The sequence below is a fragment of the Pseudomonas aestiva genome (assembly GCF_039908605.1).
GTDB classification, from domain to species: Bacteria; Pseudomonadota; Gammaproteobacteria; order Pseudomonadales; family Pseudomonadaceae; genus Chryseomonas; species Chryseomonas aestiva.
This window is the reverse complement of sequence record NZ_CP150916.1, coordinates 4,025,072-4,250,029: the sequence shown is the minus strand read 5'-3', so window position 1 is coordinate 4,250,029 and position 224,958 is coordinate 4,025,072. Positions and strand designations below refer to the sequence as shown.

The window sequence follows — 224,958 nt, the reverse complement described above, 5'->3', positions numbered from 1 at the left end:
GACATCGCGAGAGCAGGCCTTGTAGCGCGGTAGGGGACGAAGCGGCTGCGTCCTGGGGACGGTCGCGCGTTTTTCGCCGACGGGGAGGTCTTCCGCCCGGCAGGCTGCTAGGATACGCATCCCTTTTCCCGACGGCCATGCCTGACGGTCGAGCCCCGCCTGGCGGAGCTCCCGCAGCCGGTTCGTCCGTTCGATACAGAGCCCCGCATGTTTGGATCCGACGACAAGAAGTCTCCCCCCACGGAGAAGAAAGGCCTGTTCGGCTGGTTCCGCAAGAAGACTGCCGAACCCGTAGAGACGCCTGCCGAAGCCCCCGCGCCCGACGCCGAGGAGCGCCTGCCCGCGCCGCTGGCCAGCGAGCCGGTGCAGCACCCGGAGCCGGTGCCCGAACCGCCGGAGGCGATCCCCTCGCTGACCCCGGTGCCGGTCGCCGAAGAGGAGGCGCCGTCGCCGGTGGCGCTCACGGCGCTGGTCGAGCCGCTGGTGGCCGATCCCATCGTGCCGCCGGTCGAGGTCGAGCCGGTGATGGCGCCCGAGGTGGAGCCCGACCCGGTGGCCGTGCCGGTCGCACCGCTGCCCCCGGTTGTGCCGGCGCCTGAGCCTGCTCCCGCCCCGATCGTGCCGGTAGCGCCCCTTGCTCCGGTCCGTTCCGAGCCCGTGGTGGTGGCGCCCGCGCCCGAGCCCGAACCTGCTCCGCCCGCCGTCGCCATCACGCCGACCGAACCCGCCAAGCCGGGCTTCTTCGCCCGCCTGCGCCAGGGCCTGTCCAAGACCAGCGCCAGTCTCGGCGAGGGCATGGCCAGCCTGTTCCTCGGCAAGAAGGCCATCGACGACGACCTGCTCGAAGAGCTGGAGACCCGCCTGCTGACCGCCGACGTCGGCGTCGAGGCCACCGGCGTCATCATGCGCAACCTGACCCAGAAGGTGGCGCGCAAGCAGCTGGCCGACAGTGAGGCGCTCTACCAGGCGCTGCAGCAGGAGCTCACCGAGATGCTGCTGCCGGTGGAACAGCCGCTGGTGATCGATACCTCGCACAAGCCCTACGTCATCCTGGTGGTCGGCGTGAACGGCGCCGGCAAGACCACCACCATCGGCAAGCTGGCCAAGCGGCTGCAGAACGACGGCAAGAAGGTCATGCTGGCGGCCGGCGATACCTTCCGCGCCGCGGCGGTCGAGCAGTTGCAGGTCTGGGGCGAGCGCAACCGCATCCCGGTGATCGCCCAGCACACCGGCGCCGATTCCGCCTCGGTGATCTTCGATGCCGTCCAGGCCGCCAAGGCCCGCGGCATCGATGTGCTGATCGCCGACACCGCCGGCCGGCTGCACACCAAGGACAACCTCATGGAAGAGCTGCGCAAGGTGCGCCGGGTGATCGGCAAGCTGGACGCGGCGGCGCCCCACGAGACCCTGCTGGTGCTGGACGCCGGTACCGGCCAGAACGCCCTCAACCAGGCCAAGCAATTCCACAATGCGGTGCCTCTGACCGGCCTGGCGCTGACCAAGCTCGACGGCACCGCCAAGGGTGGGGTGATCTTCGCCCTGGCCAAGCAGAGCGCCCTGCCGATCCGCTATGTCGGCGTCGGCGAAGGCATCGACGACCTGCGGCCCTTCGAGGCGCGGCCCTTTGTCCAGGCCCTGTTCGCGGAGCGGGGCGTCTCATGATCCAGTTCGACCGCGTCTCCAAGCGCTATCCCAACGGTCACGTCGGCCTGCAGGAACTGAGCTTCCGTGCCGAACGCGGCGAGATCCTCTTCGTCACCGGTCATTCCGGCGCCGGCAAGAGCACCCTGATGCGGCTGATCCTGGCCATGGAAAGGCCCACCGGCGGCAAGCTGACCCTGGCCGGCCAGGACATCTCGCGCATCACCAATGCGCAGATTCCCTTTCTGCGCCGGCAGATCGGCGTGGTCTTCCAGAACCACCAGCTGCTCCATGACCGCACCGTGTTCGACAACGTCGCCCTGCCGCTGCAGATCCTCGGCCTGTCCAAGCCCGAGATCGCCAAGCGCGTCGCCTCTGCGCTGGAGCGGGTCAGCCTCAAGGACAAGCTCGACGACTATCCGGCCGAGCTGTCCACCGGCCAGCAACAGCGGGTCGGCATCGCCCGCGCCGTGGTGCATCGGCCGGCCCTGCTGCTCGCCGACGAACCCACCGGCAACCTCGATCCGCGCCTGGCCTCGGAGATCATGGGCGTCTTCGAGGACATCAACAGTCTCGGCACCACGGTGCTGATCGCCAGCCACGACCATGCGCTCATCGCCCGCCTGCACCATCGCATGCTGACCCTGCAGCGCGGTCGCCTGATCGGTGACGAAGAGGAGAGCCAGTCATGAGTGGCAACGAACTGCCCCGTGGCCAGGAACAGGGCGGCAAACCCCAGCGTCCGCAGCGCCAGGCCCCGCAGAAACCCAAGAGCGACTGGCGCAGTCCGCTGCACGCCTACCTCGAAGCCCACCGCACCGGCCTGAGGGACAGCCTCAGGCGCATGGTGCAGCAGCCCATAGGCACCTTCCTTACCTGCCTGGTGATGGGCATCGCCCTGGCGCTGCCCATGGGCGTGTCGCTGCTGCTGAAGAACGTCGAGCGACTCGGCGGGTCCTGGCAGCGCGCGGCGCAGATCTCGGTGTTTCTCGACTTGCGCACCGGTCAGGACCAGGCCGAGGTGCTGATGAGCCAGATCAAGGTCCTGCCCGATGTGGCCGAGGCGCGCTGGATCAGTCCGGACGATGCCCTGAAGGAGTTGCAGCAGGATGCCGGCCTGGGTGAGGCGCTGCGCGAATTGCCGCAGAATCCGCTGCCCGGCGTCATCGCCGTGACGCCCAGGGAAATCGACAAGAGTCGTCTCGACATGCTGCGCAGCCAGCTGGCCGAGATGAACGGCGTGCAGCAGGTGCAGCTGGACATGCAGTGGGTCGAGCGGCTCACCGCCATCCTCAAGCTCGGCGAGCGCTTCGTTTTCGGCCTGACCGTGGTGCTGGTGATCGCCCTGCTGCTGGTGATCGGCAATACCATCCGCCTGGCCATCGAGAATCGCCGTACCGAGATCGAGGTGGTCAAGCTGGTGGGCGGCACCGACGGCTATGTGCGCCGGCCCTTCCTCTACATGGGCGCGCTGTTCGGCCTGGGCGCCGGCATCGCCGCCTGGGCCCTGCTGGTGTTCGGCCTGAGCTGGCTCAACGCCGCAGTGCTGGATCTGGCCGGCCTCTACGGCAGTGATTTCGCCCTGGGCAGCGTCGCCGTCGAGGACGGGCTGCAGCTGCTGATCGGCGCCGTGCTGCTCGGCTACATCGGCGCCTGGCTGGCGGTTGCCCGCCACCTGCGCGAACTCGCTCCGCGCTGACGAACGGCCGTTTCCGAAACCTGCGGAAACGGTCTAAACCCCTGATGGCACAAGCATTTCACGGTGGTTTTCAGCTGGGGTTAAGGGAACCTCGGCTAGTCTGGCGCTGTCCAAAAAATCAGTGTTAGACTGCCCAGTGCTTAGTGAATCGGAGGATTCGCATGACCACTTCGTTGCAACCTGTTCCCACATTGGTTCCCGGCGCCAGCCTGGAAGCCTATGTGCATTCGGTGAACAGCATTCCGCTGCTCACGCCGGAGCGGGAGCGTGAACTGGCTGAGCGCCTCTTCTACAAGGAAGACGTCGAGGCCGCCCGGCAGTTGGTGCTCGCGCATCTGCGTTTCGTGGTGCATATCGCCAAGAGCTATTCCGGCTATGGTCTGGCCCAGGCCGACCTGGTCCAGGAAGGCAATGTCGGCCTGATGAAGGCCGTGAAGCGCTTCAATCCCGAAATGGGCGTACGCCTGGTGTCCTTTGCCGTGCACTGGATCAAGGCCGAAATCCACGAATTCATCCTGCGCAACTGGCGCATCGTCAAGGTCGCCACCACCAAGGCGCAGCGCAAGTTGTTCTTCAACCTGCGCAGTCAGAAGAAGCGACTGGCCTGGCTGAACAACGACGAGGTCCATCGCGTGGCCGAAACCCTGGGTGTCGAACCCCGGGAAGTGCGCGAGATGGAAAGTCGTCTGACCGGACATGACATGGCCTTCGACCCGGCCAGCGATGCCGATGACGATGCGGCCTATCAGTCGCCGGCCCAGTATCTGGAAGACAGCCGTTACGATCCGGCGCGTCAGCTGGAGGAAGCCGACTGGACCGACAGTTCCACGGCCAATCTGCACGAGGCCTTGGAGCATCTGGACGACCGCAGCCGCGACATTCTCTACCAGCGCTGGCTGGCCGAGGAAAAGGCGACGCTGCACGAGCTGGCGGCCAAGTACAACGTCTCGGCGGAGCGTATCCGTCAGCTGGAAAAGAACGCGATGAACAAGCTCAAGGGCAACATTGCTGCCTGATCCGGTCGCTGACCAAAGACCGCACCTCCGGGTGCGGTTTTTTTATGTCCGAAAATCCTTACCCTGTTGTGGACGGACCCAGCGTATCGCGGCCATGGGTCGCTCCTACAGGGTGTGATGCTTCTGTAGGAGCGGCCCATGGCCGCGATGGAGCATCAAGGCACGACCGCATCAATCAACTTGAGTCGGTAGAGTGGAAAACCGCGCAGCGTTTTCCAGTTGCCTGGCTACCGCCCGGTCATCTGCCTGAGATAGTCGCTACCGCCCAGCTGCCGTTCCTGCTGGCGGATCCAGGCGGCGCGTTCGGCGACGTAGGCGCTGGGGCGACTCGGGCTCCATTCGCGGGGATTGGGCAGCACGGCGGCCAGCAGGCTGGCCTGGCGGTCGGAGAGGTAGGGCGCGCCTATGCCGAAATGGTGACGGGCCGCTGCCTCGGCGCCGAACACGCCGTCGTCCCATTCCACGCTGTTGAGATAGACCTCGAGGATGCGCTGTTTGGACCAGAAGGTTTCCAGCAGCACGGTGAACCAGGCTTCGAAGGCCTTGCGCAGATAGCTGCGGCCGCTCCAGAGAAAGAGGTTCTTGGCGGTCTGCTGGCTGATGGTGCTGGCGCCGCGCAGGGAACCACCGGCTTCGTTGTGGCTGAAGGCCTGGCGGATCGCTGCCATGTCGAAGCCCCAGTGCTCGGCGAAGTGCTGGTCTTCACCGGCGATCACCGCCATCTTGAGATCGTCCGGCAGCTCCTTCCAGGGTCGCCAGTCGCGCTGCAGATCGATGGGCTTGCCGTCGATCCAGGACTCGACCTTGCGCTCCACCATCAGCATGCTGCCCGGCGGCGGCACCCAGCGCAGGATCAGCACCAGAGCGGCGCTGAGGACGGCGAACCAGAGGGCGATACGCAGGAGACGGCGGAGGAGGGTGAGCAGCATCGGCTTGGTCTTTGGCGGTTAGCGGGCCATTATAACCAGCGCTTCTCTTCCATCGCCCGGTAAAACCCATGTTGCGTCTCTTCCTGCTGTTCGCCGCCCTGGCCGGCTTCACCGGTGTCGGACTCGGCGCCTTCGCCGCCCATGGACTCAAGGGCCGACTGACCGCCGACTACCTGGCCGTGTTCCAGACCGGTGTGCTCTATCAGCTCATCCATGCCCTGGCGCTGTTCGGCGTCGCCCTCTTGTCGCTGCACTTCCAGGGGCGCCTGGTGGCCTGGGCCGGTGGCTTTTTCATCGCCGGCATCCTGCTGTTTTCCGGCAGCCTCTATCTGCTGACGCTGACCGGCATCGCGCGGCTGGGCATCATCACTCCCTTCGGCGGGCTGTGCTTTCTCGCCGGCTGGGCGTGCCTGGCCATCCTCGCCTGGCGACTGAGCAGTCTCTGACCGCGCACTGGCCGTCGTTCCCGGCCCAGCGCCGCTGCAATGCACGCCCGACCGGCGTAGAATGCCGGCTCACCCCGTGACGATGCCTTTGCCATGCAGATTCTGTTGAACGGCGAATCCCTTGAATTGCCGGACGGCGCCACCGTCGCCGACCTGCTCGTGCGTCTCGACCTGACCGGGCGGCGGGTAGCGGTGGAACGCAACCTCGACATCGTGCCGCGCAGCCAGCACGCCACCACCGCCCTGGTGGACGGCGACCGGCTGGAAGTGGTCCACGCCATCGGCGGCGGCTAGCCGCGCAAGAGGAATCCAGATGAAAGACACTCCCTTTACCCTGGCCGGGCGCACCTATGAGTCGCGTCTGCTGGTCGGGACCGGCAAGTACCGCGATCTCGAAGAGACCCGCGTGGCCATCGAGGCCTCCGGTGCCGAGATCGTCACCGTGGCGGTGCGTCGCACCAACATCGGCCAGACTCCCGGCGAGCCCAATCTGCTCGACGTGATCTCACCCGAGCGCTACACCATCCTGCCGAACACCGCCGGCTGCTATGACGCGGTGGAAGCGGTGCGCACCTGCCGCCTGGCGCGCGAGCTGCTCGACGGTCACAACCTGGTCAAGCTGGAAGTCCTGGCCGACCAGAAGACCCTGTTCCCCAACGTCATCGAGACCCTCAAGGCCGCCGAGACGCTGGTCGCCGACGGCTTCGACGTCATGGTCTACACCAGTGACGATCCCATCGTCGCCCGCCAGCTGGAGGCCATCGGCTGTATCGCCGTCATGCCACTGGCCGGTCTGATCGGCTCGGGCCTGGGCATCTGCAATCCCTACAACCTGCGCATCATCCTCGAAGAGGCCAAGGTGCCGGTGCTGGTGGATGCCGGGGTGGGTACCGCCTCCGACGCCACCATCGCCATGGAGCTGGGTTGCGAAGCGGTGCTGATGAACAGCGCCATCGCACATGCCCGCGAGCCGGTGCTGATGGCCGAAGCCATGAAGCACGCCATCGTCGCCGGTCGCCTGGCCTATCTGGCCGGGCGCATGCCGCGCAAGCTCTATGCCACGGCCTCCTCGCCGCTGGACGGCCTGGTCAACTAGGACCTGGCGCCCTCCATCACGCGCCCGGCCTCTGCCGGGCGTCTCTTTTTCCCACTATCGATAACGCCATGACCGATCATCAAGACGACCAGACCCCCGACCGCCCCCGGCGCACCATCAAGAGCTTCGTGATGCGCGCCGGCCGCATGACCGAAGGCCAGCAACGCGGTCTCGACCAGGGTTGGCCACGCTTCGGTCTGGAGCTGACCGACGGCCTGCAGGATTTCGACCAGGCGTTCGGCCGCCAGGCGCCGCGCACCTTCGAGATCGGTTTCGGCATGGGCCATTCCACCCTGGAAATGGCCGCCGCCGCGCCCGAGCAGGATTTCATCGGCGTTGAGGTGCATCGCCCGGGCGTGGGCGCGCTGCTCAATGGCGCCATGACCCAGGGCCTGACCAATCTGCGGGTCTACAGCTGCGATGCCCTCGAGGTGCTGCGGCAGTGCGTGGCCGATGCCAGTCTGGACCGGGTGCTGCTGTTCTTTCCCGATCCCTGGCACAAGAGCCGTCACCACAAGCGCCGTATCGTCCAGCCGGCCTTCGCCGAACTGGTCCGGCAGAAGCTCAGGGTCGGCGGGGTGCTGCACATGGCCACCGACTGGCAGGCCTATGCCGAACACATGCTCGAGATCATGAACGCCGCCCCGGGTTACCGTAACCTCGGCGACGCCTCGGGCTATGTGCCGCGCCCCGAGGAAAGACCCATCACCAAGTTCGAACGCCGTGGCGAGCGCCTGGGGCATGGCGTCTGGGATCTCAAGTTCGAACGCCAGAGCTGACCGTGTATCTCTGACGAATCGATCTTGAGCTGCCGACGGGCAATTGGCATGATGGCCAATTGCCCTGCTGTGATGGCGGTTGCAGTCGAATTCACAGAGACACCTGGATGTCAGTCCTCTTCAAGAACGCCAACCGGTCCCGTGCCGCCCTTCGTGAGCGGCGGATTCCATGAGGGATCTGGTCCGTCCCGATTCGCCGACGGCCGAGTTGCACGCCGTACGCCGCTGGCTCGAAGTCGAGCGTAGCGCTCGCCAGCGCACCGAGCGCTCGCTGCACCTCATCGCTTCAGCCTTCGCCCTCTGCCGCGACGCCATGGCCGTGCTGACCGAAAGCGGGCAGATCATCGAAGCCAATGACGCCCTGCGCGCCCTGATGCTCAGTGCGGAGCGCAGTGTCAGCGGCCAGTACCTGTCGCACTACATCAAGTTGCCCGAGGCGGCCATCCGTACCTTCGAGCGCGACGGCTATGCCCTGTGCGAAGCCCAGTTCCACGTCTCCGCCAAGCGGATCACGCCGGTGGAGATCAGTCTGAGTCGCTTCGCCGGCGAGGCGGATCGCGAAGGCTACGTGGTCGCCAGTCTGAGGGACATCACCGAGCGCAAGCGCACCGAACAGGCGCTGGAGCGCATGGCGCTCAGCGACGCCCTGACCCAGTTGCCCAATCGCACCTCCTTCTACCAGGACTTCGAGACGCGCCTGCAGGACCTCGAAGAGACCGGCAACCTCGCGGTGCTGTTCATCGATGTGGACGGCTTCAAGGAGGTCAACGACTCCCTGGGCCATGCTGCCGGTGACGAACTGCTCTGCGCCCTGGTGCGCGAGTTGCGCCAGGTGCTGGGGGCCGGTGAGGTGCTGGCGCGCTGGGGCGGCGATGAGTTCGTCGCCCTGCTGGACGTGAGCGATCGCGATCAGGCCCGTCAGGTCGCCGAGCAACTGGTGCAGGCGGTGGGCCGGCAGCAGTGCATCGCCGGCCACGATATCCGCGTATCGGCCAGCATCGGTCTGAGTCTGGCGCCCGAAGAGGGACTGGATGTGGAGACCCTGCTGCGCAATGCCGATGCCGCCATGTACGCGGCCAAGGCGGCCGGCAAGAGCCGGGTGCGCTGCTACGATCCGCAGCTGACCTGCGAGGCGCGCAGCAAGGTGACCCTGCTGGCCCATCTGCACGGCGCCATCGAGGCGGAGCTCATCACCTTCGTCCTGCAGCCCAAGTTCGATGCCCGCCAGCGCATGGTCAGCGCCGAGTTGCTGGCGCGCTGGAACTGTCCGGGCGTCGGCGCGGTGCCGCCCAACGTCTTCGTCGCCCTGGCCGAGCAGAACGGCATGGCCTCGGCCCTCGGGCGGCTGGCGATCCGCCGCGCGGCCGCATGCGCCCGGGCCCTGCAGGACGCCGGTCTGCAGATCCCGGTGGCAGTCAACATCTCGCCGCTGCAGGTGGCCGATGATGAACTGGCCGAGGTTCTCGCGGCCGCCTGCGCCGAATTCGGCATCGAGCCCAGTGCGCTGGAGCTGGAGGTGACCGAATCGGTATTCCTGCAGCAGGGCACGCCGGAGCGGCGCCTGGCCGCCTTGCGCGAGCAGGGCTTTCGGGTGGCGATGGACGATTTCGGCACCGGCTATTCGTCGCTGGGCTATCTGCACCGCCTGCCCTTCGACACCATCAAGATCGACCGCAGCTTTCTGCTGGCGGTGGACGCCGACGACCGATCCCGGCAGTTGCTGGCCGGCATCGTCAGCCTGTGCCGCGCTCTGGACATGCAGATCGTCGCCGAAGGGGTGGAAACCCAGGCCCAGTTCGAATTGCTCAAGGACCTGGGCGTGGACACCTTCCAGGGCTTCCTGCTGGGTCGCCCGCAATCCCTGGAGTGCCTGCTGGACGGTATCCGCGCCCGCTGCCGCTAGCTACGGCGTTCGGCCAGCACGCCCAGCAGGCAGACGCCGATCAGCAGCACCGGCGCCAGGGCATAGTTGTTGAACTGCGCCAGGCCCTTGACCACCCAGGGGGTCAGGAAGGTCATGGCGGCGCCATAGATGGCCAGGCAGGCCAGGGCGAAGGCCGGTATCCGAACGGCGGTCGGCAGGCTGCCCAGCCGCGCCTGGATGAAGGCGTTGACCTGGCTGCCGAACAGCACCAGCAGGGTGGCGGTGACCGCCAGGGCCACCTCATCCAGGTGGCTGCGGCTCCAGCGGGAGAGGTCGGCGATATGGTCGAGTACGAAGTCCAAGGCAGAGCTCCTCGTCAGTCAGGCAGAAAGGATTGCAAGAGGTCGTTCAGGAACAGCTGGCCGCGGGCGGTGGGGCGCAGCCGCTGTTCATCCTCGGCCAGCAGGCCGGCGCGGCGCGCCGCGGCCAGTGCGGGCGCCAGGCTGTCCAGGGACTGACCGGTCCGCTGCGGATACCAGGCGGCGGGCACCCCGTCCACCAGGCGCAGGGCGTTCATCATGAAATCGAAGGGCAGGTCGGCCGGCGCCAGGGGTTTCGCGCCGGCCTGGAAGGCCTTGGCCGGGTCCAGATAGTCCTTGGGCAGGCGGGTCTTCCAGGTGCGCTGCAGAGTGCCGTCCGGGGCGCTGAGCTTGGCGTGGGCGCCGGCGCCGATGCCGAGGAAGTCGCCGAAGCCCCAGTAGTTGAGATTGTGCCGCGCCTGGCGCCCAGGCTGGGCATAGGCGGAGGTCTCGTACTGGTGGTAACCGGCGGCCGCCAGCCGCGCCTGGCCGGCTTCCTGGATGTCCCAGAGGGTGTCGTCTTCGGGCAGCTCCGGCGGCTGGCTCCAGAACACCGTGTTGGGCTCCATGGTCAGCTGGTACCAGGACAGGTGGGTGGGCGCGAGCGCGATGGCCTGCTCCAGATCGCCGAGGGCATCGGCCACGCTCTGCTCGGGCAGGCCGTGCATCAGGTCCAGGTTGAAATTATCGAAGCCGGCGGCGCGCGCCCGGTCGGCGGCGCGAATGGCTTCATCGCGGCCGTGGATGCGCCCCAGGGCCTTGAGCTTGGCGTCCTGGAAGCTCTGGATGCCGATCGACAGCCGATTGATGCCCAACCCGCGGTAGGCGACGAACTTGGCCTGCTCGAAGGTGCCGGGATTGGCCTCCAGGGTGATCTCGATATCCGGCGCGAAGCTCAGCCGCCGGGCCACGCCATCCAGCAGACGGCCCAGGGCCTCGGCGGAAAACAGACTGGGCGTGCCGCCGCCGAAGAAGATCGAGGTCAGCGGGCGGCCATGGACGTGCGCCAGGTCGTTGTCCAGATCCGCCAGCAGGGCATCGACATACTCGGCCTCCGGCAGGGTCGGGCCGGCCGCATGGGAGTTGAAGTCGCAATAGGGGCACTTGCGCACGCACCAGGGGATATGGATGTAGAGCGCCAGTGGCGGCAGGGCGAACACCTGGGTCACAGGCCGAGCCGTTGCTTGAGCTGGGCCATGGCGCGGGCGCGATGGCTGCGCTGGTTCTTTTCCGCCGGCGCCAGTTCGGCCGCGGAGACCGCTTCGCCATCGGGCTGGAACAGCGGATCGTAGCCGAAGCCATGCTCGCCCTGGGCGGCATGCAGGATGCGCCCGGGCCAAAGGCCCTCGCAGAGGATCGGCAAGGGATCGTCGGCGTGGCGCACCAGGGCCAGCACGCAGACGAACTGGCCGGTACGCTCGGCGTCGGGGACGTCACGCAGCACGTCGAGCAGCTTGGCGTTGTTGGCGGCATCGCCCTTACCGTCGGCGTAGCGGGCGGAATAGATGCCGGGAGCACCGCCGAGGGCATCCACCGCCAGGCCCGAATCGTCGGCCAGGGCCGGCAGACCGGACAGCCGCGCCGCGTTGCGCGCCTTGAGGATGGCGTTCTCGACAAAGGACAGCCCGGTTTCCTCGGGTTCCACCTGGCTGAATTCGCCCACCGAGCGCACCCGCACCCGGTCGCCGAGCATGGCCTGGAGTTCCTTGAGCTTGCCGGCGTTGTGGCTGGCGAGAACCAGTTCGGTAAGGTCGGACATTGGGGACACCGCGTCGCGTTGAGAAGGGCGGCGTATTGTACGCGAAGCCGTGCCCAGGCTGGCTGCGCCGCCCGTGCCTTACGTCATATCGCGACGCGCAGGTCGTGCAGGTGCGGCGCGCTGACCCGGTAGATACCGATCTCGCCGAGCAGGTTTGGCCACAGCTTGCTGGCCCAGCCATGACGATGCAGGCGGTCCACGGCGAGACGATCCAGCACCTGGGCACGCTGTTCGCGGCAGAGGCGTTCGAAGTCCTCGAAGGTGCAGAAGTGGATGTTCGGTGTGTTGTACCAGGTGTAGGGCAGGAAGTCCGAGACCGGCATCCGTCCCCGGCCGCCCAGGTACAGCCGGCAGCGCCAGTGACCGAAGTTGGGAAAGGTGATGATGCACTGGCGACCAACCCTGAGCATCTCCTGGAGGATGCGATCCGGGTACTGCATGGCCTGCAGCGACTGGGTCATGACCACCACGTCGAAGCTGTCGCTGGCGAAGTTGGCCAGGCCGCCGTCGAGATCCTGCTCGATGACGTTGACGTCCTTGAGCAGGCATTCGGCGATCTTGTCCGGGTCGATCTCCAGGCCGTAGCCGGTGACCTGCTTGTGATCGCGCAGCCAGGCGAGCAGCTCGCCGGTGCCGCAACCGAGGTCGAGGACCCGACTGCCGGCGGGGATCCATTCCTGAATGATGTCCAGATCGGCGCGCACGGCAGCTATACCTCGATGCGGGTCATGTAGTGGGAGAAGGCCTGCAGATAGCGCGGGATGGGGATGAGGAAGGCGTCATGCCCCTGGGGCGCGTCCACCTCCAGGTAGCTGACGTCCTTGCGCGCGGCCATCAGGGCGTTGACGATCTCCTTGGAGCGCGCCGGCGAAAAGCGCCAGTCGGTGGTGAAGGAGACGATCAGGAAGCGCGCCTGCACTCCGGCCAGGGTCTTGGCCAGGTCGCCGCCCTGGGCATGGGCCGGATCGAAATAGTCCAGCGCCTTGGTCATCAGCAGGTAGGTGTTGGCGTCGAAGCGGCCGGAGAATTCCTCGCCCTGGTAGCGCAGGTAGCTCTCCACCTGGAATTCGACACTGTGGAAGTCGTAGTTGAGCTGGTCGGTCTTGAGTTCGCGACCGAATTTCTCGCCCATGGCCTCGTCGGACAGGTAGGTGATGTGGCCGACCATGCGCGCCAGCATCAGGCCGCGCTTGGGGATCACGCCCTTTTCCTGGAAGTGGCCGGCGTGGAAATCCGGGTCCGAAAGGATGGCCTGGCGCGCCACCTCGTTGAAGGCGATGTTTTCCGCCGACAGCTTGGGTGCCGAGGCGATGGCCAGGCAGTGGCGGATGCGCTCGGGATAGCTGATGGTCCACTGCAGCGCCTGCATGCCGCCCAGGCTGCCGCCGATCACCGCCGCCCATTGCCCGATACCCAGGCGATCGGCCAGCCGTGCCTGGCTGTTGACCCAGTCCTCCACGGTCAGCACCGGGAAGTCCGCGCCATAGGCCCGACCGGTCTCGGGATTGGGACTGCTGGGGCCGGTGGAGCCGTTGCAGCCGCCCAGGTTGTTGAGGGCGACGACAAAGAACTTGCGGGTGTCGATGGGCTTGCCGGGACCTATGCAGCTATCCCACCAGCCCGGCTTGCGGTCGTCCATGCTGTGGTAGCCGGCCGCGTGGTGATGGCCCGAGAGCGCGTGGCAGATCAGCACGGCGTTGCTGCGACTGGCGTTGAGTTCGCCATAGGTCTCGACCATCAGGTCGTAGGCCGGAAGGGTGCGACCACAGGCCAGGGCCAGGGGCTCGTTGAAGTGCAGCAGCTCGGGGGTGACCAGGCCGACGGAATCTTCGGGAATGACGCTGGGCATTGACGGCTCGTCCGGGGCGGGGCTCGCCAGTCTAAAGAGCACCGCCGGGAGCGGCAAGGGCAGGCGTGGCGCGGCGGCCAGGGATCGCGCCGCGCGTGGCGGGTGGGGCTAGCCGACCCGCGCCAGCGGCAGGGCGACCACGTTGTCGTGGCGTTGGGACGGTGCCGGCCGGTTGATCTGCTTGAGCATGTCGCTGACCTCGCTGAGCTGCCCGTGCAGGACGTCCTCGTGCACCTGCAGCCGACGCACCTGCTCCTGGCTGTTGAGGTTCTGCTGGGTGAGCTGCTTGAGCGCCAGCATGCTGGTTTCCAGCAGCTGCTTCTGCTCGCGGGTGTGCTGCACCAGCGGGGTCAGGGCGCCGTCGTTCCAGCGCAGCACCTGGGCATGGGCGCCTTCCTGCAGCGCCTGGACCTCCTGGGCGACGGTGGCGAAGAAGCGGCGGCCCAGGGCGCTCTGCTCGGTGAGCAGGGTCTTGACCTGGCGCTGCACCTCCTCGGTCTTGAGTTGCAGCTGGCGCAGCTCGCGGACATAGGGGCGGATGCGCAGTCGCGGCGCTTCCAGGGGATGCAGCGGATTCTCCACATTGTGCCGCTGGTAGACCGCGCCGAGCACCTTGTTGGCCCGGTCCGCCTCGTTGTCCAGGGCCAGCAGGTCATGCTCGACCACACGGAAGAAACGGGTGATGGACTGGTTGATGCCGACGGTGGTCAGGCTGGTGCGGAATTCCCGGCGGGCGGTGTCCAGGTGGGCATCCAGCCGCTCCGGCGCGACCAGGTCGGTCAGCAGCTTGCGCTGCCCGGCCAGCATGTTCTGGGTGGTGCGCAGATCCAGCAGGCGGCGGTGGTATAGGTCGTACTCCTGGCGCGTGCGAGCGGTCTGCAACTCCAGGCCGGCACCGGGCAGTTCCTCGTCGGCCAGTTGCGCGTACTGGGCGCGAATGGCTTCCAGGCGCTGTTCGATAAGCGTGCGGCTGGCGCCGAGCAGACCACTGGCCTGCTGCACGATGCGCTGCTGCAACAGGCGCTCGCGGGCGCCGACGATGCGTTCGGCGAGCAGCTGTTCGAGGCTGTCCAGCTGGCTGCGCGCGAGCAGTTCCAGATCGCCACGGACCTTGCCCAGCAGCGCCTGCTTGGCCGACAGCGGCAGGATGTGTTCGGCCGGCAGCGCCAGTTGCCGGGCGCTGGCCTGGCGGACGTTTTCCAGGGACTGGGCGACATGGGCGACGCCGCCGAGGTCGTCCCAGAGGCTGTCGATCTTGTTCATCACCGCGAACAGCCGCTCCGGGGCATCGCCCAGCGAGGGCTTGACGCACTGCTCCCAGAGCGCGAGATCCGAGGCGGTCACGCCGGTGTCGGCACCGATCAGAAAGAGCACGGCCTGGGCGTGGGGCAGCAGCGACAGGGTCAGTTCCGGCTCGGCGCCCAGGGCATTGAGGCCGGGGGTGTCGAGGATGCGCAGGCCCTGGCGCAGCAGCGGATGGTCGATGCTGATCAGCGCGTGGCGCCAGGCCGGGATGCTGACCAGGCCGTCGCTGTCGAGTTGTTCCAGCTGCTCGGGATCGAAGCCCAGCTGCACGGCGGCGGCGGTTTCCACCTCGCGGGTCTCGGTGACCTTGGCCAGCAGGGCGGCCATGGCGTCCGGGTGACGGTCGTCCAGGGCGAAGCGCTGCCAGGCCTCGGGCGCCTTGCGCCAGGCGGTCAGGCTGCGCTCGTCCAGGCGGCTGTCGATGGGCAGCAGCTGCAGATAGGGACCGTCGGCCGCGGCGTCATAGAAGATCTCGGTGGGGCACATGGTGGTGCGCCCGGCCTGGGACGGCAGCATGCGCTGGCCGTAGTCGGCGAAGAAGAGGGCGTTGATCAGCTCGGTCTTGCCGCGCGAGAACTCGCCGGCGAAGGCGAGGGTGATGCCGTCGGCCTGCAGTTCGCTCTGGCAGGTCGCCAGGGCGGCGTCCAGCGCGGGGGAGGCGAGACGATTACGCTGCAACCAGTCGCGGTAGCGGCCCAATTGGGTATCGAGTTCGGCTTTCCACGTGGCATAGGCATCGACGTGGCGGAACAGGCGTTCCATAGGGGACTTCCTTGACCTGAACAGCAAAGGCTGGACGGTGCCCCAGCGTCCAGCGGGACGTCAATGCCGCCTCCGCCACGACGCGGCAGGCGGTCGTGGCGGGTGCGCGAGTGGTGCGTCAGAGGAAGGGGGCGAGAATCTGCGGCATGCCGGTGGCCGCGGCCAGCTGGCCGATGACGAAGCGGTCCAGCAGATTGATCACGATGAAGGCGAAGATCGGCGACAGATCCAGGCCACCCAGGCTCGGCAGGATGCGGCGGAAGGGCGCCAGTAACGGCTCACAGATCTGGTTGACCAGCTCGGCCGCCGGGTTGTGGGTCTGGGGCGCGACCCAGGAGAGGATGACGCTGACGATCAGGGCGAAGAAGAACACCTTGAGGAACAGCGATGCCACGCCCAGCAGCGCCCAGATCAGCAGGGCAGGGAACAGGCCGCCGATGCTGGCGCCGAGTAGCACCACCACGACCATCATCAGCGCCAGCTGGACCAGGATCGCCAGCACCAGGGCCGCCAGATCGACGCCGCCAAAGCCGGGAATGATGCGCCGTACCGGCTTGAGCAGCGGCTGGGTGGCGCGCACGGTGAATTGCGACAGCGGATTGTAGAAGTCGGCCCGCACCAGCTGCAGGATGAAGCGCAGCAGGATGATCAGCAGATAGAGGCTGCCGAGGGTCTGGATGACGTAGACGAGAGCTTGGGCAAAAGCGGACATGGATACTCCTTATCGATCCGGCAACTGGGCCAGTTCCGCAGCCCGGTCGGCCGCGGCGGTGAGGGCTTCTTCCACCAGGTCCGCGAAGGCCCCGGCTTGGAAGGTTTCGATGGCGCGTTCGGTGGTGCCCTTGGGGGACATCACCGAGCGGCGCAATTGTTCGGGGCTGCGGTCGCCCTGACAGGCCATGGCGGCGGCGCCGCGGGCGGTGTGCAGGGTCAGCTGCTGGGCGACCTCGGCCGGCAGGCCGAGCTTGGTGCCGGCCTCGGTCATGGCTTCCATCAGCAGGAAGAAATAGGCCGGACCGCTGCCGGAGACGGCGGTGACCGCGTCCAGCTGCTGTTCTTCCTCGACCCAGAGGGCCAGGCCGACCGCGGCGAGGATCTCCTGGGCGCGGGCGCGCTGTTCGGCAGTGACCTGGTCATTGGCGAACAGGCCGCTGGCACCCAGGCGCAGCTGCGAAGGCACGTTGGGCATGCAGCGTACCAGGGCGCGCTGGCCCAGCCAGAGTGTCAGGCTGGCGCAGGTGATGCCGGCGGCGACCGAGACGATCAACTGGTCCGGGCGCAGATGGGGCGCCAGCTCCTGGCAGACCTCGCTCATCACCTGGGGCTTCACCCCCAGCACCACCACGTCGGCATCCGCGAGCACGGCGCTGTTGCTGGCCTCGACGCGGATGCCATGGTCCCGGGCCAGGGCTTCGCGCTTGGCCGGGTTGCGATTGCTGGCGCTGAGCTGCCGGGCCGGCATGCCCTGGGCGAGCAGCCCGCCGATGATGGCGCCGGCCATGTTGCCGGCGCCGATGAAGGCGATGCGGGTGTCTTTCATCGAGACTTCCTAGGTTGAAGGGGTGGCGCCGTAGTCACGGGCGCCAAAGAGGGCGGTACCGACGCGGACCCAGGTGGCCCCTTCGGCGATGGCGGCTTCCAGATCCTGGCTCATGCCCATGGACAGGGTGTCCAGGCCCAGGTTCAGGGCTTCGCTAAAGGTGCGCAGTCGGGCGAAGGCGGCGCGCTGGCTGGCCGGGTCCTCGGTGGGTTCGGGGATGGCCATCAGGCCACGCAGGCGCAGGTTGGGCAACTGGCTGACCGCGGCGGCCAGGGCCGGCAGGTCGTCGGGGTGGCAGCCGGACTTGCTGGCCTCGCCACTGACGTTGACCTGCAGGCAGATGTTCAGCGGCCCGCGCTCGGGCGGACGCTGTTCGGCGAGGCGCTGGGCGATCTTCAGGCGATCCACCGAATGCACCCAGTCGAAGTGGCAGGCGATGGCGCGGGTCTTGTTGGACTGGATGGGGCCGATGAAATGCCACACCAGTGGCAGGTCGGCCAGCGCCGGCTGCTTGTCCAGCGCCTCCTGCAGGTAGTTCTCGCCGAAGTCGCGCAGGCCCGCGGCGGCGGCCTCGCGCAAGGCGGCGGCGGGCTTGGTCTTGCTCACCGCCAGCAGGCCGACAGTCGCGGGATCGCGGCCTGCCGTCCGGCTGGCGGCGGCGATGCGTTCGAGTACGGTTGCGCTATTCTCGGCTATCGTGGACATTCAGCCCCTGCTTGCGTCGGCGCATCCGGCAGGCCTCGGCGTACCGGATGAGTGAGTGGCGGTGACCAGGTCAGACCGCCAGTGCTGCGCGGCATTCTACCTGCTTGCTCGACATCTGGGAGTCCCATGGATATCACCGAATTGCTGGCCTTTTCCGCGCGGCAAGGCGCCTCCGACCTGCACCTGTCCGCCGGCCTGCCGCCGATGATCCGCGTCGACGGCGACGTGCGCCGCATCAACCTGCCGGCCTTCGAGCACAAGCAGGTGCACGCGCTGATCTACGACATCATGAACGACAAGCAGCGCAAGGACTTCGAGGAATTCCTGGAGACCGACTTCTCCTTCGAGGTGCCGGGCGTGGCGCGCTTCCGGGTCAATGCCTTCAACCAGAATCGTGGCGCCGGCGCGGTGTTCCGGACCATCCCTTCCAAGGTGCTGAGCATGGAAGAGCTGGGCATGGGCGAGGTGTTCAAGAAGATCACCGACGTTCCGCGCGCGGCCTGGTGCTGGTGACCGGACCGACCGGCTCGGGCAAGTCCACTACCCTGGCGGCCATGCTCGACTACCTCAACAACACCAAGTACCACCACATCCTCACCATCGAGGATCCCATCGAATTCGTCCACGAATCCAAGAAGTGCCTGGTCAACCAGCGCGAGGTGCACCGCGACACCCTGGGCTTCTCCGAGGCCCTGCGCTCGGCGCTGCGCGAGGACCCGGACATCATCCTGGTCGGCGAGCTGCGCGACCTGGAGACCATCCGCCTGGCGCTGACCGCGGCCGAGACCGGGCACCTGGTGTTCGGCACCCTGCACACCACCTCGGCGGCCAAGACCATCGACCGGGTGGTGGACGTCTTTCCGGCGGAAGAAAAGTCCATGGTGCGCTCCATGCTGTCCGAATCCCTGCAGGCGGTGGTCTCCCAGACCCTGCTGAAGAAGGTCGGCGGCGGCCGGGTGGCGGCCCACGAGATCATGATCGGCACCCCGGCCATCCGTAACCTGATCCGCGAGGACAAGGTGGCGCAGATGTATTCCTCGATCCAGACCGGGGGCGGCCTGGGCATGCAGACCCTGGACATGTGCCTCAAGGCGCTGCTGGCCAAGGGATTGATCAGCCGCGACGCGGCCCGCGAGAAGGCCAAGACGCCGGAGAACTTCTGATGGATTTCGACAGGTTCCTGCAGCTGATGGTGGACAAGGGGGCGTCCGACCTCTTCATCACCACCGGCGTGCCCCCTTCGATGAAGATCAACGGGCGCATGACGCCGGTCACCAAGGATTCGCTCACGCCGGATCAGTGCCGAGCCATCGTGCTGGGGGTGATGAACGACGAGCAGCGCCAGGAATTCCAGCAGAAGCGCGAGTGCAACTTCGCCATCAGCGCCCGCGGCATCGGCCGCTTTCGGGTCAGCGCCTTCTATCAGCGCAACCTGGTGGGCATGGTGCTGCGCCGCATCGAGGTCAACATCCCCACGGTCGAGCAGCTGCGCCTGCCGGAGATCATCAAGAAGCTGGCCATGACCAAGCGTGGCCTGGTGATCTTCGTCGGCGCCACCGGCACCGGCAAGTCCACCTCGCTGGCGGCCATGATCGGCCACCGCAACAAGAACTCGGCGGGGCACATCATCTCCATCGAGGACCCCATCGAATACATCCACCAGCACCAGGGCTGCATCGTCACCCAGCGCGAGGTGGGCATCGACACCGAGTCCTTCGAGGTGGCGCTGAAGAACACCCTGCGCCAGGCACCGGACGTCATCATGATCGGCGAGATCCGCAGTCGCGACACCATGGAGCACGCCCTGGCCTTCGCCGAGACCGGTCACCTGTGCCTGGCCACCCTGCACGCCAACAACGCCAACCAGGCGCTGGATCGCATCATCCACTTCTTCCCGGCCGATCGGCACGGCCAGACCTGGATGGACCTGTCGCTCAACCTCAAGGGCATCGTCGCTCAGCAGCTGGTGCCCACCACCGACGGCCAGGGCCGCCGCGCGGTGATCGAGGTGCTGCTCAACACCCCCTTGGTCGCCGACCTGATCCGCAAGGGCGAGGTGCATGAACTCAAGGCGCTGATGAAGAAGTCCGGCGAACTGGGCATGCAGACCTTCGACCAGTCGCTCTACAGCCTCTATCGTGACGGTGAGATCAGCTACGAAGCGGCCCTGGCCCACGCCGATTCCGCCAATGACCTGCGGCTGATGATCAAGCTGGGGTCGGAGACGGATGCCGATCACCTCAATCAGACCACCCGCAATCTCTCGGTGGACATGGGCGACGATCCGCCCAAGCGCTTCCGCTAGCCTTCGCCTTCGCCTTCGCCTTCGGCTGCCAGGGTCCTGGCCTCGCGCAGGGCCGCCACCAGGGCCTGGCGCGCCTGCTCCTGTTGCTCGGCGTCCGGGGTGCGCAGGATGTAGGAGGGGTGATAGGTGGCGATGATCCAGCGCTCGTCCAGCCGCAGCGGTCGGCCCATGAACTGCGCCAGGCCCCGGGGCTTGCGCTTGAGCAGGGCTTCCAGGGCAGTCGAGCCCAGGGCCACCACCACCGTCGGCTGGATGTCGCGCAATTCCTGCTCCAGCCAGTAGCGGCAGGGGGCGATCTCCGGTCCCGGGGTGACGTGCTTGCGTCTGCGCCCCTGGGGAATCCACTTGAAGTGCTTGACCGCATTGGTCAGGAACACCTCGCTGCGCTCGAGGCCGGCCTCGGCCAGCGCCGCCATCAGCACCTGCCCGGCCGGGCCGACGAAGGGCCGACCCGCCAGGTCTTCCTGATCACCGGGCTGTTCGCCCAGCAGCAGGATGCGCGCGGTACGCGGGCCTTCGCCGGCCACCGGCTGGGTGGCCTTTTCCCACAGCTCGCAGCGGCGGCAGTCATCAAGGGTGGTGGGCAGCGGTCGCTCCGGCTGCGCACGTTCCGCGGCGATCAATACCTCGCGACCGCTCTGGCGACCCACGGCCTCGGCCTGAGCCAGGCGCTGGGCGCCGGCGCGGGCTTCGCTGAGCAGCGCCGGGATCAGCGGCCCTTCCGGCAGATCCTTCCAGAAGCGTGCCGGCATGTTGCCCCTCAGGGTGCGCGGATTGGCCCGCGCCGGATTGAAGGTGCTGCGGTAATAGGCGCGCCAGAGTTCATCGCCGGCGTTGCGGTCATCGTCTTCCGGGGTCTGCCGCGCCAGCTGCTGCAGCTCGGCAGGGCAGGGCTCCACCAGTTGCAGCGCCTGGCCGTCCCAGAGCGCGGCCGCCTCGGGAGTCGCGATCAGCCAGCTGCTGTTGCCCATGCGGTCGCAGAAATGCGGCGCCGCCAGGGCCAGGACGTCGTGGGCCGGCTGGTGCCAGGCCACCCAGGCCGGCGGACCGGCGCTTTCCGCCCGCGGCCGAAAGCGCAGGAAGGCATGCACATGGTGGATCTCGCGGCGGATCGCCTTGACCCGGCGCTGCAATTCGCTGCCATCCTCGTCACCGGCCAGCATCGCCGCCCGTTCCCCCCGCGCGACCCGCCAGAGCACCTGGTAGAGCAGAGCCCAGCGATCATCGCTGCGAAAGCAGGCGGCGTAGTTCAGGGCCTCGGCCAGTTGGGGCGGAATGCGTATGGCGCCATTCGGCGGCGGTGCCGTGGCCTCGACCGGTTCGTCGAACAGATCGCCCAGCCCACGACTCTCCTGCCAGCTCACCTGGGCCGGGGCGATACCCGCCTGGAGCAACCGGCGCGCTTCCTTGCGCCAGCCGGCGAAGGTGCCGTCGAAATCGACTCTCTGCATCTAGAGCAGGGCGAGCTGAGCGGGCGGTTCGGCGAGTTGCCGGCGCAGGTCGAGGGACTCGGCCAGGCGCGGCTGTGGCCGGTAGTCCTGGGTGATGATGAAGGGTCGTGCCTTCTCGACGCTGCATTTCAGGCGGATCAGATCGGCGTAACGGATGCGCCGCTCGCGCCTGAGCTCCACCAGCCGCTTGGCCGAGAGCACGCCGATGCCGGGCACCCGGGCGATCAGCGCCTGGTCGGCCCGATTGAGATCCAGCGGGAAGATGGCCCGGTTGTGCAGCGCCCAGGCCAACTTGGGGTCCACGTCCAGCGGCAGCTGGCCGTCTTCGGTAGGCAACTCCTCCGCCTGGAAGCCATAGCCGCGCATGAGGAAGTCGGCCTGGTACAGGCGGTGCTCGCGCAGCAGGGGTGGCGGTTGCAGCGGCACCGTGCCGGGGCTTTCCGGAATGGGGCTGAAGGCCGAGTAGTAGACGCGCTTGAGGCGATAGGCGCCATACAGCGTCTGGGCGGTATCGAGAATGGTGCGGTCGTCGGTGGCATCGGCACCCACGATCATCTGGGTGCTCTGGCCTGCCGGGGCGAAACGCGGTGCCTTGGCTTCGGCCTCGGCTTCCTCCAGGCCCAGGCGGATATTGCCCATGGTCTTGCGGATACTGCTGCCGTTCTTTTCCGGCGCCAGCTTGATCAGGCTGCTCTCGGTGGGCAGTTCTATGTTCACCGACAGGCGATCGGCATAGAGACCCGCCTGGGCGATGATCTCGGGATCGGCGTCGGGAATGGTCTTGAGGTGGATGTAGCCGCGGAACTGGTGCTGTTCGCGCAACAGCTGGGCCACCCGGGTCATCTGCTCCATGGTGTAGTTGGAGGAGCGGATGATGCCGGAGCTGAGGAACAGTCCGCTGATGACATTGCGCCGGTAGAAGTCGAGGGTCAGTTGCACCACTTCCTCGGGCGTGAAGCGCGCCCGCGGCACGTTGCTGCTGCGACGATTGACGCAGTACTGGCAGTCGTACTGGCAGAAGTTGGTCAGCAGCACCTTGAGCAGCGCCACGCAGCGCCCATCGGGGGTGAAGCTGTGGCAGATGCCCATGCCATCGGTCGAGCCCAGGCCGTCCTTGCCCTTCGAGCTGCGTTTGGGCGCACCGCTGCTGGCGCAGGACACGTCGTACTTGGCGGCATCGGCGAGAATGATCAGCTTGTCGGCGAGCTCCATCGAGATCTCCTGGACTGTGATTGCATACAGTATCCAGGAAGCGGAGCGTCGTTCAATGGCTTTGCGCCGGGCGGCGCCGAGTGGAGCGACACTCCGCCGGGCGGTAGCGACCCGGCGGAGCGAGGGGCGGGATCAGGACTTGCGGGTACGCTTGGTACGCGGCTTGTCCGCGACGGGATCGGTTTCCGCCGCCAGGGTATTGGGCTGCTGCAGCACGCGCTTGGCCGACGCGAACCTCTTGGTCCAGTAGGGCTTGCTCAGGTGGTCGACGCGCACGCTCTCGCCACTGCGCGGGGCATGGACGAAACGATCGTTGCCCAGATAGATGGCGACGTGATCGATGCCGCTGCGTTGACCGGTCTTGAAGAACACCAGGTCGCCGGCCTTGAGATCGCCACGAGCGACCTTGGGGCCCTTGAGCTGGGACAGCTCACGGGAGGTACGCGGCAGCTTGACGTTGTGTACGTCGCGATAGACGTAGTTCACCAGGCCGCTGCAATCCAGGCCGTTCTGCGGATTGGTACCGCCGAAGCGATAGGGCGTACCGACCAGGTCCATGGCGCGGGTCGCGACCTGGGCACCGACGTTGCGAGTGGCAGCCTGGGCGGTGGCCTGCTTACGGTGCAGGGCGCTGGTGGCCCGGGCGGCGTGCTTGGCGCGGGCGGCGGAGGCGGCCTGGGTAGGGTCCACCTTCGCGACGCGGCGAGCGGCGGCCTTGGGTACGGGGGCGGCGGAGGCGTGCCGGGCGGCGGTCTTGGGAGCTGAGGCGGCGGTGACATGCCGGGCTGCGACCTTGTGGACCGGAGCGGCAGTGCGCGCTGCAGAGTTCTCTTTCGCTTGCACTGCCGCTGGCAGTACAAGACAGGCGGAGAGCCATGTCAGAAGAAATAAACGCATTGTCGTAGGGGTGTCTGAAGATCGAAGCGAGGGATTCTATACCAACCCTGTGGATATTTTGTGCACCTCTCATCAAGAAATTATGTAATTTTTAGCGGAAAGTGAGGTCCCTTGAGCGCCAACCAGTGAGACTCCCTGGGCATTCATCCAGTTTTCGACATAAAGTCACGGTGAAGGTAAGGGTGTAGGTAAGGCGGGTCTTTTCCTTAAGTCGCGAGGTCGTAGGCATGCGGTATCAGGACACTCACAGCAAGGTCATGGGCTATCTGCTGTGGATCTTCGGTTTTCTCGGCGCCCATCGCTTCTACTATGGCAAGCCGGTCACCGGCACGATCTGGTTCTGCACCCTGGGCCTGCTGGGCATCGGCTGGCTGATCGATCTGTTCCTGATCCCGGCCATGGATCGCGAGGCGGATCTGCGCTTCCAGTCCGGCTCCCTCAACTACAGCCTCGGCTGGATCCTGCTGACCTTTCTCGGCCTCTTCGGCGTCCATCGCCTCTACCTGGGCAAGTGGATCACCGCCATCCTCTATTTCTTTACGGCGGGTTTCTTCCTGCTGGGCGTGCTCTACGACTTCTGGACGCTCAACTCGCAGATCTCCGAGGAGAACCGCCGGCGGCTGGTGCGCTAGGTTCGGTTGGGCGACAAGAAGAAGGGGCTCCGCGGAGCCCCTTCTTCTATTCAGGCATCACGCCGGTAGGTGGTGCGGCCACCCACCAGGGTGCGCTCGACGCGTCCCGCCAGGGTGAGGCCCCGGAAGGGGCAGTTGCGGCCGCGGGACAGCCAGGGCGTCGCGGCCTGGGCGGTCGGCTGCTGGGCGAACAGCACCAGGTCGGCCGGCAGGTCCTTGGCCAGCCTGCCCGCGTCGAGGCGCAGGGCCTGGGCCGGACCCTGGGTCAGGCGGGCCAGCAGGGTCGGCAGATCCAGCAGGCCGTCTTCCACCAGCGTCAGGGCCAGCGGCAGCAGCAGTTCGACACTGCTGATGCCCGGCTCGGTGGCGGCGAAGGGGGCCAGCTTGGCATCCGCCTCATGGGGCTGGTGGTGGCTGGAGATGGCACCGATCACGCCGTCTCGCACCCCGGCTCTCAGGGCGTCGCGATCTCGCGCGGTACGCAGCGGCGGCTTGACGTGGTAGAGGCTGGAAAAGCCCTGCAGCGCCTCGTCGGTGAGCAGCAGCTGGTAGAGCGCCACATCGGCGGTCACCGGCAGGCCACGCGCCTGGGCGGCGGCGATCATCTCCACCGCACGGGCACTGGTCAGTTGCCCGAAGTGGGCGCGTACGCCGCTCTGCTCCACCAGCAGCAGATCGCGGGACAGGGCGATGGTCTCCGCCGTCTCCGGAATTCCGGTGAGCCCCAGGAAGCTGGCGGTGGGGCCTTCATGGGCCAGGCCGCCATGGGCCAGATCGGCGTCGAGGGCGGTAAAGACCACGGTGAGGTCGAAGGTGGCGGCATATTCCAGCGCGCGCCGCTGTACCCGCAGATTCTCGAAGGGCTGCAGGCCGTTGGTGAAGGCCACGCAACCGGCGTCGCGCAAGGCCATCAGCTCCGACAGCTGCTCGCCAGCCAGGCCCCTGGTCAGGGCGCCGATGGGATGGACGCGGGCGTGATCGGCGGTGCGCGCCCGATCGAGGATGAGTTCGGCTACCGCGGTGGTGTCCAGCACCGGACGGGTGGTGGGCGGGCAGCACAGGCTGGTGACGCCTCCGGCCGCAGCGGCGCGGGTCTCGCTGTCGACATTGCCCTTGCGGGTCAGGCCCGGTTCGCACAGGGCGACATCCAGGTCGACCAGGCCGGGGGCCAGGATCAGGCCGCTGGCGTCCAGCTGCTCGTCGGCCTGAAAGCCCTGGGGGGCTTCACCGAGGGCCAGGATGCGACCCTGGTCGACATGGACATCGCTGATCTGGTCGAGACCGGTGGCCGGGTCGATCACCCGGGCATTGCGGATGCTCAGGCTCACTGCGCATTCTCCTGTAGCTGACGCTGGGCCGTCTGCCCGCTCATGGTCATCGACAGCACCGCCATGCGGACCGCGATGCCGTAGGTGACCTGGTTCAGGATGACCGACTGCTCGCCATCGGCGACCGCCGATTCGATCTCCACGCCGCGGTTGATCGGGCCGGGGTGCATGACGATGGCATCGGGCTTGGCGCGGGCCAGGCGCTGGCGGGTCAGGCCGAACAGCCGGTAGTACTCGCCTTCGCTGGGCAGCAGGCCACCCTGCATGCGCTCGCGCTGCAGGCGCAGCATGATCACTACGTCCACGCCGTCCAGGCCCTCGGCCAGGTCGGTACAGGTGCGCACGCCATAGAGCTCTTCGAGGCCGACCGGCAGCAGGGTGCGCGGCGCGACCACGCGGATGTCGCGGCAGCCCAGGGTGCGCAGCGCCAGCATGTCGGAGCGGGCGACCCGGGAGTGCAGGATGTCGCCGACAATGGCCACCGAGAGGTTGGCGAAGTCGCCCTTGTGGCGGCGGATGGTCAGCATGTCGAGCATGCCCTGGGTGGGGTGCGCATGGCGCCCGTCACCGCCATTGATGATGGCCACATCCGGGCAGACGTGCTCGGCGATGAAGTGGGCCGCGCCGGAATCGGCGTGGCGCACCACGAACATGTCGGCGGCCATGGCTTCCAGGTTGCGCAGGGTGTCGAACAGCGTCTCGCCCTTGCTGGTGGAAGAGGTGGAGACGTTGAGGGTGATGACGTCCGCCGACAGCCGCTTGGCCGCCAGCTCGAAGGTGGTGCGGGTGCGGGTCGAATTCTCGAAGAAGACGTTGCACACGGTTTTGCCGCGCAGCAGTGGCACCTTCTTCACCGCCCGGGCACCGACCTCCAGAAAGGAGTCGGCGGTATCGAGCAATTCGGTGAGGAGTTCGGCGGGCAGGTCGTCGAGTGACAGGAAATGGCGCAATTGGCCCTGGGCGTTGAGTTGCAGCGAGCGCGTAGCGTCGGTCATGGCAGCGAATCCAGGTCAGGCGGCGGGGACGTCGCGGTATTCGAGGGCGAGCGGCGAGGGGCCGGTCAGCTTGACGCGCTGGGTGGGGGCCAGGCTCAGGGTGGCGCCCACCACGTCGGGCTGGATCGGCAATTCGCGGGCATTGACGTCCAGCAGGCAGACCAGGGTCACACTGGCGGGACGGCCATAGTCGAAGAGTTCGTTGAGCGCCGCGCGCACGGTGCGACCGCTCATCAGCACATCGTCCACCAGCACCAGGTGGCGACCATCGATCTCGAACGGCAGGGCCGAGGGGCGCACCTGCGGGTGCAGGCCCTTCTGGGTGAAGTCGTCGCGGTAGAAGGAGACGTCCAGGCTGCCCAGCGGGGTGTCCAGGCCGAGTTCGGCCAGCAGGGCCTCGGCGACCCAGAGGCCGCCGGTGTGGATGCCGACGAAGCCGGGATCGGTGATGCCGCGGCGATTCAGCGACAGACGCAGGTCGGCGGCCAGCCGCGGCAGGAGCTCGGCGGGAGAGGGCAGGTGCATGGCTACTCCGATTGCGGGCGCGCGGCCCGTTCCAGTTGTTGGGTCAGCCAGCCTTCCAGGAGGAGGGCGGCGGCAAGGGCGTCCACCGGGCGTTCGCGATAACCGTCGCGCTGACCGCCCTGCAGGCGCTCGCCCTTGGCGGCATAGGTGGTGAGGCGCTCGTCATGGGTATGCACGGGCAGGCCGTAGCGCCCCTGCAGGCGGCGGGCGAAACGTTCGGCGCGCTCGCTCATCTCGCTGGGCGTACCGTCCATGTTCAGTGGCAGACCGACCACCAGGGCGGTGGGGCGCCACTCGTCCAGCAGGCGCTGGATCTGCTGCCAGTCGGGTACGCCGTTCTGCGCCTTGAGGGTGAGCAGTTCACGGGCCTGGCCGGTCACGGCCTGGCCGACGGCGACGCCGATCTGGCGGCTGCCATAGTCGAACCCCAGATAGAGCCCGCTGGGCGCGCTCATGCGTGACCCGCCTGACGCGAGAGCAGCCGCAGGTCGACCCCCAGCAGGGCGGCGGCCGCGCCGAGGCGCTGCTCGCTCGGCGTCTCGAACAGCAGGGCGCTGGTGGCCGGGGTGGTGAGCCAGAGATTGGCCGCCAGTTCCTCTTCCAGCTGGCCGGGGCCCCAGCCGCTGTAGCCGAGGGTGATCAGGTGGCGGCTCGGGCCGGTGCCGTCGGAGAGGGCGAAGAGCACGTCCGGCGAGGTGGTCAGGCTCAGTTCTTCGAGTTCCAGGGTGTTCTGGAACACCGGGCCGGCGTCATGCAGGACGAAGCCCCGATCGGTCTGCACCGGGCCACCGGCATAGAGCACGACCTGGGCATCTTCCTGGGTGACCGGTATCTCGGGGCGCAGCTGTTCGAGCAGGTCGTCCAGGTGCAGGCCATTGGGGCGGTTGATCACCAGGCCCATGGCGCCATCCGGGCCGTGGTCGACGAGGTAGATCACCGTCTCGGCGAAATGGGGATCGTCCATCTGCGGCATGGCGATCAGGAGCTGGTGCTGTAGGGTGGTGCTGGAGGTCGGCTTCATGACCGGCAAGTTTCCCGGTTGCGCGGTCCGGCTTCAAGTCCAACGGCGTCCCGGACTATTGACTGGACAGGCGGTCGCCACGCTCGAAGCGCCAGGTGCGGATGATCTCCAGCCGGTCGATGTCGGCCAGTTCGCCGCTGAACGGAGCGAAGGGCGCCGCCAGCCGGACGATGCGCAGCGCCGCCTGGTCCAGCACCTGGCGTCCCGAGGATTCCAGCACCTGGACCTCGTAGAGCGAGCCGTCCTTGTTGATGGCCACCAGCAGACGCAGGCTGCCGTAGAGGCGGTCGCGCTTGGCCTGCTCGGGGTAGTTGAGATTGCCGATGCGTTCGATCTTGCGCCGCCATTCTTCCTTGTAACGGGCGCCCTTGTCCTTTTGCGTCGAGGCGGCATTGATCCGCCAGATCTTCGGCCGCTTGGCGTATTGCTGGCGTTCCTCGGCGAGCTGGGCTTCCAGGCTGGCGAGTTCGGCGGCCTGGCTGTCGGACTCGGGGCTGGGCGCATCGCGCTGCTCCCGCTCCGGCGTCTCGCGACTGGGTTCGGCCTTGGTCGGCCGCGCGGCGCGGGTGGTCACCGCGGCCTTGGGCGCCTGGGCGCGATCCGCCGCCGGCGGGCGAGCCGGAGGCGCGGCCTGGCGGATCTCGCTGTCGTGGAAAGGCGCCTGCACCGGGGTGCTCGGCGCCGCCGCCTTGTCCAGCGTACCGCTGCCCTGCTGGTTTTCCTGGGCCAGGAAGTCGGCCTGCTTGGGCGCCTCGTCGCTCTTGAAGCTGGCCAGCGTCACCTCCAGGGTGCGACTGATCTGGGTAGGCTCGGGCAGCGAAAAGCCGACGCCGAGAATCAGCACGACGTGCAGCAGGGTCGCGATGAGCAGCGTGAAGCCCAGGCGGTCGGCGGGACGAACCTGGGCGGCGGGGGAGGAGGCGGTGCTGGGCATTGACTGGGTCGGCAAGGGCAGAGGACGCGCGGCAGGGCTGGCGCCAGTCTGCGGATTGTATCCGCGGTTGTCCATGCCGCCGCGGGCGGCATGGACGCGCGCCTCAGCCCGCGCGTTGCTGCGCGATCACGTCCATCAGGCGTTCGGCGATGCGGGTGTCGTAGGCCGCATCGATCTCGCGGATGCAGGTCGGGCTGGTGACGTTGATCTCGGTCAGGTGCTCGCCGATCACGTCCAGACCGACGAAGAGCAGGCCGCGCTTGCGCAATTCCGGACCCACCGTCGCGGCGATCTCGCGGTCCCGTGCCGACAGCGGCTGGGCGACGCCGCGGCCACCGGCGGCCAGGTTGCCGCGGGTCTCGCCCTGGGCCGGAATGCGCGCCAGGCAATAGTCCACGGGTTCGCCGTCGATCATCAGGATGCGCTTGTCACCGTCCTTGATACCGGGCAGATAGCGCTGGGCGATGATCTGCTGGGTACCGTGGGCGGTCAGGGTCTCGAGGATCACCGAAAGATTCGGGTCGCCTTCGCGGTGACGGAACACCGAGCTGCCACCCATGCCGTCCAGCGGCTTGAGAATGACGTCGCCGTGGGTGCGGGCGAATTCGCGGATGATGTCGGCGCGGCGGCTGACCAGGGTTGGCGGCGCCAGCTCGGGGAACAGGGTGGCGAAGAACTTCTCGTTGCAGTCGCGCAGGCTGGCGGGACGGTTGACCACCAGGGTGCCGCCACGCTCGGCCTGCTCCAGCAGGTAGGTGGCATAGACGAATTCGTTGTCGAAGGGCGGATCCTTGCGCATCAGGATCACGTCCAGCTCGCGTAGCGGCAGGTCGACGTCTTCGCCAAAGGCGAACCAGCGCTCCGGATCCTGGAACACGTCCAGCTGCCGACCGCGACCGCGGGCCTCGCCATCGACCTGGTACAGGTCCTGCATCTCGAAATAGTGCAGGGTCCAGCCGCGCGCCTTGGCCGCCCACAGCATGGCCATGGAGCTGTCCTTCTTATAGGAGATGCGTTCGATGGGATCCATGACGATCCCCAGACGGATACTCATTGACGCTAGACCTCGGTTCTACGTGGGCAAGGCGTCAGAATAGCCCTTCGATCCCCTTCAGTGCCAATGCTTGCGCGATCGTCGTGGTAGGCGGGCCGGTGGTCCGCCACCGGGGGATCTGCGTGGTACGTCACGGTATTGTGTGCTACAAAGAGGCGCCGCCAAAGTGCCCGGATCGACATCATTCACGTTGCATCGACGATGAGCTGGTAGCTTGAACATGGAACAGTATTCGGAAGGGCTGAAGGTCATGGTGATCGACGACTCGAAGACGATTCGTCGGACCGCCGAGACCCTGCTCAAGAAAGTTGGCTGCGAAGTCATCACTGCCATCGATGGATTCGATGCGCTCGCCAAGATCGCCGATAGTCATCCCCACATCATCTTCGTGGACATCATGATGCCGCGACTGGATGGCTATCAGACCTGCGCGCTGATCAAGAACAACAGCGCCTTCCGCGCGACGCCCGTCATCATGCTCTCTTCCCGTGACGGACTCTTCGACAAGGCCAAGGGCCGCATCGTCGGCTCTGACCAGTACCTCACCAAACCCTTCAGCAAAGAAGAGCTGATCGGTGCGATCAAGACCCACGTCCCCAGTTTCACTCCGCTCGAACAAGCGTCCTGAGTGTCCTGAGGCGGGCGATTCTATCTAGTAGGAAATTTTCATGGCTCGAATTCTGATCGTCGACGACTCTCCCACCGAGATGTACAAGCTCACCGCCATGCTGGAAAAGCATGGTCATCAGGTGCTCAAGGCCGAGAACGGCGCCGACGGCGTCGCCCTGGCCCGCCAGGAGAAGCCCGACGCGGTCCTGATGGATATCGTCATGCCCGGCCTCAACGGCTTCCAGGCGACCCGGCAGCTGACCAAGGATGCCGAGACCAGCCATATCCCGGTGGTCATCGTCACCACCAAGGACCAGGAAACCGACAAGGTCTGGGGCAAGCGCCAGGGCGCCAAGGACTACCTCACCAAGCCCATCGACGAAGACACCCTGCTGCGCACCCTGGCGGGTGTCCTGCAAGGCTGAGGTCTTTCGTCCGTTTCTCGCGGCAGCGCCCCACTGGGCAGGGAATCCTATGAGCGACGCCACCACGCCCTACGAGCTCTTGCGCCTGATCGATCTGCGCTGCCGCGAGCGGGCAGCCGGTCTGCCGGCGCAACAGGAAAACCAGCGCAGCTGGAGTGGCATCGGCTTTCGTCTCGGTGAATTGCGCTTCGTGATTCCCATGGGCGAGGTCAGCGAGATCCTGCCGGAGCCGCGTTTCACCGCCCTGCCCGGCGTCAAGCCATGGCTCAAGGGCGTGGCCAATGTGCGCGGTCGCCTGCTGCCGATCGCCGACCTGGGGCAGTTCCTCGGCGTGAAGATCCAGGCCCTGCGCAAACAGCGGCGGATCCTGATCGTCGACCATGGCGACCTCTTCGTCGGATTGGCGGTTGACGAAGTCCTGGGTATGCAGCATTTCGACATCGAGGCCTATCGCGAGCACGCCGACAGCGTGCCGTCGGGCCTGCACTTCTTTCTGGAAGGTGTCTTCCAACGCGACGTGCCCTGGCTGGTCTGCAGTCCGCGCGCCTTGGTCGAGCATCCCGAATTCATGGACGTCGCGGCCTAGGTCGCCAGACGTCCGGACGCTGCAAGGCGGATCGGGGTCGGGATGGCAGGAGCCGTCGCCGACGGGTGGGGGTAGGGCGCCGAACACCGGCTTCAAGCGAACCGGTCTGGCGTCCGACAAGGATAGAACTAAAGGAACCAAGGTCCAGGCGGGGGCCGCTGATGAACAAACTCAATACCGGGAAACTCAACGCGTGGGTCGCGGGCATGTTCGTGGTGCTGATCGTCGCGATCGTGCTGCTGTTCGCCAACTTCGCGTACCTGGGCACCCAGACCAACTACGACAACCAGTACCAGGGCCAGGCCACCGAGCTGCGCATCCTCTCGCAGCAGCTGGCCAAGAGCGCCAGTGAGGCCGCCACCGGCAAGGCCGAGGCCTTCAAGGACCTGCGTCAGGCGCGTGCCGAGTTCGAGCGCCGCCTGAACATCCTGCGCAGCGGTGATCCGCAGACCGGCCTGCCGCCTTCGCCGGCGATCCTCGGTCCGCGTCTGGATACCCTGGAGTCCCAGTGGGAGAACCAGCGCAAGCAGGTCGACAGCATGCTCGGCAGTGAGCAGACCGTGCTGTCCCTGCACCAGCTGTCCGGCGCCCTGGCCGATACCATTCCCCAATTGCAGGTCGAGAACGAAGAGATCGTCGACATCCTGATCGAGCGCGGCGCGCCCGCCAGTCAGGTGGTGGTGGCCCAGCGTCAGGCACTGCTCGCCGAGCGAATCCTCGGCGCCATCAACAAGATCCTCACCGGCGACGAAGCCGCCGTGCAGGCTGCCGACAGCTTTGGTCGCGACGCCAGCCTGTTCGGCCGGGTGCTCAAGGCCATGCGTGAAGGCAATGCCTCCATGGGCATCGCCAAGATCACCGACCCCGAGGCGGTCGGCCGCCTCAACGAAGCCAACAAGCTGTTCGAATTCGTCTCCGGCAACGTCGACGAGATTCTCGCCACCTCGCCCGAGCTGCTGCAGATTCGTTCCGCCGTGGGCCTGATCTATCGCGGCTCCCAGGCGCTGCTCGGTTCCGCCTCCGACCTCAGTGGCAGTTATGCCTCCCTGGCCCAGAGCCGCAAGATCAACACCGTGGGCAGCTACCTGCTGGTGTTCATCGCCCTCGGCGCCATCCTCTGCATCGGCTATATCCTGGTCCGCGACACCCGCCGCCGCCTGGCCGAGACCGACGAGAAGAACCAGCGCAACCAGACCGCCATTCTGCGCCTGCTGGACGAGATCGCCGACCTGGCCGACGGTGACCTGACCGTGCAGGCCACGGTGACCGAAGACTTCACCGGCGCCATCGCCGACTCCATCAACTACTCCATCGACCAGCTGCGCGAACTGGTGGAAACCATCAACCAGACCGCCGTCCAGGTGGCCGCCGCCGCCCAGGAGTCCCAGGACACCGCCACGGTGCTGGCCGAGGCCTCGGAACACCAGGCCCAGGAAATCGCCGGGGCTTCCGCGGCGATCAACGAGATGGCCGTGTCCATCGACCAGGTATCCACCAACGCCTCCGAATCCACCGCGGTGGCGGAGCGCTCCGTGGCCATTGCCAACAAGGGCAACCAGGTGGTGCACAACACCATCATCGGCATGGACAGCATTCGCGAGCAGATCCAGGACACCGCCAAGCGGATCAAGCGCCTGGGCGAATCGTCCCAGGAGATCGGTGACATCGTCGGCCTGATCAACGACATCGCCGACCAGACCAACATCCTGGCCCTGAACGCCGCCATCCAGGCCTCCATGGCCGGTGACGCCGGCCGCGGCTTCGCCGTGGTCGCCGACGAGGTCCAGCGCCTCGCCGAGCGTTCCTCGGGCGCCACCAAGCAGATTGAGGCCCTGGTCAAGGCGATCCAGACCGACACCAACGAAGCGGTCATCTCCATGGAGCAGACCACCTCGGAAGTGGTACGCGGGGCCGCCCTGGCCCAGGACGCCGGTGTGGCCCTGGAAGAGATCGAGAAGGTTTCCCAGAGCCTGGCCGGGCTGATCCAGAACATCTCCAACGCCGCGCGCCAGCAGTCCTCGTCCGCCAGCCACATCTCCAGCACCATGAACGTGATTCAGGAGATCACCTCGCAGACCTCGACCGGTACCACCGCCACCGCGCGCAGCATCGGCGAGCTGGCCAAGCTGGCCAGCGAGATGCGGCGTTCGGTCTCGGGCTTCAATCTGCCGAACGAGCAGCCGCTGGGCTGAACACAGCGGCCACATCGTGGTGTGGCGAGGGGGAGACGGGGTGGGGGAGTCGAGTTGGGCGTTGCGCCGTGCTCCCGAGCTGCCGGATGCGGACTTCGAGCGTTGGCGACAGTTGCTGGAAACCCGCGCCGGCATGGTGCTGGACGATCGCCAGCGCAGCTTTCTGCAGATCCAGCTGGCCGCGCGCATGCGCGAACTGGCGATCGCGGACTACGACAGCTACTACCAGGTCGTCTGCGCCGGCATCGGCGGGCGCATCGAATGGGTTCGGCTGCTCGACCGCCTGACCATCCAGGCCACCCGCTTCTTTCGCCATCCGCCGTCCTTCGCGCTGCTGGAAACCTATGTGAACGAGTTCGCCAAGACCGCCGAGGGCGATAGCCTGACCCTCTGGAGCCTGGGGTGTGCCAGTGGCGAGGAAGCCTTTTCGATGGCCATCAGCACCGCCGAAGTGCTCACGCGGCAGACGCGCCCGCTGACGTTCGCCCTGACCGGTACCGACATCAGCAGCGAAGCCCTGCGCCAGGCGCGGCAGGGCACCTACAGCCTGCAGCGACTGGCCGGGGTGCCGGCCGCCCTGCGCGAGCGGTATTTTCGTCCCCGTGGCGACGGCAACTTCGACGTTGCTGCCGGGTTGGCGGAGCGACTGTGCTTTGCCCGGCTCAATGTGCTGGAACTGGGGCAGGCCCCCTTGCAGGGGCTCAACGTCATTTTTTGTCAGAACTTGCTGATTTATTTCCGCCGCTGGCTGCGTCGAGACCTGCTCAACCAGCTGGTCCAGCGGCTTGCACCGGGTGGGCTCTTGGTCCTGGGTGTCGGTGAGGTGAGCAATTGGAGCCACCCGCAACTGACACCCGTCGATCATCCCGAAGTCCTGGCGTTCACCCGCCAGCTGGACCACCCGGCATGACAGGAGCCGAGATGATCGATCGACACGACTACGTAGCTCTCGAGTGGGTCAAGGGCGAGATCGCCGAAACCTTGCAGCAGGCCCGCAAGGCGCTCGAGGCGTTCGTCGACAACCCGCACGACCGTAGCCGCCTGGGTTTCTGCCGGACCTATGTGCATCAGGTCTACGGCACCTTGCAGATGGTGGAGTTCTACGGTGCCGCGCTGCTCGCCGAGGAGATGGAGCTGCTGCTGCAAGCTCTTCACGAAGAGCGGGTGAACAGCTCCGACGAGGCGCTGGAAGTGCTGATGCAGGCCATCCTGCAGGTTCCGCCCTATCTGGATCGGGTCCTCGAGGCCCGCCGCGATCTGCCTCTGGCCATCCTGCCGCTGCTCAACGACCTGCGGTCGGCGCGCGGCGAGAAGCTGCTCTCCGAGACCAGCCTGTTCTCGCCGGATCTGTCCGCCACGCCGCTGTCGCTGAGCGATGCCGAACTGGCCGACCGCGCCGCGCCGGACTGGCTGCCGCGCCTGCGCAAGTTGCGCCAGGCGCTGCAGGGCGCTCAGGTCGGACTGTTCCGCGACCGCGATGTCCAGCTGCACCTGGATTACCTGCTGCGGGTCTTCGAGCGCCTGGACCAGCTCTGCGCCGGTTCGCCCTTCGGCGCGCTCTGGCCGGTGGCCGCAGGCCTCACCGAATTGCTGCAGGCCGGCGAGCTGGACAACAGCAGTTCGATCCGCGGCCTGTTGCGGCAGCTGGATCGCGAACTCAAGCGACTCATCAGCGATGGGGTGACCACCCTCAATCAGCCGGCGCCGGCCGATCTGCTGAAGAATCTGCTGTTCTACCTGGCCAAGGCGCCGGTGCAGAGTCCGCGCATCGCCGCACTCAAGGCGCACTATCGCCTCGACGAGGCCCTGCCGGATGCCGAGCTGGTGGGCTTCGAGCGCTCACGCATCGTCGGTCCGGATCGCGAAGCCATGCGCTCGGTGGTGACCGCGCTGTGCGAAGAGCTGGTGCAGATCAAGGACAGCCTGGACCTGTTCGTGCGCAGCGATCGCCAGCAGCCCGCCAGCCTGCGCGGTCTGCTGGCCCCGCTCAAGCAGATCGCCGATACCCTGGCGGTGCTGGGCTTCGGTCAGCCGCGCAAGGTGGTGCTCGAACAGCACGAAGCCGTCGCCGAACTGGCCGAGGGCGTGCACGAGGCCAGCGACGCCGCCCTGATGGATATCGCCGGGGCGCTGCTCTATGTCGAAGCCACCCTGGCCGGCATGGTCAGCGGCAACGAGGTGGGCGATGCCGAAGAGAGCCGGCTGCCCACCACCGACATCGATCAGCTGCATCGGGTGGTGGTGCGCGAGGCGCGCAATGGCCTGGAGCAATCCAAGGACGCCATCATCGAGTTCATCGCCTCCCAGTGGAACCATGTCCACCTGGAGTCGGTGCCCCTGTTGCTGACCCAGGTCCGCGGCGGCCTGGCGATGATCCCGCTGGAGCGGGCCGCGGCCCAGGTGCAGGCGGCCAACGACTACATCTGCCAGCAGCTGCTGGGCAAGCAGGCCGTGCCGGACTGGCAGAGCCTGGACACCCTGGCCGACGCCATCACCAGCGTCGAGTACTACCTGGAGCGCCTGGCGGAAGATCCCTCCACGCCCCACGACATGATCCTCGACATCGCCGACGAGAGTCTCATCGCCCTCGGCTATCCGCCCAGGGCGGCTGGCGAAGGCGAGGCGGCGTCTCTGGCCCCCGGCGAGGTCGCGACGCCGGCTCTGGATCTGCCGGAAGACCAGCCCCTGGTTGCGGAGCCAGGGGCCGAAGAGGCGCTGGAACTCACCGCCCTGCCGGTCGAGGAGCCTGCAGCGGCTGGCGAAGCCTCCCCTGCCGAACTCGAGCCAACCGCAGCGGAAGCGCCGCTGACCGCCGATCTTCTGGACGCAGACGCAGTGGCCGAGGGGGCGGATGACGAGCCGCTTGGCGAGACCGCGCCCGCGCACGAGGAACCCAGGGCACTGCTGGCCGACAACGAGGCGGACAGCCTGTCGCTGGCGACCGCCGATGCCGATGCGATCGCCGAGGTTTTGGCCGCGCCGGTCGATCCCATCAATCCTCCGGCGGCGCAGGTGCCGCAAGCGCTGCTGCCACCCGCGGCCGACGCCGAGCCGGTCGAGGACGAGCTGCGCGAGGTCTTTATCGAAGAGGCCGGCGAGGTCCAGGCGGAGCTGGAACGCTGGCTGCCGATCTGGGAGGCCGACCCCGAGCAGCGCACCGCCCTGAGTGAATTGCGGCGCAATTTTCACACCCTCAAGGGCAGTGGCCGCATGGTCCTGGCACTGGTCATCGGCGAATTGGCTTGGGCCCTGGAAAATTTGTTCAATCGCCGGCTGGACCACAGCGTCGCCCACAGCACCGCCCTGCAGACGGTGGTCGAGCAGACCTGCGCCCTGCTGCCGGAGCTGGTCGAGGAGTACGCCGAGAATCGTCAGCGGCAGCGCGACGACGTCGACTGGCTGGCCCACGCCGCTCATGCGCTGGCCCGTAACGAAGCCTTGCCCGAGCGTACCTCACCGGGCAGCGCAGCCGCCTCCGCGCCGGCGACGCTCCCCGAAGCGGAGGTGCTTGAGCCTGAGGCCGCGGCACCCGTCGCCGCCGAAGCCGATACCCAGCTGCTGGATATCTTCCGCACCGAGGCCCAGGCGCACCTGGAAACCGTGCGCCGCTTTCTCGAGCATTCCGAAGCCGGCAGTGCCCAGCCGGTCTCCGACAATCTGTTGCGTGCCCTGCACACCCTCAAGGGCAGTGCCCATATGGCGGGCAGTTCGCCGATGGCCGAGCTGGCGTCCGCGCTGGAACGGCTGGCCAAGGAATACAAGCTCGCCCATGTCGCCTTCGCCGAACCCGAGTGCGCCTTGCTGGCCCGGGGTGCCGAGTTGCTGGAGCAGCGCCTGGGCGAACTCGACGAAGGGGCGCTGGCAACGCCGCTGGCAGGCGCGCCGGACGTCATCTCGTCCTGCGAAGCGCTGCTGGAGGAGCTGGATCCCCAGTTGCCGCTGCCCGAGGCACCGCTGCCGGAGCAGCGTGACATCCTGCGGCTGACCGATTTCCTGATGCCCGGAATGGACCTGTTGCTGGAGGCCGATGAGCGCCTGCATGCCTGGCGGACCGGTGGTGACCAGGCGGCCTGCGCGGACCTGCTGGCCGAGCGGCTGAATACCTTTGCCGATGGGGCCGCCCGGGTCGGACTGGCCGATGTCGAGCAACTCGCTGAAGCGCTGCAGGTGGTCTATGCCGCCGCGGCGAGCGGTTCGCTGCCTGCCGACGAGGCCTTCTTCCGCGAAGCGGCAGAGGCCCAGGAAGCCCTGATCAGCATGCTCAACCAGCTGGCCGGTGGCATGCGGGCCACGCCGAGCGAAGAGCGGATCCAGGGCCTGCGCGGCCTGCTGGCCGGCATTCTCGCCGGGTTGCCCATGGCGGCCACCAACCTGCTGGCCGAGCCCGAACCCGAAGAGCTTTTCGATCCGGCAACGGCCACGCCGGTCGCACCCGAGCTGGCGCTGGACGTCGAATTGCCCGCCGAAGCCGAAGCCGAAGCCGAAGCCGAAGCCGAAGCCGAAGCCGAAGCCGAAGCCGAAGCCGAAGCCGAAGCCGAGCCTGAGCTGGAGTCGCTGGATCAGCCGGAAGAGCTGCTGCCACCTTTGGTGGACAGCGAGCCGGCGGATGCCGTCGAGGTCGAGCCCGAGGCTGCCGAGCCCGTCGATCCGGAGATGCAGCTGATCTTCCTCGAGGAAGCCCAGGATCTGCTGGACAGCGCCGACCGGGCCCTGAAGCGTTGGCTGGTGGAGCCGCAGCAGCGCTTCCACCTCGGCACCCTGCAGCGCGATCTGCATACCCTCAAGGGCGGCGCCCATCTCGCCGGGGTGATGCCGGTCGCGCGTCTGGCGACGGAGCTGGACGCCATCTACGAAGGCCTGCTCGATGGCCGTCTCGCCGGTGGCGCCGAACTGGGCAACCCCCTGCGTGACGCCCATGGCTGCCTCGCCGCGCAGCTCGAAGAGCTGGCGGCGGGTGACCCGGTCAGTGAGCATGGCGAGCAGGTCGAGCGCCTGCAGCGCATCCGTACCGGCCATCTCGATGAACGGCTGGGGTCGGACGCCGCCGGGTCTACCCCAGGCGAGTTTGAGCTCGGCGAAGCCATCGCGGACCAGCCGACGGCTGCGGAGTCGTCGCTGTGTGCGCCGACGCCCCTGGCCGCCGCGCCGGAGTCGGACGAGGGACCCGACGCCGAGTTGCTGGCCATCTACATCGAAGAGAGTCGCGACCTGCTCGACAGCATGGCGAACTCGCTGCGCGCCTGGGAAGCCGAACCGCACAACAGTCTCGAACTGGAATCCCTGCTGCGCGACCTGCATACCCTCAAGGGCGGTGCGCGCCTGGCCGAGGTGGATGCCATCGGCGATCTGGCCCATGCCCTGGAGGCCTTCTACGAGGGTCTGGCGCGGGGAAGGATCAAGCCCGGTGCCGACCTGGGCAGTCTGCTGCAGCGCTGCCACGACCGTCTGCACGAACAACTCGAAGCCCTGGCCCAGGGGCAGGCCCCGGCGCCGGCTGGCGACCTGATCGAGGCCTTGCGTGACTACCGCGGCGAGCCGCTGGCGGCCGGCGTGACAGCCGCGCCCGTGGTCGCCGCACCGGTCTTCGACGCCGACACCGATGCGGAAATCCTCGAAATCTTCATGGAGGAAGCCCAGGACCTGCTGGTCAGCATGGACGAGGCCCTGGCGGACTGGCCGGCCGCGCCCGACGTGGCGGTGGACGAGTTGCTGCGCTGCCTGCATACCCTCAAGGGTGGTGCACGCCTGGCCGGTCTGCACGGCCTGGGTGAGCAGGCCCATGAACTGGAACAGCAACTGGCGGAATTGCGCTCGCTCGCCGTGGGATTGAGCGAGGGCGATCGCGAGCGGGTACGCGCCCTGGCGACCCAGGGGGTCGACGGACTGCAGCTGGCGGTCGCCCAGCTGGCACTGCCGGCCGCCGCCCCGGCGAGTACGTCCCCGGTGCCGGTCGAGACGGCCGAAGCCGAGGCCGAAGCCGAAGCGGAAGTCGCGATCGAGTCTGGTCTGCCGGCGGCCGCGGACCTGGCCGTGGATGACGAGACGCCAGGCCCAGACGCCGAGCCCGGCGTCGCGAGCCCGCTCGCCATATCGCCTGAGCAGGACATCGCGGCACCGGTCATGGTGGCGGCCGAGACGCCTGCGCCAGCGGCTGCGCCGCTGCCCTTCGTGCAGCGCCTGCAGCAGGTCCGCCAGCAGGCGGCGCAGCGGCGCTCTTCCCAGGAACTGGTGCGGGTACCGGCCGCGTTGCTGGAACAGCTGGTCAACCTGGCGGGCGAGACCTCGATCTTCCGCGGCCGCGTCGAACAGCAGGTCAGCGACATCGGTACCACCCTCGGCGAGATGGAAGCCACCATCGAGCGGGTCCGCGATCAGCTGCGCCGGCTGGATACCGAGACCCAGGCGCAGATCATCAGTCGCCACCACGAAGACGTGGATCGCGCCGGCTACGAGGATTTCGACCCCCTGGAGCTGGATCGCTATTCCCAGCTGCAGCAGCTGTCCCGGGCGCTGTTCGAATCGGCTTCCGACCTCCTGGATCTGAAGAACACCCTGGGCCAGCGCAATCGCGATGCCGAGACCCTGCTGCTGCAACAGGCGCGGGTCAACACCGAGTTGCAGGAAAGCCTCATGCAGACCCGCATGGTGCCTTTCGAGCGCATGGTGCCGCGACTGCACCGGGTGGTACGCCAGGTCAGCGCCGAACTGGACAAGCCGATCGAGCTGCGCGTCGACAACGCCGAAGGCGAGCTGGACCGCACGGTGCTGGAGCGGATCATTCCGCCGCTGGAGCACATGCTGCGCAACGCCATCGACCACGGGGTCGAGGACGCCGCCGGGCGCCAGCGCGCCGGCAAACCGGCCGAGGGCGTGATCAGCCTGGATCTGCGCCGTGAAGGCGGCGACATCATCCTGACCCTGGCCGATGACGGCCGGGGCATCGACCTGGCCGCGGTGCGCCGCAAGGCCATCGAGCGCGGCCTGATGGCGGAAGACGCGCAACTCACCGATCAGGACCTGCTGCAATTCATCCTTGAATCCGGCTTCTCCACGGCGCCGACCGTCACCCAGATTTCCGGGCGGGGCGTGGGCATGGACGTGGTGCACCAGGAGGTGAAGCAACTCGGCGGCAACATGGACATCCACAGCGTGGCGGGCGAGGGGACGCGCTTCACCATCCGCTTGCCGTTCACCGTGTCGGTGAACCGCGCGCTCATGGTGCATGCCGGCGATGACCTCTATGCCGTGCCGCTGAACACCATCGAGGGCATCGTGCGGGTGACCGCGGCCGATCTCGAGCGCTATTACCGCCCGGGGGCGACGACCTTCGAATACGGCGGCCAGCACTATGACCTGCGCTACCTGGGCCATCTGCTCAACAACGGCCAGCAGCCCAAGCTGAGCGGCCAGAGTCTGCCGCTGCCGGTAGTGCTGGTGCGTTCCGCCGAATACGCGGTAGCCGTGCAGGTGGATGCGGTGGCCGGCTCGCGGGAGATCGTGGTGAAGAGCCTCGGTCCGCAATTCGCCGGGGTACCGGGTCTGTCCGGTGCCACCCTGCTGGGGGACGGGCGCGTGGTGGTGATTCTCGACCTGCTGGCGATGATCCGCAGCCAGCGCGCCAGCGGCGAAGAGCTCGCCCGGCTGGCGCAGGGCCCGGCTACGGTGGCCGAGGTCACCCGGCCGGCGCTGGTCATGGTGGTGGACGATTCGGTCACGGTGCGCAAGGTCACCAGCCGCCTGCTGGAACGCCACGGCATGGAAGTCTTCACCGCCAAGGACGGGGTGGATGCCATCGCCCAGTTGCAGGAGCGGCAGCCGGACATCCTGCTGCTGGACATCGAGATGCCACGCATGGACGGCTTCGAGGTGGCGACCCTGGTGCGCCATGACCCGCGCCTCAAGGACCTGCCGATCGTGATGATCACCTCCCGAACCGGGGAAAAGCACCGCGAGCGGGCGCTGAGCCTGGGCGTGAACGAATACCTGGGCAAGCCCTACCAGGAGAGCGAACTCCTGGCCCACATCCATCGGTTGGTCAGGCAAGATGACTGAGATGCACACCGCCCGCGTCGCCATCCTGGCCGACAGTCCGCTGCAGCGCCACGTGCTGCAGCAGGTGCTGGCCGACAATGGCTATCACGTCGTCCTCAACAGCGATCCGGAGCGCTTCGACGAAGCGGCCTGGCCCACGGTCGCGACCGACCTGTGGCTGATCGACCTGAGCCAGACGGAGGAGTCGCCACTGGTAGACGCGCTGCTGGATGGGGCCGAGGTGCCCATCCTGTTCGGCGAAGGCCAGGCCCCCGAGCGTTTCACCGACCCCTTCACCCAGTGGGAAAAGCGCCTGATCGGCAAGCTCAAGCGGCTGATCGGCGATCCGGTGGCGGCGGTCGGCCCGGCCCTGGAAACCCTGCTGCAGGACCAGCCGCGACCGCCGCGCCTGACCCTGCCGGAACCCCTGGCCAATCTGCCGCTGCCAGCCGGCGATCCGGCCCCCGAGGTCTGGTTGCTGGCCGCGTCCCTGGGCGGTCCGGCGGCGGTGAAGGCCTTTCTCGATGCCCTGCCGGGCGGTCTGCCGGTCGGCTTCCTCTATGCCCAGCACATCGGCGACGGCTTTGCCGCCAGCCTGCTGCGCGCGGTCGGCCGGCACAGCCAATGGCATATCCAGGGCGCGCGCCCGGGTGAGCCGGTACGCTGCGGCGAGGTGGTGGTGGTGCCGACCCAGCAGGAGCTGACCTTTCGCGCCTCTGGTGCCCTGGACATCGTCGAGCGCGCCTGGCCCGAGCCCTATACGCCGTCGATCAGCCAGATGATGCTCAATCTGGCGCAGCACTTCGGCGCGCGCTGCGGGGTCATCGTCTTCAGCGGCATGGGCAACGACGGCACCGCTTCGGCGCCCTATGTGCGGCGTCGCGGTGGCACGCTCTGGACCCAGTCGGCGAGCACCTGCATCGCCCCGAGCATGCCGGAAAGCCTGCGCGAATCGGGTCTTGCGACCCTTACCGCCGATCCCCGCGGCCTGGCCGAAGCCCTGGTGGCGCGCCTGGCCGAGCAGCGAAGCTAAAGGAATTCCCCATGTCGACCGCCGCTCCCGCCGAACACCTGACCGGTCTGCTGCTGACCCTGGCCGATCGTACCCTGCTGCTGCCCAACGCGGCGGTCGCCGAGCTGGTGCCCTGTCGCGAGATTCGGCCGCTGCCGGTGCAGCCGGACTGGTGCCTGGGCCAGGTCGCCTGGCGCGATCTGCGCCTGCCGCTGATCAGTTTCGAAGCGCTGTCCAGCGGCAGTGCCGCGCAATTCGATGGCGATCGCCATGCGCGGGTGGCCATCCTCAACGCCCTGGGTGGGCGTGAGCGGGTGCGCTTCCTGGCGCTGCTGATCCGCAGCATTCCGCGCTCGTTGCGCATCACCCCGGAGCTGGTCGCCGCCGAGGTGCCCCTGGCCGCCCTGGAGCTGGGCGCCGTGGCCTACGAAGGTGGCACGGCGCGCATTCCCGATCTGATCGGCGTAGAAGAACGGCTGGCCGCTGCTGGTGTGTTCTAGGACTGCCGGGTGAGGCGCATCTTGCCGTTTTCATCCAGGCTGACAGCGACTCCGCGGTAATCCGCCAGGGTCGGCAGCCCCAGGTCCAGCGGCTGGCGATGGGTCGCGGTGATGGCCACGGCATCGGCGCCGGCCGCCTTGGCCGCGGCAAAGCCGGCGTGGGCATCCTCGAACACCAGGCAGTCGCCGATCGCCACTCCCAGCTTGCGCGCACCCGCCAGGAAGCAGTCCGGCGCGGGCTTGCCCTGGGTGACGTCTTCGGCGCAGATCATCACCGGCGGCAGGGCCATGCCGGCCGCGGCGAGCCGCACTTCCGCCAGCCGGCGCGAGGCCGAGGTGACCAGCGCCCAGCTGCCGGCTGGCAGACTGGCGAGAAAGGCCGCCGCGCCGGGGATTTCCTGGATGTCGGCGACGTCGGCGATCTCCAGTTCGGTGATGGCGCGGGTCTCGGCGTCGATGTCCGCGCCCGCCGGAGCGAAGCGTTGCACCGTTTCCACGGCCCGCACTCCGTGCATCACGGCGAGGACGTCCGCCGGATCGAGGCCGTGGCCGAGTGCCCAGGTGCTCCAGGCGCGTTCGGCGGAGGCCACGCTGGTGAGCAGGGTGCCGTCCATGTCGAACAGGAAGGCGGCGTAGGGGCGAGAGGGCAGGGTCATCCGGGGCTCCAAAACTATCCGTGGGGAAGGGACGGACCGCCGTGGGCAGCGGCCCGCGGGCAGATCAGGGGGTCTGGAAATCACCCCAGAGTTGCTGGGCCACGCTCAGGGCCACCACCGGGGCGGTCTCGGTGCGCAGCACCCGCGGTCCCAGGCGGGCCGGCTGGAAACCAGCGGCGCGGGCGGCCGTGACTTCGGCCTCGCTCAGGCCGCCTTCCGGGCCGATCAGCAGGGCCAGGCGGGTGGGGCGGGCATGGCTTTCCAGAGGCTCCGCCACCGGGTGCAGGACCAGCTTGAGATCGGCGTCCAGCCCGGCCTGCCAGTCGGCCAGCAGCTGCGGCGAATGGATCAGCGGCACCGTGGAGCGACCGCACTGTTCGCAGGCGCTGATGGCGACCTGGCGCCAGTGCTGCAGGCGCTTGTCGGCGCGCTCGTCCTTGAGGCGCACCTCGCAGCGTTCGCTGACCAGCGGGGTGATCTCGGCCACGCCCAGTTCGGTGGCCTTCTGGATCGCCCAGTCCATGCGCTCGCCGCGGGACAGGCCCTGGCCGAGGTGGATGCGCAGCGACGAATCGGGTTGGCCGGGCAGTTCCTCGGTCAGCTCGACGCTGAGGGTCTTCTTGCCCACCGCGGCGACCTGGCCGAGGTATTCGCGGCCGCTGCCGTCGAACAACTGCACGGCATCCCCCGGCGCCAGGCGCAGTACGCGGCCCAGGTAGTGGGCCTGGGCCTCGGGCAGGTCGAGGTGGCCGAGGGCCAGGGGCAGGTCGAGGTGGCAGCGGGTGAGACGCATGGCGGACTCCAGATCAGCCGGGATCGCGGTGGTTGGGGTGCAGGTCGCTCAGGGCGACGCTGACCGAGGTGCGGGTGGCAAGCTCGATGCCTTCGCTCGCCACCTCGGCGAGGAAGTCGATCTGCTCAGGGGTGATGACATAGGGCGGCAGGAAGTAGACCACGTTGCCCAGGGGTCGCAACAGGGCGCCACGGGAGAGGGCGTGCTGGTAGACGGCGAGACCGCGGCGCTCCTGCCAGGGGTAGGGCGTACGGCGGGCCTTGTCGGCGCTCATCTCGATGGCCAGGGCCATGCCGGTCTGGCGCACCTCGCCCACGTGGGGATGATCGACCAGGTGCGCGGTGGCCTCGGCCATGCGCCGGGCCAGGGGCTTGTTGGCCTCGATGACGTCGTCCTGGGCGAAGATGTCCAGGGTCGCCAGGGCGGCGGCGCAGGCTAGCGGATTGCCGGTGTAGCTGTGGGAATGCAGGAAGGCGCGCAGGGTGTGGTAGTCGTCGTAGAAGGCCTGGTAGACCGCATCGGTGGTCAGGCAGGCGGCCAGCGGCAGATAGCCGCCGGTGAGGGCCTTGGACAGGCAGAGGAAATCCGGACGGATGCCGGCCTGCTCGCAGGCGAACATCGTCCCGGTGCGACCGAAGCCCACGGCGATCTCGTCGTGGATCAGGTGCACGCCATAGCGATCGCAGGCCTCGCGCAGCAGGCGTAGATAGACCGGGTGGTACATGCGCATGCCGGTGGCGCCCTGGATCAGCGGCTCGACGATGACCGCGGCGACGCTGGCGTGGTGCTCCGCCAGGGTGCGCTCCATGTGTGCGAACATCTGCCGCGAATGCGCTTCCCAGTCCATGCCCTCGGGGCGCAGGTAGCAATCGGGACTGGGCACCTTGAGGGTGTCCAGCAAGAGACCCTGGTAGGTCTCGGTGAACAGCGCCACGTCACCCACCGACATGGCCGCGACCGTCTCGCCGTGGTAGCTGTTGGTCAGGGTGACGAAGCGGCGCTTTTCCGGCTGGCCCACGTTGCGCCAGTAGTGGTAGCTCATCTTCAAGGCCACCTCGATGCACGAGGAGCCGTTGTCGGCATAGAACACCCGGTCGAGGCCGGCCGGGGTCAGGGCGACCAGGCGCTCGGACAGCTCGATCACCGGCTGGTGGCTGAAGCCGGCGAGGATGACGTGCTCCAGCTGGTCGACCTGGGCCTTGATGCGCTCGTTGATGCGCGGATTGGCGTGGCCGAAGACATTGACCCACCAGGAGCTGACTGCATCCAGGTAGCGCTTGCCGTCGAAGTCCTCCAGCCAGACGCCTTCGCCACGGCGGATCGGGATCACCGGTAGCTGCTCGTGATCCTTCATCTGGGTGCAGGGGTGCCAGAGCACCTCCAGGTCACGGCGCATCCAGTCGTGATTGGTCATTGGCGTCTCCTGGCGGCGGGCCCGGCGATAAAAAGGGGGCGCAAGCCTAAGCCAGGGCGCGCGACGGGAGCAAGGCGCGGGCCGATTGCCGGTCATGGCGCCGTCTGGTTGCCCCGGGGCCGCTGGCGTATGCTGCGCCACCGCCGTTTCCCGGTCCCAGGAGTCTAGAAAAGATGTCGTCGTGTTGGACAGGTTTTACCGTCTGCTTGGCAGCCGGCGTATTCGCTACCAGCCTGAGCGCAGGCGCTGCCGAGAAGGCCCATAAAGAGACGCACAAGGCGCCGGAAAAGGCTGCCGCGGCACCCGTAGCGCCCAGTGGTCCCTCGGTGATCGTGGTCGGTGCCGGCATGGCCGGTCTGGCCTCGGCCTATGAACTGCAGCAGGCCGGCTGGAACGTGACCCTGCTGGAAGCCGGCGCGCGCGTCGGCGGTCGTTCCGGTCTCGCCTCCAGCGAATGGATCGGCGATACCAAGGCCCAGCCGGTGCTCAACCACTACCTGGACACCTTCAAGCTCAAGACCGTGGATGCGCCGTCCTTCGTGCGCACCCCGGGCTATCTGATCGAAGGCCAGTACTTTTCCCAGGAAGACCTGGCGCAGAAGATGCCGGCCGTGGCCGATGCCCTGAAGCGCGTCGACAAGTCCCTGGACGATCTGGCTGCCGCCATCAGCGATCCGCTGCAGCCGACCGCCACCCCGACCCTGCACGCCCTCGACCAGATCAACGCCGCCACCTGGCTGGACAAGCAGAATCTGCCGCCGGTGGCGCGCCAGCTGATCAACCAGCGCATCCGCGTCCGCTACGACGAGCCCTCGCGGCTGTCGCTGCTCTATCTGGCCCAGCAGACCCGCGTCTATCGCGGCGTCGACGACAAGGACCTGCGCGCCTCCCGTCTGCCCGGTGGCAGCGAGGTGCTGGCCCAGGCCTTCGTCAAGCAGATCAAGACGATCAAGACTGACAACAAGGTCTCCAGTATCGTCCAGGACAAGGACGGTGTCGTGGTCAAGGCCGGTGCCACCGGCTACAAGGCCGACTACGTGGTGATGGCGGTGCCGCTGCGCGCCCTCGGCCAGGTGCAGATGACCCCGGCGCTGGACGCCACTCAGCAGGCGGCGATCAAGGGCACCACCTATGGCTGGCGCGACCAGATCCTGCTCAAGTTCAAGACCCCGGTGTGGGACAGCAAGTCGCGCATGAGCGGCGAGATCTACAGCGACCAGGGCCTGGGCATGCTGTGGGTGGAGCCGGACGTCAAGGGCGGCGCCAATGTGCTGGTCAACCTGGCCGGTGACAGCGCGCGTCTGGTGCAGGCCTTCGGCGACAAGCAGATGGTCGATCAGGTGCTGATCCGCTTCCACGCCTTCTATCCCAAGGCGCGCGGGGCCTTCTCCGGCTACGAAGTCCGTCGCTACAGCCGCGATCCGGGCGTGGGCGGTGCCTACCTGGCCTATGGTCCGGGTCAGATCACCCGCTACTGGCGGCTGTGGGAAAAGCCCGCCGGCCGGGTGATCTTCGCTGGCGAGCACACCGATCCGCTGCATCCGGGCACCCTGGAAGGCGCCCTGGCCAGCGGTCAGCGCGCTGCCGGTCAGGTCCGCGACCTCAAGGCCGGCAAGGCCGTGGTGCCGGTCGTGGCCAGTACCAAGACCGCTGCCCAGCCCGCTGCTGCGCCCAAGACCACCGAAGCCGCACCGGCCAAGGACAGTGGCGAGCACGGCTTCTTCTGGAAGCTGTTCCACTGGTCGTTCTGATCGCGACCCAGGCTCGGACGCTGCCACCGCGCAGCGTCTGGTCCGGAGCGGACGGGGCCTTGGCGCGCCGTCCGATCCATCGATTCCTTCGATATTGATTCGACACTTTTTCCGCTTTCCATCGATACGTTTGCGGCTAGGCTTAGGCAAAGCTTTTTCAGGAGAGAAAAGCAATGCACTGGCGCAACGATGGCCTTCGCTACGGTCTGGTAAGTCTGGTTCTGCATTGGGTCATGGCCCTGGCGATCGTCGCCATGTTCGCCTCCGGCCTGTGGATGCGCACCCTGGACTACTACGACACCTGGTACCACACCGCCCCTGAACTGCATAAGAGCGCCGGCATCCTCTTGCTGATCGCCCTGGTGCTGCGCCTGCTCTGGCGCCTGGTCAGTCCGCCGCCGCCGGTGGAGGGCAGCCCCCTGGTGCGCCGCGCCGCCGGTGCCGGGCACTTCCTGCTCTATGGGCTGATGCTCAGCGTCATGGTGGCCGGCTACCTGATCTCCACCGCCGATGGCGTGGCCATCGATGTCTTCGGTTGGTTCAAGGTTCCGGCGACCCTGAGCGGCCTGCCGGAGCAGGCCGATACCGCCGGCAAGATCCACCTCTGGTTCGCCTGGACGCTGATCGTCCTGGCCGGTCTGCACATGCTGGCCGCGCTCAAGCACCATTTCGTCGACCGCGACGGCACCCTGGTCCGCATGCTCGGCCGGGTCCATACCCCTTCCTGATGTTCGCTTCCCACCACCACCTGGAGCTCCATCCAATGCTGAAGAAAACCGTTGCCGCCCTGGCCCTGGGTACCGCTCTGCTGGGCGCTGGCCAGGCCATGGCCGCCGACTACAAGATCGACAAGCAGGGCCAGCACGCCTTCATCCAGTTCCGCATCCAGCACCTGGGCTACAGCTGGCTGTACGGCACCTTCAAGGACTTCGACGGCAACTTCAGCTTCGATGCCAAGGATCCGTCCGCCGACAAGGTCAAGGTGACCATCAACACCGACAGCGTCGACACCAACCACGCCGAGCGTGACAAGCACCTGCGCAGCGCCGACTTCCTCAACGTCGCCGCCCATCCCCAGGCCAGCTTCGAATCGACCAAGGTCACCCCCACCGGCGATGGCACCGCCGACGTCACCGGCAACCTGACCCTGAACGGCGTGACCAAGCCGGTCACCATCAAGGCCCACTTCATGGGCGAGGGCAAGGACCCGTGGGGTGGCTACCGCGCCGGCTTCGAGGGCACCACCACCCTCAAGCTCAAGGACTTCAACATCCAGAAGGACCTCGGCCCGAAATCCCAGGAAGTGGAATTCATGCTGTCCTTCGAAGGCGTGCGCCAGTAACGGGACGCCCGCAGGTTGTAACCAAAGATGCCGGATTCGTCCGGCATTTTTATGCCTGGTCGTTTTTGCCGACGAGGCGGGCGACACCGGGATTTCCCGGCAGAACTCGCCTCCCGCCTCATGGTCTGCTACCGAGGTCGGTCGCACTGGCCTGACTTTTATCGGCATAGCCGTTTTCACGAGACGTCGGAGTCGCCGGCGAGATACCCGAGTAAGGCGCTTGGGTTATTTACAAACAGTCGTGAACGTAAGTATATTTGTCTGATAATAATTCCTATGCTCGAGCCGGTGCGGATCCACAAGGCGCGCTGCGCATGCTCATTTCCCCGCTTTCAAGGACTTTTGATATGCAGATCAAGCCGGCGCATGCCTTTTTCGCTCCCGCCCTGCTGGCCGTTGCCCTGGCCCTGGGTGCCTGCGGCAAGCAGGACAACAAGGACCAGCAGCAACAGCAGCAGAAGCCCCCGGAGGTCGGGGTAGTGACGATGCAGCCTCGCACCGTCACCCTGACCGACGAATTGCCCGGGCGCACGTCCGCCTTCCGCATCGCCGAGGTGCGGCCGCAGGTGAGCGGCATCCTGCTCAAGCGCAGCTTCACCGAGGGCGCCGACGTGAAGGCCGGCACCCAGCTCTATCAGATCGATCCGCGCACCTACGAAGCCAACGTCAACTCGGCGAAGGCATCGCTGGCCCAGGCCCAGGCGACCCTGGCCTCCAACCGGCTCAAGGCCCAGCGCTATGGCGCCCTGGTCAAGGAGCAGGCGATCAGCAAGCAGGAAGCCGACGATGCGCTGTCCATGCAGCGGCAGAACGAAGCCCAGGTGGAATCGGCCAGGGCCGCCCTGCGCAACGCCGAGATCAACCTGGCCTACACCAAGGTCGCCGCGCCCATCTCCGGGCGCATCGGGCGCTCGATGATGACCGAAGGCGCCCTGGTCACCGCCGACCAGACCAGCGCCCTGACCAGCATCACCCAGCTCGATCCCATCTATGTCGACGTGACCCAGTCCGCCACCGATCTGCTGCGCCTGCGCCGCGAGCTGGACAGCGGTCAGCTGCAGAAGGTGCAGGGCGAGAACGCCGCCCAGGTCAAGCTGATGCTGGAAGACGGCACTGCCTACAGCCGTCCCGGCAAGCTCAAGTTCGCCGAGGTCTCGGTGGACCAGGGCACCGGCTCGGTAACCATCCGCGCCGAATTCCCCAACCCCGACAAGCTGTTGCTGCCCGGCATGTTCGTGCGTGCCGAGCTGCAGTCCGGTGTGCGCCAGAATGCTCTGCTGGTGCCGCAACAGGGTGTGACCCGCGACCTCAAGGGCCAGCCCACCGCCATGGTGGTCAACGGCGAAGGCAAGGTCGAGCAGCGGATCCTCAAGACCGAGCGCACCGTCGGCGCCGAATGGCTGGTCACCGACGGCCTCAAGGCGGGTGACAAGGTCATCACCGAAGGTCTGCAGAAGATCAAGCCGGGTGCCACCGTCACCACCAAGCCGGCGAGCAACATCGCCTCCGCCGAGCAGAAGCCGGCGGGTCAGGGTCAGTAAGGGGAGCGCCTGATGTCCAAGTTCTTCATCGACCGGCCCATCTTCGCCTGGGTAATCGCCCTGGTGATCATGCTCGCCGGCATTCTGTCGATCCTCACGCTGCCGATTAACCAGTACCCGAACATCGCCGCTCCGGCGGTCTCGATCCAGGTGAGCTACCCGGGCGCCTCGGCGCAGACGGTGCAGGACACCGTGGTCCAGGTCATCGAGCAGCAGATGAACGGGATCGACAACCTCAGGTACATCTCCTCGGAGTCCAACTCCGACGGCAGCATGACCATCATCGTGACCTTCAACCAGGGCACCAACTCCGACATCGCCCAGGTCCAGGTGCAGAACAAGCTGCAGCTGGCGACGCCGCTCCTGCCGCAGGAAGTCCAGCAGCAGGGCATGCGCGTCGCCAAGTACCAGCGCAACTTCATGATGGTGGTGGGCCTGGTCTCCATGGACGGCTCCCTGACCAAGGAAGACCTGTCCAACTACATCGTCTCCAACATGCGCGATCCCATCGCGCGGACCAGCGGTGTGGGCGACTTCCAGGTATTCGGTGCCCAGTACGCCATGCGCATCTGGCTGGATCCGCAGAAGCTGGTGAAGTACCAGCTCACGCCGGTCGACGTCAGCAGCGCCATCCAGAGCCAGAACGTGCAGATCGCCTCCGGTCAGCTCGGCGGCCTGCCGGCGGTGCCGGGGCAGCAGCTCAACGCCACCATCATCGGCAAGACCCGGCTGACCAGCGTCGAGGAATTCGGCAAGATCTTCCTCAAGGTCGACCAGAGCGGTGCCCAGGTGCGCCTGCGTGACGTGGCGCGGGTCGAGCTGGGTGGCGAGAACTACTCCATCGATGCCCAGTTCGACGGCAAGCCGGCCTCCGGCATGGCGCTGCGTCTGGCCACCGGGGCCAATGCCCTGGACACCGCCAAGGCGGTCCGCGCCACCATCGAGCGCCTCAAGCCGTTCATGCCGCCGGGCATGGAAGTGGTCTATCCCTACGACACCACCCCGGTGGTGACCGCCTCGATCCATGAGGTGGTCAAGACCCTGGGCGAGGCGATCCTGCTGGTGTTCCTGGTGATGTTCCTGTTCCTGCAGAACTTCCGGGCCACCCTGATCCCCACCATCGCCGTCCCCGTGGTGCTCCTGGGCACCTTCGCGGTGCTGCTGGCCGCCGGTTTCACCATCAACATCCTGACCATGTTCGGCATGGTGCTCGCCATCGGCCTGCTGGTGGACGATGCCATCGTGGTGGTGGAAAACGTCGAGCGGGTGATGGCCGAGGAGGGGCTCTCGCCCAAGGAGGCGACGCGCAAGTCCATGGGCCAGATCCAGGGCGCCCTGGTCGGTATCGCCCTGGTGCTGTCGGCGGTGTTCGTGCCCATGGCCTTCTTCGGCGGCTCTACCGGGGTGATCTATCGCCAGTTCTCCATCACCATCGTCTCCTCGATGGTGCTCTCGGTGCTGGTGGCGCTGATCCTGACCCCGGCGCTGTGCGCCACCCTGCTCAAGCCGGTCAAGCAGGGGCACCACGAGAAGCGCGGTTTCTTCGGCTGGTTCAACCGCAAGTTCGAGAGCGGTCAGCACCGCTATGAGCGCAGCGTGGCCGCGGTGATCCGGCACAAGGTGCCCTTCCTGCTGCTGTACCTGCTGATCGTCGGCGTCATGGTGTTCCTCTTCACCCGCATCCAGTCGTCCTTCCTGCCGGAAGAGGACCAGGGCGTGATCTTCGCCCAGGTCACCACGCCGCCGGGCTCCAGTGCCGAGCGGACGCAGAAGGTGCTCGACACCATGCGCGAGATGATGATGAAGAACGATTCGAGCGCGGTCAGCTCGATGTTCACGGTCAACGGCTTCAACTTCGCCGGTCGTGGTCAGAGCTCGGGTCTGGCGTTCATCCAGCTCAAGCCCTGGGAACAGCGCCCGGACGCCAAGGACGGCGCCAGCGCCGTGGCCGGTCGGGCCATGGGCTACCTGTCGGGCATCAAGGACGCCATCGTCTATGCCATCGTCCCGCCGGCGGTGCTGGAGCTGGGTAACGCCACCGGCTTCGACTTCTACCTGCAGGACCAGGGCGGCATCGGCCACGAGGCGCTCATGGCCGCGCGCAACCAGCTGCTCGGCATGGCCGCGCAGAATTCCAAGCTGGTGCAGACCCGTCCTAATGGCCTCAACGACGAGCCGCAATTCAAGCTCATCGTCGACGACGAGAAGGTGCGCGCCCTGGGCCTGTCGCAGAGCGACGTGAACCAGACGCTGTCCATCGGCTGGGCATCCAGCTACGTCAACGACTTCATCGACCGCGGTCGGGTGAAGAAGGTGTACCTGCAGGGCGAAGCCAGCGCGCGGATGAATCCCGAGGACTTCAACAAGTGGTACGTGCGCAACAGCGCCGGCGAGATGGTGCCGGTGTCTGCCTTCGCCCGCGGCGAGTGGATCTACGGCTCGCCCAAGCTGGAGCGCTACAACGGCATCTCCTCGCTGGAGATCCTCGGCTCCGCGGCGCCCGGCTACAGCACCGGTGACGCCATGGCCGAGATCGAACGCATGGCCAAGGACCTGCCGCAGGGCGTGGGTATTGCCTGGACCGGTCTGTCCTACGAGGAGCGCCTGTCGGGCTCCCAGGCGCCGGCGCTCTATGCGCTGTCGCTGCTGGTGGTGTTCCTCTGCCTGGCGGCGCTGTACGAGAGCTGGTCGATCCCGATCGCGGTCATCCTGGTGGTGCCGCTGGGGGTGGTGGGGGCCCTGCTGGCCACCTACTTCCGTGGCCTGGCCAACGACGTCTTCTTCCAGGTCGGTCTGCTGACGACCATCGGCCTGGCGGCGAAGAACGCCATCCTGATCGTGGAATTCGCCAAGGAGCTGCACGAGGGCGGCAAGAACATCGTCGATGCGGCGGTGGAAGCCTCGCGCATGCGCCTGCGCCCCATCATCATGACCTCCATGGCCTTCATCCTGGGCGTGGTGCCCCTGGCGATCTCCTCGGGCGCCAGCTCCGGCAGTCAGCACGCCGTGGGTACCGGCGTGATCGGCGGCATGCTCACCGCCACGATCCTGGCGATCTTCTGGATTCCCATGTTCTACGTGGTGGTCAGCAGCCTGTTCAAGGACAAGGCCACCAAGGACCAGGAAGCCCATGGCAAGGAAGGACACTGATATGAAGAAGTCTGTCTTGGCGGTGGTCGTGGGCATGCTGGCCGTGTCCGGCTGCAGCCTGATCCCCGATTACCAGCGACCCAATGCGCCGGTGGAGAACGCCTGGCCCCATGGCCAGGCCTACGATGCCCTGACGGTCAATCGTGACCAGCAGGCAGCCGACATCGGCTGGCGCGATTTCTATCGCGACCCGGCCCTGCAGCAGCTGATCCAGCTGTCGCTGGACAACAACCGCGACCTGCGTCAGGCCGCGCTGAACGTGCGCCTCTACCAGGCGCAATACCGCGTGCAGCGCGCCGAGCTGTTTCCCGACATCGCGGTCAGCGGCACCGGGACCCGTACCCGCCAGCCGGAGGACCTGAGCCAGGTCTCCGCCATTCGCGAACTGCTCGCCGGCAACAGCGCCAATGGCGCGGGTGGCGGCGGTGGTGGCAGCATCAGCAGCCAGTACAGCGTGACCCTGGGGTTCACCTCCTATGAGCTGGACCTGTTCGGTCGCCTGCGCAGCCTCAGCGAGCAGGCGCTGCTCAACTACTTCGCCACCAGCGAAGGACGCCGCAGCACCCAGATCTCGCTGGTCTCGGAAGTGGCCAACGCCTACTACGCCTGGCTCACCGACCAGCGCATGCTGCAACTGACCCGCGAGACCCTGGCGGCCTATCAGCGCTCCTACGACCTGACCCGCCAGACCGTGGAGAACGGCGTGGCCAGCGGCCTGGACCTGCGCCAGTCGCGCACCGCCCTGGAAGGGGCGCGGGCGAATCTGGCGCAGTACACCCGCCAGGTGGCCCAGGATCGCAATGCCCTGGCCCTGCTGCTGGGTACCTCGATCCCGGCGGAGCTGCCGCAGAGCAAGGGGTTGGACGGTACCGATCTGCTCGCCGACCTGCCGGCCAATCTGCCGTCGGATCTCCTGCAGAAGCGTCCGGACATCCTCCAGTCCGAGTTGCAGCTGCGCGCCGCCAACGCCAACATCGGCGCGGCCCGGGCAGCCTTCTTCCCGCGCATCAGCCTGACCGCCCAGGGCGGCACGGCGAGCCGGGACCTGAACGGCCTGTTCGACGCCGGTTCCGGCTACTGGACCTTCTCGCCGAGCATCAACATCCCGATCTTCACGGCCGGCAGCCTCAAGGCCAGCCTGGATGCGGCGAAGATCCAGAAGGACATCAACGTCGCCACCTACGAGAAGTCGATCCAGACCGCCTTCCGCGAGGTGGCCGATGCCCTGGCGGCGAAGGGCACCTACGACGACCAGCTGCAGGCCCAGCAGGACCTGGTGCAGGCCAGCCAGGAGTACTACGACCTGGCCAACCTGCGCTATCGCCAGGGCATCGACAACTACCTCACGGTACTCGACGCCCAGCGCTCGCTGTACAGCGCCCAGCAGCAGCTGATCACCGACAGACTCAACCAGCTCAACAGCGAGGTCACCCTGTACAAGGCGCTCGGTGGCGGCTGGCTGGAACGCAGCCAGACCCGGCCGCCGCTGGCGGCCAAGCCGTAACGCCTGGTCTGAACGACGCCGGCCCCGTGCCGGCGTTTCCTTGTCCGGAAGGCCGGTCTATCGACGCCGCTGGGGGGCTGGGTATACTGCCCCCTGTCCCTTTCTTCGGAGTCTCTGCATGCGCTATCGCCTGTTGCTCGGCCTGCTCGCCGCCACTGGTCTGACCCTGGCCGGCTGCGCCAGCAGCCCTCAGCAATTGAGTCCGCAACCCCAGATCACCGCGCCCATCGCGCCGGTCGGCCAGGGCCAGCCGGTCTCGGTCCGGGTGGTCGACGGCCGTTCCTCCTTCACCCTCGGCACCCGCGGCGGTCTCTATCCCGACACCAGCGTGGTGGTGGTGCAGACTCAGGACGTGATTCCCAAGCTGCAGGCCGAAGCCGAGAAGGCCGTACGTCAGATGGGCTTCACCCCGTCGCCCAATGCCGGTCCCGGTGCGCCCCAGCTGACCCTGACCCTGGCCGAACTGAACTATCAGTCGCCCAAGGAGCTGTACGTCACCGCGTCTGACGTCGCCGCGGCCTTCCAGGTCGAGGTGCGCAACAGCCAGCGCGGCTACAAGGGTCGCTATGGCGCCAGCCTCAACCAGCGCTTTGGCATGGCGCCCAACGCCGAGGCCAACACCAAGCTGGTCAGCGATGTCCTGAGCGACGCCCTGACCCGGGTGTTCAAGGATCCGACCGTGGTGCAGGTGCTCAGCGGCCACTGAGCCGCGACCGTCCACAAAAAAGCCCGGCTCGTGCCGGGCTTTTTCATGAGCGCGCCTGGGCTATTCCAGACCGGCCAGCACGCGGTACTTGTTCAGCACCGGCTGGGCGTACTGGCGCACCAGTTGCGCCCGGTATTCCGCTGGGCACTCGGCCAGACGCCTTTCCCATTCGCTGCGGGCGACCGCGATTTCCTCGGCGGGAAACAGGCTGTCCACCGCGGGCACGGCCAGGTCCGGGTCGCGGCCCTCCCAGGCGGCATAGGCCAGGTAACTGGCCGGGAACAGCCGGTAGTTGCCGAGAATCTGCCGGTCCATTTCCTGGGCCAGCGCCTTGGCATCCTCGAACTCACCCGTGACCGGCTCGCCAAAGGCCACGTGCACCCGGCCCTTGTAGCCGGTGATGCCCCGGGCGATGCTGACGTCGTCCTCGCCCGGCGCCTTGGCGTAGCTGCCGGTGGTGGCGCGGGTGTGCAGTTCGCGGGCCTTGGCCTGGTCGCAGGGATCGAATTCGTAGCTGATGGACACCGGTACGATGTTCAGCGCCTTGACCAGCTCGGCGAAGGGCTCGTCCTTGCAGCTCATGTGGAACATCTTGAGGATGGCCGAATCGGTGCGGTCGTCGCCGTCCTTGGCCCGGCCCTCGGCCTGGGCGATCCAGATGGACTGGCCGTCCTGGCGGATCGAGTGATTGATGTAGGCGGACAGATTCTGGTACGCCGCCAGCTTTTCGCGCCGGCCGCTGATGGAGCGGTGCACGATGAAGCTCTTGTTCAGCCGCATCAGGTCGCTGACGAAGGGCTTCTGCAGCAGGTTGTCACCGATGGCGATGCGCGGCGTTGGCAGACCGGCGTGGTAGACGGCATAGTTGACGAAGGCCGGGTCCATCACGATGTCGCGGTGGTTGGCCAGGAACAGATAGGCGCGGCCGCTGCGCAGCTGGTCGATGCCGGAGTAGGTAACGCCGTCCGAGGCCTTCTCGATGGCGCGATCCACATAGGGTTCGAGCTTGTCCTGCAGCGCCGCGACGCTCTGGATACCACTCAGTTCCTGGCGCAGGCGGGTGCGCAGCAGGGGCCGCACTACCCAGCCGAGTCCCTTGGACAGGCGCGGGAACCGGTAGCCGGCGAGGATGCCGATGAAGTGGTCGTCGTCGATCAGGCGGGCCAGAACCCCGGGGACTTCCGCGTCGTTATAGGGTCGAATGGCTTCGAACTCGCCCATGGTGTTCTCTTGTAGAAATTCCGGCGGCCATAGTAGTGGGCGTGGCGCCAGATGCAAGCGCCAGGGGCCGGATGGGCGGCAGGTTGGCGGTCAAGGAGTGCAGGCAGATGCTGGAAAGCCAGGAATACGATTGCCCTTATTGCGGCGAACCGGGCGAGGTGGTGCTCGACCTCAGCGGCGGTGATCAGGACTACTACGAAGACTGCGAAGTCTGCTGCCGACCGATCCGCTTCGGCCTGCACACCGATGGCGAGGACTGGAATCTCGAGGTTCGGCGGGAGGATGACTGATGCGCCGCATCTATGAGCCGGGGTCGCTGCACGAGGGCGAACTGCTCCTGGCGGTGCTCGCCAGCGAGGGCATCAGTGGCTTCCTCGCCGGTCGCCACTTGCTCGGTGGCATCGGTGACCTGCCAGCGGCAGGATTGCTCGGCCTGCTGGTCGACGACGAGGAGGCCCAGCGCGCGCAGGCGCTGATCGCCGCGTACAATGCCGCCACGCCTTTGCCGGGAGAGGATCCCTCCCCCGAACAGGGCATCCTCGTCTGCTAGGTTCTATACGAAAAGTGCCTACGCATCGGTGATGCTTCGTTGAAAAACGCCTGGCACGCCAGCCCGGTCGTAATACTCATTTACCACTTGTAAACTCGTTCGCGAGCCCGATCCGCTTCCTCAGCTTTTTCGCCTCGCCTGACCTTCGCTCGGCGACTTTTCGTAAAGAACCTAAAAGGTTTTCATGTCCGGACGCTACGCCCTGTTCCGCTGGCCCGCCGAATTCGCTGGCTTGCCGGGATTCCCCGAAAAGCATCCGCCGCGCTGGAACATCTCCCCTCATCAGCAGGTGCTGCTGCAGCGGCGGACCGCGGACGGCGAGCGGGTCGACAGTGGCCGCTGGGGACTGACCCCACCCTGGCTCACCGATCTCTCCCGCACCCCCACCCATGCCCGCGCCGAAAGCCTGGCTACCCAGCCGATGTTTCGCGAGCCCTTTCGCCTGCGGCGTTGCCTGCTGCCGGCCAACGGCTTCTATGAATGGCGCGGCAACCACCGCAAGCGACCCTACTGGATGCTCAATGGCGAACCCCTCGCCTGGTTCGCCGCGCTCTGGGAAGCCTATCCGGCCGGGGATCAGCTCTGGCTGTCGGTGGCCATGGTCACCCAGGCCGCCGGCCCGTTGCGGCGGCCCATCCTGCTCGACGAAGCGGGGCGTACCCTCTGGCAGGATCCGGACAGCACGCCCGAAGCCCTGCAGGCGCTGCTGGCCGCGGGCGGCATGCCGCTGCGCGAGCGGGTGCTGGCCGACATCGTCAACCGGCCCGAGGTGGACGGGCCGGAGTGTCTGACGCCGCTGTAGCGCCTAGACGTCAAAGCGCGCTGCAAGTCCCTGGGCCAGCCCTCTCCCAGAGGGAGAGGGGGACGGAGTAGAGAGCTAGACCCGGAACCGCCCCGCCAGCTGGCGTTGCTGCTCGGCGAGTTCGCGCAGCTGCTGGCCGGCGCGGGAGGCGCTGTCGGCTTCGCCGTGGACCGCCTGGGCGCTCTGGCCGATGTTGACTACGTTGCGGTTGATGTCCTCGGCCACCGCGCTCTGTTCTTCCGCCGCACTGGCGATCTGCAGATTCATGCTGGTGATCTCGCCTACCGCCGCCAGGATGGTGTCCAGGGCGTGCCGGGTGGCCTCGGTCTGGGCGACCTGGGTGCTGGTCTGGGCACCGCTGGCCTGCATCACAGTCACCGCTTCGCGGGTACCCTGCTGCAGGCGCTGGATCATGCTCTGGATCTCGCCGGTGGCCACCTGGGTCTTTTGCGCCAGGTTGCGCACCTCATCGGCCACCACGGCGAAGCCGCGACCCTGCTCACCGGCGCGCGCCGCCTCGATGGCGGCGTTGAGCGCCAGCAGGTTGGTCTGCTCGGCGATGCCATTGATGGTGGTCAGGATGGAACCGATGTTCTCGCTGTCCTCGGCGACCCGGCGGACCTGCTCCACCGCGCGCTCGATCTCCTGGGCGAGGGCGGCGCTGCTGGCGACGTTCTGCTGCACCAGGCGCTGGCCCTGGTTGACCGCGCCGTCCGCCTCGGTGGCAGCCCGCGCCGCGCGACCGGCATTGCCGGCCACGTCCTGGGCGGTGGCGGTCATCTCCTGCATGGCGGTAGCCAGTTGCTCGATCTCCTGCAGCTGGCGCTCCACGCCGTCGCGGGTGCGCTGGGCGATATGGGAGGTGTGCTCGGCGGCCGAGGCCACTTCGCCCACCGAATGGATCAGTTTGCCGATCAGGCTCTGCAGCGAGGCCAGGAAGCGGTTGAAGCCGCCGGCCATGGCGCCGACCTCGTCGCGGCGCTCGGTAGCGAGACGCTGGGTGAGGTCTCCGTCGCCCTGACCGATGGCGTCGAGCATGGTCACCATCTGCCGCAGCGGCCGGGCGATGCGCAGGCTGATCAGCCAGAGCACCAGCAGACCGGCGCCGGCGACCGCCAGGCCTACCAGCAGCATGCCGATCACGTCCTGGTGGCGTTGGCTGCCCAGGGTGTCCTTGAGGCTGTAGAGGTCGGCCAGCACGGCTGTGCGGGGCAATTCGATGATCAGCGTCCAGACCTGGCGGTTGTCGCCGGCGAAGCGCAGCGGCAGATAGACCTGATAGCGCTCGCTCTGGGCGTCGAAGCGACGGGTGACGCCTTCGCCCAGGTCCTTGAGGCCGGCCAGGGTCGCCCCCAGCGCCGGTTCGGCCGGTTTGCCCAGCTGGCTGGCGTCGGCGGTGTAGGCCACCAGGGTGCCGCGCCCGGCCACCAGGGCCATGCGGCCCACGCCGCCATAGAGGCGGCCATTGGCCTTGACCAGCTGCCGCTGGATGAAGTCCAGCGGCACGTCGGCACCGACCACGCCCTTGAAGGCACCGTCGACCAGGATCGGCACGTTGAAGGAGGCGATCAGCACCTGCTGCTCGTTGACCGTGTCGGGCATGGGATCGAGCACGCAGGTGGTGCGATTTTCCCGCGGACAGAGGTAGTACTCGCCTTCGCGCACGCCCGAGGGCAGACGGGTCTGGCTTTCCACGGTCGGGCCGATCGGTTCCACCGTCACATCGCCGTCGAGGGTCTTGTGCCACCAGGGGGTGAAGCGCCCCTGCTCGTCGTAGCCGGCCGCGGCGTCGCCCCGATGGCGGTCGTCCTGGCCATCGATGGCATTGGGTTCCCAGACGGTATAGAGGCTGAGCAGGCCGGACTGGCGCTTCAGACTCTGGCCCAGCAGGCGCACCAGACTCTGGCGATCCAGCTCGACCTGCTGGTCGCCCGGACTGCCCATGGCCACGCTGAGTTGCGCCAGCTGATTGGCCAGTTGCAGGGGGACGTCCAGCTGGCGTTGCAGCTGGTTGCCCACCGCCTCGGCCTCGGCCGTCAGCCGGGCTTCGGCGGCGGTGGCGGCCAGCGCCTCGGTGTGGCTGTCGACCAGGGCGCGGGTGCGCTGACCGGCGAACAGGGTATAGGCGATCAGGGCAGCGACCACCGCCAGGATGCAGGCCCCGGCCAGCAGGGTGATGGAGGTGCGGATGGAGCGGGAGTTCATGGGGGACTCCGGGAACGTTCGATGCCGGGGCTATCGGCGGTGACGCCTATCCATTGAGGCCTCCGGTCGCCTGGCAGGAGAGCGTTGCCGGGCGTTACCGGACGTTGCCGGGTCTGACGCCCCTCTCTAGACTGTATCCGCCTCGATACCTGGAGATTCCCATGCGCCGTATCCTTCCCCTCGCAGGCCTGTCCCTGAGCCTGCTGCTGGTCGCCTGCCAGACCGTCAACACCACCTCGGGTGGTGCGGTCGGGGTGCAGCGCAAGCAGTACATGTTCAGCATGCTGTCCGAGCAGCAGGTCAACCAGATGTACGCCCAGTCCTATGCCAAGACGGTCAGCGAGGCCAAGTCCGCCGGCAAGCTGGCCAATGACAGCGCCGACGGCAAGCGCGTCGCCGCCATCGCCAAGAGCCTGATCCCGCAGACCGCGGCCTTCCGCCCGGACGCGGTGAACTGGGACTGGCAGGTCAACCTGGTGCAGAGCGATGAACTCAACGCCAACTGCGGCCCGGGCGGCAAGATCTTCGTCTACAGCGGGCTGATCGATCAGCTCAAGCTGACCGATGACGAACTGGCGGCGGTGATGGGCCACGAGATCGCCCACGCCCTGCGCGAGCACAGCCGCGAGCAGATGTCGCGGGCCTATGCCATCCAGATGGGCGAGAACCTCGGTGGCGCCCTGCTGGGCGTTGGCCAGGGCGGCATGCAGCTGGCCGACCAGGTGTCCCAGGTGGCCCTGACCCTGCCGTTCAGCCGCGGCAACGAGAACGAGGCCGACCTGATCGGCCTGGAGCTCTCGGCGCGCGCCGGCTACAACCCCAATGCCGCCATCACCCTCTGGCAGAAGATGGCCCAGGCCAGCCAGGGCAAGCAGCCGGCGGAATTCCTCAGTACCCACCCCTCCGACGCCAACCGCACCAAGGCCCTGCAGGCGGCGATTCCCAAGGTGATGCCGCTGTACGATGCGGCGAAGAAGGGCTGAGGTTTTGGGTTGGGAGAGGAGGTTTCCCTCACCCCAACCCTCTCCCAGGGGGAGAGGGGGCGGCTCTGGCACTGAGGTATAGCCGTAGGTTGGGCTGAGCGCAGCGAAGCCCAACAGGGCTCGGTGTCGCTACCGTCGCCGGGCGCTGTAGACCTTGAAGCCGTCGCGTTCCGCCAGGGTACGGCAGTTGCCGAAGGCCGCCTCGATCAGTGGCGGATAGCGCAGAAAGCTGTTGGCCACCAGGCGCAATTCGCCGCCGGGCTTTAGATGACGCACCGCCTCGGCCAGCAGGGTCTCGGTGGTGCGGTAGTCGGTCTTCACGCCGCTGTGGAAGGGCGGATTGCTGACGATGGCGGCCAGTCCCATGGGCGCCGCGGCGATGCCATCACCACTGATCACCGTTCCGCTCAGACCATTGGCCGTCAGGGTCTGACGACTGCTGGCCACGGCGAAGGCGTCCACGTCCAGCAGATGCAGGGTGCTGGCAGGATAGCGGCGAGCCAGGGCGGCGCCGACCACGCCGGCGCCGCAACCGAAGTCGAGCACCGCACCTTCGGGCAGGCCATCCAGTTGCTCCAGCAGCAGCGCCGTGCCCACATCCAGCCGGCCATGGCTGAACACGCCCGGCAGGCTGAGAATTTCCAGGTTCACCCCAGCCCGGTCCAGTGGCTGGCGTTGCAGCCAGGCGTCCGGCTGCGGATCGGCCGAGGTGCGCGGTCCCTGGACCACCCACAGCTGGCAATGGCGTGCACTGTCGAGCTTGCTGGCCTTACCGAAGGCGCCCAGCTGGCGCGCGGCGCGTTCGATACCGGCCTTCTTTTCACCGACCAGAAAGAGACGGCCTTCGGCCGGCAGGCAGCGAGTCAGGGCGGTGAGCAGGAAGTCTGTGGCCTCGCGGGACTTGGGCAGAAACAGCACGGCACTGGCGAAGTCGCCCGCCGGCGGTTCGATCCCCAGACTGACGCGACCCGGATAGCGCCGGACCAGTTGTTCGGCCTCGCCCGCATGCCAGCTCCAGCCGCTGGCCGCGGGCAGGGTGCCGAGCAGGTCATCGGCCGGCAAGCCGGCGAGCAGCAAGGCGCCGCCAAAGCGCTCGGGGTGACGGAGGAGGACTTCGCTGCGCGGATCCATGGGGCTACCTGGCGAAAAAAGCGCGAACTTTAGCAGACCACCCGGTGCGGCGTGCCGGCGAAATGGCCTTCGGCATTGGCGGCGAGCTGGCCGATGATCCGCTGGCGCGCCTCGCGACTGCCCCAGGCGTTGTGCGGGGTGACGATCAGTCGCGGAATGTCGCCGGCCAGCAGCGGATTGCCGTCGCGCGGGGGCTCCACGCTGAGCACATCGGTGGCGGCGCCGGCCAGGTGGCCGCGCCTCAGGCAATCGGCCAGGGCCTGTTCGTCGACGATGCCGCCGCGTGCGGTGTTGACCAAGAAGGCCGTGGATTTCATCGCCGCCAGTTCCGCCGCACCGATCAGGCCGCGGGTCTGCTCGGTCAGCGGGCAGTGCATCGTCAGGGCATCCACCTGGGGCAGCAGCTCGGCCAGCGGCAGGCTGCCGGGACGCGCCGGGCGACCGGGCAACTGGCCCACCAGGGTCTGCATGCCTAAGGCTTCGGCCAGGCGCTTCACCGCGCTGCCCAGCTCGCCGAGGCCGAGCAGGCCGAGGGTCTTGCCTTCCAGCTCGACGATGGGGTGGTCGAGCAGGCAGAACTGGCTGGCGGTCTGCCAGCGACCGGCACGGACGTCTGTCTGGTAGTCCGGCAAGCGGGTCGCCAGAGCCAGCAGCAGCGCCAGGGTGTGCTGGGCGACCGAGGCGGTGCCATAGCCCTGGCAGTTGCAGACGCGCACGCCCTGGGCGCGCGCGGCTTCCAGGTCGATGTTGTTGGTGCCGGTGGCGCTGACCAGTACCAGCTTCAAGTCCGGGCAGGCGGCCAGGATGGCGGCGTCCAGGACCACCTTGTTGACGATGGCGACCTGGGCGCCGGCCAGGCGCGTCGCGACCTCGTCCGGGGCGCTCGCCGGATGGAGTTCCAGCTCGTCGAACACCGCGCGCAAGGGCGCCGGGTCCAGATCGCCGAGGTCGAGAGAGGCATAGTCGAGGAACACGGCGCGAACGGGCATGACGACTCCAGCGGAAAAGGGAAGGGAGGTCCGAGCCTAGCAGCCGCGGGTCGTCCAGGAAAACCGCCCGCTCGCGGCTGGAGTATGCTGAAGGGATGAATTATCTCGCGCACCTGCACCTGGGCGGCCCCAGCCGCGAAGATCGCCTCGGCAGCCTCTATGGCGATTTCGTCAAGGGCTCGGCGGACGCCTGGCCCGCTGGAATCGCCGCCGGTATCCGGTTGCACCGGCGCATCGACGTCTATACCGACGACCACCCTCTGGTGATCCGGGCCAAGACCCGGTTGCCCGCAACGCGGCGGCGGGTGGCCGGACTGCTGGTGGATGTCTTCTTCGATCACTGCCTGGCGCGCCTCTGGCACGACTATGCCGAGCAGCCGCTGCCGGGTTTCGTCGCGGACTGCTACCAGACCCTGCTGGAGGAGCCGGAACTGCCGCCACGGCTGGCCTCTATCGCCCCCCTGATGGCACGCCAGGACTGGCTGGGCAGCTATCGCGACTTCGCCGTGCTGGAGCGAGTGGTGGAGGGCATGGCGCGGCGGTTGTCGCGTCCGGAGCTGCTGGCCGGTGCCTTCGCCGAGCTGGAGACCGCCTACGACGGCCTGCTGGCAGACTTTCGCGACTTCTATCCGCAGCTGCAGGCTTTTGCCGCCGCCGAGCGCGCGGCGCGCGTTTCCAATTGAATCCCGAGGCGGGCGGCGATGGCCGCCTGGCACTGACCCGCCAGTATCTGCCGCGCCTGGCCATGGGGCAGGATGGCTGGCAGCAACTCGATCCTCAGGGTGGTGCCGCCGTTGTCCAGCAGACGTAGCAGGTGGCTCACCAAGTCGTCGTCTCCAATGAAGGCCGCGGCCCGGTCAGGCTCGCCGTGGCGCCAGTAGCTCAGGGCCACGGGTTGCAGCGGGGTACCGGTGGCGATGGCCGGACTCAGCAGCCGGCCATGAAAGGTGCGCAGCACGCTGCCGTCGGTGGTGGTGCCCTCGGGAAAGAGCGCCAGTGACAGGCCCTGGGTCAGGCGCGTGGTCAGCGCCTCGCCCAGGGCGTCACCGCGTTCGGCGCCACGGCGGATGAACAGGGTGCCGGCCTGGCGCGTCAGCCAGCCGGCGAAGGGCCACTCCGCCACCTCCGCCTTGGACAGGAAGCCCAGCGGCCGCAAGCTGCCGAGGGCGACGATATCCAGCCAGGACACATGATTGGCCAGCCAGAGGTGGGTGCCGCGCGGTACCTCGCCGCGGACTTCCAGGCGGAGGCGCAGGGTCCGGGCCAGCAGCTGGAAGAAACGTCGCGTCAGCCGTTGCCGCAACCCCAGGCAGGGCCGGCGACTGAGCGCTACCGCCAGCGCCACCGTCAGGGCGAACAGCGCTCCGAGCAGCAGTGCGGCCAGGACCGGCAGCAGCCGCACGGCGAGGCGCAGTCGCCTCATACCGCGGCCTTGAAATGGCGGGCATAGCGCGGGCAGAGGTCTTCGCGCTTGAGCAGGATGAAGACGTCGGCCACGCCGAATTCCGGATCCCAGCAAGGCGCGCCGCAGACCTGGGCGCCCAGGCGTAGATAGGCCTTGAGCAGGGGCGGCAGCTGCACCACCAGGTTGTCGGGCACGGCGACGAAGGGCAGCGGGCGCCGCGGCGTGGCGCGGATCGCCGGGATACGGTCGTCCCGCGCGGCCTGGCGCAGCAGGGCGGCGGCTTGCAGACCGCCGTCGGCCATTGGCACGCTGGCGCAGCCCATGAGATAGCGATAGTCGCCGCAGGCCATGATCTCGGCGAGTTCCGCCCACAGCAGGGCGATGGCGGCGCCGGTGCGATGCCCGGGTGCCACGCAGGTGCGGCCGATTTCCAGTAGCGGACCCTGCAGGCCATCCAGGCCTTCCAGCTGGAATTCGCTTTCGCTGTAGAGACTGCCCAGGCGCTCGCGGCGGCGCCCGTCGAGCAGCCGCGTGGTGGCGATCAGCTCGCCGCTGCGCAGGTCGCGCACCCCCAGGTGCAGGCAGTGGGCATCGTAGGCGTCCTGGTCGAGGTTGTCGGCGAAATGCACGCCGTAGGTGCTGCCGAAGACCGCAGCTCGCAGGCGCTGGGCAGCGCGGATATCCGCGGCGGTCGACAGGCGTTCGGCGCGCAGCGCGGGCGGTGCGGACACTGGAATCGGCATGGCAGGGCTCCGGCAGTGGGTATGCAGCAAACCCTAGGTAGCCGGGATGACAGCGCCGTGAAGCGGCCATGGCGATTGCGTGACGAGCGGTCGAGTACCGTTGCAGGGGCGCCCTCCAGATGCCTCCGGGCGCCAGGGGACTGACCGAACGCATTCGCAATTGCTAGGTTGGACGCGTAGACTGATGCGTCATCCTATTTTTTTCCCAGCATGAAGGTTCTGGCCATGCAGATCGCGGCGAACACGGCAGTATCCATCGACTACACCCTGACCAACGACGCCGGCGAAGTCATCGACAGCTCCGCTGGTGGTGCTCCGCTGGTATACCTGCAAGGCGCGGGCAACATCATTCCCGGCCTCGAGCGCGCCCTGTCCGGCAAGCAGGCGGGTGACGAGCTGAAGGTGGCCATCGAGCCGGAAGACGCCTACGGCGAATACACCCCCGAACTGGTTGCCACCCTGGGCAAGGAAATGTTCGAAGGCGTGGACGAGCTGGAAGTGGGCATGCAGTTCCACGCCTCCGGCCCGGATGGCGCCATGCAGATCGTCACCGTGCGTGACATCGACGGCGACCAGGTCACCGTCGACGGCAACCATCCCCTGGCCGGCCAGCGTCTGAATTTCGACGTCAAGGTGGTCAACGTGCGTGCGGCCAGCGACGAAGAAATCGCCCACGGCCACATCCATGGCGAAGGCGGTCACCAGCACTAAGCCTGGCAACAGGTTCCCACAACGCCCGTGTCCGGCAATGCCGGCACGGGCGTTGTCGTTTGTGGCGTCCGTGCAGAGTGACCTCACTCCAACCCTCTCCCGCGGGGAGAGGGGGCTGGTTGGGTGGTATGGCGGGAGGCGCCGTAGGTTGGGCGGCTCCATCGCCGCAGCCCAACAGCGGGAAGCTGCAGTATCCGGCGTGATGGTCCGGATTCGTTGGGCTTCGCTGCGCTTAACTCAACCTACGCGGAGGCTAGCCGCGGGTTGAGTCGAGGCGGCTCCCGTGCCGAAGCCCAACGCCGCCAAGCCGATCCCTCTCGCCAACGCCTTCTCGCTCAGCGCCGGCCCACCCTGGGCGCCACCCCGGTGCACGCTGATCGCTCAAGGTGCAGCGCGCCGTTAGCAGATCCTGCGTATCTCCATCAACTTGCTGTTTTCATTAGCTTTTCAAGTTTTTACCAAATGGTCCAAAGATGGCACAACGGTTGCAATTTCCCTGCTGCCGTCCTGCCCGGTGAACGTGCGTCGCGCTGTCTCCTTTCGTCCAACCCGTGAGGTCCGTCATGCCGCTGTCCAGTGTTCCCATCATCGATCTGGCCCCCTATTTCGCCGGCTCGGCCGCCGGCAAGCAGGCGGTGGCCAAGGCCGTCGACCAGGCCCGCCGCGATATCGGCTTTCTGGTAATCACCCATCACCAGGTGCCCGAGGAACTGGTCGAGCGGGTCTCGCGCCTCTCGCGGGCCTTCTTCGAGCTGCCGCTGGCGGAGAAGCGCAAGGCCGATCGACCGCGTCCGGATCAGGTGCGCGGCTATAGCGCGGTGGCCGAGGAGAGTCTGTCCTACAGCCTGGAGGAGGCGGCACCGGGAGATCTCAAGGAGTCCTTTTCCATTGGTCCGCTGGACGTCCCGGAGACGGCCTACTACCGCGGTCCGGAAGCCGGGCCGCACTTCGCGCCCAACGTCTGGCCGACAGCCATCCCCGGTTTCCGCGAGGCCTATGCCGAGTATTTCGCCGCCATGAGCGACCTGGCACGCACCCTGATGCGCCTCTTCGCCCTGGGGCTGGCGTTGCCGGAAACCTATTTCGACAGCCGCATCGATCGCCACATCAGCATGTTCCGCACCCTCTGCTATCCCCACCAGCAGGAGGCGGCGCTGCCCGGCCAGCTGCGCGCCGGGGCTCATACCGACTACGGCAGCCTGACCATCGTCCGCCCCGACAACGCGCCCGGTGGCCTGCAGGTGCGCAATGCCGACGGCGAGTGGGTGGACGTGCCCAAGGTGCCGGGCGGCTTCGTGGTCAACATCGGCGACCTGATGATGCAGTGGACCAACGACCGCTGGGTCTCGACCCTGCACCGGGTGGTGAATCCACCGGCGGATGCCGGTTGCGACACCCGCCGCCAGTCCCTGGTGTTCTTCCACCAGCCCAACTACGACACCCTCATCCAATGCCTGCCCGGTTGCGCCACGCCCGGCACGCCGCCGCGCCATGCGCCCATCACCTCGGGCGACCACCTGAGATCCAAGTTCGTCAAGCAGACCACCTTCGGCGGAACCCAGACCGGCGTGCGGGTGGCCTGATGCCGAGTCTTTCCTACGTCAACGTCTTCGCCCAGGACGTGGTGGCCCTGAGCGGCTTCTACCAGCGGGTGTTCGATTTTCCCGAGATCGAGGCGATCCGCTCGCCGATCTTCCGTGGCCTGGACACCGGCAAGACCGCCATCGGCTTCAACGCGCCGGAGGCCTATGAGCTCTTGGGGCTGGGCGAATTCGCCGGCAGTGAGGGCTGCCGCTTCCTGCTCAACCTGGAGGTGGACAGCCGCGCCGAAGTGGACCGGCTGGTGCCGGTGGCCGAGGCCGCCGGCGCCCGCCTGCTGAAGGCGCCCTACGAAACCTACTACCACTGGTACCAGGCGGTGCTGCTGGACCCGGAAGGCAACGTGTTCCGTATCAACCACATGTTGTAGACAAGGCTAAGGACGAGACGATGCTGAGCAGATGGCTGAGAAGGGCAGTGTGCGTGCTGGCGCTGATGGGGCTGGGTACCGGGGCGCAGGCGGACGACGAGGGCTTCACCCTCAAGGGCGAGCCGAAGATCACCATGCTGTATTTCACCGCCAAGAACGATGGCGGTTGGACCCAGGCCATGGACGAGGCACGGGTGAAGATCGAGAAGGAACTGGGCATGAAGATCCAGTTCGTGGAGAACGTGCCGGAGACCGCCTCGGCCATTCGCCCGGCCGCCGAGCGCTTCATCAAGCGCGGCGCCAACATCGTCATCGGTACCGCCTTCGGCTACTCCGACACCTTCAAGCAACTGGCCGAGCAATATCCCGAGGTGGCCTTCCTCAACGCCTCGGGCACCACCAACGGGCGCAACCTGGAATCCTTCTACGGCCGTACCTACGAAAGCCAGTACCTCTGCGGCATGGCCGCGGGCGCGGCGTCCAAGACCGGCAAGCTGGGCTTCGTCGCCGCCAATCCTTTCGGCGTGGTGAACTGGACCATCAACGCCTACGAGCTGGGCGCCCGGCAGATGAATCCCAACGCCACCCTCACGGTGATCTACACCGGCAGCTGGAATGATCCGGTCAAGGAGCGCGCCGCCGCCGCCGCGCTGATCGACCAGGGTGCCGATGTCATCGGCCAGCACGTGGACACTCCCACGCCGCAGATCGTCGCCCAGGAGCGCGGCGTTTATGGCACCGGCCACCACCGCGACATGCGCCAATTCGCGCCCAAGGCGACCCTCTGTTCCTCGGTGTGGGTCTGGGATCGCTTCTTGGTGCCGGAGCTCAAGCGCGTCATCGCCGGCCACTGGAAACCCGCACCCAACGGTGCCCTGGTGTCCATGGCCGACGGCGGCACCGACATCGCCGGCTTCGGCGACGCCGTGCCCAAGGCGGCCCAGGAGAAGATCCTCGCCGAGCGCGAGGCGCTGCTAAAGGGCAAGCAGATCTATGCCGGTCCCCTGAGCGATCGCGACGGCAAGGAGCGGGTCGCCGCCGGCCAGGTGCTGTCCGACCCGGCGCTGTGGCAGATGGATTGGTTCGTCCAGGGCGTGACGACGCAGAAGTAGCGGTTCACCCCTGGGTAGGGTGGAAAACCGCGCAGCGTTTTCCACGGAGGCGATCCTTGGACAAAGGCCGACCAGCATGAAAAGACACAACGCCCTGCAACTGCGTGGCGTCGGCAAGACCTTCGATGGCTTCCAGGCGCTGCAGCAGGCGGATTTCCTGGTGCGCTGGGGCGAGGTGCATGCGCTGCTCGGCGAGAACGGCGCGGGCAAGTCGACGCTGATGAACATCGCCGCCGGCCTCTATGCGCCGGAGACCGGCGAGCTCCTGGTGGACGACAACCCGGTGCGGCTGCGCGGTCCGGCGGACGCCGCCCGGCTGCGCATCGGCATGGTCCACCAGCACTTCAAGTTGGTGCGACCCTTCAGCGTGGCGGAGAACGTGTTGCTTGGCCTGCCGGCGGGGCAGGGTAGCCATCGCCGGCGCCTGGCCGAGATCAGCGAGCGCATCCGCCAGCAGGCGGCTGCCCTGGGCTTCGCCATCCGCCCGGAGCAGCGCGTAGCCGAGCTGTCCATCGCCGAACAGCAGCGGGTGGAAATCCTCAAGGTGCTGCTGGCCGGGGCGCGCATCCTCATCCTCGACGAGCCCACCGCGGTTCTCACCGACGGCGAAGGCGAGCGGCTGTTGCAGACGCTGCGCGCCCTGGCGGCAGAGGGCGCGGCGGTGGTGCTGGTGACCCATCGCATGCAGGACGCCCTGACCTACGCCGACCGCCTCACGGTGATGCGCGGCGGTCGCACCCTGCGCAGTCTGGACCCCGCCGAGGTGTCGGTGGACGAACTGGTGCGCCTCACCGTGGGCGATGCCCAGCCGCTCGCCGACACTCCGCGAGGTGCCGTCGGGGCACCGCTGCTGACGGTGCGTGGCCTGCGCACCCCGGAACGCGGCGGGCGGCGCGCGCTGGACGGTATCGACCTGAAGCTGCGCGCTGGCGAGATCTATGGCATCGCCGGGGTTGGCGGCAACGGCCAGGGCGAACTGGCCGACGTATTGATGGGCTTGCCGCAGCCCTACGAAGGCGAGGTGCGGCTGGAGGGCTTCGGCGATCTGGCCGCGGCCGCCAGCGCTCGACGCCGCGACCTGCGCATCGCCGCCATTCCCGCCGACCGCTATGGCAGCGCCCTGGCCGGAGGCCTGTCGGTGGCCGACAACTTCGCTATCGGCGCGGTGCACAGTGGTCGCTTTGGTGGTTTCGCCCGCCTAGATCGCCTTGTCCAGGAAGCGGCGACCCAGGCGGCGGTCACGCAATTCGATGTCCAGGGCGTGCGCTCGGTGCGGCAGAAGGCGGCGCTGCTGTCGGGCGGCAATGCCCAGAAGCTGGTGATCGCCCGGGAATTTGGCCGCGAGCCACGTCTGGTATTGGCCCACAGCCCCAGTCGTGGCCTCGACGTGCGCGCCGGCGCCGAGGTGCAGGCACGGCTGCTGGCCGCCCGCGAGGCCGGCGCCGCGGTGTTGCTGATCAGCGAAGACCTGGACGAGGTACTGGCCCTCGCCGACCGCATCGGGGTGATGAGCGCCGGACGCCTCGTCGCCGAATTCCAGCGACCCGCCGATCGCCAGGCGATCGGCCATGCCATGGTGAATCATGCTTGAACCCCTGAGTGCTCCCCTGGCCGAGGTCGATAGCCCGCGGCCACGGCAACCGCTGTTCAGCCGCCGCTACACCCTGGAGATCCGCCAGCAGCTGGCCTGGCCCTGGCAGGCGCTGATCCTCGGCCTGGCGTTGCTGGTCGGCCTGGGGCTGTCGGCCGCAATCCTGGTGCTGGCCGGGGTGCCGGCCGGCGAGTTGCTCAACGAATTCGTGATCGCCACCCTGTTCGATGCCCAGAGCCTGCAGGCCACCCTGTTCCAGGCCGCGCCGGTGATCCTGGTGGGGCTGGCCGGCTGCCTGGCCTTTCGCGCGCGCTTCTGGAATCTGGGGCTGGAAGGCCAGATGATCTGGGGGGCCCTCGGCGCCACGGCGGTGTCGCTGTTCGAGATCGGCCCGGAAGCCCTGCGCCTGTCGCTGATGCTGGTGGCGGCGCTGCTCGGCGGCCTGCTCTGGGCGCTGGCCCCCTTGCTGCTCAAGCTGCGCCTGGGGGTGAACGAGATCATCGCCTCGCTGATGCTCAACTACATCGCCGCCAACTTCCTGCTGCACCTGGTGTTCGGCCCTTGGAAGGACCCGCGCGACGCCTTTCCCTATTCGCCGCTGTTCCGCCCCTTCGAGCGGCTGCCCGAGTTGTTGCCGGGGCTGAGCCTGGCGGTACCCCTGGCGCTGCTGGTGGCGGTGTTGGCCTGGTGGTTCGTCGCCCTGAGTCGCGCCGGGCTCTACCTGAGATTCGTCGACGCCAATCCGCGGGTGGCCGGCGCCGTCGGCGTACCGGTGCGCGCCACCATCCTCGCCACGGTGCTGGCTTCCGGCGCCCTGGCCGGGCTGGCCGGTTTCGTGGTGGCGGCCGGGCAGGAAGGGCGACTGACCCAGTCCTTCTATCAGGGCTACGGCTTCTCCGGGATCCTCATCGCCTTCCTGGCGCGCAACAACCCGCTGGCCGCCGCCGTGGTGGCCTTCCTGGTGGCGACCCTGTTCGTCGCCGGGCGCAATCTGCAGGTGTTCTACCAGATCCCCTTCGCCATGGTGCAGCTGATCCAGGCGCTGATCGTCATCTGCGTGGCGTCCTCGGACTTCTTCATCCGCCATCGGCTCAGACGCAGCCAGGGAGGTGCCGCTTGAACCTGCTCGCCAGCTGGCTGGGTAACGTCCCCGACTTCGCCATACCCTACGCCCTGGCGGCGCTGGGGCTGATTCTCACGGAAAGATCCGGGGTGCTGGCCCTGCATGCCGAGGGCCTGATGCTGGTCGGCGCGCTGTTCGGCATCGGCGCGCAACTGGCCCTGGGCAACGCCGGCCTGGCGCTGTTGGCGGCCATGGGCGCGGCGGCGCTGGTGTCGCTGCTGTTCGCGATCATGGTGATCTGGCTGCGCATCAACCAGGTGATTGCCGGCCTGACCCTGGTGTTCTTCTGCCAGGGCCTCACCGGCCTGCTTGGCACTCTCTGGGGCTGGACCAACCAGCCGGTGTCCGGGCTGCCGGCGCTGGCGCTCTGGCCGCTGTCGGAGCTGCCGCTGGTGGGACGGCTGTTCCAGCAGAACCTGCTGGTCTATCTGACCCCGCTGATCTTCTTCGCGGTGATCGCCTTGCTTGAACGCACCACCCCCGGGCTGCGCCTGCGGGCGGTGGGCGAGAATCCCCAGGCGGCCGATGCGGCAGGACTCTCTGTGGCCGGCTACCGGCTGCTGGCGATCCTCGCCGGCGCGGCGCTGGTGGGTCTGGCCGGGGGCTACATCGCCGTGCTCAGCACCAAGCTGTGGATCGCCGAGATGACCGGCGGCCGCGGCTGGATCGCCGTGGCCCTGGTGATCTTCGCCCGCTGGTCGCCCTGGCGCGCCCTGGCCGGGGCGCTGCTGTTCGGCTGCATCGAGGCGCTAATTCCGCAACTGGCCGCCGCCGGGGTGCGGCTGTCGCAATACTTCATCCTGATGGCGCCCTATGCCGTCACCCTAGGCGTGATGATCTGGGTCGCCCTGGCCGGGCGTGACCGCCTGAGTCAGCCCGGCGCCCTGGGCGAAGCCTATGTCCGCGAGGAACGCCGATGAGCCTGCGCGCTTTCGTCTACGAGGAACCCCGCCTGCTGGCGCGAGCGGACTTCGCCGATTACCTGGACCCGAGCACCACGGCGGTGCTGTCCATAGACCTGCACCGCGGCCACCTGGACGGCTCGCCGGAGTGCCCCTGCCCGGCGCCCCGTGCCCGCGACCTGGTGGCGCCGGTGGACGCCTTCCACCGCCAGGCCCGCGCCATGGGCGTGCCCATCGTCCATGTGAAGTCGGTGCTGCGTGCCAATGGCGCCGACGACCTGGGCGGTATTCCTGCGGCCTGGCGGCGGACCTTTCCGCTGCACGTCGGACCGATTCCCAATGCCGACGCCCATGCCCTGGAAGGCTCGCCCTGGACCGAGCTGCTCACCGAGGTCCTGCCCGAGGATATGCGGGTGGAAAACAAGCGGCGGCTGTCGGCCTTCTATCCCACCGACCTGGACTTCCTGCTGCGCAACCAGCGCATCACCACCGTGGTGCTGGATGGCGGTTTCACCGACTGCTGCGTGCTCAACACCGCCTTCGACGCCAGCAACCGCACCTACAGGGTCATCGTCCTGCGCGATCTGGTGCGGGGAACCGATGAAAGCCTGGAGCGGGCAGCGCTGAGCATGGTCTCCCTGCACCTGGGGCTGGTGATGGAATCCCAGGATCTGCTCGCGGCCTGGGGTAATGGCGGCGGCCCTTGAGTACGGTCCGTTGGGCTTCGACGACGGAGCCGTCTCAACCCAACCTACGTGGGGATGGGTTCTTGTAGGTTGGCGCTGAGCGCAGCGCAGCCCAACGGTGCCCAGGGCCAGGCCCGGCGTGTTGGGCTTCGACTGTGGAGCCGTCTCAACCCAACCTACAGGGGGAAGGGGTTCTTGTAGGTTGGCGCTGAGCGCAGCGCAGCCCAAGGGTGCCCAGGGCCAGGTCCCGCGTGTTGGGCTTCGACGGTGGAGCCGTCTCAACCCCACCTACGTGGGGATGGGTTCTTGTAGGTTGGCGCTGAGCGCAGCGAAGCCCAACGGTGCCCAGGGCCAGGTCCCGTGTGTTGGGCTTCGACGGTGGAGCCGTCTCAACCCAACCTACAGGGGGATTGGGTTCTTGTAGGTTGGCGCTGAGTGCAGCGCAGCCCGACGCCTCAGGGCACTCTCGACAACACCGTGAAGGCGCGGAAGCGCTCCTTGAGATTGCCGGGGCGGGCGCCCTGCCAGAGCAACTGCCAGCCCGGCGGTACCGTCACGGCTTCGTGCCACTCGTCCTGCACCACCAGTACCCGGCAGGGCACCTGGTGCAGACTGCTCAGCGCCTGGGGGGGATAGCCGCTGTAGACGTGCAGCATGGAGCGCTCCGATTCGCCCAGGCCGTAGCTGGCCACGCAGTCCGTCCGGGGCAGCACCCGCTGCAGCGCGGTGAAGGGCCGCGCATAGCTGTTGCCCAGGTCGACCCAGGGTAGCCAGAGGCTGTTGGCCAGGGTCCAGCTGACCGTCAGGCCGACGAACCAGGCGCTGGCGGCTGCCAGCTGTGCACGCAGCGCCAGGGTGACGCCCCAGCCGACCAGGGCCAGCAGCGCGACCGCCCAGGCCAGGCGACTCGGCGCCAGGCGTTCCGTGATCGGCAAGTGCTCGCGGATCAGCTGCGGCCAGGGCAGGGCCCAGCCCAGGGCCAGGCCGATACCGCCCAGGGCCAGCAGGACGATGAGCGGCGTCCAGAGTGCCAGGCTGGCATCACGGCCGAGGCGAGCGATGACCGGCGGTGGCTGCAATCGCGCCGCCAGCAGCGCCAGGGCCGGAAACAGCGGCAGCAGATAGAGGCTGCGGAACACCGCCGACTTGAGCAGCACCGCCAGGCAGACGATCGCATAGAGCACCACCGTGGCCAGTCCCGGATGCCGGCCCAGCCGCTTCAGCGGGCTGCCGCCACGGCGATACAGCTGCCAGAGCGTGGCGCCGAGCAAAATAAGCCCGGTGGGGAAGGACAGCGCCAGCAGATCCTCCAGGCTGGAAGCCAGACCATCGGTATCGCTGTTGCGCGCCTCCAGGCCGAAGAAGCGGCCGATATTGTTGGTCCACAGCCAGGTATGGAACAGCTCCGGCGCCCGGTGCCAGAGCAGCGCCGGCCAGAGCAGCAACCAGGGCAGGGCGGCCAGGCTGGCGGCGAGCAGCCAGTGACGTCCTTCCGGCTCGACCAGCCGCCGGGGCCAGCAGAGCGCGCAGAGCAGCCCGGTGAGGCCCAGCACCCCGGGCACCAGCAGGCCCTTGCTCATGAAGGCGATGCCCAGGCCGCTGCCGCACAGCAGACCCTGGCGCCAGGGGTGGCGATTATCGTGCAGCTGGGCGGCAAGACCGGCGAGGCCCAGGGTGGCGCCGGCCAGCTGGGGCACGTCGGCGATCAGCAGATGACTGTGCTGCACCACCCCGAGCATGCCCAGCAGGGCGAGCACGGCCTCGCGCCGGCGACCTGGCAGCAGCCGCTGGGTCAGCCAGGCGAGCGCGGCCAGGGTTACCAGCATCCAGCCCAGCACCGCCAGTCGCGCGCCGTCGGGGACGCTCAGCCAGGGCGCGGACAACCGCGCGGTCAGGGCGCCGGTCCAGTACATCAGCGGCGGCTTTTCCATGAAGGGCGCGGTCCCGACCCGGGGAATCAGCCAGTCCGGGGTGGTGAGGAAATTCCACAGCATGCCGAAGGAATAGGGCTCGTCGGCCTTCCACAGACCACGGCCGAACAGACCGGCGAGCAGGTAGGCGGCCAGGCAGCCGAGCAGCAAGGCCCGCTCCAGCGGTGCGGCTCTTGGAGAGGCAGGGGGCGAAGAAGGGCGCACGGCAGGGACTCTTGGTGGAATCCTGCCGGTATACGGGAGTTGGCTTAGAGGGGGCTTAAGGGGTTGGCGGGGGGCTATCGCGGCCATGGGCCGCTCCTACAGGCTTGAGTTGGGCCTGTAGGAGCGGCCCATGGCCGCGATTGCTGGTATTGGTGCCAGGGCTGGTTATCGGGCGCTTTGAAGGTTTTTGTTTCGCCCACTCGGGCGAGTCACTTTTTGCAGTCGCCAAAAAAGTAACCAAAAACGCTTGCCCCGGACATCCGGCCCTCCGCTGCGCTCCGGGTGACTCGCGTTGCTCGCCCTTCGGGCCAGCCTGCGGCTGTTACTCCGCTACGCTACGTTTCGCTCACACCAGCGCCGTTCCGGGGTCGGCCTACACGGGCCGTCCATGGCCCGTTAGGCCTCTCGCCGCATCCATGCGGCTCGACCCACTCCACGACACTGGCGTTCGCCCTCCTGAACGGGGCGATTCGCCAGTCTGAAAGTGTTGGTTGAAGAGCCACAAATAGCTGACGGCGCAGTCTTGTCCACGATGCCAGTGGCGCACATCAGTGGAAAACGCTGTGCGGTTTTCCACGCTACAAACCTGTGAACACCCAAGCCTCAGGCTGGCGCCCCGCCCCGTCAGTGAGGCCGAGTGTAGGTGTCGTGGAAGGGGATGCGAGGCAGGATGCCGAGCAAGGCGCGAGAGGCAGGAAGCCCCTTCGTGCCGTGCCCCTGGATCGGCGCCGGAACGAGGGGACCCGCAGCGCAGCGGAGGGCCGAAACGTGGGGCAAGTGTTTTTGGTTACTTTTGTCCGGGGCGCGCAGCCGCGATTGGCAAAAGTGAGTCGCCCGGGTGGGCGAAAAAAAACCATCCGAGCACTCGATAACCAGCTAAGGCACCTAATGCCCCAAACCGTTGGGCTTCGCTCCGCTCAACCCAACCTACGGAGCCGCCTACCGCGGCATCAGGCCAGATGCTTCAACCGTTCCACCAACAGCCCATGCAACCCCGGATCCCCACAGGCCAGGATGGCCCCGCCCTGCTGGGCGTCACCGCCATCCCAGGCGGTCATGCGGCCGCCGGCGCCTTCGATGATGGGGATCAGCGCCTGGACGTCGTAGGGCTGCAGGCCCGCTTCGATGATGACGTCGACGAAACCCGAGGCGAGCATGCAGTAGGCGTAGCAGTCGCCGCCGAAGCGGGCCAGCTGCACCTCGGCGGCCACGGCGTCGAAGGCGGCCAGGCGCTCGGGGGTGTCGAAGATGTCGCGGCTGGTGCACATCAGCCGGGCCTGGGCCAGGTTGGCGCAGGCGCGAGTGCGCAGGGCCGCGCCGTTGCGCCAGGCGCCGGCGGGGGTGCCCAGGTAGCGCTCGCCGGTGAAGGGCTGGTTCATCACCCCGATCACCGGACGGTTGCCGTCGTTGAGCGCCACCAGGGTGCCCCACAGCGGCAGGCCGGTGATGAAGGCGCGGGTGCCGTCGATGGGGTCGAGTACCCAGCTCAGGGGGCTGCCGCCGGCGACGTTCTCTTCTTCCTCACCGAGGATGCCGTGATCCGGATGCTCGGCCTGGATGAGTTCACGCATGGCCCGTTCGGCGGCCTTGTCGGCGATGGTCACCGGGTCGTAGCGGCGACCGGCGATGGCCGCGTCGCCCTTGTCGTCCACCGCCAGCTGGGCGCGGAAGTAGGGCTGGATGGCCACGGCGGCGGCGTCGGCCAGGCGCTCGGCGAAGCGTTCGTAGTAGGAAATCTCGGCAGCGGTCAGGCTCATGCTCATTTCACCAGGCGGGCGTCGAGGCTGTTCTGCGCCAGGCGCCGGGCCTGCTCCTGGGTCATGCCCAGGCCTTCGTGCAGGGCCATGAAGTTCTCGGTGACGTAGCCGCCGAAGTAGGCCGGGTCGTCCGAGTTGACGGTGACCTTGAGGCCGCGGTCGAGCATCTTGAGGATGGTGTGCTGGCTAATGTCGTCGAACACGCAGAGCTTGGTGTTGGACAGCGGGCAGACGGTGAGCGGGATCTGCTGGTCGACCAGGCGGGCCATCAGGCGCTCGTCCTCGAAGGCGCGCACGCCGTGGTCGATCCGCACCACGCCGAGCTGGTCGAGGGCTTCCCAGATGTACTCCGGCGGACCTTCCTCGCCGGCGTGGGCCACGGCCGGAAAGCCTTCGGCACGGGCACGGGCGAAGACACGCTTGAACTTGCTCGGCGGATGGCCCTTTTCCGAGCTGTCCAGGCCGACGGCGACGAAGTGGTCGCGGAACGGCAGTGCCTGGTCCAGGGTGGCCTGGGCGGCATCTTCGGAGAGGTGGCGCAGAAAGCTCAGGATCAGCCCGCTGGTCACGCCCAGCTGCCGCTCGCCGTCGCTCAGCGCCTGGGTGATGCCGCGCACCACCACCTCGAAGGGAACGCCGCGATCGGTGTGGGTCTGGGGATCGAAGAAGGGCTCGGTGTGGATGACGTTCTGCTCCTTGCACTTGAGCAGATAAGCCCAGGTCAGGTCGTAGAAGTCCTGCTCGGTGCGCAGCACGTCGGCACCGGCGTAGTAGAGGTCGAGGAATTCCTGCAGGTTGCCGAAGTTGTAGGCGGCGCGCAGGGCTTCGACATCGCCCCAGGGCAGGGCGACGCCATGGCGCTCGGCCAGCTTGAACAGCAGTTCGGGCTCCAGGGTGCCTTCCAGGTGCAGGTGCAGTTCGGCCTTGGGCAGGGCGTTGAGCCAGTCGTACATGGGAGCCTCGGGATAGCTTGAATCGGAAAAAGATGGACGATTGTCGCACGCTTTGCCGGGTTTTCCGCAGGCATCCGGGTTCCCGCTGACCGATGTACGGTGGCTTCGTCGGTTAGAAATTCCCAGCATTCCACGCTTTGGGCCAGCAAAAGGCCATAACACCTGCATTAGGTCTGGATCTGACTACAATCGGGACGCATGGCTCCAAACACCAGGCGTGAGGTATCCGTGCAGACCGTTCAGGATTACGTTGGCGGCAAGAACAACAATCTCAATCTGATTCGCATGATCGCGGCGCTCGCCGTGGTCTTCAGCCACAGTTTCGCCATCTCCAGTGGCACCGCCACGGCGGAACCCGGGCGCGAGAGCCTGGGCATGACCCTCGGCGACATCGCGGTCGACATCTTCTTCATCACCAGCGGTTTCCTGGTCACCAAGAGTCTGCTCAGCCGCGCCGACATCATCGACTTCGTCTGGGGCCGTGCCCTGCGCGTGGTGCCAGGCTTGCTGGTGATGCTGATGCTGACGGTGCTCGGCCTCGGCGCCTGGCTGACCCGGGCACCGCTGCAGGATTATCTGAGCGATCCCCAGACCTGGTTCTATCTGCTGAAGAACACCGGGTTGATCGCCGGTGCCGAATTCGACCTGCCCGGGCTGTTCGAGGGCAATCCGCTACAGACCATCGTCAACGGCTCGCTGTGGACGCTGCCTTTCGAGGTAGGCATGTACGGTGCCCTGGCGCTGCTGTGGCTGGCCGTGCTCTGGCTGCGCCTGGACAGCCGGCACTTCCAGCGCGCCATCCTGCTGTTCGCCGCCGGTGCCGTGCTGTTCAAGCTGTTCGCCTATTACTTCTTCGCCAGCGAATCGCATCTGCTGCGGCTGTTCCAGATGTTCTTTCTGGGGGGCGCCTTCTATGTGCTGCGCGGCTACATTCCGCTGTCGCGCGCGCTGTTCGCTGCCGCTGTGGCACTGCTGGCGGTGGCCACCCCCGACCGTGACAGCTTCTTCCTGGTCTACAACCTGACGCTGGGCTACGTGCTGCTCTACCTCGCCTTCGTTCCGGGCGGGCGCATCCGCGCCTTCAACGAGGTGGGCGACTATTCCTACGGGCTCTACATCTATTCCTTCCCGGTGCAGCAGACCCTGGCGGCGGTGATCCCCGGCATCGAGGCCTGGACCATGGTGCTGCTCTCGATCGGCATCACCCTGCCGTTGGCGGTGGTCTCCTGGTTCCTGGTGGAGCGCCATGCCCTGGGCTATCGCCAGGCCTGCGCCTCGGGCACCAAGGCGGTGTGGAAGCGCCTGGCGCCGCGCCCCCGGGTGGGCTGAGAGGCGGCGCGCGGGCGATCGGGGCAGGGCTGTATCGCGGTGCGAGCGTTTTGCCGTCTATGGCGGTCGTAACAAGGCATTGCTCAACCAAGGACGCCCCTTTCCATGCTTGCCGCCCTCAAAGACGAAACCCTGCTGCTGGTCGCCATCGGCGCCACGGTGCTGGCCTATGTGTTCGAACACGCCCTGCTCGGCGGTGGCCAGACCCTGGCGCTGATCGCGGCTGGCGGTCTGATCGCCGCCATCATCTGCGCGGCCATGCGCGTGGCTCACCACGCCGAGCTGCTGGCGGAAAAGGTCGGCGATCCCTATGGCACCATGATCCTGACGCTCTCCGCCGTGCTGGTGGAGGTGATCATCCTGGCGATCATGATGAGCCACGACCACTCGCCGACCCTGGCCCGCGACACCATCTATGCCGCGGTGATGCTGGACATGAACGGCATCATCGGCCTGGCCGCCTTGCTCGGTGGCCTCAAGCATGGCGAACAGCCCTACAACGACGATTCCAGCCGCAGCTACGGGGTGATGATCATCACCGCGGTGAGCATCTCCATGCTGGTGCCGGAATTCATCCCTTCGGCCCAGTGGCACGTCTATTCCTTCTTCACCATCGGCGCCATGGCGCTGCTCTATACCCTGTTCCTGCGCATGCAGACCGGCCCGCACAGCTATTTCTTCAGCTACAACTACCCGGACAAGAAGCGCAAGCGTCCGGCGGTCGAGGGCGAAGCCGCCACCGCTGGCCATGGCGAAAGCAGCGCCACCCTGTCCATCGCCATGCTGATCGTCGGCATCGTCGCCACCGGGGCCCTGGCCGAAGTGATGTCCAAGTCGCTGGATACCGGCCTGGAAGGCCTGGCGGTGCCGGCGCTGGTCCCCGCGCTGGTGGTGGCGGTGATCTCCGCCAGCCCCGAGATCCTCACCGCGCTGCGCGCGGCCATGGCCAATCGCATGCAGTCGGTGATCAACATCGCCCTGGGCGCCAGCCTGTCCACGGTGATCCTCACCGTGCCGGTGGTGGAAGCCATCGCCCTGTACAATGGCCAGCCGATCCAGATGGCCATGACCCCGGTGCAGACGGTGATGATGGCCGTGACCCTGATCGTCGCCGCCATCAACCTCAACGACGGCGAGACCAACGCCATCGAGGGCATGACCCACTTCGTGCTATTCGGCACCTTCATCATGCTGACCATTCTCGGTCTCTAGGGACGCACCATGATCGACAGCGAGGTCATCAGCAACTACGGTTACGGCGCCGCCGTCCTAGGCGCCCTGATCGAGGGCGATGGCGTGGCCATCCTGGCCGGCATTGCCGCCCGCCACGGCTACCTGCTGTATCCGCTCACGGCCGTCTGTGTGGCCCTGGGCGGCTTCATCGGTGACCAGACGCTGTTCTTTCTCGGGCGGCGCTATGGCGACCGCATCCTGGGGCGCTTCAAGCGTCAGCAGGCGCGCATCGACTGGCTGCGCAGCCGCATCCATCGCCACGAGGCGCTGTGGATCATCGGTATCCGTTTCGCCTACGGCTTCCGCCTGATCGGCCCGCTGCTGATCGGCGCCAGCGGCGTACGCCCGCGGCGCTTCCTGTTCTTCAACATCATCGGCGCGCTGCTCTGGGGCTTTTTCATGACCGGCATCGGTTATGCGGTAGGCGAGATCCTGCGGGACTTCTTCGCCGAGCATCATGTGTCGAAGCGGTGGTTCTTTGCGGCGGCGATCTGCGTGGCGGTGCTGTTCATCGGCGCCCGCGCCATCCTGCGGCGGCGGGAGAGGGTGTAGGGTAGGGCGGCGTAGGTTGGGTTGGGCGCAAGCGAAGCCCAACGTTGCGGACTTGGATCTTGGATGCTTCGGCTAGTTGTTGAGTTTCGCTTGTAGCCCCTGTTTCGCCTAGCCGGCGACTTACTTTTCTTTGCTTGTGCAAAGAAAAGTAAGCAAAAGAAAGCACACCCCACGCTTCGGCCCTGCGCTGCGCTCCGGGTCCCCTCGCTCCGGCGCCGCTCCGGGGGCACGGCACGAAGGGGCCTCCTGCCCCTCGCGCCTTGCTCGGCGTCCTGCCTCGCAACCCCCTCCGCAACGCCTGCACTCGGCCTCACTGACGGGGACGGGGCGCAAGCCTGAAGCTTGGGCGTTCACAAGATCTGTAACGTGTAAAACCGCAGAGCGTTTTCCACTGGCAGCCTTTAACTGCCGAACCAACTGTCTTTATCGCGGCCATGGGCCGCTCCTACAGTAGCCGGATATCCCGTAGGAGCGGCCCATGGCCGCGATTCCAGTAGAGTCAAGGCGTAGCGTGGAAAACCGCGCAGCGTTTTCCACTGATGTGCTTGACCGCGAAAAGTGGACAAGGCTTCGCCGTTGTCCACGCTACAGGTCCTTCCACCAATACTTTCAGGCTGGCGAATCGCCCCGTTCAGCAGGGTGAACGCCAGTGTCGTGGAGTGGGTCGAGCCGCATGGATGCGGCGAGAGGCCTAACGGGCCATGGACGGCCCGTGTAGGCCGACCCCGGAACGGCGCTGGCGTGAGCGGACCCGGAGCGAAGCGTAGGGCCGGATGGTCGGGGCAAGCGTTTTTGCTTACTTTTTTCGCGATTGAAAAAAGTGAGTCGCCCGGGTGGGCGAAACAAGAGCCACGAACAGATCGCGATAAATAGCTAGGGCACCTATAATCCTAACCGCAATCCGTTGGACTTCGCTTGCGCTCAGCGCCAACCTACGCCGTGCCTTTGGTGTTGGGCTTCGCTTGCGCTCAACCCAACCTACCGCCAACCCCTTCTCCAACGAAAAAGGCGCCCTGAGGCGCCTTTTTCGAACCAAACCAACCCCAGGTCAGACCTTGACGATCCAACCCTCCGGGGCCGGCTTGTCGCCGGTCTGGATGCCGGTCAGTTCTTCGTACAGCTTGCGCGTCACCGGGCCGACGTCGGTCAGGCTGTGGAAGACGTGCAGCTTCTCGCCGTACTGGATGCCGCCGATGGGGGTGATGACCGCCGCCGTGCCGCAGGCGCCGGCTTCGACGAACTGGTCGAGCTGGTCGATATGGACATCGCCCTCGACCACTTCCAGGTTCAGCCGCTCGCGCGCCAGGTCCATCAGCGACATGCGGGTCACGCCCGGCAGCACCGATTCGGAGCGCGGGGTGACGAACTTGCCGTCGCCGGTGATGGCGAAGAAGTTGGCCGAACCGACTTCCTCTATCTTGCTGTGGGTCAGGGGGTCCAGGTAGATGCAGTCGGCGAAGCCTTCGGCCTTGGCCTGGGCGCCGGGCATCAGGCTGGCGGCGTAGTTGCCGCCGACCTTGGCGGCGCCGGTGCCCTGGGGCGCGGCGCGGTCGTAGCCGGAGATCACGAAGTTGTGCGGGGTCATGCCGCCCTTGAAGTAGGCACCGACCGGGATGCCGAACACCACGAAGTGGAACTCGGGGGCGGTACGCACGCCGATGTTGTCACCCACGCCGATGACGAAGGGACGCAGGTAGAAGGCGCCGCCGGTACCGTGGGGCGGAATCCAGGCCTCGTTGGCCTTGACCACCTGCTGGCAGGCGTCGATGAACATCTCGGTGGGGACCGGCGGCATCAGCAGGCGGGCGCAGCTCCTGTGCATGCGCGCGGCGTTGCGATCGGGACGGAACAGGTTGATGGAGCCGTCCTGGCAGCGATAGGCCTTGAGGCCTTCGAAGCACTGCTGGCCGTAGTGGATGGCCGTGGAGCCTTCGCTGATGTGCAGCTGGTTGTCGCGAGTCAGCTCGCCGGGTCCCCAGCTGCCGTTGCGATAGGTGGCGATATAGCGGAAGTCGGTCTTGATGTAGTCGAAACCGAGGGTCTTCCAATCGATGTCCGCAGCGCTCATAGATCCTCGCAGTGCTCTCCGGCGGCTTGGCCGGTCGTTTCGTGGTCGGGCCGTACGCCTCGCCGGCGACGGTTCAAGGGGGTGGACGAGGCAGGCTCGTCGCTAGGTTCTGTATGAAAAGTCGCCGAGCGAAGGTCAGGCAAGACAAAAATCGGCGAGGAAGCGGAGTTTACGAGGGGTAAATGAGCATTCCGAGCTGATTTTTTACGCAGCATCACCGAGCGCAGGCACTTTTCGTACAGAGCCTAGACTGTGAAAGATACCGCTTATCCGGACCGCTGGGGGCACCTTTCAGCCAATCGGGTCTCCAAAGTCTGAAGCTGGCCCTTTGCCGCCTCGGCCTGCTGCCTCAGGCTGGAGGGTGGGGTCATCACCAGGAGCTCGTTTTGAAAACAATGATGGCGTTGCTGGGTGCCTTGACCCTGCCAACGCTCACGGCGCAGGCCGCCGGTATCTTCACCGATGGATTCGACGCGGCGCTCAATCGCCGGGTCATCGAATGGCGGGGCGCGCCCTCGCCGGAAGGCATCGTCTTCAGCGTGATCGCCAGTCAGTTCAAGACCAGTGCCGGCAACGCCACCACCGATTTCCGCACCCAGCTCTCCACCTTCGGCGACAAGGTGCGCTTCAATGGCTGCAGCGCCAGTCGCTGGGAGATGAACGGCCAGATCTACCTGCCGCTCAAGGGCCAGTACCGCATGGCCGGGCTGGACGAGCGCTACGGTGAATATTTCGTCGCCCAACCCACCCGCCAGGATCTGGAGTGGGTGGCCATGAACACCCGCGTTCACTATCGTCTCTGCCGCCTGCGCGAAACCTTGACCGCCGAGGACCTGCAGGGCCTGCGCTGGGTGTTGCAGGCGGCGGAGGCGGATTAGTCGAAGCGGGTGATGACGGTCACCCCAGTGCCTGCGAAGGTGTCCATGTGCATCAGCGCTGCGCTGGATTCGGCCAGGCTGATCTCGCGGCCGATCAGTTTCTCCGGCGCCAGGGTGCCCTGGCGCAGCATGGCCATCAGCACGTCGTAGCGATGGGCCTGCATGCCGTGGCTGCCAAGGATCTCCAGTTCCCGGGCGATCACCAGGTTCATCGGCAGCGCCGGGGTCGCCTGGTCACCCAGCAGCAGCCCGACCTGGATGTGCTTGCCGCGCTTGCGCAGGCAGGCGATGGAATTGCAGCAGGTGGTGGGATGCCCCAGGGCGTCGAGGGAGACGTGCGCACCGCCGCCGGTGAGTTCCTGCACCGCCTCGGGGACGCTGGCCACCTGGGTGGCATCGATCGTCGCCACCGCACCGAGACGACGCGCCAGGGCCAGCTTGTCGGCGGTGATGTCGATGGCCACTACCTGGGCGCCCAGGGCGCGGGCGATCATGATCGCCGAGAGGCCGACGCCGCCGCAGCCGTGGACCGCCACCCACTGGCCGGCGCTGACCCGGCCCTGATCGACCACCGCGCGAAAGGCCGTCACGAAGCGACAGCCGAGGCTGGCCGCCGTGGCGAAGTCCAGCTGCTCGGGCAAGGCGACCAGATTGAGATCGGCTTGGTGGATGCCGACGTACTGGGCGAAGGACCCCCAGTGGGTGAAGCCGGGCTGGAATTGGTGATCGCAGACCTGCTGGTGGCCGGCATGGCACTGCGGACAGGCGCCGCAGCCCCCGACGAAGGGCACCGTCACCCGGTCGCCGATACGCCAGAGGGTCACGTCCCTGCCCACCGCCTCGACCACCCCGGCCAGTTCGTGGCCTGGCACATGGGGCAGCTCGATGTCGCTGTCATGGCCGACCCAGCCGTGCCAGTCGCTGCGGCAGACGCCAGTGGCCATGACCTTGAGTACGACGCCGTGGGGCTCGGGGGTGGGGTCCGCGACCGTGGTCAGGCGGGGTGGCGCGGAAAAGGCTTCATAGACGACGGCTTTCATGGCGGGGCCTTGGGCTGGATGACGCCTCCAGTATGGCAAGCCGCGCGAATTTAGCCGGTCTGCTTGCCGGTGTTGCCGGCGGACTGCCGCCCGGCTAGCCCGCCAGGGCCTGCAGCCCGCTCCAGGTAGCCGGTGCGTCCTCGCCCAGCGCCTGCACCAGAGCGGCCTTGAGTCGGCAATCGGGCAGGGCGCGATGGGTTTCCTGCACGGCGATGCCTTGCTGGCGGGCAGCCATGGCCAGGGACTTGCGGCGCCAGCCGTCCTGGCTGCGGCTGTCCAGACTCGGCTCCTGCCAGAAGTGCGCATAGAGCTGCATCAGGCAGCGCAGACGGGTGCCATCCACCAGTTGTACCGGCGGCGTCTCGCGCTCCAGTTCCGGCGGCAGGGCCTGACCGTGGCGGCGGGCATTGTGGGCCAGCAGGCGATAGTCGAAGGCCATGCCATAGGCTAGCACGGTGCGGCCCTGCAGCAGGGGCCAGAGGGTGGCGAACACCTCGGGAAAGCGTGGCGCCTGGGCCAGGTGGGCATCGGTCAGACCGTGGATCAGGGTCGCCTCGCGCGGTACGGCGATGCTCGGGCGGACCAGGGTATCGAGCAGCACCCGACCGCTGAGGGTCATGACCGCCACCTCGATCAGCTGGGCATCTTCGCCCAGCCCGGTCGCCTCGGTATCCAGCACCAGGACGTCCTGCTCCAGCCAGCGACGCGCCTGCTCGCGCACCCGTGCTTGCTGGGCGTTGTAGCGGGGTGAGACAGCGCTGGAGAAAGACGACGACAACGGATTCATACACGGCCTGACAGCTATAACCAAGGGTGCGCCCAGAAGCCGACAAGTCGGCTCTACGACGGGTGTGGGCATTCGATGCAAGATCATCGCCACAGGACACAGGCCGTTCGGCGGGGGCGACGAGCGGACCATCTGGCACGTCGAGGTCGCCGGTATCGGCTGGCCTTGCGAGAATGGACCCTTCATCCATGTCGAGGAGTGCCATTGCTTTGGCCGCCGTCCAGGGTTTCTTGCTGACACGCCTCTGGCGCGAGACTTCCACCGGGATGGAGCTGGTGTTCTGGTTCGCCACCGACAACGGTCCGCACCAGCTGCGAGTGCCGGGGCAGCAGGCGGTGGCCTTCGCCCCGGCCGCGCGACGGGCGGACATCGAGCGCCTGCTGCCGGCCGGGGTGGAGATCCGCGAGCTGGCGCTGCAGGACTTCCAGCGGCGCCCCGTCCTGGGGCTCTATGCGCCGCGCTATCGCACCCTGCGCGAACTGGAGCAGCGCCTCCCCGCCGCCGGCATCGAGGTCTACGAGACGGACATCGCCCCGGCGGATCGCTTTCTCATGGAACGCTTCATCACCGCGCCGGTGACGCTGCCCACCACCGACGGCGCGCCCTTGCGGCCGGATCCCGACTATCGCCCCACGCTGCGCACCCTGTCGCTGGACATCGAGACCAGCGAGCGCGGCGAGCTCTACAGCATCGGCCTGCACGGCTGCGGCCAGCGTCAGGTGTACATGCTCGGCCCCCCCACTGGCGAAGACGCCGCGGTGGACTTCGACCTGGAATACGTCGCCGACCGCGCCACTCTGCTCGAACGCCTCAACGCCTGGATGGCGCGCCATGATCCTGACGTCATCATCGGCTGGAGCGTGCTGCAGTTCGACATCCGCGTGCTTCACGAGCACGCGCGCAAACTGGATGTGCCGCTGCACCTGGGCCGGGGCGCCGCCGAGGACGATCGCTACGAACCCGGCGGCCAGGGCCGGCCCTTCCACGCCCTGCTGGCCGGACGGCCGATCATCGACGGGGTGGAGGCGCTCAAGTCGGCGACCTGGGTGTTTCCCTCCTACAGCCTGGAAAACGTCAGCCGCAGCCTGCTGGGCGAGGGCAAGGCCATCGACAATCCCCACGACCGCATGGCCTCGATCAACCGCATGTTCGCCGGCGAGAAGAGCGCCCTGGCGCGCTACAACCTCGTGGATTGCGAACTGGTCACGCGGATCTTCGCCAAGACCGGGCTGCTGCGTTTCCTGCTGGAGCGCGCCAGTGTCACCGGCCTGCCGCTGGAGCGCCATGGCGCCTCCATCGCCGCCTTCTACCACCTTTATCTGCCGCTGATGCACCGCCAGGGTTTCGTCGCGCCTAATCTCGGCGCCCAGCCGCCCGAGGCCAGCCCTGGGGGGTTCGTCATGGATTCCCGGCCCGGACTCTACGACTCGGTGCTGGTGCTGGACTACAAGAGCCTCTATCCCTCGTTGATCCGCACCTTTCTCATCGATCCGGTGGGCCTGGTGGAGGGCCTGGCGCTGCCCGAGGACGAGACGGTACCGGGCTTTCGCGGCGCGCGCTTCCATCGCACCCGGCACTGCCTGCCGGAGATGGTGGCGCGGGTCTGGGAGGGGCGCGACGCCGCCAAGCGCGCCGGCAACGCACCCCTGGCCCAGGCGCTGAAGATCATCATGAACAGCTTCTATGGCGTGCTGGGCACCCCTCACTGCCGTTTCTTCGATCACCGCCTGGCCTCGTCCATCACCCTGCGCGGCCACGCGGTGATGCACCAGACCCGCGAGCTGATCGAGGCGCGCGGTCATCGGGTGATCTATGGCGACACCGACTCCACCTTCGTCTGGCTCGGGGCTGCCCATGCCGAAGCCGAGGCCGAGCGCATCGGTCGCGACCTGGTGGCGGCGGTCAATGCCCACTGGCGCGCGCAGCTGCAGACCGAGCTGGGACTGGAAAGCCACCTGGAGCTGCAGTACGAGACCCACTTCAGCCGCTTTCTCATGCCCACCATCCGCGGCGCGGAGGAGGGCAGCAAGAAAAGATACGCCGGGCTGCGACCGGGTGCCGAGGGTCAGCCGGAACTGGTGTTCAAGGGCCTGGAGACGGTGCGCAGCGACTGGTCGCCGTTGGCCCAGCGCTTCCAGCGCGAGCTGTATCTGCGCATCTTCACCGGCGAGCCCCACGAGGACTATGTGCGTGACTTCGTCGCCCAGACCCGCGCCGGCGACTTCGACGACCTGCTGGTCTATCGCAAGCGCCTGCGCCGGCCGCTGGAGGAGTACCAGAGCAACCTCTCGCCGCAGGTCCGCGCGGCGCGGCTGCTGGAGGCGGAAAACGCCCGCCTGGGACGCCGCAGCCGCTTTCGCCGCGGCGGCTGGATCAGCTACCTGATCACCACCTCGGGCGCCGAACCGGTCGAACTGCCCCATGCGCCGCCGGACTACGATCACTATGTGCAGCGCCAGCTGGCGCCGGTGGCCGACGCCATCCTGCCCTTCGTCGGCGACCGCTTCGATCGGTTGCTGGATCAGCAGTTGGGGTTGTTCTGATGCGCAGGGCAAAAAGCGGATTGGATGCGGCGGGTTTTATCCGCCAGGTGCCGGAAGTGCCCTTCCAGACCGAGTACCAGGCGGTGCTAGCCGCCGTGCGCAGCCAGTTGCCATCCTTGCTGGGCACGCATCTAGTCGCGCTCTATGTCTATGGCAGCGTGGCCGAGGGTCGCGCGCGGTTGGGGCAGTCGGATCTGGACCTCACGCTGATCCTGAGCGATGCCTGCCCGGGCACCCAGGTGATCCAGCTGGAACAACTGCGGCGCGCGCTGGAGCTTGGCCACCCCGAAGTCAGCAAGATCGATTTCGACCTGGGGCGCCGGGCCGAGGCCCTGGCCTCTGCCAACCGCCTCAGTTGGGGGTTCTGGCTCAGGCATCATTGCCGCTGGCTATGGGGCGAGGATCTGGCGCGGCGTTTTACCCCGTTCAAGCCAGAGGCTGCCGTCGCTCGGGCAGTGAACGGCGCGGTGGTGCCTGTGCTGCAGGGGTATCTGCACACCCTCGCCGTAGGCAAGCTGCCTGACGAGCGTCTGCGCCTACAACGGGAGGCGGCGCGACGGCTACTGCGCGCGCTTCTGGTGCTGCGTCGGACCGACGAGATCGACTGGCCCTGGACGTTGGAAGAGCATCGGGCACGTGCGGTGCGGCTGCATCCCGAGCAAGGGGCGGCGCTCGAGTTCTTCTACACCGAAGCCCTGCGGCCTCAGGCGGGCGCCGCCGAATTCAACCAGCGGCTGGCCGCCTTCCTTGTCTGGTTCGCCCAGCAACCGGGAATACCGGAATCCTAGCGCCAGCTTTCCTTATGCTCTCAACTCTCCTCCCCACGTGGGAGAGGGGGCGAGTCCCGCGCAGGATCTATCGTGGCCAAGGGCCGCTCCTACCGTTAGGTCGGAGCCTGCAGGAGCGGCCACATCGGCGGACCGCCATGGCCTGCGATAAGCGCGTATCCAGAGTGACGACGCATCCGACACGCGGCTCCGTTCGCACTCGCATACCGCCCCTCGGTCCCATGGACGTGGGGGAAACATCGGCTGCTTCCCCTAACGGCAGGCTGATACCCGCCCTTGTGGCGAGCGCTCGTTATACTCGCGCCGACGGCGGGGCTTTCGTGCCGGAATGGACCTTCTGTCCTAGGCGGGCCCGGTGCGGTCGCGGCCGCACCCTTTACTACGGATTTTCAGACGGCGGATAGATGAGCGACCAGGCGGATGTGGCCCGACCCAACAACTCCAGGAACCTGACCCCCAGCGACCTGCCGTTTCCGGTGGTGGGGATTGGGGCCTCTGCCGGGGGTATCCAGGCGCTGCTGCATTTCTTCGAAGCCCTGCCGGCCGATTGCGGCATGGCCTTCGTGGTGGTGATGCACCTGTCGCGGGAGCACCAGAGTCATCTCGACGAGATCCTGCAGCGAGTGACCCGCTTGCCGGTGCAGCAGGTCACCCAGCCGGTGCCCATCCAGGCCGAGCACGTCTATGTGATCCCGCCCGGCTCCGATCTGACCATGAACGACGGTTACCTGCGACTGGCTCCGGCGGAGCGCCCCCAGGGCGATCATGTCGCCGTGGACCTGTTCTTTCGCGCCCTGGCCGACGTGCACAAGACCCATGCCGTCGCCATCGTCCTGTCGGGTAATGGTGCCGATGGCTCGGTGGGCCTGGGGCGTATCAAGGAGCAGGGCGGGGTGACCCTCGCCCAGGCGCCGGAAGATGCCGAATTCGATTCCATGCCCAAGAGCGCCATCACCGCCGGCGTGGTGGACTTCGTCCTGCCGGTGGTGGAGATGCCGCAAAAGCTGCTGGAGCTGGCCGCCACCCTCAGTACCCTGAGCCAGGGCGAGTTGCACCAGCTCGATCTCGAAGCCCGGATTCCAGGTCCGTCGAGCAAGGCCATGCAACTGGCGCTGCGCGACATCCTCACCCTGCTGCGCACCCGTACCGGGCACAATTTCAAGCAATACAAGACCGCCACGGTATTGCGCCGGGTGGAGCGGCGCATGCAGGTGAACGCCATCGCCGACATGCCGGCCTATGCCGGTTTTCTCCATGATCATCCGGAAGAGACACCGGCGCTGCTCAAGGACATGCTCATCGGCGTGACCAATTTCTTCCGCGACCGCGAGGCCTTCGAGGCCCTGGAACGCGACGTCATTCCGGAATTATTCGAGCACCTGCCGGCCGGGGAGGATCAGGAGCTGCGGGTGTGGAGCGCCGCCTGCTCCAGCGGTGAGGAGGCCTATTCGCTGGCCATGCTGCTGACCGAGCAGGCCGAGTTGCGCCAGTCGGACGCGCGCCTGCAGGTCTTTGCCACCGATCTCGACGAGCACGCCCTGGCGATGGCGCGCTATGGCGTCTATCCCGGTTCCATCGTCACCGACGTCGCCCCCGCCCGGCTGCGCCAGCACCTGCTCAGGGAGCAGAATCAGTACCGGGTGAAAAAGGAGCTGCGCGAGAAGGTGCTGTTCGCCCAGCACAACCTGCTCAGCGATCCGCCGTTTTCCCGGCTCGATCTCATCAGCTGCCGCAATCTGCTGATCTATCTGGATCGCGAGGTGCAGGCCGAGATCCTGCACACCTTCCATTTCGCCCTCAAGCCGGGTGGCTACCTGTTTCTCGGCAGTTCCGAGTCGGCCGATGTGCAGAGCAGCCTGTTCGCCACGGTCGACAAGAAGAACCGCATCTATCGGGCCAAGCACACGACCAGCGTGGTGCGTCCCACGCCGCTGCTCAATCTCAATCCGGGTGTGCACAGCGTGCGCCTGCCACCGCACCAGGTCGGTCGGCGCAACAAGGTGTCCTTTGCCGAGGTGCATCAGCGGGTGCTGGAGCAATATGCCCCGCCAAGCATCATCGTCGATCGCGAATCCAACATCGTGCACCTCTCCGAGCGGGCCGGGCGCTTCCTGAGGTACGTCGGCGGCGAGCCCAGCTACAGCCTGCCGGCGCTGGTGCTGGAGGAGTTGCGCCTGGAGCTGCGTACCGCCCTGTTTCAGGCGCTGCAGAGCAACAAGAGCGTCGAGGCGCGACGCGTGCATATCCAGCGCGACGACCGCAGCTACTACATCAACATGGTGGTACGGCCGTTCCGCGACAGCGACACCAACACCGACTACCTGCTGGTGCTCTTCGATGAAGTCGAAGATGTCATGAGCGCCGATTCCGTCAGCGATCACGTCGAAGCCAAGGACAGCGTCCTCACCCAGCTGGAAGCCGAGTTGCAGCGCACCAAGGAGCAGCTGCAGCTGACCATCGAGCAGTCCGAGACCTCCACCGAGGAGCTCAAGGCCTCCAACGAAGAGCTGCAGGCGATCAACGAGGAATTGCGCTCGGCCACCGAGGAGCTGGAGACCAGCAAGGAAGAGTTGCAGTCGATCAACGAAGAGCTGATCACCGTCAACTACGAGCTCAAGTCCAAGATCGAGGAAACCGGCAAGATCAACGACGATCTGCAGAACCTCATCACCTCCACCGACATCGCCACGGTGTTCGTCGACCGGGGCATGCGCATCAAGCGATTCACGCCGCGCGCCGCCAGCATCTTCAACATCATCGTCAGCGATACCGGCCGCTCGCTGCTCGACATCACCCATCGCCTGGACTATCCGGAGCTGGCCACCGATGCCAATCAGGTCTTCGAGTCCCTCGGCCAGATCGAGCGGGAGGTTCGCAGCCACGATGACCGCTGGTACCTGGCCCGGTTGCTGCCCTACCGTACCGCGGAGGACCGCATCGAAGGTGCGGTGCTGACCTTCATCGACATCACCGAGCGGCGCAAGGCCCAGGATCGTGCCCGCGATGGCGAGGAAAACATGCGCCTCATGGCGCAGAACATCCATGACTATGCCATCGTCACCCTGGATGCCGGCGGCATCATCAACAGCTGGAACGGGGGCGCCACCCGGCTGTTCGGCTATAGCGAACGCGAGGCGCTGGGGCAGCCCATGGGCCTGATCTTCACGCCGGAAGACCTGGCCGCCCAGGTTCCGGAAGCGGAGCTGCGCCAGGCCGACGAGCAGGGCGCCGCTCAGGATGAACGCTGGCTCAGGCGCAAGGATGGCAGCCGCCTCTATTGCACCGGGGTACTCAGTCGCATGAGCAATGCCTCGGGCGGTCGCGGCTATGCCAAGATCGCCCGGGACGCCACCGCCGATCACGTCCGTGCCAGCGAGAATGCCAATCAGCAGGCACAGCAGCGCGCCCTGGTGCAGCTCAAGGACGAGTTCTTCGCGGTGATGTCCCACGAACTCAAGCACCCGCTCAATCTCATCCAGCTCAACAGCGAGCTGCTGACCCGTTCGCCGGTGCTGCGCGACGTGCCCCTGGCGCGGCGTGCCACCGAGGCCATCCAGCGCGCCGTGCGCAGCCAGGCGCAGATCATCGACGACCTGCTCGACCTGTCGCGTATCCGTACCGGCAAGCTCAAGCTGGAGCGCCAGAGCCTGGATCTGGTGCAGCAGCTGCGCGAGATCGTCGAGGTGATCCGGCCGCTGGCGGGTGAGGTCGAGGTCAGCAGCCTGCAGCTACTGAAAGCGCCGCTGTTTGTGCAGGCGGACGCGACCCGTGTCGGCCAGATCGTCTGGAATCTGCTCAACAATGCCGTCAAGTTCACCCCGGCCGGTGGGCGGGTGGAGATCGCCCTGGGGATCGAAGGCGTTGAAGCCCGGCTGGACGTCACCGATACCGGCCAGGGTATAGAGCCGGACTTCCTGCCGCGGGTGTTCGAGATGTTCGGCCAGGCGGAAATGAAGTACACCGCCCGCGCCCAGCACGGCCTTGGGATCGGCCTGGCACTGGTCAAACAACTGGTGGAAGCCCACGGCGGGCGCATCGAAGCCCATTCCGCCGGACTCGACCAGGGCGCGCGCTTCAGCGTCTGGCTGCCCCTGTGCGAGGACGAGCGGCGGCTTGCGCCGGAGGCGCGCGCGGATGACCAATCCATCGCCGGATTGCGGGTCCTGCTGGTGGACGACTCTCCCGACATCGTCGAGACCCTGCAGCTGCTGCTGGAGGAGGAGGGCGTGCGAGTCACTACCGCCACCGATTCCCGGCAGGGCCTGCTGCTGGCCCAGACGCAGGATTTCGACATCATCCTTTCCGACATCGGCATGCCGGAGATGGACGGCCACGAATTCCTGCGCCAGGTGCGGGCGGGCGATCGCAACGTCGGCACCCCGGCGGTGGCGCTGTCCGGCTATGGCACCCGGCTGGACGTCGACAAGGCGCGGGCGGCGGGCTTCAACCGGCATCTGAACAAGCCGGTCAGCTTCGAGGCGCTGATCGCCGTGCTGCACGCATTGCAGGTCTCCAGCTAAGACGGGCAGTGGCATAGTCAGATGATTCGCGGCACACTCGGGAGCCCCCAGGGCGCCTGGCCAATCGGGCCGGATGCCTTGTTTCCCGCCAGAGGAGCGCCGCGATGACCCGCCTCACCGCCAAGGATTTCTCGCCCGAACTGCTCGAACTCTACGACTTCTATGTGCACGGTCGCATCAGCCGTCGCGACTTCCTCGACCGTGCCGGCGCCTGCGCCGCGGTGCTGGGGCTGTCGGCCACCGGAGTGCTGGCGGCCCTGACACCCAACTATGCCCTGGCCACCCAGGTCGAGTTCACCGATCCGGATATCGTCGCCGAATACGTCTACTATCCCTCGCCCAAGGGGCATGGGCGGGTCCGCGGTTATCTGGTGCGCCCGGCCAAGGCCAGCGGCAAGGTGCCGGCGGTGGTTGTGGTCCACGAGAATCGCGGCCTCAATCCCTATATCGAAGACGTCGCCCGACGCCTGGCCAAGGCCGGCTATCTGGCCCTGGCGCCGGACGGCCTCACCTCCATGGGCGGCTATCCCGGCAACGACGACAAGGGCCGCGAACTGCAGCAGCAGGTCGATCCCGAGAAACTGATGAACGACTTCTTCGCCGCCGTGGAAACCCTGATGGGCCACGAATTCAGCACCGGCAAGGTCGGCATCACCGGTTTCTGCTACGGCGGCGGGGTGGCCAATGCGGCCGCCGTGGCCTATCCCGAACTGGCTGCGGCCGTGCCCTTCTATGGTCGCCAGCCGCGCGCCGAGGAGGTGGCCGCGATCAAGGCGCCGCTGCTGATCCATTACGCCGAGAACGATCCGCGCATCAACGAGGGCGCTGCCGCCTACGAAGCGGCGCTCAAGGCGGCCGGCAAGACCTATGAGGTGCATCGCTATGCCGGCACCAACCATGGTTTCCACAACGATTCCACCCCGCGCTACGACGAAGCCGCCGCGCGCCTGGCCTGGGACCGTACCCTGGGCTGGTTCGGGCGCTATCTCGCCTAGGCACCCCATGGGAGACCTTAGATGCCGCAACTGCGTATTCCCGCCGTCTACATGCGCGGCGGTTCCAGCAAGGGCGTGTTCTTCCATGGCCGCGACCTGCCGCCGGCCGGTCCGGCGCGCGATGCGCTGCTGCTGCGGGTGATCGGCAGCCCCGATCCCTACGGCAAGCAGATCGACGGCATGGGCGGCGCCACCTCCAGCACCAGCAAGGTGGTGGTGATCGCGCCCTCCAGCCGCCCGGACTGTGACGTCGACTACCTGTTCGGCGCCCCGGCCATCGAGGCCCCGGTGATCGACTGGTCGGGCAACTGCGGCAATCTCAGCGCCGCCGTCGGGCCCTTCGCCATCAGCGAGGGGCTAGTCGAGGCGCCGCGCGAGGGCATGGCCAGGGTACGCATCTGGCAGGCCAATCTCGGCAAGCGCATTCTCGCCCATGTCCCCATGGCCAATGGCGAGGTGCAGGAAGAAGGCGATTTTCGTTTCGACGGCGTGGCCTTTCCGGCGGCCGAGGTGGTGCTCGATTTTCTCGACCCCACCGGTACCGATGGCAGCGTGCTGCCCACCGGGCGGGCCGTTGACGAACTCTATGTTCCGGAGCTGGGCCGACTGCCGGTGACCCTGCTCAATGCCGGCAATCCCACCATTTTCGTGCGGGCGGAGACCCTGGGTCTCAGCGGCACCGAGACCCAGGCGCAGATCAACGGCGATGCGGCGCTGCTGGCGCGCATGGAAACCCTGCGCGCAGCGGGCGCGGTCGCCATGGGCCTGGCCGCCACGGCTGCCCAGGCGACGGCGGAACGCCCGCATACGCCCAAGCTGTGCCTGGTCGCCGCGCCCCAGACCTACCGGGTAGCCGGTGGCAAGCAGGTGCAGGCCGAGGAACTCGATGTCATCGCGCGGATGATCTCCATGGGCAAGCTGCATCACGCCATCCCCGGTACCGGCGCGGTCGCCGTGGCGGTGGCCGCGGCGCTACCCGGGACCCTGGTTCATGCCCTGACCGGCAACCTGGGCGGTCGCCAGGTACGGATAGCGCACACCGCCGGCACTGTGGCGGTCGGCGCCCAGGCCCGCGAGGTCGCCGGTATCTGGCAGGTGGAAAAGGCCAGCATGAGCCGCAGCGCCCGCCGCCTGATGGAAGGCTGGGTGCGGGTGCCGACGGAGATCCGGTAGGTTGGGTTGAGCGCGGCGAAGCCTCTGTGCTGGAGCGCCCTCACCCCAGCCCTCTCCCAGGGGGAGAGGGGGCGATTAAGCCTGGTGCGGGGTTGTGGTTCGTGCACTCCGGCAGCGTCACCGTAGCGTGGAAAACCGCGCAGCGTTTTCCACTGGGCAAGCCTGCCTCCATTCGTGGAAGGCTGCACCCTTATCCACCCAGGGCATCCCAACCGCCCCCTCTCCCTCTGGGAGAGGGCTGGGGTGAGGGGGTGATCCGCTCGAAAGCGGCCCTCAGGTCCCTACGATCAGATCGCGGATGCGCACCGCCAGGGCGTCCATGGCGAAGGGTTTGGTCATCACGTGCATGCCGGGCTCCAGGTGGCCGTTGCCGACCACGGCATTTTCGGCGTAGCCGGTGATGAACAGCACCTTGAGTCCGGGGCGGCGCTGGCGGGCGGCATCGGCCATCTGCCGGCCGTTCATCCCGCCAGGCAGGCCGACATCGCTGATCAGCAGGTCGATGCGCACATCGGATTCCAGCAGGCGCAGCCCGGAGCTGGCATCCGCCGCTTCCAGGGCGGCGTAGCCCAGTTCTTCCAGCACCTCCACCACCAGCATCCGCACCGTGGGTTCGTCATCCACCACCAGCACCGTTTCGCCGTGGCCCTGGCGCGGCAGGGTCGGCTGGCTGGCGGCGAGGTCAACGCCAGTGGCCACTTCGCGATGGCGCGGCAGGAAGAGGGTGACGCTGGTGCCCTGATCGACCTGGGAATGGATGCGTGCCTGGCCGCCGGACTGGCGCACGAAGCCGTAGATCATCGACAGGCCGAGCCCGGTGCCCACCCCGATCGGCTTGGTGGTGAAGAAGGGATCGAAGGCCTTGGCGATCACCTCGGGCGGCATGCCGCAGCCGTTGTCGGTCACCGAGAGGGCGATGTATTCGCCCGGGTCGAGGTCGCGGACCCGGCCCATGCGCGCATCCAGCGCCCGATTGGCGGTCTCGATGAAGATCCGGCCGCCCTCGGGCATGGCGTCGCGGGCGTTGATGCAGAGATTGAGCAGGGCGTTTTCCAGCTGCGGCGGATCGACCAGGGTCGACCACAGCTCGCTGCTGGCCACCACCTCGATCTGGATCGCCGGCCCCACCGTGCGGCGGATCAGGTCTTCCATGCCGGCCACCAGGCGATTGACGTCGGTGGGCTTGGGGTCCAGCGTCTGCCGGCGGGAAAAGGCCAGCAGCCGGTGGGTCAGGGCGGCGGCGCGAATGGCGGCGCCCTGGGCGGCGGTGGTGTAGCGCTCGAGATTGTTCAGCCGACCCTGGCCGATGCGCACCGTGAGCAGGTCCAGACTGCCGACGATACCGGCGAGCAGGTTGTTGAAGTCGTGGGCCAGGCCGCCGGTGAGTTGGCCGACCGCTTCCATCTTCTGCGACTGGCGCAACTGCTCTTCCAGCAGCGCCTGGGTTTCCGCGGCGTCCTTTTCCCGGGTGATGTCGCGCCCGGCGCCGGTGAGGCGATCCTGTTCGGTGTCCATCGACAGCGTCCAGGACAGCCAGCGCCAGCTGCCGTCCGCCGCCTGGACGCGATTCTCCACCCGCGCCGGCAGGCCGCTGCGGCGCAGTTCGTCCAGCGCCACCAGCACGCCGGGCAGATCATCGGGATGGATGAGTTCGGTGTAGGGGCGGCTGAGCAACTCGGCCTCGGAATAGCCCAGGCCGCGCGACCAAGACGGGCTGACCCGCAGGAGCTGCCCGGTGAAGTCGGCGGTGAGCAGCAGGTCTTCGCTGAGCGCCCAGAGCCGATCGCGCTCGGCGGTACGGGCCTGGACCTCCTGGCTGAGGCTGAGATTCTGCGCCTGGATCAGCGCCTGGGCGTCGCGCTGGATGGTGACGTCCTGGGCGAAGACATAGAAGCCGTCCACCGCACCGCGCGCATCGCGCCGTGGGCGGTAGTGGATGTCGGCGATGCGCCGGCGGCCATCCGGCCAGGCCCACGGCAGGTCCAGTCGCGCCGGGGTACCGTCCAGGGCGGCCTGGATGGCCGGACGCCGGGCGGCGAACAGCTCCGGCGCGAACACCTCGGCCATGCTGCGGCCCAAGATGCTCTGCGGCGCGTCCTTGAACCACTTGGGCGCCTCGATATTGGCGAAGCGATAGATCAGGTCGCGATCGACGAAGGCGATCAGGCAGGGCAGGGTGTCGGCCACCAGGCGCAGATTGAGTTCGCTGTCGCGCAGGGCACGTTCCGCGGTCAGTCGCGCCGTGGCCGAGCGGGTGCGATTGGCGACCTCGCGGATGAACTGCAGCTCGGCCGGCGTCCAGCGCCGCGGCTGACTGGAACAGACATAGAGCAGGGCCACCAGGTTGCCGTGCTCGAACAGCGGCAGGTTGACGAGGGCGCGGGTCTCCAGGCGTTGCAGGGCCGCGAGGTTGTCACGGGTACGAGGGTCTTGCTGCACGTCCTCGATCACCACGGTTTCGCCGCGCTTGAAGGCCTCGCTGTAGCTGCCGTAGTCGCGAAAATTCAGCGTGCCCATCAGGCTGCGGGCGCCCGGGATCGTCCAGTCGCGTTCCACGGCGATGGTCTCGGTCTCGGCGTCCACCAGACCGTAGCCCACCAGATGGGCATTCAGGATGGTGCCCAGGGCGGTGCAGGCGAGTTCGGTGACCGCCTCGATGTCGTTCAGCTGGCTGAAGCCTTCGCCCAACTCCGCCAGGGCGCGGCGATAGCGCTCTTCGTCACGGGTGGCCTGGGCGGCCTGCTCGCGCTCGGTGACATCCAGGAACAGCACCAGAAAGCTGTCCGGGCCAGCCTTGTGCGCATGGCCCTCGTACCAGCGGCCGTTGAATTGGAATTGCCGCACGTAGCTGAACGACTGGCCGGTATCCACCACCCGGGTGAAATCCTCCACCCAGAGGTCTTCGAGTTCGGGAAACAGGGTGCGGGCGGTCTGGCCGATCGTCTGCTCCGCGCTCAGGCCGAAGTGGGTGCACCAGGCGCGGTTGACCTGGTCGTAGCGCCAGTCCCGGCCATGGCCCTGGTCATCACGCAGGATGGTGCCAAGGATGAAGCCCTCGTCCAGTTGCTCGAACAGGCCGCGCCAGTAGCGCTCGCTCTCCGCCAGTTGCCGCTGTACCTCGCCGACGTGGCGCTGGCTGTCACGCAGGGCCTCGCCGGCCAGATGCTGGGGGGTGCGGTCGCGCAGGATCTTGACGAAGCCGGTATGGCGGCCGGCGTCGTCGTGCAGCGGATGCATCTCGCCGCTGGCCCAGAAGCGGGTGCCGTCGCGCCGCAGGTGCCAGCGTTCGTCTTCGGCGCGACCGTCCTGCAGCGCCAGCCGCATTTCCAGCGCGGCCCGGCCGTTCCGGTTGTCTTCCGGGGTGAAGAAGCACTCTGCCGGGGCGCCGCGAATCTCTGTGGCGGTCCAGCCCAGCAGGCGCTCGGCGCCGGTGTTCCAGTCGGTGATGACCCCGGCCGGATCCAGTACGACCATGGCGAAATCGATGGCGCCATCGAAGATCGCCAGGCGCCGCTGGGCGTCCTGGGGTGGCAGCGCGGTGCACTGGTCGAGCGCGGCGCGGAGGCGGCGGACTTCGGCCTGGAGTTCAGCGTGGGAGGGAGCGGATTCAGCCATGGGATCTTTCAAGCGCGTGGGCAGCGGAAGCGGACGCCAATGACGTCCAGCAAGAGCCTTAGAGTAAGAGAGTCGGGCGCCGGCTAGCGATCTGCCAGCACCTTTTTCCGACAGGCAGGGAATTAAGTAGCCGTTACGGCATCAGACAAGTGCCGGTACCAAGCGGCCAGCCGTCCATCCGAGGGTTGTGATCCAATTCGAGTAATTTCGGTCTATTTAGTCGTACTAATGAAGTAGCGTTGCCATGACCGATGTAGTTTCTTCCGCAGCCGTTACCACTGTGCTGGTAGTCGAGGACGATCCTGTACTGCGATCGCTGGCGACGGAGGTGTTCGAGATGGAGGGTTATGCCGTCCAGTCGTTCGACACCGCCGATGCCGCCTGGTGCTGGTTCGAAGCCGACCCGCTGCCGCCTGATCTCCTCTTCACCGACGTGCGCATGCCCGGTCGGCTGGATGGTCTCGCCCTGGCCAAACAGGTCCGCCAACGTTTTCCGCAGTTGCCGATACTGGTGTCGTCCGGCTATACCGGACAGCAGTACGCCGAACGCGAAGACCGGGCGCTGTTCCTGCCCAAGCCCTGGACCATCGACCAGTTGCTGAAGGCCTGCGGCCAGCTGGGCGTCTAACCGTCCGCCTGACGTGCGCGTGCGAGGCGTACCGCCGAATCCACCTCATCGAGCGTCCAGGGCTTCTGCAGGAATATCACCTGCGGGGGCAGCGCCGTGGTGATCTCGTAGCCATAGCCCGAGGTGATGACCATGGGCAGCGCAGGCCAGCGCTGGAGCAGCATTTCGGCCAGCTCACCGCCGCGCAGCTGGCCGGGCATCAGGTGATCGGTGATCACCAGCCCGGGGGCCTGCTGCTGCTGGAGCAGATGCACCAGGGCATCGTCGGCATTGTCGAACTGCCGACAGGTCCAGCAGAGGCGGTCTTCGAGATGGTTGCTCAGCAGCTCGGCGAGCAGGCTGTTGTCTTCGATGACGACGAGATAGGGAAGGGGATCTGGCGAGGTCATCGAGACTTCCGGAACGCGACGAGACGATTCCGGAAGTCTAGCAGAGCCTTGCCGGTGTCAGTCCGGCTTTTGTCTGACCATTGTTAGAACTCCAGGACGATCTTGCCGAAGTGGCTGCCGTCCTTCTGGAAGGCGAAGGCCGCGGCGATTTCGTCTAGCGGATAACTGCGATCGATGACCGGCTTAATGCCGTTGCCTTCCAGCGCCTTGATCATCTCCTGCTGCTGGCGACGGCTGCCGACGATCAGCCCCTGCAGCCGCTGATGGCGGCGCATTAGATTGGCCGTGGGGACTTGCCCCTCGACGCCGGTGAGCACCCCGATCAGCGCCAGGTGACCATGGATACGCGCGGCCTGGATCGACTGCGCCAGGGTCGCCGGGCCGCCCACTTCCACCACGATGTCGACGCCACGGCCGCCGGTGATGGCCTGCACCTTGGCACCCCATTCCGGTTCGTCGCGGTAATTGATCAGGTGATCGGCGCCCAGGGCATAGGCGCGCTGCAGCTTCTCGTCCGAGGAGGAGGTGGCGATCACCGTGGCGCCCATGGCCTTGGCCATTTGCAGGGCGAAGATCGACACCCCGCCGGTACCCATGACCAGCACGCTGTCGCCGGCCTTGAGTCCGCCATCCACCACCAGGGCGCGCCAGGCGGTGAGTCCGGCGGTGGTCAGGGTCGCCGCCTCGGCATGGCTGTAGCCCTTGGGCGCCAGGGTGAAGGCCGTGGCCGGGCGTACCACCACCTCGCAGGCGAAGCCGTCGACGCCATCGCCAGGGGTCGTGGAAAAGTCATCGATGGGCGGCTCGCCATCCAGCCAGTGGGGAAAGAAGGTCGAGACCACGTGATCGCCCACGGCGAATTCGCTGACCCCGGCGCCCACGGCCTCGACCACGCCGGCGCCGTCGGACATCGGAATGCGCCCATCGGCGGTCGGCATCTTGCCCAGCACCACGCCCAGGTCATGGAAATTCAGCGAGCTGGCCTTGATCCGCACCCGGATCTCGCCAGCCCCCGGCTGCCCGGGATCAGGCAGTTCGCAGGCTTCCAGCTGGTCCAGACCACCGGGTTTGCGTAGGCGTATGGCGTGCATGAGAGATCCTCCGGACTGTGGCGAGCAGGACGCTCGCAGGTCAGTAGAGGACCACGGCAGGAGGCGCAGGATTCCCGAAAGAACCCTGCGCCCTGAACCTTACTTGATCGCCTTCTGCAGTTGCTGCAGCTGCTCGGTGCGGGTGTTCAGGCGGGTTTCGCCGCGCTGGGCGTCGACCTTCTTCAGCTCGGCCTCGGCCATGCGCAGCTTGATGGTCTGCATGGCGGTCTGGATGCGTTGCTGGGTCAGGTAGGCCAACTGGTCGACGGTGCGCTCGTTCTCACCGTCCTTGTAGGCCTTGTCGGTCTTGGCCAGCCAGGTGCCGGCATCCTTGGTTTCCAGTGCCGCCAGCTGGGTGGCCTGGGGCTGGGATTCGAGGGCGGCGTAGTCGTTGCGCGCCTTTTCCAGATTGGGGTTGGGCGGGGTGGCGCAGGCGGCCAGGGTCAGGGTCAGCGCCGACATCAGCGGGAGCAGAAAACGTTTACGCATGGTTTCGTCCTTCAAGAGAGCGGGCAGCCTTACTGCTGCACCTTTTTCTGTAGATTCTGTTGCAGCTGCAGGTTGATCTGACCTTCCTCACGGATCTGCTGGATGCTGTTCTGGGCATCCTGCAGCGCCGCCGCGGCCTTGGCGGCCTGGGTCTTGCGGGTCGCCAGACGGGCATCCCACTCGGCCTGCTCGGCCAGTTGCTTGGCTTCGTCGTACTTCTCGTTGGACAGGGCTGCCTGGGCCTGGGTCCACTTGTCCTGGGCCGACTTGGTCTCGATCGGAGCGAACTGGTTGCCGCCGCCGCTCACGGCTTCGTTGACGGCCGACTGGGTCACGGCCATCTGCGCGGTCGGCGGATTGCCGGCGCAGCCCGCGAGCAGCAGACCGCCGCCCAGGACCAGGCTGGCGAGCAGCGCACGAGGCGCGGAGAACGGGGAGGCACGAGAGGGACCGGTTTTCATCCGAACATTCCTGGCAGGTCGCCCGGAATGGGCGACAGTGCCTTTGAGACGGCGAAAACGCGGCGAGGTTCGCTGCGACCGCTGTGCTCAAGCCCCAGGGGTAGCAGCCGATATCTGTTGTCTGACAACAACAGGGCCAGAGGCCACGGAGACTTCCATGCTGTTACGCAATTGCAACATCGCGCCTCGGGCTGCCCTGGGCTTCGGCCTGATTGCCCTGATGATGGCCTTTCTCGGGCTGTTTTCCCTGGCACAGATGGCGGGTATCCGCGAGCGCCAGGTAGTGACGGAGCGTGACTGGGTGCCCAGCATCCGCGCGGTGGACGCCATTCGCGAGAACATGTTGCGCATCCGTACCATTTCCCTGCGCCTGGCGCTGGATTCGGACCCGCGCAACATCGATACCTACGTCGGTCAGTACGAGGCACGCAACAAGGTGCTCATGGACGGCATCAAGGCCTATGAGGTCTTTGTCGATACCCCCGAGGAGCACCAGCGCTGGGACCTCTTCAAGCGTGATTTCGCCACCTATCAGCAGGGCATGACCGAGTCCTTCGCCCTGGCCCGCCGTGGCGATACCGCCGCGCTCAACAAACTGACCCTGGTGGACATGAAGCCGGTGGTGGACGGCACCGGCAAGCAGCTGGGCGAGTTGGGCGACTTCTATGCCGAGGGCATCGAACGCGACGGCAAGATCTCGGCGGACCGCTACGCCGCCTCGCGGCTGATCGTCATCGCGGTGATCGCCCTGGCCGCCCTGGCCACGGTACTGATGGCCTGGCTGCTGACCCGCAGCATCGTCGGACCGCTGCGCGAGGCGCTGCTGGCCGCCCGCCGCGTCGCTCAGGGCGACCTGACCCAGACCCTGGCCGTGCAAGGCCGCGACGAGGTGAGCGAATTGCAGCGCGCCCTGCAGCAGATGCAGGCGCAACTGCGCGAGACCCTCTCGCGCATCGCCGGCTCCTCCACCCAGCTGGCGACCGCTGCCGAAGAGCTCAACGCGGTCACCGAGGCCGCTGGGCAGGGCTTGCAGCAACAGAACGACGAGCTTGAACAGGCAGCCACGGCCGTCACCGAGATGAGCACCGCGGTGGACGAGGTGGCGCGCAACGCCGTCTCCACCTCCGAAGCCTCGCGGGCTTCCAGCCAGGCCGCGCAGCAGGGCCAGACCCGGGTCGCCGACACCCTGGGCGCCATCGCCGCCTTGTCCGACGAGGTGTCCGCCACCGGGACCCTGGTCCAGCGGCTCGCCGAGCAGTCCCAGGACATCGGCAAGGTGCTCGACGTCATTCGCGCCATCGCCGAACAGACCAACCTGCTGGCGCTCAATGCGGCCATCGAGGCGGCGCGGGCCGGCGAGGCCGGGCGTGGTTTCGCCGTGGTGGCCGACGAGGTGCGCGCCCTGGCCAGCCGCACCCAGCAGTCCACCCACGAGATCGAACAGATGGTCTCGGGCATGCGCAGCGGTGCCAGTCAGGCCCTGGGCTCCATGCACAGCAGCAGTGAGCGCGCCCAGGCCACGCGTGCCCTGGCGGAAACCGCCGGGGTGGCGCTGGAAGAGATCAATACCCGCATCGGCGAGATGTACGAGCGCAACCTGGTGATTGCCAGCGCGGCCGAAGAGCAGGCGCAGGTGGCCCGGGAAGTGGATCGCAATCTGGTCAACATCCGCGATCTCTCCACCCAGTCCGCCGACGGTGCCCGCCAGACCAACGCCGCCAGCCAGGAGCTGTCTCGGCTGGCGGTGGACCTTCAGGGGCTGGTGAATCGCTTCCAGGTGTGAGCCCTAGGCTCGTACCGCCTGGTACAGCGCCCGGATCAGATCCGACTGGGTGATGATGCCGACCAGGCGGCGCGAGCCATCGATGATGGGGATGTGGCGGTGGCCGTTCTCGGAAAACACCGGCACCAGGTCGATCAGCAGGCGGTCGGCGCTGGCCACCCGCACGGTGCGGGTCATGATGTGGCCGACGCTGTTTTCGTCCTGGCGGGCCTTCGGCCGGACCAGCGAGCGCAGGCGCCAGCCGAGGCCTTCGTGGACGTCCAGGTCGATCTGCCGCATGAAGTCGGCGACGGTGACGATGCCCAGCAGATGGCCCTGGCGATCCACCACCGGCAGCGCCTTGATGCGGCGGGCGCGCATCAGCGCCCAGGCTTCCTGCAGCGGCATCTCGGCACGGGCCGTTACCGGTTCGTGGCTCATGACATCGGCGCAGCGCAATTCGCCCATCTTGCGCTGGTAGGCACGCGCCTCCACCTGTTCGAGCAATTCGGCGAGGTCGTCGCGGCTGATGTCCAGCACCTGGTTGTAGCGCGCCAGCACGGCGTCCAGGTCGGCGCGCTGCAGGCGCGTCTCGCCGCTCGGCTCGGCCGGGCGTGGCACATGGGGCCAGGGGCGCCGGGTCAGGTTGTTGTAGAGCAGGCCGGCACTCACCAGCAGCAGCGAGTCCAGCGCCACCGGACTCCAGGCATAGCTGAAATCCTGGGCGCCGATCAGCACCATCAGCAGCGCCGAGGCGCCGCCCGGGGGGTGCAGACAGCGCAGCGTGAACATGGCGGCGATGGCTAGCGCAACCGCCACCGCGGCGGCCAGGTTGGCTTCGGGAATCCACAGCGCGCAGGTGATGCCGATCAGCGCCGACAGGGTATTGCCACCCACTACCGACCAGGGCTGCGCCAGCGGACTGGAGGGCAGGGCGAACACCAGCACGGCGCTGGCGCCCAGCGGCGCCACCAGGGCCAGCGCCAGGGCGCCATGCTGATGCACCGGCTGGCCTTCCAGCCACCAGGCCGCCAGGAGCGCGGCGAGCAGGATGCCGAGGCCGGCGCCCAGGCTGGCGCGCAGGCGTTCGCGACCGTCGATGGGCAAGGGCGCTGGCCAGAAGGCACGCAGGCCCTGGAGCAGACGGGCGAGGAGGGAGGGTGCAGGGGGTTGCTGGGACATGGGCGAGCAGCTGCTGGGTCGAACGAGGTCGCCGATGGTCCTCTCTGTATGGAGCCCTGGCAAGGTGGGCGAGGACCGCGGGCAGCCACCGCAAGCGGCCGGGCGGCGACCCAGAGCGGCCGCGGTCCCGAAGCGATTTTCTGCTGCGACCACCCGCGCTGCCGTAGTAGGATTATCGGCTGGGTGTCGCCGCAATCGTGCGGTAGGACAGGTTGAATCGAGCGCAGGTCGGGCCGCCGCGCGGAGTCCTGCTGCCCATGTCACCTCTGCCTTCCCCCGCCAAGGCCCTGGCCTTTCTCAATCGCTTCTGCGCCGCCGAAGCGGCCGGCGGTATCGTGCTGATGGTGGCCGCGGCCATCGCCCTCATCGTCGCCAACTCGCCGCTGGCCGACGGCTATTTCGCCAGTCTGCACTGGTATGTGGGTGGCCTTTCGCTCGGTCACTGGATCAACGACGGCCTGATGGCCATCTTCTTCCTGCTGGTGGGGCTGGAGATCAAGCGCGAGATGGCGGTCGGCCAACTCGCCAGCTGGGGCGATCGCGCCCTGCCGGGTCTCGCCGCCTTGGGTGGCATGCTGGTGCCGGCGCTGCTCTATGCCCTGGTCAATCGCCACGACTCCCAGACGCTCGCCGGCTGGGCCATTCCCGCCGCCACCGACATCGCCTTCGCCCTCGGCGTGCTGTCGCTGCTGGGTTCGAGGGTGCCGGCATCGCTCAAGGTGTTTCTCTCGGCGCTGGCGATCCTCGATGACCTCGGCGCCGTGCTGATCATCGCGCTGTTCTATACCAGCGACCTCTCCACCACCATGCTGCTGGCCGCGGCCGGTCTGGTGGCCGTGCTGTTCCTGCTCAATCGCCTCAAGGTCACCGCCCTGCTGCCCTATCTGCTGGTCGGGGCGCTGCTGTGGTTCTGCATGCTGCGCTCGGGCATCCATGCGACCCTGGCCGTGGTGATCCTGGCGCTGTTCATTCCGCTGGGCGATACCGAGGCCGACGATGCCTCGCCGCTGCTCCGGCTGGAGTCCGCGCTGCACCCCTGGGTGGCCTTTCTGATCGTGCCCCTGTTCGGCTTTGCCAATGCCGGGGTGTCCCTAGCCGGGATGTCGCCCGCCAACCTGCTGGATCCGGTCCCGCTGGGTGTGACCCTGGGGCTGTTTCTCGGCAAGCAGGTAGGCATCACGCTGATGGCGGTGCTGGCCATCCGCAGCGGTCTGGCGCGACTGCCCGAAGGCGCCAGCTGGCTACAGCTCTATGGTGTAGCGCTGCTTTGCGGCATTGGCTTTACCATGAGTCTGTTCATTGGTGCCCTGGCCTTTCCAGGGGCGCCCTTCCTGGTCGACGAGGTCAAGATCGGCGTGCTGCTGGGGTCGCTGTTGTCCGCCCTGGCCGGCATTGCCGTCCTGCTCCTGGCCGCCCGCCGTCGTTGAGAGGAGTCTGAGATGCCCTATGCGCTGTTCGCGGTGATGGTTGGCGGTGCCCTGGGCAGCGCCTGTCGCTGGTGGGTCGGCCTGCGGCTGAATGCGCTGTTCCCACTGCTGCCCCTGGGCACCCTGCTGGTGAACCTGGTCGGCGGCTTCGTCATCGGTCTGGCGCTGGGACTGTTTTCCCGCTATCCGGGGCTGGAAGCCCAGTGGCGATTGCTGCTGGTGACCGGCTTCTGCGGCGGTTTCACCACCTTCTCGACCTTTTCCGCCGAGGTGGTGGGGCTGCTGCAGAGCGGTCGCCTGGGCTGGGCGGCGCTCACCATCACCATCCATGTGCTGGGATCCTTGCTGTTGACCCTGGCCGGTTTCGCCCTCGCCGGTCGCCTCGGCTGAGGCGACCGGCCATCCGGGGTCAGGCCGGTGCCACCGGCGCGGTCGGGGCCTGGCGGCGCGGCTTGAATCTCAGCGCCGGCGCCTCGATCAGGTGCCAGGAGAGCACCGCGAAGCCCAGGGTCAGGACGTAGCTCACCAGCAGGAAGCCGGGCAGCGAGAAGCTGTCGGGAAACCAGTGCATGAGCAGTTGCTGGACCGGGAAGTTGAACAGGTAGAGGCCGTAGGAATAGTCGCCGAAGCGGCCGAAGCCGTGTAGCACCGGTACCTGCACCTGGGCCAGGTAGATGATCACATAGGCCAGCGACACCAGGTGGATCACCGGCAGGATATGCCAGACGATGGCCGCCAGCGACAGCAGGCAGAGCGCCAGGACGATATCCAGGCGCCAGGGGATGCGCGGCCCCGCGAGTTGCAGCAGGGCGCCGGCGAAAAAGAACATCCCCAGGCTGAACACCTTGTGCAGCACGAAACTGGCGACGCCCATCTGCGGCAGCAGCAGGAAGTTGCCCAGCACCAGCACCACCAGAGTGGCCATGACCACCGAGCGGGTCAGCAGCCCCAGCACGCCGATGATCAGCAGCGACAGGTACATGAACACCTCGTAGGGCAGGGTCCAGTAACTGCCGTTCACCGTGTCCGGAAAGGGATTGCCGGTGAAGACGCCGGGCAGCTCGAAGCGCGTCATCAGCAGGATGTTCTTGAAGAAGCCCAGGGTCTGGCGATCGCTGAAGTAGGCGCTCGTCTCGCGACTGGTGGCGAGCCAGCCCACCACCAGCACCGAGAACAGCACCGAGACGATCAGCGCCGGAAAGATCCGCAGGGCGCGCTTGAGGATGAAGTCCAGGGGATTGCGACTGCGCTGGAAGGACGCCGTGATCAGGAAGCCGCTGATCACGAAGAACACATAGACGGCGATATTGGCCGCGTCGGTAAAGCCGGTGAAGTTGAGGATCGGCTCGGCGCCGATGTGTCCCGAGAGCCAGAAGCCATGGCCGATCACCACGGTGGACGCCGCGGCGAATCTCAGGAAATCGAAGTTGTTGCGTCCGTGGGGGACGTGAGCGGTGGTCATGTCTGCTCCTCGCAGCCGTGGCCCATGCCGCGGCCGTCGCCCGGGAGCGAACTCCAGGCGGACAGCGACGCAGACGGCATCGGCGGAAACGCCCGTCGTGAGACGCGCGCAGGCAAAGGCCGCTGCCGGCTGGACCGGCAGCGAAAGGGCGACAGCCGACGCGATCAGCGCGATCGGTCGGCCGGCGAGGGCAGGGGCGCTATGGGGGGCTGAGCGGCGCGAAAGCGGGCGTCATGCGCCAGGACTCCGGAAAAGCGGTACTGCAAGAAGGAACGGGGGCGGCGAGGCGCGCGCAGGCGATCGGGGTCTGGGGCCTCCCGGCCGCCCCGGTCGTTGCGTACGCCTCGCTCATCAGGCGCTGGCCTGCAGCGGCTGTTCGTGCACGTCTTGCGACTGTTCCAGGGCGAAGGGTTCCTGGGCGAAATAGAGGGCGGCGCTCTGGCGGGCGTGATCGCCGAATTCATGCGGATGGCGCATGACGATCTGTTCGAAGGCGCCCGGCTCCAGGCCGTCTTCGTAGAAGCCGTTGTGGCACTGCAGGATGCCCGAGGCGCAGACGCTGCGCTCGACCGCGGCGATCAGGCCGCCGGCTCTGAGGCTCTTGACGATGTTGTGCGGCAGCCGCTGGCGGCGTCTCAGACTGGCGGCGGTGTCGCTGAGGGTATCGAGGATCTCGGTCTCGGCCGGCGACAGCTTGCGCACATCCAGCTTGGACTTCTGCACCAGGTAGCGACGGGAGAGCAGACGAGCCTGGTCATTGAGGGCCTTGAGTACCACGCCGCTGAGTTCACCACGGGTGAACAGGCCGGTTTCCAGGGCGATCAGGTAGGACCAATCGTTGATGAGCGGAATCTTGCTGATGTCACGTTCCATGTGAGTGCCTGCGTCCATTTAAGTTGGCTAATTGAGGATAGGACACCCTCAATGGTTCCAGTTCGCCAGTATAAAGTGACGAGTGGCATGGAATTTGACAGTCCTGACAAGAATTGTCGGTTTTTTGTCGAAGTGGGTCACGCCTTGGGAATGCAACCTCAACGCTGCGCTTGGGGTCCCTTGCTGGAGCCCTGGCGCGAGTCGGGTTAATCCTTCGCAACGTCAGGTGATGAGATGAGTGATCCCGCAGCCCCTTCCAGCTCTGCCGATCTCGACTGCGATGTCGCCGTGATCGGCGCCGGAACCGCCGGCCTCGCCGCCGAACGCGCCGCCCGGCGCCAGGGCGCGCGGACCCTGCTGATCGACGATCGCTGGGCCGGGACTACCTGTGCCTCCGTGGGCTGCATGCCCTCCAAGCTGCTGATCGTTGCCGGTGAGGCTCATCACGCTGTCCGCCGTGCCGCTACCTTCGGCATCGAAGTGGGTAGCGTCAGCGTCGATGGCGCGGCGGTCATGGCGCGGGTACGCCGTGAGCGCGACCATTTCGTCGCCGCCACCAAGCAGGGTTTCGCCAAGTTGCCCGCAGGCGTGGCCCAGCAGGCCACGGCGCGCTTCGTGGCGGCGGATCGTCTACAGCTCAGTAATGGTAAGACTATAAGTGCTCGCAGCGTGGTCATCGCCACCGGCTCCTATCCCCTGGTGCCGGAACCTTTCGCCGCGCTGGGCGAGCGGGCGCTGACCAACGAGACGATCTTCGAGCTGCCCGATCTGCCGCGCTCCCTGGCGGTGATCGGCACCGGTCCGGTGGGCCTGGAACTGGCCCAGGCCATGGCCCGTCTGGGCGTGGCCGTCACCCTGTTCGGCCAGGACGATGGCCTGGGCGCGCTCAAGGATCTGGAGGTCAAGGCCGAGTTGCGCAAGATCCTGGAACAGGACCTGACCTTGCTGCTGGACGTCGAGGTGGACGCCCGCCGCGAAGGCGAGGGCGTGCGGCTGTCCTGGTCCGGCGCGGCGAGCGGCGAGGGCGCGTTCGACTACGTGCTGGTGGCCGCCGGGCGACCGCCACGACTCAAGGGCCTGGGTCTGGAAACCACCGGCATCCAGCTGGACGACCATGGCACCCCGATCTACGACCCCGAGACGCTGCAGTGCGGCTCTTCGTCGATCTTCATCGCCGGCGATGCCGACCACGACCGGCCGATCCTCCATGAGGCCTCCGACGAAGGCGCCATCGCCGGGCACAATGCCGCCTGCTATCCCGAGGTGCGGCCTACCCCGAGATCGCCACTGTTTTCGCTGATCTTCACCGATCCGCCGGTGGCCGTGCTGGGCAGTCCGCCCGACGAAGGCAGTCTGGTCGGCACCTCTTCCTACCACGACCAAGGCCGTGCCCGGGTCGAGGCGCGCAACCAGGGCCTCGCCCGTTTCTATGCCGAGCCGGGCACTGGCAAGTTGACCGGCGCGGCCATGGTTGGGCCGGGCATGGACCATATCGGCCATCTGCTGGTGCTGGCGCTGATCCATGGCGAGACCGCCAGTTCGCTGCTCGACATGCCCTTCTACCACCCCACCCTCGAAGAAGGCCTCAAGAGCGGCCTGCGCGAGATCTGCCAGGCCGCCCATAGCAGCCTGCGTGGCGATCGCGACCAGGGCTTGCCGTCCGGAGCTTGAGGGGAGGGCTGTTGGGCTTCGCTGCGCTCAACGGCGGTGCTCAATCCGGCAGTGGAAAAGGCTGCGCCGTTTTCCACGCTAGGGTTTTGCTGGAGGTACCCTCACCCCAGCCCTCTCCCAGGGGGAGAGGGGGCAATCCGGCGCGGGAGCTTGCGTAGGGTGGATAACGGCGCAGCCTTATCCACGCGCCACCGAAATCACGCCCAACAAAAAGCCCCGCCGGAATCACCCGCGGGGCTTCTGCTACCTCCAGGCGACCATCAGGCGCGGAAGCGCCTTACCAGGCCATCCAGTTCGCCCGACAGTTGCGACAGGCGCGAGGAGTCGCGGGTGGTGGACTGGGCCAGGCCTTCAACCTGCTGGGCGTCGTCGTGGATCTGGGCGATGTGGCGATTGATGTCCTCGGCCACCTGATGCTGTTCCTCGGCCGCCGCGGCGATCTGCAGGGCCTGGTCGCGGATCTCGTCCACCGACTGGCGGATGCCCTCGAAACTGCCGCGCGCCTCGCTGATGGAGGTCACGCTGGTCTGCGACAGCTCCAGGCTGGTCTCGATCTGGCGGGTGACCTCCTGGGTGCGCCGCGCCAGACTGCCGAGCAAGCCGTCGATCTCGCCGGTGGAGTCGGCGGTGCGCTTGGCCAGGGCCCGTACTTCGTCGGCTACCACGGCGAAACCGCGCCCCTGCTCGCCGGCCCGCGCCGCTTCGATGGCAGCGTTGAGCGCCAGCAGGTTGGTCTGTTCGGCGATGCCGCGGATGGTGTCAAGGATGGTGTTGATGTTGTGGCTGTCCTGCTCCAGCACCGCCATGGCCTGGGCCGACTGGGCCAGGCTGCCGCTGAGGCGGTTGACGTTGCCGGTGGCCTTCTCGATCTGGCCGTAGCCTTCCTGCACCTTGTGATGACCGGCGTCGGCGGAGGCCGCTGCCTGGCTGCAGGAGCGTGCGACCTCGTTGGAGGTGGCGACCATCTCGTTGAAGGCGGTGGAGACCAGCTCCACGGCTTCGCGCTGGCGACCGGCCACTTCGTTCATGCTGGCCGCCGCCTGGGTGGTGGTCTGCGAGGCCTGCTGCAGATCGTTGGAGGCCTGGCCGATGCGTTGCACCAGCTGGCGGATGCTGGCGAGGAACTGGTTGAACCAGCCCGCCAGGGCAGCGGTTTCGTCCTTGCCCTGCACGTTCAGGCTCTTGGTCAGATCGCCTTCGCCCTGGGCGATGGATTCCAGGCCGGCGGAGACGCCGCGGATCGGCCGTACGATCATGCCGGCAAAGGCCGCGCCGAGCACGGCGAACAGCAGCGCCAGCACCGCCGTGATGCCGGCGATCTGCCAGGTCAGGGCGGTGGCCTTGCCCATGACTTCGCTGCGCTCGATCAGGCCGATGAATTTCCAGCCGAGGTCCTTGGCCTGATAGACGTTGACCATGTAGTCGGTGCCGTTGAGATTGATCTCACCCAGCCCGCTCTGGATGCCGCTGAGGGTCTGGTAGGCGTCGCCCAGCTCCTTGAGCTGCTTGAAGTTGTGCTTGGGATCGCGGGGGTCGACCAGCACGTTGCCGTTGTCTTCCACCAGCATCAGGTAGCCGCTCTGGCCCAGGGTGATGCTCTTGACCAGGTCGGTGAGCTGCTTGAGCGAGATGTCCAGGCCCACCACGCCGCGGACCTTGCCGCTGGCGTCTTCCATGGTCCGTACCACGCCCATCAGCGAGACGTCGTCGGTCGCCCAGTAGTAGGCCGGGGTACGTACCACCTTGCCCGGATTGTTCATGGCCGCCTGGTACCAGGGGCGCACGCGCGGATCGTAGTTGGCCAGCTTGGCGTCGTCCGGCCAGCTGACGTAGCCGCCATCGGCCAGGCCCACTGACAGGTAGGCGGTGGTGGGGTGGGTCTTGGCGAAGCGGGTGAAATAGCTCAGCGCCTGCTGGCCGGCTTCCGGCTGCGGGATCTGGGCGGCATCGGCGCCGCTGTAGTTCTTCAGCCCCTCCAGGGCCAGGATGTTCGGCTCCTTGGCGAGGAAGTCGACGTTCTGCTGGATGCCGGCAAAGAACTGCTGGATGTTGCGATCGATCTGGCGGATTTCGCGCCCGCTACCGTCGAGGAAGTCGCCGGTGGCCTGGCTGCGCACGTTCATGATGACCACGCCCGCCACCAGGATCACCGGGAGGCAGGCGGTTACCGCGAAAAGCGAGGTGAGTTTTTGTTTGATGTTCATCGAAAGCCCCGGTCGCGCGCTGCGCGAAGAGTGACGGCAACATGCCTTCACTCTGCATCGGCTTGGATAAGTCCGACTTGATACGGAATGAAAAATTATTCCATTTGGTCCGCAGCAAGCCGGAAAATCGCCGATCGGTCGGCTAACGACCCGCTATAGCTCTTTCTTCAGATGGCGTTCGATTTCTTCCAGAGACTTGCCGCGGGTCTCCGGCAGGCAGAAATAGACGAATACCAGCGAGCCCAGGTTGATGGCGGCGAATACATAGAAGGTGTAGTTGCCGATGGCTTCCAGGGCCACCGGAAAGCTGAAGGCCACGGTGGCGTTGCACAGCCATTGCACGGCTACCGCTACCCCGGTCAGCAGGCCACGGACCTGGTTGGGAAACAGCTCGGACATCAGCAGCCAGTAGACCGGGGCGATGCACATCTGCATGAACAGCAGGAACACCAGGATGCAGGCCAGCGCCAGGTAACTCTGGGTGAGGTTCTGCGGCAGCCATAGCAACACGCTGCCCAGCGCCAGTTGCGCCACGACCACGATCACCAGGCCGATCAGCAGCAGGGTGCGCCGTCCGGCGCGGCCGATGGCCCAGATGCCGAGCAGGGTGGCGATCACCGAGACCACGCCATTGCCGATGGTGGCGGTGAGGGCCGCGCTGGTGCCCATGCCGGTGCTCTTGAGGATGATCGGGGTGTAGTACATGAAGGCGTTGACCCCGGTGAACTGGGCGACGAAGCCCAGGCCGATGCCCAGCAGCAGCAATTTGACCACCCAGCCCTGGCCGAGCAGTTCGCGCAGGGGTGGGCGATGCTTGGCCTGCTCCTCGCTCTCGCGCATCTCCTGGACCTCGCGCTCGACCTCCTCGGGGGTGTCGCGCAGGCGCTCCAGCACGGCTTCGGCTTCCTCGATACGGCCCTTGGCCGCCAGCCAGCGCGGCGAGGTGGGCAGCAGGAAGGTACCGGCGAACAGCAGGATGCCCGGTACCATGGCGATGGCCAGCATGTAGCGCCAGATGCCGTTGTCGTGCACCAGCCAGGCGAGCAGGGCGCTGAGCACATAGGCCAGCAGCTGGCCGCTGACGATCATCAGCTCGTTGCGACTCACCAGGCGACCGCGGCGCTTGGGCCCGGCGATCTCGGCGATGAATACCGGCACCGTGGCCGATCCGCCGCCCACCGCCAGGCCGAGCACGAAGCGCGCGACCACCATCAGCTCCACCGAGGGCGCCACCGCGGTACCCAGGGCGCCGACGACGAAGAGGATCGACAGCAGGCGCAGGGTGGTGCGGCGGCCGTAGCGATCGGCGAGATAACCCGCCGCCAGCGAGCCAAAGGCCGCGCCGACGATCAGGGCGGCGGTGACCAGCCCCTCGGTGTAGGCGTTGAGGCCCAGGCCGCCCTGGTCGGGGGGCAGGGTCATGAAGGGCAGGGCGCCGGCGATGATGCCGGTGTCGTAGCCGAAGGCCAGGGCGCCCATGGTGGCGACCAGCACGGTAATGAAGATCAGCCGGCGGGCCGAGGCCTTCTGGTCGGGGTCGACGGCGGGAGCGGTGGAGCGGGAGGAAGACATAGGGAACGCGGGTATCCTGAAAACTTGAGGGGTAGGCGAGGTCGCACCGCCCCCGCGCCTGTGGCGACAGAGGGCGGTCGGTCCGACCTGGCTGGATAGGACAGGCGTCAGTCCCAGGATTTCCCTCCAGGGGAGCAAACCCTGGTCAGGATTGCGCGCGACGATCCTGCAACAGGTCCTGGATGCGCTCGCTGAGCACCTCGATGGCGAAGGGCTTCTGCAGCAGCTGCATGCCCTGGCCAAGGAAGCGCTGCACGTCCATGGTCTCTTCGGCGTAGCCGGTCACCAGCAGCACGGCGATGCCGGGGCGCTGGCGACGGATCTCTTCCACCAGCTCGCGGCCGCTCAGCCCCGGCAGGCCCACGTCGGAGACCACCAGGTCCAGTTGCGGTTCGCGTTCCAGCAGGGCCAGGGCGGTGGGCGCGTCCTCGGCTTCCAGGGCGGTATAGCCCAGGTCCTTGAGCACCTCGACGATCAGCAGGCGCACTCCGGGTTCGTCTTCCACCACCAGCACCCGCTCGCCGCGACCAGGGTGCAGCGGCAGCTCCTGGCCCACGGTTTCGCTGGCCACACCCTGATGGCGCGGGAACAGCAGGCTGACCCGGGTGCCCCGGCCTTCCTCACTGTGGATGTCGATGTAGCCGCCGCTCTGCTTGATGAAGCCATAGACCATCGACAGGCCTAGCCCCGTGCCCTTGCCCTGCGGCTTGGTGGTGAAGAAGGGCTCGAAGACCCTTTCCAGCACGGCGGCGGGAATGCCGCTGCCGGTATCCTCTACCGCCAGCTCGACATAGTCGCCGCTCAGGCGCTCGGGCAGCATCAGCAACCGGGGATCGTGCAGGTTGCGCGTGGTGATCACCAGCTGGCCGCCCTGGGGCATGGCGTCCCGGGCATTGATGCAGAGGTTGAGCAGGGCGTTTTCCAGCTGGTTGGCATCGCTGCAGGTCGGCCAGGTGGCCGCATCGAGCTGCAGCTCCAGGCGGATGTTCTCGTTGAGAGTGCGCTGGGCCAGGGTCTCCATGCCGGTGACCAGACGATTCACGTCCACCGGTTGCAGATCCAGGGCCTGGCGCCGACCAAAGCTGAGCAGGCGTTGGGTGAGGGCGGCGGCCCGCTGCGCCGAGGCGATGGCGATGCCGATGTAGCGCTCGGCGCGGGGCTGTTCGCCGTTCAAATGGCGCTGTAGCAATTCCAGCGAGCCGGTGATCGCCGTGAGCAGGTTGTTGAAGTCATGGGCGATGCCGCCGGTGAGCTGGCCGATGGCTTCCATCTTCTGGCTCTAGCGCAGGGCGTCCCGCGCCTGTTCCAGCTCCAGCGCCCGTTCGCGCTCGACGGTGACGTCTCGGGCCACGCAATAGAGCAGCCCCCCTCGGGCACGGCGGTCCAGGACAGGGTACGGTAGCTGCCGCCATGGGTGCGAAAGCGATTCTCGAAGTTGAAGGTGGCGGCACCGGCGGCCAGCTGGCCGATCTCCTGGCGGGTGCGCTGCCGGTCTTCGGGATGCTCCAGCCACTCCGAGGTCTTGCCGATGATCTCGTCCACCGCCCAGCCCAGGGTGCGGGTCCAGGCCGGGTTGATGCTGACCCAGATCCCCCGGCTGTCGGCGATGCCGATGAGGTCGTGGCTGTAGGCCCAGAGCTGGTCTCGCTCGCGGGTACGTTCGCGGACGCGGATTTCCAGCACCTCGTTGGCCTGGCGCAGGGTGTCGGCGGTCTCGCGCCTGAGTCGCGCCAGGCGCATGGCGCCTTCCACCCGGGCGATCAGTTCGCGGGCGCTGAAGGGTTTGACCAGATAGTCGTCGGCGCCGGCTGCTATGCCTTCGATGGAGGCCTCTTCGCCGGCCCGCGCCGACAGCAGGATGATGGGCACCTGGCCGGTGCTCTCGTCGCTGCGCAGGGCGCGCAGCACGCCGAAGCCGTCCAGCACCGGCATCATGACGTTGGACAGCACCAGCGCCGGCAGTTGCCGCTGCACCGCCTCGATCGCGGCGCGGCCGTCGGCCACGGCTTCCACCTGGTAGCCGGACTCCTTGAGCAACCGCTCGACATAGCCGCGCATGTCGGCGTTGTCGTCGGCCAGGACGATGCGCTCGCCGCGCCCCTGGCCACCCTCGACGTGTTCGTCGCGCGTCACGGGGGCGCTGGGGAGCGGCTCGTCCGGCAGCCAGCGCAGGGCCTCGGCGACAAAGGTATCGGCGCGGGTGGCGGTGGACACCTGGGTGGCGCTGACCCGGTTGGCCTCGGGCAGATGGGCGTGGCCGAACGGCAGCCGCACCTCGAAGGTGGTGCCCACGCCGATCTGGCTGGTGACCCGCACCTCGCCTCCATGCAGCTCGGTGAGATCCTTGACCAGCGCCAGGCCGATGCCGGTGCCCTCATGGGTCCGGCCGATCTGGCCTTCGATGCGGTGGAAGCGGTCGAACACCCTGCCCAGTTCGCTCTGCGGGATGCCGACGCCGCTGTCGGCGACCGCCAGCACGGCACAGCCATCCTGGCGCCGCAGGCTGACCCGCACCTCGCCCGCCAGGGTGTACTTGAAGGCGTTGGAGACCAGATTCAGGACGATCTTTTCCCAGAGGTCGCGATCCACCCACACCGGTTCGTCCAGGCTGTCGCAGTCGAGGGTGAAGGTCAGTCCGGCGCGGGCCATGGCCGAACGAAAGCTGCTGGCCAGCTCCGCGGTATAGGCCGCCAGGTCCAGGGGCGCGAAGCTCGCGCGCATCCGGCCCGCTTCCATGCGCGAGAAATCCAGCAGCGAATTGACCAGCCGCAGCAGGCGCTGGCCGTTGCGCTGGATGAGTTCCAGCTCCTGGCGACTCACCGCAGGCTCGCCGTCGGCCCGGTCCGGCCGCGCCAGCATGTCTTCCAGGGGGCCGAGCATCAGCGTCAGCGGCGTGCGGAATTCATGGCTGGCGTTGGAAAAGAAGGCCGTCTTGGCCCGGTCCAGCTCGGCCAGCTGCTCGGCACGGCGGCGTTCTTCCTCGTAGCGCCGGGCATTGGCGATGGCGGTGCTGAGGTGCCCGGCAGCGCGAACGAACAGGCTCTGGTAATCGGCATCCACTCGCCGCCGCGGGCTGATGCCCGAGACCAGATAGCCATAGGGTTCCTCGCCCAGCGGTCCCGGAATCGGCACCACCAGCGCCTCTTCCAGGGGCTCTGGCCAAGGGGTCCCGGCGAGCCGGCCGCCATGGCGCTCGTTGAGACCGGTCACCAGGGTCGGCGCGCTACGCGCCGCGGTGAAGGCCCAGGGCAGACCGGCAGCCTCCTGGGTGACCTCCAGCGGGGCAAGCACATCGTCCGGCGCCAGGCCGGCCAGGGCCACGCGCTGCAAGGTGCCGGTCGCGGCGTCGCGCAGATAGGCCAGGCAGAAGGGTGACTCCTCCGGCACCTCGTGCAGGCAGCGCAATCCTTCGCGGCAGGCGTCTTCGGCGACGCGCGTCGCCGAAGTGGCTTCGGAGACATTGCGCAGCAGGCGCTCACGGCGTTCCGTGAGCACCCGGTGCGTGGTTTCGGTCACCGCCGTGAAGATACCCTCCACCTCGCCGGTGTCGCCGCGTACCGGGCTGTAGCTGTAGTAGAAGTAGCACTCCTCCACGTAGCTGAATCTGTTCAGCGGCAGCAGCTGGTCCTCGGACCAGGTGGCCTCGCCAGTCGTCATCACGTGGTCGAACATGGGGCCGATGATGTCCCAGATCTCCGCCCACACCTCCCAGCCGGCACGCCCCAGCGCCCAGGGATGCTTGCGCCCCGGCACCGGACTCCAGGCATCGTTGTAGATCAGGGCGCGGGTCTCGCCCCAGTAGAGCACGATGGGGAAGCGCGAGCCGAGGCAGATGCTGACCGCCGAACGCAGGGCGGTCGACCAGGTTTCCAGGGGACCGAAGGGCGTCTGGGACCAGTCCTTCTGGCGCATCAGCGCGGCCATTTCACCGGGGACGTCGAGAAAGGCCAGCTGCGAGGGAAGGTTGGACAAGAGGGCTCCTGCGGGACAAGGAAAGCGGGGCCTTGGACGTACCGCCGTCGGCAGCGAAAGCGACAGGTAGCGAGCGGCCTTGCCGCGGGCGACGCCGCCGCGGCCCCGACCTAAGCATGTTGATTGCTCAGACTATTACAAGCGGACCGGCTTGGCGAATGACGCAGGCGGCAAAGCGCCTGCCCACACCGGGACGCCGCCGGTCGAAGGGCGCGTCAGCTGCCCAGCCGCTCCACCAGGAAATCCACGAACACCCGGACCCGCGCCGGCATGGTGGAGCCGCCGACGAAGACCGCGTGGATGGGCTCCAGATCGCCCGGGTTCCAGGCCTCCAGCAGCGGCACCAGGGCGCCGCTGCGCAGGTCCTCGGCCACGCTGAATTCCCCGATGCGGGCGATGCCGGCACCTTCGCGGGCGAGCAGGGCCAGGGCCTCGCCACTGTTGCATTCGATGTTGCCGCTGATCTTCAGGGCGAAGGCCTGGCCGTCACGGACGAAGGGCCAGTCGGGCAGGGCGCGGCGGAAGTTGAATCTCAGGCAGTTGTGGTCGAGCAGGTCTTCCGGCACCTGGGGCGTGCCGTGGCGGGCGAGATAGGCGGGCGAGGCCACCACCACCTGCCCGGTGACGCCGATGGGACGGGCGCTCAGGGGGCTGTCGGCCAACTGGCCGAAGCGGATCGCCACGTCGGCCTGGCCGGCGAGGATGTCCACCACCTCGTCGCCCAGCGCCAGGTCCACGACGATATCCGGATAGCGCGCACTGAAGGCCGCCACCAGCGGCACCAGGGTCATGCGGCCATGACCGAGGGCGGCGCTGACCCTCAGCCGGCCTCTGGGCACGCCCTGGTCGGCGATGGCGTCTTCCACCTCGGCCAGGTCCGCCAGGATGCGCCGCGCCGCGCGCAGATAAGCCGCGCCCTCGGCCGTGAGGGTGATGGCCCGGGTGGTGCGCAACAGCAGCCGCGTGCCGAGGCGCTGCTCGGTGCGGGCGATGGAGCGACTCACCGCCGAAGGCGTCAGGCGCAGGGCCCTGGCGGCGGCGGACAGGCTGCCGGCCGCCACCACCTGGGCGAACACCGCCATCTCTCCCGAGCGACCATTGAGATCCACTTGTGACTCCAGGGCAAAGGTGTATGCCAAAACCGCCGTCTACCGGCGTTCGAGCGAGGAGCTTAGCATTCACGGCATAGATAAGGAGTCCTTCCCATGCGTATCAATCCACCCCTGCTGGCCCTGGCCACCGGTGCCTTCGGCATTGGCGTCACCGAATTCGCGCCCATGGGCATGCTGCCCGGCATCGCCGCCGATCTTGGCGTCTCCATCCCGGCGGCGGGCCTCCTGATCAGCGCCTATGCCCTGGGCGTGCTGATCGGCGCGCCGCTGATGACCCTGACCACCGGCCGCATTCCGCGCCGTCATCTGCTGATCGGCCTGATGGCCATCTTCACCCTGGGCAACCTGATGTCGGCGCTGGCCACCGACTACACCAGCCTGCTGATCGCCCGGGTGGTGACCTCGCTCAACCATGGCGCCTTCTTTGGCGTCGGCGCCCTGGTGGCGGCCAGCGTGGTCGCCCCGGACAAGCGCGCCGGGGCGGTCGCCGCCATGTTCCTGGGCCTGACCCTGGCTACCATCGGCGGCGTGCCCCTGGCCACCTGGTTCGGCGAATTGCTCGGCTGGCGCCAGGCCTTCTGGGGCATCGCCGGTCTCGGCCTGCTGACCATGGCCGCGCTCTGGTTCGCCCTGCCCAATGTGGCCCTGCCACCGAGCGACGGGGTGCTGGCCGAGATCCGCGTGCTGGGTCGTCCGCCGGTACTGGCCGCCCTGGGGCTGACCGTGGTCGGCTCGGGCGCCATGTTCACCGTCTTCACCTATATCGCGCCCATCCTTGCCCGCGAGACCCATGGCTCCACCGCCTTCATCACCGCCATGCTGGTGCTGTTCGGCGTCGGCCTGACCCTGGGCAATCTCTGGGGTGGCAAGGCGGCGGACAAATCCATCGACCGTACCCTGATCGCCTCCCTGGGCGTGCTCATCGTGGTGCTGCTGGCCTTCAGCGTGCTGATGCGCTGGCCGCTGGCGGCCGCCGTGGCCATCCTCGTCTGGGGCATCGCCAGTTTCGCCCTGGTGCCGCCACTGCAGATGCGCGTGATGGAAGCCGCCAAGGACGCCCCCAACCTGGCCTCGGCGGTCAATATCGGTGCCTTCAACCTGGGCAATGCCCTCGGCGCGGCCCTGGGCGGCGCGGTGATCGACGCCGGTCTCGGCTATCCGGCGATCTCCCTGGCCGGCGCCGGCATGGCCGCCCTGGGCCTGGCGATGGCCCTGGTCCTGGCCTGGCGCGGTCGGACCAGCGGGGCGGCGGTGGCCGCCTAGGGACGCGTCGGCGTCATTCGGCGAAGGGGCGGGGCGTATCGCCGCCCCGATCCACCGCGGAGGCATTGAGGGTCATGGCCACCAGGCTGTAGTAGCCATAGACGCCCACCAGTTCGACCATTCCCGCTTCACCGAACAGCGCCACTCCCTGCTGATAGAGATCCTCGGGAATCCGCCGGGTGTCGTAGAGCGCGACGCCGATGGCATGGACACAGGTCTCCGCGGGCGTTTCGAAGGCCGGCACGCTGCCTAGCCGAAGCGCCTCGATCACGGCCTCCGCCAGGCCCGCCTGGCGGGCGATGGGTTCATGGATCTGCCATTCCGCCTGGGAGCGCCACCAGGCCGCGGTGGTGAGGATCGCCAGCTCCGTGAGGCGCAGGTCCAGCCGGGTGCCATAGCGGCAGAAGGCGCCCAGCCGCTGGGCGTGATCGGCCAGCGCCGGGCTGTGCACCCAGGCCAGGAAGGGACCGTCGAGATTGCCGCGCGGGCCGCTCTGGATGTCGTCCAGCACCCGCTGCTGTTCTGGCGTGGTGTTCTGGTCGGACAGGGGCGTCAGGCGCGACGAGAGGGGCATGGCAGTGATCCTCGAAAGGGAGCGGATAGCTCGGTTGGCTCATCCAATACCACCTTGGGCCCCAGGGCAAGGTCGCGCTGCGCGCTCGAACAGCCTTGCCAAGGGTCGCAATCAGACTGGCAGCGCACCCCCGGGTCTGGTCACAATCGGCGCTGACCTTTTCCAGGGAGTCTTGGCGATGGACCGGACCTGCACCACCTTCTACCTTGAAATGACCTCTTCGGCCGAGTTGCGCGAGAAGCCGCCACGGCCCGATCTGCAGATCGTCGAGTGCGAGGTGCCGCAACCCGAACTCAACCGCTTTCTCTATGCCCTGGTCGGCCAGGCCTGGGACTGGAGCGATCTCGACAGCTGGAGCGATGCGCAGTGGCGCGAACTGGTGGAGCAGGAGGGGCACCGCACCTGGGTCGCCTATCACCGGGGCGCCATCGCCGGCTACTACGAGTTGTATCGCCCCGATGGCCGCAACGTGGAGATCCGCTACTTCGGCCTGGCCGGCGTCTTCATGGGGCTCGGCTTCGGCGGTCCGCTGCTCAGCCACGCCCTCCGCTGCGCCTGGGACTGGGCGGGCACCGAGCGCGTCTGGGTACACACCTGCACCCTGGATCACCCGGCGGCCCTGGCCAACTACCAGGCGCGCGGGCTGCGGATCTATCAGGAAGAAACGACCCCGCTCTAGGCCAGGGCCCTAGCGCCCGGCAGGGGCACTGGGCAGCTTAGCGACGAATTGTGCCAGCTCCGCCGCATAGAGCCTGGCCAACCCGGTGGTACCGTGCCCGCGCGTGTCGGCGCTGCCCGGAATCAGCAGATAGCGGGCACTCGGCACCTGCTTGAGCGCCGCCTGCATGAGGCCGGTTTCCGGTGGATTGCGCTCGTCATCTGCGGCGTTGATGGCCAGCACCGGCACCTTGATCTTGCTCAGCCCCGGCTCGGCGTTGTAGTCGGCCGATGACTCCCACTGGTAGATGAAGTCATTGGCATCGACGGCCACCGAGGCCGCCAGGCGCTTGTCGACCAGCGCATCCGCCTGGGCATGGGTGCCGGCGATCTCCTGGTAGTTCAGGGTGCCGCCACTGGTGGCGAATTCGAACATCGTCTTGGCCAGGCGCAGGGACGGCGGCTGGGTCTGGTAATTGCCCTGGTTCCAGGCCGGGTCTTGCCTGATGGACTCCACCAGCATGCGCCTCATGATCCAGTTGCGGCCGGCCATCTCCGTCGGCTGCGCCGCCATGGGCACCAGGCCATCGGCGAAGCCGGGGTGCAGGCCGCCCCACAGCCAGGTCTGCATGCCCCCCATCGAATTGCCGATGATCAGCCGCAGGTGCTCTATCCCCAGCCCCTGGGTCAGCAGCAGGTATTGCGCCTGGACCATGTCGGCATAGTTGTAATGGGGAAAGGCGGCGCGCAAGCCATCCGACGGCTTGGTCGAGCTACCGGTGCCAATCGCATCCGGAATCACGATGAAGAACCTGCTCGCATCCAGCGGCTGGCCCGGGCCGAACAACTGACCGCCGACATCCTTGCTCAGCATCGCCGCCGCCTGCTGGCCGGTGCCGTGCAGCACCAGGACCACGGGATTGCCGCGCTTGCCCAGCGTCAGGTAGTGCAGGCGGAAGTCGTCGAGGGTTTGACCGGTATGGAAGGTGAAGCGCGGCACCACGAAGTCGCCTTCGACTGGCTTGGGTGGCTCGTCCGCCTTGACGCCCAGGGTGGTCAGCAGCAGCAGGAAGGTCATGGCCGAGTACAGGGTGGCCATGGCGCGTCGCACGGTGAGAATGCTGTTCATTGGGGCCTTTCCGTTTCTTATTAAAATAATGATGAATCGAAATGTATAAGTCCTAACCGCGCTGCTGACAACTCAGGTGCTCGGCCACCGCGGCAGTCGTCCAGCCGCAGCCAGGCACTCTCTCGTCTCCGCCGCTGAGTCGGTGCGCTGAGGGCCAGGCGTGCGTGTTGTGAAACGGCGCTGTGCAGGGCGGGACGGGTAAGGGCTCCCTTCAGCCCTGACAGACGTTGGCGAGCGAAGCGTTGGAACACGGGCGCCAGCGGTCGAGTCGTAAAGAGCAATACCACCTGGAGAACCCTTGGCTCTATGCAAGCTCTTCGTAGTCAACTGGCGGCGCTGGACCCTCCGATCAAGCACGAGATCCAATCCCAGGGTGACAACCTGCTGATCACCCTCATCGACCCCGCCCGGCCGGCGCGGGTGTCGCGTACCCTCAACCAAGCCCTGGTACGCAACACGGCGCTGCTCTACGAGGTGATCCGCGACGCCATCAACGAATTGCGCGCCGGCGGCAGCCTCCCGGACATCACCGCGGCAGACGTCTATCCGGATAGCTAGCGATCTGCGCGATCCTCCTACCTGTCGGCCGGTCTAGGGCCTGCCGCAGGTGGCTGCTCGCGGAGGGCCACGGCGGACTGCTGGCGATGGATATCTACATCGCCAGTACGGACCTCTGGCCGCCGCCGCGAGGACCTGGCCGGACAGCCTGGCGCCCAGTGGCGGCTGAGCTTCAAGGTCAGGGAGGAGTGGGCGAGGGCGCTTCCGTCGTCGTGGGCGTCACCGCCGAACCGGCCAGCAGGCCGCCGTCCAGATTCAGCTCGCTGCCGGTCATGTAGGCGGCTTCGTCCGACGCCAGCAGCAGCGCCACGGCCGCCACCTCCTCGGGGCGGCCAAAGCGCCGCAGCGGCGTGTCTCGCACCAGCGCCGCCAGGCGCGCCGCGCGGTCCGGGCCATCGCCCAGCATGGGCTCCCACATGGGCGTAAGGATAGCGGCGGGGTGGATGGAATTGCAGCGGATAGCCAGGCCCTGTTCCGCGCAATAGAGCGCCACCGTCTTGCTGTGATTGCGCACGGCCGCCTTGGACGAGGCATAGGCCGCCGCGCCGGGGATACCCACCAGTCCTGAACGCGACGAAATATTGATGATGGACCCTGCGCCTGCCTGCCGCATGGCGCGGATGCCATGCTTGCAGCCGAGAAAGACGCCATCGAGATTGGTGCGATGCACCGCACGCCAATCTTCGAGACTGGCGTGTTCCGGATCGTGGGCCACCACGCCCTGTTCAAAGCCGGTGATCCCCGCGTTGTTCACCAGCACATCCAGCCGGCCGCGCTCATCGAGGATCTGCCGCGTGACCTGCTGCCAGTCGGCTTCCAGGCGCACGTCCAGGCGCAGGTAGCAGGCACCGTCCCCCAGCTCGGCGGCGACGGCGCAGCCAAGGTCAGCGTTGAGGTCGGTGATATAGACGAAGGCGCCTTCCGCCACGAAGGCCCGGGCGATGGCGGCGCCGATGCCCTGGGCCGCGCCAGTGACCAGCGCGGTCTTGTCCTTGAGTTTGGCTGCCATGCGAGTACGCCCTCCAGTTCGTGACTAGCCTCCGAGGGTAGCCCAGGCGGTTCGGTCAGGGGGCCAGCATCACGCCCGGGCGCTGACCCCGCTGGTGGTCTCGCCGGCCTTCTTCAGGGCTTCGGTGTAGGCGGCATAGGCAGTCGTCAGGGCTTCGCTGGCGGCGGCGACATTGGCCTGGGCGGCCTCGCGCGCAGCCTGGCTGGCTTCGTCAGCCTTGCCTTCACCCTTGCTCCGGGCCTCCACCGCGCGCAACTGCTTCTGCGCCAGCTCCAGTTGCCGCTTGGCCATGTCGATGGCCTTCTGCAGGGTATCCAGGGTCTTGTTGCCGGTGCTGCCCTTCTCGCTGGCAGGGGCGGCGTCGGCTTCGGCCTGGTCCTTGATCTGGTTCAGCGGATTGGGCTTGCCGATACCCTTGGGCTTCTTGGCTTGCTCGACCTTGGCCGCCTCTTCCTCGGCGGTGGGCTTGGCCGTCGCGCCACCCAGCCTGAGCGTGGGCGCGCGCAAGATGCCGTGGCCAATGCCATTCACCGACAGCGTGCTGGACATCGCGGACTCCTTGAAAGGTACATCTCAAGGATAGCGGCCGCGTGGGGCAAAGATTGAGCGAGAGTGGCAGCGGCAACCTCAGCCGCTGCCGGAGCGCGCGGGGGTTGGCCCCGCTGATCCCTGACTACTGGCTGATGACGGCGTGGTTGGAAAAGCCGCTCTGGGTGATGTTGATGGCATTGCCGGCGGTGTTCTGGGTCAGGTCGGCGGTGTGCTGGAAGCCGCTCTGGCTGGCGGTGATGCGGGAGGCGTCGCCGGTGACGTAGGCCGTTACCCCGAGGCCGTTGCCCTGCTGATCCACTTTCAGCTGACCATCGTTGCCGAGGTAATAGGCGGTGATGCCATTACCGTCGCCAGTGGACGCCAGGTCCAGCTGATTGCCCTCGCCGGAGACGATGGCGTTGGCGCTATTGCCATTACCGGTCTGCGCCAGGGTCAGCTGGTTGCCGGCGCCATAGACATTCACGTCCGCACGGTTGAGATCGCCGCGCTGGGCGATGTCGACGCTGCTGGGGCGTGAGTAGCTGCTGGAGTGCCGGACCCGGGCATCGTTGCCGTTGCCTTCCTGCACCACCTTGGAATCCACCCGCTCGCCGGCCTGCTTGAGACCGACATAGTTGTCATTGCCGCGCTGCTCGATGAGCGTCTTGGAGTCCTCGCCGTTCTGGCTCACCCAGACCCCGTTGTGCAGGCCGAAGCTGGTCACCTGCAGGTCCTGGCGGTCACCGTGCTGAGCCAGGTCGAGCTTGCCGTCGAGGCCATCCTGCCGCACCGTCAGGGTGTTCTGGCCCGCCGCATAGCTGTCCTGCTCGATATCGATCCGGTGATAGCCACCGTCCTGATGGACATAGGTGTCCTGCCGCAAACCGCTCTGCCGCACCACCGTCTCGTTGCCACTGCCCGGCCCCTGATCGACCTGCACCCGGTCATAGCCGCCATCGCGCTGCTCGATATCCACCAGGCGCTGCGAGCCCCAGGTCTGATTGACCTCGACAGCGCTCTTGCCATTGGTCTGCAACACTCGCACGCGGTCATCGGCATCGTTCTGCTGGGTGACCTGGGCATTGAGAAAACTGCCGCTCTGCTGAATATCCGCCTGGTTGCGCGCTGACAGCTCGCTGCCCTGGTTCAGGTTCACCACATTGAAGCCACCGTTCTGCTGGACGTTGGCCGTATTGGATTCGGCCCAGGCGGCACCGGTGTTGGCTAGCAGCAACGCGACCAGGAGGGAGCGGGAGGTTGGCATGGGGACGGTCCTTGTGAGGGCTGGGAGAGCCCGGAGCGTGAGCGTTCGATTGGGGGTAGGGGATAGGTGAGGCGCTGAGAAATAATCTGATTAGTAAGGCTGAAGGCGCAATCGGTCGAAGGAGCGATGCTGATCCTTGCTTGAATAGCCTTGCGTTGAGTGCGTAAGCCTAAAGACTTCGAGAGAGAAACGTATGTCTTATGGGGTGCCAACGAACAGCTCCTCGCGACCACTCAGGCGGTCGCGAGGAGCCACGGCTTAATCCACTGCCTTGACCATCTCCTCGATGACCTTCTTGGCGTCGCCAAAGACCATCAGGGTCTTGTCCAGGTAGAAGAGTTCGTTGTCCAGACCCGCGTAGCCGCTGGCCATGGATCTCTTGTTGACGATGATCGTCTTGGCCTTGAAGGCTTCGAGGATGGGCATGCCGGCGATGGGTGACGTGGGGTCGTTCTTGGCCGCCGGGTTGACCACGTCGTTGGCGCCGAGCACCAGCACCACGTCGGCCTGGCCGAATTCGGAGTTGATGTCGTCCATCTCGAACACCTGGTCGTAGGGCACCTCGGCCTCGGCCAAGAGCACGTTCATATGGCCGGGCATGCGACCCGCCACCGGGTGGATGGCGTATTTCACCGTCACCCCGTTGTGCACCAGCTTCTCGGTCAGCTCCTTGAGCGCGTGCTGGGCGCGGGCCACGGCCAGGCCGTAGCCGGGGACGATGATGACGCTGTCGGCGTTGCCGAGCAGGAAGGCGGCGTCGTCCGCCGAGCCGGCTTTGACTGGGCGCTGTTCACCGCTGCCATTGCTGGCCGCGGCTTCCGTCGCGCCGCCGAAGCCGCCGAGGATGACGTTGAAGAAGGAGCGGTTCATCGCCTTGCACATGATGTAGGAGAGGATGGCGCCGCTCGATCCCACCAGCGAGCCGGCGATGATCAGCATGGAGTTGTTGAGCGAGAAGCCGATGCCGGCGGCGGCCCAGCCGGAGTAGCTGTTGAGCATGGAGACCACCACCGGCATGTCGGCGCCGCCGATGGGGATGATGATCAGCACGCCGATGACGAAGGCCAGGGCCACCAGCACGGCGAAGGCGCCGAGGTTGCCGCTGAAGGTGAAGACCAGGCCCAGGGCGAGGATGGCCAGGCCGATCACCAGGTTGAGCGGATGCTGGCCGGCGAAGCGCACCGGGACGCCCTGGAACAGGCGGAACTTGTATTTGCCGGAGAGCTTGCCGAAGGCGATCACCGAACCGGAAAAGGTGATGGCGCCGATGGCCGCGCCGAGGAACAGCTCCAGGCGATTGCCGCTGGGGATCGGCTGGCCAAAGGTGGCGACGATGCCCAGGGACTGTGGCTCGACCACCGCGGCGATGGCGATGAACACCGCGGCCAGGCCGATCATGCTGTGCATGAAGGCCACCAGCTCGGGCATCTTGGTCATTTCCACGCGCTTGGCCATGTAGGCGCCGGCGCTGCCGCCCACCAGCAGGCCGACGATGACGTAGCCGATGCCCTGCACCGCCAGCTCGCTGCCGAGCTTGTGGATCAGCGCTAGGGTGGTGAGCACGGCGAGGGTCATGCCGGCCATGCCGAAGGCGTTGCCGCGGCGCGAGGTGGTGGGGTGGGAAAGGCCCTTGAGCGCCTGGATGAAGCACACCGAGGCAACGAGGTAGAGCAGGGTGATGAGGTTCATGCTCATGTCAGCGCTGCTCCGCCGGGGCCTTGGGGGCCTTCTTCTTGAACATCTCCAGCATGCGGCGGGTGACCAGGAAGCCGCCGAAGACGTTGACCGCCGCCAGGGCCACGGCCAGGGTGCCCATGGTCTTGCCCAGCGGGGTGACGGTGAGGGCCGCGGCGAGCATGGCGCCGACGATGACGATGGCGGAGATGGCGTTGGTCACCGCCATCAGCGGGGTGTGCAGCGCGGGGGTGACGTTCCAGACCACGTGGTAGCCGACATAGATGGCCAGCACGAAGATGATCAGGTTGTAGAGGCCGTCGGAAATCAGGTCCATGGGGGCAGTCCTTGTGAGGGGCGGAGGGCGGGCGCTCAGGCGTTCTTGCGGCGCAATTCGCCGCCGTGGCACATCAGGCAGGCGGCGACGATGTCGTCGGCCAGGTCGAGGTGGAAGGCCCCGTCCCTGAGCACCAGCTTGAGAAAGTCCAGCAGGTTGCGGGCATAGAGCGCCGAAGCGTCCGCCGGGACGCGCGCCGCCAGGTTGCCGTAGCCGACCAGGGTGACGCCGTGCCTGACCACCACCCGGTCCAGCTCGGTCAGCGGGCAGTTGCCGCCCTGGCTGGCGGCGAGGTCGATGACCACCGAGCCGGGCTTCATCTCGGCCACGGTGGCTTCGTGCAGCAGGGTGGGGGCGCGGCGAGCGGGGATCAGCGCGGTGGTGATGACGATGTCGGCCTGCCTGGCGCGCTCGTGCACGGCCTTGGCCTGGCGCTCCATCCAGGTGGCCGGCATGGGCCGCGCATAGCCGCCGACGCCTTCGGCGCACTGGCGCTCCTCGTCGGTCTCGAAGGGCACGTCGACGAACTTGGCGCCGAGGGATTCGATCTGCTCCTTGACCGCCGGACGCACGTCCGAGGCCTCGATCACCGCGCCGAGGCGCTTGGCGGTGGCGATGGCCTGCAGCCCGGCCACCCCGGCGCCGAGGATCAGCACCCGCGCGGCCTTCACCGTGCCGGCGGCAGTCATCAGCATGGGCATGAAGCGCGGATAGTGGTCGGCGGCCAGCATCACCGCCTTGTAGCCGGCGATGTTGGCCTGGGAGGAGAGCACGTCCAGGCTCTGGGCGCGGGAGGTGCGCGGCGCCGCTTCCAGGGCGAAGGCGGTGAGGCCGCGGGCGTTGAGCTGGTCCAGGGTCTCCTGGGCGAAGGGGTTGAGCATGCCGATCAGCACGGCGCCGGGTTTCATCAGCGCCAGCTCGGCGGCATCGGGCGCCGCCACCTTGAGCACCAGGTCGGCGCCCAGCGCCGCGGCGGCATCGCCGAGCTGGGCACCGCTGGCGGCATAGGCCGCGTCGGGCACGCTGGCGCGCTCGCCAGCACCCCGTTGCACCACCACCTGGTGGCCCTGGCCGATCAGTTTCTTGAGGGTTTCGGGGGTCGCGGCCACGCGCGTTTCCCCCGCACCGGTTTCCATCGGGATGCCGATCAGCACGGGTGTTTCTCCTTGTTATTCGTGCCGCCACAATGGGACCTGGGGCAGCGGGATGACTGTCCGGAAACGACGGAGAGCTTTTGGAAAAGCGACAGGCACGCCCTGGGGCGGCCTTTTCGGGGCTCAGTTCACGCCCGGTGCCCGGGGCAGGGCGGCGAACCAGTCCAGGGCGCGGTCCCAGAGTGGCTCGGCGCTGGCGCGGAAATAACCCATGTGGCCGATGGCGCCGCCGTGCTGGCGGGGATCGAGGTCTTCGCGCTGCAGGTCGACGTTGCGATAGGCCTGCATGAAGGCGTCGCGCGAGCGCGGCGTGGCCCAGAGATCGTCCAGGGCGTTGACCGCGACGATGGGGGTGCGCACCGCCGCGTAGCCGGCTTCGATGCCCCGCATGGCCGGGTCGTCGAAGAAGTAGTGGGGATAGCTGCACCAGTGGCGCCACTGGCGATAGACGTCGCGCGGCAGGTCTTCGCCCAGGCCCAGGGCGCTCCAGGGGCAATAGCCCTTCCACCAGGTCAGCACCGGCAGCACCAGTTTCCACATGGCCAGCACCTTGAGTCTTTCCAGTGGCGGCATGTAGCCGTACCAGCCGGCGCTGGTGCCGAAGACATAGAAGCCGGCGACCTTGGCGTGGTTGGGCAGGAGGCCGAAGGCATGGCCGCCATAGGAGTGGCCGACCAGGTAGAGGGGGACGTCGCCCTGGGCCATGGCGTCCACGGCGGCGGCGAGGTCCTGGCGCGCCCAGTCCAGCAGGTCCATGCGAAAGCCCTTGAGCGAGGCCGGCGCCGAGCGGCCGACACCGCGATAGTCCAGGGTCAGGGTCTCGAAGCCACGCGCCGCGGCGTGCTGGGCGAAACGCCGGTAGAAGCCCTGGGGCACGGCGGTGGCGCCGGCGACGATCAGCCGTCCCTGCAGCGGCCCCAGGGCGGGATAGCGACTGGTACTGAGGCGATAACCGTCCGCGGTGATCAAATCCTCGACGAGGGCGTCGCTGGGCATGGGGTGGTCCCTATGACAGTTGTTATAATGGCTGGACGGTAGATTATGACGACTGTCATAGCAAGGAGAATGGATGACCGAGCAGTCGACGGTACGGGAACGGGTGGTGGTGGCGGCGTCGGCCATGCTGGCGCAGCATGGCCTCAATGCCACCAGCATCCGCGAGACCATCAAGCGCGCCGAGGCGCCGCTGGGGTCCACCTATCATCACTTTCCCGGCGGCAAGCACCAGCTGGTGGTGGAAGCGGTGGAGCTGGCCGGCGCCCAGGTCAGTCGCGATCTGGAGCGGCAGCTGCAGGCCGGAGCGCTGGCGGGGATCCAGGGCTTTTTGCGCCTGTGGCGCGACATCCTGCTGGACTCGGATTTTCGCGTCGGCTGCCCGGTGATGGCGGTGGCGGTGGAAGAACCGGTGGACGAGATCGCCCAGCGCGAACTGGATGCGGCGGCGGGCATCTATCGCCGCTGGGAGGCGCGCTTGCAGGTGGCGCTGGTCGAGCACGGCCATACAGAGCAAGCGGCCATGGGGCTGGCCACGCTGCTGGTGGCGGCGGTGCAGGGAGTGATCCCGCTGTGCCGGGCCCAGCGCAGCATCGACCCCTTCGACCGGGTGGCCGAACGTCTGGTGGCGCTGGTCTAGCGGGAACGCCACCAGGGCTGGCGGACTCCACCGAGGGCACTTCTTTTATTGGAGTACCTCATGAATCCCGAACCCGCGGACGACCAGCAGACCCCCCACGACTACGACGAATACGGCGACGTGCCGGATTCGGCGAACACCACCACCACCGAGGAGCGCGAAGACCAGGACGACAGTCCCTTGAGTCCGAAGCGTTAGCGAGTTGGGTGCCCGGCGGGTGGACAAGGCTGCGCCGTTGTCCACGCTACAGGTGCCTTGCCGTGGTCCTCTTCGTTGGGCTTCGCTGTGCTCAGCGCCAACCTACGTCGAGCGCGCGGCTTTTTCACGCGCCGATGATCTCGGCTAACGCCGAACCTGAACAGGATCCGCTGAACCGCCCGCTCTCCCTCTGGGAGAGGGTTGGGGTGAGGGCGCCTGCCCCCTTGTTGGGCTTCGCTACGCTCAGCGCCAACCTACGGCCATGTCTTCACGTCAACGCCCGATCCAGATGCAGGTAGCCGCCGTCGACGCTTAGCCACTGGCCGGTGGTATGGCTGGAGCGTGGCGACAGCAGGAAGGCCACGGTGTCGGCGATCTCCTCCGGGGTGGTCATGCGGCGGCCGAGGGGGATGCGCGCGGTGATGGCGGCGAGCTTGGCGGCGGGGTCGGGAAAGCCCTGCAGCCAGCGTTCGTAGAGCGGGGTCATCACCTCGGCGGGGATCACCGCGTTGACGCGGATGCCGTCGTCCAGCAGCGAGGCAGCCCATTCCCGGGTCAGCGCCAGCACGCCGCCCTTGGCCGCGGTGTAGCCGCTGGTGTCGCCCTGGCCGGAAAGGGCGGTCTTGGAGGCGATGTTGACGATGGCGCCGGTGCTGGCGCGCAGCGCCGGCAGGCAGAGGTGCGCCAGATGGTAGTAGTGCACCAGGTTGCGTTCCAGGGAGGCGACGAAGGCGGCGCGACCGGCGCTGAGACTCACGCCATCGTTAACCCCGGCGTTGTTGACCAAGCCATCGATGCGCCCATAGGCGTCTTGCACGGCGGCCACGGTTCGCTCGCAGGCGGCTTCGTCGCACAGCTCCACGGTGAAGGCCCGCGCCCTGGGCTGACGTTCGGCCAGTTGCGCGGCGAAGTCGGCTGCCAGCGGCTCGCGGGCGAGGATCACCGGGATGGCGCCCTCGGCGGCCAGGGCCAGGGAGATGGCGGCGCCGATGCCGGAGCCGCCGCCGCTGACCAGGAACACCTTGTCGGTCAGCTGCAGATTCATGCCACCTTCTCCCGGGGCTGGGTGCCGAGGCCATAGAGGCGGGCCGCGTTGCCGCCAAAGACCGCTTCGCGCTCACTGGGCGTGAGATCCAGCAGCGCCTGTTCGGCCAGGTCGACCACCTCGGCGTAACTGGCGGCCAGGGTGCAGACCGGCCAGTCGGAGCCGAACAGCAGCCGCTCCGGCCCGAAGGCCTCCAGGGCGATGCGCGCATAGGGCAGCAACTGCTCCGCCTGCCAGCCGTGCCAGTCGGCCTCGGTGACTAGCCCGGACAGCTTGCAATGCACATGGGGCAGCCGCGCCAGGGGCGCCAGCAACCGGGCGTATTCCGCAGGCGCCACGCGGCCCGGCGGCTTGCCCAGGTGGTCCAGCACCAGCACGCCATGGTCATGGCGGGCGGCGAAGGCGGTGGCGGCGGGCAGGGTCTCGGCGTGGATCAGCAGTTCATAGAGATAGCCATGCCGCTGCAGGGTGGCGACGCCCTGGTTGGCGGCGGCATCGGCCAGCCAGGCGCCGGGATCGGCCTCGTCCTGCACCGGATGGCGAAAACCGCGCAGGTGACGACTGCCCTGGCGACGTTCCAGGCGTGCCACCAGGTCGGCGGCGCGCAGGTCGGTCCAGCCGACCACCGCCTGCACCCAGGGCGTCCGGGCGGCGAGGTCGAGGAGAAAATCCGTCTCTTCTTCCAGGGTGCGCGCCTGGACGGCGACGCAGCCGTCGAAACCGGCCCGCTGCAGGTGCGGTTGCAGATCGGCGGGCAGGTGGTCCCTTTGCAGGCCGGCCATGCGCCCGTCGATCCAGGCGAATTCGGCCGGCCGATAACGCCAGAAGTGCTGGTGGGCATCCAGGCGCGGGCTCATGACGGCTGTCCTCCGGCATGGCGGTAGCGCGCGCGGGAGGCGGCCTTGATGGCGATGGAGAACCCCGGCGCCTGGGGTGCCAGGTAGGCGGCGCCGCGCACCCGGCAGGGGTCCTCGAAGTGTTCGTGGAGGTGGTCGACGTATTCCACCACCCGGCCCTCATGGGTGCCGGCGACGCAGAGGTAGTCGATCATCGCCAGGTGTTGCACGTATTCGCAGAGACCCACGCCGCCGGCATGGGGGCAGACCGGCAGGTCGTACTTGGCGGCCATCAGCTGCACCGCCAGCACCTCGTTGAGGCCGCCCAGGCGGCAGGCGTCGAGCTGCACCACGTCCAGGCCGCCGCGCATGATGAATTGCTTGAAGAGGATGCGGTTCTGGCACATCTCGCCGGTGGCCACCTTGACCGGCGCTACCGCCTCGCGGATGGCGCGATGGCCTTCGACGTCATCAGGGCTGGTGGGCTCCTCGATGAACCAGGGCTTGGCGAACGCCAGTTCGCGCACCCAGTCGATGGCCTCGCCGACTTCCCACACCTGGTTGGCGTCGATCATCAGGTGGCGCTCGGGACCGATCACCTCGCGGGCGATGCGCACCCGGCGGATGTCGTCGGCGAGATCGCGACCGACCTTGAGCTTGATATGGGAGAAGCCGGCGTCGATGGCCTCCTGGCAGAGGCGGCGCAACTTGTCGTCGGGATAGCCGAGCCAGCCGGCCGAGGTGGTGTAGCAGGGATAGCCCTCGGCTTCGAGGCGCTGCAGCCGCTCGGCCTTGCCCTCGGCGCGCTGGCGCAGCAGAGCCAGGGCCTCTTCGGGAGTGATGCAGTCGGTGAGATAGCGGAAGTCGATGCAGCGCACCAGCTCCTCGGGGCTCATCTCCGCCACCAGGCGCCAGACCGGCTTGCCCACGGCGCGCGCCCAGAGGTCCCAGGCGGCGTTGACCACCGCGCCGGTGGCCAGGTGGATGGCACCCTTGTCCGGGCCGATCCAGCGCAGCTGGCTGTCGCCGGTGATATGGCGCCAGAAGCGGCCCGGATCCTCCTGGATCCACTCCAGGGTCAGGCCGCGCACCCGCGGCTCCAGGGCGCGCAGGGCGGCGCAGCAGATCTCGTTGCCGCGGCCGATGGTGAAGGTGAGGCCGTGACCCTCCAGTCCCGGCTGGTCGGTCTGCAGGATGACGTAGGCGGCGGAGTAGTCCGGATCGGGGTTCATGGCATCGGAGCCATCCAGCGCCTGGCTGGTGGGGAAGCGGATGTCTTCGATCTGCAGGCCGGTAATTGTTGTTGGCATGGCGCTGTCCTCGAGGGGGTTTCGCGGGCTGAGCGAGCCCGGCCCCGTGCCCGCTCGATGAAAGCGGGCACGGGGAGGCTGATAGGCAGGGATGGGGCTGTCGGGTCTAGTCGGCGGCGACGGTGCGCTGGTGCTGCTCGCCCAGGCCCTGGATGCCCAGGCGCATTTCCTGGCCGGGCTTGAGGTACACCGACTGCGGCTTGACGCCCATGCCCACGCCCGGCGGGGTGCCGGTGGAGATGACGTCACCCGGTTGCAGGCTCATGCAGCGGCTGAGGTAGGCGATGATCTGGGCCACCGTGAAGATCATGGTGCGGGTGTTGCCGTTCTGGTAGCGGTGGCCGTCCACCTCCAGCCAGAGATCGAGATTTTGCGGATCGGCCACCTCGTCGGCGGTGACCAGCCAGGGGCCGAGCGGGCCGAAGGTGTCGAAGCCCTTGCCCTTGTCCCAGGTGCCGCCGCGTTCGAGTTGCCACTCGCGCTCGGAGACGTCGTTGACCACGCAATAGCCGGCCACGTGATCCAGGGCATTGGCCTCGTCGATGTAGCGCCCGGCCTTGCCGATCACCACGCCCAGCTCCACTTCCCAGTCGGTCTTGGTCGAGTCGCGGGGGATCTGCACCGCGTCGTTGGGACCGCAGATGGCGCTGGTCCACTTGTTGAACACCACCGGCTCCTTGGGCACGTCCAGGCCGGATTCGGCGGCGTGGTCGGCGTAGTTGAGGCCAATGCAGATGAACTTGCCGACCCGGCCCACGCAGGGGCCCAGGCGCGGCGTGCCGTCCACCAGCGGCAGACTGTTCGGGTCCAGCTGGCGCAAGCGGGCCAGGGACTCGGCGCCGAGCGCCTCGCCGGCGAGGTCGGCCACCTGGCCGGAGAGATCGCGAAGTCGGCCCTGGGCATCCAGCAGACCGGGTTTTTCCTGGCCCTGGGGGCCGTAGCGCAAGAGTTTCATCGGAGCTCCTATGAGGGGAAAAGGGTGCGGACGAAAAACGGCGTCAGACGCTCCAGCCACCATCGATCACCTGGGCGGTCCCGGTGACGAAGGCGGCGGCGTCGGAGGCAAGATACAGGGCGAGCGCGGCGATCTCCTCCGGCCGACCGACGCGACCCATCGGCTGGCGGGCGGCGAAGGCGGCCTGCACCTCGGCTTCGCTACGGCCTTCGCGGGCGGCCTGGTCGGCGATGCGCTGGTGCAGCGAGGGGGAATCCACGGTGCCGGGGCAGATGGCGTTGCAGCGGATGCCCTGGCCGACATAGTCGGCGGCCACCGACTTGGTCAGGCCGATCACCGCCGCCTTGCTGGCGCCATAGGCGCAGCGATTGGCCACGCCCTTGAGGCTGGAGGCGATCGAGGCCATGTTGATGATGCAGCCGCCGCTCTGGGCCAGCATGCCGGGCAGCACGGCGCGGATCATCCGGTACATGGCGGTGGCATTGAGTTCGAAGGAGAAGCGCCAGGCCTCTTCGTCGCAATCGAGGATGCTGCCGGCGTGGACATAGCCGGCGCAGTTGAACAGCACGTCGAAGCTGCCCAGCTCGGCGACCAGGGCGGTCACGGCGGCCGCGTCGGTGACGTCGAGCACCCGGGTCTGCAGCCCTTCGAGGCTGTCCAGGGCGGCGGCATTGATGTCGGTGGCGATGACCTCGGCACCGGCGCGATGGAAGGCGAGGGCGGTGGCCCGGCCGATCCCCTGGCCGGCGGCGGTGACCAGGACGCGTTTGCCTGCGTGACTCATGTGGAGACCTCTTGGCTGATTATTGTTGTGAGTTGCCCGACCGCCAGCGGTCAATGGTCAGGCCATTGGTCCTATTGTTTAGACCCTGCTAGGCTCTCAGGCAAGGATTTTTTCGCGGCAGACTGCGCGAGCTGCATGAGACGAGACCGCCATGCCCCTTCAGGTGATTGAAAAACCACGGCTTTACCGGCAGATCGCCGACCAGTTGCGCGCCCTCATCGACGGCGGCGAATACCCGCCGGGCAGTTGCCTGCCCGCCGAGCGCGAACTGGCCAAGCAACTGGGGGTGAGTCGCGCCTCGGTGCGCGAGGCGCTGATCGCCCTGGAGGTGATCGGCCTGGTGGACGTGCGCGTCGGCGACGGTGTGCGAGTCTGCGCCCCCAGTGCCCCGCCGCCACCGGACACCCCGGTGCTGGAGCTGGCCGGGCGCGGCCAGTGGGCGGAAATGGATCCGGAGCTGAGCCTGGCGCTGGATCTGGACGCCGAGATCCCGCCCTTCGCCCTGCTGCAGGCGCGCCGCCTGGTGGAACCGGAAGCCGCCGCCCTGGCCGCCCGGCACGCCAGCGCCAGCGAACTGGCCGGCATCCGCGCTGCCTATTTTCGCAACGTCGAGGATAATCGCCTGGGCTCCACCACCCATCCCGGCGACCGGCTGTTCCATATCCGCATCGCCCAGGCCAGCGGCAATCCGGCCTATGCGCTGCTGCTGCGCCACCTGCTCGGCCATCGCTACGGCAGCATGTTCCAGCTCCTGCAGCGCCGCTACACCCCGGGAGACATGCCCGACCGCTCCCAGCAGGAGCACCTCGCCATCCTCGACGCCCTGGAAGCCCACGACCCCGACGCCGCCCGCCAGGCCATGGCCGCGCACCTCGATGCGGTGACCCGCATCTTCGCGCGGCCGGCAGTGGAGTGAGGGTGCCGTACCTGCGTTGGGCTTCGCTGCGCTCAGCGCCAACCTACGGGTGGGCGGCGGATTCGTGGACAAGGCTGCGCCGTTGTCCACGCTACGGAGTGGCGCCATCACCGCTCGAAACCGCCCCCTCTCCCTCTGGGAGAGGGTTGGGGTGAGGGCGGGTGGTCCGACCGTTGGGCTTCACTGTGCTCAGCGCCAACCTGCGAGGGATCTACGGACTGTGGACAAGGCTGCGCCGTTGTCCACGCTACGGAGTGGCGCCAACCTCCGCGCAGAACCGCCCCCTCTCCCTCCGGGAGAGGGCTGGGGTGAGGGCAAGCCCCGCGTCGATGCCGTAGGGCAACACCGTAGAGTGGAAAACCGCGCAGCGTTTTCCACGCGAATCCCACGCGCAACACCCTTCTGTACGGCCCCTTGGCCACCTGACTGTGGCTGTTCCTAGCGCCTGCCGACCGCGGACAATCGGCTCTTTGCCCCAGGAGTCCGCCGTCATGTCCCTCGTCTTTCATCAGGTCGATGTCTTCGCCCAGCGCCCCCTGGAGGGCAATGCCCTGGCGGTGGTCTGTGGCGCCGATGGGCTTTCCACCGCGCAGATGGCCGCCCTGGCGCGCTGGACCAACCTGTCGGAGACCACCTTTCTCCTCGAACCCACCGATCCAGCGGCGGACTACCAGGTGCGCATCTTCACCCCGCAGCGCGAGCTACCCTTCGCCGGTCATCCGACCCTGGGCAGCTGCCATGTCTGGTTGCGTGAAGGCGGACGACCCAAGGGCGGCGAGGTGATCCAGGAATGCGGCGCCGGCCTGGTGGCGATCCGTGCCGCCGGAGAGGAACTGGCCTTTGCCGCGCCGCCGCTGGTGCGAGGCGGCGCGGTGGAGCCCGAGGTCCTGGCACGCATCGCCCGCGGCACCGGTCTTTCGCCCGAACGCATCCAGGCCAGCCAGTGGGCCGACAACGGTCCCGGCTGGGTCGCGGTGCTTCTGGAGAGTCGTGAGGACTTGCTGGCGATCCGCCCGGACTATGCCGCCCTGGAAGGCCTCAACGTCGGCCTGATCGCCCCCTGGACGGGCAGCGATGCCGAGGCGCAATTCGAGGTGCGCGCCCTGATGGGCGAGGAATTCGCCGAAGACCCGGTCACCGGCAGCCTCAACGCCAGCCTGGCGCAGTGGCTGATCCCGGCGGGCCTGGCGCCGGAGCGCTACCTGGCCAGCCAGGGCACGGCGCTGGGCCGGCGCGGCCGGGTACGGGTAGCCCGTATCGCCGACCGCATCTGGGTGGGGGGCGTGGTGCAGGACTGCATCCGCGGCACCCTTAGCCTCTAGGCATGGATCACAGCCCGACCGAGCGTCCCTTGAAGCCGGCGGCATCGAAGTAGCGGGTGTCGCCGACATTCTGGGTCTTGAGTTCGGTGACCAGCCCGCCCGCCGCCGGTGCCGAGCGCTGCACCTGGTGGCTGGCCTTGACCGGCTTGCCGCTCTCCAGACTCTCGCCGATCACCCGACCGACCAGTTGCCCCTTGGCCGGGATCTGCAGGTGTAAGAGGTGCGCCAGGGTCTGTCCAACGTCGGCGTTGCTGACCGGACTCAGGTCGACGAAGCCCTTGCGGAAGTCCGGACCGATGGCCGCCATGAAGTTGTGGGTATCGCCGCGGCTGAAGCTGCCGTGCATGCCCTGGCCCTGCTGCAGCCCGGTGTCGGCCACTTCCACGGCGCAGACGTCGGGTTTGCCGCAGCCGCTGTCATAGGAGCGGAAGTTGACCACGATGGCCGGATAGGGGGTGAGCGCCGAGCCCTTGAGGTTGATCGCCGAGAGCGGCAGGGTGCCGGGGATCTTGCCCAGGTCGTCGTCGACGAACAGGCCGCTAACGTAATCCTGCTTGAGCAGCGCCGCGACCACCTTGGGCGCCAGCGCCTTGGCATCGCCCTGGGGCAGATAGACCAGGTCCGAACCGCCGTTGGCCGCCACCACCACCTCCGGCTTGGCCGCGTCGGGGCCGATCAGGCCATTGGCCTTGCTCGGGTGCTGGCCCTGGTCCATCGCCACCGCGGCGCCCTTGGCGTCCGGATCGAGCAGCGGCAATCTCAGCGCGGCGGCGAGATCCAGGGCGAGGAAGCCGGGTGGCAGCTGCCCCTTGGGCACGTCGGGGTAGCTGGCCTTGGCCGCCGGACTGGTCTTGCTCTCCTTGGAGATGGTGGAGAAGCCGTGGTCGGCGCTGACGAAGATGTCGGTGTTGCCGTCCAGGCCCAACTCCTTCAGCCGGGCGCGCAGGGCGCCGAGGTTGGCGTCGACGTTGCGGATGGCGGCCAGGCTGGTGGGGCCGTTGATGCCCGGGGTGACCTTGCCCAGGCTGTCGCCCTGGTTGTGCTGGGTGCCGTCGGGATCGCGTGACCAGAACACCAGCACGAAGGGTTTGCCGCTTTCCTTGAAACGCGGCAGCAGCACCTGGTTGGTGACGTCGAGGAAGTAGCGTTGCTGCTCGACGTTGGCGCTCAGGGTGCCCGGCGTGGTGGCGTTGCCGGCCTTGCCGTTGGCGCCCCGGCTCGGGGCTTCCAGCGGCAGACCGGCCTGTTTCAGGGCGTCCTGCATGGCCGCGCTCAGGGGAATGCCGGTGGGATGGCCGGTGGAGTCGTCGACGATCACCGTCTTCTCGCCGTCGCGGGCGGTCACGTCCTGGATGGCCACCGGGCCGAGCTTGCCGACGGCGGCGGTGGAGAGGCCCGCCTGGCGCGCGGCGGCGAGCAGGGTTTCCTCGTCCAGGTAGTTGCCGGCGAAGTGCTCGTCGACGTCGCCCAGCACCTCGTCGTTTTCCAGGAAGGGCGTGACGCTGTTGTTCGCCCCTGGAACCGGGAAGCCGGTGTAGATCGTGTTACTGAAATCCCCGGTGTCGCCCAGGTAGTGCCCGGTGGCCAGAGCCGAGGCATTGGGCGTGGTGAAGGTCGGGAACAGCGAGTGGCTGTTCTGGAAGTTCACGCCCTCGCGCCGCAGCTGGGTCAGATTCGGTGCGGTCTGGGCATCGACGATATTGGCGCGCAGGCCATCGGGAATGAAGAGGATGACGTTGCGCGCCGGTTCCGCGGCCATGACGGCCGAGCTGGCAAGAAGGGCGAGACTGCAGGCACGGGCAAGACGGGTAGGAAGGAACGTCATGGAAGATTCTCTGCGCAGGTGGAAAGACAGCAGAGATGTAACAAGGGATTGCTGCAATTTTATGATGACAACGCCATGACAGGGGGCGGCATCCTTTGTGCAACGCCTGGGTCCCCGTCCAAGGAGCTGCCCATGGCCCACGCCTTCGAGAGTACCGTCGCCGCTACCCGTCACCGTGATCTGGATACCCCGGTCATCCGCCAGGCCCGCATCGATCTCGCCGCCTGTTTTCGCATGGCCGCTCGCCTGGGCCTGGGCGAGGGGATCTGCAATCACTTTTCCTTCGTGGTGCCCGGCCACGACGACCTGTTCCTGGTCAATCCCTATGGCCTGGCCTTCGCCGAGGTTACGGCGTCCTCGCTGCTGATCTGCGACTTCGCGGGCGGTGTGGTCGTGGGGGAGGGGGCACCCGAGGCCACCGCCTTTTATATCCATGCCCAGCTGCACCGGCTCAATCCCCAGGCGCGGGCGGCCTTCCACACCCATATGCCCCACGCCACGGCGCTCTGCCTGCTGGAGGGCGACCCCTTCGTCTGGGCCGGGCAGACCGCGCTGAAATTCTATGACCGCCTGAGCGTGGACGAGGACTACAACGGCCTGGCGCTGGATGCGGCCGAAGGCGAACGCATCGCTCGGGCGGCGGGTGACGCGGCGGTGGTCATGCTGAAGAATCACGGACCGCTGGTGCTGGGGCCGAGCATCGCCGAGGCCTGGGACGATCTCTACTACCTGGAGCGCGCCGCCGAGGTGCAACTCAAGGCCATGGCCAGCGGCCGGCCGTTGAAGCCAGTGGCACCGGCCATCGCGCACGCCGCCTGCCAGCAGCTGCTGCAGGGCAACGCCGACAGCGCCCGGCTGCATCTGGAAAGCGTGAAGCGCCAGCTGCTGCGGCTGGAGCCGGATTATCGGGACTGAAAGGGACGATCAGCCGCCGCGGCTGCGACGCTGCGGCAAGGCCTGCGGTTGCGGTTGCGGAGTGGAGCGTTCCAGCGCGGCGGCCGCGACCGCGGGCAGCTGGGCATCCAGTTGTTCGACCAGCCGCTCGCGCAACTGGCGCTTGAGCTCGCGACTCATGTCCAGCTGCCCATGATGATCCAGCGCCAGAAAGCCCTGGCGGAGCAGATCGATGGACAGGGACTGGACGTCGGCGCCGAGGGGGCAGACATCGAAGGCGAGCGACTGAGCGTGGGCTGACGGCATCCTGGTGATCATGACTGTCCCTCCTGGACCTGAGCCTCATCTTGCCAGGCCCGGCAGAGGGCGCTGCAGTGGCAAAGCGCGGACCCGTGGACTGCTGCGCATTTTGTCGACGCGAAAAAAAAGCCCGGGATCCTCCCGGGCTAAAAGCGCAGATGTCAGCTTCTACGATGCCTTTCGGCATGGAGGAGAGCTTGCCACCGCCCGCCTTATGGCTGCCTTAACGCCGCTAGCGAATCAACTCGGCCAGCAGGGCCATGCAGGCGATGGCGGTAAAGATCAGCAGCAGGTGAAGCAAGGAGAGCTTGTCCATGGTCGAGGGCACGGGTAGCGACGCAGATGGCCGATGATAGCAAAGAGCTATCAGGTGTTGCCCGGTCGCCGCTCAGGACGGCTGCAGCATCGCCTGGATTCGTCGCTCCAGGGTATCCAGGGTGAAGGGCTTGGTCAGGACCCGCATGCCGGCGTCGAGATCGCCGTCCCCGATGACATTGGCCTCGGCATAGCCGGTGATGAACAGCACCGGCAACTGCGGCCGTAGCCGGCGCAGGGCATCGGCCAGTTGGCGGCCATTGAGCGTCCCCGGCAGGCCGACGTCGGTCACCAGCAGATCCAGAGGGGTAGCAGACGTGACCAGTGCCAGGGCGGTGGCGGCATCGGCTGCCTCCAGCACCTGGTAGCCCTGGGCGAGCATGGCATCCACCAGCAGGGTGCGGATGGTCGGCTCGTCATCCACCACCAGGATGGTCTCGCCCTGGCCGGGCCGGCTGGGTTCGAGCTCGGGATAGACCGGCGCGCTGGCCACCGGTGCCAGGCGCTGGCGCGGCAGATAGAGATGTACCCAGGTACCGGCGCCGGGCGCGGAGTCGATGCGGATCTCGCCACCCGACTGCAGCACGAAGCCGTGCACCATGGACAATCCCAGCCCGGTGCCCTGGCCAATGGGTTTGGTGGTGAAGAAGGGGTCGAAGGCCCTGTCGAGGACCTCGTCGCTCATGCCGCTGCCGGTATCGCCCACGCTCAGGCGCACATAGTCACCCGGGGGCAGCGCCTGGCGCTCGGCCTGGGTCTCGTCCAGGCGCTCGTTGCTCAGGACGATACGGATGCGCCCGCCGTCGGGCATGGCGTCGCGGGCGTTGAGGCAGAGGTTGAGCAGGGCGTTTTCCAGCTGCGCGCCGTCGATGTGGGTCAGCCAGAGCCTGGGATCGGCCTCGCGCTCCAGGGCGATCTGCGGGCCGATGCTGCGCTGGATGAGGTCTTCCAGACCGATGACCAGTTGCTCCAGGGCCACCGGCTGCGGATCCAGGGTCTGGCGACGGGAAAAGGCCAGCAACCGGTGGGTCAGGGCGGCGGCGCGCTGGGCGGCGCTGCGGGCGGTGCCGGTGTAGCGTTCGAGGTCCTGCAGCCGGCCCTGGCGCAGGCGCAGGTCGAGCAATTCCAGCGAACCGAGGATGCCGGTCAGCAGGTTGTTGAAGTCATGGGCGATGCCACCGGTGAGCTGGCCGACGGCCTCCATCTTCTGCGATTGCCGCAGGGCTTCTTCCATGAGCCGGATGCGCTCCTGCTCGTTGAGGCGCTCGGTGACGTCATAGGCGAACTGATAGGCGCCGATGCGCTGGCCCTCGGCGTCGAGCAGCGGACTGAATTGCAATTCGTAATGATGCTGCAGCGATCCCCTGTGCACCGAGATGATGGTGCTGAAGGTCTCGCCGGCGAAGGCGCGGCGCCAGTGCGCGAGGATGCCGTCACGCAGGTCAGGCCGCCGCTTCAGGCTTTCGCTGAAGGAGTCGCCGATGCGCGGCCTTACCCCGATCACCTCTTCGAACACCTCGGCGCCGGAGCCGTTGACCGCCAGCCAGCGGAAATCGAAGTCCAGTACGTGGATCATGGAGCTGGCGGCATCCACCACGTTGGCCAGGATGCGATTGGCGACCAGCGCCGCCTGCACCCGCTCTTCGAGGGTTTCGTTGAGTTGCCGCAGGGCCACCTCGGCACGCTTGCGAGGGGTGATGTCCTGGAACAGCACGGCGACCTGGCGGCGGCTGGCCGGCTCGATGCGAAAGGCGGTCAGCTCCAGGTAGCGCCCGGTGGCCACCAGTTCCTGCTCGAAGCGGATGGCTTCGCCCGTACGCAGCACATGGCCATAGCGATCCAGCCAGGCCTGGGCCTCGTCGCCGACCATGTCGCGCAAATTCTGGCCCACCACGTTGGGAATGCCGGCATGGGCGGCATAGGCCGGATTAGCCTCGACATGCACGTAGTCGCTCAGCGGCCCATGGGGGCCGTCGATGAATTCGATGATGCAGAAGCCTTCATCCATGGCGTTGAACAGGAACTGGTAGCGTTCGCTGGCCAGGGTCGTGCTGTTTTCAGGAGGCGCAACGCGGGCGTCGAGCTGCTGGCGCAGCTGCTGATTGCTCTGCTCCAGCTCGGCAAGGCGCGCCAGCAGGGAAGGGATGTCGGCGACAGGCACGGCAGGCTCGGCAAGAGGGATGAGGCGACGGCTTCGCTTCAAAGACCGGCATTAGACGACCCGGGATGAGAAAGTGCCAGGCGCGTCACAGATTCTTCACGGCGGTGTCCACGGGCCGGGCGGGTGCCAGGCGCGAGCACCAAGGCGGGCTTGAGAGGCCCGGGTCTAGCCTCTTGAGAGATGTCTGACCACTCTGCTTTGGGTGGATTGACACCTTCGAAAGTCACTCATACGATGTCATATGAATATCTGGTAACAGCTTTCCAACGACCCCGGTTCACGCCGGTCAATAACAACAAGTCAGGAAGCCCATTCAATGACTATCCAGGTCACTCCCGAGACGGAGTCCGCCCTGCGGCCGCAGGTCCCGCCCGTCGCCGCTACCCAGCAAGCCTCCCGCATCACCCGCTACCGCTGGCTGATCTGCGCCCTGCTGTTCATCGCCATCGGCATCAACTACATCGATCGCCAGATGATCGGCATCCTCAAGCCCACGCTGCAGGCGGACCTGGGCTGGACGGAGACCGACTACGCCAAGATCGTGTTCTGGTTCCAGTGCGCCTATGCCATCGGCTTCCTGACCTTTGGCCGCATCATCGACAAGGTCGGGGTGCGCATCGGCTATGCCCTGGCCTTCACCATCTGGACCATCGCCAGCATCGGTCACGGCATCGCCCATACCGTCACCCACTTCGTGCTGGTGCGCTTCACCCTCGGCTTCGGCGAGTCCGGCAGCTTTCCGGCCAGCCTCAAGGCGGTGTCGGAATGGTTTCCGCAAAAGGAACGCGCCCAGGCCACCGGATTGTTCAACGCCGGCACCGCCATGGGTCCGATCATCACACCTTTGCTGGTTCCGGCCATCACCCTGGCCTGGGGCTGGCGCGCGGCCTTCATCTCCATCGGCATCGTCACCGCCCTGTGGCTGATCGCCTGGCTGCTGATCTATCGCCGCCCCCACGAGCACCCCAAGGTGAGTCGTGAAGAGCTGGCCTACATCCAGGCCGACGACGGCTCCCCGGTGGCGGCCACCCCGAGCGCCCCGACCAAGATTTCCTGGTTCAAGCTGCTGACCTTCCGCGAGACCTGGGCCTATGCCGCCGGCAAGTTCCTCACCGATCCGATCTGGTGGCTGTACCTGTTCTGGCTGCCGGACTTTCTCGGCAAGACCTACGGCCTGAATCTGAAATCCTTCGGTCCGCCGCTGATCGCCATCTACATCCTCGCCGACATCGGTTCGGTGATGGGTGGCTGGGGCTCTTCCAAGCAGATGAAGCTGGGCCGCAGCGCCAACCTGGCGCGCAAGACCACCATGCTGCTCTGCGCCCTGGCGGTCGTGCCCATCGTCACCGCCCAGTTCGTCTCCAGCCTCTGGCTGGTGGTCGGCATCATCGGCCTCGCCGCCGCGGCCCACCAGGCCTGGTCGGCCAACCTGATGACGCTGCCGTCGGACCTCTTCCCCAAGGAAGCCGTGGCCTCGGTGATCGGCATCGGCGGTACCGCCGGCGCCATTGGTGGCATGCTGATGACCACCTACAACGGCTACATCCTGGAGATCTTCAAGTCCTACCAGCCGATCTTCATCGTCGCCGGCAGTGCCTACCTGGTGGCCATCGTGGTCATCCATGTGCTCACGCCACGACTCAAGCCGGTGCCGCTGGAGCGCATCTCGGTGGGCTGACCTGGGAGCGCTGACAGAGAAGCCGCCGGGGCCTTCCCCGGCGGTTTTTTTTCGCCCGTCGCTGTCCGGATCGCGCAGGGGGCTGTCCTGCTCGCGAGCGCAGCGGACCGGTGGGGCGGTCAGACTCTGAGGCCCAGCCCTGGAGTCCCCCATGCTCAAGCAACCCCAGACCAAGTACCGCGCCTTCGCCGCGCCCTCGTTACCTGACCGCCAATGGCCGGGCCGTCAGCTGACCCAGGCACCGCGCTGGTGCTCAACCGACCTGCGCGATGGCAACCAGGCACTGATCGAGCCCATGGGGCTGGAGCGCAAGCGGCGCTTCTTCGCCCTGTTGCTGGCGATCGGCTACCGGGAAATCGAGGTGGCCTTTCCGGCGGCGTCCCAGACCGACTTCGATTTCGTGCGCGAACTGGTCACCGCGGACGGCCTGCCGGACGATCTCTGGCTGCAGGTGATGACGCCGGCACGCAGCGAACTGATCGAGCGCACCTTCGCGGCCCTGGTCGGGGCACCCCGCGCCATCGTTCATCTCTACAACGCCACCGCGCCGCTGTTTCGCCGGGTGGTGTTCGACCAGGATCGCGCCGCCACCCTGGCCATGGCGGTGGCCGGTACCCAGCGGGTGCGTGCCCTGTGCGACGCCCAGCCGGAGACGGCCTGGATTTATCAGTATTCGCCCGAAACCTTCTGCTTCACCGAAGCGGACTTCGCCCTGGAGATCTGCCAGGCGGTGCGCGAGGCCTGGCAGCCGTCGGCGGACCGCCCGCTGATCCTCAATCTGCCGGCGACGGTGGAAGTGGCCACGCCCAATGTCTATGCCGATCAGATCGAGGGCTTCATCCGTGGCCTGGGTCCGGCGCCCCACGTGACCATCAGCGTCCATCCGCACAACGACCGTGGCACCGGCGTCGCCTGCGCCGAACTGGCCCAGCTGGCCGGGGCCACGCGGGTGGAGGGCTGCCTGTTCGGCAATGGCGAGCGCACCGGCAACGTCGACCTGGTGACCCTGGCGCTGAATCTCTACAGCCAGGGGATCACGCCGGGGATCGACTTCTCCCGCCTGGAGGAGGTGGCCAGCGTGGTGGAAGCCTGCAACCAGCTGACCATCCATCCGCGCCATCCCTATGGCGGTCGCCTGGCCCTGGCCGCCAATACCGAGCAGCGCGCGGCCCTGGGGCTCGTCGATCCGGCCGAGCTGGGACTCAGGGCGCGGCGGGGCTGACCGCGTCGGGCAGACCCGCCTGGCCGCGATAGGCCGAGGGCGATACCCCCAGCACCTGGCGGAAACGGGTAGCGAAGGCACTGGGGCTGGCGTAGCCGTGGTCCAGGGCGACGTCGACGATGGCGTGGCCGGCGGCCAGGGAGGTCAGACTGGAATCCAGTCGCGCCCGCTGCAGCCACTGGCCGAAGGTCAGGCCGGTCTCCTTGAGGAACAGTCGGCTCAGGGTGCGCTCGCTGACCGCCAGTCGCGCGGCGACGCCGGTCAGCGTCCAGCGTTCGCCCGGGTGCTGGCGCAGGTGGCGGCAGAGTTCAGCGAGGGTGGCATCCACCGGCCAGGGCAGGTGCAGTCCGGCGGTGGGCGAGCCCTGCAACTCGTCGAGCATCAGCTGCAGAATATGGTGGGCGCGCCCTTCGGCAGGTCTGTCGGCGGGCAGGGGCAGGGCGGCCAGGATGAGTTCGCGCAGGAGCGGCGAGACGGCGATCAGCTGGCAGCGTGTCGGCAGCTCGGCCCGTACCTGCGGATCGACGAACAGAGTGCGTACCTCGACGCGGCCCAGCAACTGCAGGTCGTGCTCTTCGCCGGCGGGCACCCAGACCCCCCGTCCGGGCGGCACCACCCAGCGTCCCTGGGCGGTGTTGACGATGACCACGCCGCAGAGCGCATGGGTCAGCTGCGCCTGGCGATGGCTATGGGACGGCACCCGTTCGCCATGGGCATAGTCCTGGGCCACGGCGTGCAAGCCGTTGCATGAGCTGAAGTCGATGAGCATGGCGTCAGGCCGTCGCACGGCTGGCCAGCCACTTGCCCAGCAGGGCGTCCAGCTGCTGCTGCTCGGCCTCGCTGAGCGTCGCCAGGGCCCGGCGCTCGTTGTCGACGTGGGCGGCCATCAGGCCATCGATCAGGGCGAAGCCGTCCGCGGTGAGGGCCACCAGGGTACTGCGGCGATCCTCGGGATTCTTGCGCCGCTCGATCAGGCCGGCTCGCTCCAGGCGGTCGAGGCGATTGGTCATGCCGCCCGAGGAGATCATGGCCGACTCATAGAGCACCGTGGGACTCAGGGCGTAGGGCTCGCCCGCTCGCCTCAGGGTGGCCAGGACATCGAACTCGCCATAGTGCAGTCGGTGCTCGTCGAAAAAAGGCTGCAGCACATCGCGATTGAGCACCTGGGCCACTTCACCCAGGCGGCCCACCAGGCGCATGGGCAGGGCATCCAGGTCGGGGCGCTCGCGATGCCACTGGTCCACGGCGAATTCGGCGCGATCGGCCATCGGCTTACCTCAGGAATATATCTTGATGTTAAGATACTTCTCATCAAGAGAAATACCGCGTCATTCTGGAGATTGTCCATGCTTTCCGCTTCACCTTCATCCCCGACCACACCCGCGCCGCGCCAGGACGCCTTTCTCGCCGTGCTGCTGGTGCTGCTGGTTGGTCTCAACCTCAGACCCATCCTGGCCGCCATCGGCCCGTTGCTGGATGGCATCCAGGCAGCCACCGGCCTGGAAGGCAGCGGCGCCGGGGCGCTGACCACCCTGCCCATCGCCGCCATGGGTCTCTGCGCCCTGGGCGGCGCCCGGCTGCAGGCCTGGCTCGGCGAGCGCCGTGGCATCGCCCTCGGCCTGCTGCTGCTGGCCCTGGCCAATGCGCTGCGCTGGGAACAGCCGAGCGGCCTGGGGCTGATCCTCACCGCCGGTCTGGGCGGCGTCGGCATTGCCCTGGTTCAGGCGCTGATCCCCGCCTACATCCGCCGCTGCCATCCGCAGCGCACCAGCACCCTGATGGGCCTCTACACCACCGGCATCATGGGTGGGGCGGCCGTGGCGGCGGCCACCGCCGCGCCCCTGGCCGAACAGTGGGGCTGGGCCCAGGGCCTGGCGCTCTGGACCCTGCCGGTGCTGCTGGCGCTCGGCGTCTGGCTGGTACTGGCGCGGCCGGATGCGCCGGCGCAGCACGCGGCACCCCGCGCGCAACCCTGGCGGCAGCGCCAGGCCTGGCTGCTGCTGGCCTTCTTCGGCATCGGTACCGCCGCCTATACCCTGGTGCTGGCCTGGCTGCCGCCGTACTACACCGGCCTCGGCTGGCAACCGGCCGACAGCGGCCTGCTGCTGGGCGGCGTGAGTCTCGCCGAGGTCAGCGCCGGCCTGCTGCTGTCGGCGATCATCGCCCGGCTGCGCAATCGCCGGCCGCTGGTGCTGGGGGTGCTCGGCGTGGTGCTGGTGGGGTTGCTGTGCCTGGCAATGGCGCCGCTGCAACTGGCGGTGCCGACCGCCATCCTGCTCGGCCTGGGCATCGGCGCGCTGTTTCCGCTGTCGCTGATCCTGGCGATGGACCAGGTGCGCGATCCCGCCGAAGCCGGTGCCTTGCTCGGCTTCGTCCAGGGCGGTGGCTATCTGATCGCCAGCCTGGCGCCGCTGGCCGCCGGCCTCCTGCGCGACCATCTGGCCAGCCTGGCCAACGCCTGGCTGCTGATGGCGGTGGGCGTGGTGCTGTTGATGGGCCTCGGCCTGCGCCTGACCCGCCCTGCGCGATCGGTTGTGAGCCGCGGCTACCAGCAGGCCTAGCCCGCGCGCGGCAGGCGCAATTCCACGCAAAAGCCGCCCCGGGCGCGATTGCTGAAGCTCAGGGCACCGCCCAGGCGGCGGGTGATGGTCTCGACGATGGCCAGCCCCAGCCCGGCGCCCTGGGGGTTGCCGGCGCTGTAGAAGCGATCGCACAAGCGCGTCAGCTCGGCCTCGTCCACCCCGGGGCCGCGATCCTCCACCCGCAGCAAGATGCTCTGGTCCTGGCTGGTTTCGATGCCGACTTCCACCGCACTGCCGGCGGGGGCGAAGGCCAGGGCGTTGGTCACCAGATTCTGCAGGGCGATGGCGATGGCGTCCGGATCGCCGAGCACCGCCGGTCCGACCTGGGCCGCCAATACCAGTTCCACCTGCCGCTTCAGTGCCAGGGGCGTCAATTCCGCCAGCTCTTCGCGCACCAGGGGCTCCAGGTCCAGCGCCTGGACCTGGGGGGCGCCGGGTTCCAGGCGCGCCAGGGTCAGCAACTGGCTGGCCAGGCGGGTGGCCCGGCTGACGCCCTGGCGCAGATAGCCGAGGGCTTCGTCGCGCTCCTCGGCCGTCTCGGCGCGCTGGGCGTTCTGCGCATGCAGGTCGAGGATCGCCAGCGGCGTACGCAATTCGTGGGCGGCATCGGCGATGAAGCGCCGTTCCCGGTCGAGCAGGGCGCGCAACTGGGCGAGCTGGTGATCCAGGGCGCCACGCATGGGTTGCAACTCCGGCGGCAGCGGGCCGCCCGGCAGCGGCGCCAGACTGTGGGGATCACGCGCGCGCAGGCCGCGGGCGAAGTCCTGCAGCGGTCGCAGGCCCCAGCCCAGCAGCAGCCAGAGCACCCCGACCAGCAGCGGCAAACCGACCAGGGTCGGCCAGAGGGTATGGCTGACGATGCGCTGGATCAGGTCCTGGCGCAGGTCCTCGCGCTCGCCGACCCAGATGCGCAGACCGCCCTCGGCGGTACGCACCAGCATCCCGCACCATTCGCGACCCTTGTCGAACACCTCGTGCAGCCCTTCCGGCGGCACCTCGGTCAGCCGCGGCGCATTGCCGGAACGAGCCAGCAACTGACCATCGGCGGTCCAGATCTGGAAGGTCAGCTGATTCTCGTAGGGGTGCGCCGGTACGCTGCCGGGCACGGGTTGCATGGCGCGATCGAACACCCGGATCAGCTCCGGCCAGCTGGCCGCCGCCGGCGTGCCGGCCTGCAGCAGGCCTTCCAGCAGGCGCGCGCCCTGGACCAGCTGGGCGTCGTAGATGCCCTCGATCTCGCGATGGCTGTCGCGCAGGGCCAACAGCGCGAGGGTCAGGCTGCCGGCCAGCACCAGGGCCAGGGTGGGCGCGAGGATGCGGGTACGGATGGCGATCATGGCTGACGCTCCAGCAGATAGCCCACCCCGCGCACGGTGCGGATCAGGCCGCTGTCGAGTTTCTTGCGCAGGTTGTGGATGAGCACTTCCAGGGTGTTGCCTGAGGCGGCTTCCTGCCAGCCATAGAGGGCGTTGCTCAGCCGCTCGCGGGTGATGACGGCGCCCGGTCGCAGCAGCAACTGGTGCAGCAGCTGGTATTCCATGGGCGTCACCGCCACCTCGGCGCCGTGGTAGTGCACCACCTGGCTGGCCGGATCGAGGCTGATGCCGGCGTGCTCCAGCAGCGGTTGCGCGCGACCACAGCTGCGGCGGATCAGGGCGCGCAGGCGTGCCTTGAGTTCGTCCAGGTCGCAGGGCTTGACCAGGTAGTCGTCGGCGCCGGCATCCAGGCCCTGGATGCGATCGGCCTTGGCGTCGCGAGAGGTAAGCACCAGCACCGGCACCTGGCCGTCGGGCTGGCTGCGCAGGCGGCGCAGCAGGTCGAGACCGTCGAGGCGCGACAGGCCCAGGTCCAGCAGCACCAGGTCGAAGCGCTCGGACGCCAGGGCGTGCTCGGCGGCCAGGCCGTCAGCCACCCAGTCCAGGGTATAGCCCTCGCCGCGCAGGGCCATGCGAATGCCCTGGGCCAGGGCCGCGTCGTCTTCCACCAGCAGTACCCGCACGATCGCCTTCCTCTCTCGGCAATGCCGCCAGGGCGCCATCATCGCCGGCGTTCTGGCGCAGCGGCAGGGGCAACTGTTACCGGGCGTTGCGTCCTAAGACTGCATTAAGCTTCGGCGCCGAGTCTGGCCACTCCAACCACGAGGAGTGTCGCCATGCGCCGCCTGCTGCTGCCGTTGCTGTTCGCAAGTCCCCTGGCCCTTGCCGCCGAACCCCAGTGCACCCAGGCGGACAAGTCCACCTGGCAGGACGCCGAGAAATTCCAGGCGCAGCTGCGTGACCAGGGCTACGAGATCAAGAAATTCAAGATCACCAAGGGCAACTGCTACGAGATCTACGGCTTCGACAAGGACAAGCGCAAGGTCGAGATCTATCACGACCCGGTGAGCGGCAAGGCGGTCAAGAGCGAGATCGGCAGCTGATGAAGACGGCGACCGTGCGGCTCTGGGACCCCCTGGTACGGCTGTTCCACCTGTCGGTCGCCGCCGCCTTCTTCGCCAACTATTTCTTCAACGAGAAGGGCGCCTTCTGGCACCGCTGGATCGGCTACTACGCCAGTGCCTGGCTGCTGGTGCGGCTGGTCTGGGGCTTCGTCGGCCCGCGCAGCGCGCGCTGGAGCGACTGCTGGCCGACCCGTGCGCGGCTGAGCGCTCACCTGCGTGATCTCTGGCAGGGGCGGCCCCATCATCGCCTCGGCCATTCGCCCGTGGGCGCCCTGGTGATGCTGCTGATGATGGCTGCCATCGGCGGCCTGGGCGTCACCGGCTTTCTCATGCGCGAGGTGGATGCCCTCTGGGGCGCCGACTGGCCCGAAGACCTGCACGCGCTCTTCGCCAACGGCCTGCTGGCGCTGGTCTGCCTGCATGCCGTGGCCGCCGTGGTGGAGAGCCTGCGGGTGGGCGACAACCTGCCGCTGTCGATGCTGACCGGTCGCCGCCGCCCGCTGGATGAGTCTTCCCCGCGTGACTAGGCGCAGTGCCCGTCGAGGGTGCCCGGCGGATCCACCTGTACCGTCACGTGCTGCAGGCCGTGGCGACTGCGCAACAGCTCGCCCACCAGGGTCGGCAGACGTAGGGGGTCGCTGCCCGGCGCCGGGGTGATGTGCAGGGTGGCGATGCGGGTTTCGTCGGTCAGCGTCCAGACGTGCAGATGGCCCACCTCGGCCACCTCCGGCAGGGCGCGGACCGCCGCCGTGGCGCCGGCCGTGTCGAATTCCCGCGGCGCCGCCTGCAAGAGCACCGCGCCGGCATCGCGCACCAGGGTCCAGGCCGATTTGACGATGAGCAGGGCGACCAGGATCGACAGCGCCGGATCCAGCCAGGTCCAGCCGGTCCAGAGGATGCCCAGGGCGGCGACGATGGCGCCCACCGAACCCAGCAGGTCACCGGCCACATGGAGCAGGGCGCCGCGCAGGTTGCTGTCGTCCTTGTGGCCGCTGTTGAGCACCACGAAGCCGACGATATTGACCACCAGGCCGATCATCGCCACCACCAGCATGGGGCCGGAGAGCACCTCGGTGGGCTCGCGCAGCCGCATGATGGCTTCCCAGCCGATCCACAGCACCAGCAGCAGCAGGGCGACGCCATTGGTCAGGGCGGCGAGGATGCGTACCCGGTGGAAGCCATAGGTGAAGCGCGCATTGGCCGCCTTGGCCGCCACGCGGTAGGCCACCAGGGCCAGCAGCAGGGCCGCGGCATCCGAGACCATGTGCCCGGAATCGGCGATCAGCGCCAGGGAGCCGGACCACCAGCCGCCCACGGCCTGGACGATGGCGTAGCCAAAGGTCAGGACGAAGACCAGCTTGAGCTTACGCTCGTTGGCGGCGGTCACCCGCGGGGCGTGGGAGTGACCATGGCCATGGTCGTGGCCATGCTGATGATCGTGGTCGTGGTCGTGGTTAGGGGTGGAGCCACTCATCTACAGGTCTCCGAAGCGTTGAGGAGGCAGAGGGCAAAGGCCCTTTGCCGATTATCCTGAAGCCTGAAGTGACTTCAGGGTCAAGCCGGTCGGCTGGTATCTGACCTCTCGGCTCATCTGTTACCGCGCATGAGCCGCTAAGACTTCATTAAGGTTCGCCCCTCAGGGTAGCGGCTCCCTGTCGCTGGAGCCCGCCATGCCCGCTTGCCTTTGCCTTTCCTCGCGCGTACGCAGGGCACCCTGATGCTGCTCGCAGCCTTCTCCCGCCCGCGCGCCTCGGGCTGGCGGCCCTGGCGCAATCTGCTGCTGCTCAGCAGTCTGAGTTGCCTGCTGTTGCTGGCCGACGACGTCCTGCAGCAAGGCTTCACGCCAAACAACCGCGCCGAGCTGGAAGCGGGCTATGTCGCCGCGCTCTGGGTGTTCAGCCTGGCGCTCTGGCTGAGCAACCTGCCGCGCCTGGCGGCGGTCATCCTGCTGGGATTCGCGCTGATGCAGCTGCTGCAGCTGGGCAACCTGAGTTTCTTCGGCGAGCCGCTCAGCGCCATCGACATCCAGGCCCTGCTGGGCGATACCGCCGAGGTGCGCCAGACGCTGTGGCTCAGCCTGCCCGAACACTGGCCGGTGCTGCTCTGCGTGGGCCTGCCCTATGGCCTGCTGCTCACCCTGCATCTCCAGCTGCCAGGCCGGGTACCGCTGCCGGCCAGTCGCTGGGCGCTGCTGCTGATCGCCGCGGTGCTGCTGTCCAAACCCTATCGCGCCACCTACCGCAACCTCGACGCCTTCGTGCCCAGTCCCAGTCGCAGCGGTCTGCACAACAGCCTCAACGCCTTTTCCGCCTGGGCGGTGCGCCTGGCCGGGCGGGACGATGTCGTCCTGCCGCCCACCGCCTATGCACCCTATGGCCTGGCCCCCATACCCAGCACTGCGCGGCATGTCTGGCTGGTGGTGGCCGATTCCCTGCGCAGCGATCGCCTGGGCGCCTTTGGCTACCCGCGCGATACCAGCCCCAGGCTGTCGGCCTACCTGGCGGCCAATCCCCAGGCGCTGATCCGACCCGGTATCGCGGCGGGGGTGGCCACCGACGTGAGCCTGCCCTATCTGCTCAATCCGATCCGCGAACCGGGCCAGGACCAGCGCCTGCGCAGCGGCGAGATCAATCTGTTCCGCTTCGCCCAGGCCGCCGGCTTTCGCACCCATTGGCTGTCGTCCCAGGAGTCCAAGCTACTGGCGCACCTGGGCAGTCGCTACCTGGACGTCTCCATTACCCGCGAGGACCATCCGCTGCGCTTCCTGCAGCGCCAGGATCGCGCCCTGCTGGAGATCCTCGACGAGCAGCAGTGGGCGCCGCGCAACTTCGTGGTGCTGAATCTGCGCACCGCGCACCTGCCCTATGCGCAGAACTACCGGCACGAGAGCACCCTGGCGCCCTGGCCGGATAGCGGGGCCGAGGGCCAGGCCAATGCCTATGACAATTCCCTGCACTATCTCGACGGCCTGCTCGCCGAGATCCTTGCCGATTTCGATCGCCTGGAGGGTGAGCGCTATCTGATCATCACCGGCGATCACGGCCAGCGGCTGGGGGAGGGCGGTCACTGGGGCCATAACGACCTGGTGCCCGAGGTCAGCGACGTACCGGTGATCGTGGTGGCGCGGGACGCTCCACCCCAACCCCTGGCCGAGCTGCAGGGCGAGCGCTGGATCAGCCACTACGAGGCCGGCAGCTGGCTGGCGGAGCGCCTGGGGACCCGCCTCGACAATCCCAATCGCCGCCCCGACGAACACTTCGTCCATGGCAAGCTCCTGTTCAGCGACAACTTCGTACAGCGCGTCTGCGAATCGCCCACCGGCCTGGTGCACCAGCCGCAGCAGCAATTGAGCAAGCTGCTGCTGGATACCGCGGAAAATCCCTGTGGCTAGAGCCTTGCACCCATACCTTCAACCCCCGGGCGCCGCTACACTGCCGGCGCCTCTTCACCTCAGTAGCAGGATCCCGTCATGCCTTCCGCCTCTCCTGTTTCCCGCTATGCGCGCAGCGCCCGGCTGCTGCACTGGCTCATGGCCCTGCTGGTACTGCTGGCCTATGGACTGATCCTCAATCGCGGGCAGTTCGAGCGAGGCTCGCTGGAGCGCCAGTGGGTGGTGCTCAGTCATTTCTGGGTCGGCCTGCTGGTCCTGGCGCTGGTCCTGCCGCGACTGCTGGTGCGCCACCGCCATCCGGTACCGCCGATCACGCCGCCGCTGGCGAAGAGCCTGGAGACCGTCGGCCGGCTGACCCACTACGGGCTCTACGCCTTTCTGCTGGCCCAGCCGCTGCTCGGACTGTTCACCGTCTGGCTGACCATCGGCGCGGTCAAGATCCCTTCCAGCACCTGGGCGCTGCCTTCGCCCTTCCCGGTTGACCCGGAACTGGCGAAGACGCTCAAGGGCGTGCACCTCTGGCTGGGCAAGGCCTTCTACTGGGTGATCGGCCTGCACGTGCTGGCCGCGCTCTGGCATCACCTAGTGCGCAAGGACGATACCCTGAAGCGCATGCGCTAACGCGGCTCGAGGGCGATGATGCGGTTGCGCCCGCCTTCGGCCAGCAGGTAGCCGTCGCCCCGTGGCAGCAAGGCCTGGGGGGCGCGCAGGAAGGTCAGGATGGCGCGCGGGGCTGACTGGCGATCCCAGAGCAGCAGGCGGGCGCGGTGGGTGGAGTCTTCGCTGATCCACAGGCCGCGCCGGTCGCAGAGCAGAAAACTCGGCTCGCGCAGTTCGCTCAGCGCCGGCGGATCACGGCCGTCGTAGCTCAGCTGGCGCACCAGGCCGCGGGCTTTCTCGGTATAGAAGGCCGTGCCATCCGGGCAACGGGTAAAGGACTCCGCCTCGTCCAGGTGGTCGCGCAGCACGGTCAGGCTGCCATCGGCGGCGTCGTAGCGTAGCAGGCGCCCTTCGCCCTTGCGGTCTTCCACGGCATAGAGCCGCTCGCCTTCGGCCCAGAGGCCCTGGGCGTTGATCCCGGTGAACAGATCGCGACTGCCGGCGGCGTCGAACCAGCGGATAGGGTGGGTGCCACCTTCCTGGCTGTAGGCGAAACCGTTGCGGTAGGGCACCAGGCCATCGGGCTTGTACAGCCCCTCGCTGAGCACGCTGCGCCGGCCCTGGGCATCGATGCGCAGCAGGCGGCCCTTGCCGTCCTTGAGTTCTTCCGCGGTGAGCAGGGCATCGCCCTGCCAGGCCAGGGCGCTGGCCTTGGCGATGTCGCCATGGGCCACTTCGTAGCGCCAGCCAGAGGCGGCCTGGGCCGGCCAGAAGCGCTGCCAGGCGAGAAAGCCCAGGGCTGCCAGCAGCAGGGCGGCCAGGAGGAGGAGGGCGCTACGCCAGGGCCGGGCCATCAGCTGGCCACGGTGGCCAGGTGCTCATGGAGGATGGCCGCGCCGATCACGATCAGCACCACGCCACCGAGCATCTCCGCGCGCTTGCCGACCAGATTACCCATCACCCGGCCCAGCATCACGCCGGTGGTGACCATGATCATGGTGGCGAGGCCGATGGCCAGGGCGGCGGTGATGATGTTGACGTCGATGAAGGCCAGGCCCACGCCCACGGCGAGGGCATCGATACTGGTGGCCACGGCGGTCAGGGCGAGCAGCATGAAGGAATGCTGGCGGGGCTTTTCCTCTTCGGCCTCGGGCGCGCCGAAGCCGGCCCAGATCATGCGCAGGCCGAGCACGGTGAGCAGGGTGAAGGCGATCCAGTGATCCCAGGGCTGGACGTACTGGGCGGCGGTGAGGCCGACGGCCCAGCCGATCACCGGGGTGATGGCTTCGATGACGCCGAAGATGGCGCCGGTACGTAGGGCTTCGCGCAGGCAGGGCTTGTGCAGGCTGGCACCCTTGCCGACGGCGGCGGCAAAGGCATCGGTGGACATGGCGAAGGCCAGGAACATCAGGGAAGCGGGATTCATCGTGACAGCGCCGGCCGGGCTCGATCCACAAGGCACCCCCGCACGCCCGGCATGGCGCGGTGATGCCTCTGGTCTCGCCAACCCTGACTGGCTGTCCTGACCACGGCGGTTGCCGAGTATGTTGATCAGGACGCTTTCCACCGCGGTGGAAGCAGGCTACTCCCCAAAGAGGCCGCCACCTTACCCATCCGGATAGAGAAAGTCTATCTTGTAGATAGTTCTAATATATATAGCCTTGGCTAAATTTCTGCTGCCAAGCCGCCCTCACGGATGCGCCGAAAGGCCTGTAAGGCCCGTCATGGCTGGATCGTGGCCACGGCACAGGCTGCTGAGACGACCGCGGGCGGCAGACAGGCGTGTCGTCTGGTGACCACCGGAGGTCGCCTGTAGAGGCTGGCCGGGACGAGGGCGAACCTTCTGCCATCCGCAGTGCGGGGTGGATTGTCGGAGCGGTCTGCTGCGAGGCCCAGGCGCGGACACCTTGGCTTGCCAGCGCAGGAACGGTAGCCGCCGCCCGCAATGATGGCGCTCTGCCGTCCCTGTTTCGTCATGCTGTTGACACTTAATTGTCACATTTCGGCAATAGCCTAGCGCCAGCCCTCACTAGGTAATGGAGCCACCATGAAACGCACGTTCAGCCTCTCTCTGTTGTTGTCGGCCTTTTGCCTGAGCACCGCCGCTCACGCCGTGGATGTCACGGGCGCCGGCTCGAGCTTCGTCTTCCCTGTTCTGTCGAAGTGGTCGCAAGGCTTCAGCGAGAAGACTGGCAACCGTATCAACTATCAGTCCATCGGCTCCGGCGGCGGCATCGCCCAGATCAAGGCCGGCACCGTGGACTTCGGCGCCACCGACGCCCCCATGAGCACCGACGACCTGCAGAAGGGCGGTCTGGGCCAGTTCCCGACCATCATTGGCGGCATCGTGCCGGTGATCAACGTGGAAGGCATCGAGCCCGGCAAACTGAAGCTCGACGGTCCGACCATGGCCAAGATCTTCATGGGCGAGATCAAGACCTGGAACGACCCGGCCATCGCCGCGCTGAACCCCGGCATGAAGCTGCCTGAGGGCGCCATCACCGTGGTGCGTCGTTCCGACGGCTCCGGCACCTCCTACAACTTCACCAACTACCTGGCCAAGGTCAGCCCGGAGTGGAAGGAGAAGTTCAACTTCGGCACCACCGTCAACTGGCCGGTCGGTGTAGGTGGCAAGGGTAACGAGGGTATCGCCGCCTACGTGAAGCAGATCAAGGGCTCCATCGGCTACGTCGAGTACGCCTATGCGCTGACCAACAAGATGACCCACGTGCAGCTGAAGAACGCCGCCGGCAACTTCGTGCAGCCCGAAGCCAAGAGCTTCCAGGCCGCCGCCGCCACCGCCGACTGGAAGAGCGCCAAGGACTTCAACCTGCTGATGACCAACGCCCCGGGCGCCGACGCCTGGCCGATCACCGCCACCACCTGGATCGTGATGTACAAGGAACCCAAGAACGAAGAGCGCAGCAAGGTCGCCTTCGACTTCTTCAAGTGGTCCCTTGAGCATGGCCAGAAGGATGCCGCGGCCCTGGATTACGTCCCGGTCCCGGACACCCTGGTCAAGCAGATCGAAGGCTACTGGGCGTCCGACTTCAAGAAGTAAGCACGACTGTTCCGCCGCCTGGATCCCCTGGGGTCCAGGCGGTTTCGCGCGTCCTTCCAGGTAGACGGAAAGCTCCATGACCGACCAGACCCTGCCCCTCTCCGCCGTTCAGGAACAGCGCATCCGCCGGGATACCCGCGCCGATGTCTGGTTCCGCCGGCTGCTGTTTTCCGCCGCGCTGCTGGTACTGCTGGTACTGGTCGGCGCCGCCGCGTCCACCCTCTGGGGCGGTCGCCACGCCTTCATGACCTTCGGCCTGGACTTCATCACCTCGGCCGAATGGGATGTCGGCGCCGAGAAATTCGGCGCCCTGGTGCCCATCTACGGCACCCTGATGACCTCCTTCATCGCCCTGCTGCTGGCCGTGCCCACCGCCTTCGGCATCGCCCTGTTCCTCTCGGAGATCGCGCCGCCCTGGCTGCGCGGCCCGGTGGCCACGGCGGTCGAGCTGCTGGCGGGCATTCCCTCGATCATCTACGGCATGTGGGGCCTGTTCGTCTTCGGCCCCTTCATGGCCGCCTACATCTCGCCCTTCATCAACGACTACCTTGGCGCCATCCCGGTGATCGGGGTGCTGTTCCAGGGGCCGCCGCTGGGCATCGGCATGCTGACCGCCGGCATCATCCTGGCGATCATGATCCTGCCCTTCATCACCTCGGTGATGTACGAGGTGTTCCGCAGCGTGCCGGCCCAGCTCAAGGAATCGGCCTACGCCCTGGGTTCCACCACCTGGGAAGTCTGCTGGGACATCGTGCTGCCCTACACCCGCTCGGCGGTGGTCGGCGGCGCCTTCCTCGGCCTGGGCCGCGCCCTGGGCGAGACCATGGCGGTGACCTTCGTGCTGGGCAACGCCCACCAGTTCTCGCTCTCGCTGATGATGCCGAGCAGCTCCATCGCCTCGGTGATCGCCAACGAATTCAACGAGGCCTACACCGATCTGCACCGCTCTTCGCTGATCGCCCTGGGCTTCCTGCTGTTCGTGGTGACCTTCTTCGTGCTGCTGGCGGCACGGCTGATGCTGACGCAACTGTCGCGCAAGGCAGGTAACTGATGCACATCGACGCCTATCTCTATCGCAAGCGGCGGATCAAGAACGGCCTCGCGCTGATCTTTGGCAGCGCCGCCGCCGTGCTCGGCCTGGGTTTCCTGGCCTGGATCCTCGGCACCACCCTGATCAAGGGCGTCAGCGCCCTGAGCCCGGCCCTCTTCGTCGAGATGACGCCGCCGCCCGGCGCCGCCGACGGCGGTCTGGCCAACGCCCTGTTCGGCAGCGTGCTGATCACCCTGCTGGCCACCGCCATCGGCGCGCCCATCGGCATCCTCGCCGGCCTCTGGCTGGCCGAGTACGCCCGCCACTCCAAGCTCGGGCTGGTGGTGCGTTTCGTCAACGATATCCTGCTGTCGGCGCCGTCGATCGTCATCGGCCTGTTCATCTACACCGCCGTGGTGGTGACGCTGAACCAGTACTCCGGTGGCAGCCTGGGCTTCTCCGGTTTCGCCGGCTCCCTGGCACTGGCCATGCTGGTGGTGCCGGTGGTGACCCGTACGACCGACGAGATGATGCAGCTGCAGCCGCCGGCCATGCGCGAAGCGGCGCTGGCCCTGGGCATTCCCCAGTGGAAGGTGACCCTGCAGATCCTGCTGCGCGCCTCCCGCGCCGGCGTGGTGACCGGGGTGCTGCTGTCCATCGCCCGCATCACCGGCGAGACCGCACCGCTGCTGTTCACCGCCTTCGGCAACCAGTACTGGAACGCCGACGTGCTCAAGCCCATGGCCACCGTGCCGGTGACCATCTTCCAGTTCGCCATGAGTCCGTTCGAGAACTGGCAGCATCTGGCCTGGGCCGGCGCCCTGCTGCTGACACTGTTCGTGCTGCTCCTGAACCTCTCCTCTCGCTTCTTCTTTCGTAACCGGGATTCCAAGTGACTACCATGCAGACGCAGATACCGGAACTGCAGGCGCGCGACGTCGGCTTCCGTTACAAGGGCCACCAGGCGCTCAAGTCGATCAACCTGGATATTGCGGCCAAGCAGATCACCGCCATCATCGGCCCGTCCGGATGCGGCAAGTCCACGCTGCTGCGCATCTTCAACCGCATCTACTCGGAATACCCGGGGCTGGAAGCGAGCGGCGAGATCCTCATGGACGGGGAGAACATCCTCGATCCCAAGTACTCGCTGAGCCGCCTGCGCAGCACCATCGGCATGGTGTTCCAGAAGCCGGTGCCCTTCCCGATGTCGATCGCCGACAACGTCGCCTACGGCATCCGCCACCACGAGCGCCTGTCCCGCGTGGAGCTGCAGGATCGCGTCGAGCAGGCGCTGCGCGGCGCGGCGCTGTGGGACGAGGTCAAGGACAAGCTCAACCAGAGTGCCCTGGGTCTCTCCGGCGGTCAGCAGCAGCGGCTGTGTATCGCCCGCACCATCGCCCTGCGTCCGCGGGTGCTGCTGCTGGACGAGCCGACCTCGGCCCTTGACCCCATCTCCACCGCGCGCATCGAGCAGTTGCTGGCCGAACTCAAGCAGGAGTTCACCGTGGTCATCGTCACCCACAACATGCAGCAGGCGGCGCGCTGCTCCGACGTCACCGCCTTCATGTACCTGGGCGAGCTGATCGAAGTGGACAAGACCGACAAGATCTTCACCAAGCCGGACAGGAAGCAGACCGAGGACTACATCACCGGTCGCTTCGGCTGAGGATTTCGCCGGCACTCGGCAAGGCCACTCCCCGGAGTGGCCTTTTTCTTGGGCGGTCGGAAAGCGCCGGGCCAGGGCGTCCGCTCAGCGTGTTCCATTCCCAGCCACTGGCGAGCCGTCCGGGATGAATGAAAGTTTGATTAAATTTTTCTTTATATTCAATGGCTTGAATTAAAAGCTTTATCTTCCTGCAAGTAAAATGACATCTCTTCTGCCGAGACTGACCCAGCTTCGTGACGGGCTGCACTGCCAGCCATCACTCCCTGGATAGTCTTGCAAGGAGATCTGCCGATGTCTGTTAACCCTTATCGATTCACGGCGCTGTTCTCGGGCGTGCTCCTGGCCACCTGCTCGGCCGCCACAAGTGCCGCGGTCGATGAGAAGCTGCTCGACATGCTCAAGGCCAACGGCTCCATCACCCCGGCCCAGTACAGCGAATTGCGCGGCGATCTGCAGCAGGAGCAGCAGGCACGTGCCGCCCAGGTCGCCCAGCAGCAGAAGACCTCCGATTTCGAGAAGAAACTGGCCTGGGCCGCCAAGACCCAGATCAAGGGCGACGTGCGGGTGCGCCACGAGAGCATCGACATCAGCGGCGAGCCGGACAACGGCCGCGACCGGGACCGCCAGCGCATCCGCGCGCGACTGGGCGCCTACAGCGAGATCAATCCGCAGGTGGACACCGGCATCCGCATCGCCACCGGCGGCGGCGACGATGCCCGCTCTACCAACCAGGACCTCAACGGCTACTTCAACAAGAAGCAGCTCTGGTTGGATCAGGCCTACATCGACTACCACCCCACAGCGCTGCCGAGTCTGCATCTGGTGGGTGGCAAGATGGGCCAGCAGTGGGTGAGCACCGGCGATGTCATCTGGGACGCCGACATCAACCCCGAAGGCCTGGCCGGCACCTACAAGTACGATCTGGGCGGCGGCGCCGAGCTGTTCGGCAGCACCGGCTACTACGTGCTCAAGGACAACGTCGACGGCGAAGGCTATGAATTCAAGCACGACCTGCGCCTCTACGCCGGCCAGCTCGGCAGCCGCTTCAACCTGGGCGATGCCGCCAAACTGATGGTCGGTGGCAGCGTCTACGCCTACGACAAGGACCAGGACAGCACCTGCCCGACCACCGGCTCGGTCACCTCGCCCTGCGCCCTGGCGGTCAATGGCAACACCACCGACCGCTTCCAGCTCTACGAGGGCTTCGCCCAGCTGGACCTGACCAAGCTGTGGGTGCCGCTGTCCTTCTATGGCCAGTACGTGGTCAACGACAAGGCCGACGACGGCGAGGACACCGCCTGGCTGGTGGGCGCCAAGACCAAGCTGATGCAGCGGGTCGGGTTGGAATACAACTACCGCGATGTCCAGCGCAACGCCGTGGTTGGTGCCTTTACCGACTCGGACTTCGGCAACGGCTCGACCGGGGCCCGCGGCCACAAGCTCAAGCTCGGCTACGACATCGACAAGAACTTCGGCGTGGGCCTGACCTACTTCCTCGCCGAGTCCGATACCGCCAGCCGCTTCCGCCGCGACGCCGACGTCAAGACCCTGCAGCTTGACCTGGAAGCCAAGTTCTAACCACGACCCTGAGGTCGTGCTCCTCTTGAACCGCCCTCGGGCGGTTCTTTTTTGCCTGCTCGATGGAGAAACTCGCCTGGCAAATGTTGGGCTTCGCTGCACTCCACCCAACCTACGCCTGAGCCGCCTCGCCCCTACGTCGGAGCTGCTGCTTTTCCCCCTCTCCCTCCGGGAGAGGGTTGGGGTGAGGGTGTGTGGCCTTTGGGCTTCGCTGCGCTCAACCCAACCTACGCCTGAGCCGCCTCGCCCCTGCGTCGGAGCTGCTGCTTTTCCCCCTCTCCCTCCGGGAGAGGGTTGGGGTGAGGGTGTCTGGCTGTTGGGCTTCGCTGCACTCCACCCAACCTACGCCTGAGCCGCCTTGCCCCTGCGTCGGAGCTGCTGCTTTTCCCCCTCTCCCTCCGGGAGAGGGTTGGGGTGAGGGTGTCTGGCCGTTGGGCTTCGCTGCGCTCAACCCAACCTACGCCTGAGCCGCCTCGCCCCTGCGTCGGAGCTGGTGCTTTTCTCTCTCTCCCTCCGGGAGAGGGTTGGGGTGAGGGAGGCTTCCCGCTAACGCTCGACCCTGATCTCCACCAGCTTGCCGTCGATGAACTTGAGGTGACGCGAGGCGCCGTTCGCCGGTGCATAGGTCCAGAACTGGGTCTCGGCGGCATTGAATTTGGGCACGTTGTTATTGCGCAGCGCCGGTGGATTGATCTTGCGCTCAGCCGGGGCGCTGCAGGCGGCCAGCACCTGTTCGACGCTGTCGCCTTCCTCGACGAGACTCTGACCACAGCGCAGGCTCGCCTGGGCGAGGAGGGGAAAGAGTAGGGCGATAGGCAGCAGCTGACTGGCGCGCATGGGGCCTCCGAGAGGTTGCGGCAACGGTCGTTGCCTTCAGCCTAGCTGTTATCGCCGGGCTGGGGCGCTTTGGCAAAGCCACGACTCAGATAGCGCGAACCGGCCAGGCCGAAACGCCAGGGCACCTCGCGCGCGCGGCTGATGCCGATGCGCGGGCCCGCGATCACCGCTACCTCGGCAGCCGCGGGCTCCAGCAGGAAGGGTGGCTCGATCAGCGGCAAGCCATCGTGACTGCCGTCGATGGCGAGGGCCTGGCACAGCCGGCCGGGACCGGCGCACAGCAGGCGATCGGCCAGGCCGCCCCGACGTTCCCGCATCACCTCCAGACCCCACAGTGGCTCCAGCGCGCGGATCAGTACACCCGCGCCATGCCCGGCCTCGCGGCAGACCAGATTGAAGCACCAGTGGATGCCATAGGAGCGATAGACATAGGCATACCCGGGCGGACCGAACATGGCGCGGTTGCGCGGGGTGGGGCCGGAAAAGCTGTGGGAGGCCGGGTCTTCGCCGTCGTAGGCCTCGGTCTCGACGATCAGGCCGCCCACACCCTCGACTCTGAGCGTCGCCCCGATCAGTTGCCGGGCGACCTCGTCCACCGGACGGGTGAAATCCAGATCGCTCACGCCTCGGGCTCCGGCTCTTCCAGGATCAGCGCCGCATGCACCATGGCCAGGTGACTCAGGCCCTGGGGGAAGTTGCCCAGGGCCGCGCCATCCCGGGGATCGCGCATCTCGGTCATCAGGCCGACGCCATTGAGACTGGCGGCCAGGACCTCGCGCATTAGTTCCCGCGCCTGGTCCACCTCGCCCAGCACGGCATGGGCCTCGACCATCCAGTAGGAACAGGCCAGGAACGCACCTTCTTCCTGGTCAGCACCGCTGTAGCGATAGACCAGAGGTCCATGGGCCAACTCACGGCGAATGGCCGCCAGGGTGCTGACCGAACGCTCACCACCGTTGAAGCCAAAGCGGATGCCGAGCAGCAGCCCGGCGTCCAGGCGCTCGGTACCGGCATAGAAGGTGTAGGCCTGCTTGCGCTCGCTCCAGCAATGTTCGTTGACCCAGTCGCGGATGCGGTCGCGCTCGCGCGCCCAGCGACCGCACATGGCGTCGGGGATATGGCCATCGCGGGCCAGGGTCACGGCGCGGTCCAGGGCGAACCAGCAGCCCAGCTTGGACAGGGTGTAGTGGCGCTCTTCAGGCAATTCCCACATGCCGGCATCCGGCTGGCGCCAACCATCGGCACAGAGATTGGCCAGGTCGGTGAGCAGGCTGGCGGTGGCGAAATCCAGCACATGGCCCTTGCTGGCATAGAGGCGAAAGGTCTCCAGCAGATCGCCATAGAGACTCAGCTGACACTGGGCGCTGGCGCGATTGCCGACGCGTACCGGCTGGGAGTCGCGATAGCCAGGAACCGGAATGATGCGTTCCTCGGGGGCCAGTTCGCCTTCCAGGGTAAAGCAGGTGTGCAGGCGATTGCCGTGGCGGCGGATGACGTTCTGGATCCAGGCCAGGGCCGCCTGGGCCTCGCCGAGGGCACCCAGGCGCAGGAAGGCCTTGATGGTAAAGACCGCATCACGCACCCAGGCATAGCGGTATTCATAATTCTTGTCGCCGCCGATGCGTTCCGGCAGCGAGGTGGTGGCGGCGGCGACGATGGCGCCAGTGGGGGAGTAGAGCAGCAGCTTGAGGGCCAGCGCCGAGCGCTTCACCTCGCTGAGGAATTCGCCCCGGTAGGCGAAGCCCTGGGCCCATTCGCGCCAAGCCTGGTCACTGCGATCGATACGCTGGTCCACCTCGTCCAGGGAGGGCACCACCAGGGGTTCGTTCTCGGTCGCGGTCAAGGCCAGGACGCTGCGTTGCCCGGCTTCCAGTACCAGTCGCGCCACCAGTCGGCGATCATCGCACTGGAGGATCTCCAGCCGCTCGCAATAACGCAGGGTGGCCATCACGCCATCGACGTGCATGACCTCGCCATTGGGGGTGCTGCGCATCCAGGGCGACACGGTCTGGCCCTGGGTCCCGGGTACCAGCTCGATACGCAATTCGACCCATCCGGAAAGGCCTTCGACGCGGCGACCCAGTTCGCACCAGGGCAGGCGTCCGGCCGAGCCGCTGTTGAGCGATTCGGTGAGGCGCACGCTGCCGTCAGCGGTGTGAAAGCAGGTTTCCAGGACGTTGCTGTCTTCGCGGTAGGCGCGCTCGACGCGATAGTCGGCCACCGGCGCGATCGAAAAGAAACCGCCTGCCGGGGCATCCAGCAGGCGGTCGAACAGCGGTGCGGAATCCATGTTGGGCACGCACCACCAGTCCAGCGAGCCGTCCGGCGCCACCAGGGCGACCGAACGGCCATCGGAGAGGGCGGCATAGCCCGCCAGGGGCGCGTAGCCATCCTGGCGGGCGGGATCGAAGGCTGCCATGGCCGTCAGCCCATGCCTCCGGTGGCGCCATAGACCTCACCGGTCACATAGCTCGACTCCTGGGAGGCCAGCAGTACATAGATGGGCGCCAGTTCCGCCGGCTGCCCGGGACGCTTGAACACCGTCTCGCCGCCGAAGGTGGGGATCTTCTCCTGGGGCTGACCACCGCTGGGCTGCAGCGGCGTCCAGAAGGGACCGGGGGCTACGGCATTGACGCGGATGCCCTTGCTGGCGACCTGCTTGGCCAGCGCCTTGGTGAAGTTGGTGATGGCCGCCTTGGTCGAGGCGTAGTCCAGCAGGAATTCCGAGGGCTGGGTGGCCTGGATCGAGGTGGTGTTGATGATGGCGGCGCCAGCCGGCAGGTGCGGCAGCGCGGCCTTGCACAGCCAGAACAGGGCGTAGACGTTGGTCTTGTAGGTAGCGTCGAACTGCTCGGTGGTCAGCTCGGCGATGTCCTGCACGGCGGTCTGCTTGCCAGCCACATTGACCAGGATGTCGAGGCCACCCAGGGCCTCCTTGGCCTTGCTCACCAGTTGGGTGCAGAAGGCTTCGTCCTTCAGGTCACCGGGAACGCAGACGGCCTTGCGACCCTCGGCTTCCACCAGCTTGACCACTTCCTGGGCGTCGGCCTCTTCCTCGGGCAGGTAGTTGAGCACCAGATCGGCACCCTCCCGAGCGTAGGCGATGGCCGTGGCCCGACCGATTCCCGAATCCGCGCCGGTGATCAGCGCCTTGCGCCCGGCCAGGCGACCGAAGCCCTTGTAGCTGGCCTCGCCATGATCGGGACGCGGTTCCATGGCCTGGGCCAGACCCGGGGCCTGTTGGGGCTGCTTGGGAAATTCAGGCTGGGGATACTGGGTAAGGGGGTTCTGCATGCTGTACTGGTTGTCGCTGGACATGACATCTCCTGAAGGGGGCCAAAAGGCGCCCGTTTGGCATCTTTTCGATGACGTTCAAGGAAATGGAGCGACAAGTTACGTAAGAGGTTCCCACCGATCGGCGACGGATGTATCGGGCCGAACGGCGTTCTTGCCTGACTTCAACCCAGGGCTATGCCTTTTCCGGCTTGGCCAGGCGTCCAATGACGGGGAGAAGGGAAGGGGCTTCGGCAGGAGCGATCGTCGTGATGGCGAAGAGCGCGAAAGCGGCCGCGCTGGCGGCCCTGTTGTGCTTGCCCGGGTACTGGCTGTTCATACCGCCGTCCGGTGGTGGAGGCCATGGTGGTTGCCCGGGGTAGAAGGAGTCGCGCTAGCCGTTCTACCTCAGGCGTCGAGTGGCTCCAGCCGCAGGGCTACGCCAGTTCGCTGCAGGGTGAGGATATCCGCGTCGCGACAGCCGATCAGCTGGCCCTCGGCGGTGCGCAACTGGTCATCTTCCAGCTGCGCATAGGACTGCGGTTGCTTTCCATCGCCCGCGACCATGATGTACAGCTGCCCACACAGCAATTGCCCAGCCAGACGACCATCGTCCAGGCCGATCAGGCGGTAGCTGCGGCGGGCATCGTAGGTAAAGCGCATGGGAGCATCCATTCAGGTCTTTCTGTTCAGAACCGCGCTGGCACGCAATGTTCAATTCCGAACATCGGCGCGTCACGTCGGCAGACCCATGGCCGCGCGGGAAGCCTGCCACTCGCTGCGGCGAGGGCAGGCTGACCGCCGGTCGGAAGGTCCCCTGGGTGGCCGATCAGTAACGGAATTGCGCCACCAGGCTCTGGAAGGAGGTGGCCAGTCGCGACAGCTCCTGGCTGGAGGCGGCCGTCTGCTGGGCCCCGGTAGCAGTCTGGGTGGACAGGTCCTGGATGTTGACCAGATTGCGATCCACTTCGCGGGCGACCTGGGCCTGCTCTTCGGCGGCACTGGCGATCACCAGGTTGCGCTCCTCGATCTGGGCGACCCCGGCGGCGATGCGGTCCAGGGCTTCACCGGCCCGATTGGCGCGCGCCTGGGTGCTGTCGGCCAGGGACTGGCTCTTGTGCATGGCGCCCACCGCTTCCTCGGCGCTGCTGCGCACGGCGCTCATCATGCGTTCGATCTCGCCGGTGGACCCCTGAGTGCGATGGGCCAGGGCACGGACCTCGTCCGCCACCACGGCGAAGCCGCGGCCCTGTTCGCCTGCCCGGGCGGCTTCGATGGCGGCATTGAGCGCCAGCAGGTTGGTCTGCTCGGCGATCCCGCGGATCACCTCCAGCAATTTGCCGATCTCGCGCACCTGGCCTTCCAGGGTCTGCACCTTCTGGGTCGAATCGGTGATCTCGCCGGTCATCACCGCCATGGCCTGGGCGGCCTGCTGCACCTGCTCGCGACCCTGCTGGGCTTCGCGGCTGGTGTCCTGGGAGGCAGTGGAGGTAGAGGCGGCATTGCGCGCCACCTCTTCCACAGCGGCGGTCATCTGATTGACTGCGGTGGCAGCCTGCTGCACCTCGTCGTGCTGGCGGACCTGGCCACGCGAGCTCTCCTCGGTCACCGCGTGCAATTCCTCGGCGGCCGCGGCGAGCTGGCTGGAGGCACCGGCCATCTGCTGCACGGTGTCTTTCAGGCTGCGCTGCATGCCGCCGAGGGCCTGCAGCAGCTGGCCGACTTCGTCGCGGCGGCTGCTCTGGATCGGCAGGGTCAGATCGCCCTGGGCGACGCGCTCGGCGCTGCCCACCGCCTGGCGGATGGGCGAAACGATCAGGCGCGTGATGACGATGCTCAGCGCCAGGGCACAGAGCGTGGCCAGCAGCAGCCCCAGGCCGAGTGCCCAGACCGCTTTCTGGTAGGCAGCATGCGCGGCGTCGCCGGCTTCGGTGCTCTGGCGCTTGTTGGACTGAATCATGATCTTGAACGAGGCCATGGTCTTGCGGTAGGTGGGTTGCACCTGCTCGTTCAACAGCTTGGCGGCACCGGCTACGTCCTTGGCGGCCAGTCGCGCCAGGATGGCGTCGGTACCGGCGATATAGCTCTTCCAGTCCTGCTCGAAGGCATCACCGGCCTGCTTTTCATCGGCCTGCAGCGGCGTGGTGCGATAGGCGGCGAAGGGTTTTTCGGCATCGGCCTGGTTATCGCGCAGAGAGGTGATGACGGTCTGGAGTTCGCTCTGGGGGGCCTCGCCGTAGGCCATGGACAGCACGCGGAACAGATCGCGGTTGTGGCCGATGACATTGCTCTTGGCATCGTTGAGCAAGCTGATGGAGAGCAGCGTGTCGCCCAGCACGTTATCCAGTTGGGCGTTGACGCTGCGGATACCGCTGAAGCCGACGGCGCCGATGCCCAGGGTGATGGCCGTGCACAGGCCAAAGGCCATGGCGAGTTTCTTCGCCAGTGCCAGATTGTTGAACCAGACCATGGAGCCTTCCTTTCTGCGAGGTGGGTATCAGCCAAGTTGCGCTGGATACCCTCGCTATCGGCACCAACAGTCCGACCTTTAGGTGGGCCCGGAGCGTTCGATTCCGCCTTCAACCGCGTCCATAGAGGCTATCAAGCAGCCGATTGGCCCTCAGGGCATCCGCCAGACCGGCCAGTTCCGGTCGCGGTTGGCCGAGCAGCTGGTCGAACACCGCCTGGGCGCCCTGGGGCACGCCGGGGTCCACGCCCTCGGCCAGCACCTGACGATTGCCCTTGGCGTCGTGCAGCACCAGGCGCCCCGCGGAAAGCTCCAGGGTTCCCTCGCTACCGTCCAGACGAATGGCCAGCCGCGGACCGCGCAGGGTGGCGCTGGCGCGCAGATGAATCGGCAGATCACCGGCCTGGAGCAAGGCCTCGCCGCCATGATCCAGCGGCCAGCGCGGATCGCGGTCCAGTCGGCTATGGGCGACCGTCAGGGCCTCACCGCATAGCCAGGCGCTGAAATCCAGCAGGTGCACGGCCAGGTCGCCAAAGGCGCCATAGCCCATGCGGCGCTCGTCCAGATGCGCCGGCCAGTCGCTGAGCCAGCCCTCCAGCAGCCCCGGGTGGCCGGCGGTCAGTGACAGGTGGCTGAGGCTACCGATGGCACCGTCCCGCGCCCGCTGGCGCAACAGCTGCAGGGCCGGGTCGGTGCGCAGATAGAAACCGCTGAAGCAGGAACGCCCGGCGAGCTGATCGGCCAGGGCGGAGGCACGGGCTGCCGAGACGGCCAGTGGCTTTTCCACGAAGAGATGACGGGCCCGGGGAAGCAGGGCGGTCACCGCCGCCTCGTGATCCTCGATGGCGGTGGTGACGAAGGCCAGGTCCACCTCGGGCAACCGGGCGAAGTCATCCACTACCGGCAGACCCTGAGGGGCAGCGAGGCGCCTGGCGCGGGCGGGATCGCGTTCGCTGGCCACCGCCACTACCCGCACGCGCGGATCGGCCAGGCTGGTGTCCAGGTAGTCCTGGGCGTGGATCTGTTCGCAACCGACGATGGCGACGCTGAGCATGACGAGGGGGCCTTTAACGGTAACTGTTTCGTTATGGACCCCTGGTCTGCCGCTAAGCTTCCCCGATCAGACCGGCTGGTAGGCCTTGCCGAAACGGTTGGCCAGGAAGGCCTCCATGTCCACCTGCTCCTGGGCGATGAAGCCGCGCTGCGGCAGCTTGCCTTCGCGGAACAGATCCAGGGCGGTGCAGATGCCGGCCGCGGTGGTGATCTGGATGGCGCTGGTCAGGCGACCGTCGCGCTCGGCGGCAAAGATCTTGCGGCTGAACACCTCCTGCACCAGCTTGCCACCGCGCATCCCGCTGACGGTGACAAACACCAGCACCACGTCCTGCATGGTGGTGGGCACGGCGCCGCGCAGGATGTTCTTGAGCTGCTCTTGGTCACCGGCCAGGCGCAGGTCTTCCAGCAGGAACTTCATCAGGTCACGGTGACCGGGATAGCGCACGGTTTTGTAGTCCAGGGTTTCCACCTGGCCCTGCAGCGTCTCGCAGAGGGTGCCAAGGCCGCCCGAGGTGTTGAAGGCCTCGTATTCCACGCCGTCCAGGGAAAAGTGTTCCAGGCCTTCCAGCGGCTGCACCAGTTGCAGCTCGCCGTTGCGCACGGCTTCGCAGGGGTGGCAGTACTCGTTGACCAGGCCGTCGACGCTCCAGGTCAGGTTGTACTTCAAGGCATTGGTGGGAAATTCCGGCAGGGCGCCGACACGCATCTTCACCTCGCGCACGCTGTCGAAGCGCTTGGCCAGGGAGTGCGCGGCGATACCGATGAAGCCGGGCGCCAGACCGCACTGGGGCATGAAGGCATTGCTCGCGCCCTCGGCCAGTTGGCGGATGGTCTTGGTCGCCTTCACGTCTTCGGTCAGGTCGAAATAGTGGGTGTTGGTGGCCTTGGCCGCCTGGGCCACCGGAATCGCCAGATGATAGGGCAGGGCATTGAGCACCACGTCCTGGTCGTCCAGGGCCGCGGCCAGGGCGCTGGCGTCGGCGGTATCCAGGGTCCGGGTCTGCACGCCCAGGGCGGCGATGGCCGCCAGGGCGCGCTCGTCGCGATCCGCCACCGTCACCTGGTAGTCGCCACTGGCGTGCAGCAATTGCGAAATGGTGTAGCCGATATGGCCGGCGCCGAGCAGGGTGACTTTCATGGCGGGATCCTCCGTGGTTGAGGCTCCAGCTTAGAAAGCGGCGCTGTCAGATGTGAGCGTCAGAGCGTCGAATCGTTGTGCTTTATTTGACGAAACGGCGGAGTATTCGTCGTTTCGACGAGGCGGCTCGCGGCTTACCCGAGTTGCCGCCCCAACAGGCTATCGATGTCTCCGTAGGTTGGGTTGAGACGGCTCTATCGTCGAAGCCCACCATGGCGAGCCCCGAGGCGATGTTGAGCTTCGCTGCGCTCAATCCAACCTACCGCGCATCGGCATGGCCGCGACTGGTGCTGTACCGGATCGGCATCACGGCTCTTTCGCTACCTACCCCGGCACCACCCGCAACAGCTGACCGTCCTCACCATCGGTAAGCAGCCAGAGATTGCCGTCCGGGCCGCTGCGCACGTCGCGCAGACGCTGGTCCAATTCCTGGAACAGCAGCTCCTGCGGACCAGGCATACCCTCAACCAGCGGTATTCGCCGCACCGACTTCTCCCGCAGCGCCGCCACGAACAGACTGCCGCGCCAGGCGGGAAAGCCCTGGCCGTCGTACCAAGTCATGCCCGCGGGTGCGATCGACGGCGTCCATTCCAGCAGCGGTGGGGTGATGCCCGGCAACTCGCGAAAGGGCGAGATGCGCGCGCCGGTGTAGTCCACGCCGCCGGTGGTCAGCGGCCAGCCATAGTTGGCACCGGCGCGGATCAGATTGAGTTCGTCGCCGCCCTTGGAGCCGTGCTCGTGCTCGTACAGCGCCTGGCGCTCGGGCACCCAGACCAGGCCCTGGGGATTGCGATGGCCGAGGCTGTAGATCTCCGGCAGGGCGCCGGGTCGCTTGATGAAGGGGTTGTCCGCCGGCACCTGGCCGTCGCGGGTGATGCGCACGATCTTGCCCAGATGGGTATCCAGTCGCTGGGCATCGGTGCGCTCGACGTTGCCGTCGCCCAGGGCGATGGCCAGGGTGCCGTCGCCGAGCAGGGCCATCCGCGCCCCGAAGTGCTGCCCGAAGGCCTTGGCCGGCTGGCTGGTGAACAGCGGTTGGACGTCCTGCAGGCGTCCGCCGTCCAGCCGGGCGCGCACCACCTTCAAATGATTGGCCTGGCGCGTGCCGGTCGCATGGGAGAGATAGATGAATTGGTTGTGAGCGAAATCCGGGTCTGGCAGCACCTCGAACAGACCGGCCTGGCCTTCGGTATAGAGCTCGGGCAGTCCGCTCACGGCTTCCGCCTGCAGCCTGAGGCGGCCGGCACCGTCCGGTACCAGCAGCCGCAAGCGCCCGGTGCCCTCGGTCAGGAGCGCCCGGCCATCGGGCAGGAAGGCCAGCGACCAGGGTCTATCCAGCCCGGTCGCCACCGTCTCGATCCGGTAGGTCGGCGCCGCCAGCGCCAGCGGAACCGCCAGCAGGGCCAGCCATGCCAGCCAGGCCCAGCGGCCGGAAGCTTTAGGTAACGCTTGAGGTCTGTTCCGGGTACCCGCTTTCGCTAGCATCTGCCTCTCTCCAAGGGATTTTCCGACCATGCCCCAACCGCTCTGGCGCGCCCTGTTGCAACCGCGCACCCTGCTGGCGTTCGCCGCGGCCCTGCTGCTGACCACCGCCTGGGGCAGCCTGGTGCAGACCCAATACAACCTGGCCGCCCTCCAGGGACTCGGCCAGCCGATCGACCTGGCCACGCGCGGGCGCACCTCGCTGGATGATCTGCTGGGCTTCGGACCCGTCTATGCCGCCATCGTGCTCGCCGCTTGGTTACCAGCCTTTGCCGCGGCCCTCTGGCTGGGTCGTCACGGCGGTACCTATCGCGCCTGCCTGCTGCCGCTGGCCAGCAGCCTCAGCCTGATCGCCGCCATCCGCCTGATCGACGCCTTCGCGCCCATGCCGGTGCTTATCTACGCCACGCGCACCCTGGAGGGGTTGCTGGCGATGGCCGTGGGTGGACTATTTGGCGGGCTGCTGTTCATCTGGCTGGCGCGCCCGGTGAACCCGCGCTAGGGGAGGGCGCTCAGGACGAGGTCAGCTTCATCAGCACCAGCCCGCTGACGATCAGCGCGGCGGCCAGGATGCGCAGCGGACTCGCCGCCTCGCCCAGCACCAGGATGCCGACCATGAAGGCACCCACCGCGCCGATACCGGTCCAGATCGTATAGGCGGTGCCCAGCGGCAAGCTGCGCATGGAGATCGACAGCAGCGCCACGCTGGCCACCATGGCGCCCCCGGTGATGATCGTCGGCGTGAGGCGGGTGAAGCCCGCGGATTGCTTCATGTAGAACGCCCAGACCACCTCGAGCAGTCCCGCGCACACCAGATAGAACCAAGCCAACGACGGCCTCCTGTAAAACCGGGCCGTCCCGGAACGCTGCCCACCGATCGCCGGGGTCGTCCCCGGGGGCCAAGAGAAGAGGGCGGCAAGCTGCCTTACCACCTGATCGATACCGTTATCCTAGCCGTTCATGGCCGCGCCTTTCGACCCAGCCTGGTCAGGCGCACCCGTCCGCTAGCGCGGCTGGCAGATTTGCGTGGCGATCCCGTCGAATTCTCGATCGAAACTGGCCCGCTCGGCCGCGCTGAGAAAGCCCTGCTGCCTGACCAGGTCATCGGTCTGGCTACGCACCGCGGCGATGCGTTCGCTGAAGGCCGTCGCCTGCTCCTGACTGATCCGCCGCGCCTTGCGCGCCGTGCTCACATCCGCCAACAGCACATTGGCCCGCATCGAGACATGCGCCTGCCGCGGATCCGTGATCGATCCGCCCAGTTCGCCCGGCACGGCGCGCTGTTCTGCCAGATTGCAGCTCGGCAGGCCGAGGTCGTCCTGCCGAACCGGCTCCCGGGTACAGGCGCCCAGGGCGAGGGGCAGCAGCAACAGGGGAATCAGGGATTTCATCCAGGTCTCCTCGGGGTGGCCGTAGTGGAGACCTTGAGAGCCCGGTTCGGGCGCTTCGTTCAAGCCGGGCTCTGCGCCAGGCCTTGGCAAAGCCCTGAGGCTAGTCGTCTCGCCGCGCCTGCCGTTCCAGCGCCGCCAGCTGCAGCCGCGCCCCGTCAGCCACCGGGCCCCTGCCGACCGCACTGCTCTGCAGCAGCGATAGATTCAGGGAGTGCGCCGCTGCCTCCAGCCCCGGGCGAAGGGCATGGCCGGCCTGGGCCAGGGCGGTGTCTTCGGTCAGGAGCGGAGCGGCGAGAAAAAGGGTGACCGAGCTGGTCAGGAGGTATCTCATGAGGCGTCCTTGCGAGGTGATCCCAGGGTATCGGCATCCGGCCGGCTGGTTGGAGCGGGTCTAGGGGCAGAGCTTAGATCAGAATCGCCAGGGTGGTAGTGATAATGGTCAGAGAAATCACGCCGGCAATCTGGCGAAAGTCCTTTCACGAACGGTCTGTGCATCTTGGAAAGGCTTGAGCGACAGCCAGAAACAACAAAGCCCGCGCGATGGCGGGCTTTGCTGAGGTTCACGCAGCGGTGAACGGGAGATGGCGCACTCGGCGGGATTCGAACCCACGACCCCTGCCTTCGGAGGGCAGTACTCTATCCAGCTGAGCTACGAGTGCAGCGATTCGGTGACGCTGAATCGGTCGCCATCATACTCACCTTGCTTACGACCGTCCATGCCCGGATGCACGATGTTGTTGATTTTGAACGACTGTTTCGCGGGGCGTGGCAAGGGCTGCATAAACAAGGAGGAGGGCGACGCGAAAACCTGGCCAGCGCTCTTGCGCAGGGGTTCAGGATTCTCCTAGGATGCGTTCAATATTTCGAACGCCCATAGCGGTTCGGACGTTGCTCCAGCGGGCGCTGAACGGTGGCGATGCCAGCGTTTCCAGGCCTGATCCTATCGCAGGCGCAGGGGTGTCATGCCCTTGCTTCCGGCCCTTTCAGCCAAGGAGACCGTAATGCAGCTCAAAGACGCTTCCCTGTTTCGCCAGCAAGCCTATGTCGACGGCGCCTGGATCGATGCCGACAGCGGTGCCACCGTCAAGGTGGACAACCCGGCCACCGGCGAGACCCTGGGCACCATTCCCAAGCTCGGTCGCGCCGAGACCAAGCGCGCCATCGACGCTGCCAACCGCGCCCTGCCGGCCTGGCGCGCGCTGACCGCCAAGGAGCGTTCGGCCAAGTTGCGGCGCTGGTACGAGCTGATGATCGAGAACCAGGACGACCTGGGCCGGCTGATGACCCTGGAGCAGGGCAAGCCGCTGGCCGAGGCCAAGGGCGAGATCGCCTATGCCGCCTCCTTCATCGAGTGGTTCGCCGAAGAAGCCAAGCGCATCTATGGCGACACCATCCCCGGCCACCAGGCCGACAAGCGCATCCTGGTGATCAAGCAGCCCATCGGCGTCACCGCCGCCATCACGCCGTGGAATTTCCCCACCGCGATGATCACCCGCAAGGCCGGTCCGGCCCTGGCCGCCGGCTGCACCATGGTCATCAAGCCCGCCAGCCAGACCCCGTACTCGGCACTGGCCCTGGTCGAACTGGCCGAGCGCGCCGGCATTCCCAAGGGCGTGCTGAGCGTGGTCACCGGTTCCGCCGCCGAGATCGGCGCCGAGCTGACCGAAAGCCCCATCGTGCGCAAGATCTCCTTTACCGGCTCCACCGAGATCGGTGCCAAGCTGATGGAGCAGAGCGCGCCCACCATCAAGAAGCTGTCGCTGGAGCTGGGCGGCAACGCGCCCTTCATCGTCTTCGACGATGCCGATCTGGACAAGGCCGTGGAAGGCGCCATCGCCTCCAAGTACCGCAACGCCGGCCAGACCTGCGTCTGCGTCAACCGTCTCTATATCCAGGACGGCGTGTACGACGCCTTCGCCGAGAAATTCAAGGCTGCAGTGGCCAAGCTCAAGGTCGGCAACGGCCTGGAAGAGGGCGTGACCATTGGCCCGCTGATCGACGCCAAGGCGGCGGCCAAGGTCAAGGAACACATCGACGACGCCGTGAGCCAGGGCGCCCGGGTCATCGCCGGGGGCAAGGCCCACGCCAACGGCGGCAGCTATTTCGAGCCGACCATCCTCGCCGACGTGCCCAGGAGCGCCAAGGTGTCCAAGGAAGAGACCTTCGGCCCGCTGGCGCCGCTGTTCCGCTTCAAGGACGAGGCCGAGGTCATCGAGCTGGCCAACGACACCGAATTCGGCCTGGCCTCCTACTTCTATGCCCGCGACCTGTCCCGCGTGTTCCGCGTGGCCGAGGCGCTGGAGTACGGCATGGTCGGCATCAACACCGGCCTGATCTCCAACGAGGTCGCGCCCTTCGGTGGCGTCAAGGCCTCGGGCCTGGGCCGCGAAGGCTCCAAGTACGGCATCGAGGACTACCTGGAGATCAAGTACCTCTGCCTGGGGATCTGATCCCGTTCGGTGGGCTTCGCTACGCTTAGCCCAACCTACCTATACCGTAGGTTGGGCTGAGACGGCTCCATCGTCGAAGCCCAACGGGGCCCGCCGATCCAAAGATTTCTCCCGGCGCGGACGCCGGGCCGTTGGCAGTCGATCATCGTATGCTGCCCGGAATCCGGTCCGCGCCTTTCCCGTAGCCGGCCGCCACGATGAGCGGCCATCGAGGACTGCAATGAGCCACACCAATGATTCCCTGATGCACCGTCGCAGCGCAGCCGTCGCCCGTGGCGTCGGCCAGACCCACCCGATCTTCGTCGACCGTGCGGAGAACGCCAAGGTCTGGGACGTAGAGGGCAATGAATTCCTGGACTTCGCCGGCGGCATCGCCGTGCTCAACACCGGCCACCTGCATCCGCGCGTGGTGGCGGCCGTGCAGGAGCAGCTGACCAAGGTCTCCCACACCTGCTTCCAGGTGCTGGCCTACGAGCCCTATGTCGAGGTCTGCGAAAAGCTCAACGAACTGGTGCCGGGCAACTTCCCGAAAAAGACCGCACTGTTCAACTCCGGCTCCGAAGCCGTGGAGAATGCCGTCAAGATCTCCCGCGCCGCCACCCAGCGCGCCGGCGTCATCGCCTTCTCCAGCGCCTATCACGGCCGCACCATGATGACCCTGTCGCTGACCGGCAAGGTCGCGCCCTATTCGGCCGGCATGGGCCTCATGCCCGGCGGCGTCTATCGCGCGCTCTATCCCTGCGAACTGCATGGCATCAGCGTCGATGACGCCATCGCCAGCGTCGAGCGCATCTTCAAGAACGATGCGGCCCCTGGCGACATCGCGGCCATCATCCTCGAGCCTGTGCAGGGCGAGGGCGGTTTCTATGCCGCGCCCAAGGCATTCATGCAGCGCCTGCGCAAGCTGTGCGATACCCACGGCATCCTGCTGATCGCCGATGAAGTCCAGTCCGGCGCCGGTCGTACCGGGACCTTCTTCGCCATGGAGCAGATGGGCGTCGACGCCGACCTGGTGACCTTCGCCAAATCCATCGCCGGCGGTTTCCCGCTGTCGGGCGTGACCGGTCGCGCCACGGTGATGGATGCCGTCACCCCCGGTGGCCTGGGTGGCACCTATGCCGGCAGCCCCATCGCCTGCGCCGCGGCCCTGGCGGTGATCGAGACCTTCGAGGAAGAAAAGCTGCTGGACCGCTCCAAGGCCGTGGGTGAACGCCTCACCGCGGGTCTGCGCGAACTGGCCGCCAAGCACGCGCAGATCTGCGACGTCCGTGGCCTGGGCGCCATGATCGCCATGGAGCTGGGCAAGGGGGGAGACATCGAGCAACCCGATGCCGAGCTGACCAGCCAGATCGTGGTCCGCGCGCGCCAGAAGGGGCTGATCCTGCTCAGCTGCGGCAGCTACGGCAACGTGCTGCGCATCCTCGTGCCCCTGACCGCCAGCGACGAAGAGCTGGATCGCGGCTTGGCCATTATCGGCGAGTGCTTCGCCGAATTGGCCTGAGTCCTACCCGAACCGCCCTCCTGGAGGGCGGTTTTTCTGTGACACGCTTGGCATAAAGTCCGCTTTGACGCATCATCCGCCGCTTCGCTTTCCTCAAGCAGGAGTGGGTTGGGATGCCGCCCCTGATACTTATCGTCGACGCCAATCCCTGGACCCGTGACCTGCTCAAGTCACTGGTGCTGGCCGTGCGTGCCGATGCCCTGGTGCATGAATACGGCCATGGCTATCAGGCCCTCGCCGAACTGGATCAACGCAAGAGATGTGCGCTGATCATCGTCGAGCGACCGGCCGATTGCGATGGACTCGACCTGCTGCGCCGCATCCGCCAGCGCGGCACCCAGCCGCTGCAGCCGGTGATCCTGCTGTCCGAACAGGCCGACGCCGCCTATGTACGCGCGGCCCTGCGCCTGGCGCCCACTGCCTATCTGGTCAAGCCCTATGCTGCGGAAGAGGTGTTGCGTCGTCTGCGCAGTCTGTTGCCACCCGCGGGAGACGCGTCTCAGGCGGCCAGTGCCGCCGTCCTGGGCTCCCTGGACGATCATCTGCAGCGCATGGCCGCCGAAATCGACGCCGTGCCGCTGTTCGCCGATCTGCCGGCCATCATCGAGCGCTGTCGCGAGAGCGAGAGCTGCAGCCTGGGCGAGCTGGAAACCGAATTCGGCCAGGATCCCTTGGTCACGGCGACTCTGATCGCGGCGGCCAACAGCGCTTCCCAGCGCGTCGGCCAATCCTGCCAGACCCTCAGCCAGGCCCTGCCGCGGCTGGGCGTCGGCTTCACCCTCAATCTGGTCCTGGGCCTGAGTCTGCGGCGGGCGACCCGCCTGGCCGAGCCGCTGCTGGCCGGACGCGCCGAAGGCTATCTGCGCCTCGCCCAACGCGCCGCCGATTGCGCCCGGCTGCTGGCGCTGCGCTACGTGCGCGAAGACGCCGAACGCTGCTATACCGCCGGCCTGCTGCACCGCCTGGGTGAACTGGCCGTGCTGCAGGGCGTGCAGCGCTGGTGCGACGGGGGTGGGGCCATCGACGAGGCCGCGCTGGAGCGCGCGCTGCTGAGCTACAGCCTGGAATTCTCCGCGGAATTGCAGCGGCACTGGCGACTGCCCCTGGAGTTGCGCGAGCTGGTGGCCGCGGTGCACAGCTTGCACGGCGTGCTGCCCAAGCCGTCGCTGATCCTGCACCTGGCGGCGCAGGCGGCGAATCCCGCCCCGGGCGAGTCCGTCGAAGCCCTGCTGGAGCACAAGGCCGGGCGCATGCTGGGGCTGGAGGCGGCGGTCTGGCAGCTGGCCGTCACCCAGCTCAAGCTGGGCTAGCGCGCGTTGTCGGGGCGATAGCCCAGGCGCAGTCCGCCCCAGTGCCGGCCGTTCACCAGGATCGGTACCGAGAGGTCGTGCATCACCTCGCCGGTGTCTCTCATGTAGGTCTGCAACAGCAGGCGGCGCTGATGGCTGCCGCAGCGCTTGCCGGTGCGATCGCTGAAGAGGCGCTTGCTACGACTGCGCGCCGTATCCACCGCCACGTCGCCGGTAGGTGCCTGGGCGAAGGCGCGGTTGTGGGTGGGCACATAGCCTTCCGGGGTACAGGCGATGGCGAAGACCAGACCGGGATGCTGATCCAGCAGCGGCTCCTGGATCGCCGGTAGCACGCCATCGGTATAGCTGTCGAAACGGGTGCGGTACTTGGCCGGCTGACTGCCGGGCACCGGCTGGTACTGGCGGTCGAAGAGGGCGTCCTGGGTGATGCGCCCGGCGGCCAGGTCTTCCTCGAAGCGCCGGCCGATGGCATCCGCGCCCTGGCGCGCCAGTTCGAAGATGCGCTGGTGATAGCTGTCCAGGCCGACCTCGGCCAGGCGTTCGCTACTGGCTTCGGCCATGTCCACCAGTTCGTCGGCAGCGCTGCTGAGTCGGCTGGTCTGGCGCTCGCTGTCGGCCAGATCGCGGTGCACCTGCTCCACCGCCTGGGCCAGGCTTTCCAGCTGGGCCAGATTAGCCGAGGTGCCCTGGGCGATATCCGCGGCCTGGCGCTCGGCGGTCTGCGCCAGCTGGGCGATCTCCTGCAGGCCTTCGCCGGTGCGTTCGACCTGGCGCACGCCGTCGTCCAGCGCCTGGGCCAGCTGCTGGATCTGCGCCACCACGGCGTCGGTCTGCTGGCTGATGTCGGCGACGATCAGCCCCACCTCGCCGGTTGCGCTGGAAGTCCGCGCCGCCAGGCCCCGCACCTCGTCGGCGACCACCGCGAAGCCGCGCCCGTGTTCCCCGGCGCGCGCGGCCTCGATGGCGGCATTGAGCGCCAGCAGGTTGGTCTGGCTGGCGATACCCTGGATGACCTCGGTGACCTGCTGGATCTTGTCGGTGCGGGCACTCAGGCCGGCGATCAGTTCGCGGCTCTGGCGGGCGTGCTCGCTGAGGGCGCGGATGGCGGCGATCGCCGTATTCAGGGCGTCCTGGCCGGCCTCGCTGCGCTGGTGCACCTGCTGCGCCACCGCCAGGGCCTGGCGGGCGCTGTCGGCGCTGTCGTGCTCGGTCTGGGTGAGGGCAGCGGCGCTGCTGGAGATCTGCGCGGCCGTGCTGGCCTGGGATTGCACCCGGGCCGCCAGTTGCTGGGCGGCAAAGGCCACACCGGCGATGGCCACGGCGTTGCGCGCCGTGCTGCGCGAGAGATCGCTGGTTAGCTCGTTGAAGGCCTGGCTCGGCGCGGGCGGCGCTGCGGCCTTGCGCAGCAACAACCAGGGCCAGAGGGCAGCGGCGAGCACCAGTCCCGCGCCTGCGGCCATGGGTAGCGCCAGCCACTGCCAGAGCAGCAGCGTGGCCACGAGGAGGGCCAGGTGAAGCGACAACACGACGGGCCAGCGCCTGGGCATGCGACCTCCTTGTTATTCTGCTCGATCGAGGGCGAAGTGTGATGGCTATCAGCTTCGTCGATCATGGAGCCCGCTTTCCGGAGGTTGCAACCGCTGTCTGGTCCCGGCGGCTACGACTTTGGTCTTAGCCGCCGGCGACGAACTCAGGGCGTACGCGGCAGGAAATGCAGCGGCGCACCCCGTTGCAGCCCGGCCAGCACCGGGTGGTCCCTGACCAGCTCCACCTCGATCACCTCGCTCTGCTCCGGCACCTTCAGGGTGACCCGAGTGGTGGCGCCCAGCGGCCGAATGTCGCGCACTTCGGCGGCGTGGTAACCCGCTCGCGGCTCACGCTCCAGCTCCACCTCGTGCGGACGGAACAGCACCTCCTGCTCGCCCAGGGCCAGGCGGTTGGAGTCGCCGAGGAAGTGATAGACGAAGTCGCTCGCCGGCTGTTCGTAGACTTCGGCGGGCGAGCCGACCTGCTCGATCTGGCCCTTGTTCATCACCACGATGCGGTCGGCCACCTCCATGGCTTCTTCCTGATCGTGGGTGACGAACACCGAGGTCAGATGGATCTCCTCGTGCAGCCGTGCCAGCCAGCGACGCAGCTCCTTGCGCACCTTGGCATCCAGGGCGCCGAAGGGTTCGTCGAGCAGCAGGATCTTGGGCTCCACCGCCAGGGCGCGGGCCAGGGCGATGCGCTGGCGCTGGCCGCCGGAGAGTTGCTCGGGATAGCGATCGGCCAGCCAGTCGAGCTGCACCATGTTCAGCAGTTCGTGCACCTTGCTGGCGATCTGCGCCTCGCTCGGCCGCTCGCGGCGCGACTTCATGCGCAGGCCGAAGGCCACGTTGTCGAACACCGTCATGTGGCGGAACAGCGCGTAATGCTGGAAGACGAAGCCGACATTGCGATCGCGCACGTCGCGCCCGGAGACGTCTTCGCCATGGAAGCCGATATTGCCGGTATCCGGCGCTTCTAGGCCGGCGATGATGCGCAGCAGGGTGGTCTTGCCGCAGCCCGAGGGGCCGAGCAAGGCAACCAGCTCGCCACTCTCGATGTGCAGGTTGATGTCCTTGAGCGCCTGGAAGGCGCCAAACCTCTTGTTGATACCCTGGATCTCGATACTCATGGCGCCTTATTCCTCATCACGGTGCTGCAGTTGGCGGCTCAGGCGACTCTCGCTCCACTGCCGCAGCAGCAGGATCACCAGGGCCATCATCAGCAGCAGGATCGCCACGCTGAAGGCGGCGACGATGTTGTATTCGTTGTAGAGAATCTCGATGTGCAACGGCAGGGTGTTGGTCAGGCCGCGGATATGGCCGGAGACCACCGACACCGCTCCGAACTCGCCCATGGCCCGCGCGGTGCAGAGCACCACGCCATAGATCAGTGCCCACTTCACGTTGGGCAGGGTCACGTGCCAGAACAGTTGCCAGCCACTGGCGCCCAGCAGGCGCGCCGCTTCTTCTTCCTGGGTACCCTGTTCCTGCATCAGCGGGATCAGTTCGCGGGCCACATAGGGAAAGGTGACGAAGATCGTCGCCAGCACGATGCCGGGCACGGCGAAGACGATCTGCACATCGACGCTCTGCAGGTAAGGACCCATCAATCCCTGGGCGCCGAACAGCAGCACATAGATGAGACCGGCGATCACCGGCGAGACCGAGAAGGGCAGGTCGATCAGGGTGATCAGCAGACTCTTGCCGGTGAACTCGAACTTGGTGACGCACCAGGCCGCGGCCAGGCCGAAGGCCAGATTCAGGGGCACCGAGATGGCGGTGGCGAACAGCGTCAGCTTGAGCGCCGAGATCGCATCCGGTTCGCTGATGGCGTCCCAGAAGGCGCCGATGCCGTTGGCCAGGCCCTGGCTCAGCACCATGTACAGCGGCAGCACCAGAACCAGCAGGAAGATCAGCCAGGCGCTGGCGATCAGCGCCATGGCCACCGGGGTGCGCTGCTTGCTGGCGCGCGCATCGGCCTTGGTCGAAGTCATGAGGCTCATGCGGTCGTCCTTAGATGTTGGGCTGGATGCGGCGCTGCAGGATGTTGATCAGCAGCAGCATGACAAAGGACACCAGCAGCATGAACACGCCGATGCCGGTGGCACCGGTGTAGTCGTACTGGTCCAGCTTGGAGACGATGAGCAGCGGCAGGATCTCGGTCTTGAACGGGATGTTGCCGGCGATGAACACCACCGAGCCGTACTCGCCCACACCGCGGGCGAAGGCCAGGGCGAAACCGGTCAGCCAGGCCGGCAGCAGGGTCGGCACCAGCACGTAGCGGAACACCTGCCAGGGGCGCGCGCCCAGGCAGGTGGCGGCTTCCTCGATTTCCTTGGGGATGTCCGCCAGCACCGGCTGTAGGGTGCGCACCACGAAGGGGAGGGTGACGAAGATCAGCGCCAGGGTGATGCCGATCGGGGTATAGGCGATCTTGAAGGGAAACAGCGAACCTATCATGCCGTTGGGCGCATAGAGCGCGGTCAGGGCGATGCCGGCCACCGCGGTGGGCAGGGCGAAGGGCAGGTCGACCATGGCATCGATCAGCTTGCGCCCGGGAAACTCGTAGCGCACCAGCACCCAGGCCAGCAGGGTGCCGAGGATGCCGTTGACCAGGGCGGCGAGCAGGGCCGTGCCAAAGGACAGCTGCAGTGCGGCCAGCACCTGGCGCCCGGTGATCAGCGACCAGAATTGGCCGAGGGTCAGCTGGCTGGCATGCAGGAACATGGCGCCCAGCGGGATCAGCACGATCAGCGCGAGGTAGGTCAGGGAGAATCCCAGGGTCAACCCGAAGCCGGGTATGACCGGGGAGAGACGGCGAGACATGAGACGTCCTTCTGCAAGGCGCCCCGGCGATGCATTCGCCAGGGCGCAGAGGGGTGGAACGATACCTGTTCCGGGCCGGTCAGCGTGAGCCGTCCCGGCTGGGGCGCTATTTGTTGATGTCGGCGAAGATCTTGTCGAACACGCCGCCGTCGGCGAAGTACTTCGGCTGCGCTTCTTTCCAGCCGCCGAATTCCTGGTCGATGGTCACCAGCTTGACCGGCTTGAACTGATCCTTGAATTCCGCCGCCACCTTGGCATCGCGGGGGCGATAGAAATTCTGCGCGGCGATGCGCTGGCCCTCGGGGCTGTACAGATACTGCAGGTAGGCCTCGGCCTGCTTGCGCGTACCCTTCTTGTCGACCACCTTGTCCACCACGGCTACCGGCGGCTCGGCCAGGATCGACAGCGACGGGGTGACGATCTCCAGCTGGTCGCCGCCTTCTTCCTTCAGCGACAGATAGGCTTCGTTTTCCCAGGCGATCAGCACGTCACCCAGCTGGCGCTGCACGAAGCTGATGGTGGCGCCGCGTGCGCCGGTGTCCAGCACCGGAGCGTGGCGATAGAGCTCGGTAACGAACTTGAGCGCCTCGGCATCGCTGCCGTACTTGGCCTTGGCATAGGCCCAGGCGGCAAGGAAGTTCCAGCGGGCACCGCCGGAGGTCTTGGGATTGGGGGTGATGACCTGGACATCCTTCTTCACCAGGTCGTCCCAGTCCTTGATGCCCTTGGGATTGCCCTTGCGCACCAGGAAGACGATGGTCGAGGTGTAGGGGGTGCTGTTGTCCGCCAGACGCTTCTGCCAGTTCGGGTCGACCAGCTGCTGGTGCAGATTGAGGGCATCGATGTCGCCGGACAGCGCCAGGGTCACCACATCCGCCTGCAGGCCATCGATCACCGAGCGCGCCTGCTTGCCGGAGCCACCATGGGAATTCTTGATGGTCACGTCTTCGCCGGTCTCGGTCTTCCAGTGCTTGGCGAAGGCGGCGTTGTACTGCTGGTAGAGCTCACGGGTCGGATCGTAGGACACGTTGAGCAACTCGACGGCGTGGACCTGGGTGGCGAACAGGGCTCCGGCCAGCGCGGCCAGGGCGAAACGGCGAATCGACATGAAAAGGCTCCTTGACGTGGGAAAGCCGGACACCGTCTGGCGGGCACCTTGCCCGCTCGTCCGCTGACCGCGAAAACTCAGGGCTTGTTGGCTTGGCCGGTCTGAGGCCGGAATTTTTCCTTGCGCTCGATCTGCACCACCTGTCCGTTGTGCACGGTGATCTCGATGGCGCCGAATCTCAGTCCGCGCAAAGCCTGCTGGATATCGCGGAGCAGTGCGGTTTCGTCCTGGTTTTCCAGGCTGCGGAACGGAACGGAGCTCATGGGTGGCGTCCTCGTGTACAGCGGTGGGCGGGGAGGTGGCGCCATCTTAGGGGGCCGATCTTTATTTCTTAAAAGTGCTAATAATGCTTTGTTTATTCACTTTTAGAATTAGCAGTCTGTGAAGGACACGTTGTGTAGCAAAAGGGAGGGCTGGATTTATCGCCCACCCCGGCAATAATGCGCGAACGCCTGTTCACTGAACTTTCAGTGACAGTTGCACCACACAACCCGCGCGAGGTCCTCTGCGTCCATGAGCTACAACGGCCTGCTTGACCTGTCGGTCTGGCAACTGGTGGTGGTCACCCTGCTGCTGACCCACCTGACCATTGTCAGTGTCACCGTCTACCTGCATCGCTACTCCGCCCACCGTTCGCTGGAGCTGCATCCCGCGCTCAGGCACGCCTTCCGCTTCTGGTTGTGGCTGACCACGGCGATGAATACCCGTGAGTGGACCGCCATTCACCGCAAGCACCACGCCAAGTGCGAAACCGAAGAGGACCCGCACAGCCCGGTGCACAAGGGCCTTGCCACCGTGGTGCGGCGCGGCGCCGAGCTGTACAAGGCCGAGGCGAACAACGCCGATACCCTGCGCATCTATGGCAAGAACTGCCCGGACGACTGGATCGAGCGCAAGCTCTACTCCAATCCGCGCACCCGCAATATGGGGGTGGTGCTGTTGCTGCTGATCGACATCGCCCTGTTCGGTGCCCTGGGTCTCACCGTCTGGGCCGTGCAGATGGTCTGGATTCCCTTCTGGGCCGCGGGTGTGGTCAATGGCCTGGGCCATGCCGTGGGCTATCGCAACTTCGAATGCCGCGATGCCGCCACCAACCTCATCCCCTGGGGCATCGTCATCGGTGGCGAAGAGCTGCACAACAACCACCACACCTATCCCAACTCGGCCAAGCTGTCGGTCAAGCGCTGGGAATTCGACATGGGCTGGGCCTGGATCAAGCTGTTCACCTGGCTGCGTCTGGCCAAGGTCAACCGTGTCGCCCCCATCGCCCATCGCATCGAAGGCAAGGGGCAGCTGGACATGGACACCGCCATGGCCATCCTCAACAACCGCTTCCAGATCATGGCCCAGTACCGCCAGCAGGTGATCGGCCCGCTGCTGCGGCAGGAGCGGGGCAGTGCGGCGCCCTCCCAGCGTCCGCTGTTCCGTCGCGCCCGGGGGCTGCTGGCCCGCGAGACCAGTCTGCTCAAGGCTCGCCATCAGGTGCGCATCGACGAACTGCTCGAGCACAGTCAGGCGCTGAAGCTGATCTACGAAAAGCGCCTGGCGCTGCAGCAGATCTGGGCGCGGACCAGCGCCAACGGCCACGACATGCTGGCCGCGACCCGGCAGTGGATCGGCGAAGCCGAAGCGAGCGGCATTCAGTCCCTGCGCGAATTCGCCGAACAGCTGAAAACCTATTCCCTGCGGCCGGCCGGAACTGCTTGAGAAAGGCTTCACAAAAGCCCACCGAAGCGGTGGGCTGCTCTATGCGGGGATTGAACCAGGCTGGTTTCAGCTGTCTCTAACTCCCTCAGGACCCCGCGTAGGCGCATGTGTATATGGATGAACAACCCTCTCTGTCTGCTCTTCCCACACCGGAAGAGAATCTGCTGGCTCTCCTGCATTCGCGGGCAGAGACAGATCGCCTGCGTGACCGGGAGCAGCTGTTCAGCGCGCTGCTGGAAAGCGTCAATGCGGTGCTCTGGGCCCTGGACTGGCGCACTCGCCAGATCATCTATGTCAGCCCTGCCTACGAACAGATCTTCGGTCGCTCCCAATCCCTGGTATTGAGCGACTACAGCACCTGGCTCAACAACATCTATCCCGACGACCTGGAGTACGCCCAGCGCACCCTGGAGCAGGTGATCGAGCAGGGCGCCGTGGAGTCCCGCGAGTACCGCATCATCCGCGCCGACGGCGAGATACGCTGGCTCAGCGACAAGTGCTTTGTCAGTCAGCGCAGCGAGGCCGGAATGCCGCTGCTGGTGGTGGGTATCGCCGAAGACATCACCGACAAGAAGCGCATGGAGGAGGAGCTGCAACGGCTTGCCACCACAGACGTCCTGACCCGCAGCAGCAACCGTCGACACTTCTTCGAGAGTGCCCAGCGCGCCTTCGAATTCGCCCAGAGCGAAGGCGAGCCCCTGGCCTTCCTGCTGCTCGACATCGACGACTTCAAGAAAATCAACGACCGTTTCGGTCACCAGATGGGTGATCAAGTGTTGCAGCGTGTTGCCGAATGCGGCGCCCAGACCACCCGCCGCGGGGATCTGTTCGGCCGTATCGGTGGCGAAGAATTCGCCCTGCTGCTGCCGGGTTGTGACAGTGACCTGGCATTGCAGATCGGCGGGCGCCTGCAGCGTGCCGTGCGGCAGTTGGCGGTACCCAGCGCCGAGGGGCCGCTGAAGGTCACCATCAGTCAGGGCGTCACCGTGTTGCGGGAGGGCGACGAGTCTCTCGACGCCCTTTATGTGCGAGCGGACGAGGCCATGTACCGGGCCAAGCGCCAGGGCAAGGATCAAGTCGTCCAGGGTTGAATATCCCTTGCCAGACCGCGCCGAGGGCAGCTCGGGCGGCCTGGTTCGCGGTTTCGCCCACCGCTGTCACGCCCTCTCACTCGGTCCTCCGCCACCCTTGCTTCCTTGTCCATCTGGCCTGCAGCCGATCTCTGGTCCGTGTCCTGTTGGCTGTCCTTGCTGAGGCAGCGGCACCCCGTCGATTAGAAGGAATGTTCCTGCGCGACCGACTGGGCAAGGTCGCTCTTGCAGCAGGGCAGGCGCTGCGTCATACCGGGCGATAGGCGTCGTCTTCAGGGCAAATCGACTGAAAGAGCAGTCGCAAAAAATTACAAGTCCTTGAGGCAGATAGGGAATTCCTTCAGGTCCGGCCTTTTTGATGCTGAAATTGGCCGTTTTCAAATACTTAGCCAGAGCCCTGGGAAGCCCGTTCCAGAGCCTCAGGGTGTATCGCTTTGGATGGCGTCTTCTCGGGGAAAGGCGAGCCTTGCCATAGGCGTAGGCGGCGCAGGTTCCCTTGGGCCATGACCGAACAGTCAGAGCGGAAGACCACAGGGCGGGTTTTCAACCAGGTATCGCTAGACGAAATGCTTTTTTGCAATTAGCTTTCGCAACGTGGAAGACGGTGGCAGGGGACCTGTGCTTGAAGTCGCAAATTAAAAGTCGACCAAGCCCGGGATAATTCTCCAAATTGAAATAAAAGCCCTCTAGCTTTCCCTTCCGCACGGCCCGTCGGGCATACCACCAGCAGGCGCTGACACCTCTGGTGGCCGCATAACAACGATTCACCCCTGGAGCACTCATGGTCAAGAAGCCACTGGTGGTCGCGGTCTCCGCGGCCTGTCTGAACCTGTCCCTCATTGCCGCCGCCCACGCTGCCGGCTTCGTCGAAGACAGCAAAGCTACCCTCAGTCTGCGTAACTTCTACATCAACACAGACAACCGCAACGGTACGGCCAATCCTTCCCGCGTGATGGATTGGGGTCAGGGCTTCATGCTGAACTACCAGTCGGGCTTCACCCAGGGCACCGTTGGCTTCGGCGTCGATGCGGTCGGCATGCTGGGCCTGCGTCTGGACAGCGGTGGCAAGGCCAACGGCGGTACCGGTGGCAGCGTGCAGAACGGCACCATGTTCCCGCGCGATACCGATAACAGCGCTGTAGACGAGTTCAGCAGCCTGGGCGCTACTGCCAAGATGAAGATCTCCGAAACCGAGTTCCGCTACGGCACCCTGATGCCGAAGCTGCCGGTTGTGGTCTCGAACGACGGTCGTCTGCTGCCGCAGACCTACCAGGGTGCTCAGATCACGTCCAAGGACATCAAGGATGTGACCCTGACCGCCGGCCAGCTCGAGCGTGCCAAGAACCGTAACTCCACCGACGAAGACGATCTGTCCATCGCCGGTTCCAACGGTGCTGCGAATGCCGCCCTGCGTCGCAACAGCGACCATTTCCGCTTCGTCGGTGCCGATTACAAGGTCACCAAAGACCTGACCCTGCAGTACTACTTCGGTCAGCTGGAAGACTTCTACAACCAGCACTTCCTGGGTCTGGTGCACAGCGTCAAGCTGGGCGACGGTACCTTCAAGACCGACCTGCGCTATTTCGATAGCAACAGCCAGGGCGAGAACCGCAAGGCCGACAGCACCGGTCTCTACGTGTCCAGTGGCTACTACGGTGGTACCCGTACTACTGGCGAGATCGACAACCGCCTCTACAGCGGCCTGTTCACCTACTCTATCTACGGCCACACCTTTGGTCTGGGCTATCAGGGCAGCAACGGCAACAGCGCCTTCCCCTACCTGAACGAGAACGGTGGCGCTTCGACCTATGCCATCACCGATATTCAGATCAACAACTTCACCCGTTCCGGCGAAGACACCTGGCAGGCTCGCTACTCCTATGACTTCGCTCAGCTGGGCGTCAAGGGTCTGACCGCTGGCGTCATCTATCAGCGCGGTGACAACATCCGTACCCGTACTGGCGACGCCATGGAATGGGAACGCGACCTGACCGTCAGCTACGTGATCCCGGAAGGCCAGCTGAAAGGTCTGGGCTTCACCTGGCGTAACGCCATGCTGCGTTCCGACCTGCCGGCCGTTTCCCAAGCCGGTGTGCCGGGCCAGCGTGACGTCGACGAAAACCGTCTGATCGTCAGCTACACCCTGCCGCTGCTCTAAGCCGCGCTCAGGTCAGAAAAAAGCCCGTCGCAAGACGGGCTTTTTCGTTTCCGCCGGAAATCAGCGACCAGTCGGCTGCTGCTGGGTGATGCAGTGGATGTTGCCACCGCCGAGCAGGATCTCGCGGCCGGGAACCTGTACCACCTCGTGCTCCGGGAAGCAGGCCTGCAGCGTACGCAGGGCCTCGGCGTCCTCGGGAACGCCAAAGGTCGGGGCGATGATGCCGCCGTTGACGATGAGGAAGTTGACGTAGGAGGCGGCCAGCCGCTCACCGGCCCGGCGTGGCTGGGTACCGAGGCAGGCATCCACGTCGCGGCATTCGTCTTCGCTGGCGAACAGCGGACCCGGGGTGACGATGCGATGCACCTTGAAGGTGCGGCCACGGGCATCGGTTTCGCGCTCCAGCACGGCCAGGGCCTCGCGGCAGCGGCCGTAGTTGGGGTCGGCCGGATCGTCGCACCAGCTCAGCAGCACCTCGCCCGGACGCACGTAGCAGCAGAAATTGTCCACGTGGCCGTTGGTTTCGTCGTTGTAGAGACCGTGGGGCAACCAGATGACCTTGTCCACCGCCAGGTAGTCGCTCAGGTAGCGCTCGATCGCCTCGCGATCCAGGTGCGGATTGCGATTGGCATTGAGCAGGCATTCCTCGGTGGTGATCAGGGTGCCTTCGCCATCGACATGGATGGAGCCGCCTTCGAGGACGAAGTCCGGGGTGCGATAGCCCGGCAGATTCTCGATCGCGAGGATCTTGCCAGCGACCTGGTCATCGCGCTGCCAGGGGAAGTAGAGGCCGCCATCCAGACCGCCCCAGGCATTGAAGCTCCAGTCCACGCCGCGCACGCCACCCTGGCCGTCGCTGACGAAGGTCGGGCCGGTATCGCGGCACCAGGCGTCGTCATTGCTGATTTCCACCACCCGGATGTTCGGGTGCTGCAGGCGGGCACGGGCATTCTCGTACTGACTCGCCGAGGCGCCGATGGTCACCGGCTCGAAACGGGCAATGGCCTGGGCGACTGCGGTGAAAGCGGCCTGGGCGGGCTTGCCGCCCAGGCGCCAATTGTCCGGGCGCTCGGGCCAGACCATCCAGATCTGGCGCTGGTCGGCCCATTCGGCCGGCATGTGGAAGCCGTCGGCACGCGGCGTGGTGAGGATGGTCATGGCGAAGCTCTCCGTCCAGAGTCGTCGTTGGCTGAGAAGGGGGAAGGCCGGCAGGGCGCCGCGGGCGTGAATACGCGCAGGACTCCGGCGGTACCGCAGAACAGCTGCCGACCGGTGCGGGACCGGTCGGCAGGCAGGTCCCTACACGGTGTGCAGGTACCAGTTGTACTCGAGGTCGGAGATGGAGTGCTCGAATTCCTCCAGCTCGTGCTCCTTGCAGGCGACGAAGATGTCGATGTACTTCGGGTCGATGTACTCCGCCATCACCGAGCTGTCGTCCAGGTAGCGCAAGGCATCGCGCAGGTTGTTCGGCAGGCTCTGCTCGTGCTGTTCGTAGGAGTTGCCCTCGGTGACCGGGCCGGGCTCGATCTGCCGGGTCAGGCCATGGTGCACGCCGGCCAGGACGCCGGCCAGCAGCAGGTAGGGGTTGGCGTCGGCGCCGGCTACCCGATGCTCGATGCGGTGCGCCTCCGGCGTGCCGGTGGGAACGCGCAGGGCGGTGGTGCGGTTGTCCAGGCCCCAGCTCGGCGCATTGGGCACGAAGAACTGCGAGCCGAAGCGGCGATAGCTGTTCACGTTGGGGCAGAGGAAGGCCATGCAGGCGGGTAGGGTCTCGAGCACACCGCCGATGGCATGACGCAATGCGGCGTTCTGCTCGGGATCCTCGCCAGCGAAGATGTTGCGGCCGTCCTTGTCCAGCAGGGAAATATGGACGTGCAGGCCGTTGCCTGCCTGGCCCGGGTAGGGCTTGGCCATGAAGGTGGTGTCCATCTCATGGTCATAGGCGACGTTCTTGATCAGGCGCTTGAGCAGCACGGCGTAGTCGCAGGCCTTGATCGGGTCGGCAACGTGATTGAGGTTGACCTCGAATTGCGCCGGAGCCGATTCGGCGACGATGGCATCGGCCGGAATGCCCTGGGCGCGAGCGCCGTCGATGATGTCCTGCAGGCAGTCCGCATACTCGTCCAGATCGTCCATGGAATAGACCTGGACCGACTGGGGACGCTTGCCGGAAATGGGCGAACGCGGTGGTTGCGGGCGGCCGTTGATGTTCTCCTGATCGATCAGATAGAACTCCAGCTCGAAGGCGGCGCAGACGGTGAGTCCGAGCTCGTCGAAACGCTGGACGACCTGGCGCAGGACCTCGCGGGGATCGGCGAAGAAGGGCTCGCCTTCCATCTCGTGCATGGTCATCAGCAGCTGCGCGGTGGGGCGCTTCTGCCAGGGTTCCATGGAGAGGGTGTCGGTGATGGGGAAGCAGACGCGGTCGGCGTCGCCGATGTCGAGCCCGAGACCGGTGCTTTCGACGGTGGAGCCGGTGATGTCGAGGGCGAACAGCGAAGCGGGGAGGTTGATTCCTTTCTCGAAGACTTTGGGCAGATTGGTGCGCTCGATGCGTTTGCCACGCACCACGCCATTCATATCCGCAATCAGAAGATCGACGAACTGGACCTCAGGATGTTCCCTGAGGAAGTCGGTCGCTTCATCCAAACGAACGGCACGCGGGGGTACCGACATGATGAAACACCTTTGCTTTTGGCTGCGCTCGACAAAACGGTTAGCGCCTGATGCGCCTGTTTGCCCAGTGGGCCAACCGCAGTGAGGGCACGAGTGCCCGCTATCGATCCGACAGCGACCTGAGAGTACGGTCTCGCCTGCGCTCCGACGCTTTGTCAGCGCCCCTGTTAAAAATATCAATCAGCGGAGTTACCACCCTGGAGTCAATCCGAAAGGCGGACCAAAGTCAACTGGAGGCAACCCTGCTCAGGGGTGGTGCGCAGGTGCCTGTTTTTGGCGCATTCGGCGGGGCTGGAACGCCTCTGTTTCGCCGCTTCTGTGCAGAATCTCGAAACTTTTTGCCGGTGGTTGTGAAAAATAACGAACAAGACTAGGCTCGGATGATTCCTGTTCAACCCGGTGTCCCATGTCCGCGCTGCCCCTCATAGGTGTCACAGCCTGTACCAGGCAACTAGGCCTGCATCCCTTTCACATCGCTGGCGACAAGTATCTGCGCGCGGTGGTGGAGGGCGCCGAGGGCATGCCACTGGTGATTCCGGCCCTGGCCGATCTCATCGCCACCGAGGCCCTGCTCGAGCGCCTGGACGGTCTGCTGTTCACCGGTTCGCCATCCAACGTCGAGCCCCATCACTACCAGGGTACGCCCAGCGAGCCTGGCACCCTGCACGACGCGGCCCGCGATGCCGTGACCCTGCCGCTGCTGCGCGCCGCCGTGGCGGCCGGGGTGCCGGTGCTGGGCATCTGCCGCGGCTTCCAGGAAATGAACGTGGCCTTTGGCGGCAGCCTGCACCAGAAGGTGCACGAGGTCGGCTCGCTCATGGACCACCGCGAACGCGGCGAGACCCTGGAAGAGCACTATGGCCTGCACCATCCGGTCGAGGTCCAGGCCGGTGGCCTGTTCGAGTCCCTGGAGCTGCCGGCACGCTTCGACGTGAATTCCATCCATGGCCAGGGTATCGATCGCCTGGCACCGGGATTGCGCGCCGAGGCCCTGGCGCCCGACGGCCTGATCGAGGCCGTCTCGGTCCGCGAAGCCCGCACCTTTGCCTGTGGCGTGCAGTGGCACCCGGAATGGAAGGTGCGCAGTCACCCGGTCTATCTCGCCTTGTTCAAGGCGTTTGGCAAGGCCTGCAAGGCGCGCGCTGCCGAACGCTGATGCTGTTCATCCCGCTCGAACCTTCGAGGTCTTTATGAGCACCCCGCTTGACCGGCTCACCGCCTGGTTGAAAGAACGCAAGATCACTGAAGTGGAATGCCTGGTCGCCGATCTGACCGGTATCGCCCGCGGCAAGATTTCCCCCACCGCCAAGTTCCTCAACGAAAAGGGCATGCGCCTGCCGGAGAGCGTGCTGCTGCAGAGCGTGACGGGGGACTATGTCGACGACGACATCTACTACGAGTTGCTCGATCCGGCCGACATCGACATGCACTGCCGGCCGGACGATCGCGCGGTGTTCCTGGTGCCCTGGGCACTGGAACCCACAGCCCTGGTGATCCACGACACCTACGACAAGCGCGGCATCCCCATCGAGCTGTCGCCGCGCAACCTGCTCAAGAAGGTGCTCAAGCTCTATGCCGAGCACGGCTGGCAGCCCATCGTCGCGCCGGAAATGGAGTTCTACCTGACCAAGCGCAGCGACGATCCCGACTATCCGCTGCAGCCGCCGGTAGGCCGCTCCGGGCGCCAGGAAACCGGGCGCCAGTCCTTTTCCATCGATGCGGCCAACGAATTCGATCCGCTGTTCGAAGACATGTACGACTGGTGCGAGGCCCAGGCACTGGATCTGGATACCCTGATCCACGAGGAAGGCACCGCGCAGATGGAGATCAACTTCCGTCACGGCGATCCGCTGCACCTGGCCGACCAGATCTTCGTCTTCAAGCGCACCCTGCGCGAGGCAGCGCTCAAGCACAACGTCACCGCCACCTTCATGGCCAAGCCCATGACCGGTGAGCCCGGCAGCGCCATGCACCTGCACCAGAGCGTGGTGGATCTGAAGACCGGTAAGACGGTGTTTTCCAACCCCGATGGCAGCATGAGCGAACTCTTCCTGCACCACATCGGTGGTCTGCAGAAATACATTCCCGAGGCGCTGCCGCTGTTCGCGCCCAACGTGAATTCCTTCCGCCGCTTCCTGCCCGACACCTCGGCGCCAGTCAACGTCGAGTGGGGCGAGGAGAACCGCACCGTGGGTCTGCGCGTGCCGGATTCCGATCCGCAGAATCGCCGGGTGGAGAACCGCCTGGCCGGCGCCGATGCCAATCCCTATCTGGCCCTGGCGGCCAGCCTGCTGTGTGGCTATCTGGGCATGATCGAGAATGTCTCGCCCAGTGCCCCGGTGCAGGGGCGCGGCTACGAGCGTCGCAACCTGCGCCTGCCGCTGACCCTGGAAGCCGCCCTGGAGCGCATGGAGCAGTCGGCCACCCTGGAGCGTTATCTGGGGAGTCGCTTCACCCGCGGCTACGTCGCGGTGAAGCGCGCCGAACATGAGAATTACAAGCGCGTGATCAGTTCCTGGGAGCGGGAATTCCTGCTGCTCAGCGTCTGACCGCGATTCAAGGAGAGGCTTCGTGACTACCTTTACCACCGCCCATTGGCAGGACCTGAGTCGCCGGCACCTGTTGGCGCCCTTCACCGACTATCGCCAGCTCAACGAGAAGGGCGCGCGCATCATCACCCGTGCCGAGGGGGTGCACCTCTGGGACAGCGAGGGTCAGCGCATCCTCGACGGCATGGCCGGACTCTGGTGCGTCAACGTCGGCTACGGTCGTGAAGAACTGGTCGAGGCGGCCAGCCGCCAGATGCGTGAACTGCCCTATTACAACCTGTTCTTCCAGACCGCCCATCCGCCCGTACTGGAGCTGGCCAAGGCCATCGCCGAGCTGGCACCGGAGGGCATGAACCACGTGTTCTTCACCGGTTCCGGCTCGGAGGCCAACGACACCGTACTGCGTCTGGTGCGCCATTACTGGGCAACCAAAGGCCAGCCGGAGAAGCGCGTGGTCATCGGCCGCTGGAATGGCTACCACGGCTCGACCCTGGCCGGTGCCAGCCTGGGTGGCATGGCGGCGATGCACGAGCAGGGCGGCCTGCTGCCCGACATCGTGCATATCCCGCAGCCCTACTGGTTCGGCGAGGGCGGCGAGATGAGTCCGGAGGAATTCGGCATCTGGGCGGCCGATCAGCTGGAGCGGAAAATCCTGGAGGTCGGCGAGGAGCGCGTCGCCGCCTTTATCGCCGAGCCCATCCAGGGCGCCGGCGGGGTGATCATTCCACCGGAAAGCTACTGGCCGCGGGTCCGCCAGATCCTCGACAAGTACGACATCCTCTTCATCGCCGACGAGGTCATCTGCGGCTTCGGCCGCACCGGCGAATGGTTCGGCAGCCAGTACTACGGCAATGCTCCGGACCTCATGCCCATCGCCAAGGGGCTCACCTCCGGCTATGTGCCCATGGGCGGCGTGGTGGTGCGTGACGAAGTGGTCAGGGTGCTCGACGAGGGCGGCGAGTTCTATCACGGCTTCACCTATTCCGGGCATCCGGTGGCCGCGGCCGTGGCCCTGGAAAACATCCGCATCCTGCGCGACGAAGGCATCGTCGACCGGGTCCGCAGCACCACGGCACCCTATTTGCAGAAACGCTGGGCGGAGCTGGCCGACCATCCGCTGGTGGGCGAGACCCGGGGTGTCGGCATGGTGGCGGCGCTGGAGCTGGTGCGCGACAAGAAGACGCGGGCGCGGTACGAGGGTGGGGCGGGCATGCTCTGTCGCGAGCACTGCTTCCGCAATGGCCTGGTGATGCGCGCGGTGGGCGATACCATGATCATCGCGCCGCCGCTGGTGATCACGCCGGAGTCCATCGACGAACTGGTCACCCTGGCGCGGCTGAGCCTCGATCAGACCCATGAGCTGCTGCGCCAGCGTGGCTAATGGCCGCCAAGGCTTGAGCCTGGCGGCGGACCTTGCCAGACTGCGCGCGGGCGCTGGCCGCGCGCCGAATCAAAAGACCAACGATAACTTGAGGAGCACCACCGCATGAATGTTTTTGGCAAGACTCTTCTAGCGCTGAGCCTGGCCGGCCTCTTTGCCGGTAACGCCTCGGCGGACCCCAAGGTCCTGCACGTCTACAACTGGAATGACTACATTGCCGAAGACACCATCGCCAACTTCGAGAAGGAGTCGGGGATCAAGGTGGTCTATGACGTCTACGACAGCAACGAGACCCTCGAAGCCAAGCTGCTCGCCGGCCGTTCCGGCTACGACGTGGTGGTGCCGTCCAACTCCTTCCTGGCCAAGCAGATCAAGGCCGGCGTCTACCAGCCGCTGGACAAGTCCAAGTTGCCCAATTACAGCAACCTGGATCCGCAGCTGATGAAGACCCTGGAGGTCAGCGATCCGGGCAACCAGTACGCCATCCCCTATCTCTGGGGCACCATCGGCATCGGCTACAACCCGGCCAAGGTCAAGGCCGCCCTGGGCGACAACGCCCCGGTGGATTCCTGGGACCTGATCTTCAAGCCCGAGAACCTTTCCAAGCTCAAGGGCTGCGGCGTGGCCGTGCTGGATTCGCCCACCGAGATCATTCCCGCCGGTCTGCACTACCTCGGCTACAAGCCGGATAGCCAGGATCCCAAGGAGATCAAGGCGGCCGAGGAGCTGTTCCTCAAGGTGCGTCCGTACATCACCTACTTCCACAGCTCCAAGTACATCTCGGACCTGGCCAACGGCAACGTCTGTGTGGCGGTCGGCTATTCCGGCGACATCGCCCAGGCCAAGGCCCGCGCGGCCGACGCCAAGAACGGCGTGACCGTGGCCTACAACATTCCCAAGGAAGGCGCCGGCACCTTCTTCGACACCATGGCCATTCCCAAGGATGCCGAGAATCCCGAGGGCGCGCTGAAGTTCATCAACTACATCATGGAGCCCAAGGTGATCGCGGCGGTCAGCGACTACGTGCAGTATCCCAACGGCAACAAGGAGGCGACGCCGCTCGTAGCTGAAGCGATCCGCACCAACCCGGGGATCTATCCGACCCAGGAAACCATGACCAAGCTGTACGCCTTCCCGGATCTTCCGGCCAAGACCCAGCGTCTGATGACCCGTACCTGGACCACCATCAAGTCCGGCAAGTGAGTTCGGTCGCCGCGTGCGACTGAAAGGACGGCACGCCGGAGTCACTCCGGCGTGCCGTACGTCTGTATGGACCGCTGAAAGGGTGTCGCCGCCGATGCCCACCATGAAAGGAGCCGCCCGTGCTTTCGTTGCGTAAAACCCTGCTGGCCATGACTACCCTGACCGTCATGGGAACTGCCGTCGCCGAGCCGACGGTACGCGTCTACAACTGGAGCGATTACGTCGGCGAGACCACGCTCGAGGATTTCCAGAAGGCCACCGGCATCACGCCGGTCTATGACGTCTTCGATTCCAACGAAACCCTCGAAGGCAAGCTCCTGGCCGGCCACACCGGCTATGACGTGGTGGTGCCCTCGAGCAACTTCCTGGCCAAGCAGATCAAGGCGGGCGCCTTCCAGAAACTGGACAAGAGCCAGCTGCCGAACTGGCAGAATCTCGATCCGGCGCTGCTCAAGCAGCTGGAAAAGAGCGATCCGGGTAACCAATACGGCGTTCCCTACCTGTGGGGCACCAACGGCATCGGGTACAATGTCGACAAGGTCAAGGCCGCGCTGGGCACCGACAAGCTCGATTCCTGGGCCATCCTGTTCGAACCCGAGAACCTCAAGAAACTGAGCAAGTGCGGCGTCTCCTTCATGGATTCGCCCGATGAGGTCTATCCGGCAGTCCTGCAATACCTGGGACTCGATCCCAACAGTACCAATCCCGACGACTACAAGAAGGCCGAGGCCCAGCTGCTCAAGGTGCGGCCATACATCACCTATTTCCATTCCTCCAAGTACATCTCGGATCTGGCCAACGGCAACATCTGCGTGGCCTTCGGCTATTCCGGCGATGTCTTTCAGGCGCGTTCGCGTGCCGAGGAAGCGAAGAAGGGCGTCAACATCGGCTACGCGATTCCCAAGGAGGGCGCGAACCTCTGGTTCGACCTCCTGGCCATCCCCAAGGATGCCAAGAACGTGAAGGAGGCCCATGCCTTCATCAACTATCTGCTGCAGCCCGAGGTCATCGCCAAGGTCAGTGACTATGTCGGCTACGCCAACCCCAATCCGAAGGCGGGCGAGCTGATGAATGCCGAGCTGCGGCAGGACGAGACGGTCTATCCGCCACAGGCGGTGATGGACAAGCTGTACGTCATGAAGGAGCTGCCCCCGCAACTCCTGCGCCTGGAAACCCGCAGCTGGACGCGGGTCAAGTCCGGCAAATAACCAACGCTAAAGCGGACCGGTCCGACCGGTCCCCGATTTTCCTGGGGAGATGTACATGGCGACTGCCACCAGTGCCTTCAAGAAAGCCGCCACCGGCGACAAGAAAGCCAAGGAAGTCCTGGTCAAGATCGACCGGGTCACCAAGAAGTTCGACGAAACCGTCGCTGTCGACGACGTCTCCCTGACCATCAACAAGGGCGAGATCTTCGCCCTGCTCGGCGGCTCGGGTTCGGGCAAGTCGACCCTGCTGCGCATGCTGGCCGGTTTCGAGCGACCCAGCGAGGGGCGCATCTTCCTCGATGGCGTGGACATCACCGACATGCCGCCCTACGAGCGGCCGATCAACATGATGTTCCAGTCCTATGCGCTGTTCCCGCACATGAGCGTGGAGCAGAACATCGCCTTCGGTCTCAAGCAGGACAAGCTGCCCAAGGCCGAGATCGACGCCCGCGTGGCCGAGATGCTCAAGCTGGTGCACATGACCCAGTACGCCAAGCGCAAGCCGCACCAGCTCTCCGGTGGCCAGCGCCAGCGGGTGGCCCTGGCACGCTCCCTGGCCAAGCGGCCCAAGCTGCTGCTGCTCGACGAACCCATGGGCGCCCTGGACAAGAAACTGCGTTCGCAGATGCAGCTGGAACTGGTAGAGATCATCGAGCGCGTGGGCGTGACCTGCGTGATGGTGACCCACGACCAGGAAGAGGCCATGACCATGGCCGAGCGCATCGCCATCATGCACCTGGGCTGGATTGCCCAGGTGGGCAGCCCCATGGACATCTACGAGACCCCGGCGAGCCGGCTGGTCTGCGAGTTCATCGGCAGCGTCAACGTCTTCGACGGCGAGCTGACCGACGACGGTGCCGACCACGCCATCATTCACAGTCCGCAACTGGAGCGACCGATCTACATCGGTCACGGCATCAGCACCCGCGCCCAGGAAAAGCAGGTCACCTTCGCCCTTCGCCCCGAGAAACTGCTGATGGGCACCAGCCTGCCGGCGGATCACGAGCATCCCGACTACAACTGGTGCAGCGGCACCGTGCACGACATCGCCTACCTGGGCGGGCACTCGGTCTATCACGTCAAGCTGGGCACCGGCCCCATCGTCCAGTGCTTCATCGCCAACGCCGAGCGCCTCGGCAAGCGACCCACCTGGGATGACGCCGTGGTGGTGTACTGGGAAGACGACAGCGGCGTGGTACTGCAAGCATGACCAGACCTCCCTTGCTCAAGCGCCTGCTCGATGGCCGCCGCCTGACCATCGGCGTGCCCTTCGTGTGGCTGTTCCTGTTCTTCCTGCTGCCGTTCCTGATCGTGCTCAAGATCAGCTTCTCGGTCGCGGACGTGGCCATTCCGCCCTATACCGAGCTGTTCACCTACGCCGATCAGCAACTGGATATCGCGCTCAACTTCGGCAACTACCTGATGTTCGCCGACGATCCGCTGTATCTGGACGCCTACCTCGGCTCGCTGAAGATGGCCGGCATCAGCACCCTGATCTGTCTACTGATCGGCTATCCCATGGCCTACGCCATCGCCCGGGCCAGTCGCGAGAAGCAGACGGTGCTGCTGCTGCTGATCATGATGCCGACCTGGACCGCCATCCTCATCCGCGTCTATGCCTGGATGGGGCTGCTGTCCACCAATGGCCTGATCAACAGCTTCCTGATGAATCTGGGGATCATCAGCAGTCCGCTGCAGATGCTCAACACCAATTTCGCGGTGTACCTCGGGATCGTCTATTCCTATCTGCCGTTCATGATCCTGCCGCTGTTCGCCAATCTGGTGAAGCATGACCTGACCCTGCTGGAAGCCGCTGGCGACCTGGGTGCCAGTCGCTTCACCAGCTTCTGGAGGATCACCGTGCCGCTGTCCAAGAACGGCATCATCGCCGGCTGCATGCTGGTGTTCATTCCGGCGGTGGGCGAGTTCGTCATTCCCGAGCTGCTGGGTGGCCCGGAGACCCTGATGATCGGCCGCGTGCTTTGGCAGGAATTCTTCAACAACCGTGACTGGCCGGTGGCCTCGGCCCTGGCGGTGGTGATGCTGGTGATCCTCATCGTGCCCATCGTGCTGTTCAACAGAAACCAAGCCAAGGAACTGGAGGGCAAGCTATGAAAGGCCTCAAGTTCACCAACCTGATGCTGGTGCTCGGGCTGCTGTTCATCTACCTGCCGATGGTCATCCTGGTCATCTACTCCTTCAACGAGTCGCGGCTGGTGACCGTCTGGGGCGGCTGGTCGGTGAAGTGGTACGTCGGCCTGCTGGACAATACCCAGCTGATGAGCGCGGTGTTCCGCTCGCTGGAGATCGCCTTCTACACGGCCATCTCTTCGGTGATCCTCGGCACCCTGGCGGCCTTCGTGCTGACCCGCATCCCGCGCTTCCGCGGCCGTACCGTCTTCGGCGGCATGGTCACGGCGCCGCTGGTGATGCCCGAGGTGATCACCGGTCTGTCGCTGCTGCTGCTGTTCGTCTCCATGGCGCAACTGATCGGCTGGCCGCAGGACCGCGGCGTGACCACCATCTGGATCGCCCACACCAGCTTCTGCTCCTCCTATGTGGCGGTGGTGGTCTCCTCGCGCCTGCGCGAACTGGACCTGTCCATCGAGGAGGCGGCCATGGACCTGGGCGCCCGGCCGTGGAAGGTGTTCCTGCTGATCACCATTCCCATGATCGCGCCCTCGCTGGCGGCGGGCGGCATGATGTCCTTCGCCCTGTCGCTGGACGACCTGGTGCTGGCGAGCTTCGTCTCGGGCCCCGGCTCGACCACCCTGCCCATGGAGGTGTTTTCCGCAGTGCGCCTGGGCGTGAAGCCGGAGATCAATGCCATCGCCAGTCTGATCCTCCTGGCGGTCTCGTTGTTCACCTTCTTCGCCTGGTACTTCACCCGCCGCGCCGAGAAGAAGCGCCTGCAGGGCCTGCAGGAAGCCATGGACGCCACGGCCTCGGAGATCACCCGGCGCGAACGCGAAACGGCGACCCTCATGGCGCCGCCGGCCAACAGCTGAGGATTGATGGAAAAGGCGGCCTCAGGGCTAATGCCGGTCAGTTAAGCTGACTGGCATTTTTTTTCTGGTCGGATACTTCGAGGGCTTGGCCTTGATGACTCTCGGATAGGCCCGGTAATCGCGCCTATGCGGTAGAACGAAGTGCGGTGCCAAGGCGTGCAGTTCGGCCATATCACGTGGGATGTTGCCAGGGCTATTCAGCGAAAGGCTCAGCAGGAATTTCAGGATGGCCCAGCTGCAGGCGGAGAAGCTCATCTCGCAGGGATGAACTCCCGGGCACTGGCGACTCATCTGTACCATCTGATAACGCAGCAGGTTGTATCCCAGCAGTAGCCCCCATAGCTCCTGCGCCACCATGTCGGGCGTTTTGCTGCGTAGCGTGTAACGGCCATCGAGTAGACCCTGCTTGATCTCACGATAGCCGAGCTCGATTTCCCAGCGGTGGCTGTAGAGATCGACGATCTCATCGGAGACGAAACGCCCAGGGTCCGTCATGGAAGTAAGGATCTGGCGCCGCTTGCCCTTGACGGTCTTGCTCAGCAGTCGCGCCTGCAAGGTGTCCGGCAAGCCGGGCCATTGTCGGCGGGCCTGCGGCGAAGTTCGAAGGCTGACAATCGCATCCTGCTTGCCCAGTGAGCGTATCACCTCGTATTGGGCGTCTTTGCGCAGTGGCAATAGCCAGTGCCGTTCGTTACCGGTTCGCTGCCAGCGATGTAGCAGACCTAAAGAGTAAAAGCCCTTGTCGAACAACGTCAGCGAATGGTCGGGGGTGCCCTCGATCAATTGCTCGGCCAGCTTCATTTCATTGCTGGCATAAGCGTCGAAGGCGCTGCTTACCAGCAAATGGCTGGTCAGTTCCATCTGGCACACCATGCGGATCTGGGGAAATCCTCCATCACCGTACTGATTGATCGCCGAGCCGTAGCGCTCGCGATTTTCGAGCGTGTCCGGAGCGCGCCAGACCACGCCGTCCACACCGAGCAAGCGCAGCCCCTGCCAGCCTGGATGTTCGGCCGTCTCATGCCAGCGCTGTTGGGTCAGTTGAAACACCTCCCGTACAGCGTCGCTTCCCAATCGCTGACGGCCTTGCACCACCGCGCTGGGCGCTACCAATGGCTTCTGACCGGGCAGCATGATGTCCAGTTGGTTGACCACATCCCAGGCCGACAGGCGACGAAACAGGGCCAGGCCGATGACGCACCAGAGCATGGATTCCAGCGGCAGCCTGCGTTTGCGTAGGGTAGCGACTCCGGCCGTTTCCAGGGCGGTCTTGACCAGCTCAGGATCGAGCAGTTCGCCCAGGGCCTCCAGTGTCTGTGTGGCCGAAGAGAGCTCGCGAGTCATTTCCAAGGCTTGAGCAATACGCATAAAAAATCCGGTGCTTGAGGAATCAAGCACCGGATTCTGTGCGACGACAGTCAGGCGTCAAGGTGAAGCTCTTAACTGACTGGCATTAGCCTCAGGGCCGCTTTTTTTGTGTCCGATGGTCAGGGCTGCGACAAGCGCGACCGCTCTCGCGAGGCGCGATTTGATACCATTTGCCTTTTGCCAGGTAGCGCTCCCGCCATGAAACAGTACCTCGACCTGATGCGCCACGTGCGCGAACACGGCACCTTCAAGAGCGACCGCACCGGCACCGGGACCTACAGCGTCTTCGGCTACCAGATGAGATTCGATCTGGCCGAGGGCTTTCCCCTGGTCACCACCAAGAAGTGCCATCTGCGATCCATCATCCACGAGCTGCTGTGGTTCCTGCAGGGCGAGACCAACATCCGTTACCTCAAGGACAACGGCGTGTCCATCTGGGACGAGTGGGCCGACGAGAACGGCGAACTGGGCCCGGTCTATGGCTACCAGTGGCGTAGCTGGCCGGCACCGGACGGTCGCCATATCGACCAGATCGCCGGGGTGGTGGACATGATCCGCGCCAAGCCCGACTCGCGGCGGCTGATCGTCTCGGCCTGGAATCCGGCGCTGGTGGACGAGATGGCGTTGCCGCCGTGCCATGCGCTGTTCCAGTTCTATGTCGCCGATGGCCGGCTGAGCTGCCAGCTGTATCAGCGTTCCGCGGACATCTTCCTCGGCGTGCCCTTCAACATCGCCAGCTACGCGCTACTGACCCTGATGGTGGCCCAGGTCACCGGACTGCAACCGGGTGAATTCATCTGGACCGGCGGTGATTGCCATCTCTATGCCAATCACCTGGAGCAGACCGATCTGCAGCTGACCCGCGAACCGCTGCCGCTGCCGACCATGAAGCTCAATCAGGCGGTCACGGACCTGTTCGCCTTCCGCTTCGAGGATTTCGAACTGGCAGGCTACCAGGCCCATCCGCACATCAAGGCGCCGGTCGCGGTCTGAGCCGGCGGCCGCCGCGCTCAGTTGCCGTGGCCGTGCTCAAGCACCTCGTCCACCAACTGCTCGGGCGCCTTGCGTACGTCCAGCACCTGGGCTTCCAGGTGATCCGGCGCCTCCAGGGTGTCGAGCTGGCTCTGCAAGAGCTTGGGATCGAAGAAATGCCCGCGGCGACTGCCAATGCGCTCGGCCAGCAGCTCGGGTGAGCCCTTGAGGAACAGCAGCCGGACGCCTTCCAGGCCGTTCAGCAGGCGATCGCGATAGACCTTCTTCAGCGCCGAGCAGGCGAACACCCGCGTGGTGCCTTCGGCCTTCGCCTGCTGCATGGCGTCGTGGATGGCATCCAGCCAGGGCCAGCGATCCTCGTCGGTGAGGGCGATGCCCTTGGCCATCTTGTCCTTGTTGGCCTGGCTGTGAAAGGTGTCGGCATCGTCGAAACGGCAGTCCAGCCGGCTGGCCAGGAGTTCGCCCAGGGTGGTCTTGCCACTGCCCGAAACGCCCATTATCAGATAGATCATCGTCGTCGCTCCGCGTGAGGATTCGCCTCGCTATAGAGTGTCTAGAGTGGCGTTTGCTCCGGGGTCAGGCGGCTGCTCCAGGTGGCGCCGATGGACGCGGCGATGATGCAGGCGAGGGCGAACCACTGGGCGACGCCCAGGATCTCGCCGAGGAATACCCAGCCGGAAAGGGCGCCCAGCGCCGGTTCCAGACTCATCAGGGTGCCGAAGGTGGCGGCCGGCAGGCGGGTCAGGACGACCATTTCCAGGGCATAGGGAATGGCCGTGGACATCAGCGCCAGGGCCAGCGCCAGCGGCCAGATTTCCGGTTGCAAGAGATTGCTGCCGCTGTGGACGATGCCGATGGGCAGCACGACCAGGGCGGCGATGGTCGCGCCGAAAGCCACCGTGCCGGTACCGTGAACCGCGCCGGCGCGCTTGCCCAGGACGATGTAGATCGCCCAGCAGGCGCCAGCCCCCAGGGCCAGGGTGGTGCCCAGCGGATCCAGTGCGGAGGCGTTGTGGCCGAAGGGCAGGAGCACGGCCAGGCCGGCCACCACCAGCACGATCCACAGCAGGTCCAGCCAGCGGCGCAGGGCGCACAGCGCCACTACCAGCGGACCGACGAATTCCAGGCCGACGGCGATGCCGATCGGCAGCCGCTGCATGGCCAGGTAGATGGTCAGGTTCATCACGCCCATGGCGACGCCATAGCCCAGCAGGCTGCCCAGCGCCGCGTGGCGGAAGTTGCGCCAGGGGCGCAGCACGATCAGCAGGACGAGAGCCGCGAAGATCAGCCGCAGGGTGGTGACGCCCACCGGATCGAGACGCAGGAACAGGGTCTTGGCCAGGCTGGCGCTGGTCTGGATCGAGGTCATGGCGACCAGCAGCAGGGCGACGGCAAACAGCGGAGAGCGGGCAGACATCGGCAGGGCTCGACTAGCGGGCCCGCCAGCATAGGTCATCCGGTCAGGGTCGCAAGGTTGGCTGCGACCTCAACGTGTTCTCGAGCGCTGCAGCAGCGATTCGGCGCTTTCGCGATTTTCCCGGACCTGCTCGATGAAGCGCTGCTGCTCTTCGCGCTGGGCCACCTGCACGCATTGCGCGTAGCCCGCGTCCCACCCCTGCTGGTAGGGCTTTTCCGCGGCGAAGCGACGGGCGTCCTTGTGCTCGTAACCGATGCCATTGACCGCCTGTTTGCCGGTCTGGCACCCGTCGCTGAAGCCATCGGCATAGGCCGGGGGATAGCCCTTGGCGATCAACTGGTCGTGGTAACTGGTGCAGGCCGCGAGACTGGCCAGCAGGATGAACAGCGAGGCGAGACGACGAGAGACAGCCATGGGAGCCTCCTCACGGGATACTACGTCTGATCCCTATGGAGAAAGCTTAGTTGGCGCCTGGTGAGAATTTCGTCAAAAAACGCCTGGGTTGAAAAATACCGACGGACGTCATGGCAAGCCCCTCGAACCGCTGCGCTTAAATACGCGGCGGAGCGCCGCTTGCCTTGCTTCGGCTGTCATCCCGGTCGCAGAATGCGGGCACTGCTTGCATGCCTGACAAGGATTTACGATGCACGATCCCGTCGCAGCCGGTCTCCGGCTCGCCCCTGATGAGCTGACCCGCCCCTTCGCCCCCGAACAGTTTTCCTTCGCCGATACCGATCAGCTCGAGCCCTTTCGCGGCATCCTGGGTCAGGAGCGCGCGGTGGAAGCCCTGCAGTTCGGCGTGGCCATGCCGCGGCCCGGCTATAACGTCTTTGTCATGGGCGAGCCGGGCACCGGTCGTTTCTCCTTCGTCCAGCGCTATCTCAAGGCCGAAGCCAAGCGCCAGCCGACGCCCAACGACTGGGTGTACCTGAATCACTTCGAAGAGCCCCGGGCGCCAAGCGTGCTGGAGCTGCCTCCCGGCGAGGGCGAGGCCTTCGTGGCCGACATGGCCCATTTCATCGACAACCTGCTGGCCACCTTTCCGGCGGTATTCGAGCATCCGGCCTTCCAGCAGAAGAAGAGCGCCATCGAGCGCGCCTTCAACCAGCGCTATGACCAGGCGCTGGACGTGGTGGAAAAGCTCGCCCTGGAAAAGGAAATCGCCCTCTACCGCGACGCCAACAATGTCGCCTTCACCCCGATGAAGGAAGGCAAGGCGCTGGATGAAGCCGACTTCGCCCAGTTGCCCGAGGCCGAGCGGGAGCGGTTCCACGCCGACATCTCCAGCCTGGAAGAGCGTCTCAACGAAGAGCTGGCCAGCCTGCCGCAGTGGCGGCGCGAGTCGAGCAACCAGCTGCGCGCCCTGAACGAAGACACCATCATCCAGGCCCTGCAGCCACTGCTGGCGCCGCTGTCGGAAAAGTACAACGACAACCCCGGGGTCTGCGCCTACCTGCAGGCCATGCAGGTAGACCTGCTCAAGACGGTGGTCGAGCAACTGGCCGACGACGCCAAGCCCGACATGCAGCGGCGCAAGGAGCTGCGCGAGCAGTACGAGCCCAATCTGATCATCGGCCACCACGTCACCGGTGGTGCCCCGGTGGTATTCGAGTCCCACCCGACCTACGACAACCTCTTCGGCCGTATCGAGTACCAGTCCGATCAGGGCGCGCTCTACACCAACTATCGCCAGCTGCGCCCCGGCGCGCTGCACCGCGCCAATGGCGGCTTCCTCATCGTCGAGGCGGACAAGCTGCTGACCGAGCCCTTCGTCTGGGATGCCCTCAAGCGCGCCCTGCATTCGCGTCAGCTGAAGATGGAATCGCCGCTGGCCGAGCTGGGTCGGCTCACCGCCATGAGCCTGGCGCCGCAGCAGATCCCGCTGCAGCTCAAGGTCATCATCATCGGCTCGCGCAACATCTACTACACCCTGCAGGAGCTGGATTCGGACTTCCAGGAGATGTTCCGGGTGCTGGTGGACTTCGACGAGGAGCTGCCACTGCGCGATGAGAGCCTCGAGCAGTTCGCCCAGTTGCTCAAGACGCGCACCTCGGAAGAGGGCATGGCGCCCCTGACCTCGGCGGCCGTAGCGCGGCTGGCCACCTACAGCGCGCGGCTGGCCGAGCACCAGGGCCGGTTGTCGGCGCGTATCGGCGATCTGTTCCAGCTGGTCAGCGAAGCCGACTTCATCCGCCACCTGGCCGGCGACGAGCGTACCGACAAGGGTCATGTCGAGCGTGCGCTCAAGGCCAAGGAAACCCGCACCGGTCGCGTCTGCGCCCGGGTGCTGGACGACATGCTGACCGGACTCATCCTCATCGACACCCAGGGCGCCGCGGTGGGCAAGTGCAACGGCCTCACCGTGCTGGAGGTGGCCGATTCCGCCTTCGGCATGCCGGCGCGCATCTCCGCCACGGTCTACCCGGGCGCCAGTGGCATCCTCGACATCGAGCGCGAGGTCAGCCTCGGACAACCCATCCACTCCAAGGGCGTGATGATCCTGACCGGCTACCTGGGCAGTCGCTATGCCCAGGAATTCCCGCTGTCGATCTCGGCCAGCATCGCCCTGGAGCAGTCCTATGGCTATGTCGATGGTGACAGCGCCTCCCTTGGCGAGGCCTGCACCCTGATCTCCGCGCTGTCGCGCACGCCGCTCAAGCAGTGCTTCGCCATCACCGGCTCGATCAACCAGTTTGGCGAGGTGCAGCCGGTCGGCGGCGTGAACGAGAAGATCGAGGGCTTCTTCCGCCTCTGTCAGGCCCGCGGTCTGACCGGCGAGCAGGGCGTGATCATCCCGCGCGCCAACGTCACCAACCTGATGCTCGACGAGACCGTGCTGGCAGCGGTGAGCGAGGGGCTATTCCATGTCTATGCCGTGCGCCAGGCGGACGAGGCTCTGTCGCTGCTGGTGGGCGAGCCCGCCGGGGCACCGGATGCCAAGGGTCGCTTCCCGGATGGCAGCGTCAATGCGCGCGTGGTACAGCGTCTCAAGGAAATCGCCGAGCTCGAGCTGGAAGATGAACTGGCCGACAAACTCAGTGATAACTCCAAGGCAAAAGGGAAAAACAACCAAGCGGCGGAGAACTGAGCTCCAGGGGGCAGGTCGGATTTTGTACAAGGCGTCGCAGCCCAAGTAGCACGGCGCCCAGACCCGCTTGCCCCCTGTTGACCAACAGGGTTGTCCACAGCCTTTGTGGATACCTCTGGCCTAGGACCGGCGAGCATTGAGCGCTTCGAGAGGATGACGCCATGTCCCGCACCATTACCCTGATCCGTCCCTGCCTGGGCCTCGTCACCCGTATCGAATGCGAAATCAAGCCGCTCGGTCAGGAGCAGGGCCTCTGGACCCTGTTGTGCGCCGCCGGCTTGAATGGCCAGCAGCCCACCGCGATCAAGGCCCAGGGGCCTTTCCACGGTCCCAAGGCAGCCGAAGGCGTCATGACTGCCATCGCCGAAAACCTGGTTGAACAGGGCTATATCCAGGTCGAAGAGACCCAGATCTGGCGCCTGCACATGCAGAGCGAACTGCGCAAGATGAACGGCGAGCGCGCCCACCAGCAGGTGCGTTTCCAGGTCGGCCCCGACGCCTGAGTCAGGTACAACCTGCCGCATTGGTCCGCCCGCACCGCCCCGGTATACTCGCCCGGCCCTGGTAATCCGAGCGAGTCTGCATGGAACGTCTGATCGAAAAAGCCCTTTACGCCTCCCGCTGGTTGCTGGCCCCCATCTATCTGGGGTTGTCCCTGGCGCTGGTCCTGCTGGCGCTCAAGTTCTTTCAGGAAGTCTTCCACGTCCTGCCACACATCTTCCAGTCCACCGAAGCTGAACTCATCCTGCTGGTCCTGTCGCTCATCGACATGGCGCTGGTAGGTGGCCTGCTGGTCATGGTGATGATCTCCGGCTACGAGAATTTCGTGTCCCAGCTGGACATCGACGAAGGCTCGGAAAAGCTCAGCTGGCTGGGCAAGATGGATTCGGGCTCGCTGAAGAACAAGGTGGCTGCCTCCATCGTCGCCATCTCCTCGATCCACCTGCTGCGCATCTTCATGGATGCCCAGAACACTAATCCCGAGTACCTCAAGTGGTACGTGATCATCCATTTGGTGTTCGTGGTCTCGGCCTTCGCCATGGGCTATCTGGATCGGCTGACCAAGCACTGACGGGCCGGGCGGCCACTCGTCCGCCGTCGGCAGCTTTCGTTTACGCTTTGTGGATTGCGCCGCTGCGCTTGCTTGTCCTAGGTTGTCGAATGCTTACAGCTGCCGATCGACGCCCTTCCTAGCGTCGATCTCGACCCGGAGGTTTCCATGCAATTGCCGGAATTGACCCAGCGCGCCCAGGCCGGCGAGGTCCGTGAACTCAATCTGCTGTCCATCGAGGGCGGCTTCTATGTACTCGAGGTGCTCACCCAGGACGGTCGCACGCGGCTGACCGGGCGGGATGGCCACTTCTACCGCCTGGGCTCCGCTGCCCAGGCCCGCCGTCTGCTGGCCGACCTGCCGCCGCTGCCGTGCTTTCTCATCCAGCACAGCGCCTATGACGAGATGGTCGGCATGGCGCCACGCTCCTCGGAACCCCTGAAGATCCCGCTGAACTACCGGAACGCCTCTTGAGCAACGGCGCCGTCCGGCGCCTGCTGCCGATCCTTGGCGATCAGTTGTCGCCCCGGCTGGCCTCCCTGCGTAATGCCGATCCCGTGCAAGACGTGCTGCTGCTCGCCGAGGTCCCGGAAGAAACCAGCTACGTCCCGCACCATCCGCGCAAGATCGCCCTGATCTTCAGCGCCATGCGCCACTTCGCCAGCGAGATGCGCACGCATGGCTTCCAGGTCCATTACCGCACCCTGGATGACCCGGACAACCAGGGCTCGCTGCCGGCCGAGATCGCTTTTTGGGCGAAGAGGACGGGTGCGCGCGAGGTTCACCTGACCGAGGCCGGCGAATGGCGTCTGGAACAGGCCTTGCGGAGTCTCGCTCTGGCGGTGCCTGTGCAGTGGCACGGCGACGACCGATTCCTCTGCAGCCGCGGCGCCTTCGCCCGCTGGGCCGGGGCGCGCACCGAGTTGCGCATGGAGGCCTTCTACCGCGGCATGCGCAGACGACACGGTTGGTTGATGGAAGGGGAGGATGAACCCTGTGGCGGGGTCTGGAATCTGGACAAGGACAATCGCAAGGCCCTGCCCAGGGACCATTCTGTCCCCGAGCCCTTCAGCTGTCCGCCCGATGCCTGTACCCGGGAGGTGCTCGACCTGGTCGGGCAGCGCTTCGCCCACCACTATGGCCGGCTGGAGGGCTTCGACTATCCGGTGACCCGTCCCGATGCCGAGCGCCTCTGGCAGCACTTCCTGGCGTCGGGTCTGCACGACTTCGGCCGCTACCAGGACGCCATGGCCCATGGCGAGCCCTATCTGCATCACGCGCGGATCAGCGCGGCACTCAATATCGGGCTGCTGGACCTGCGTCAGCTCTGCGCCGACGTGGACGCCGCCTATCGCGAGGGCAGGGTGCCGCTCAACAGCGCCGAGGGTTTTCTGCGTCAACTGATCGGTTGGCGGGAGTACGTCCATGGCGTCTACTGGCTGCGCATGCCCGACTACCGGGAGCTCAATGTGCTGGGCAATAGCCGGCCGCTACCGGAGTTCTATTGGACCGGGACGACCCGCATGGCCTGCATGCGCGAAGCCATCGGCCAGACCCTGGCGCTGGGTTACGCCCACCATATCCAGCGGCTGATGGTCACCGGCAACTTCGCCCTGCTGGCCGGCATCGCGCCCCAGGCCATCGGCGAGTGGTACCTGGCGGTCTATCTGGATGCCTTCGAGTGGGTCGAGCTGCCCAACACCCAGGCCATGGTAATGCACGCGGACGGTGGCTATCTGGCGAGCAAGCCCTATTGCGCCAGCGGCCAGTACATCCGTCGCCAGTCCGACTATTGCAAGGGCTGCCACTATCAGGTCGGCGAAGCCCTGGGCGAGCGGGCCTGCCCCTTCAATGCCCTCTACTGGCATTTCCTGATCCGCCATCGCGGGCGCTTCGCCCACTATCCGCGCATGCTCAATCTCTATCGCAATCTCGATCGTCAGACGCCCGAGCGGCAGCAGGCGCTCTGGCAACGGGGTGAGGCACTGCTGGCGCGCCTCGACGCAGGAGAGTCCCTATGAAGAAGGCCGATCTGCCCACCAAGCTCTGTCCGGTCTGCCAGCGGCCCTTCACCTGGCGCAAGAAGTGGGAGCGCGACTGGGACGAGGTGCGCTACTGCTCCGAGCGCTGTCGCCGGCAGCGTGGCAGCCTGGGCGGCGGCGAGTCGAGTCGCTGATGTGCTAGGCTCGGCTCCTTTTTGACGATGGAAAGGCTGCTATGAACGACATCCTGCTCGACACCGACGAAGCCCGCGTCAGCTATGGCATCGGCCGCCAATTGGGCGATCAGCTGCGTCAGAATCCGGTCCCCGGCATGCAGCTGGCAGCCGTGCTCGCCGGTCTCAACGAGGCCTTCGACGGCCAGGAGTCCCGGGTGGGCGTCGAGTCGCTGAACGCCAGCTTCCGGGTCATCCGCGAGCGCATGCAGGCAGAAGCCCAGATCAAGGCCGCCGCGGCCGCCCAGGAAGGCGTCGACTACCTGAAGGCCAATGCCGAGCGCCCTGGCGTCGTGGTGCTGCCGTCCGGTCTGCAATACGAGGTGCTCACCCAGGGTGAAGGCGCTACGCCGACTCGCGAAGACCAAGTGCGTACCCACTACCACGGCACCCTCATCGACGGCAGCGTGTTCGACAGCTCCTACCAGCGTGGTCAGCCGGCCGAGTTTCCGGTGGGCGGCGTGATCGCCGGCTGGACCGAAGCCCTGCAACTGATGCCAGCCAACAGCAAGTGGCGTCTGCATGTGCCCAGTGAACTGGCCTATGGCGCCCAGGGCGTCGGCGGCATCCCGCCGCACAGCGTGCTGGTGTTCGACGTGGAGCTGCTCGACGTCCTTTAAGAGCGACCAACAAAACTACTGCGAGTCCGCCAGGCGGGTGCGTGCCGTGCTCGAAATCCTCATGTACCACTTGTACATTACGGTTTCTGCGCTCCGCGCGCACCCGCCTAACAACCGCTCGCTACGTTCTGTTGGCCACTCTTCGGCCCTCAGCAGTCCAGCCGCAGCGCCTCGTTGTCCGGGCGCAGTGCCAGGGCGTAGCTGAACAGGAAGACCTGGCGGATCTGCTCCTTCACCACCCGCGGTTCGCTGGAGGTGAGGCTGTGCAGGTCCAGCTCGCCCAGATCCTTGAGTTCCTCCAGGGCCGTCTCGTCCAGTTCCGCGCAGACCTTGCCGGTTTCCCGGTTGAGGATGCGCAGATAGGGGTGCGGCCGGTCCAGCCAGGCGTCGATCAGATAAGTCATGGCAAGAGCTCCTGCTGTGCTATTTATGAGAATAATTCTTATTCGCTAAATAGCAAGCCGATTACCTGACTTTTTTAGTAGGACATGAAAAAGCCCGCAGTCTGGCGACGGCGGGCTTGGTCAGTCGACGGCAGGCCTCAGTGGGTACGGGCCACCGAGAAGCGACCCAGGTCGGCGAGTGCGTCGCGATATTCGCTGGCGGGCAGGGCATCCAGGCAGGCGATGGCTCGCTCGGCGAATTCCTGCGCCTTGCGCGCGGTATAGTCGAGGGCGCCGGCGGCTTCGACGGCGGCGCGCACGCCTTCCAGATCCTGGCTGCCGCCCTGGCGGATCGCCTGGCGTACCAGCGCGGCCTGTTCGGCAGTGCCTTCGCGCATGGTCACGATCAGCGGCAGGGTCGGTTTGCCTTCGGCCAGGTCGTCACCGACGTTCTTGCCCAGGGCCACGGCGTCGCCCTGGTAGTCGAGCAGGTCATCGACCAGCTGGAAGGCCACGCCCAGATGATCGCCATAGCGGCGCAGGGCGTCCGCCTGTTCGGCGCTGGCGTCGGCCAGGATCGCCGCACTGTGGGTGGAGGCCTCGAAGAGCATGGCGGTCTTGCCGCGAATGACCTCCATGTAGATCTCTTCGGTGGTGCTGGCGTCGCGGATCTTCGACAGCTGCAGCACCTCGCCCTCGGCGATGACGCGAGTGGCCTGGGAGATGATGCGCATCACCTCCATGGAGCCCAGCGCCACCATCATCTCGAAGGAGCGGGCATAGAGGAAGTCGCCGACCAGCACGCTGGGGGCATTGCCCCAGAGGGCGTTGGCGGTGGAGCGGCCGCGGCGCATCCCCGAGGCATCGACGACATCGTCGTGCAGCAGGGTGGAGGTGTGCAGGAATTCGATGGTCGCCGCCAGCAGCTGCAGATCGTGGTCGGCGCGCCCGAGCGCCTTGCCGGCCAGCAGGACCAGCAGCGGACGCAGGCGTTTGCCGCCCGCGGAGACGATGTAGTCGCCAATCTTCTCGACCAGCGGCACGCGCGAGGTCAGCTGCTGGCGGATGATGCCGTCTACGGCGGCGAAATCGTCCGTCACCACGCGATAGAAGGACTGGGATTGCTGCGTCATTGAGAGGTGTCCACTGGAGGTCCGGGCAATATTCAGGCGGCCGGATGGCGCATGACCGCCAGACTATGCCCTAGGGACCGGCACGAGTGCCATGCCCAGGGATTGCCATCGCGCTCCCGCGGCTCGCCGCTCCTGCCGATTCGGCTGGGCACCGGCCCGGCATGGCCGCTGAACGAGGTTGCGCGGCATGCTAGGGGTGGGGTGGGGGGCTGTCAAGGCGCGGGCGGACGGCTCTTGCCTCCTGGCCCGGGCTTGCGTAGAATCGCGGGCCCTGAACATTCCTAGGGTTAACCCCCTGTCTTACGCAATTGCGCGGCGGTCCTTCCGGTCCCGTGCAGCCATGCCGGTCGACGATACCTCCTATAAAGCACCGGGTGAGCAGGTTTAACGGAGATTTACCATGTCCTACGCAGTTATCGTTACCGGTGGCAAGCAATACAAGGTCGCCGAAGGCGAATACCTGAAGGTCGAGAAGCTCGACATCGCCACCGGTGAAACCGTCACCTTCGACCAGGTTCTGCTGGTTGGCAACGGTGACGACGTCAAGATCGGTCTGCCGGTCGTTGATGGTGCCAAAGTGACCGCCGAAGTGACCGCCCAGGGCCGTCACGACAAGGTCACCATCATCAAATTCCGTCGTCGTAAGCATCACATGAAGCGTCAGGGCCACCGTCAGTGGTTCACCGAAATCAAGATCACTGGCATCCAGGCCTGATCTCGCCTCTAACGGAGAATTGACTCATGGCACACAAAAAAGCGGGTGGTTCTACTCGTAACGGTCGCGATTCCGAAAGCAAACGCCTTGGCGTGAAGCTGTATGGCGGCCAGGTCGTCAAGGCCGGCAACATCATCGTGCGTCAGCGCGGCACCCAGTACCATGCCGGTTACGGCGTGGGCCTCGGTAAGGATCACACCCTGTTCGCGAAAGTGGACGGCGTGATCAAGTTCGACGTGAAGGGCGCCTTTGGCCGTCGTTACGTGAGCATCGTCGCCGCCGCCTAAGGCCCGTGACGAAAGAAAAGCCCTGTCTACCCGACGGGGCTTTTTCGTTTGTAGTTAAGCTATTTCCCTTGTAGTTAAGCTATTTCCTTGTTTGCAGCGGCCCGCGAGCGCGGGAGGTCCAGATGAAATTCGTCGATGAAGTATCCATACACGTAAAAGCGGGTGACGGCGGCAACGGCATGATGAGTTTCCGCCGGGAGAAATTCATCGAGAAGGGTGGCCCCAATGGCGGTGACGGCGGCGATGGCGGGTCGATCTGGCTTGAAGCCGACATCAACCTGAACACCCTGGTCGATTACCGTTACACCCGACGTTTCACCGCGCAGAACGGTGAAAAGGGCGGGAGCACCGAGTGCACCGGCGCCAAGGGTGAAGACCTGGTGCTGCCGGTACCCGTGGGCACCACGGTGATCGATGCGGCGACCCAGGAGATCATCGGCGACCTGACCCAGCCCGGTCAGCGCATCCGGGTGGTCCAGGGCGGCTGGCACGGCCTCGGCAATACCCGTTTCAAATCCAGCACCAACCGTGCGCCGCGGCAGACCACGCCCGGCAAGCCCGGCGAAGAGCGTGATCTCAAGCTGGAGCTCAAGGTGCTGGCGGACATCGGCCTGCTCGGCCTGCCCAATGCCGGCAAGAGCACCTTCATCCGTGCGGTGTCGGCTGCCAAGCCCAAGGTGGCGGACTATCCCTTCACCACCCTGGTGCCGAATCTGGGTGTGGTCAGCGTGGGGCGCTTCAAGAGCTTCGTGGTCGCCGACATTCCGGGGCTGATCGAGGGTGCCTCCGAAGGCGCCGGTCTGGGGATCCGTTTCCTCAAGCACCTGGCGCGAACCCGCCTGCTGCTGCACCTTGTCGACATGGCACCGCTGGATGAGAGCGATCCGGCCGAGGCTGCCGAGACCATCATCAACGAGCTCACCAAGTTCAGCCCGGCGCTCGGCGAACGTGACCGCTGGCTGGTGCTGAACAAGGCCGACCAATTGCTCGACGACGAGCGCGAAGAGCGCCTCAAGGCGGTGGTCGAGCACCTGGACTGGCAGGGTCCGGTCTTTGTCATCTCCGCCCTGGAGCGCGAAGGGACCGAGCAGCTCTGTCAGGCGATCATGCAGTATCTCGACGAACGCACCCTGCGCCTCGCCGAGGATCCGGCCTATGCCGAAGCGCTGGAAGAACTCGATCAGCGCATCGAGGACGAGGCGCGGGCACGGCTGCAGGCGCTGGATGACCAGCGTGCCCTGCGTCGTTCCGGGGTCAAGGCGGTGGACGATGCCGATGACGACTTCGATGACGAAGACGACGGCGACGGTCCGGAAATCTTCTACGTACGGTAAGAAAGGAGCTTGCCCATGCGTGATCAGGTGTCTGGCGCCCAGCGCTGGGTGGTGAAGATCGGCAGTGCCCTGCTGACCGACGACGGTCGTTGTCTGGACGGTGGGGCCATGGCTGGTTGGGTCGAGCAGATGGTGGCCCTGCACCAGGCGGGCATCGAGCTGGTGCTGGTGTCCTCGGGTGCGGTGGCGGCTGGCATGAGCCGGCTCGGCTGGGCGCAGCGCCCGACCGCCATCAACGAGTTGCAGGCGGCCGCGGCGGTGGGGCAGATGGGGTTGGTGCAAGCCTGGGAATCCAGCTTTGCCGAGCACCAGGTGCAGACCGCGCAGATCCTGCTGACCCATGACGACCTGTCCGATCGCAAGCGCTATCTCAACGCCCGCAGTACCTTGCGGACGCTGGTGAGCCTGGGCGTGGTACCGGTGATCAACGAAAACGATACCGTCGTGACCGACGAGATTCGTTTTGGCGACAACGACACCTTGGCGGCTCTGGTGGCCAACCTGGTCGAGGCCGATCTGCTGGTCATCCTCACCGATCGCGATGGCATGTTCGACGCCGATCCGCGCAACAACCCTGACGCCAGTCTTATCAGCGAGGCGCGTGCCGACGATCCGGCGCTGGATCTGGTCGCTGGCGGTACCGGCGGTGCCCTGGGGCGTGGCGGCATGCAGACCAAGCTGCGTGCTGCTCGTCTGGCGGCACGTTCCGGTGCCTATACCGTCATCGTCGGTGGGCGTATCCAGCAGGTGCTCAGTCGCCTGCAGCAGGGCGAGCAGCTGGGGACCCTGCTGTCACCCGAGCGCGGCCTGGTGGCGGCGCGCAAGCAGTGGCTGGCCGGGCATCTGCAGGTGCGTGGCACCCTGCGCCTGGATGCCGGTGCGGTGCAGGCCCTGGTAGGCGGTCATCGCAGTCTGTTGCCGGTGGGTGTACGGGAGCTGGAAGGCAGCTTCCGGCGTGGCGAGATGGTCGCCTGCGTTGGCCCGGATGGGCGCGAGGTGGCGCGTGGTCTGGTCAACTACAGTGCGACCGAGGCGCGGCGCATCCTGGGGCGGCCCTCGGATGCCATCGTCGTCGAGCTGGGCTACGTCTACGAGCCCGAACTGATCCACAGGGACAACCTGGTCCTGGTCTGACGATCGTCGAGCCTGGCGCCTCTGCGGGGGGGGGGGGGGGGCGTTGGGCTCTTGAATCTCAGGCAATAAAAAACCGGCCTAGGCCGGTTTCTTGTTCGAACGCTTATCAGGCAGCGGCGGGGGTAGCCAGGGCCTTGATGTGAGCGTTCAGGCGGCTCTTGTGACGAGCGGCCTTGTTCTTGTCGATGATGCCCTTGTCGGCCATGCGGTCGATGACCGGGACGGCAGCAACGTAAGCGGACTTGGCTTTTTCCAGGTCCTTGGCTTCGATCGCCTTGACGACGTTCTTGATGTAGGTACGCACCATGGAGCGCAGGCTCGCATTGTGGCTGCGACGCTTCTCAGCCTGTTTGGCGCGTTTTTTGGCGGAGGGGGAGTTAGCCACCGTGGAGCTCCTTCGAAAAAGACTGTATTGGGTACAGAGCGAACTCTGTAGCAAGTACAGAGCTAAATTAAGGTCGCGAATCTTGACGTCCCTGGCGTCGGCTGTCAAGGCCGTCTGGATGGATATCCGGCTGGTCGCCGATGAAGGGCCTCGTTACACTCGATCGCTTATGCCCATCGCACGACTGCGCTCGCGCGCTTCCTTCGTCACGTCCCGCTGCGTTCACCGAGTCCTCTCCCAGCCATGAATCTGCTCAAGTCCCTGGCCGCCGTCAGCTCCATGACCATGCTGTCCCGCGTGCTGGGTTTCGTGCGCGACACCATCGTCGCCCGCACCTTTGGCGCCGGCATGGCCACCGATGCCTTCTTCGTCGCCTTCAAGCTGCCCAATCTCCTGCGCCGCATCTTCGCCGAGGGCGCCTTTTCCCAGGCCTTCGTACCCATCCTGGCCGAATACAAGGCCCAGCAGGGCGAGGAGGCCACCCGGACCTTCCTGGCCTATGTCAGCGGCCTGCTGACCCTGGTGCTGGCGGTGGTCACGGTGCTGGGCATGCTGGCCGCGCCCCTGGTGATCTGGATCACCGCGCCGGGCTTTGCCGATACCCCGGAGAAATTCGCCCTCACGTCCAGCCTGCTGCGGGTGACCTTTCCCTACATCCTGCTGATCTCCCTGGCCTCCCTGGCCGGCGCCGTGCTCAATACCTGGAACAGATTCAACGTACCGGCCTTCGTGCCGACCCTGCTCAACATCAGCATGATCATCTTCGCGCTGTTCCTGACGCCCTATTTCGATCCGCCGATCATGGCGCTGGCCTGGGCGACCCTGGTGGGTGGCCTAGCCCAGTTCCTCTATCAGCTGCCACACCTCAAGCGCATCGGCATGCTGGTGCTGCCGCGGCTGAATCTGCGCGACACCGGCGTCTGGCGGGTCATGAAGCAGATGGGGCCGGCGATCCTCGGGGTCTCGGTCAGTCAGATCTCGCTGATCATCAACACCATCTTCGCCTCCTTCCTGGCGGCCGGCTCGGTGTCCTGGATGTACTACGCCGATCGCCTGATGGAGTTGCCTTCGGGAGTGCTCGGCGTGGCGCTCGGGACCATCCTGCTGCCGGCGCTGTCGCGCACCTACGCCAAGGCTGATCGCCAGGAGTATTCGCGACTGCTCGACTGGGGGCTGCGACTCTGCTTCCTGCTGGTGCTGCCCTGTTCCGCGGCCCTGGCGTTGCTGTCCGAGCCGCTGACCGTCTCGCTGTTCCAGTACGGTCGCTTCGATGCCCATGACGCCCTGATGACCCAGCGGGCGCTGGTCGCCTATGCCGTGGGACTGCTCGGCATCATCCTGGTCAAGGTGCTGGCGCCGGGCTTCTATGCCCAGCAGAACATCAAGACGCCGGTAAAGATCGCCATCTTCACCCTGGCGGTGACCCAGGTGCTCAACCTGATCCTGATCGGGCCGCTGCAGCACGTCGGCCTGGCCCTGGCCATAGGTCTGGCGGCCTGTCTCAACGCCGGCCTTTTATTCTGGCAGTTGCGCCGCCATAACCTGTTCATCCCCCAACCGGGCTGGACGGGCTTCCTGCTCCGGCTGCTGATCGCGGTGGCGGTGATGACCGCCGTCCTGTTCGGTCTGATGCAGCTGTTGCCCAGCTGGAGCGAAGGACTGATGTGGCAGCGCCTGCTGCGTCTGGGCGGCCTAGTCGCGGCGGGGGTGCTGGCCTATTTCGCCAGTCTCTTCCTGCTCGGCTTCCGCGTGCGCGACTTCAATCGGCGCGCGGTGCTGTGATTGCACAAGGCCGGGTGTGCGCCTGTCCTCGCGGCGGGCATCCGGATATAATCGATTAATTTCTGAGCAATCCCTATCCATGCAGCTGTTTCGCGGTCTCCATCATCTCGACGCCTTTCCCAAGGGCTGCGTTGCCACCATTGGCAACTTCGACGGGGTTCACCTGGGGCACCAGGCCATCCTCGCGCGGCTGCGTGAGCGAGCGGCGGAGCTCGGGGTGCCCAGTTGCGTGGTGATCTTCGAACCGCAGCCCCGCGAATTCTTCCTGCCCGACATCGCGCCGGTGCGCCTGACCCGCCTGCGTGAGAAACTGGAATGCTTCGCGCGCCTGGGCGTCGACAACGTGCTCTGCCTGAATTTCAATCGGCGGCTGCGCGAGTTGTCCGCCGAGGCCTTCGTTCAGCAGGTGCTGGTGGACGGCCTGGGGGTGAAGCACCTGGAGATCGGCGACGACTTCCGCTTCGGCTGCGACCGCGCCGGCGACTTCACCTACCTGAATCTGGCCGCCCGCGACCATGGCTTCACCCTGGAAGCCGCTACCACCGTCGAGCTGGACGGCCTGCGGGTGAGTAGCACCCTGATCCGCCAGGCTCTGGCCGACGGCGATCTGGCCCTGGCCGCGCGCATGCTGGGACGCCCCTACAGCCTTTCGGGGCGGGTATTGCACGGCCAGAAGCTGGCGCGTCAGCTGGGTTGGCCCACGGCCAACGTTCAGCTCAAGCGGCGCCGACCGCCGCTGCGCGGCGTCTATCTGGTCAGCAGCCTGATCGATGGGCAGGTGGTACCCGGTGTGGCCAACATTGGCCAGCGACCGACGGTGCAGGGCGATGGCCGTCCGCATCTGGAAATCCATCTGCTGGACTTTTCCGGCGACCTCTATGGTCGCCACCTCAGCGTGACCTTCGTGCAGAAGGTCCGCGACGAACAGAAATTCGCCTCTCTGGAGGCCCTCAAGGCGGCGATCGAAGCGGACGTCGCCACGGCCCGCGCCTACTGGCAGGGGCAACCGTCAACGAGCCTGGACTGACATGACCGATTACAAAGCGACGCTCAACCTGCCGGAAACGGCATTCCCGATGAAAGCCGGCCTGCCGCAGCGCGAGCCGGAAGCGCTCAAGCGCTGGCAGGACATCGACCTGTACGGGAAGCTGCGCGCCATCGGCAAGGGCCGTCCGACCTTCATCCTGCATGACGGTCCGCCCTATGCCAACGGCAGCATCCACATCGGTCATGCGCTGAACAAGATCCTCAAGGACATCATCACCCGCTCCAAGACCCTGGCCGGCTTCGATGCCCCCTATGTGCCGGGCTGGGACTGCCATGGCCTGCCCATCGAGCACAAGGTGGAAACCACCTTCGGCAAGAATCAGCCGGCGGACCTGACCCGCGAGCGCTGCCGCGCCTATGCCAGCGAGCAGATCGAAGAGCAGAAGGCCGGCTTCGTCCGCCTGGGCGTGTTGGGTGACTGGAGCAATCCCTACCTGACCATGAACTTCGCCAACGAGGCCGGCGAGATCCGCGCGCTGGGCGAACTGGTCCAGAAGGGCTTCGTCTTCAAGGGCCTCAAGCCGGTCAATTTCTGCTTCGACTGCGGCTCGGCGCTGGCCGAGGCCGAGGTGGAGTACCAGGACAAGAGGTCCGACGCCATCGACGTGGCCTTCCCGGTCGCCGATGCCGACAAGCTGGCAGCCGCCTTCGGCCTCGGCGCGCTGGCCAAGCCCACCGCCATCGTCATCTGGACCACCACCCCCTGGACCATCCCGGCCAACCAGGCGCTCAACGTGCATCCCGAATTCACCTATGCGCTGGTGGACGTCGGCGATCGCCTGCTGCTGCTGGCCGAGGAACTGGTGGAAAGCTGCCTGGCGCGCTACGGCCTGCAGGGCGAGGTGATCGCCACTGCCCCGGGTACCGCCTTGGAACTGATCAACTTCCGCCACCCGCTGTACGAGCGACTGTCGCCCATCTACCTGGCCGAGTACGTCGAGCTGGGCGCCGGGACCGGTGTGGTGCACTGTTCGCCCGCCTATGGCGAGGACGACTTCCGCATCTGCAAGCAATACGGCCTGAGCAACGACGACATCCTCAATCCGGTGCAGAGCAATGGCGTCTACGCCGAGTCGCTGCCGCTGTTTGGTGGCCAGTTCATCTGGAAGGCCAATCCGGCCATCGTCGCCACGCTGCAAGAGGCGGGCGCGCTGCTCAAGCACGAAGCGATCAATCACAGCTACATGCACTGCTGGCGCCACAAGACCCCGCTGATCTATCGCGCCACTGCCCAGTGGTTCGTCGGCATGGACAAGCAGCCCAACGAAGGCGCCACCCTGCGCGAGCGCTCCCTGGCGGCCATCGAGCAGACCCAGTTCGTCCCGGCCTGGGGCCAGGCGCGGCTGCACGGCATGATCGCCGGCCGTCCCGACTGGTGCATCTCGCGCCAGCGCAACTGGGGTGTGCCGATTCCCTTCTTCACTCACAAGGAAAGCGGCGAGCTGCATCCGCGCACTGTCGAATTGATGGAAGCCGTCGCCCAGCGCGTCGAGCGCGAGGGCATCGAAGCCTGGTTCAAGCTCGATCCCGCCGAACTGCTCGGCGAAGAAGCCGGCCAGTACGACAAGAGCCGCGACACCCTCGACGTCTGGTTCGATTCCGGCACCACCCACTGGCACGTGCTGCGTGGCTCCCATGCCGAGCTGGCCCATGACCAGGGTCCGGT

General features: G+C 66.6%; 203 protein-coding genes, 1 tRNA gene, 1 other RNA gene, 2 pseudogenes and 1 riboswitch (2 of these 208 only partly in view). Of the genes and pseudogenes, 105 read left to right on the top strand and 102 right to left on the bottom strand.

Annotation, left to right across the window (positions count from 1 at the left end):
- A protein-coding gene (locus AABM56_RS19705) for a pitrilysin family protein (protein WP_263259288.1) crosses the window boundary here: on the bottom strand, window positions 1-5 show its start. 1,357 nt of this gene lie to the left of the window's left edge; only the first 5 of its 1,362 coding nucleotides appear in the window; it begins with the start codon at window positions 3-5; its stop codon lies beyond the left edge, outside the window.
- A 202-nt stretch (window positions 6-207) separates the two neighbouring features.
- Between AABM56_RS19705 and ftsY the strand changes: the two genes are divergently transcribed.
- The 4 genes from ftsY (at window position 208) to rpoH (ending at window position 4,356) form a co-directional block, all read left to right on the top strand.
- Window positions 208-1,662 (top strand): signal recognition particle-docking protein FtsY, encoded by a 1,455-nt coding sequence (gene ftsY / locus AABM56_RS19700; protein WP_347883655.1) that lies wholly within the window; start codon window positions 208-210, stop codon window positions 1,660-1,662.
- Window positions 1,659-2,333 (top strand): cell division ATP-binding protein FtsE, encoded by a 675-nt coding sequence (gene ftsE, locus AABM56_RS19695; protein WP_133861472.1) that lies wholly within the window; start codon window positions 1,659-1,661, stop codon window positions 2,331-2,333. Before ftsY ends, ftsE begins: the two co-directional genes overlap by 4 nt.
- Window positions 2,330-3,340: a permease-like cell division protein FtsX gene (gene ftsX, locus AABM56_RS19690; RefSeq protein WP_158893568.1), complete on the top strand. Its 1,011-nt coding sequence runs from the start codon at window positions 2,330-2,332 to the stop codon at window positions 3,338-3,340. Before ftsE ends, ftsX begins: the two co-directional genes overlap by 4 nt.
- 161 nt (window positions 3,341-3,501) lie before the next feature.
- Window positions 3,502-4,356, top strand: coding sequence for an RNA polymerase sigma factor RpoH (rpoH, locus tag AABM56_RS19685; RefSeq protein WP_064309252.1), 855 nt, complete (start codon window positions 3,502-3,504; stop codon window positions 4,354-4,356).
- A gap of 227 nt (window positions 4,357-4,583) precedes the next feature.
- Here rpoH and mtgA read toward each other — a convergent pair whose 3' ends face one another.
- Window positions 4,584-5,285, bottom strand: coding sequence for a monofunctional biosynthetic peptidoglycan transglycosylase (gene mtgA, locus AABM56_RS19680; RefSeq protein ID WP_133861470.1), 702 nt, complete (start codon window positions 5,283-5,285; stop codon window positions 4,584-4,586).
- Between the two features lie 68 nt (window positions 5,286-5,353).
- On the opposite strand from mtgA, the gene AABM56_RS19675 reads away from it, so the two are divergent.
- The 5 genes from AABM56_RS19675 (at window position 5,354) to AABM56_RS19655 (ending at window position 9,509) form a co-directional block, all read left to right on the top strand.
- Complete coding sequence (locus tag AABM56_RS19675) at window positions 5,354-5,731, top strand: DUF423 domain-containing protein (protein WP_133861469.1); 378 nt, start codon at window positions 5,354-5,356, stop codon at window positions 5,729-5,731.
- 93 nt (window positions 5,732-5,824) lie between these two features.
- Window positions 5,825-6,025 (top strand): sulfur carrier protein ThiS, encoded by a 201-nt coding sequence (gene thiS / locus AABM56_RS19670; RefSeq protein WP_017640999.1) that lies wholly within the window; start codon window positions 5,825-5,827, stop codon window positions 6,023-6,025.
- 19 nt (window positions 6,026-6,044) lie between these two features.
- Window positions 6,045-6,827, top strand: a complete 783-nt coding sequence (locus AABM56_RS19665; protein ID WP_133861468.1) for a thiazole synthase — start codon at window positions 6,045-6,047, stop codon at window positions 6,825-6,827.
- 68 nt (window positions 6,828-6,895) lie between these two features.
- Window positions 6,896-7,606, top strand: a complete 711-nt coding sequence (trmB, locus tag AABM56_RS19660; protein WP_133861467.1) for a tRNA (guanosine(46)-N7)-methyltransferase TrmB — start codon at window positions 6,896-6,898, stop codon at window positions 7,604-7,606.
- Window positions 7,607-7,775: 169 nt separating this feature from the next.
- Window positions 7,776-9,509: a bifunctional diguanylate cyclase/phosphodiesterase gene (locus AABM56_RS19655; protein WP_133861466.1), complete on the top strand. Its 1,734-nt coding sequence runs from the start codon at window positions 7,776-7,778 to the stop codon at window positions 9,507-9,509.
- On the opposite strand, the gene AABM56_RS19650 is transcribed toward AABM56_RS19655, so the two are convergent.
- From AABM56_RS19650 to AABM56_RS19610, 9 genes are all read right to left on the bottom strand, one after another.
- On the bottom strand, window positions 9,506-9,832 hold the full coding sequence (locus AABM56_RS19650) for a DUF3392 family protein (protein WP_133861465.1): 327 nt from the start codon (window positions 9,830-9,832) through the stop codon (window positions 9,506-9,508). The genes AABM56_RS19655 and AABM56_RS19650 overlap by 4 nt on opposite strands.
- A gap of 14 nt (window positions 9,833-9,846) precedes the next feature.
- Entirely contained in the window at window positions 9,847-10,998 is a 1,152-nt protein-coding gene (gene hemW, locus AABM56_RS19645) for a radical SAM family heme chaperone HemW (protein WP_133861464.1), read from the bottom strand.
- On the bottom strand, window positions 10,995-11,588 hold the full coding sequence (rdgB, locus tag AABM56_RS19640; protein WP_133861463.1) for an RdgB/HAM1 family non-canonical purine NTP pyrophosphatase: 594 nt from the start codon (window positions 11,586-11,588) through the stop codon (window positions 10,995-10,997). The genes hemW and rdgB overlap by 4 nt, the downstream gene beginning before the upstream one ends.
- Before the next feature lie 83 nt (window positions 11,589-11,671).
- Complete coding sequence (gene metW / locus AABM56_RS19635; RefSeq protein WP_133861462.1) at window positions 11,672-12,292, bottom strand: methionine biosynthesis protein MetW; 621 nt, start codon at window positions 12,290-12,292, stop codon at window positions 11,672-11,674.
- 5 nt (window positions 12,293-12,297) lie between these two features.
- Window positions 12,298-13,437 carry a homoserine O-acetyltransferase gene (locus AABM56_RS19630; protein ID WP_133861461.1) on the bottom strand — a complete coding sequence of 380 codons (1,140 nt, stop codon included), beginning with the start codon at window positions 13,435-13,437 and terminating at the stop codon, window positions 12,298-12,300.
- A gap of 108 nt (window positions 13,438-13,545) precedes the next feature.
- Window positions 13,546-15,504, bottom strand: a complete 1,959-nt coding sequence (locus AABM56_RS19625) for a dynamin family protein (protein ID WP_133861460.1) — start codon at window positions 15,502-15,504, stop codon at window positions 13,546-13,548.
- A gap of 118 nt (window positions 15,505-15,622) precedes the next feature.
- Window positions 15,623-16,216, bottom strand: coding sequence for a YggT family protein (locus tag AABM56_RS19620; RefSeq protein WP_017640989.1), 594 nt, complete (start codon window positions 16,214-16,216; stop codon window positions 15,623-15,625).
- A gap of 9 nt (window positions 16,217-16,225) precedes the next feature.
- On the bottom strand, window positions 16,226-17,044 hold the full coding sequence (gene proC / locus AABM56_RS19615) for a pyrroline-5-carboxylate reductase (RefSeq protein WP_133861459.1): 819 nt from the start codon (window positions 17,042-17,044) through the stop codon (window positions 16,226-16,228).
- A 9-nt stretch (window positions 17,045-17,053) separates the two neighbouring features.
- Window positions 17,054-17,749: a YggS family pyridoxal phosphate-dependent enzyme gene (locus AABM56_RS19610; RefSeq protein WP_133861458.1), complete on the bottom strand. Its 696-nt coding sequence runs from the start codon at window positions 17,747-17,749 to the stop codon at window positions 17,054-17,056.
- Between the two features lie 126 nt (window positions 17,750-17,875).
- On the opposite strand from AABM56_RS19610, the pseudogene pilT reads away from it, so the two are divergent.
- Window positions 17,876-18,912: pseudogene (gene pilT / locus AABM56_RS19605) on the top strand (type IV pilus twitching motility protein PilT).
- The gene (locus AABM56_RS19600) at window positions 18,912-20,054 is read left to right on the top strand and encodes a PilT/PilU family type 4a pilus ATPase (protein ID WP_133861457.1); all 1,143 of its coding nucleotides are present in this window, start codon (window positions 18,912-18,914) and stop codon (window positions 20,052-20,054) included. Before pilT ends, AABM56_RS19600 begins: the two are co-directional and overlap by 1 nt.
- Here AABM56_RS19600 and AABM56_RS19595 read toward each other — a convergent pair.
- The 3 genes from AABM56_RS19595 to AABM56_RS19585 form a co-directional block, all read right to left on the bottom strand.
- Complete coding sequence (locus tag AABM56_RS19595) at window positions 20,051-21,505, bottom strand: UdgX family uracil-DNA binding protein (RefSeq protein WP_263259290.1); 1,455 nt, start codon at window positions 21,503-21,505, stop codon at window positions 20,051-20,053. The two genes, AABM56_RS19600 and AABM56_RS19595, sit on opposite strands and share 4 nt — an antisense overlap.
- The gene (locus AABM56_RS19590) at window positions 21,506-22,717 is read right to left on the bottom strand and encodes a putative DNA modification/repair radical SAM protein (protein WP_017640984.1); all 1,212 of its coding nucleotides are present in this window, start codon (window positions 22,715-22,717) and stop codon (window positions 21,506-21,508) included.
- Between the two features lie 132 nt (window positions 22,718-22,849).
- On the bottom strand, window positions 22,850-23,407 hold the full coding sequence (locus tag AABM56_RS19585; protein WP_133861455.1) for a C40 family peptidase: 558 nt from the start codon (window positions 23,405-23,407) through the stop codon (window positions 22,850-22,852).
- 434 nt (window positions 23,408-23,841) lie between these two features.
- Here AABM56_RS19585 and AABM56_RS19580 point away from each other — a divergent pair, with 434 nt between their 5' ends.
- Window positions 23,842-24,246, top strand: a complete 405-nt coding sequence (locus AABM56_RS19580; RefSeq protein WP_133861454.1) for a TM2 domain-containing protein — start codon at window positions 23,842-23,844, stop codon at window positions 24,244-24,246.
- 50 nt (window positions 24,247-24,296) lie between these two features.
- On the opposite strand, the gene AABM56_RS19575 is transcribed toward AABM56_RS19580, so the two are convergent.
- The 7 genes from AABM56_RS19575 to gshB all read right to left on the bottom strand — a co-directional run bounded on the left by AABM56_RS19575 (window position 24,297) and on the right by gshB (window position 30,103).
- Window positions 24,297-25,574, bottom strand: a complete 1,278-nt coding sequence (locus AABM56_RS19575) for a dihydroorotase (protein ID WP_133861453.1) — start codon at window positions 25,572-25,574, stop codon at window positions 24,297-24,299.
- Window positions 25,571-26,569: an aspartate carbamoyltransferase catalytic subunit gene (locus AABM56_RS19570; RefSeq protein ID WP_133861452.1), complete on the bottom strand. Its 999-nt coding sequence runs from the start codon at window positions 26,567-26,569 to the stop codon at window positions 25,571-25,573. The genes AABM56_RS19575 and AABM56_RS19570 overlap by 4 nt, the downstream gene beginning before the upstream one ends.
- A gap of 15 nt (window positions 26,570-26,584) precedes the next feature.
- On the bottom strand, window positions 26,585-27,094 hold the full coding sequence (gene pyrR, locus AABM56_RS19565; RefSeq protein ID WP_133861451.1) for a bifunctional pyr operon transcriptional regulator/uracil phosphoribosyltransferase PyrR: 510 nt from the start codon (window positions 27,092-27,094) through the stop codon (window positions 26,585-26,587).
- Window positions 27,095-27,096: 2 nt separating this feature from the next.
- On the bottom strand, window positions 27,097-27,549 hold the full coding sequence (ruvX, locus tag AABM56_RS19560) for a Holliday junction resolvase RuvX (RefSeq protein ID WP_133861450.1): 453 nt from the start codon (window positions 27,547-27,549) through the stop codon (window positions 27,097-27,099).
- Window positions 27,546-28,115 (bottom strand): YqgE/AlgH family protein, encoded by a 570-nt coding sequence (locus AABM56_RS19555; RefSeq protein WP_133861449.1) that lies wholly within the window; start codon window positions 28,113-28,115, stop codon window positions 27,546-27,548. Before AABM56_RS19555 ends, ruvX begins: the two co-directional genes overlap by 4 nt.
- A 55-nt stretch (window positions 28,116-28,170) precedes the next feature.
- The gene (locus AABM56_RS19550; RefSeq protein ID WP_133861448.1) at window positions 28,171-29,049 is read right to left on the bottom strand and encodes a TonB family protein; all 879 of its coding nucleotides are present in this window, start codon (window positions 29,047-29,049) and stop codon (window positions 28,171-28,173) included.
- Window positions 29,050-29,152: 103 nt separating this feature from the next.
- Window positions 29,153-30,103: a glutathione synthase gene (gene gshB, locus AABM56_RS19545; RefSeq protein ID WP_133861447.1), complete on the bottom strand. Its 951-nt coding sequence runs from the start codon at window positions 30,101-30,103 to the stop codon at window positions 29,153-29,155.
- Between the two features lie 220 nt (window positions 30,104-30,323).
- Between gshB and pilG the strand changes: the two genes are divergently transcribed.
- The 8 genes from pilG (at window position 30,324) to AABM56_RS19505 (ending at window position 43,458) form a co-directional block, all read left to right on the top strand.
- Window positions 30,324-30,731, top strand: coding sequence for a twitching motility response regulator PilG (pilG, locus tag AABM56_RS19540; protein ID WP_007161679.1), 408 nt, complete (start codon window positions 30,324-30,326; stop codon window positions 30,729-30,731).
- A gap of 40 nt (window positions 30,732-30,771) precedes the next feature.
- A complete protein-coding gene (gene pilH, locus AABM56_RS19535; protein WP_007161680.1) occupies window positions 30,772-31,137 on the top strand; it encodes a twitching motility response regulator PilH in 366 nt (121 codons plus the stop codon).
- 49 nt (window positions 31,138-31,186) lie between these two features.
- Window positions 31,187-31,723, top strand: coding sequence for a chemotaxis protein CheW (locus tag AABM56_RS19530; protein ID WP_133861446.1), 537 nt, complete (start codon window positions 31,187-31,189; stop codon window positions 31,721-31,723).
- Window positions 31,724-31,884: 161 nt separating this feature from the next.
- Entirely contained in the window at window positions 31,885-33,915 is a 2,031-nt protein-coding gene (locus AABM56_RS19525) for a methyl-accepting chemotaxis protein (protein ID WP_133861445.1), read from the top strand.
- A 61-nt stretch (window positions 33,916-33,976) separates the two neighbouring features.
- A complete protein-coding gene (locus tag AABM56_RS19520; protein WP_133861444.1) occupies window positions 33,977-34,825 on the top strand; it encodes a CheR family methyltransferase in 849 nt (282 codons plus the stop codon).
- Window positions 34,826-34,836: 11 nt separating this feature from the next.
- Window positions 34,837-41,967 (top strand): Hpt domain-containing protein, encoded by a 7,131-nt coding sequence (locus tag AABM56_RS19515; protein ID WP_347883654.1) that lies wholly within the window; start codon window positions 34,837-34,839, stop codon window positions 41,965-41,967.
- Window positions 41,960-42,979 (top strand): chemotaxis protein CheB, encoded by a 1,020-nt coding sequence (locus AABM56_RS19510; protein ID WP_133861442.1) that lies wholly within the window; start codon window positions 41,960-41,962, stop codon window positions 42,977-42,979. Before AABM56_RS19515 ends, AABM56_RS19510 begins: the two co-directional genes overlap by 8 nt.
- 11 nt (window positions 42,980-42,990) lie before the next feature.
- Window positions 42,991-43,458 (top strand): chemotaxis protein CheW, encoded by a 468-nt coding sequence (locus tag AABM56_RS19505; RefSeq protein ID WP_007161686.1) that lies wholly within the window; start codon window positions 42,991-42,993, stop codon window positions 43,456-43,458.
- On the opposite strand, the gene AABM56_RS19500 is transcribed toward AABM56_RS19505, so the two are convergent.
- The 3 genes from AABM56_RS19500 to AABM56_RS19490 all read right to left on the bottom strand — a co-directional run bounded on the left by AABM56_RS19500 (window position 43,455) and on the right by AABM56_RS19490 (window position 46,321).
- Complete coding sequence (locus AABM56_RS19500) at window positions 43,455-44,114, bottom strand: HAD-IA family hydrolase (RefSeq protein ID WP_187980358.1); 660 nt, start codon at window positions 44,112-44,114, stop codon at window positions 43,455-43,457. The two genes, AABM56_RS19505 and AABM56_RS19500, sit on opposite strands and share 4 nt — an antisense overlap.
- A 64-nt stretch (window positions 44,115-44,178) precedes the next feature.
- Complete coding sequence (locus AABM56_RS19495; protein ID WP_133861440.1) at window positions 44,179-44,907, bottom strand: 16S rRNA (uracil(1498)-N(3))-methyltransferase; 729 nt, start codon at window positions 44,905-44,907, stop codon at window positions 44,179-44,181.
- 13 nt (window positions 44,908-44,920) lie between these two features.
- The gene (locus AABM56_RS19490; protein WP_133861439.1) at window positions 44,921-46,321 is read right to left on the bottom strand and encodes an adenosylmethionine--8-amino-7-oxononanoate transaminase; all 1,401 of its coding nucleotides are present in this window, start codon (window positions 46,319-46,321) and stop codon (window positions 44,921-44,923) included.
- Between the two features lie 173 nt (window positions 46,322-46,494).
- Here AABM56_RS19490 and AABM56_RS19485 point away from each other — a divergent pair, with 173 nt between their 5' ends.
- From AABM56_RS19485 to AABM56_RS19455, 7 genes are all read left to right on the top strand, one after another.
- Window positions 46,495-48,072 (top strand): FAD-dependent oxidoreductase, encoded by a 1,578-nt coding sequence (locus AABM56_RS19485; protein WP_347883653.1) that lies wholly within the window; start codon window positions 46,495-46,497, stop codon window positions 48,070-48,072.
- Window positions 48,073-48,245: 173 nt separating this feature from the next.
- Entirely contained in the window at window positions 48,246-48,800 is a 555-nt protein-coding gene (locus AABM56_RS19480; RefSeq protein ID WP_133861437.1) for a cytochrome b, read from the top strand.
- A 35-nt stretch (window positions 48,801-48,835) separates the two neighbouring features.
- A complete protein-coding gene (locus AABM56_RS19475) occupies window positions 48,836-49,414 on the top strand; it encodes a YceI family protein (RefSeq protein ID WP_059313566.1) in 579 nt (192 codons plus the stop codon).
- 347 nt (window positions 49,415-49,761) lie between these two features.
- A complete protein-coding gene (locus AABM56_RS19470) occupies window positions 49,762-50,955 on the top strand; it encodes an efflux RND transporter periplasmic adaptor subunit (protein WP_263259294.1) in 1,194 nt (397 codons plus the stop codon).
- Window positions 50,956-50,967: 12 nt separating this feature from the next.
- Window positions 50,968-54,105, top strand: coding sequence for an efflux RND transporter permease subunit (locus AABM56_RS19465; RefSeq protein WP_133861435.1), 3,138 nt, complete (start codon window positions 50,968-50,970; stop codon window positions 54,103-54,105).
- Window position 54,106: 1 nt separating this feature from the next.
- The gene (locus AABM56_RS19460; RefSeq protein ID WP_133861434.1) at window positions 54,107-55,609 is read left to right on the top strand and encodes an efflux transporter outer membrane subunit; all 1,503 of its coding nucleotides are present in this window, start codon (window positions 54,107-54,109) and stop codon (window positions 55,607-55,609) included.
- A 118-nt stretch (window positions 55,610-55,727) separates the two neighbouring features.
- Window positions 55,728-56,315 carry a YajG family lipoprotein gene (locus tag AABM56_RS19455; protein ID WP_133861433.1) on the top strand — a complete coding sequence of 196 codons (588 nt, stop codon included), beginning with the start codon at window positions 55,728-55,730 and terminating at the stop codon, window positions 56,313-56,315.
- A gap of 60 nt (window positions 56,316-56,375) precedes the next feature.
- Here the strand turns inward: AABM56_RS19455 and AABM56_RS19450 are convergent, their stop codons facing one another.
- On the bottom strand, window positions 56,376-57,536 hold the full coding sequence (locus tag AABM56_RS19450; protein ID WP_133861432.1) for a 1-acyl-sn-glycerol-3-phosphate acyltransferase: 1,161 nt from the start codon (window positions 57,534-57,536) through the stop codon (window positions 56,376-56,378).
- 107 nt (window positions 57,537-57,643) lie between these two features.
- Here AABM56_RS19450 and AABM56_RS19445 point away from each other — a divergent pair, with 107 nt between their 5' ends.
- The 3 genes from AABM56_RS19445 (at window position 57,644) to AABM56_RS19435 (ending at window position 58,888) form a co-directional block, all read left to right on the top strand.
- A complete protein-coding gene (locus AABM56_RS19445; RefSeq protein ID WP_017639858.1) occupies window positions 57,644-57,826 on the top strand; it encodes a CPXCG motif-containing cysteine-rich protein in 183 nt (60 codons plus the stop codon).
- Entirely contained in the window at window positions 57,826-58,086 is a 261-nt protein-coding gene (locus AABM56_RS19440; protein WP_133861431.1) for a DUF2007 domain-containing protein, read from the top strand. Before AABM56_RS19445 ends, AABM56_RS19440 begins: the two co-directional genes overlap by 1 nt.
- Before the next feature lie 184 nt (window positions 58,087-58,270).
- Window positions 58,271-58,888, top strand: coding sequence for an SOS response-associated peptidase (locus tag AABM56_RS19435; RefSeq protein WP_133861430.1), 618 nt, complete (start codon window positions 58,271-58,273; stop codon window positions 58,886-58,888).
- A 75-nt stretch (window positions 58,889-58,963) separates the two neighbouring features.
- On the opposite strand, the gene AABM56_RS19430 is transcribed toward AABM56_RS19435, so the two are convergent.
- Entirely contained in the window at window positions 58,964-61,093 is a 2,130-nt protein-coding gene (locus AABM56_RS19430) for a methyl-accepting chemotaxis protein (protein WP_347883652.1), read from the bottom strand.
- 161 nt (window positions 61,094-61,254) lie between these two features.
- On the opposite strand from AABM56_RS19430, the gene AABM56_RS19425 reads away from it, so the two are divergent.
- The gene (locus AABM56_RS19425) at window positions 61,255-62,076 is read left to right on the top strand and encodes a M48 family metallopeptidase (RefSeq protein WP_347883651.1); all 822 of its coding nucleotides are present in this window, start codon (window positions 61,255-61,257) and stop codon (window positions 62,074-62,076) included.
- A gap of 129 nt (window positions 62,077-62,205) precedes the next feature.
- On the opposite strand, the gene AABM56_RS19420 is transcribed toward AABM56_RS19425, so the two are convergent.
- Both AABM56_RS19420 and AABM56_RS19415 read right to left on the bottom strand, forming a co-directional pair.
- Window positions 62,206-63,207, bottom strand: coding sequence for a class I SAM-dependent methyltransferase (locus AABM56_RS19420; protein ID WP_133861427.1), 1,002 nt, complete (start codon window positions 63,205-63,207; stop codon window positions 62,206-62,208).
- 29 nt (window positions 63,208-63,236) lie between these two features.
- On the bottom strand, window positions 63,237-64,196 hold the full coding sequence (locus tag AABM56_RS19415; RefSeq protein ID WP_133861426.1) for a 2-hydroxyacid dehydrogenase: 960 nt from the start codon (window positions 64,194-64,196) through the stop codon (window positions 63,237-63,239).
- A 95-nt stretch (window positions 64,197-64,291) separates the two neighbouring features.
- Here AABM56_RS19415 and AABM56_RS19410 point away from each other — a divergent pair, with 95 nt between their 5' ends.
- Window positions 64,292-64,879 (top strand): ACP phosphodiesterase, encoded by a 588-nt coding sequence (locus AABM56_RS19410; protein WP_133861425.1) that lies wholly within the window; start codon window positions 64,292-64,294, stop codon window positions 64,877-64,879.
- On the opposite strand, the gene AABM56_RS19405 is transcribed toward AABM56_RS19410, so the two are convergent.
- Together AABM56_RS19405 and AABM56_RS19400 are read right to left on the bottom strand one after the other, a co-directional pair.
- Window positions 64,822-65,619 (bottom strand): lysophospholipid acyltransferase family protein, encoded by a 798-nt coding sequence (locus AABM56_RS19405; RefSeq protein ID WP_133861424.1) that lies wholly within the window; start codon window positions 65,617-65,619, stop codon window positions 64,822-64,824. The two genes, AABM56_RS19410 and AABM56_RS19405, sit on opposite strands and share 58 nt — an antisense overlap.
- Entirely contained in the window at window positions 65,616-66,344 is a 729-nt protein-coding gene (locus AABM56_RS19400; RefSeq protein WP_133861423.1) for a GNAT family N-acetyltransferase, read from the bottom strand. The genes AABM56_RS19405 and AABM56_RS19400 overlap by 4 nt, the downstream gene beginning before the upstream one ends.
- 225 nt (window positions 66,345-66,569) lie before the next feature.
- On the opposite strand from AABM56_RS19400, the gene AABM56_RS19395 reads away from it, so the two are divergent.
- From AABM56_RS19395 to AABM56_RS19360, 8 genes are all read left to right on the top strand, one after another.
- Window positions 66,570-67,055, top strand: coding sequence for a peptidylprolyl isomerase (locus AABM56_RS19395; protein ID WP_017639847.1), 486 nt, complete (start codon window positions 66,570-66,572; stop codon window positions 67,053-67,055).
- 563 nt (window positions 67,056-67,618) lie between these two features.
- On the top strand, window positions 67,619-68,638 hold the full coding sequence (locus AABM56_RS19390; RefSeq protein WP_347883650.1) for a 2-oxoglutarate and iron-dependent oxygenase domain-containing protein: 1,020 nt from the start codon (window positions 67,619-67,621) through the stop codon (window positions 68,636-68,638).
- Window positions 68,638-69,024 (top strand): VOC family protein, encoded by a 387-nt coding sequence (locus AABM56_RS19385; protein WP_187980344.1) that lies wholly within the window; start codon window positions 68,638-68,640, stop codon window positions 69,022-69,024. The genes AABM56_RS19390 and AABM56_RS19385 overlap by 1 nt, the downstream gene beginning before the upstream one ends.
- A gap of 65 nt (window positions 69,025-69,089) precedes the next feature.
- On the top strand, window positions 69,090-70,136 hold the full coding sequence (locus tag AABM56_RS19380; RefSeq protein WP_347884134.1) for a BMP family ABC transporter substrate-binding protein: 1,047 nt from the start codon (window positions 69,090-69,092) through the stop codon (window positions 70,134-70,136).
- Window positions 70,137-70,212: 76 nt separating this feature from the next.
- Complete coding sequence (locus AABM56_RS19375) at window positions 70,213-71,727, top strand: ABC transporter ATP-binding protein (RefSeq protein WP_263259303.1); 1,515 nt, start codon at window positions 70,213-70,215, stop codon at window positions 71,725-71,727.
- Complete coding sequence (locus tag AABM56_RS19370) at window positions 71,720-72,847, top strand: ABC transporter permease (protein WP_263259304.1); 1,128 nt, start codon at window positions 71,720-71,722, stop codon at window positions 72,845-72,847. Before AABM56_RS19375 ends, AABM56_RS19370 begins: the two co-directional genes overlap by 8 nt.
- Window positions 72,844-73,770: an ABC transporter permease gene (locus AABM56_RS19365; RefSeq protein WP_263259305.1), complete on the top strand. Its 927-nt coding sequence runs from the start codon at window positions 72,844-72,846 to the stop codon at window positions 73,768-73,770. Before AABM56_RS19370 ends, AABM56_RS19365 begins: the two co-directional genes overlap by 4 nt.
- Window positions 73,767-74,459, top strand: a complete 693-nt coding sequence (locus AABM56_RS19360) for a cysteine hydrolase family protein (RefSeq protein ID WP_263259306.1) — start codon at window positions 73,767-73,769, stop codon at window positions 74,457-74,459. The genes AABM56_RS19365 and AABM56_RS19360 overlap by 4 nt, the downstream gene beginning before the upstream one ends.
- A gap of 434 nt (window positions 74,460-74,893) precedes the next feature.
- Here AABM56_RS19360 and AABM56_RS19355 read toward each other — a convergent pair whose 3' ends face one another.
- From AABM56_RS19355 to AABM56_RS19345, 3 genes are all read right to left on the bottom strand, one after another.
- Window positions 74,894-76,519 (bottom strand): hypothetical protein, encoded by a 1,626-nt coding sequence (locus AABM56_RS19355; RefSeq protein WP_347883649.1) that lies wholly within the window; start codon window positions 76,517-76,519, stop codon window positions 74,894-74,896.
- A gap of 1,004 nt (window positions 76,520-77,523) precedes the next feature.
- On the bottom strand, window positions 77,524-78,330 hold the full coding sequence (hisN, locus tag AABM56_RS19350; RefSeq protein WP_133861421.1) for a histidinol-phosphatase: 807 nt from the start codon (window positions 78,328-78,330) through the stop codon (window positions 77,524-77,526).
- A 2-nt stretch (window positions 78,331-78,332) separates the two neighbouring features.
- Window positions 78,333-79,283 (bottom strand): adenosine deaminase, encoded by a 951-nt coding sequence (locus AABM56_RS19345; RefSeq protein WP_347883648.1) that lies wholly within the window; start codon window positions 79,281-79,283, stop codon window positions 78,333-78,335.
- Window positions 79,284-79,511: 228 nt separating this feature from the next.
- On the opposite strand from AABM56_RS19345, the gene AABM56_RS19340 reads away from it, so the two are divergent.
- From AABM56_RS19340 to AABM56_RS19330, 3 genes are all read left to right on the top strand, one after another.
- Complete coding sequence (locus tag AABM56_RS19340) at window positions 79,512-80,612, top strand: acyltransferase (protein ID WP_252977204.1); 1,101 nt, start codon at window positions 79,512-79,514, stop codon at window positions 80,610-80,612.
- A gap of 105 nt (window positions 80,613-80,717) precedes the next feature.
- On the top strand, window positions 80,718-81,824 hold the full coding sequence (locus AABM56_RS19335; protein ID WP_017638648.1) for a calcium:proton antiporter: 1,107 nt from the start codon (window positions 80,718-80,720) through the stop codon (window positions 81,822-81,824).
- Window positions 81,825-81,833: 9 nt separating this feature from the next.
- On the top strand, window positions 81,834-82,397 hold the full coding sequence (locus AABM56_RS19330; protein ID WP_133861417.1) for a DedA family protein: 564 nt from the start codon (window positions 81,834-81,836) through the stop codon (window positions 82,395-82,397).
- Window positions 82,398-83,445: 1,048 nt separating this feature from the next.
- On the opposite strand, the gene AABM56_RS19325 is transcribed toward AABM56_RS19330, so the two are convergent.
- The gene (locus AABM56_RS19325) at window positions 83,446-84,465 is read right to left on the bottom strand and encodes a branched-chain amino acid aminotransferase (RefSeq protein WP_133861416.1); all 1,020 of its coding nucleotides are present in this window, start codon (window positions 84,463-84,465) and stop codon (window positions 83,446-83,448) included.
- A gap of 386 nt (window positions 84,466-84,851) precedes the next feature.
- Here AABM56_RS19325 and AABM56_RS19320 point away from each other — a divergent pair, with 386 nt between their 5' ends.
- Complete coding sequence (locus AABM56_RS19320; RefSeq protein ID WP_178083908.1) at window positions 84,852-85,343, top strand: hypothetical protein; 492 nt, start codon at window positions 84,852-84,854, stop codon at window positions 85,341-85,343.
- Here the strand turns inward: AABM56_RS19320 and AABM56_RS19315 are convergent.
- Both AABM56_RS19315 and AABM56_RS19310 read right to left on the bottom strand, forming a co-directional pair.
- Window positions 85,340-86,383, bottom strand: a complete 1,044-nt coding sequence (locus AABM56_RS19315; protein ID WP_347883647.1) for a zinc-dependent alcohol dehydrogenase family protein — start codon at window positions 86,381-86,383, stop codon at window positions 85,340-85,342. The genes AABM56_RS19320 and AABM56_RS19315 overlap by 4 nt on opposite strands.
- 94 nt (window positions 86,384-86,477) lie before the next feature.
- On the bottom strand, window positions 86,478-87,170 hold the full coding sequence (locus AABM56_RS19310; RefSeq protein WP_347883646.1) for a 3'-5' exonuclease: 693 nt from the start codon (window positions 87,168-87,170) through the stop codon (window positions 86,478-86,480).
- A 209-nt stretch (window positions 87,171-87,379) separates the two neighbouring features.
- On the opposite strand from AABM56_RS19310, the gene AABM56_RS19305 reads away from it, so the two are divergent.
- The 5 genes from AABM56_RS19305 (at window position 87,380) to prpF (ending at window position 97,189) form a co-directional block, all read left to right on the top strand.
- Window positions 87,380-89,713, top strand: a complete 2,334-nt coding sequence (locus tag AABM56_RS19305) for a DNA polymerase II (RefSeq protein ID WP_347883645.1) — start codon at window positions 87,380-87,382, stop codon at window positions 89,711-89,713.
- Window positions 89,713-90,501 (top strand): nucleotidyltransferase domain-containing protein, encoded by a 789-nt coding sequence (locus AABM56_RS19300; protein ID WP_347883644.1) that lies wholly within the window; start codon window positions 89,713-89,715, stop codon window positions 90,499-90,501. The genes AABM56_RS19305 and AABM56_RS19300 overlap by 1 nt, the downstream gene beginning before the upstream one ends.
- A gap of 404 nt (window positions 90,502-90,905) precedes the next feature.
- On the top strand, window positions 90,906-95,021 hold the full coding sequence (locus tag AABM56_RS19295) for a CheR family methyltransferase (protein ID WP_263259622.1): 4,116 nt from the start codon (window positions 90,906-90,908) through the stop codon (window positions 95,019-95,021).
- A gap of 104 nt (window positions 95,022-95,125) precedes the next feature.
- Window positions 95,126-96,016, top strand: a complete 891-nt coding sequence (yghX, locus tag AABM56_RS19290; RefSeq protein ID WP_133861411.1) for a YghX family hydrolase — start codon at window positions 95,126-95,128, stop codon at window positions 96,014-96,016.
- 21 nt (window positions 96,017-96,037) lie between these two features.
- Complete coding sequence (gene prpF, locus AABM56_RS19285) at window positions 96,038-97,189, top strand: 2-methylaconitate cis-trans isomerase PrpF (RefSeq protein WP_347883643.1); 1,152 nt, start codon at window positions 96,038-96,040, stop codon at window positions 97,187-97,189.
- A gap of 273 nt (window positions 97,190-97,462) precedes the next feature.
- Here prpF and AABM56_RS19280 read toward each other — a convergent pair whose 3' ends face one another.
- Window positions 97,463-100,804, bottom strand: a complete 3,342-nt coding sequence (locus AABM56_RS19280) for a PAS domain S-box protein (protein WP_347883642.1) — start codon at window positions 100,802-100,804, stop codon at window positions 97,463-97,465.
- Window positions 100,805-101,048: 244 nt separating this feature from the next.
- Here AABM56_RS19280 and AABM56_RS19275 point away from each other — a divergent pair, with 244 nt between their 5' ends.
- Window positions 101,049-101,432, top strand: a complete 384-nt coding sequence (locus AABM56_RS19275; protein WP_051226123.1) for a response regulator — start codon at window positions 101,049-101,051, stop codon at window positions 101,430-101,432.
- Here the strand turns inward: AABM56_RS19275 and AABM56_RS19270 are convergent.
- The 4 genes and pseudogenes from AABM56_RS19270 to AABM56_RS19255 form a co-directional block, all read right to left on the bottom strand.
- Window positions 101,429-101,821, bottom strand: coding sequence for a response regulator (locus AABM56_RS19270; protein ID WP_133861408.1), 393 nt, complete (start codon window positions 101,819-101,821; stop codon window positions 101,429-101,431). The two genes, AABM56_RS19275 and AABM56_RS19270, sit on opposite strands and share 4 nt — an antisense overlap.
- A gap of 83 nt (window positions 101,822-101,904) precedes the next feature.
- The gene (locus tag AABM56_RS19265) at window positions 101,905-102,912 is read right to left on the bottom strand and encodes an NAD(P)-dependent alcohol dehydrogenase (protein WP_133861407.1); all 1,008 of its coding nucleotides are present in this window, start codon (window positions 102,910-102,912) and stop codon (window positions 101,905-101,907) included.
- Between the two features lie 114 nt (window positions 102,913-103,026).
- Window positions 103,027-103,401, bottom strand: a pseudogene (locus tag AABM56_RS19260) (DUF4398 domain-containing protein); the annotation flags it as partial.
- Between the two features lie 29 nt (window positions 103,402-103,430).
- Window positions 103,431-103,862, bottom strand: a complete 432-nt coding sequence (locus AABM56_RS19255) for a DUF4398 domain-containing protein (protein WP_187980324.1) — start codon at window positions 103,860-103,862, stop codon at window positions 103,431-103,433.
- Window positions 103,863-104,019: 157 nt separating this feature from the next.
- Between AABM56_RS19255 and AABM56_RS19250 the strand changes: the two genes are divergently transcribed.
- Window positions 104,020-105,645, top strand: a complete 1,626-nt coding sequence (locus tag AABM56_RS19250; RefSeq protein WP_347883641.1) for a methyl-accepting chemotaxis protein — start codon at window positions 104,020-104,022, stop codon at window positions 105,643-105,645.
- Between the two features lie 3 nt (window positions 105,646-105,648).
- Here the strand turns inward: AABM56_RS19250 and AABM56_RS19245 are convergent, their stop codons facing one another.
- Window positions 105,649-106,806 (bottom strand): HPP family protein, encoded by a 1,158-nt coding sequence (locus AABM56_RS19245; protein ID WP_263259615.1) that lies wholly within the window; start codon window positions 106,804-106,806, stop codon window positions 105,649-105,651.
- A 257-nt stretch (window positions 106,807-107,063) separates the two neighbouring features.
- Between AABM56_RS19245 and nhaA the strand changes: the two genes are divergently transcribed.
- Both nhaA and crcB read left to right on the top strand, forming a co-directional pair.
- Complete coding sequence (gene nhaA / locus AABM56_RS19240; protein ID WP_347883640.1) at window positions 107,064-108,233, top strand: Na+/H+ antiporter NhaA; 1,170 nt, start codon at window positions 107,064-107,066, stop codon at window positions 108,231-108,233.
- A gap of 12 nt (window positions 108,234-108,245) precedes the next feature.
- Window positions 108,246-108,623, top strand: a complete 378-nt coding sequence (crcB, locus tag AABM56_RS19235) for a fluoride efflux transporter CrcB (protein WP_187980321.1) — start codon at window positions 108,246-108,248, stop codon at window positions 108,621-108,623.
- A 19-nt stretch (window positions 108,624-108,642) separates the two neighbouring features.
- Here the strand turns inward: crcB and AABM56_RS19230 are convergent, their stop codons facing one another.
- Both AABM56_RS19230 and AABM56_RS19225 read right to left on the bottom strand, forming a co-directional pair.
- Window positions 108,643-109,695, bottom strand: a complete 1,053-nt coding sequence (locus tag AABM56_RS19230; RefSeq protein WP_263259613.1) for an acyltransferase — start codon at window positions 109,693-109,695, stop codon at window positions 108,643-108,645.
- A 351-nt stretch (window positions 109,696-110,046) separates the two neighbouring features.
- Window positions 110,047-110,568, bottom strand: a complete 522-nt coding sequence (locus tag AABM56_RS19225; RefSeq protein WP_187980319.1) for a hypothetical protein — start codon at window positions 110,566-110,568, stop codon at window positions 110,047-110,049.
- Between the two features lie 234 nt (window positions 110,569-110,802).
- Between AABM56_RS19225 and AABM56_RS19220 the strand changes: the two genes are divergently transcribed.
- Entirely contained in the window at window positions 110,803-112,239 is a 1,437-nt protein-coding gene (locus AABM56_RS19220) for a dihydrolipoyl dehydrogenase (RefSeq protein WP_347883639.1), read from the top strand.
- Between the two features lie 260 nt (window positions 112,240-112,499).
- Here the strand turns inward: AABM56_RS19220 and AABM56_RS19215 are convergent, their stop codons facing one another.
- From AABM56_RS19215 to AABM56_RS19195, 5 genes are all read right to left on the bottom strand, one after another.
- Window positions 112,500-114,443, bottom strand: a complete 1,944-nt coding sequence (locus AABM56_RS19215) for a methyl-accepting chemotaxis protein (RefSeq protein ID WP_263259611.1) — start codon at window positions 114,441-114,443, stop codon at window positions 112,500-112,502.
- A 153-nt stretch (window positions 114,444-114,596) separates the two neighbouring features.
- Window positions 114,597-116,015: a sugar porter family MFS transporter gene (locus AABM56_RS19210; protein ID WP_263259610.1), complete on the bottom strand. Its 1,419-nt coding sequence runs from the start codon at window positions 116,013-116,015 to the stop codon at window positions 114,597-114,599.
- 145 nt (window positions 116,016-116,160) lie between these two features.
- Window positions 116,161-117,285 (bottom strand): ATP-binding protein, encoded by a 1,125-nt coding sequence (locus AABM56_RS19205; RefSeq protein ID WP_347883638.1) that lies wholly within the window; start codon window positions 117,283-117,285, stop codon window positions 116,161-116,163.
- Window positions 117,186-119,987, bottom strand: coding sequence for an ATP-binding protein (locus AABM56_RS19200; RefSeq protein ID WP_347883637.1), 2,802 nt, complete (start codon window positions 119,985-119,987; stop codon window positions 117,186-117,188). The genes AABM56_RS19205 and AABM56_RS19200 overlap by 100 nt, the downstream gene beginning before the upstream one ends.
- A gap of 215 nt (window positions 119,988-120,202) precedes the next feature.
- Complete coding sequence (locus AABM56_RS19195) at window positions 120,203-121,096, bottom strand: LysR family transcriptional regulator (protein WP_263259607.1); 894 nt, start codon at window positions 121,094-121,096, stop codon at window positions 120,203-120,205.
- A 96-nt stretch (window positions 121,097-121,192) separates the two neighbouring features.
- Between AABM56_RS19195 and AABM56_RS19190 the strand changes: the two genes are divergently transcribed.
- Window positions 121,193-122,362, top strand: coding sequence for an MFS transporter (locus tag AABM56_RS19190; RefSeq protein ID WP_347883636.1), 1,170 nt, complete (start codon window positions 121,193-121,195; stop codon window positions 122,360-122,362).
- Window positions 122,363-122,375: 13 nt separating this feature from the next.
- Here AABM56_RS19190 and AABM56_RS19185 read toward each other — a convergent pair whose 3' ends face one another.
- Window positions 122,376-122,936 (bottom strand): carboxymuconolactone decarboxylase family protein, encoded by a 561-nt coding sequence (locus AABM56_RS19185; protein WP_347883635.1) that lies wholly within the window; start codon window positions 122,934-122,936, stop codon window positions 122,376-122,378.
- A 178-nt stretch (window positions 122,937-123,114) separates the two neighbouring features.
- Here AABM56_RS19185 and AABM56_RS19180 point away from each other — a divergent pair, with 178 nt between their 5' ends.
- Window positions 123,115-123,615: a GNAT family N-acetyltransferase gene (locus AABM56_RS19180; RefSeq protein ID WP_347883634.1), complete on the top strand. Its 501-nt coding sequence runs from the start codon at window positions 123,115-123,117 to the stop codon at window positions 123,613-123,615.
- Between the two features lie 9 nt (window positions 123,616-123,624).
- Here the strand turns inward: AABM56_RS19180 and AABM56_RS19175 are convergent, their stop codons facing one another.
- A complete protein-coding gene (locus AABM56_RS19175; RefSeq protein WP_347883633.1) occupies window positions 123,625-124,722 on the bottom strand; it encodes an alpha/beta fold hydrolase in 1,098 nt (365 codons plus the stop codon).
- 306 nt (window positions 124,723-125,028) lie between these two features.
- Between AABM56_RS19175 and AABM56_RS19170 the strand changes: the two genes are divergently transcribed.
- A complete protein-coding gene (locus AABM56_RS19170) occupies window positions 125,029-125,280 on the top strand; it encodes a hypothetical protein (protein WP_263259602.1) in 252 nt (83 codons plus the stop codon).
- A gap of 178 nt (window positions 125,281-125,458) precedes the next feature.
- Here the strand turns inward: AABM56_RS19170 and AABM56_RS19165 are convergent, their stop codons facing one another.
- The 7 genes from AABM56_RS19165 to AABM56_RS19135 form a co-directional block, all read right to left on the bottom strand.
- Window positions 125,459-126,289 carry a glucose 1-dehydrogenase gene (locus AABM56_RS19165; protein ID WP_347883632.1) on the bottom strand — a complete coding sequence of 277 codons (831 nt, stop codon included), beginning with the start codon at window positions 126,287-126,289 and terminating at the stop codon, window positions 125,459-125,461.
- Window positions 126,290-126,358: 69 nt separating this feature from the next.
- Window positions 126,359-126,838 carry a hypothetical protein gene (locus AABM56_RS19160; RefSeq protein ID WP_263259600.1) on the bottom strand — a complete coding sequence of 160 codons (480 nt, stop codon included), beginning with the start codon at window positions 126,836-126,838 and terminating at the stop codon, window positions 126,359-126,361.
- Window positions 126,839-126,962: 124 nt separating this feature from the next.
- Window positions 126,963-128,084, bottom strand: a complete 1,122-nt coding sequence (locus AABM56_RS19155) for a hypothetical protein (protein WP_263259599.1) — start codon at window positions 128,082-128,084, stop codon at window positions 126,963-126,965.
- A 258-nt stretch (window positions 128,085-128,342) separates the two neighbouring features.
- Window positions 128,343-129,779 carry an NAD(P)(+) transhydrogenase (Re/Si-specific) subunit beta gene (locus AABM56_RS19150; protein WP_263259598.1) on the bottom strand — a complete coding sequence of 479 codons (1,437 nt, stop codon included), beginning with the start codon at window positions 129,777-129,779 and terminating at the stop codon, window positions 128,343-128,345.
- A gap of 1 nt (window position 129,780) precedes the next feature.
- On the bottom strand, window positions 129,781-130,095 hold the full coding sequence (locus AABM56_RS19145) for an NAD(P) transhydrogenase subunit alpha (protein WP_133861386.1): 315 nt from the start codon (window positions 130,093-130,095) through the stop codon (window positions 129,781-129,783).
- Window positions 130,096-130,130: 35 nt separating this feature from the next.
- Window positions 130,131-131,249, bottom strand: coding sequence for a Re/Si-specific NAD(P)(+) transhydrogenase subunit alpha (locus tag AABM56_RS19140; RefSeq protein WP_347883631.1), 1,119 nt, complete (start codon window positions 131,247-131,249; stop codon window positions 130,131-130,133).
- Between the two features lie 123 nt (window positions 131,250-131,372).
- The gene (locus tag AABM56_RS19135) at window positions 131,373-132,245 is read right to left on the bottom strand and encodes an alpha/beta fold hydrolase (RefSeq protein ID WP_263259596.1); all 873 of its coding nucleotides are present in this window, start codon (window positions 132,243-132,245) and stop codon (window positions 131,373-131,375) included.
- Window positions 132,246-132,318: 73 nt separating this feature from the next.
- Between AABM56_RS19135 and AABM56_RS19130 the strand changes: the two genes are divergently transcribed.
- Window positions 132,319-132,882 (top strand): TetR/AcrR family transcriptional regulator, encoded by a 564-nt coding sequence (locus AABM56_RS19130; protein ID WP_263259595.1) that lies wholly within the window; start codon window positions 132,319-132,321, stop codon window positions 132,880-132,882.
- 60 nt (window positions 132,883-132,942) lie between these two features.
- Entirely contained in the window at window positions 132,943-133,080 is a 138-nt protein-coding gene (locus tag AABM56_RS19125) for a hypothetical protein (protein WP_166655913.1), read from the top strand.
- A gap of 268 nt (window positions 133,081-133,348) precedes the next feature.
- Here AABM56_RS19125 and AABM56_RS19120 read toward each other — a convergent pair whose 3' ends face one another.
- From AABM56_RS19120 to AABM56_RS19100, 5 genes are all read right to left on the bottom strand, one after another.
- Window positions 133,349-134,125, bottom strand: coding sequence for an SDR family oxidoreductase (locus AABM56_RS19120; protein WP_347883630.1), 777 nt, complete (start codon window positions 134,123-134,125; stop codon window positions 133,349-133,351).
- Window positions 134,122-134,982, bottom strand: coding sequence for an amidohydrolase (locus AABM56_RS19115; RefSeq protein WP_133861381.1), 861 nt, complete (start codon window positions 134,980-134,982; stop codon window positions 134,122-134,124). The genes AABM56_RS19120 and AABM56_RS19115 overlap by 4 nt, the downstream gene beginning before the upstream one ends.
- The gene (locus AABM56_RS19110) at window positions 134,979-136,271 is read right to left on the bottom strand and encodes an L-fuconate dehydratase (protein ID WP_133861380.1); all 1,293 of its coding nucleotides are present in this window, start codon (window positions 136,269-136,271) and stop codon (window positions 134,979-134,981) included. The genes AABM56_RS19115 and AABM56_RS19110 overlap by 4 nt, the downstream gene beginning before the upstream one ends.
- Window positions 136,272-136,377: 106 nt before the next feature.
- Window positions 136,378-137,226 (bottom strand): ureidoglycolate lyase, encoded by an 849-nt coding sequence (locus AABM56_RS19105; RefSeq protein WP_108582447.1) that lies wholly within the window; start codon window positions 137,224-137,226, stop codon window positions 136,378-136,380.
- A gap of 43 nt (window positions 137,227-137,269) precedes the next feature.
- The gene (locus tag AABM56_RS19100) at window positions 137,270-138,010 is read right to left on the bottom strand and encodes an SDR family oxidoreductase (RefSeq protein WP_263259592.1); all 741 of its coding nucleotides are present in this window, start codon (window positions 138,008-138,010) and stop codon (window positions 137,270-137,272) included.
- Between the two features lie 151 nt (window positions 138,011-138,161).
- On the opposite strand from AABM56_RS19100, the gene AABM56_RS19095 reads away from it, so the two are divergent.
- Entirely contained in the window at window positions 138,162-138,926 is a 765-nt protein-coding gene (locus tag AABM56_RS19095) for a FadR/GntR family transcriptional regulator (protein WP_263259591.1), read from the top strand.
- 491 nt (window positions 138,927-139,417) lie between these two features.
- Window positions 139,418-140,248, top strand: coding sequence for a PhzF family phenazine biosynthesis protein (locus AABM56_RS19090; RefSeq protein ID WP_347883629.1), 831 nt, complete (start codon window positions 139,418-139,420; stop codon window positions 140,246-140,248).
- Window positions 140,249-140,255: 7 nt separating this feature from the next.
- Here AABM56_RS19090 and AABM56_RS19085 read toward each other — a convergent pair whose 3' ends face one another.
- Window positions 140,256-142,073: an alkaline phosphatase family protein gene (locus AABM56_RS19085; RefSeq protein ID WP_263259589.1), complete on the bottom strand. Its 1,818-nt coding sequence runs from the start codon at window positions 142,071-142,073 to the stop codon at window positions 140,256-140,258.
- A gap of 132 nt (window positions 142,074-142,205) precedes the next feature.
- Between AABM56_RS19085 and AABM56_RS19080 the strand changes: the two genes are divergently transcribed.
- Complete coding sequence (locus tag AABM56_RS19080) at window positions 142,206-142,988, top strand: aldolase (protein WP_263259588.1); 783 nt, start codon at window positions 142,206-142,208, stop codon at window positions 142,986-142,988.
- A 9-nt stretch (window positions 142,989-142,997) separates the two neighbouring features.
- Here the strand turns inward: AABM56_RS19080 and AABM56_RS19075 are convergent, their stop codons facing one another.
- Window positions 142,998-143,285, bottom strand: coding sequence for a hypothetical protein (locus AABM56_RS19075; RefSeq protein WP_263259587.1), 288 nt, complete (start codon window positions 143,283-143,285; stop codon window positions 142,998-143,000).
- Between the two features lie 370 nt (window positions 143,286-143,655).
- On the bottom strand, window positions 143,656-145,743 hold the full coding sequence (locus tag AABM56_RS19070; protein WP_347883628.1) for a PAS domain-containing protein: 2,088 nt from the start codon (window positions 145,741-145,743) through the stop codon (window positions 143,656-143,658).
- Between the two features lie 316 nt (window positions 145,744-146,059).
- On the opposite strand from AABM56_RS19070, the gene AABM56_RS19065 reads away from it, so the two are divergent.
- Both AABM56_RS19065 and AABM56_RS19060 read left to right on the top strand, forming a co-directional pair.
- Window positions 146,060-147,421, top strand: a complete 1,362-nt coding sequence (locus AABM56_RS19065; protein ID WP_133861371.1) for an MFS transporter — start codon at window positions 146,060-146,062, stop codon at window positions 147,419-147,421.
- Between the two features lie 151 nt (window positions 147,422-147,572).
- Complete coding sequence (locus tag AABM56_RS19060) at window positions 147,573-148,643, top strand: 2-isopropylmalate synthase (RefSeq protein WP_133861370.1); 1,071 nt, start codon at window positions 147,573-147,575, stop codon at window positions 148,641-148,643.
- On the opposite strand, the gene AABM56_RS19055 is transcribed toward AABM56_RS19060, so the two are convergent.
- Complete coding sequence (locus AABM56_RS19055) at window positions 148,624-149,412, bottom strand: helix-turn-helix transcriptional regulator (RefSeq protein WP_347883627.1); 789 nt, start codon at window positions 149,410-149,412, stop codon at window positions 148,624-148,626. The genes AABM56_RS19060 and AABM56_RS19055 overlap by 20 nt on opposite strands.
- A 4-nt stretch (window positions 149,413-149,416) precedes the next feature.
- A complete protein-coding gene (locus tag AABM56_RS19050; RefSeq protein ID WP_166655912.1) occupies window positions 149,417-149,911 on the bottom strand; it encodes a MarR family winged helix-turn-helix transcriptional regulator in 495 nt (164 codons plus the stop codon).
- 78 nt (window positions 149,912-149,989) lie between these two features.
- Here AABM56_RS19050 and AABM56_RS19045 point away from each other — a divergent pair, with 78 nt between their 5' ends.
- Window positions 149,990-151,204, top strand: coding sequence for an MFS transporter (locus AABM56_RS19045; protein WP_263259585.1), 1,215 nt, complete (start codon window positions 149,990-149,992; stop codon window positions 151,202-151,204).
- On the opposite strand, the gene AABM56_RS19040 is transcribed toward AABM56_RS19045, so the two are convergent.
- The gene (locus AABM56_RS19040; RefSeq protein WP_133861368.1) at window positions 151,201-152,562 is read right to left on the bottom strand and encodes an ATP-binding protein; all 1,362 of its coding nucleotides are present in this window, start codon (window positions 152,560-152,562) and stop codon (window positions 151,201-151,203) included. The two genes, AABM56_RS19045 and AABM56_RS19040, sit on opposite strands and share 4 nt — an antisense overlap.
- Window positions 152,559-153,224 (bottom strand): response regulator, encoded by a 666-nt coding sequence (locus AABM56_RS19035; RefSeq protein WP_347883626.1) that lies wholly within the window; start codon window positions 153,222-153,224, stop codon window positions 152,559-152,561. Before AABM56_RS19035 ends, AABM56_RS19040 begins: the two co-directional genes overlap by 4 nt.
- Window positions 153,225-153,377: 153 nt before the next feature.
- Here AABM56_RS19035 and AABM56_RS19030 point away from each other — a divergent pair, with 153 nt between their 5' ends.
- Both AABM56_RS19030 and AABM56_RS19025 read left to right on the top strand, forming a co-directional pair.
- Complete coding sequence (locus AABM56_RS19030; RefSeq protein ID WP_133861367.1) at window positions 153,378-153,644, top strand: PepSY domain-containing protein; 267 nt, start codon at window positions 153,378-153,380, stop codon at window positions 153,642-153,644.
- On the top strand, window positions 153,644-154,192 hold the full coding sequence (locus AABM56_RS19025) for a cytochrome b/b6 domain-containing protein (protein WP_347883625.1): 549 nt from the start codon (window positions 153,644-153,646) through the stop codon (window positions 154,190-154,192). The genes AABM56_RS19030 and AABM56_RS19025 overlap by 1 nt, the downstream gene beginning before the upstream one ends.
- Here the strand turns inward: AABM56_RS19025 and AABM56_RS19020 are convergent.
- The gene (locus AABM56_RS19020; protein ID WP_347883624.1) at window positions 154,189-155,139 is read right to left on the bottom strand and encodes a cation diffusion facilitator family transporter; all 951 of its coding nucleotides are present in this window, start codon (window positions 155,137-155,139) and stop codon (window positions 154,189-154,191) included. The genes AABM56_RS19025 and AABM56_RS19020 overlap by 4 nt on opposite strands.
- A gap of 243 nt (window positions 155,140-155,382) precedes the next feature.
- Here AABM56_RS19020 and AABM56_RS19015 point away from each other — a divergent pair, with 243 nt between their 5' ends.
- Window positions 155,383-157,056, top strand: a complete 1,674-nt coding sequence (locus tag AABM56_RS19015; RefSeq protein ID WP_133861364.1) for a phosphoethanolamine transferase — start codon at window positions 155,383-155,385, stop codon at window positions 157,054-157,056.
- Between the two features lie 78 nt (window positions 157,057-157,134).
- Window positions 157,135-157,677, top strand: a complete 543-nt coding sequence (locus AABM56_RS19010; protein ID WP_133861363.1) for a cytochrome b — start codon at window positions 157,135-157,137, stop codon at window positions 157,675-157,677.
- Here AABM56_RS19010 and AABM56_RS19005 read toward each other — a convergent pair.
- Both AABM56_RS19005 and mntP read right to left on the bottom strand, forming a co-directional pair.
- Entirely contained in the window at window positions 157,674-158,510 is an 837-nt protein-coding gene (locus AABM56_RS19005) for a hypothetical protein (RefSeq protein WP_133861362.1), read from the bottom strand. The two genes, AABM56_RS19010 and AABM56_RS19005, sit on opposite strands and share 4 nt — an antisense overlap.
- Entirely contained in the window at window positions 158,510-159,082 is a 573-nt protein-coding gene (gene mntP, locus AABM56_RS19000) for a manganese efflux pump MntP (protein ID WP_133861361.1), read from the bottom strand. Before mntP ends, AABM56_RS19005 begins: the two co-directional genes overlap by 1 nt.
- Before the next feature lie 5 nt (window positions 159,083-159,087).
- Window positions 159,088-159,254, bottom strand: a riboswitch (yybP-ykoY riboswitch).
- Between the two features lie 449 nt (window positions 159,255-159,703).
- Between mntP and pstS the strand changes: the two genes are divergently transcribed.
- From pstS to AABM56_RS18975, 5 genes are all read left to right on the top strand, one after another.
- The gene (gene pstS, locus AABM56_RS18995; RefSeq protein WP_007160735.1) at window positions 159,704-160,717 is read left to right on the top strand and encodes a phosphate ABC transporter substrate-binding protein PstS; all 1,014 of its coding nucleotides are present in this window, start codon (window positions 159,704-159,706) and stop codon (window positions 160,715-160,717) included.
- Between the two features lie 76 nt (window positions 160,718-160,793).
- Window positions 160,794-161,768, top strand: a complete 975-nt coding sequence (gene pstC, locus AABM56_RS18990) for a phosphate ABC transporter permease subunit PstC (protein WP_044341613.1) — start codon at window positions 160,794-160,796, stop codon at window positions 161,766-161,768.
- Complete coding sequence (pstA, locus tag AABM56_RS18985; RefSeq protein ID WP_044341612.1) at window positions 161,768-162,643, top strand: phosphate ABC transporter permease PstA; 876 nt, start codon at window positions 161,768-161,770, stop codon at window positions 162,641-162,643. The genes pstC and pstA overlap by 1 nt, the downstream gene beginning before the upstream one ends.
- Window positions 162,644-162,648: 5 nt before the next feature.
- Complete coding sequence (gene pstB, locus AABM56_RS18980) at window positions 162,649-163,413, top strand: phosphate ABC transporter ATP-binding protein PstB (RefSeq protein ID WP_133861360.1); 765 nt, start codon at window positions 162,649-162,651, stop codon at window positions 163,411-163,413.
- 291 nt (window positions 163,414-163,704) lie between these two features.
- Window positions 163,705-164,991, top strand: coding sequence for a putative porin (locus AABM56_RS18975; protein WP_133861359.1), 1,287 nt, complete (start codon window positions 163,705-163,707; stop codon window positions 164,989-164,991).
- Window positions 164,992-165,537: 546 nt separating this feature from the next.
- Here AABM56_RS18975 and AABM56_RS18970 read toward each other — a convergent pair.
- From AABM56_RS18970 to AABM56_RS18925, 10 genes are all read right to left on the bottom strand, one after another.
- The gene (locus tag AABM56_RS18970) at window positions 165,538-165,828 is read right to left on the bottom strand and encodes a DUF2845 domain-containing protein (RefSeq protein ID WP_347883623.1); all 291 of its coding nucleotides are present in this window, start codon (window positions 165,826-165,828) and stop codon (window positions 165,538-165,540) included.
- Window positions 165,829-165,869: 41 nt separating this feature from the next.
- A complete protein-coding gene (locus AABM56_RS18965) occupies window positions 165,870-166,451 on the bottom strand; it encodes a DNA-3-methyladenine glycosylase (RefSeq protein WP_347883622.1) in 582 nt (193 codons plus the stop codon).
- Window positions 166,448-168,247, bottom strand: coding sequence for a glycoside hydrolase family 15 protein (locus AABM56_RS18960; protein WP_347883621.1), 1,800 nt, complete (start codon window positions 168,245-168,247; stop codon window positions 166,448-166,450). The genes AABM56_RS18965 and AABM56_RS18960 overlap by 4 nt, the downstream gene beginning before the upstream one ends.
- A gap of 5 nt (window positions 168,248-168,252) precedes the next feature.
- The gene (locus AABM56_RS18955) at window positions 168,253-169,146 is read right to left on the bottom strand and encodes an SDR family oxidoreductase (protein WP_133861355.1); all 894 of its coding nucleotides are present in this window, start codon (window positions 169,144-169,146) and stop codon (window positions 168,253-168,255) included.
- Window positions 169,147-169,297: 151 nt separating this feature from the next.
- Window positions 169,298-169,441, bottom strand: a complete 144-nt coding sequence (locus AABM56_RS18950) for a hypothetical protein (RefSeq protein WP_166655911.1) — start codon at window positions 169,439-169,441, stop codon at window positions 169,298-169,300.
- Window positions 169,442-169,509: 68 nt separating this feature from the next.
- Entirely contained in the window at window positions 169,510-169,764 is a 255-nt protein-coding gene (locus tag AABM56_RS18945; protein WP_133861354.1) for a hypothetical protein, read from the bottom strand.
- Window positions 169,765-169,930: 166 nt separating this feature from the next.
- Window positions 169,931-171,571, bottom strand: coding sequence for a methyl-accepting chemotaxis protein (locus AABM56_RS18940; protein WP_347883620.1), 1,641 nt, complete (start codon window positions 171,569-171,571; stop codon window positions 169,931-169,933).
- Between the two features lie 109 nt (window positions 171,572-171,680).
- Window positions 171,681-172,622 carry a Gfo/Idh/MocA family protein gene (locus AABM56_RS18935; protein ID WP_133861352.1) on the bottom strand — a complete coding sequence of 314 codons (942 nt, stop codon included), beginning with the start codon at window positions 172,620-172,622 and terminating at the stop codon, window positions 171,681-171,683.
- A gap of 66 nt (window positions 172,623-172,688) precedes the next feature.
- Complete coding sequence (locus AABM56_RS18930; RefSeq protein WP_133861351.1) at window positions 172,689-173,762, bottom strand: saccharopine dehydrogenase family protein; 1,074 nt, start codon at window positions 173,760-173,762, stop codon at window positions 172,689-172,691.
- A gap of 324 nt (window positions 173,763-174,086) precedes the next feature.
- Complete coding sequence (locus tag AABM56_RS18925; protein ID WP_263258740.1) at window positions 174,087-175,247, bottom strand: PQQ-dependent sugar dehydrogenase; 1,161 nt, start codon at window positions 175,245-175,247, stop codon at window positions 174,087-174,089.
- Window positions 175,248-175,275: 28 nt separating this feature from the next.
- Between AABM56_RS18925 and AABM56_RS18920 the strand changes: the two genes are divergently transcribed.
- Window positions 175,276-175,746, top strand: coding sequence for a hypothetical protein (locus tag AABM56_RS18920; protein WP_133861350.1), 471 nt, complete (start codon window positions 175,276-175,278; stop codon window positions 175,744-175,746).
- Window positions 175,747-175,756: 10 nt separating this feature from the next.
- On the opposite strand, the gene sugE is transcribed toward AABM56_RS18920, so the two are convergent.
- The 4 genes from sugE to AABM56_RS18900 all read right to left on the bottom strand — a co-directional run bounded on the left by sugE (window position 175,757) and on the right by AABM56_RS18900 (window position 177,294).
- Window positions 175,757-176,074 carry a quaternary ammonium compound efflux SMR transporter SugE gene (gene sugE, locus AABM56_RS18915; RefSeq protein ID WP_133861349.1) on the bottom strand — a complete coding sequence of 106 codons (318 nt, stop codon included), beginning with the start codon at window positions 176,072-176,074 and terminating at the stop codon, window positions 175,757-175,759.
- A gap of 174 nt (window positions 176,075-176,248) precedes the next feature.
- On the bottom strand, window positions 176,249-176,698 hold the full coding sequence (locus AABM56_RS18910) for a hypothetical protein (protein ID WP_347883619.1): 450 nt from the start codon (window positions 176,696-176,698) through the stop codon (window positions 176,249-176,251).
- Window positions 176,699-176,735: 37 nt separating this feature from the next.
- On the bottom strand, window positions 176,736-176,966 hold the full coding sequence (locus AABM56_RS18905; protein ID WP_133861348.1) for a hypothetical protein: 231 nt from the start codon (window positions 176,964-176,966) through the stop codon (window positions 176,736-176,738).
- Window positions 176,967-177,217: 251 nt separating this feature from the next.
- Window positions 177,218-177,294, bottom strand: a tRNA-Arg gene (locus AABM56_RS18900).
- Between the two features lie 342 nt (window positions 177,295-177,636).
- Here AABM56_RS18900 and gabD point away from each other — a divergent pair.
- The 3 genes from gabD (at window position 177,637) to AABM56_RS18885 (ending at window position 181,896) form a co-directional block, all read left to right on the top strand.
- A complete protein-coding gene (gabD, locus tag AABM56_RS18895) occupies window positions 177,637-179,085 on the top strand; it encodes an NADP-dependent succinate-semialdehyde dehydrogenase (RefSeq protein WP_133861347.1) in 1,449 nt (482 codons plus the stop codon).
- Window positions 179,086-179,305: 220 nt separating this feature from the next.
- Window positions 179,306-180,586, top strand: a complete 1,281-nt coding sequence (gene gabT, locus AABM56_RS18890) for a 4-aminobutyrate--2-oxoglutarate transaminase (RefSeq protein ID WP_347883618.1) — start codon at window positions 179,306-179,308, stop codon at window positions 180,584-180,586.
- A 113-nt stretch (window positions 180,587-180,699) separates the two neighbouring features.
- Entirely contained in the window at window positions 180,700-181,896 is a 1,197-nt protein-coding gene (locus tag AABM56_RS18885; protein WP_133861345.1) for an HDOD domain-containing protein, read from the top strand.
- Here AABM56_RS18885 and AABM56_RS18880 read toward each other — a convergent pair.
- The 6 genes from AABM56_RS18880 to oscA form a co-directional block, all read right to left on the bottom strand.
- Window positions 181,893-183,443 (bottom strand): methyl-accepting chemotaxis protein, encoded by a 1,551-nt coding sequence (locus AABM56_RS18880; protein ID WP_133861344.1) that lies wholly within the window; start codon window positions 183,441-183,443, stop codon window positions 181,893-181,895. The two genes, AABM56_RS18885 and AABM56_RS18880, sit on opposite strands and share 4 nt — an antisense overlap.
- Window positions 183,444-183,586: 143 nt before the next feature.
- Complete coding sequence (locus AABM56_RS18875) at window positions 183,587-184,555, bottom strand: sulfate/molybdate ABC transporter ATP-binding protein (protein ID WP_133861343.1); 969 nt, start codon at window positions 184,553-184,555, stop codon at window positions 183,587-183,589.
- A 6-nt stretch (window positions 184,556-184,561) separates the two neighbouring features.
- Window positions 184,562-185,428: a sulfate ABC transporter permease subunit CysW gene (cysW, locus tag AABM56_RS18870; protein WP_133861342.1), complete on the bottom strand. Its 867-nt coding sequence runs from the start codon at window positions 185,426-185,428 to the stop codon at window positions 184,562-184,564.
- 10 nt (window positions 185,429-185,438) lie between these two features.
- Window positions 185,439-186,251 (bottom strand): sulfate ABC transporter permease subunit CysT, encoded by an 813-nt coding sequence (gene cysT, locus AABM56_RS18865; RefSeq protein WP_133861341.1) that lies wholly within the window; start codon window positions 186,249-186,251, stop codon window positions 185,439-185,441.
- Between the two features lie 106 nt (window positions 186,252-186,357).
- A complete protein-coding gene (locus AABM56_RS18860; protein ID WP_308709297.1) occupies window positions 186,358-187,359 on the bottom strand; it encodes a sulfate ABC transporter substrate-binding protein in 1,002 nt (333 codons plus the stop codon).
- A gap of 77 nt (window positions 187,360-187,436) precedes the next feature.
- Window positions 187,437-187,622: a sulfur starvation response protein OscA gene (gene oscA / locus AABM56_RS18855; RefSeq protein WP_133861339.1), complete on the bottom strand. Its 186-nt coding sequence runs from the start codon at window positions 187,620-187,622 to the stop codon at window positions 187,437-187,439.
- A 250-nt stretch (window positions 187,623-187,872) separates the two neighbouring features.
- Between oscA and desA the strand changes: the two genes are divergently transcribed.
- From desA to AABM56_RS18840, 3 genes are all read left to right on the top strand, one after another.
- Window positions 187,873-189,066, top strand: coding sequence for a delta-9 fatty acid desaturase DesA (desA, locus tag AABM56_RS18850; protein WP_133861338.1), 1,194 nt, complete (start codon window positions 187,873-187,875; stop codon window positions 189,064-189,066).
- Window positions 189,067-189,179: 113 nt separating this feature from the next.
- Complete coding sequence (locus AABM56_RS18845; RefSeq protein WP_133861337.1) at window positions 189,180-190,157, top strand: sensor domain-containing diguanylate cyclase; 978 nt, start codon at window positions 189,180-189,182, stop codon at window positions 190,155-190,157.
- Window positions 190,158-190,938: 781 nt separating this feature from the next.
- Window positions 190,939-192,315 (top strand): OprD family porin, encoded by a 1,377-nt coding sequence (locus AABM56_RS18840; RefSeq protein WP_133861336.1) that lies wholly within the window; start codon window positions 190,939-190,941, stop codon window positions 192,313-192,315.
- 60 nt (window positions 192,316-192,375) lie between these two features.
- Here AABM56_RS18840 and aguA read toward each other — a convergent pair whose 3' ends face one another.
- A complete protein-coding gene (aguA, locus tag AABM56_RS18835) occupies window positions 192,376-193,473 on the bottom strand; it encodes an agmatine deiminase (RefSeq protein WP_133861335.1) in 1,098 nt (365 codons plus the stop codon).
- Window positions 193,474-193,614: 141 nt separating this feature from the next.
- The gene (locus tag AABM56_RS18830) at window positions 193,615-194,991 is read right to left on the bottom strand and encodes a glutamine synthetase family protein (RefSeq protein WP_133861334.1); all 1,377 of its coding nucleotides are present in this window, start codon (window positions 194,989-194,991) and stop codon (window positions 193,615-193,617) included.
- A 406-nt stretch (window positions 194,992-195,397) separates the two neighbouring features.
- Here AABM56_RS18830 and AABM56_RS18825 point away from each other — a divergent pair, with 406 nt between their 5' ends.
- From AABM56_RS18825 to AABM56_RS18790, 8 genes are all read left to right on the top strand, one after another.
- Complete coding sequence (locus tag AABM56_RS18825) at window positions 195,398-196,147, top strand: gamma-glutamyl-gamma-aminobutyrate hydrolase family protein (protein WP_133861333.1); 750 nt, start codon at window positions 195,398-195,400, stop codon at window positions 196,145-196,147.
- A gap of 34 nt (window positions 196,148-196,181) precedes the next feature.
- Complete coding sequence (locus tag AABM56_RS18820) at window positions 196,182-197,540, top strand: glutamine synthetase family protein (protein ID WP_133861332.1); 1,359 nt, start codon at window positions 196,182-196,184, stop codon at window positions 197,538-197,540.
- Window positions 197,541-197,562: 22 nt separating this feature from the next.
- Window positions 197,563-198,921: an aspartate aminotransferase family protein gene (locus AABM56_RS18815; protein ID WP_133861331.1), complete on the top strand. Its 1,359-nt coding sequence runs from the start codon at window positions 197,563-197,565 to the stop codon at window positions 198,919-198,921.
- A gap of 105 nt (window positions 198,922-199,026) precedes the next feature.
- Window positions 199,027-200,124: a polyamine ABC transporter substrate-binding protein gene (locus tag AABM56_RS18810; RefSeq protein ID WP_133861330.1), complete on the top strand. Its 1,098-nt coding sequence runs from the start codon at window positions 199,027-199,029 to the stop codon at window positions 200,122-200,124.
- 149 nt (window positions 200,125-200,273) lie between these two features.
- Window positions 200,274-201,332: a polyamine ABC transporter substrate-binding protein gene (locus AABM56_RS18805; protein ID WP_169853377.1), complete on the top strand. Its 1,059-nt coding sequence runs from the start codon at window positions 200,274-200,276 to the stop codon at window positions 201,330-201,332.
- A 55-nt stretch (window positions 201,333-201,387) separates the two neighbouring features.
- Window positions 201,388-202,542, top strand: coding sequence for a polyamine ABC transporter ATP-binding protein (potA, locus tag AABM56_RS18800; protein ID WP_133861329.1), 1,155 nt, complete (start codon window positions 201,388-201,390; stop codon window positions 202,540-202,542).
- Complete coding sequence (locus AABM56_RS18795; RefSeq protein WP_133861328.1) at window positions 202,539-203,447, top strand: ABC transporter permease subunit; 909 nt, start codon at window positions 202,539-202,541, stop codon at window positions 203,445-203,447. The genes potA and AABM56_RS18795 overlap by 4 nt, the downstream gene beginning before the upstream one ends.
- Window positions 203,444-204,340, top strand: a complete 897-nt coding sequence (locus AABM56_RS18790; RefSeq protein WP_133861327.1) for an ABC transporter permease subunit — start codon at window positions 203,444-203,446, stop codon at window positions 204,338-204,340. The genes AABM56_RS18795 and AABM56_RS18790 overlap by 4 nt, the downstream gene beginning before the upstream one ends.
- A 27-nt stretch (window positions 204,341-204,367) precedes the next feature.
- On the opposite strand, the gene AABM56_RS18785 is transcribed toward AABM56_RS18790, so the two are convergent.
- A complete protein-coding gene (locus tag AABM56_RS18785; protein WP_263259874.1) occupies window positions 204,368-205,708 on the bottom strand; it encodes an IS4 family transposase in 1,341 nt (446 codons plus the stop codon).
- A 198-nt stretch (window positions 205,709-205,906) separates the two neighbouring features.
- Here AABM56_RS18785 and AABM56_RS18780 point away from each other — a divergent pair, with 198 nt between their 5' ends.
- The gene (locus tag AABM56_RS18780; protein ID WP_133861326.1) at window positions 205,907-206,701 is read left to right on the top strand and encodes a thymidylate synthase; all 795 of its coding nucleotides are present in this window, start codon (window positions 205,907-205,909) and stop codon (window positions 206,699-206,701) included.
- Between the two features lie 17 nt (window positions 206,702-206,718).
- On the opposite strand, the gene AABM56_RS18775 is transcribed toward AABM56_RS18780, so the two are convergent.
- From AABM56_RS18775 to AABM56_RS18765, 3 genes are all read right to left on the bottom strand, one after another.
- Window positions 206,719-207,213, bottom strand: a complete 495-nt coding sequence (locus tag AABM56_RS18775; protein WP_133861325.1) for a gluconokinase — start codon at window positions 207,211-207,213, stop codon at window positions 206,719-206,721.
- A 41-nt stretch (window positions 207,214-207,254) separates the two neighbouring features.
- Window positions 207,255-208,118, bottom strand: a complete 864-nt coding sequence (locus AABM56_RS18770) for an EamA family transporter (protein ID WP_133861324.1) — start codon at window positions 208,116-208,118, stop codon at window positions 207,255-207,257.
- Window positions 208,119-208,187: 69 nt separating this feature from the next.
- On the bottom strand, window positions 208,188-208,532 hold the full coding sequence (locus AABM56_RS18765) for a hypothetical protein (protein WP_133861323.1): 345 nt from the start codon (window positions 208,530-208,532) through the stop codon (window positions 208,188-208,190).
- A gap of 229 nt (window positions 208,533-208,761) precedes the next feature.
- Between AABM56_RS18765 and AABM56_RS18760 the strand changes: the two genes are divergently transcribed.
- From AABM56_RS18760 to AABM56_RS18725, 8 genes are all read left to right on the top strand, one after another.
- The gene (locus tag AABM56_RS18760; protein ID WP_133861322.1) at window positions 208,762-211,206 is read left to right on the top strand and encodes a Lon protease family protein; all 2,445 of its coding nucleotides are present in this window, start codon (window positions 208,762-208,764) and stop codon (window positions 211,204-211,206) included.
- Window positions 211,207-211,367: 161 nt separating this feature from the next.
- Complete coding sequence (locus AABM56_RS18755) at window positions 211,368-211,709, top strand: hypothetical protein (protein ID WP_007160783.1); 342 nt, start codon at window positions 211,368-211,370, stop codon at window positions 211,707-211,709.
- Between the two features lie 80 nt (window positions 211,710-211,789).
- Window positions 211,790-212,278, top strand: coding sequence for a TIGR00645 family protein (locus AABM56_RS18750; protein WP_133861321.1), 489 nt, complete (start codon window positions 211,790-211,792; stop codon window positions 212,276-212,278).
- 147 nt (window positions 212,279-212,425) lie between these two features.
- Window positions 212,426-212,731, top strand: a complete 306-nt coding sequence (locus tag AABM56_RS18745) for a DUF6482 family protein (protein WP_133861320.1) — start codon at window positions 212,426-212,428, stop codon at window positions 212,729-212,731.
- On the top strand, window positions 212,728-214,278 hold the full coding sequence (locus tag AABM56_RS18740; RefSeq protein ID WP_133861319.1) for a cryptochrome/photolyase family protein: 1,551 nt from the start codon (window positions 212,728-212,730) through the stop codon (window positions 214,276-214,278). Before AABM56_RS18745 ends, AABM56_RS18740 begins: the two co-directional genes overlap by 4 nt.
- Entirely contained in the window at window positions 214,275-214,433 is a 159-nt protein-coding gene (locus tag AABM56_RS18735) for a DUF2256 domain-containing protein (protein ID WP_133861318.1), read from the top strand. Before AABM56_RS18740 ends, AABM56_RS18735 begins: the two co-directional genes overlap by 4 nt.
- A 41-nt stretch (window positions 214,434-214,474) precedes the next feature.
- Window positions 214,475-215,092: an FKBP-type peptidyl-prolyl cis-trans isomerase gene (locus AABM56_RS18730; RefSeq protein WP_133861317.1), complete on the top strand. Its 618-nt coding sequence runs from the start codon at window positions 214,475-214,477 to the stop codon at window positions 215,090-215,092.
- 61 nt (window positions 215,093-215,153) lie between these two features.
- Window positions 215,154-215,229, top strand: a non-coding RNA gene (locus AABM56_RS18725) — sX9 sRNA.
- Between the two features lie 12 nt (window positions 215,230-215,241).
- On the opposite strand, the gene AABM56_RS18720 is transcribed toward AABM56_RS18725, so the two are convergent.
- Both AABM56_RS18720 and AABM56_RS18715 read right to left on the bottom strand, forming a co-directional pair.
- Complete coding sequence (locus AABM56_RS18720) at window positions 215,242-215,496, bottom strand: hypothetical protein (protein WP_007160789.1); 255 nt, start codon at window positions 215,494-215,496, stop codon at window positions 215,242-215,244.
- 137 nt (window positions 215,497-215,633) lie between these two features.
- A complete protein-coding gene (locus AABM56_RS18715; RefSeq protein ID WP_133861316.1) occupies window positions 215,634-216,608 on the bottom strand; it encodes a polyprenyl synthetase family protein in 975 nt (324 codons plus the stop codon).
- A gap of 400 nt (window positions 216,609-217,008) precedes the next feature.
- On the opposite strand from AABM56_RS18715, the gene rplU reads away from it, so the two are divergent.
- From rplU to proB, 4 genes are all read left to right on the top strand, one after another.
- Window positions 217,009-217,323 carry a 50S ribosomal protein L21 gene (gene rplU / locus AABM56_RS18710; protein WP_007160791.1) on the top strand — a complete coding sequence of 105 codons (315 nt, stop codon included), beginning with the start codon at window positions 217,009-217,011 and terminating at the stop codon, window positions 217,321-217,323.
- Between the two features lie 26 nt (window positions 217,324-217,349).
- A complete protein-coding gene (gene rpmA / locus AABM56_RS18705; protein ID WP_007160792.1) occupies window positions 217,350-217,610 on the top strand; it encodes a 50S ribosomal protein L27 in 261 nt (86 codons plus the stop codon).
- A 122-nt stretch (window positions 217,611-217,732) separates the two neighbouring features.
- Window positions 217,733-218,944, top strand: coding sequence for an Obg family GTPase CgtA (gene cgtA / locus AABM56_RS18700; protein WP_133861314.1), 1,212 nt, complete (start codon window positions 217,733-217,735; stop codon window positions 218,942-218,944).
- Window positions 218,945-218,959: 15 nt separating this feature from the next.
- Window positions 218,960-220,078 carry a glutamate 5-kinase gene (gene proB, locus AABM56_RS18695; protein WP_017640856.1) on the top strand — a complete coding sequence of 373 codons (1,119 nt, stop codon included), beginning with the start codon at window positions 218,960-218,962 and terminating at the stop codon, window positions 220,076-220,078.
- A gap of 106 nt (window positions 220,079-220,184) precedes the next feature.
- On the opposite strand, the gene rpsT is transcribed toward proB, so the two are convergent.
- Window positions 220,185-220,463, bottom strand: coding sequence for a 30S ribosomal protein S20 (rpsT, locus tag AABM56_RS18690; RefSeq protein ID WP_007160795.1), 279 nt, complete (start codon window positions 220,461-220,463; stop codon window positions 220,185-220,187).
- A 243-nt stretch (window positions 220,464-220,706) separates the two neighbouring features.
- Here rpsT and murJ point away from each other — a divergent pair, with 243 nt between their 5' ends.
- The 3 genes from murJ to ileS form a co-directional block, all read left to right on the top strand.
- A complete protein-coding gene (gene murJ / locus AABM56_RS18685) occupies window positions 220,707-222,245 on the top strand; it encodes a murein biosynthesis integral membrane protein MurJ (RefSeq protein ID WP_133861313.1) in 1,539 nt (512 codons plus the stop codon).
- A gap of 79 nt (window positions 222,246-222,324) precedes the next feature.
- Window positions 222,325-223,272, top strand: coding sequence for a bifunctional riboflavin kinase/FAD synthetase (gene ribF / locus AABM56_RS18680; protein ID WP_133861312.1), 948 nt, complete (start codon window positions 222,325-222,327; stop codon window positions 223,270-223,272).
- 1 nt (window position 223,273) lies between these two features.
- A protein-coding gene (ileS, locus tag AABM56_RS18675; protein WP_133861311.1) for an isoleucine--tRNA ligase crosses the window boundary here: on the top strand, window positions 223,274-224,958 show its 5' portion. The gene runs 1,150 nt beyond the window's last position; the window shows 1,685 of its 2,835 coding nt (coding positions 1-1,685); its start codon is at window positions 223,274-223,276; its stop codon lies beyond the right edge, outside the window.

What these genes read in the sequence shown, in the direction of transcription:
- AABM56_RS19105 (WP_108582447.1), bottom strand. Translation starts at nt 137,226, where the DNA reads ATGAAACTCTTGCGCTACGGCCCCCAGGGCCAGGAAAAACCCGGTCTG.
- ruvX (WP_133861450.1), bottom strand. Translation starts at nt 27,549, where the DNA reads ATGAGCGCGCCCAGCGGGCTCTATCTGGGGTTCGACTATGGCAGCCGC.
- AABM56_RS18975 (WP_133861359.1), top strand. Translation starts at nt 163,705, where the DNA reads ATGTCTGTTAACCCTTATCGATTCACGGCGCTGTTCTCGGGCGTGCTC.
- ftsX (WP_158893568.1), top strand. Translation starts at nt 2,330, where the DNA reads ATGAGTGGCAACGAACTGCCCCGTGGCCAGGAACAGGGCGGCAAACCC.
- rpoH (WP_064309252.1), top strand. Translation starts at nt 3,502, where the DNA reads ATGACCACTTCGTTGCAACCTGTTCCCACATTGGTTCCCGGCGCCAGC.
- AABM56_RS19470 (WP_263259294.1), top strand. Translation starts at nt 49,762, where the DNA reads ATGCAGATCAAGCCGGCGCATGCCTTTTTCGCTCCCGCCCTGCTGGCC.
- cysW (WP_133861342.1), bottom strand. Translation starts at nt 185,428, where the DNA reads ATGAGCCTCATGACTTCGACCAAGGCCGATGCGCGCGCCAGCAAGCAG.
- AABM56_RS19120 (WP_347883630.1), bottom strand. Translation starts at nt 134,125, where the DNA reads ATGAATCTGCAGCTGACCGACAAGGTGTTCCTGGTCAGCGGCGGCGGC.
- AABM56_RS19030 (WP_133861367.1), top strand. Translation starts at nt 153,378, where the DNA reads ATGCGCCGCCTGCTGCTGCCGTTGCTGTTCGCAAGTCCCCTGGCCCTT.
- mntP (WP_133861361.1), bottom strand. Translation starts at nt 159,082, where the DNA reads ATGAATCCCGCTTCCCTGATGTTCCTGGCCTTCGCCATGTCCACCGAT.
- AABM56_RS18930 (WP_133861351.1), bottom strand. Translation starts at nt 173,762, where the DNA reads ATGAAAGTCACCCTGCTCGGCGCCGGCCATATCGGCTACACCATTTCG.
- AABM56_RS19160 (WP_263259600.1), bottom strand. Translation starts at nt 126,838, where the DNA reads ATGTCCAGCACGCTGTCGGTGAATGGCATTGGCCACGGCATCTTGCGC.
- AABM56_RS19230 (WP_263259613.1), bottom strand. Translation starts at nt 109,695, where the DNA reads ATGACCACCGCTCACGTCCCCCACGGACGCAACAACTTCGATTTCCTG.
- AABM56_RS19300 (WP_347883644.1), top strand. Translation starts at nt 89,713, where the DNA reads ATGCGCAGGGCAAAAAGCGGATTGGATGCGGCGGGTTTTATCCGCCAG.
- AABM56_RS18790 (WP_133861327.1), top strand. Translation starts at nt 203,444, where the DNA reads ATGAAAGGCCTCAAGTTCACCAACCTGATGCTGGTGCTCGGGCTGCTG.
- AABM56_RS19475 (WP_059313566.1), top strand. Translation starts at nt 48,836, where the DNA reads ATGCTGAAGAAAACCGTTGCCGCCCTGGCCCTGGGTACCGCTCTGCTG.
- AABM56_RS19170 (WP_263259602.1), top strand. Translation starts at nt 125,029, where the DNA reads ATGCAAGCTCTTCGTAGTCAACTGGCGGCGCTGGACCCTCCGATCAAG.
- AABM56_RS19630 (WP_133861461.1), bottom strand. Translation starts at nt 13,437, where the DNA reads ATGCCCAGCGTCATTCCCGAAGATTCCGTCGGCCTGGTCACCCCCGAG.
- AABM56_RS19060 (WP_133861370.1), top strand. Translation starts at nt 147,573, where the DNA reads ATGCTCAAGCAACCCCAGACCAAGTACCGCGCCTTCGCCGCGCCCTCG.
- AABM56_RS19450 (WP_133861432.1), bottom strand. Translation starts at nt 57,536, where the DNA reads ATGGGCGAGTTCGAAGCCATTCGACCCTATAACGACGCGGAAGTCCCC.
- AABM56_RS19165 (WP_347883632.1), bottom strand. Translation starts at nt 126,289, where the DNA reads ATGGCAGCCAAACTCAAGGACAAGACCGCGCTGGTCACTGGCGCGGCC.
- AABM56_RS19675 (WP_133861469.1), top strand. Translation starts at nt 5,354, where the DNA reads ATGTTGCGTCTCTTCCTGCTGTTCGCCGCCCTGGCCGGCTTCACCGGT.
- AABM56_RS19010 (WP_133861363.1), top strand. Translation starts at nt 157,135, where the DNA reads ATGCCTTCCGCCTCTCCTGTTTCCCGCTATGCGCGCAGCGCCCGGCTG.
- ftsE (WP_133861472.1), top strand. Translation starts at nt 1,659, where the DNA reads ATGATCCAGTTCGACCGCGTCTCCAAGCGCTATCCCAACGGTCACGTC.
- AABM56_RS19595 (WP_263259290.1), bottom strand. Translation starts at nt 21,505, where the DNA reads ATGCAGAGAGTCGATTTCGACGGCACCTTCGCCGGCTGGCGCAAGGAA.
- AABM56_RS18970 (WP_347883623.1), bottom strand. Translation starts at nt 165,828, where the DNA reads ATGCGCGCCAGTCAGCTGCTGCCTATCGCCCTACTCTTTCCCCTCCTC.
- AABM56_RS19525 (WP_133861445.1), top strand. Translation starts at nt 31,885, where the DNA reads ATGAACAAACTCAATACCGGGAAACTCAACGCGTGGGTCGCGGGCATG.
- AABM56_RS19550 (WP_133861448.1), bottom strand. Translation starts at nt 29,049, where the DNA reads ATGCCCAGCACCGCCTCCTCCCCCGCCGCCCAGGTTCGTCCCGCCGAC.
- AABM56_RS18755 (WP_007160783.1), top strand. Translation starts at nt 211,368, where the DNA reads ATGTCCCGCACCATTACCCTGATCCGTCCCTGCCTGGGCCTCGTCACC.
- cysT (WP_133861341.1), bottom strand. Translation starts at nt 186,251, where the DNA reads ATGTCTCGCCGTCTCTCCCCGGTCATACCCGGCTTCGGGTTGACCCTG.
- pstC (WP_044341613.1), top strand. Translation starts at nt 160,794, where the DNA reads ATGACCGACCAGACCCTGCCCCTCTCCGCCGTTCAGGAACAGCGCATC.
- AABM56_RS19055 (WP_347883627.1), bottom strand. Translation starts at nt 149,412, where the DNA reads ATGCTCATCGACTTCAGCTCATGCAACGGCTTGCACGCCGTGGCCCAG.
- AABM56_RS19420 (WP_133861427.1), bottom strand. Translation starts at nt 63,207, where the DNA reads ATGGATCCGCGCAGCGAAGTCCTCCTCCGTCACCCCGAGCGCTTTGGC.
- AABM56_RS19530 (WP_133861446.1), top strand. Translation starts at nt 31,187, where the DNA reads ATGAGCGACGCCACCACGCCCTACGAGCTCTTGCGCCTGATCGATCTG.
- AABM56_RS19310 (WP_347883646.1), bottom strand. Translation starts at nt 87,170, where the DNA reads ATGAATCCGTTGTCGTCGTCTTTCTCCAGCGCTGTCTCACCCCGCTAC.
- AABM56_RS18805 (WP_169853377.1), top strand. Translation starts at nt 200,274, where the DNA reads ATGACTACCCTGACCGTCATGGGAACTGCCGTCGCCGAGCCGACGGTA.
- AABM56_RS18875 (WP_133861343.1), bottom strand. Translation starts at nt 184,555, where the DNA reads ATGAGTATCGAGATCCAGGGTATCAACAAGAGGTTTGGCGCCTTCCAG.
- AABM56_RS18920 (WP_133861350.1), top strand. Translation starts at nt 175,276, where the DNA reads ATGCCCCAACCGCTCTGGCGCGCCCTGTTGCAACCGCGCACCCTGCTG.
- AABM56_RS19500 (WP_187980358.1), bottom strand. Translation starts at nt 44,114, where the DNA reads ATGACCCTGCCCTCTCGCCCCTACGCCGCCTTCCTGTTCGACATGGAC.
- AABM56_RS18820 (WP_133861332.1), top strand. Translation starts at nt 196,182, where the DNA reads ATGAGCACCCCGCTTGACCGGCTCACCGCCTGGTTGAAAGAACGCAAG.
- AABM56_RS19510 (WP_133861442.1), top strand. Translation starts at nt 41,960, where the DNA reads ATGACTGAGATGCACACCGCCCGCGTCGCCATCCTGGCCGACAGTCCG.
- pyrR (WP_133861451.1), bottom strand. Translation starts at nt 27,094, where the DNA reads ATGCACCTGCCCTCTCCCGCCGAGCTCCTGCCGCGGCTGGCCGCCGAC.
- AABM56_RS18775 (WP_133861325.1), bottom strand. Translation starts at nt 207,213, where the DNA reads ATGATCTATCTGATAATGGGCGTTTCGGGCAGTGGCAAGACCACCCTG.
- AABM56_RS19480 (WP_133861437.1), top strand. Translation starts at nt 48,246, where the DNA reads ATGCACTGGCGCAACGATGGCCTTCGCTACGGTCTGGTAAGTCTGGTT.
- mtgA (WP_133861470.1), bottom strand. Translation starts at nt 5,285, where the DNA reads ATGCTGCTCACCCTCCTCCGCCGTCTCCTGCGTATCGCCCTCTGGTTC.
- AABM56_RS18795 (WP_133861328.1), top strand. Translation starts at nt 202,539, where the DNA reads ATGACCAGACCTCCCTTGCTCAAGCGCCTGCTCGATGGCCGCCGCCTG.
- AABM56_RS19375 (WP_263259303.1), top strand. Translation starts at nt 70,213, where the DNA reads ATGAAAAGACACAACGCCCTGCAACTGCGTGGCGTCGGCAAGACCTTC.
- AABM56_RS19115 (WP_133861381.1), bottom strand. Translation starts at nt 134,982, where the DNA reads ATGAGCCCGCGCCTGGATGCCCACCAGCACTTCTGGCGTTATCGGCCG.
- AABM56_RS18735 (WP_133861318.1), top strand. Translation starts at nt 214,275, where the DNA reads ATGAAGAAGGCCGATCTGCCCACCAAGCTCTGTCCGGTCTGCCAGCGG.
- AABM56_RS18945 (WP_133861354.1), bottom strand. Translation starts at nt 169,764, where the DNA reads ATGCGCTTTACCTACGATGCCCGCCGCAGCTACCGCCTGATCGGCCTG.
- AABM56_RS18785 (WP_263259874.1), bottom strand. Translation starts at nt 205,708, where the DNA reads ATGCGTATTGCTCAAGCCTTGGAAATGACTCGCGAGCTCTCTTCGGCC.
- AABM56_RS19390 (WP_347883650.1), top strand. Translation starts at nt 67,619, where the DNA reads ATGCCGCTGTCCAGTGTTCCCATCATCGATCTGGCCCCCTATTTCGCC.
- AABM56_RS19570 (WP_133861452.1), bottom strand. Translation starts at nt 26,569, where the DNA reads ATGACCGACGCTACGCGCTCGCTGCAACTCAACGCCCAGGGCCAATTG.
- AABM56_RS19095 (WP_263259591.1), top strand. Translation starts at nt 138,162, where the DNA reads ATGCCCCTTCAGGTGATTGAAAAACCACGGCTTTACCGGCAGATCGCC.
- AABM56_RS19345 (WP_347883648.1), bottom strand. Translation starts at nt 79,283, where the DNA reads ATGTACGACTGGCTCAACGCCCTGCCCAAGGCCGAACTGCACCTGCAC.
- AABM56_RS19190 (WP_347883636.1), top strand. Translation starts at nt 121,193, where the DNA reads ATGCGTATCAATCCACCCCTGCTGGCCCTGGCCACCGGTGCCTTCGGC.
- trmB (WP_133861467.1), top strand. Translation starts at nt 6,896, where the DNA reads ATGACCGATCATCAAGACGACCAGACCCCCGACCGCCCCCGGCGCACC.
- AABM56_RS19415 (WP_133861426.1), bottom strand. Translation starts at nt 64,196, where the DNA reads ATGCCCGTTCGCGCCGTGTTCCTCGACTATGCCTCTCTCGACCTCGGC.
- AABM56_RS19050 (WP_166655912.1), bottom strand. Translation starts at nt 149,911, where the DNA reads ATGGCCGATCGCGCCGAATTCGCCGTGGACCAGTGGCATCGCGAGCGC.
- AABM56_RS19485 (WP_347883653.1), top strand. Translation starts at nt 46,495, where the DNA reads ATGTCGTCGTGTTGGACAGGTTTTACCGTCTGCTTGGCAGCCGGCGTA.
- pstB (WP_133861360.1), top strand. Translation starts at nt 162,649, where the DNA reads ATGCAGACGCAGATACCGGAACTGCAGGCGCGCGACGTCGGCTTCCGT.
- AABM56_RS18905 (WP_133861348.1), bottom strand. Translation starts at nt 176,966, where the DNA reads ATGAGATACCTCCTGACCAGCTCGGTCACCCTTTTTCTCGCCGCTCCG.
- AABM56_RS19625 (WP_133861460.1), bottom strand. Translation starts at nt 15,504, where the DNA reads ATGGAACGCCTGTTCCGCCACGTCGATGCCTATGCCACGTGGAAAGCC.
- AABM56_RS19075 (WP_263259587.1), bottom strand. Translation starts at nt 143,285, where the DNA reads ATGATCACCAGGATGCCGTCAGCCCACGCTCAGTCGCTCGCCTTCGAT.
- AABM56_RS19175 (WP_347883633.1), bottom strand. Translation starts at nt 124,722, where the DNA reads ATGAACAGCATTCTCACCGTGCGACGCGCCATGGCCACCCTGTACTCG.
- AABM56_RS18935 (WP_133861352.1), bottom strand. Translation starts at nt 172,622, where the DNA reads ATGCTCAGCGTCGCCATCGTCGGTTGCGAACAGATCCACGCCCAGGAC.
- ribF (WP_133861312.1), top strand. Translation starts at nt 222,325, where the DNA reads ATGCAGCTGTTTCGCGGTCTCCATCATCTCGACGCCTTTCCCAAGGGC.
- AABM56_RS19040 (WP_133861368.1), bottom strand. Translation starts at nt 152,562, where the DNA reads ATGATCGCCATCCGTACCCGCATCCTCGCGCCCACCCTGGCCCTGGTG.
- AABM56_RS19505 (WP_007161686.1), top strand. Translation starts at nt 42,991, where the DNA reads ATGTCGACCGCCGCTCCCGCCGAACACCTGACCGGTCTGCTGCTGACC.
- AABM56_RS18770 (WP_133861324.1), bottom strand. Translation starts at nt 208,118, where the DNA reads ATGTCTGCCCGCTCTCCGCTGTTTGCCGTCGCCCTGCTGCTGGTCGCC.
- AABM56_RS19225 (WP_187980319.1), bottom strand. Translation starts at nt 110,568, where the DNA reads ATGGAACGTGACATCAGCAAGATTCCGCTCATCAACGATTGGTCCTAC.
- AABM56_RS18825 (WP_133861333.1), top strand. Translation starts at nt 195,398, where the DNA reads ATGTCCGCGCTGCCCCTCATAGGTGTCACAGCCTGTACCAGGCAACTA.
- AABM56_RS18780 (WP_133861326.1), top strand. Translation starts at nt 205,907, where the DNA reads ATGAAACAGTACCTCGACCTGATGCGCCACGTGCGCGAACACGGCACC.
- AABM56_RS19025 (WP_347883625.1), top strand. Translation starts at nt 153,644, where the DNA reads ATGAAGACGGCGACCGTGCGGCTCTGGGACCCCCTGGTACGGCTGTTC.
- AABM56_RS19220 (WP_347883639.1), top strand. Translation starts at nt 110,803, where the DNA reads ATGAGTGATCCCGCAGCCCCTTCCAGCTCTGCCGATCTCGACTGCGAT.
- AABM56_RS19405 (WP_133861424.1), bottom strand. Translation starts at nt 65,619, where the DNA reads ATGAGGCGACTGCGCCTCGCCGTGCGGCTGCTGCCGGTCCTGGCCGCA.
- AABM56_RS19445 (WP_017639858.1), top strand. Translation starts at nt 57,644, where the DNA reads ATGCTGGAAAGCCAGGAATACGATTGCCCTTATTGCGGCGAACCGGGC.
- AABM56_RS19295 (WP_263259622.1), top strand. Translation starts at nt 90,906, where the DNA reads ATGAGCGACCAGGCGGATGTGGCCCGACCCAACAACTCCAGGAACCTG.
- AABM56_RS19215 (WP_263259611.1), bottom strand. Translation starts at nt 114,443, where the DNA reads ATGAACATCAAACAAAAACTCACCTCGCTTTTCGCGGTAACCGCCTGC.
- AABM56_RS19395 (WP_017639847.1), top strand. Translation starts at nt 66,570, where the DNA reads ATGCAGATCGCGGCGAACACGGCAGTATCCATCGACTACACCCTGACC.
- AABM56_RS18960 (WP_347883621.1), bottom strand. Translation starts at nt 168,247, where the DNA reads ATGGCAGCCTTCGATCCCGCCCGCCAGGATGGCTACGCGCCCCTGGCG.
- AABM56_RS19255 (WP_187980324.1), bottom strand. Translation starts at nt 103,862, where the DNA reads ATGAAAACCGGTCCCTCTCGTGCCTCCCCGTTCTCCGCGCCTCGTGCG.
- hisN (WP_133861421.1), bottom strand. Translation starts at nt 78,330, where the DNA reads ATGAGCCTGACCGCTGCCGAGATTTCCTACTACGAACGCTTCGCCGAG.
- murJ (WP_133861313.1), top strand. Translation starts at nt 220,707, where the DNA reads ATGAATCTGCTCAAGTCCCTGGCCGCCGTCAGCTCCATGACCATGCTG.
- AABM56_RS19180 (WP_347883634.1), top strand. Translation starts at nt 123,115, where the DNA reads ATGGACCGGACCTGCACCACCTTCTACCTTGAAATGACCTCTTCGGCC.
- prpF (WP_347883643.1), top strand. Translation starts at nt 96,038, where the DNA reads ATGCCGCAACTGCGTATTCCCGCCGTCTACATGCGCGGCGGTTCCAGC.
- proC (WP_133861459.1), bottom strand. Translation starts at nt 17,044, where the DNA reads ATGAAAGACACCCGCATCGCCTTCATCGGCGCCGGCAACATGGCCGGC.
- rdgB (WP_133861463.1), bottom strand. Translation starts at nt 11,588, where the DNA reads ATGTCCGACCTTACCGAACTGGTTCTCGCCAGCCACAACGCCGGCAAG.
- aguA (WP_133861335.1), bottom strand. Translation starts at nt 193,473, where the DNA reads ATGACCATCCTCACCACGCCGCGTGCCGACGGCTTCCACATGCCGGCC.
- AABM56_RS19275 (WP_051226123.1), top strand. Translation starts at nt 101,049, where the DNA reads ATGACCGATGTAGTTTCTTCCGCAGCCGTTACCACTGTGCTGGTAGTC.
- AABM56_RS19100 (WP_263259592.1), bottom strand. Translation starts at nt 138,010, where the DNA reads ATGAGTCACGCAGGCAAACGCGTCCTGGTCACCGCCGCCGGCCAGGGG.
- AABM56_RS19580 (WP_133861454.1), top strand. Translation starts at nt 23,842, where the DNA reads ATGCGGTATCAGGACACTCACAGCAAGGTCATGGGCTATCTGCTGTGG.
- AABM56_RS19465 (WP_133861435.1), top strand. Translation starts at nt 50,968, where the DNA reads ATGTCCAAGTTCTTCATCGACCGGCCCATCTTCGCCTGGGTAATCGCC.
- pilH (WP_007161680.1), top strand. Translation starts at nt 30,772, where the DNA reads ATGGCTCGAATTCTGATCGTCGACGACTCTCCCACCGAGATGTACAAG.
- AABM56_RS19515 (WP_347883654.1), top strand. Translation starts at nt 34,837, where the DNA reads ATGATCGATCGACACGACTACGTAGCTCTCGAGTGGGTCAAGGGCGAG.
- AABM56_RS18765 (WP_133861323.1), bottom strand. Translation starts at nt 208,532, where the DNA reads ATGGCTGTCTCTCGTCGTCTCGCCTCGCTGTTCATCCTGCTGGCCAGT.
- AABM56_RS19370 (WP_263259304.1), top strand. Translation starts at nt 71,720, where the DNA reads ATGCTTGAACCCCTGAGTGCTCCCCTGGCCGAGGTCGATAGCCCGCGG.
- AABM56_RS19280 (WP_347883642.1), bottom strand. Translation starts at nt 100,804, where the DNA reads ATGGCTGAATCCGCTCCCTCCCACGCTGAACTCCAGGCCGAAGTCCGC.
- AABM56_RS19335 (WP_017638648.1), top strand. Translation starts at nt 80,718, where the DNA reads ATGCTTGCCGCCCTCAAAGACGAAACCCTGCTGCTGGTCGCCATCGGC.
- AABM56_RS19130 (WP_263259595.1), top strand. Translation starts at nt 132,319, where the DNA reads ATGACCGAGCAGTCGACGGTACGGGAACGGGTGGTGGTGGCGGCGTCG.
- AABM56_RS19455 (WP_133861433.1), top strand. Translation starts at nt 55,728, where the DNA reads ATGCGCTATCGCCTGTTGCTCGGCCTGCTCGCCGCCACTGGTCTGACC.
- AABM56_RS19315 (WP_347883647.1), bottom strand. Translation starts at nt 86,383, where the DNA reads ATGAAAGCCGTCGTCTATGAAGCCTTTTCCGCGCCACCCCGCCTGACC.
- cgtA (WP_133861314.1), top strand. Translation starts at nt 217,733, where the DNA reads ATGAAATTCGTCGATGAAGTATCCATACACGTAAAAGCGGGTGACGGC.
- AABM56_RS19610 (WP_133861458.1), bottom strand. Translation starts at nt 17,749, where the DNA reads ATGTCCACGATAGCCGAGAATAGCGCAACCGTACTCGAACGCATCGCC.
- AABM56_RS19205 (WP_347883638.1), bottom strand. Translation starts at nt 117,285, where the DNA reads ATGGAAGCCATCGGCCAGCTCACCGGCGGCATCGCCCATGACTTCAAC.
- AABM56_RS19150 (WP_263259598.1), bottom strand. Translation starts at nt 129,779, where the DNA reads ATGAGCATGAACCTCATCACCCTGCTCTACCTCGTTGCCTCGGTGTGC.
- AABM56_RS19600 (WP_133861457.1), top strand. Translation starts at nt 18,912, where the DNA reads ATGGATTTCGACAGGTTCCTGCAGCTGATGGTGGACAAGGGGGCGTCC.
- AABM56_RS19620 (WP_017640989.1), bottom strand. Translation starts at nt 16,216, where the DNA reads ATGTCCGCTTTTGCCCAAGCTCTCGTCTACGTCATCCAGACCCTCGGC.
- AABM56_RS18745 (WP_133861320.1), top strand. Translation starts at nt 212,426, where the DNA reads ATGCAATTGCCGGAATTGACCCAGCGCGCCCAGGCCGGCGAGGTCCGT.
- AABM56_RS19020 (WP_347883624.1), bottom strand. Translation starts at nt 155,139, where the DNA reads ATGAGTGGCTCCACCCCTAACCACGACCACGACCACGATCATCAGCAT.
- nhaA (WP_347883640.1), top strand. Translation starts at nt 107,064, where the DNA reads ATGTCACCTCTGCCTTCCCCCGCCAAGGCCCTGGCCTTTCTCAATCGC.
- AABM56_RS19495 (WP_133861440.1), bottom strand. Translation starts at nt 44,907, where the DNA reads ATGCGTCTCACCCGCTGCCACCTCGACCTGCCCCTGGCCCTCGGCCAC.
- AABM56_RS18845 (WP_133861337.1), top strand. Translation starts at nt 189,180, where the DNA reads ATGGATGAACAACCCTCTCTGTCTGCTCTTCCCACACCGGAAGAGAAT.
- AABM56_RS19085 (WP_263259589.1), bottom strand. Translation starts at nt 142,073, where the DNA reads ATGACGTTCCTTCCTACCCGTCTTGCCCGTGCCTGCAGTCTCGCCCTT.
- AABM56_RS19490 (WP_133861439.1), bottom strand. Translation starts at nt 46,321, where the DNA reads ATGACCAATCACGACTGGATGCGCCGTGACCTGGAGGTGCTCTGGCAC.
- AABM56_RS19425 (WP_347883651.1), top strand. Translation starts at nt 61,255, where the DNA reads ATGCGCCGTATCCTTCCCCTCGCAGGCCTGTCCCTGAGCCTGCTGCTG.
- AABM56_RS19590 (WP_017640984.1), bottom strand. Translation starts at nt 22,717, where the DNA reads ATGGAGCTCGCCGACAAGCTGATCATTCTCGCCGATGCCGCCAAGTAC.
- desA (WP_133861338.1), top strand. Translation starts at nt 187,873, where the DNA reads ATGAGCTACAACGGCCTGCTTGACCTGTCGGTCTGGCAACTGGTGGTG.
- AABM56_RS18810 (WP_133861330.1), top strand. Translation starts at nt 199,027, where the DNA reads ATGAATGTTTTTGGCAAGACTCTTCTAGCGCTGAGCCTGGCCGGCCTC.
- yghX (WP_133861411.1), top strand. Translation starts at nt 95,126, where the DNA reads ATGACCCGCCTCACCGCCAAGGATTTCTCGCCCGAACTGCTCGAACTC.
- AABM56_RS19245 (WP_263259615.1), bottom strand. Translation starts at nt 106,806, where the DNA reads ATGTCCCAGCAACCCCCTGCACCCTCCCTCCTCGCCCGTCTGCTCCAG.
- AABM56_RS19330 (WP_133861417.1), top strand. Translation starts at nt 81,834, where the DNA reads ATGATCGACAGCGAGGTCATCAGCAACTACGGTTACGGCGCCGCCGTC.
- AABM56_RS19655 (WP_133861466.1), top strand. Translation starts at nt 7,776, where the DNA reads ATGAGGGATCTGGTCCGTCCCGATTCGCCGACGGCCGAGTTGCACGCC.
- AABM56_RS19665 (WP_133861468.1), top strand. Translation starts at nt 6,045, where the DNA reads ATGAAAGACACTCCCTTTACCCTGGCCGGGCGCACCTATGAGTCGCGT.
- AABM56_RS19435 (WP_133861430.1), top strand. Translation starts at nt 58,271, where the DNA reads ATGTCCGGACGCTACGCCCTGTTCCGCTGGCCCGCCGAATTCGCTGGC.
- AABM56_RS19005 (WP_133861362.1), bottom strand. Translation starts at nt 158,510, where the DNA reads ATGGCCCGGCCCTGGCGTAGCGCCCTCCTCCTCCTGGCCGCCCTGCTG.
- rplU (WP_007160791.1), top strand. Translation starts at nt 217,009, where the DNA reads ATGTCCTACGCAGTTATCGTTACCGGTGGCAAGCAATACAAGGTCGCC.
- AABM56_RS19430 (WP_347883652.1), bottom strand. Translation starts at nt 61,093, where the DNA reads ATGAACTCCCGCTCCATCCGCACCTCCATCACCCTGCTGGCCGGGGCC.
- AABM56_RS18720 (WP_007160789.1), bottom strand. Translation starts at nt 215,496, where the DNA reads ATGACTTATCTGATCGACGCCTGGCTGGACCGGCCGCACCCCTATCTG.
- pstS (WP_007160735.1), top strand. Translation starts at nt 159,704, where the DNA reads ATGAAACGCACGTTCAGCCTCTCTCTGTTGTTGTCGGCCTTTTGCCTG.
- pilG (WP_007161679.1), top strand. Translation starts at nt 30,324, where the DNA reads ATGGAACAGTATTCGGAAGGGCTGAAGGTCATGGTGATCGACGACTCG.
- AABM56_RS18885 (WP_133861345.1), top strand. Translation starts at nt 180,700, where the DNA reads ATGCCGCCCCTGATACTTATCGTCGACGCCAATCCCTGGACCCGTGAC.
- AABM56_RS19385 (WP_187980344.1), top strand. Translation starts at nt 68,638, where the DNA reads ATGCCGAGTCTTTCCTACGTCAACGTCTTCGCCCAGGACGTGGTGGCC.
- AABM56_RS19440 (WP_133861431.1), top strand. Translation starts at nt 57,826, where the DNA reads ATGCGCCGCATCTATGAGCCGGGGTCGCTGCACGAGGGCGAACTGCTC.
- AABM56_RS19210 (WP_263259610.1), bottom strand. Translation starts at nt 116,015, where the DNA reads ATGTCTTCCTCCCGCTCCACCGCTCCCGCCGTCGACCCCGACCAGAAG.
- gshB (WP_133861447.1), bottom strand. Translation starts at nt 30,103, where the DNA reads ATGAGTATCCGTCTGGGGATCGTCATGGATCCCATCGAACGCATCTCC.
- AABM56_RS19270 (WP_133861408.1), bottom strand. Translation starts at nt 101,821, where the DNA reads ATGACCTCGCCAGATCCCCTTCCCTATCTCGTCGTCATCGAAGACAAC.
- AABM56_RS19185 (WP_347883635.1), bottom strand. Translation starts at nt 122,936, where the DNA reads ATGCCCCTCTCGTCGCGCCTGACGCCCCTGTCCGACCAGAACACCACG.
- AABM56_RS19090 (WP_347883629.1), top strand. Translation starts at nt 139,418, where the DNA reads ATGTCCCTCGTCTTTCATCAGGTCGATGTCTTCGCCCAGCGCCCCCTG.
- AABM56_RS18860 (WP_308709297.1), bottom strand. Translation starts at nt 187,359, where the DNA reads ATGTCGATTCGCCGTTTCGCCCTGGCCGCGCTGGCCGGAGCCCTGTTC.
- gabD (WP_133861347.1), top strand. Translation starts at nt 177,637, where the DNA reads ATGCAGCTCAAAGACGCTTCCCTGTTTCGCCAGCAAGCCTATGTCGAC.
- AABM56_RS18840 (WP_133861336.1), top strand. Translation starts at nt 190,939, where the DNA reads ATGGTCAAGAAGCCACTGGTGGTCGCGGTCTCCGCGGCCTGTCTGAAC.
- AABM56_RS19325 (WP_133861416.1), bottom strand. Translation starts at nt 84,465, where the DNA reads ATGAGCGCTGCGGACATCGATTGGAAGACCCTCGGTTTCGACTACATC.
- thiS (WP_017640999.1), top strand. Translation starts at nt 5,825, where the DNA reads ATGCAGATTCTGTTGAACGGCGAATCCCTTGAATTGCCGGACGGCGCC.
- AABM56_RS19555 (WP_133861449.1), bottom strand. Translation starts at nt 28,115, where the DNA reads ATGAAGCCGACCTCCAGCACCACCCTACAGCACCAGCTCCTGATCGCC.
- AABM56_RS19065 (WP_133861371.1), top strand. Translation starts at nt 146,060, where the DNA reads ATGACTATCCAGGTCACTCCCGAGACGGAGTCCGCCCTGCGGCCGCAG.
- AABM56_RS18940 (WP_347883620.1), bottom strand. Translation starts at nt 171,571, where the DNA reads ATGGTCTGGTTCAACAATCTGGCACTGGCGAAGAAACTCGCCATGGCC.
- AABM56_RS18925 (WP_263258740.1), bottom strand. Translation starts at nt 175,247, where the DNA reads ATGCTAGCGAAAGCGGGTACCCGGAACAGACCTCAAGCGTTACCTAAA.
- AABM56_RS19460 (WP_133861434.1), top strand. Translation starts at nt 54,107, where the DNA reads ATGAAGAAGTCTGTCTTGGCGGTGGTCGTGGGCATGCTGGCCGTGTCC.
- AABM56_RS18750 (WP_133861321.1), top strand. Translation starts at nt 211,790, where the DNA reads ATGGAACGTCTGATCGAAAAAGCCCTTTACGCCTCCCGCTGGTTGCTG.
- AABM56_RS19045 (WP_263259585.1), top strand. Translation starts at nt 149,990, where the DNA reads ATGCTTTCCGCTTCACCTTCATCCCCGACCACACCCGCGCCGCGCCAG.
- AABM56_RS19080 (WP_263259588.1), top strand. Translation starts at nt 142,206, where the DNA reads ATGGCCCACGCCTTCGAGAGTACCGTCGCCGCTACCCGTCACCGTGAT.
- gabT (WP_347883618.1), top strand. Translation starts at nt 179,306, where the DNA reads ATGAGCCACACCAATGATTCCCTGATGCACCGTCGCAGCGCAGCCGTC.
- AABM56_RS18950 (WP_166655911.1), bottom strand. Translation starts at nt 169,441, where the DNA reads ATGAACAGCCAGTACCCGGGCAAGCACAACAGGGCCGCCAGCGCGGCC.
- AABM56_RS18880 (WP_133861344.1), bottom strand. Translation starts at nt 183,443, where the DNA reads ATGCCCAGGCGCTGGCCCGTCGTGTTGTCGCTTCACCTGGCCCTCCTC.
- rpmA (WP_007160792.1), top strand. Translation starts at nt 217,350, where the DNA reads ATGGCACACAAAAAAGCGGGTGGTTCTACTCGTAACGGTCGCGATTCC.
- AABM56_RS19125 (WP_166655913.1), top strand. Translation starts at nt 132,943, where the DNA reads ATGAATCCCGAACCCGCGGACGACCAGCAGACCCCCCACGACTACGAC.
- AABM56_RS19110 (WP_133861380.1), bottom strand. Translation starts at nt 136,271, where the DNA reads ATGCCAACAACAATTACCGGCCTGCAGATCGAAGACATCCGCTTCCCC.
- AABM56_RS19250 (WP_347883641.1), top strand. Translation starts at nt 104,020, where the DNA reads ATGCTGTTACGCAATTGCAACATCGCGCCTCGGGCTGCCCTGGGCTTC.
- ftsY (WP_347883655.1), top strand. Translation starts at nt 208, where the DNA reads ATGTTTGGATCCGACGACAAGAAGTCTCCCCCCACGGAGAAGAAAGGC.
- AABM56_RS18715 (WP_133861316.1), bottom strand. Translation starts at nt 216,608, where the DNA reads ATGACGCAGCAATCCCAGTCCTTCTATCGCGTGGTGACGGACGATTTC.
- AABM56_RS19410 (WP_133861425.1), top strand. Translation starts at nt 64,292, where the DNA reads ATGAATTATCTCGCGCACCTGCACCTGGGCGGCCCCAGCCGCGAAGAT.
- AABM56_RS18955 (WP_133861355.1), bottom strand. Translation starts at nt 169,146, where the DNA reads ATGTCCAGCGACAACCAGTACAGCATGCAGAACCCCCTTACCCAGTAT.
- AABM56_RS19135 (WP_263259596.1), bottom strand. Translation starts at nt 132,245, where the DNA reads ATGCCCAGCGACGCCCTCGTCGAGGATTTGATCACCGCGGACGGTTAT.
- proB (WP_017640856.1), top strand. Translation starts at nt 218,960, where the DNA reads ATGCGTGATCAGGTGTCTGGCGCCCAGCGCTGGGTGGTGAAGATCGGC.
- AABM56_RS19360 (WP_263259306.1), top strand. Translation starts at nt 73,767, where the DNA reads ATGAGCCTGCGCGCTTTCGTCTACGAGGAACCCCGCCTGCTGGCGCGA.
- AABM56_RS19155 (WP_263259599.1), bottom strand. Translation starts at nt 128,084, where the DNA reads ATGCCAACCTCCCGCTCCCTCCTGGTCGCGTTGCTGCTAGCCAACACC.
- AABM56_RS19400 (WP_133861423.1), bottom strand. Translation starts at nt 66,344, where the DNA reads ATGCCGATTCCAGTGTCCGCACCGCCCGCGCTGCGCGCCGAACGCCTG.
- AABM56_RS19265 (WP_133861407.1), bottom strand. Translation starts at nt 102,912, where the DNA reads ATGCACGCCATACGCCTACGCAAACCCGGTGGTCTGGACCAGCTGGAA.
- AABM56_RS18730 (WP_133861317.1), top strand. Translation starts at nt 214,475, where the DNA reads ATGAACGACATCCTGCTCGACACCGACGAAGCCCGCGTCAGCTATGGC.
- AABM56_RS19380 (WP_347884134.1), top strand. Translation starts at nt 69,090, where the DNA reads ATGGGGCTGGGTACCGGGGCGCAGGCGGACGACGAGGGCTTCACCCTC.
- crcB (WP_187980321.1), top strand. Translation starts at nt 108,246, where the DNA reads ATGCCCTATGCGCTGTTCGCGGTGATGGTTGGCGGTGCCCTGGGCAGC.
- oscA (WP_133861339.1), bottom strand. Translation starts at nt 187,622, where the DNA reads ATGAGCTCCGTTCCGTTCCGCAGCCTGGAAAACCAGGACGAAACCGCA.
- AABM56_RS18760 (WP_133861322.1), top strand. Translation starts at nt 208,762, where the DNA reads ATGCACGATCCCGTCGCAGCCGGTCTCCGGCTCGCCCCTGATGAGCTG.
- AABM56_RS19145 (WP_133861386.1), bottom strand. Translation starts at nt 130,095, where the DNA reads ATGGACCTGATTTCCGACGGCCTCTACAACCTGATCATCTTCGTGCTG.
- AABM56_RS18830 (WP_133861334.1), bottom strand. Translation starts at nt 194,991, where the DNA reads ATGTCGGTACCCCCGCGTGCCGTTCGTTTGGATGAAGCGACCGACTTC.
- pstA (WP_044341612.1), top strand. Translation starts at nt 161,768, where the DNA reads ATGCACATCGACGCCTATCTCTATCGCAAGCGGCGGATCAAGAACGGC.
- potA (WP_133861329.1), top strand. Translation starts at nt 201,388, where the DNA reads ATGGCGACTGCCACCAGTGCCTTCAAGAAAGCCGCCACCGGCGACAAG.
- AABM56_RS19015 (WP_133861364.1), top strand. Translation starts at nt 155,383, where the DNA reads ATGCTGCTCGCAGCCTTCTCCCGCCCGCGCGCCTCGGGCTGGCGGCCC.